Source organism: Amycolatopsis sp. lyj-23, assembly GCF_046549135.1.
Lineage (GTDB): Bacteria > Actinomycetota > Actinomycetes > Mycobacteriales > Pseudonocardiaceae > Amycolatopsis.
Genome location: NZ_JAJPWN010000008.1, coordinates 226,903 through 450,246 on the forward strand (window position 1 = coordinate 226,903; position 223,344 = coordinate 450,246).

Sequence of the window (223,344 nt, forward strand, 5' to 3'; positions counted from 1 at the left end):
CGGTGGACACGTGCACGAACTTGCCGACGCCGGCTTCCAGCGCCGACTGCAGCAGGTTCTGCGTGCCGAGCACGTTCGTCAGCACGAAGTCGGCCGCGCCGAGGATCGAGCGGTCCACATGCGACTCCGCGGCGAAGTGCACGACGAGGCCCACGCCCGTCATGACGTCCGCCACCAGCGCGGTGTCGCAGATGTCGCCGCGGACGAACCGCAGTCTCGGATCGGCGGCGACCGGGGCCAGGTTGGCCTCGTTGCCCGCGTAGGTGAGTTTGTCCAGCACGACCACCTCGGCGTCACGCAGCGCCGGGTAGGCGCCGGTCAGCACCTGCCGGACGTAGTGCGACCCGATGAAGCCGGCACCACCGGTGACCAGGACCCGCATCTTCCCGCCTTTCCGCACGCCCCGGCCGGGGCGTTCCGCCCCCAGCCTACGGAGGCCCCACAACACCCTCAGTAGAGTCTGCTTGGAGGCACACCGGTGCCCTGGGGGAAGCACGGGGTTCACAGGGGAGGAAGCGCGTGACCGAACCGGCTGCGCCGACCATCCCGGCACGTCACGGCGTTGCGGTCTTCGCCCGCCGCGGCGGCAAAGTCGTCGTGTCGCTGCTGTCCGTCGCCATCCTCGCCCTGACCTGGTACGGCTGGAACTACATCGGCGACCCGAACACGGGCCTGACGACTACCAACGTCTTCGCCGACACCGAGGCGCACGCGAAGCCGCTCGACGGCGCGATCGACATCCTCCTGGTCGGCCAGGACAGCCGCACCGACGCGCAGGGCAACCCGCTGCCCCGCGAAGTGCTCGACATGCTGCACGCCGGCGTTTCCGACGGCGAACTGAACACCGACACGATGATCCTCGTGCACATCCCCCAGAACGGGAAGCACGCGATCGCGGTGTCGTTCCCCCGCGACTCGTGGGTGGAGCTGGCCGGCGGGTTCGGCAAGCACAAGCTCAACAGCGCGTTCGTCTACGCGTACACGGACACTTACCGCGCGTTGCAGCGCCAGGGCATGACCGACCTCAAGGAAGCCGACGCGCAGGCCAAGGTCGCCGGGCGGAAGAACCTCATCGCCACGCTCGAGAAGTTCATCGGCAAGCCCGGCATGATCGACCGCTACGCCGAGGTCAACCTGGCCAGCTTCTACGAGATCACCAAGTCGATCGGCGGCGTCGAAGTCTGCCTCAAGGGCCCGGTCAAGGAAGCGAAGTCCGGCGTCGACCTGCCGGGCGGCCGCCAGACGATCGAAGGCGTGCAGGCGCTCGCGTTCGTCCGCCAGCGCTACGGCCTGCCCAACTACGACCTCGACCGGATCGCCCGCCAGCAGGCGTTCCTCTCCGGCCTGGCCCGCAAGGTGATCTCGAGCGACGTGCTGACCAGCCCGGGGAAGATCGCCGACCTGGTCTCGGCGGTGAAGAAGTCCGTCGTGGTGTCGCAGGGCTGGGACCTGACCGAGTTCGCCGAGCAGATGCGCGGCCTGACCGGCGGCAACATCGAGTTCCACACCATCCCGACCCTCGGCAACGCGACCATCGGCGGCGCCGACGTGCTGCGCGTCGACCCGGCCCAGGTGGCGGCGGAGGTGGCGCGGCTGACGTCGGACGGGGACACCCCGGCCGCCCCGACGTCGACGCAGCTGACCGGCGCGAACGCCGTCACGGTCGAGCTGTTCGACGGCACGGGCTCGCCGTCGCTGGCCGGCCAGACCCACACGATGCTGCAGGGCAAGGGTTTCACCCTGGCCGCCGACCAGCGGCTGAGCACCCGCACCACCACCGTCGTCCGGTACAACCCGGCCGACGGAACCGCGCTGGGCCTCATCAAGCAGGCACTGGGCACGACGGTCCAGGCCGAGCCGGACCGGGACGTCGCCGCCGGGCACGTGCGCGTGCTGCTGGGCAAGGACTTCCGGAACTCGGCCGCCGGGCCGGGTGGCGCGCCGACGTCGTCGGCCGCGAAGCCGACCGCGCCCCCGGCCGCCGCCACCACCCCCGCCGCGCCGCCGATCACGGCGGGCGACGTCCCCTGCGTCAACTAGACTGCGTACGCAGGGTGTTCGGGGGGAGGCGGGCCAGCGTGGCCGAGAACCAGGAAGAACCGGAGACGAGCACCGAGCCGGTTACGGAGAGCGACGACGTCACGCCGTCGCCGGTCCCGCGGGAGGCGTCCGGCCGGTCGCGGGTGCGCCGCGTGGGCCGGGTGAGCCGCCGCGTGGCGGTGGGCCTGGTGTCCCTGCTCGCGCTCGGGGGCAGCGGGTACGTCTACGTCACGAAGGACCAGCTGCAGAGCACCGTCCCGACGACCGACGTGCTCACGCCGCGGGCCGGCGAGCCCGCACCCCCGCCGGCGGACGACGGCGCGGAGGACATCCTGCTCGTCGGCAGCGACGCGCGGACGGACGCCCAGGGCAACGCGCTCCCGCCGCGGGTGCTGCGGCAGCTGCGCACCGAGGCCAACAACGGCGCGGTCAACACCGACACGGTGATCCTGCTGCGGGTGCCGAAGAACGGCGGCAAGCCGTCGGCGATTTCGATCCCGCGCGACACGTGGACGACCATCCCGGGCCGCGCCGAGGGAAAGATCAACTCGGCGTACGGCATCGCGAAGGCCCACTTCGCCCAGCAGCTGCGCGAGCAGGGCGAGCACGACCAGGCGAAGATCGAGCGCGACTCCGACACCGAGGGCCGCCGGGTGCTGGTGCAGACCGTGCAGGACCTCACGCAGGTGCGGGTCGACCACTACGCGGAGATCAACCTGCTGGGCTTCTACCTGCTGACCGAGGCGCTCGGCGGGGTCAAGGTGTGCCTCAACCACGCGACCGAGGACAAGGATTCGGGCGCGAACTTCCGCCGCGGCGAGCAGACGGTCTCGGGCGGCGAGGCGCTGTCGTTCGTCCGCCAGCGCAAGAACCTGCCGCGCGGGGACCTCGACCGGATCGTGCGGCAGCAGGCGTTCCTGTCCTCGGCGCTGCACCAGCTGCTCTCGGCGGGCACGCTGACCAGCCCCGGCACGATGAACGACCTGATGGACGCGGTCCACCGCTCGCTGACCCTGGACCCGGGCCTCGACCTGCTGCAGTTCGCGCAGCAGGCGAAGGGGCTCGCGTCCGGGGACCTGGCCTTCGCGACGATCCCCGTCGTGACGGCGAACGGCCGGAGCGCCGACGGGCAGAGCATCGTGCAGGTCGACGTCAAGGCGGTCCGCGAGTTCGTGGCGAGCTTGGCGGGCCGCCCCGCGCCGGCGGCGGCCCGGCCCGCGTCGGGCGGCGGCTCGGGCAGCGGCGCCGCCCCCGCCGCGGCGCCGCTGCTCCGAGACTCCCCCGGCGTGCCCTGCGTCAACTGACCCCGGGCTTCGTCAGGCGAAGTCGGCGCGGTGGTCCTCCGCCCACCGGCGGAACGTCCGCGGCGCGTGGCCGGTCACCTCGCGCACGACGTCCGTCACCACCGACGGCTCCCGCGTCGTCCGTTCCATCGCGCGCAGGACCTCCGGCGGGACCTCCGGCGGCCAGCCCAGCGCGGTCATCCGCGCGGCGGCCTGCTCCGGCGTCAGCTCCTCGACGCGCAGCGGCCGGCCCAGGACCTCGGCCAGCACCGCCGCCTGCTCCCGGAAGCTGATCGGCTCCGGGCCGCTCAGCTGCAGGGCCGCGCCCACGTGCGAGCCGTCCGCGAGGATCTTCGCCGCGACGTCGCCGATGTCCCGCTCGTGGATCGCGCCGATCCGCGAGTCGGGGAACGGCGTCCGGACCACGCCGTCGGCGACGTCCGCGCGCCAGCCCAGTGCGTTGGTGGCGAACGAACCCGGGTTCAGCAGCGTCTCCGCGAACGGCGCCGCGATCAGCGCCTCCTCCACCACCCGGTGCAGGCGCGCGATGCGGCTCTGCGCCGACCGCGGCTCGAGCGTCGCGCCGGACGACAGCAGCACGACGTGCCGCACGCCGGCCGCTTCGGCCGCCTTCACGAACCCCTCGATGCCCTGCGGGCGCACGTAGAGGAAGACCGCGGAGACGCCGTCGAGCGCGGGCTCCAGCGTCGAGGCCTCCTCCAGGTCCGCGCTCACCTTCGCGACACCGTCCGGAACGTCGAGCTTCGCGGCGTCCCTGCTCGCGGCGCGGACGTTCTGACCTGCGGAAACGAGGGCATCGAGGACCGCGCGGCCGACGTGTCCACTGGCCCCGGTGACGAGGATGGTCATGCTGTCCCCCAGCTTTCGAATAGGTTTGCTTGCAAAGCAAACGTACTGAGGGCGGCGATCCGGTGTCAACCGGCGCGGCGCGTGGTCCGCGCTTTAGCCTGGTGCGCATGAGCCTGACCGACGAGCTGCTGCGCCCGCTGCCGGCCGCCCAACCGTTGATCACCCACTACGACGACCAGCTCGGCAGCCGCGTCGAGCTGTCCGTCGCCACCACCGCCAACTGGGCGGCGAAGACGGCCAACTGGCTGACCGAATCGTTCGACGTCGAGCCGGGCGACGCGGTGGCGGTGCAGCTCCCGGCCCACTGGCAGACCGTCGGCGTGCTGCTCGGCGCGTGGTGGTGCGGGGCGCGCGTGGTGACCGAAGGCACCGGCGCGCGCGTGGCGTTCGTCGGCCCGGACGACCCGGAACCGACCGGCGCGGCGGCCACCGCGGTCGTGACGCTCGACCCGATGGGCCGCGGCCTCGCCGAGCCGCCGGGCGGCGGCGCGTTCGACTACCTGAGCGAGGCGCGGCTGGCCGGCGACCAGTTCCACCCGCTCCGCCCGGTTCCCGGCGGCACGCCCGCGCTCTTCGAGTCCACTGTGGATGAGGTACTGGCCGAAGCGCGGGCCCGCGCGGCGAAGCTCGGCCTCACCACGGCCGACCGGGTGCTGTCCACCCGGGACTGGAGCGGGCCGGACGGCATCCTCGACGGCCTGCTCGTGCCCTTGGCCGCGGGCGCCCACCTGGTCCAGGTCAGCCACGCGGACCAGGCGAAGCTCGCCTCCCGCCGCGAAGCCGAACGCACCACGGCCGACCTCCCGGCGTAACCGCGGCGAACGGCCCGTCGGCGGACGTCGAAGTCCGCCGACGGGCCGTTCACGGCGTGGGGGTCAGGCGTTGGCCAGTTCGCCGACCTCGGCGTCGCGGCGGGCGCGCTTGCGGCCCCACAGCAGGTGGTCGAGCGAGAGCCGGCCGCCGTTGAAGCCGAGCGCGAGCCCGGCGAGGGCCAGCACCAGGACCAGTTCGTAGCCACCCTGGCCGGTCAGGCCGTTGTCGATGTGCACGGAAAGCAGCGCGCCGACCGAGATCACGACGTACCCGATGCCGACGAGCGGCAGCAGGAAGCCGGCGATGAACGCGATCGAACCGAGGATCTCGACGGTCATCGCGAACACCGCGGCGGCCGTGGGCAGCGGGATGCCCGACATCTCGAAGAACTTCGCCGTGCCGCCGATGCCGTTGTTCCACTTCTGGAGCCCGTGCGCGAGGAAGACGACCGCGACGCCGATCCTCCCCAGCAACAGGGCCACGTCCTTGAATCGTCCGAACATCCGGTTTCAGCTCCCGAGTAGGTGAAAGTTCAACTGACCCGACCCAAAGTAGGGCACCGGGCACCTTCACCGAAGCTCCGGACGGTGATCGACAGGAAACCGACAGGCACCGTTCAGCGTTTGTGCGCCCGGGCCGCGCCGAAGCAGTACACGCCGAACGCGGCGAGGCCGAGCGCCACGATGATCAGCAGCACGGTGCCGAACGGCTGGGCCGAGAGCGTCTTGAGGGCGGCGTCCAGCCCGCCGGCCTTGTTCGGGTCGGCCGTGAACCCGGCGATGGCCAGCAGGATCGCGACGATGGCCAGGACAACGCCCTTGGCCAGGTAGCCCGTGGTCCCGATCGTGCCGATCCAGCGCTGGGCCTTTCCCGGCAGCTCCGACGTGTTCAGGTCCTCGAGGAACTTCTTCTTCGCACCCTTGAGGCCCGCGGCGATGGCGACGCCGAGGACGCACGCGGCGGCGATCACGACCAGCGCCGGCCCGGCGGGCAGCTGGAGCAGCTTGGCCGTGAACTCCTGCTGCTTCTGGTTGCCGGACCCGCCGCCCCCGCTGCCGGTGGCGATGCGGATGGCGGTGACGCCGAGCAGGATCACGACGACGCCGCGCGCGGCCGCGCCGATCCGCTTGCGCGTCCGCTTGCCGCCGGTGACCCACTCGTAGCCGGTGGCGGCCATCAGGAACTGCCAGAGCCCGAACAGGATCAGGCCGACGGCGACGATCCAGAGCAGGATCTGGCCGAAGGCCGTGGAGCCGATCTGCTGCAGGGCGCCCTTCTGGTCCGCCTGCTCGCTGTCGCCGAAGGCGACCTGCAGGGCGAGGTAGGCGATCACCAGGTGCACGACGCCGTAGCAAGCCATGCCGACGCGCCCGAGCAGCTGCGCGGTGTTGCTCTTCTCGCCTCGTTCGGCGGTGGCCTCTGTCCGGTTCATGCCTGCTCTAATACCCACGTCCGACCTTGATCCGCTGGGCCAACCGGCCTAATCACGGCCTGTGCCCGGAACGGACGCCAGCGTGGCCGGGCTCAGGCGGGGCGGCGCCGCACTTCGTCGAGGCGGGCCCAGCCGCCGTTGACCGCGAGCAGCGTCAGGACCTGTTCCGCCTGCTCGGCGAAGCGGGCGAGGTCGTCGTGCAGCAGGGCGGCGCGTTCGCCGTCGAGCTGGTCGAAGTCGTCGAACCACAGCGAGATGGCCGAGCCGGCGGTGACGGCGAGCCCCTGCGTCAGGCTCAGGAACCCGGGCGAGGGCGCATCGGCGGCCGCCCGGTAGGCGGTCTCGATCTCGTCGCACGCCGCGAGCAGGTCACGCAGCTGCCGGACGGCGCCGGCCGGGGTCCCGTCCCAGGCGGCGCCCGGCCAGGCGCGATCGGACAGCTCGAGCCACAGCCGCCAGCCGGCGACCAGCTCGGCTTCGTCGTGGGGCGTCCAGGACGCCGGAACCGGCCAGTACATCCTTCGAGGGTGACACCGCCGGGGCGTGAATCCGCCCCGGCGGTGGGTTATGTCTCATGTGGCGAAATTCAGCCGATGACGGGCGGCACCGGCACGCAGGGCGGCGTCTTGGCGTGCGCGGGATCGAGCGCGTTGAGCACCAGCCCCTCGGCGACGGGGTCGTAGGTGATGCCGAGGTGGTCGGTGAAGTCGAGCCCGCAGACGTTCTGCAGGAGGATGTTGCGGACGTTGGCCGCCGGGGCGAGGAAGGCGCTGGTGTACGGCGTCACGACGTCGTCGTAGCGGGTCTGGATGACGGTGTACTGGATGCCGGGCACGGTCTCCCCGCCGGCGTTGAGGTCGGTGAGGAAGTCCGAGCCGACGGCCTGTTCGTTGCAGGCCTGGCAGAAGGCGCCGAGCCCGGCCGGAACGCCGGGGATCATCTCCAGCGTGCTCAGCAGGCCGAAGAGATCGGTGCCGTGGTTGGACGGCGACAGCCCGACGAGCCGGCTGATCTTGTCCGCGCCGCCGAGGTACTTGATCCAGTACCGGACGTTCATCCCCCCTTGCGAGTGCCCGACGACGTCGAGCTTCGACGCGCCGGTGGTCCGCAGGATCCGGTCGCCGAACGCGGCAAGCGCTTTCGCGGTGTCGGCGATCGGCCCCACGGTCTGCAGGAAGGCGCCGGGCGCGCCGCCGAAGTTCCCGGCGAAGACGCAGTAGCCGGCGTCGGCGAGCTTCTGGGAGAGGTTGGCCCAGTTCTCGTAGGCGTTGGCGGTGGTCCCGTTGGAGAGCAGGACGGGGTTCGGATGCCGTTCCGAGGGCTTGCAGTCCCAGTCGTTGGCCCCCGGCGGCGCGATGGTGGGTGCGCCGAGCGAGTAGGCCGCGGCCGTGAGGATGTTCGGCTGCACGGGCCCGGTCGGTTCTCTTCCCGCTGCCTCGCTCGTGCCGGCCCCGAGCAGGAGTGCCGCCACCGTGGCGGCGGCCGCCGTGAGCCACCCGCGCGTCGTCATGCCCATCCGCTTCACCTCTCTGTGAACCGATGGTGATCCGCGTCACCGCAGGTTTAACGCGCGGGTAACTTGTTCGGACCTCCCCCTGGTGGGTCATTTTCCTTCGGCGTCATAGCTGGTAAGAGCCGACCGGAAGTAGCCGGCCAGCTTCTCGACGGCGGGGTCGGAGTACTCCTTCTTGTCGTAGAGGTCGACGTGGCTGGCGCCCTCGATCCAGTGGAGTTCCTTGGGGCCGGCGGCCCGCTGGTGGACTTCGACGGCCATCCACGACGTGACGGCCCGGGTCCCGGCGATCTGGAGCAGCGGCCGCGGCGCGATGAGCGGGACGGCGTGGAAGGCGTCGAACGACGCGAGCTTGTCGACGCTCGGCCAGGTGAGGTGCTTCGCGGACCGTTCGTGCGCCCCACGCGGGGTGCAGTAGTACTCGAAGCCCTCGACGCCGTGCTCACCGCCGAGCGCACCGGCCTGCTCGGCCGTCTCGGGGAAGACCGGCATGACACCGGGGTCGTCCCCGCGCGCGGCCGCGGTGCGGGCCTGCGCGGCGAGGTCGAGCAGGCCCTGGAAGACCGCCGGGTCCTGGGTGCCGTCGGCGCCGTACCGGAACTGCCGGGCGACGTCGACACCGCAGACGGTGGCGACGGCCTTGACCCGGTGGTCACCCCCGGCCGCGGCGAGCGAGTAGCCACCGGAGGCGCAGATGCCGAGCAGGCCGATGCGCTCGGCGTCGACGTCTTCACGGGTGGCGAGGAAGGAGACGGCGGCCTTGAAGTCCTCGACGCGCTGGGCGGGGTCTTCCAGCCCGCGGGGCAGGCCCCCGGACTCGCCCTGGTGGGCGGCGTCGAAGGCGAGGGTGACGAAGCCGCGTTCGGCCAGCAGCCGGGCGTAGGTACCGGAAGCCTGCTCCTTGACGCCGGTGCCGGGGTGCCCGACCACGATCGCGGGCAGCGGCCCGGCGGCCGGGGCGTCCGGGGTGTGGAGGTGCGCGGCGAGCGGGATGCCGGCGCTGTCGAAACCGACGGTGGTCTTGGGCATGGGGGGTCTCCTCGATCGGGTACGCCACCACGTTCCGCCGTAGTCCGCCCGGCCGGGAGAGACAGGTTTCTGCCTGGGAAAGAACTTGCCCCCCGTTGCGCACCCACACCGACGGCGGCGACCCGGGAGACTGGAGGCATGACGCCGGACTCCGACCCGAGGGCGCTGGGCGCGTACCTCAAGGCCCGCCGGGCCCAGCTGACCCCGCAGGACTGCGGCTTGCCCGAGCCGGAGGCGGGCCGCAGGGTGGCGGGCCTGCGCCGGGAGGAGGTCGCCCACCTGGCGTCGATCAGCGTGGACTACTACACACGGCTGGAGCAGGGCCGCGTCCGCGCATCGGCACCAGTGCTGAGCACGCTGGCCCGGGCGCTGCGCCTGGACGCAGACCAGCAGCGGTACGTGTACGAGCTGGCCGGCCGGGTGGACGCGCTCCCCCGCCGCCGCCGGACCGGGCAGAGCGTGCGCCCGGCGATGCGCCGCCTGCTCGCCCAGCTGACCGGAACACCGGCACTGGTCCTGGGCAAGCGCCTGGACATCCTGGCCTGGAACTCAGCGGCGGCGGTCCTTTTCACGGACTTCGAAGCGATCCCACCGGAGCACCGCAACTATCTGCGCCTGCTGTTCACGAATTCAGAAGTCCGCGAACTGCACGAGAAGTGGAACCACGACGCCCGCGAAGCGGTAGCGGCATTGAGAATGGAGGCGGCAGCCGACCCGGCCGACCCGGAGCTGGCCCGCCTGGTCGGCGACCTGGCCATCCAAGATTCGGACTTCCGCAGGTGGTGGGCGGAGCACCACGTGAACAGCGCGAGCTACGGAACAAAGCACTACCACCACCGCCGAGCAGGCAGCTTGACCCTGGACTGCGACACGTGGGCCAGCCCGGACGGCTCAGGCCAGCGGTTGATGGTCCTGACAGCCGAGCCGGGAACCCCGTCCCACGACGCGTTGCAGTTCCTCACGGCAAAAACACGGACGGCGGCAGCTCGTCAAGGCACGCTTTCCCGCCTTGACGAGCTGCCGCCGTCCGTAGTCACAATGGCGAACCGGGGTGGCGAAAAGATCAGCCCTTCAGCAGAGCCCGAGCCATGACGACCTTCTGGATCTGGTTGGTGCCTTCGTAGATCTGCGTGATCTTGGCATCCCGCATCATCCGCTCAACCGGGAAGTCCCGCGTGTACCCCGCCCCACCGAAGAGCTGAACGGCATCCGTGGTCACCTCCATGGCGATATCGGACGCATAGGCCTTCGCAGCCGAAGCCATGAACCCGGCCCGCTTGTCCCCGCGTTCGGAAGCCGCCGCGGAGGCGTAGACCAAATGGCGGGCCGCCTCGATCTTCGTTCCCATGTCGGCGAGCATGAACTGGACACCCTGGAACTCGGCGATCGACTTGCCGAACTGCTTGCGGTCCTTCACGTACGCCACCGCAGCGTCCAGCGCACCCTGAGCGATGCCCAGTGCCTGGGCACCGATCGTCGGCCGGGTGTGGTCGAGCGTGCGCAGGGCCGTCTTGAGGCCCGTCCCCGGCTCGCCGATGATCCGGTCCGCCGGGATGGTGCAGTTCTCGAAGTAGATCTCGCGGGTGGGCGAGCCCTTGATCCCGAGCTTCTTCTCCTTCGGCCCCACGGAGAACCCGGGGTCGTCCTTGTGCACGACGAACGCCGAGATCCCGTTGGCCTTCTTCTCGGCCTCGGGGTCGGTCACGGCCATCACGGTGTACCAGGACGATTCACCCGCGTTGGTGATCCACGCCTTCGTCCCGTTGAGCACCCAGTGGTCCCCGTCGAGCCGGGCCCGCGTCCGCATCGACGCGGTGTCCGAGCCGGCTTCGCGCTCCGACAGCGCGTACGACGCCGACGCCTCGCCCGACGCGATCGAGGGCAGCACGAGCTTCTTCAGCTCCTCGGAGGCGGACAGGATGATCGGCTGCGTGCCCAGCTTGTTGACCGCCGGGATCAGTGACGCCGACGCGTCCACCCGCGCGACCTCTTCGATCACGATGCAGGCGCCGACGGCGTCCGCGCCCTGGCCGTCGTACTCCTCGCCGATGTGGACGGCGTTGAACCCGGACTTGACCAGCGCGTTGTACGCCTCGATCGGGTAGCGCTCGTTCTCGTCGACCTCCGCCGCGTACGGCGCGATCTCCTTCTCGGCCAGAGCCCGGACCGCGGCCCGCAGCTCCTCGTGCTCCTCGGCAAGCTGGTACAGGCCGTCAGTCACTTACGGTCACCTTCTCTACGACGTCGGGAGGGATCTGTCGATGTTAGCGCTCGTTCACCTGCGTCGTCCTTGTGGCGTTGACCGCACCGTTCGTATGGTCGGGTGATGCCGATCACCGCGCCGACGACGCCGCCCGGTCTGCCCACCTCCCTCGACTACCCCGAAGTCCCCGTCGGATCGATCCTGGCGGCGGGTGCCGCGCGCTGGGGCGACCGGACGGCCTTCGCCCACGACGGCCACAGCCTCACCTTCGCCGAGACCTACCGCGCCGCGTGCCGGTTCGCCAACGCCCTGCGCGAGCGCGGCGTCGGCCGCGGTGACGTCGTGGCCCTGCACCTGCCGAACTGCCTGGCCTTCCCGGTCGCCTACTACGGCACGCTGCTGGCCGGGGCCACCTTCAGCCCGGCGAACCCCCTGCTCCCGCCGGACGACCTCGCCTTCCAGCTCGCCGACTGCGAGGCCGCGGCCGTCGTGACGTTCGGCCCGGTCGCGGGCGCGCTGGCCGGCGTCGCCGACCGCATCCCGGCGCGGTTCACCGTCGTCGTCCGGCCCACCGGCGACCTGCCCGGCGGTGCCGTCGAGTTCGAGGCGTTCCACGCCGGACAGCCCGAGAGCCGCCCCTCGGCGGAGTCCTCGCTGCACGAGGACCTCGCGCACCTGGCCTACACCGGCGGCACCACCGGCCGCTCCAAGGGCGTGCGGCTCTCGCACCGCAACGTCGTGGTCAACACGCTCCAGCACGCCTGCTGGGGCACCGGCTCGGTGCCGGCGCTCGACGCGCGCGGCGACGTCACGATCGACCAGATCGGCAGCGAGGACGAGTGGCCGACGCGGCTGGGCACCGGCGTCGCCATCAACCTGACGCCGTGGTTCCACGCGATGGGCATCATCGGCGGCCTCAACGCGGCGGTGCTCGCCGGCACGACGATGGTCCTGCACACGCGCTTCGACCCGGCGGCGTACGTCGCCGACGCCGAACGGCTCCGCATCACCGGCATCGGCGGCGCGCCGGCGTTGTTCGCCGCCCTGCTCGCGACGCCGTCGTTCCACACGGCCGACCTGTCGTCGGTCCGCTCGATCGGCTCGGGCGCGGCACCGATGAACCACGCGATGATCAACGCACTGCGCGAGCGCTTCCCGGGCGTGGTGGTCACCGAGGGCTACGGCCTCACCGAGGCGACGATGGGTGCGGTGATCTCGCCGACGTACCGGTCGGGCACGCGCAAGGTCGGCTCGGTGGGCCTGCCGATCTTCGACACGCAGGTCAAGATCGTCCCGGCCGACGGCGGCGAGGACCCGCTGCCGCCGGGCGAGCAGGGCGAGGTCTGCCTGCGCGGCCCGCAGATCATGCTGGGCTACCGCAACCGCCCGGAGGAGACGGCCGCGGCTCTGGTGGACGGCTGGCTGCACACCGGCGACATCGGCATCCTCGACGCGGATGGTTACTTGTCCATCGTGGACCGCAAGAAGGACATGCTGCTGTACAAGGGGTACAACGTCTTCCCGCGCGAGCTGGAGGAGCTGCTCATCACGCTGCCGGGCGTGGCGGCGGCCGCGGTGGTCGGCCGCCCCGACCCCGAGGTCGGCGAGCTGCCGGTCGCCTTCGTGGTGCCCCGCGGCGAACTCGACAAGGACGAGCTGATGGCCGCGGTCAACGAGAAGGTGCTGCCGTACAAGCGGTTGCGGGAGGTCCACGTCGTCGAGCAGATCCCGGTGTCGGCCGCCGGGAAGGTCCTCAAGCGGGAACTCCGGCAGCAGCTGATCGGCAAGCTCGACGGCTGACCGCCGCCGAAGCCCACCCGGCGCCGGCCGGGTGGGCTAGTGCCCGGTCTTCTCGCGCAGGGCCGCGTCCTTGTCCAGGACGAGCTTCTCCAGGTCCGCCTGGAACCGCGCCATCTTCGCGCGCAGGCCTTCGTCGGACGCCGCCAGGATGCGGACCGCCAGCAGGCCCGCGTTGCGGGCGCCGCCCACCGAGACCGTCGCCACCGGGACGCCCGCCGGCATCTGGACGATCGACAGGAGGGAGTCCAGGCCGTCCAGGTACTTCAGCGGGACCGGGACGCCGATCACCGGCAGCACCGTGGCCGACGCCACCATGCCCGGCAGGTGGGCCGCGCCGCCCGCGCCCGCGATGATCACGCGGATGCCGCGCGCCACCGCGGACGTCGCGTAGTCCAGCATGCGCTGCGGGGTGCGGTGCGCCGAGTAGACGCCGACCTCGTACTCGACGCCGAACTCGTCCAGCGCCGCGCCCGCGGCCTCCAGCGTCGGCCAGTCCGAGTCGCTGCCCATGATCACGCCCACCTGCGGCGCCATAGCTGATCTCCTAGTGGATTTCGTAGCCGTCGAGCCAGACGGCGTGGGACAGCCAGTGCGCCGACAGCAGCGCCCGGTTGCGCAGGTCTTCCATGCGCTCGCCGGTGAAGTTGACGTGCCCGAGCTTGCGTCCCGGCCGCTCCTGCTTGCCGTACAGGTGCACCCGCGCCTCCGGGTACCGGGCGAACAGGTGGTGCAGCCGCTCGTCCGGCCCCATCGCGGGCAGCTCGGGCGCGCCCAGCACGTTCGCCATCACGCACGCCGGCGCGACCAGGTCGGTCCGGCCCAGCGGGTAGTCGAGCACCGCCCGCAGGTGCTGCTCGAACTGCGACGTGCGCGCGCCGTCCATGGTCCAGTGGCCAGAGTTGTGCGGGCGCATCGCCAGCTCGTTGACCAGCAGCCCGGTGTCGGTCTCGAACAGCTCGACGGCGAGCAGCCCGGTGACGTCCAGCGTCGCCGCGATCCGCAGCGCCAGGTCCTGGGCCTCGTGCACCCGCGAGTCGTCGAGCCCCGGCGCCGGGGCGAGGACCTCGGTGTTGATCCCGCCGGTCTGCACCGTCTCGACCACCGGGTACGCCGCACCCTGGCCGAAGGGCGAGCGGGCGACGAGCGCGGACAGCTCCCGCCGCATCGCCACCTTCGCCTCCACCAGCAGCGCCGTGCCCGCGGTCAGCAGCTCCGGCACGGTTTCGCGGGCGTGCTGCGCGGTGTCCAGCATCCAGACGCCGCGGCCGTCGTACCCGCCGGTCGACGCCTTGAGCACCACCGGCCAGCCGTGCTCGCCGCCGAACGCCACCACGTCGTCCACAGTGGACACCTCGGCGAACGCCGGGCCCGGCACGCCCAGGCCGGCCATCATCTCGCGCATCACGAGCTTGTTCTGCGCGAACCCCAGCGCCGACGGCGCGGGCCGGATGACGAAGCCCTCCATCGCGAGCGTCAGCAGGTGCTCGCCCGGCACGTGCTCGTGGTCGAAGGTGAGCACGTCGACCGAGGCCGCGAACTTCCGCAAGGCGTCGAGGTCCGTGTGGTGCCCCAGCGTGACGTCGCCGGCGACGAGCCCCGCGGCTTCGTTCTCGCCCACGGCGAGCACGCGCAGGGACTGGCCGAGGGAGATCGCCGCCTGGTGGGTCATCCGGGCCAGCTGGCCGCCGCCCACCATGCCCACGACGGGCAGACCGGTGTGTTTGTCCATAGCGCCGATCAGCCTAAACGGTCACCAAGCCGGTTGACCGCCGGACCAGGCGAAGCTCACGCACCGCGAGCCCCACGATCCCGCCCGCCGCCGCGAGCACGTAGAGGTTGCCCAGGACCGACCAGCCCAGGCCCCAGCCGAACTCCGCGTTCCCGCCGTTGGGCACCAGCATCACGATCTGCGAGGCGAACAGCGCCGTGACCGCCGCCGCGGCCCACCACCGCGCCTTCACCACCAGGAGCGTGATCAAGGGCACGCACCAGACCCAGTGGTGCGACCACGACACGGGCGAGAGCAGCAGCCCGTAGAACGCCGTCACGAGCAGCGCGCCCGCGTCCTCACCGCGCCGGTGCAGCCGCACGACCAGCCACACCGCCGGCCCGGCGAGCAGGAGCGCCACCCCGACCGCCACCGCCAGCGACCAGGGAGCCAGCTCCGAAGCGCGGTTGACCAGCCCGTTGAGCGACTGGTTGAAGATCCAGTGCACCGACCCGACCCGGCTCGGGTCGGTCGCCGAATCCCGCCAGAACCGCGCTGCGTCGACCGGGATGACCGCGAACATCGCCGCTTCGAGCACCACGAACGTGCCCACCGCGCGCAGCCCGTCCTTCCACCGGCCCGTGAAGAACAGATGCGGCACGAAGATCAGCGGGGTCAGCTTGATCGCCGCCGCCACGCCGATCAGCACGCCCGCCCAGCGCGACCGACGCGCGGCGAGCACCAGGACGTCCAGCACCACGAACGCCATCAGTATCAAGTTGATCTGGCCCAGGAACAGCGTCTTCCACACCGGTTCCAGCGCCAGCGCGACGGCCGTTCCCGCCGGCAGCGCCCACCGGCTTCTTCCCAGAAGCGATGCGCGCCCCGGCGGCGACGAAACCACCGTGATGACGACCATAAGGCCGACCACCGACAAAAATGCGATCACGCCCCAGACCAGGCCGGACGGCACGAGCGCGAGCGGCAGGAACAGCGGCGCGGCGGCCGGGGTGTAGGTGAACGGCAGCCGCACCCAGTCCGGCAACGCGGTCAGCACGTCCCGCGTGTACAGCGGGTCGCCGTGCACCAGCGTCAGCGCGCCCGCGCGGTAGACGGCGCTGTCCGCGCCGAGGTGCCAGCCCGCCAGCCAGCCGACCACGCCGAAGGCCAGGACCAGCAGCGCGAGCACACCGGCGAGAACGCGGCCGGCGCGCGCCTCAGACGCCGGCGGGGACGTCGACATCCGCGGCCGCCTTCTTCCGCGCCCGCCGCTGCAGGCCCCAGCGCAGCGCGAGCGCGGCGGCCAGCACGACCGGCATCAGGATGTAGGCGTCGCCCAGGACGTTCTGCCACACCTTCCAGTGCAGCTCGACGTTGCGGCCGTTCGGCAGGATCAGCAGCACGCAGCTGACGAACACGAACGCCACCAGGCCGGTCCCGACCCAGCGCCGCCACGCCGTCTTCGGGGTCGTCTTCGGCAGCCGCGAAACCAGCAGCACGATCAGCGGGATCACCCACACCCAGTGGTGGGTCCACGAGATCGGCGAAATCAGCAGCGTCCAGAACGCGGTCACGAGCAGCGCGGCCAGCGCCTGGCCCTTGCGGTGGAAGCGCAGGAGCAGCCACAGGGCCGGGATCGCGAGCAGGAAGCCGATGCCCATCGCCGCCTTCGACGCCCACGGCGCGAGGTCGGTGGCCCGGTTCATCAGCGCGTTCAGCGACTGGTTGCCCGCCCAGTGCACCGGCCCGATCCGGCCGGTGTCCGGCAGCGTGACGGTCCAGTACTTGGCGGCGTCGTGCGCGTTGATCAGGAACATCAGGCCCTGCAGCAGCACGAACGTCGCCAGGCCGCGCAGCGCGTCCTTGCGGCGGCCGGTGATGAACAGGTGCCCGAGGAACACCAGCGGCGTCAGCTTGATCGCCGCCGCGACGCCGACCAGCACCCCGCCCCAGCGGCTCCCCCGGGCGCCGATGACCAGCATGTCCAGCAGGATCATGGCCATCAGGATCAGGTTGATCTGCCCGAGGAAGATCGTCCGCCACACCGGTTCGAGGCCGAGGAACACCAGGAAGAACACGATGGTCGAGCGGGCGGGCGAGGCCCACCAGCGCGGCCCGTCGGCGGCCGGGCGCGGGAGCGCGCCGATCGCGATCCGGATCGACAGCGCCATCGCGACCAGCGAGACGGCCGTGATCAGGCCCCAGGAGATCTGCGTCGGGAACGCCGCGAGCGGGACGAAGATCAGCGCCGCCGTCGGCGGGTAGGTGAACGGCAGCAGCGCCCACCACGGCTCGTTGGGCAGCGTGTTCGCGTCGTAGAGGGAGTCGCCGTTCAGCAGCGTCAGCGCGCCGGCCCGGTACACCGCGCTGTCGACGCCGAGCACCCAGTCGTGCTGCCAGCCGTAGATGCCGTACCCGATCGCGAACAGCGGGATCACCGACAGGATCAGCATCGACCGCGGGCGGACGGAGAGGCGGGCGAGGGACTTCCGCAGGGCCAGCCGGTGCTGGGGTCTGCCGCCGGTTTCGCCGTCGACGTCGGTGGGTACGGTCCGGGTCACCCCATCAGGAAATCATGACCGGCCCGGTCGCGGTCGGAAGGGTCCTGGCGGAAGCGGACTTTTCCGGTGTTCTACGCGCGCGCCAACTGGGCCAGCAGGTCGCAGGCCAGTTCGTGGGTGGCGGGCAGCCGCACCGCCGAGACGCGCGGCCGTCCGACGTCCGCCAGCTGCGCGTCGACCGACAGCCGCTCGTGCAACGCCCTCCGCAGCGCGACGCCGTGCGACGCGACCCGCTCGTCCTTCGGGACCAGGGCGGCGACGACGGACGGCCCCAGCGAAGCGACGCTCTGCCCGCTGTCGAACACCGTCCGCAGCGCGTCCGCGACCAGGATCATCCCGGTCAGCCGCGGGAACCCGGCGACGGCGGTGAGGTCGAGCGAGACGACCAGCAGCACGTGGTCGTCGGCGGCCGGCCGGTCGCGCGCGGCGGCGGCGCGGTAGACCTCCTCGAGCCGCGTCCGCAGGTAGGCGGCCGTGGGCAGGCCGGTCAGCGGGTCGGCGACCTCGGTGTGCACGAGCTGGTCGGTGGCGACGTCCGCCCAGGCCAGCGCGGTGGTCCGGAGCAGCCGAGCCGGTGTGGCGTCGACGTCCGGTGTGACGAACCCGTCGCCGCCGTGGCCCAGGACCGCGTGCAGCGCGGCGAGGTCGGCGAGGGTTTCGGCGAGGCCCGCACCCGCCGCGGCGCGGGCCCTGGCCAGCCCGGCCAGCGCCGTTTCGGCGGCTTCGACGCGGCCCTTGGCCATCACCGCCGCGCAGACGGCGTCGACCTCGGGCAGCGCCCAGTCGCTCGGGAACCGCCAGCCGGCGGCGAGGCTGGCCGTGCGCCAGCGGGCCCGCAGCGCACGCAGGGAAGCGTCGCGCTCGGCCGGCGTGCGCGGGGCGTCACCGGAGCCGGGTCGCGCAGCCGGAGCATCCACTGGCCACCCGCCCCTTTCGTCCGGATCGTGTCGATCTTGTCGAGTGCTTCACGTTGAGGACGTACCCCGATGGGCACCGTGACGCGTACTGACCGGTTTTTGTCATGGTCCTTTTCCCCGTCCCGGCGCAGGGGTGGGTGATTTTGCTCCGCCGTCGGAGTCATCGGGCGGACCGCGACGTGACGGCCGGGGGTGGGTCAGTCACACTTGTCACGTGTCCCGGATCGGCCTGTAATGGCAGGTCCTGGCTTTAGCCGACCAAGGAGTGCCGTGTCCACCGTTCCCGCCGATCTCAGCGGAAAGAGTGACGCCGAGCTGATCGCGGAGGTCCGCTCCGGGAAGATCGCGTCGTACGGGGCGCTCTACGAACGGCACACCGGTGCGGCCCACAACCTGGCCCGTCAGCTGGCCCGCTCGAGCTCCGAAGCCGACGATCTCGTGTCCGAGGCGTTCGCCAAGGTGCTGGACACGCTCCGTAGCGGCAAGGGCCCGGACACAGCCTTCCGGGCGTACCTGCTGACCGCCCTGCGTCACACCGCGTACGACCGCACGCGCAAGGAGCGCCGGGTCGACCTCAACGAGGACATGACCGAGGTCGGTGGGCACGCCGCCGAGGCGCTGACCGTGCCGTTCTCCGACACCGCCGTCGCCGGGCTCGAGCGGACGATGGCCGCCCAGGCGTTCGCGCGGCTGCCGGAACGCTGGCAGGCGGTGCTGTGGCACACCGAGATCGAGCAGCAGAGCCCGGCCGAGGTCGCACCGCTGCTGGGCCTGACCGCGAACGGCGTCTCCGCGCTCGCCTACCGCGCCCGGGAGGGCCTCCGGCAGGCCTATCTGCAGGTCCACCTGCAGGAGAACGCCGAGGAGCGCTGCCAGGCGTGCGCCGAGCGGCTCGGCGCGTGGACCCGCGACGGCCTGTCCAAGCGGGAACGCGTCCAGGTCGAGAGCCACCTCGACGAGTGCGGCAAGTGCCGGGCGCTGGCCGCGGAGCTGGCGGACGTCAACGGCGGCCTGCGCGCAGTCATCGCCCCGATCGTCCTGGGCGGCGCCGCACTGGGCTACCTCGCGACCATCGGTGCCGCCAAGGCGAGCGCGGCCACGGCGGCCACCGCGGGCGCGGGTGCCGCCGGTGCCGCCGCGGCCGGCGGCAAGAGCGGCGCGGCCACCGCGGCGAGCCCCCGCCAGTTCGCCGGAGTCGCCGCTTCCGCCACGGCGATCGTCGTCGCCGTCGTCGTCGCGCTCACCGCGGGCGGCGAGACGCAGAACGTCCCGGTCGCCGTGCAGGAGCCGCCGCCGGCCCAGCAGGTCCAGCCGCCGGCCCCGAAGCCGCCGCCACCGGCCCCGCCCGCCGCTCCGCCGGTCGAGCCGCCGGCCCCGCCGGTACCCCCGGCACCCCCGGCACCCCAGCCACCGGCCCCGCCGGCGGCGCCCCCGGTCGCGCCCGCGCCGCCGCCGGTCGCGCCGCCCGCCCCGGCCCCGCCGCCGGTGCCGGTCCCGCCCGCTCCGGCGCCGCCGTCGATGTCCGCGACGACCCCGCCGGACGGCGTCGAGCTCAGCCCGGGCACCGCGGCGAACGTGCCGATCACCGTGCGCAACGACGGCGGCAGCCCGTCCGAGCCGGTGGCGGTCGCGCTGAACCTGCCCCGCGGGGTGCGCGCGGTCGACACCGGCGGTGGCGGCGCGCCGATGGCCCGCGCGGAGGCCGCCGGCCCCGTCTCGGTCAACTGCCCCAGCGGTCAGGGCACCGTCACCTGCAAGACCGGCGCGGGCCTGCAGCCCGGGCAGAGCGCGACGCTGAACTTCCGCCTGCAGGCCGACGAAGACGCCGAGGGCGGCACGGTCACCGGGTCGGTCACCGCCGGCGTGCAGATCTCGGTCAAGGTGAGCGTCAAGGTCACCGTGAAGCTGCCGCCGGACGCCGTGGTCCTGGAGGCGCAGGGCGACGGGCTCTCGGCGTTCCCCTGGAACCACAACCCGCTGGTCTACGTCCGCGTCCGCAACACCGGCGAGTCGACGAAGCCGGTCACGGTCACCTTCGACGCCCCGCTCAAGCAGTGGTGGAGCCTGCGCGGCTTCCCCTGCACGACGACCGACGAAAGCGCGACCTGCACGACGAAGAGCGCGGTGGCGCCGGGCCAGCACGTCAACCTGTGGGTGCGGCTCCTGGGCCGTCCCAACGACGGCCGCGTGACGATCAACGCCCGGCTCGGCCGGGCGTCGGCGCGACCGGTGACGGTGGACTTCGGCTGCTGGCGCCACTGGTGCGGCAAGGACCCGACGTCCACGACGACCACCCCGCCGGTGACCACGACGCCGGCCAAGCCGAAACCGACGCCCACGAAGCCGAAGCCGCCGGTGACGACCAAGGAGGAGCCGACGGTCGAGCCGCCGGTGTCGACGACCACGACGAGCGCGCCGCCGCGCTCCCGCGGGAGCTCCGGCACCAAGCCGCCGACGGTCAGCCCCGAGAAGGCTTTCGGCTGGCTGACCGGGTAGCGTCCGCGCGGCGCACGAGGCCGCGCTGTCCTTCCTGTTCAGCGGCATCGCACTGGGCCTGAACGCGCGGCCGCAGTGGTTCTCGCGGTACGTGCTGGACCTGCAGGCGCCGCGGCTTCCGCCGTTCGGCCGCCCGCGCACCGCGTCCGGCGGGGCCGGTCGATATCCGGACATTCACGACAGCAAGGCCGCCTGAACCACAGGTCAACGCGGGTGCTCCTAGACTGCGTGGTGTGACCGTTGTGGAAACCGTGCTCAAGCGCACGCCGGAGCCACTGCGTTCGGTGCTGATCAAGCACCGGGAGCTGCTGAAGTTCGCGATCGTGGGCGGCACGACGTTCCTGGTCGACAACGGCGTCTGGTACGCGTTGAAGCTCACGGTGCTGGAGCCGAAACCGACCACGGCGAAGGCGATCGCGATCATCGTCGCGACCATCGTGTCCTACATCCTCAACCGCGAGTGGTCCTTCCGGACCCGCGGCGGGCGCGAGCGGCACCACGAAGCCGCGCTGTTCTTCGTCATCAGCGGCATCGCCGTCGGCGTCAACCTGATCCCGCTGATCGTCTCGCGGTACGTGCTCCACCTCGAGGTCCCGCACGTGACGTTCCTGGTCCAGGAGATCGCGGACTTCCTGAGCGGCTCGATCATCGGCATGCTGCTGGCCATGTTCTTCCGCTTCTGGGGCTTCAAGAAGTGGGTCTTCCCGGACGAGCTGGGCGAGCGGCGGCGGGACAGCGACCAGGTGACCCACCTCCCCTGAGCAAACTCCTTGCACTTTGACATGTAGTTGTCTACTGTCATCCTCGTCAGTGTTCCTGCGCAGAGGACGCCGTCCGGGTTCGGCCGGGCAAGCGGGACGATTCGAGGTGGTTTCCGAGCGCGAAGAGGTCGCATCCGTCCGCGGATGACGATGGCACCTTTTCCCGGCTCGACGGGACGCGTTTTCCCGCGCGTCCGCATCTCTCGTCCCTTCTGACGAACCAAGGACTCCTTCTTGAGCACCACCGCGCCTCAGCGCGCCCTCAACCCTGCCCTCGCGGGCCTGTTCCTGTCCGTCTTCCTCGCGATGCTCGACGCCCAGATCGTCGCCACCGCGCTCCCCCGGATCGCCGCCGAGTTCGGCGGGACCGGCGCCTACGCCTGGGTCACCACCGCCTACCTGCTCGCCGGGAGCGCCACCGCGCCGCTGTACGGCAAGCTCGGTGACGTCTTCGGCCGCAAACGCGTGCTCCTGGGCGCGCTCGCCCTCTTCCTGCTCGGCTCGCTCGCCTGCGGCCTGGCACCGTCGGCGGCGTTCCTGATCGCCGGGCGCGTGCTGCAGGGCACCGGTTCCGGCGGCCTCTTCGTCTCCGTCGGCGCTTCGCTCGGCGAGATGTTCACGCCTCGCGAAGGCGCGAAGTACTTCGGCTGGTTCTCGATCTGCTTCGCCGTCGCCTCGCTCGCCGGTCCGGTCGTCGGCGGCCTGCTCACCGGGCTCGCCGGCTGGCGGGCGGTCTTCCTGGTCAACCTGCCGCTCGGGCTCGTCGCCCTCGCCTGCCTCCGCGCGCTCGACCTGCCGAAACGACGTCGGGAAGCACCGTTCGACTTCGCCGGTGTGGTCCTGCTCGGCACGGCGATCACCGGCTTCACGCTGCTCACGCCGTGGTCGATCGCCGTCGGCGCGGCCGCGGCCGGGGTGTTCGTGTTCGCCGAACGGCGGGCCGCAGCACCGGTGCTGCCCCTGCGGCTGTTCCGCGACCGGACGTTCACCGTGTCCGTCCTGCTCAGCGTGCTCGCCGGGTTCGCGTTCCTCGGCTCGGTGAACTACATCGCGGTCTTCCTGCAGGCCGACGCCGGTCCGGCGGAAGGCGGGCTGCGGCTGCTGCCGATGACGCTCGCGGTGGCGGCCGCCTCCCTCGTCGCGAGCAAGGTCATCGCCCGCACCGGCGCGTACCGCTGGGCACCGCGGTCGAGCATGGCGCTCGGCCTGCTCGCGGTGCTCGGCCTGCTCACCCTGGACGGCCTGCCGGCCGCGCTCGGCTGCCTGGTCGTCTTCGGCGTCGCCGCCGGGCTGAACCTGCAGGTGCTCGCCATGGCCACGCAGAACACCGCCCCGCCGGCCGACCGCGGCGCGGTCGCCGCCGGCGTCAACCTCGCCCGGGCACTCGGCTCGGCCCTCGGCCCGGTCGCGCTCGGCTTCGCCTACCGAGCCGGCACCCACGGCGTGTTCCTCGCGCTGCTGCCGGTCCTCGCGCTCGCCCTCGTGACGGCGTTCGCGCTCCCCCACGTCCCGCTTTCCCGCCAGGAGAACCCCCGATGATCTTCGTGCTCGGCGCCACCGGCAAGGTCGGCCGCGCCCTCGTCCCCGCCCTGCTCGACGCCGGTGCCGCGGTCCGCGCCCTGACCCGCGACCCGGCGAAGGCCCGGCTCGACCCGCGCGCCGAAGTGGTCCGCGGCGACCTCGACACCGCGGACCTGCCCGCCCTGCTCGACGGCGCGGACCGCGTGTTCGTGCTGACCCAGGGCGACACCGCCGGCCGTGAATCCGCCGTCGCCCGGGCGGCGGCCCGGGCCGGCGTCACCCACCTCGTCAAGCTGTCGACCACGGGCGTCCACTTCGGACAGACCGACCCGATCACCCGCGCGCACGCCGAAGCCGAGCAGGCGGTCCGCGAAGCCGGGCCGGCGTGGACGATCCTGCGCCCCGGTGCCTTCATGGACAACCGGTTCGCCTGGCTCGGCACCATCCGCGAAGAGAACGCCGTGTACGTGCCCGAGGGCGATCCGGCGTCCGCGCTGGTGCACGTCCGCGACATCGCCGCGGTCGCGACGCTCGCGCTGACGACGTCCGGCCACGAAGGCGCGACCTACGAGCTCACCGGCGGCGAAGCCCTCACCACCGAAGAGCAGGTCGCCGTCCTGTCGGAGGCGATCGGGCGTCCCGTCGAGTACGTCGAAGAGCCGGAAAGCGCGGCCCGCGAGCGCATGGTGCGGCAGTTCGGCTGGCCCGCCGAAGCCGTCGACGGCTTCTTCGCGCTCAAGCGCGAGTCCGGTGCGCACGAGCACGTCGTCTTCGACACCGTCGAGCGGCTGCTCGGCCGGCCGCCGCTGACCTTCGCGGCCTGGGCGCGGGACAACGCGTCCGCGTACCATCACCACGAGTGACGATCCGGAGGTGACCGGCGTGAGCGACCTGCGCGTCCTCGTCGTGGACGACCATCCCCTGTTCCGGATCGGCGTGAGCACGCTGCTCGCCGCCGAACCCGGGATCGAGGTCGTCGGCGAGGCCACCGGTGGAGCCGAGGCGGTCACCTCCGCCGCCGCCCTGCGGCCGGACGTCGTGGTGATGGACCTGCACCTGCCCGACCTGTCCGGGATCCAGGCGGCCCGGCGCATCGTGGCCGCGAACCCGGGCACCGGCGTGCTGATGCTGACGATGGCCGACGAAAGCGAGTCGGTCTTCGCGGCGATGCGCGCCGGGGCCCGCGGTTACCTGCTCAAGGACGCCGAGCCGGACGAAATCATCCGCGCGGTCCAGGCGGTCGCCCGGCGGGAAGCCATCTTCGGCCCGGACATCGCCAACCGCGTGCTCGCCTTCTTCAACCAGCCGCCGGCCACCGACCCGGTGTTCCCGGAGCTGACCGGGCGCGAACGCGAAGTGCTCGCGCTGATCGCGGCCGGGCACAGCAACAGCGTCATCGCCAGCACGCTGTGCCTGAGCCCCAAGACCGTGCGCAACCACATCTCCAACGTCTTCGCCAAGCTGCACGTGGCCGACCGCGCCGAGGCCATCGTGCGGGCGCGGGACGCCGGGCTCGGCGGCTCCTGATCGGGCGGCCGCCCGGGCAACATCGGGACGCCGGTCCCATGCGCCCGGGACACGCGGGCGGGCAGGCTGGACGGCCTGCACCGTTCGAGGGGAATGGGGAACGATGTTCGAAACCGACCGGGTCCCGGTGGTGGTCCGCGCCACCGATCCGATCCTGCACAACGGCGTCTGCACGACGCTGTGTTCGCGCGACGACGTCCGGGTGGTCGACGACGGGACGGCGCTGGTGGCGCTGCTGGTCGCCGACCGGCTCGACGAAACGATGACGCAGCTGCTGGCCGAGCTGCACCACCAGGGCTTCACCCGCATCGTGCTGGTCGCGGGCGAAGTCGACGACAACGAGATCCTCGACGCGGTCGAGCACGGCGTCTGCGCGGTCGCCCGCCGCGCCGACGCGGGCCCGGACGTCCTCGTCCGCCTGATCAAGGCCGCCGCGGCCGGGGAGGGCGCGCTGCCGCCGGACCTGCTCGGCCGGTTGCTGAACCGGGTTTCGCGCCTGCAGCGCCAGGTGCTCCAGCCGCGCGGCCTGCGCCTGGGCGGTATGAGCGACCGCGAAACGGAGGTCCTCCGGCTCGTCGCGGCGGGGTGTTCGACGCAGGAGATCGCCGACGAGCTGTGCTATTCGCAGCGCACGGTGAAGAGCATCCTCCACGACGTGACGAACCGGTTCCAGCTGCGGAACCGGTCGCACGCGGTGGCTTACGCCTTGCGGGAAGGCCTGATCTGAGCGACCGGGCGCGTCCCGCCTACCGCGGGACGCGCTCGGCGGGCCACCGCACCTCCGGCACATCGCTCGGCCGCGGCACCTTCAGGAACAGGCTGAACACCGCCGGACGCCGGTTCGACAGCTCCAGGCGGCCACCGTCCGCCTCGACCAGGGCCCGGGCCAGTGCCAGGCCGACGCCCGTCGAGCCGCCGCCGGAAAAGCCGCGCTCGAAGATGTGCGGGGCCAGCTCGTCCGGCACGCCCGGGCCCGTGTCGCTCACCTCGATCACCACCGTGCCTTCGGCGTCGCCACGGCGGGCGATCAGCGTCACCGTGCCCGAGCCGTGGCGCAACGCGTTGTCCAGCAGCACGCCGATGACTTCGCGGAGCCGGCCCGGGGTGGCCCGCGCCATCAGGCCGTCGGCCACGCGCGTGCGCAGGTTGCGGCCCTCCGAGCGGAGCAGCTCGCGCCACTCCCCCGCCATCTCCGGCAGCTGGGTCGGCAGGTCCACCGGTTCCGCGCCGACCTCGCGCGCCGCGCGGGCCGCCGCCAGCAGCTCGTCGAGTGCTTCGGCGAGCCTGTCGGCCTGCTCCTGCGCCGCCTTCGACTCGTCGGCGACCTCTTCGTCCGGGTGCACCGTCAGCGGTTCCAGCCGCAGCTGCAACGCCGTCAAGCGGCTGCGCAGCTGGTGCGAGACGTCCCCGACGAGCTGGCGCTCCCGCTGCACCAGCTGGGCCAGCGCGGTGCCGGACGCGTCCAGCGCTTCGGCGACCATGTCGAGCTCGCCGACGCCGTAGCGGCTCGGGTCCGGGCGGAAGTCGCCGCCGCCGAGGCGGGCGGCGCGTTCGGCCACGTGCCGCAGCGGCTTCGCGAGCCGCCGGGCCGTCGCGATCGCCACCACCGCGCCGGTGGCCACCGACAGCAGCACCAGCAGCACGACGACCAGCGTCACCGTCGTCTGCCGCTCGTGCATCGGGCCGGCCGGGACGGCGATCTCCACCTTGCCGTCGCGGGCGAGGTCGGCCGTCTCCGTCACGGTGTCGGTGCCGGGGCTGCTGCCGTAGCGCTTCTCGGTCTGGCCGCTGGTCCGGACGGTCAGCAGCCCGTTCGCCGGGACGGCCGCGCGCACCTGGTCGAGGTCGATTTCCTGGCCGTTGGCGATCTCGGTGTCCAGGATCGCCGCCGCCGCGCGGGCGTTCTCCGCGAGCGTCTCGCGGTAGCTCGACTCGATCTGCCAGCTGGCCACGATGCCCAGCGGGATGCCCAGCACCACCGCGCTGACCGCGACGGCGAGCAGGATGGCCAGCAGGATGCGGCGGCGCACGGGCTTATTCGGCGTTGAAGCGGAAGCCGACGCCGCGGACGGTCGCGATCCGCCGTTCGCCGTCGTGGGTCTTGCTGGTCCGCCCCGCGGCCTCGTCGGCGGCGATGGCGAGCTTCCGGCGCAGCCACGACATGTGCATGTCCAGCGTCTTCGACGTCTTCGACTCGAGGTCGTTCCAGACCTCGGCGAGGATTTCGTCGCGGCTGACCACCTGCCCGGCGCGGCTCATCAGCACGCGCAGCAGTTCGAACTCCTTGTTCGCCAGCTGGACCTCGTGGTTGTCCACGGTGACCAGCCGGGCGCCGAGGTCCATCCGCACCCCGCCGGCCTCCAGGACCTCCGGCACCCGGCGGCGCAGCAGCGCGCGGATCCGGGCGAGCAGCTCGGCGAGCCGGAACGGCTTGGCGACGTAGTCGTCGGCACCCGCGTCCAGGCCGACGACGAAGTCGACCTCGTCGGTGCGGGCGGTGAGCATCAGGACGGGCAGCTCGGTGCCGCCCGCGCGCAGCCGCCGGCACACCTCCAGGCCGTCCATCCCGGGCAGGCCGAGGTCGAGCACGAGCAGGTCGACGCGCTGGGCGGCGGTGGCGTCGAGCACCGAAGGACCGTCGGTCACGACGTGGATCTCGTATCCCTCGCGTTCGAGGGCGCGGGAGAGCGGTTCGGCGATGGCCGGATCGTCTTCGGCAAGTAGGACCATGCTCACCTGGCCAACTCTACGGCGCACGGGCGTGAAAACATCGTGACCGTGCCTGGCTACGAAGATGATCTGGCTCTCGCCACCCGGCTGGCCGACGCCGCCGACGCGATCACGACGGCGCGGTTCCGCGCCCTGGACCTGGCGGTGGAGCGCAAGCCCGACCGCACCCCGGTGACCGACGCCGACACCGCGGTCGAAGACGCGATCCGCGCGCTGCTGGCGGCCGAACGCCCCGAGGAGGCCGTGCTGGGCGAGGAACGCGGCGGATCGGCCGCGACCGGCCGCGCGTGGGTGCTCGACCCGATCGACGGCACCAAGAACTTCCTTCGAGGTGTACCCGTTTGGGCGACCTTGATCGCACTGGTGGTGGACGGCGACCCGGTCGTCGGCATGATCAGCGCACCACTGCTGGGCCGCCGCTGGTGGGCCGCCACCGGTTCGGGGGCTTTTTCGAGTGATTCCGCGGGCACCCGGCAGCTGTCGGTTTCCAAGGTTTCGTCCCTTTCGGACGCCTATCTGTCCACAACGGACTTGAACTCGTGGACGAAGTACCACTCGCGCGAGAAGTACCTCGGCCTCGTCGACGCGTGCTGGGAGACTCGCGCGTTCGGCGACTTCTGGCACCACGTGCTGGTGGCCGAGGGTGCCATCGACGTCGCCGCGGAGTGCATCGTCAACCCGTGGGACGTCGCCGCGGCGCAGGTGATCGTCACCGAGGCCGGCGGCCGGTTCAGCGACCTCGGCGGCGTCGCGCGGTACGACAACGGCAGCGCGCTGTCGACGAACGGACGGCTGCACGACGAGGCGCTGGCGATCCTCGAGAGGTAACCGGGTAGGCCGCTCGGCGGGCACTTCTTGACCGGCTTGAACCGCCGGTGGTTCACTCCGGGTGCTCGCCGGGTCACCCGGTTGGTTGACAACGTTGTCAACCACGGGCGGCCCGCTCACCCCGGGAGGAAGAGCATGCGCAGAGTCGTCACCGCGGCTTTGATCGTCCCCCTCGTCACGGCGGTCGCACCCGCGGCCGCGGACACCCAGCACCGCGACCTCGCCGCGTACGTCAACCCGTTCGCCGGCGCCAAGGCCGGCGACACACCCGAGACCAACACCTACGCCGGCGACACGTTCCCCGGCGCCGACGTCCCGTTCGGCATGGTGCAGTGGAGCCCCGACACGCCGCTGCAGCCGAAGCCGCCCGCCGGCCAGGGCCGCTACTACGCCCGAGACCGCGACGGCGGCTACGCCTGGGAGGAAAACCGGCTCCGCGGGTTCAGCCTCACCCACTTCAACGGTGCCGGGTGCGGCGGTGCGGCCGGTGACGTCCCGTTCCTGCCGTTCGCCGGGAACATCACCACTTCGCCCGCCGTCGACGCGACGAAGTACTTCCCCACCTTCAGCCACGCGAACGAATCGGCGTCACCCGGCTACTACAAGGTGACGACCGACTCGGGCGTCACCACCGAGCTGACCACGACCCAGCGCTCCGGCCTCGGCCGCTTCACGTTCCCGAAGAACACGCCCGCCACGCTGCTGATCGACGTCGCCCAGTCCGCCATGGGCAGCGATGACGCCTCGGTCACCGTCGACCCGGCGCGGCGGACCGTCGAGGGCTGGGTGTCGAGCGGGCACTTCTGCCGGGGCCCCAACACCTACAAGGTCTACTTCACCGCCACCTTCGACCAGCCGTTCCGCACGTCCGGGACCTGGCAGGACGCCACCGTGACACCGGGCGGCACCGGCGCGCGCGGCGGCAACCTGAGCAAGACGACGTGGGACAAGCAGGTCGTCACCGCCGAGGGCGGCTCCGGCGCCTACCTGACCTTCGACCCGGCGACGCCGGTGCAGGTGCGCGTCGGTCTGTCCTATGTAGACGCCGCGGGAGCCCGGTTGAACCTCGCCGCCGAGCAGCACGGCGCGTCCTTCGACGCCGTCAAGGCCGACGCGCGCCGGACCTGGAACGACCGGCTGCGGCAGATCACCGTCGAAGGCGGCACGGACGCGGCCACGAAGACCTTCTACACCGCGCTCTACCACACGCTCCTGCAGCCGAACGTCTTCTCCGATGTGGACGGCCGCTACCCCGGCTTCGACAAGGCGATCCACCGCGCGAAGCCGGGACACGCGCAGTACGCGAACTTCTCCGGCTGGGACACCTACCGCGACGAGGTCCAGTTGCTGTCCCTGCTCGCCCCGCACGAAGCCGCCGACATGGCGCAGTCGATGCTCAACCAGGCCGACCAAGCGGGCGGCATCTGGGACCGCTGGTCGCAGAACAACGACTTCATGGGCGTGATGGGCGGCGACCCGTACCACTCGATCATCGCCAGCACCTACGCCTTCGGCGCCACGGACTTCGACGCGTCCCACGCGCTGAAGTCCATGGTCAACGGCGCCACCCGCGTCCAGCAGGCGGGTGAACGCGCGCTCGAACGGCCGGGCCTGTCGGACTACCTGGCGCTGGGCTACCACCCCAACAACGTCTCGGACATGCTCGAGGAGACGACGGCGGACTTCGGCATCGCCCAGCTCGCCCAGCGGCTCGGTTCCGCCGATACGTACCACCGGTTCATGGCACGGGCCCAGTACTGGGAGAACGTGTACAACCCCGCGACCGGCTACCTGCAGACCCGGATGCGCGACGGCCAGTTCCTCTCGCCGTTCGACCCCGCGCAGTACCAGGAAATGCGGTACCAGGAAGGCAATGCGGCCCAGTACACGTGGATGGTGCCGTACAACGTCCGCGGGCTCTTCGACGCGATGGGCGGCGACGACGCCGTGAAGAAGCGGCTCGACTTCTTCTTCACGAAGCTGAACAGCGACGCCAGTTCCCCGTACGCGTTCATGTCGAACGAACCGTCGTTCGAGGTGCCGTGGGAGTACGCCTACGCGGGTGCGCCGTCGAAGACGCAGGACATCGTGCGGCGCTCGGCCGAGCTGTTGTTCAAGCCCGGCGAGGACGGCCTGCCCGGCAACGACGACCTCGGCGCGACCTCGGCGTGGTACGTCTTCGCCGCGCTCGGCATGTACCCGGAGGCGCCCGGACGCGCGGAACTGGTGCTGGCCAGCCCGATGTTCCCGAAGATCACGCTCACCCGGGCGACCGGGCAGCGGATCACGATCACCGCGCCCGGCGCGTCGAGCTCGGTGAAGTACGTGCAGTCCCTGCGTGTGAACGGGCAGCCGAGCACGAAACCGTGGCTGCCGGAGTCGTTCGCGGTGAACGGCGGGCGGCTGGACTTCACGCTCGGCGCGTCACCGACGTCGTGGGGCTCCGCGAAGGCCGACGCGCCGCCGTCGTTCCGCGACGGTGAAGTCCCGGTGCGCGGCCGCGTCGGCCCGGGCCGGGTCGTCGTCGCGCCCGGCTCCGCGACCACGGCCACGGTCATCGCGGAAGGCATCACCGGCGCCGGCACGGTGTCGTGGCAGGCGAAGCCGCCGGCCGGGATCACCGTGACGCCGTCGAGCGGCACGCTCACGGTGGGCGCCCACGGGACGGCGTCGCAGCAGGTCCGGGTGAGCGCCGCGGCCGGGACGGCTGACGCCTACACGAGCGTGCCGGTGACCTTCGGCGGGCAGCCGGTGCCCGCTTACCTGCCGGTGACCGTCGGGCAGCCCGGGACGCTGCACGCGGCGAACACGAACGTCGGCGTCACGGACGACAAGCTCGTCCAGTACGGCGACTTCGGCGAGACCGACCTCTACCCGGGCGGGTTCGTGTTCTCCTACTCCGCGCAGGGCTTCGCGGCCCACGGCATCACGCCGGGCGCGACGGTGCCGCTGAACGGGCAGCAGTTCCGCTGGCCGTCGAGCCCGACGGGGTCGCCGGACAACGTGATCGCGGCGGGGCAAACGCTTGCGGTGGACGTGGCCAAGGGCGCGACCAAGCTGTCGTTCCTCGGCGCGGCGACCGGCGCGGACGCCCAGGGCACGGTGACCGTCACCTACACCGACGGCTCGACCCAGCAGGCGTCCCTGGGCCTGTCGGAGTGGCTGCTCAAGGGCGGTGACGAGACACCGCAGTTCGGGAACACGGTCGTCGCATCGGTGCCGTACGTGAACTCGGCGTTCCCGCGGTACATGTTCCGGCTCCAGCGGCCGTACACGTCGTACCTGTTCGCGACGGCGCCGATCGCCCTCGACCCGGCCAAGCAGGTTCGCAGCATCACCCTGCCGACGTCCACGGGCACCGGCCAGGCGCACATCTTCACCTACGCGGGGAGCTGACCGGCCCGCCCGGGTCGTGCGTCCGTCACGACCCGGGCAGCAGGCCGACGGCGCCGCGGGCGACCTGCGCCCAGGCCAGCCGGCCGAAGAGGTAGTGGCACGCCACCTGTTCGCTGGTGAACCGCGCCCAGTCGTAGCGGTTGCCCTGCTCGCGCCAGAACACCTCCCACGCCTCGTCCTCGCCCTGCATCAGGCACCAGGCGTTGTCCACCTCGGCGCCGAGCGAGACGACCTCCGGCGGCACGCCCAGCACGCCGAGCCACCGCTGGATCGACTGGGTGTTCATCAGTCCTCTTCCCCCTTGGCCTCGGCGAGGTAGCCGAGGGTCACGAGTTCGTCGGCCGCCAGCAGGGCACGGTACCGGGTGCCGCCGCCGACCTGGCCGAACCAGTTCGCGGTCTCCGAGCGCCACATCGGCACCTTGCGCACCACGACGTACCGGCGGTACTCGGCGTCCAGTGTCGCGGGTGGCAGGGAGCGTTCGGCGAACGGCGTGCCGTCCTCGTACAGCACGCGCCCGTACGCCGGGCCGAAGCGGTCGAGCACGGTGTCGGCCGGGACCATCACCGGCTCGGGCCAGTCCACGCTGCTCTCGGGGAACTGCTCGCCCGGCGGCCAGGCGTACTCGGGGCCGAGTTCGCTGTGCCCGACGACGAACCGGCGGATCCACACCGCCTGCGTCGCCCGCGCGTACGGGACGTACCCCGCGGTCAGGTGCCGCGGCACCGGCCGCGACGGGGCGGTCGGCGACCGGCGGAACCCGGCGGTGACGTTGGTGAGGGCCTGGTCGTCGAAGATCAGCCGGGCGTCCGGGTGGTCGTTCGGCGGGAAGCCGTCCGGGTCGTCGGGCAGCGGCAGCTGACGCGCCGGCTTGTCCATCGCCACCGGCAGGTGCCCGATCGGGAACATGTGCACCAGGAACAGGGCGACGATGCTTTCCCGTTCCGTGCGGGGCGAGCCCAGCGGGGGCAGCGGCGCGGGTGAACCCGGGTTCGGCGGCGGTCCCGCCACCGGCGGCGGCCCGGCTATCGGCGGCGGAGGCGGCGGCAGCGGGGGCGGCGTCGGCGGGGCGGGCGGGGCCGGGGGCAGCGGGAACGGCGGCAGCAGCGGCGACACCGCGTGCGGCCACGCCGCGGGGTTGCCCGAGCGTGGGGTGGGTGCCTCTTCGAAGGCGCCCGGATCCGCCAGGCCGTACCCGGGCAGCTGCACCGGCCCGGTGTCGAGGTCGGCCTCGACCGGTTCGGAGCCCGCCTCGGAAGGCTCGGTCACACCCATCCTCCGGCTCGGTCGGTGCCCGCGGGCACACGATGTTCGACGCGGCCGCGGCGCTGCCGGTCCCCCTTGATACCGCACCCCTTGCCCGGGGGCGCGACGAGGTCTGTTCTTCCGGCGGCTCCGGGTGGCGGAGCCCCGGATGTCTCAGCTCAGTGCGGCAACCACGCGGGACGGGCTCGGGCGGCCGAGCTGTCCCGCCATCCACGCGCTGGCCGCCACCAGCGCGTCCAGGTCGACGCCGTGGGCGACGCCGAGCCCGTCGAGCATCCACACCAGGTCTTCGGTCGCCAGGTTGCCGGTGGCCGACTCGGCGTAGGGGCAGCCGCCGAGCCCGCCCGCCGACGAGTCCACAGTCGACACTCCACATCGGAGCGCCGCGAGGGTGTTGGCGAGCGCCTGCCCGTAGGTGTCGTGGAAGTGCACGGCCAGCGCACCGACGTCGCCGAAGAGCCCGATCAGGTTTTCGACCTGGCCGGCGGTCGCGACGCCGATGGTGTCGCCCAGCGAAAGCTGCGTGCACCCCATGTCCAGGAGGCGGCGGCCGGCCGCGGCGACCTGCTTCGCCGGCACGACGCCTTCCCACGGGTCGCCGAAGCACATCGACAGGTACCCGCGGACGTCCAGGCCCGCTTCCCGCGCCCGCGTGACGACCGGCTCGAACATGGCGAACTGCTCGTCGAGCGTGGAGTTGAGGTTCTTGCGCGCGAACGTCTCGGTCGCGCTGGCGAAGATCGCGATGTGCTCGACGCCGGCTTCGAGGGCCCGGTTCAGGCCCTTCTCGTTCGGCACCAGCACCGGGTACCGGACGCCTTCGCGGCGGTCGAGGCGGGCCAGCAGCTGTTCGGCGTCGGCCAGCTGCGGCACCCACTTCGGGTGGACGAAGCTGGTCGCTTCCAGCGTGGTGAGCCCGGCGCCGGCGAGCCGGTCGAGGAACTCCAGCTTGACCTCGACCGGGACGATCGCCTTTTCGTTCTGCAGCCCGTCGCGCGGGCCGACCTCCCAGATCGTGATCCGCTCCGGCAGCTCACCCGCCGACGGGACCCGCTCGGGCAGCCCGAGTTCACGCGTGCCCATCAGCGGTGTCTCTCGCCACGCGGCGGGCGGCCGCCCTGGGGCGGCAGCGGCGTAGTCTGCTGGGCGCCCGGCCGGTAGTCGTCGTAGGGGTTGTCGTTGACCTCGCGGTAGATCACCGTGTGCACCTTCTCGACGTGCGGGATGTCCTCGAACCGCAGGGGCTCGTCGGAGGCCGATTCGATGATGAGCGTGCCGCAGCCGAAGACCCGGTCCAGCAGGCCGTGCTCGAACTGGACGCTGTTGATCCGGCCCATCGGGATGTCGATGCCGGTGCGCTTGAGGACGCCCTCGCGGGCGATCAGGCGGTCGGTCGTGACGATGAAGTGGGTGGTCCGCCAGCGCACGAGCGGCGCCAGGAACAGCCACACGACCAGCACGAGCGCGACGACGCCGATGGCGATCAGCCCGACCGAGTTCCACGGCGACGACGCGTCCTTGGCCAGTACCGCGAGCCAGGTGCCCGCGCCCAGGGTGACCAGCAGCGCGAGCGTCGGGAAGATCAGCATCTTGAAGTGCGGGTGACTGTGCACCACGACGTGCTCTTGCTCGCTGAGCAAATCGTCCGGATAAGCCACGGCGGACGCTCCCAAGGTCGGTGCGGCGGTGTCGTCCCACCGTACCGGCGAGAGGGCCGGCCGGTGCGGGCAACGCCCTGATGGATCAGGCCGGGCGGACGTGCACCACGTCACCCGCGAACACGGTGTGCCGCTGCCCGCCCGGGACGTCGACCTGCAGCTGGCCGGCGGCGTCGATGTCGGCCGCGCGGCCGGTCAGCGACGTCCCGTCCGGCAGCTGGACCTCGACGTCCTGGCCGAGGGTGGCGCAGTGGGTCCGGTAGTCGCCGAGCAGCCCGGCCTCGGTGAGGTCGCCGCCGGCCAGCCGCCAGCGCTGTTCCAGGTCGGCGAAGCCGGTGAGCAGCGCGATGGCGACGTCGGTGCGGTCGGTGTTCGTGGCGCCCCGCTCGGCCAGCGACGTCGCGGGCAGGCCGCCGGGGCCCGGCTGGACGTCGCCGAGCGGCAGGACGTTGAGCCCGATGCCGAGCACGACCGACGGGTCGGGGCCGGCGACGGCTTCGGCGAGGATGCCGGCCACCTTGGCGCCGCCGACGAGGACGTCGTTGGGCCACTTGAGCACGGCGTCCACCCCGACGGACGCGGCGGCCGCCCGGACGGCGAGCCCGGCGACGACGGACAGTGAGCCGAGCACCGCGAAGGGGACACCCGGCCGGAGGGCGACGCTCAGGTACAGCCCGGCACCCTTCGGCGAGCTCCACGAACGTGCCCGCCGGCCGACGCCCGCGGTCTGCTCCTCGGCGAGCAGGACGGTCCGGTCCACGGCGCCTTCTTCGAGCGCTTTCCGCAGGTCGGCGTTGGTGGAGCCGGTGCGCTCGACGACGTCGACCCGCGGATAACGATCTTGGAGCGCCGCAGTCAGCCGGCCGGCGTCGATCTCAGGCATGTGCCCACAATATGGGAGTCCCCCTAACGTGCAAGCTACTCGCTCGTTCACTAACAGGTGCGCTCTTCTAAGTTGGAACCTGTGACGACGAAGCAGACTTCCTGGGCCCGCGGCGCGGCGCTGCGCGGCCTGGTCGCGCTGCCGCTCGTCGCCGGGCTCGTCACGGCGGGGTGGCTGCTGGCCGACCGTTCGCCGGAACCCCCGGCCGCCCCGGCCGCGCTGCCGGTGGTGCGTGACGCGGCGCCCGGCCCGTCGGTCCTCGAAGTGAGCGCACCGGTGAAGGCGCAGGAGCCGGGCCAGGGCGCGTCCGGCCAGGGCGGCAAGAGCCCGTTGCGGCAGTGGGCCGACCAGCTGGCCGGGCCCCTCGACATCCCCGCGGACGCGCTGATCGGCTACGCGAACGGCGAACTGGCGCTGCGCAGCGAAGACCCGTCGTGCCACCTCTCGTGGGTGACGCTCGCGGGCGTCGGCTCGGCGGCGTCGAACCACGGCCGCGGCGGCGGCAACCTGCTGGGGCTGACGGCGGCCCAGACCAAGAAGTACGGCACCGACGCACCGGTCGCGGCCGGGCGCGCCCTGTGCGCGGGCGGCACCGACCTGGGCGCGGGCCCGGGCTGGTGGAAGGCGATCGCGGCGTACCACCCGGGCAGCGACACGGAGCTGTTCCGCCAGCGCGTCCTGGGCATGGCCCAGCTGTACGCGACCCTGTCGCTGGACCCGGCGTCGGCGGACTCCCCGCGGGTCCGCGCCACCCGCTTCGCGCTCGGCCAGCTGGGTCTCCCGTACGTCTGGGGCGGCAACGGCCCGGACGCGGGCGCGGCGGGCTTCGACTGCTCGGGCCTGACGAAGGCGTCGTACGACAGCGCGGGCGTGTCACTGCCGCGGACGGCGGACAGCCAGTTCCGCGCGCTGCCGCCGGTCCCGGCCACGCAGGAGCCGCGCCTGGGTGACCTGGTGTTCTACGGCAACCCGGCGACCTTCATCCACCACGTCGGCCTGTACCTGGGCAACGGCCTGATGATCAACGCGCCGACCGAGGGCCAGGCGATCCAGATCCACACGTACCACTCGAAGGGCGACGACTACGCGGGCGCGGGCCGGCCGGCCTGAGGCACCAGCCCGGACTCGTAGGCGAACACCACGAGCTGGGCCCGGTCACGCGCGTGCAGCTTCACCATCGCCCGGTTGACGTGCGTCTTCGCGGTCAGCGGGCTGATCACCATCCGGGCCGCGACCTCGTCGTTGGACAACCCGCGGGCCACCAGCGCGACCGCCTCCCGCTCGCGGTTGGTCAGCTCGGCCAGCCGCGTCCCGGGCACCGGCGGCTGCGACACGTACCGGTCGATCAGCTTGCGGGTGATCGACGGCGCCAGCAGCGCGTCGCCGCGGGCCGCGACGCGCACGGCGTGCAGGAAGTCCTCCGGCCGGATGTCCTTGACGAGGAACCCCGCGGCGCCGGCGCGCAGGGCTTCGAAGACGTACTCGTCGAAGCCGTAGTTGGTCAGGATGACGACGTGCACGGCGGACAGGGCCGGGTCCGCGGCGATGCGGCGGGTCGCCTCGAGGCCGTCGACGCCCGGCATGCGGACGTCGAGGAGCACGACGTCCGGCAGGTGGGCCAAGGCGAGCGTCACGGCTTCGCCGCCGTCGGCCGCCTCGGCGACCACCTCGACGTCGGCCTCGGCGTCGAGGAGCGCGCGGAACCCGCTGCGGATGAGCGGCTGGTCGTCGGCCAGCAGGACGCGGATCATGCCGGGTCGTCCACGGGGAGCTCGGCCCGGACGCTGAACCCGCCTTCGCGGCGCGGCCCGGCGTGGAGCCGGCCGCCGAGGGCCGTGACGCGCTCGCGCATCCCGGTCAGGCCCACGCCCGGCGCACTATCCACAGTGGTCTCGCCGTCGTCGTCCACGCGCACGACGAGCGTGCCCGGCCGGTGGTCGATCCGGACCGACGCACTGGCCGCGGCGGCGTGCCGGACGACGTTGGTCAGCGACTCCTGGACGATCCGGTAGGCCGTCCGGCCGACCGCCGCGGGCACGTCGTCACAGCGTCCTTCGATCGTCAGCCGCGCGTCGAGACCGCCGGAGCGGGCGCGGTCGACCAGGCCGGGGACGTCCTCGAGCCCGTGCGGCGGGTTCTTGTCGTCGTCGCGCAAGGCCTCCAGCGTCGCGCGCAGTTCCCGGGCCGCGTCGCGGCCGGCGTCGCGGATCGCCAGGAGGGCCTCCGGCACGTCTTCGCCCCGCTTGCGGGCCAGGTGGACGGCGACTTCGGCCTGCACCTTGATGACGGAGATCTGGTGAGTGAGCGAGTCGTGCAGCTCCCGCGCGATGTGCAGCCGCTCCTCGTCCGCGCGCCGGCGCGCGGTTTCCTCGCGGGTGCGTTCGGCTTCGTCGGCGCGGCGCTCGGCCTGGCGCAACGCCTCTCCCGCCGCTCCGGCGGCGATCAGCCAGGCGAGCTGGAGGACGTCCCGGGCCTGCGTGAACGCCGCGCCGGCGCCCGGCACGCCGGAAGCCAGGAGCGCGAGCGGGATCCCGGCCAGCATGAGCACCGAAGCGACGATCGCGGCGACCCGGTGTCCCGCCCGAACGGCGGCGTACACGGCGAAGAGGTAAGCGACAACGGGCACTTCGAAGCCGGCGGCCTGGTACGCCAGCGCGCAGACGGCGGTCGCGGCCAGCACGGCGACCGGCGCCCGGCGCCGCGCGGCCAGCACCAGCCCGCCGGCCGCGAGCGCCGCGTACCCCAGCACGTCGAGGCCCGCGCTCCGGTGGGCGCCGGACAGCCCGGCGACCACCAGCGCCGCCGCGACCCCGGCGGCGATCACCCCGTCGACGACCTGCGCGCGGCTCACCCACGCACCCTAACCGGGTCCGCGCGCGGAGAACTCCCGCGAGAAGCGCATTTCCCGGCTACTGCAGCGGCGGTAGCCCGCCGGTTCCTCCTGCACGGGCGGCAGCGCGAAGTGCCTGCCTCGGCACGACGACGCACGAGGGGCCGGGCGGCCATGCTCCCGGCGTCCGCCTCGAAAGGAGCACCCCATGAACGTCCTAGCCGCCGTCGGCACCTACGACCTGACCCCCGGCCGGCTCTGGTCCCTGATCGCCGCGGTCCTCGGCGTGGCGGGGGTGATCGCGGGCGGCTCGGCCCTGGCCCGCGGCCGCGGAACCGTCGTGGCACTGGCCGGCGGCCTGGCCGCGGTGGTCATCGGCGGGTGGGTGGTGGCCGCCGCGAAAGGCGGCCCCGGCACGGGGTACGGGATCGTCGGCGGTTACGTGGACCTGGTGATCGGCGTGGCGGCCCTGGCTCTCGGGGGACTGGCGATGGCTCGCTCGCGCGGTTTTGTCGGTGGTCGCCGCTAGCGTCCCGGGCATGGACGAAGTCGATTTCGCCGAGTTCCCGTCGTCGTCCGCCGCGGCGTCGGGCCGGTTCTTCGAGCGCGCGTTCGGCTGGACGGTGACACCGTACGGCCCGGACTACACCGACGTCCGGGCCGGCGGCCTCACCTTGGGCTTCCAGTCGGACCCGGCCGAGCGGCCCCGCGCACCGCTGGTGACGATCCGCACGGACGACCTGGTGGTGGCCCGCACGGCGGTGGAAGCCGCGGGCGGCGTGGTGACGAAGGAGCCGTTCGCGTTCCCGGGCGGCCGCCGGTTCCACTTCCGCGAGCCCGGCGGGAGCGAACTGGCGGTGTGGTCACCGGAGGCTTGAGCCTTCCCGATCCTCCGGACGATCGGGGTGGCGGACGAGCGACTCGCCGAAGTGCGCCCGTTCTACCGGGACACCACTGCCATCGCGGCTGCCTGCTCGACGTAACCGGCCGCCCCGCCGCCGTAGAAGGTCGCGGGGTCGGCCGGCGCCGTCGGCAGGTCGAGCGCGAACCGCGTCACCAGGTCCGGGTTCGCGACGAAGTGCCGGGCGTAGGACACCGCGTCGGCGATACCGGCCTCGACCACGGCGTTGCCGGACTCGCGGTCAAACCCGTTGTTGACGATCAGCAGGCCGTCGAACAGCTCCCGGTAGCGGGCGAAGGCGGCGAAGTCCGGCCCGGTGTCGGGTCCCCTCAGGTGCAGGTAGTCCGCGGTGAGCCCGGCGACCAGCTCTTCGTACTCGGCGCGAAGGGCTTCGTCCACAGTGAACAGTCCGCCGGTCCACCACGGCGAAAGCCGCACCCCGACGCGACCGTGCGCGGCGGCCGCGTCGACGACCTCCGCGAGCAACCTCCGGCGGGCAGCCGCGGAGCCGCCGTAGGCGTCGGTGCGGCGGTTGAGCCGCGGGTGCAGGAACTGCGCGAGCAGGTACACCCCGTTGGCCGCGATCTCGACGCCGTCGAACCCGGCGCGGCGCGCGTTCTCCGCTGCCGTGCCGTAGTCCGCGACCGTCGCCCGCACCTCGGCCGGGCTCATCTCCCGAGGGGTGCCGGTCCGAAGCCGCCCGGACGCCGTGTGCACCGGCTCGCGCGGGTTCACCGCCGACGGTCCCGCCGGTCGGCCGCCGAGGAAGTCCGGGTGGGACACCGCCCCGGTGTGCCACAGCTGCAGCACGATCCGGCCGCCGAGCGCGTGCACGACGCCGGTCACCCGCCGCCACCCGGCGACCTGCGCTTCGGTGTACACGCCGGGCACGTCCGGAAAGCCGACGGCCCGTTCGCTCACCCAAGTCCCTTCCGCGACGATGAGCCCGGCGCCGGCGCGCTGCGCGTAGTAGGCCGCCTGGAGGTCGCCGGGCACTCCGCCCGGGACGCGCGCCCGGGTCGTCGGGGCCACGACGACCCGGTTCGGCAGGTGCCAGCCGTCCAGGCCGGCGGGGGTCAGCAAGCTCATCCGGTCACCTCCGGTCGCGGGGATGCGTCGAGGAGGCGACGGTGGACACGGGCGAAAGGTGACCGATGGACCTGGCGGCGGAATTCGAGGCCGAGCGCGGCCGGCTGCGCGGGCTGGCCTACCGGATGCTCGGCTCGGCGGCCGAAGCGGACGACGCCGTCCAGGAGGCGTGGCTGCGGCTGAACCGGGTGGACTCGGTGGACAACCTGGCGGCCTGGCTGACGACGGTCGTTTCCCGTGTCTGCCTGGACGTCCTGCGCTCGCGGAAAGCCCGCCGCGAGGAGCCCTTCGACGTGGTCCTGGAGCCGGTCGACGACGGCGATCCGGCGGACGAAGCCGCGCTCGCCGACTCGGTGGGCCGCGCGCTGCTCGTCGTGCTGGCCGCGCTCGGCCCGGCCGAGCGGATCGCGTTCGTGCTGCACGACCTGTTCGCGGTGCCGTTCGACCGGATCGCCCCGGTGCTGGACCGCACGCCGGTGGCGGCGAAGAAGCTGGCGAGCCGCGCGCGGCAGCGGGTCCGCGGGACCGCGCCGCTGCCGCCGGCCGACCTGGCCCGGCACCGCCGGGTGGTCGACGCGTTCCTGGCCGCGGCCCGCGGCGGCGACCTCACCGCGTTGCTCGACGTGCTGGCCCCGGACGTCGTCCGCCGCGCCGACGCGGCCGCGTTGCCGGCGGGTGCGGCGCTCGAGACGCGAGGAGCCCGTGCGGTGGCCGAGGAAATCCGGGTCTTCGGAAAACGGGCCCGGTTCGGCGAAACGGCCCTCGTCGACGGCGCGGTCGGTGTCGTCGTGGCGCTGCGCGGCCGGCTGGTGCTCGCCTTGGCCGTGACGGTCGAAGGCGAGCGGGTGGCGGCGTACGAGGTGATCGCCGACCCCGCCCGCCTCGCCGCGCTGCACGTCAGCCTCCTCAGCGCTTGATCCGGTAGGACAGGTGCGTCACGCCCGTGCCTTCGACGACCTCGGGGTCGGTCAGCTTGGTGGTGGCGTCGAGGTGGTCGAAGAAGCGGACGCCGGAGCCGAGCAGCACGGGGACCAGGTCGACCTGGACGCCGTCGAGCAGGCCGAGGTTGAGGCACTGCTGGGCGATCGTCGTGCTGGCGACGGCCACGTTCTTGTCGCCGGCGATCTTCTTGGCCTGCTCGACGGCGCTTTCGAGGCCGTCGGTGACGAAGGTGAACGGCGCGTCCGGGTGCGGCCAGTCCGACGGCTCTTCGTGGGTGACGACGACGACCGGGACACCCATCGGGTGCGTGCCACCCCAGCCCTGGGTGAGGTTGAACAGGCGGCGGCCGGTGAGCAGCGCGCCGACGTTCGCCATGGCGTGGCGCAGCATCTTCGCGCTGGCTTCGGAGGTCTTGAAGGTGGCCCACTCGACCGCGGTGGGGACCTCGACGTCGCCGTTGCCGAACCACTCGAACAGGTGATCGATGCGGTCCTCCGGGTCGGCCACGAAGCCGTCGAGGGACATGGACATGTTGGCGATGACGTCGGCCATTTCGAACTCCCTTTTTCCTGGTCAGTGGCGCTTTGCCCTGCTGACGAGAAGTCTTCCGCGGCGGCCCGGCCGGAAGATCTGCCACCTGGCCGACATCCGGCGGCGGGTGGCCGATGCTTGACAGCCCCCGGGGGTGGCGAGACCATGAACAGGTGTTCATGAACGTACGTTCATAAGAGGGGAGACGGGGATGACCGGGATCGTCAACACCGCGCAGGCCGAGGCGTGGAACGGCTACGAAGGCGGGCATTGGGCGGCGCACGCCGACCGCTACGACGACGTGAACAGCGGTTTCAACGGCTACCTGCTCGACCGGGTGAGCGCGGAGGACCGCGTGCTGGACATCGGCTGCGGCAACGGCCAGCTGACGCGGCTCGCCGCGGCGCGCGGGCGTTCCGCGCACGGCGTCGACCTGTCCGAGCCGATGCTCGCGACCGCACGGGCGCGGGCGTCCGGAGTGCCGAACGTGACGTTCGAGCAGGGGGACGTCCAGGTCCACCCGTTCACCGGAGGCGCGTTCGACCTGGCGCTCAGCCGGTTCGGGGTGATGTTCTTCGCCGATCCGGTGGCGGCGTTCGCCAACGTCCGGCGGGCCCTGTCCCCGGGCGGCCGGCTCGCTTTCCTGTGCCTGACCGCCCTGGCCGGCACCGATCTCGGCCGGGTGTTCGGCGCGCTGGCGGCCTACCTGCCGCAGCCGACCGGGCCGGACGGCAGCGGGCCGACGTCGTTCGCGGATCCGGACCGCACCCGGGCCGTGCTGACCGAAGCCGGCTTCGAGGCCGTGGAATGCACCCGCGTCGAAGCCGATCAGATCTGGGGCCGGGACGTCCCGGACGCGGCGGGGTTCATGGCGGACTGGGGTCCGGTCCGCCACCAGCTGGGTCAGATCGGCAGCGCGAGGGCAGCCAAGGCGACCGAGGCACTGGCCGTGGCGCTCGAGCCGTTCGCGGCTCCCGACGCGGTCCGGCTGCGCGGCACGGCGTGGCTGGTCACGGGAAGGAGGTCGTAGCGCGGCGCCCGTACGATGGCGGGTGATGTCACCGAGGAAAGCCGCCGCCCAGCGGGACGGGCAGTCACTGCACGACCTGCTGGTCGAGACCGCGCAGAAGATGATCGCCGCACACGGCACGACCGGCATGACCGTGCGCGAGATCGCGCGCATGGCAGGCGTCGCCGACGGCGTGCTCTACAACCACTTCTCCGACAAGGAGGAGCTGGTGGCCCGGGCCTTGCTGGAGCACGTGCGCGCGACGGAGGCCGAGCTGGGCGAGCTGCCGGTGGCGGGCGAAGGCACGCTGACCGGCAACCTCCGCCGCCACGTGGAGTTCGGCCTGGCGCTGCACAAGGCGCTCGTGCCGGCGTTCAGCGGGCTGGTCGCGCAGCCGCGCGTGCTGGAGCGGTTCGCGGAGATCAGCGAGCGGTCGGGCTACTGGCGCGATCGCCTGGTGGCTTACCTCGAGGCGGAGCGGGCACTGGGCCGCCTGCGCGTGGAGTCCGAAGTGGACGCAACAGCGGCCATGCTGGTCGGCTACTGCCACGCCTCGGTGCTGACGACGGTCTTCCCGCACACGGCCCCCCTGGACCCACCCCCGGTGAACGCGGTCGTGACCGCCGCCCTCCACGGCATCGCCCCGCAGGACCCCGAACCGCCACCGGAGACCGCCGCCGACGGGTGACCCGTTCCGCGATCCGGCCGTCGCACACCCGCATCACGTCCGCGACCGCGCTCCCCCGTGGACCGGGCGTTGCGCTGCGCACCCGTCAGAACTGTCCGTCCTTTGTGGAGTTATCGACACCAAGCCCACCATGCGCGAAACAGAAAGGGAAAGACCTGTGGACTATGCCGCGATACTCTCCCGGTATGGACGACGTCGAGGTCCGTGAGCTGCGGTATTTCCGCGCGGTCGCCGAAGAGCTGAACTTCTCCCGCGCCGCCGAACGGCTCGGGATGGCACAGCCGCCACTGTCACGCGCGATCCGGCTGCTGGAGCGGCGGCTCGGGGTGCAGCTGTTCGAACGCACCAGCCGGCACGTCTCGCTGACGCCGGCCGGCGCCGTCCTCTTCGCCGAGTCGGCGAAGGCTCTGGACGCCGTCACGGCGGCGGTCCGGCGCACCCGGCGGGCGGCGCAGCGGACACCGGCGCTCGTCGTCACCGCGAAGCCGGGGGTCGCCACCGATCTGCTGCGGCGGATCGCCGATGCGCACCCGGATCCGGTCGACGTCCGGGTCAGCGGGTTCGGCGAGCAGACGGAGATGCTGCAGGACGGGCGGGCCGACGTGGCCGTCCTCGGCTGCCACGGCCGTCCGCACCAGGGCTTGGACGTCGAGGTGCTGTTCAGCGAGCCGCGGGTGGCCGCGCTGCCTTCGGACCACGAGCTCGCCGGGCGATCGGTGCTGACCTGCGCCGACCTCGCCGGGCGGCCGACGCCGTGCTGGCCGCTGTCCTCCGCAGCCGACCGGGCGTACTGGTCCGGACAGGACGTCACCGGCGGGCCGGTGACCCCGGGGCCGGTCGTGCACGACAGCGCCCAGCTGCTGGAGACGGTCGCGCTCGGGCAGGCGGTCGCGCTGCTGCCGGTGTCGGTCGCCGAATTGCGGTCGCGGGACGACGTCGTCTACCGGCCGGTCGTCGACGCGACGCCGTACTCGCTGGCTCTCGCCTGGCCGGCCGGCGCGCGGGATCCGCGGATCGCGCGGTTCGTGCGGACCGCCACCGAGGTCAGCGAAGCACTACCTCGGCCGGGAGCCGTCCCGGCGGGGTGACCGTGAAGATGACCGGTGGCACCCGGACGTCGTCGGCCTCGAAGGCGGCCCGCAGCCGGGCGGCGTCCGCGCCGGCCATCAGCTCGGCCAGTTCGTCGGCGCGAGCGATGGTGGCCGGGGCGAGCGAAACGGAGTCGTCGAGGGCGCCCCAGAGGTCCCACTGGAGCATCTCGTGCTTGTTGAGCGCGGCCAGGTCGAGCACGAGGTTGTGCCACGCGTACGGGAGGCCGCGCAGGAACGGCACGTCCAGGTCCGGCGAGACGACGAGCCGGTCCGGGTCGAGCTCGCCCGAACGGGCTGCGGTCCACGCGGCGGGGCCGGTCAGAAACCGGTCGCGGGGGACGTCGAGGAGGTCGAACTCGACGTCGTCCACTGGGTCCTGGAAGCCGGGCGACAGCTGGGGCTCGACGAGGCGCCAGCCGTCGGCGGTGCGGACCTCGGCGACGACGTGGTCGAGGTACCAGCCGGGCACCAGGTAGCTCGCGAAGCCGACGCGGGCGCGGGCCGGGATGCCGTGGTGGCGCGCCATCGAGACGAAGAGCAGCGTGAAATCGCGGCAGCAGCCGACGATCCGGTGCAGCGGCGGCCGCGGCTCGCCGGGCGGCGCCGGGTCGAGCTCGCGCAGGCGTGCCCACATGTCCGCGGCGTACCGCAGGGTGATTTCGTCGTTGCGGGCCGCCGGAAAACCGTGCTCGGTGATGGGGCCCGCACCCCAGTAGTGGAACACCAGCTGGGACGCCGCTTCGCGCAGCGCAGCGAGGTCGGCGGGGGCCGCGTCCAGCCAGCCGGCGTGCGGGCCCGGGTCGCTGAAGCGGCTGTGGCTGACGTAGAAGTCGTCCATCCCGCGACGCTATCCGGATTTCAGCCGGCTTGAACAGCCAGTTCGCCGCGGAACGTCGACCGGTACGCGCTCGGCGACACCCCGAGCGCCGCCTGGAAGTGCTGGCGCAGCGAGGCCGCCGTGCCGAAGCCTGCCTCCGTGGCGACCCGGTCGACCGGCAGGTCGGTCTCCTCGAGCAGCTGGCGGGCGCGCTCGACCCGTTGCTGCGTCAGCCATTGCACGGCCGAAATGCCGACCTCCTCGCGGAAGCGGCGGGTGAACGTGCGCGTGCTCATCGCCTCGCGGGCGGCGAGCTCGCGCAGCGTCAGCGGCCGGTGCAGGTTCTCAAGGGCCCACGCCCGCGCCGCCTTGGTCGAAGACGTACGGGGTTCGGGGACCGGCCGCCGGACGAACTGGGCCTGGCCGCCCTCGCGGTGCGGGGACACGACCGTTCCGCGGGCGACTTCGTTGGCCACGGCCGCGCCGTGGTCGCGGCGGATCATGTGCAGCACCAGGTCGATGCCGGCCGCGACACCGGCCGACGTCAACACGTTGCCGTCGTCGGTGTAGAGCACGCACGGGTCCACGTCGACCTCGGGGAACCGGACCTGCAGGTCCTCCGCGGAGCGCCAGTGCGTGGTGGCCGGGCGGCCGTCGAGCAGCCCGGCCGCGGCGAGGACGAACGCGCCGGTGCAGATGGAGGCGATGCGCGCGTCCGGCGGGATGCGGTCGAGCGCGGCCTTGAGCGGCGGGGTCAGCACGCGCGCCATCGGCTCGTACTCGGCCAGCGACGCCGGGACGATCACCGTGTCGGCTTCGGCCAGCACCTCGGGGCCGCGGTCGACCGGGATGGCGATGTCCGCGTCCGTGCGGACCAGGCCGGGCTCGAGCGTGCAGGTCACGACCTCGTACAGCGGCTCGCCCGAAGCCGAGCGGGCCTGGCCGAACAGGCGCTGGACGATCCCCAGCTCCATCACCAGCATGCCGTGGCGGACCAGGACGGCGACGTGGTGACGGTTGGGGTGCACGAATTCGGCCATGGCTCGATTCTTGCACATATTGGCCATCGGGCCACTCGATCGCATCGGGCGGCCGCGTGACCATCGAGGTCATGAACGTGCTGTGGGTTTTCGCGCATCCCGAGCCGCGCTCGCTGAGCGGGGCCCTCCGCGACGACGGACTCCGGACGCTCCGGGAACTCGGCCACGCCGTCCGGGAGTCGGATCTCTACGCGATGAAGTGGAACCCGGTGGTCGACGCGGCCGACTTCGGTGCCGAAGCGGACGACGAGCGGCTGGTCGTCGGAGCGGCGTCGGCCCGGGCGCTCGCGCGCGGGGAGCTGAGCGCGGACATCGTCGCCGAGCAGGAAAAGCTGACGTGGGCGGACGCGGTCGTCGTGCAGTTCCCGCTGTGGTGGTACGGCCTGCCCGCGATCCTCAAGGGCTGGTTCGACCGCGTTTTCGTGAAGGGCTTCGGCTACGGCATCCGCGCCGAGGACGGCCGCCCCCTGCGCTACGGCGAAGGCCGGCTCGCGGGCAAGCGCGCGATGGTGGTGCTCACCGCGGGTGCCCGCGAGCCGGCCATGGGCCCGCGCGGAGTGAACGGGGCACTGGACGAGGTCCTGTTCCCGCTGCAGCACGGAACGCTCTTCTACACGGGAATGTCGGTCCTGCCACCCCTGGCGATCCACGGCGCCGACCGCCTCCCGGACGACCAGTTCGCCGAGGCACAAGCGCGGCTTCGCGAACGCCTCCGAACGCTGGCAACGACGGAACCGATCCCGTTCCGCACCCAGAACGGCGGCGACTACGACGACGACCTGGTCCTGCACCCCGACCGCGCCCCGGGAGTCACCGGGCTGGCCGCCCACCTCACGCAGGCCGGCTGAAGCACGGCCCCGACCACGCGCCACCGCCCGCCCGCGTGGCCGGGGCAGCCCCGCCGAAGGCCTGCCCCGCCCACGCCACAGGCGCACCGCTCCGAGCCGCCACTCACGCGGCCAACGCCAGGCGCCACCAGCCACACCACAACCGCTACCGGCCGCAGCCGCCGCCCATGCGGCCAACGCGAGGCGCCGCCACGCCACGCCACGCGCGCTACCGGCCCCGGCCGCCACTCACGCGGCCAACGCGAGGCGCCACCCCAGCCACACCACAACCGCAACCGAACCCAGCCGCCGCTTACGCGGGCAAGGTGAGGCGCTGACCCAGGCCGCCGTCCACCGGGAGGTCGGCGCCCGTCGTGAACGTCGCCTCGAACGCCAGGAACAGCACCGCCGCCGCTACCTCCTCCGAACTCGCGTGGCGCTTCAGGGGCGTTGTCTCGTCGCCGATGGCCTTGAACTGCGCCAGTACCGCTTCGGGCACGCCCGTCACGCCCATCGTCGGCGTGTCCGTGTAGCCGGGGCTGACCACGTTGACCCGGATCCCGCGTGGCGCCAGCTCGGCCGCGTACGTGCGGGCGAACGAGCGCACCGCCGCCTTCGCCGCCGAATACAGGCCCATGCCCGCGATCCCCGCTTCGGCCGCGACCGACGTTGTGAACACGAACGAACCACCCGGCCGGACCAGCGGTGCCAGCCGCCGGGCCGTGAAGTACGCGCCCTTGGTGTTCACGTCGAACGTGCGGTCGTACAGTTCGGGGGTCGCGTCCTCGTGCGGCGTCAGCGTCGAGAACCCGACGTTGACGAACACCAGGTCCAGTTCGCCGAGCTTGTCCGCGGCCACCGCGCCGAGCTCGTCGACGTCGGCCAGGCGGGCCGCGTCCGACGACAGCAGGTGGGCCTTGCCCGGCAGCTTCCCTTCCAGCGGTGACACGTCCCGGCCGGTCAGCAGCACCTCCGCGCCGCCGTCGAGCAGGGCGCGGACCACCGCCATGCCCATGCCGTGCGTGCCGCCGGTCACGACCGCCTTCTTGCCGACGTACTTCACCGGATCTCCTCGATGACGCTGGCGATCGCGTGCGAGCCGTGGCCCGCCGCGACCGCGCGGTCGAACAACTCTGCCAGCCCCGCGGGCACCGCGGTGCTGATCCCCTGCGCGCGGCTCGTCTCGACCAGCAGGCCGAGCCCGGCCGCGTTGATGTCCAAAGCGGACACTTCGGTGGCGTAGTCCCCGCTGGCGACCTGGGCGCCGATGCCCGGCAGGAACCCGCCGACGGCCGAGTGCCACGCCGACGCCATCTGCGTGAACTGCTCCGGCGTGACACCCTCGGTCCCGACCAGCGCGAGCGCGTGCAGGTAGCCGGCCATGGCCGACCACATCATGCCGAGCAGCGCCAGGTCGTACAGCGCCGGCCGCCCGGCGTCCTCGCCGAGGAACACCGGTGTTCCCAGCACTTCGAGCACGTCTCGCTGCGCCGTGAAGGCCGATTCGCTGCCGCCGTAGAGGATCTGCGCCTCCGGTGTCCCGATGCCCTGCGGTACGGCCATGATGACGCCGTCCACGTAGTCGATCCCCTCGGAGGCCGCCCACTTCGCGACGCCGCGCGCCTGCTCCGGCGTCCCGGACGTGAGGTTGACGAGCACCTTCGGCGCCGCGGCTTCCAGCACCGGCTGCTGAGCGTCGTATGTGGACAGACAGCTGAGGACGACGTCCGCCGAAGCCGCTTCCGCCGGTGTCGCCGCGAGCCGGGCGCCGCGATCGAGCAGCGGTCCCGCCTTGAGCGGCGACCGGTTCCACACCGAGACGTCGTGTCCCGCCCCCACGAGCGCGCCGGCGAGGGCGGCGCCCATCCGCCCCAGGCCGAGCACGCCCACCTGTTTCTTGCTTTCTCCCATGGCTTCCATGCTGCTGGCGCGCTTTACACTGGACAAGTACCGACTAATAAGTCAGGTACCCACCAAAACGTAAGGATCCTGGATGCAGCCTCGAACGTACCGCTGCGGCTTGGACGCGGCCGTCGACGTCATCGGCGGCCGCTGGAAGGCCCTGATCCTCTGGGCACTGCACGCCGAACCGCTGCGGTTCGGCGAGCTCAAGCGGAAGGTGGCGGGGATCAGCGAAAAGATGCTGATCCAGGCCCTGCGCGAGCTGGAGGCGGACGAGATCGTGCACCGCGAGGTGTTCCACGAGATCCCGCCGAAGGTCGAGTACTCGCTGACCGAGCTGGGTCAGCGGCTGAACACGGCGTTGCTGCCGCTGGGCGACTGGGGTGAGGAGAACATGGCCGGCATCGCGAAGCGCCGCGGTGTCACGCCCGCGCCACCGCATACGGCTTCAGCGTGATCGCGTTGCCCGCCTTCAGCGGCAGTTCCTCGATCAGCTTGCGCCACGGCAGGTACGGCAGCAGCCGGTAGTTCAGGTTGCGGAACTTCAGCCACGCGCGCGTCGGCGGGACGAACCACTTCCCGTTGCCTTCGGCCAGTTTCTGGCACGCGGCGACGAAGCCGCGCATCTCGGCGGTGTAGGTGCCGAACGCCGTCGCGTGGTCGCCCCCGGCGGCCGCGAGCTCGCCCGCGAGCACGTACGCGCCGACGATCGCCAGGCTCGTCCCCATGCCCGAGAGCGGCGCGGCGCAGTAGGCGGCGTCGCCGACCAGCGCGACGCGCCCGCGCGAATACGAGTCCAGCTTGATCTGGCTCGCCGAGTCGAAGTAGAAGTCCGGCGCCTTTCGCATGGCCTTCAGCAGCGTCGGCGTCTCCCAGCCGACGTCGCGGAACTTCTCTTCGACGATCCTGCGCTGCTGCTCGACGTCACGGTGGTCGTAGTCCAGCCCCTCGGAGCCGAACCAGAACAGCGCCTTGGCTTCGGTGTTGTCCCGCGCGCTGTAGACGCCGACGGTCCGGTTCGGCTCGTTGTGGAACCGGCCGGCGCGGTCGAGGCCCAGGTGGTTCGGCACCGTGAAGATGGAGACGTAGTAACCGAGGTCGCGGCGGAACGCCCGCTCCTCGCCGAAGACCAGCGACCGCACGTTCGAGTGCAGCCCGTCGGCCCCGACGACCAGGTCGAACCCCCGCGGCTCGCTCCGGGCGAAGGTGACCGTGACGCCGTCGCCGCGCTCGGCGACGCCGGTGATCGAGTCGCCGAAGACGTACTCGACGTCGTCCTTCGTGGCGTCGTACAGGATGCGCGCGAGGTCGCCGCGCAGGATCTCCAGCTCGCCGCTCTGGTAGGTCGGCGGTGTGCCGACCAGCGGCCGGTCCGCACTGTCCACATAGGTCACCGCACCCATCCGGGTCGCCGCCGCTTCGGCCGCGCCCAGCAGGCCCATCCGGTCGAGCACCCGCAGCGACGCCCCGCGGAAGTCGACCGCGTAGCCGCCGTCGCGCAGTTCGGGAGCGCGTTCGACGACCGTCGGCGTGAAGCCGTGGCGACGGAGCCAGAAGGCCAGAGCCGGGCCGGCGACGCTCGCGCCGGAGATGAGGACTCGTCTGTTCTGCATGCCGAGAACGGTAACCCCGATTTGGGCGATCGCGCAAGGCGATCGCCTAAGACGTTCGTGCTAGGCTCGGCAGCATGGGCAACAAGGAGTCACTGCTGGCCGGCGCGAAGCGCTGCCTGTACGAGAAGGGCTACGCCCGCACGACGGTGCGGGACCTGGCCTCGGCGGCGAACGTGAGCATGGCGGCCATCGGGTACCACTTCGGCTCGCGCGAGGCGCTGCTCAACACCGCCCTGATCGAGGCGAACGAGGAGTGGGGCGAAGCACTCGCGAAGACGCTCCAGGTCGAGACGCCGCCGGACACGCCACCGGCCGAGCGGTTCGCGCTGATCTGGCAGCGGGTGATCGAGTCGTTCGGCGAGCACCGCCGCATGTGGGCGGTGAGCTTCGAGGCCTGCTCACAGCCGGACCTCGACGAGAACGTCCGCACCCAGCTGGCGAACGCGCTCGAACAGGCCCGCCACGGCCTGGCGAACCTGTTCCAGGGCCTCGACGACGGAAGCGCCGAAGCCCGGGCCGTCGGCACGGTCCACCAGGCCCTGCTGTCGGGCGTGATGCTCCAGTGGCTGATCGACCCGGGCCACGCCCCCTCGGGCACCGACGTGGTCCACGGCCTGCGCCTGATCGCGCAGGAGGTCCTGGATTAGGCGGTGACCAGGTCCGCGCCGGCGAAGAACGCCGGTGCGGCCGCCACCGCGTCGGCGTCGCGCAGGACGTCACCCGGGCGGCTGCCGTTGCCCAAGAGCACTCCGCCCCAGTTCATGCCCAGGTATTCGGCGCACAGTTCCAGCGTGCCGATCAGCGGCTGCGCCTCGCGGGCCGTCTCGCTCAGGACGCTGATGCCCCACAACGTCTTTCCGCGCATGCGCGGCTTGAACTCCACCGGCAGCCGCATCCAGCCCGACCAATAGTCCAAGTAGAGCTTGACGCTCGCCGAGACCGAATACCAGTACACCGGCGACGCGATCACGATGTCCGTCGCGGCGAAGGTCGCGTCCATCAGCAGTTGCTCGTTCTCGCCCGGCGACGGGTGCTCGCCGGCGCCGTGGCGGCGGTCCTCGAACGGCGGCAGCGGCACCTCCGGCAGCCGGATCCACCGCTGCTCGACGTCCTGCGGCAGCTCCTTCGCCGCCAGCCGGGCCAGCGTTTCCGTGTTGCCCCCGGCCCGCGCGGCGCCCACCAGGAACAGGAAGCTGCGATCGCTCATGTCCACCCTCTCGAAGTACTTGCATGTACATATAAATACTGTCCCTGGACTATCCTGGCGTCAAGAGGAGGCCGGAAGATGACCGTCGACGAACAGGCCTGGGGCCGGGTGCTCGTCCTGCACGCCCGGATCGAGCAGGAACTCGCCAAAGCACTGCAGCGGCGCCACGGGCTCGGCCTGTCCGAGTACCGCGCGCTCGGCAAGCTGGTCGCCGGGCCCCGCGGCGGGCTGCGGATGCAGGAGCTCGCCGAGGCGATCGGGCTCAACCAGAGCTCGGTCAGCCGGATGTGCGCGCGCCTCGAAGACGCCGGGCTGACCGTCCGCGACCTGTGCGAAAACGACCGCCGCGGCGTCTACTCGGTGATCACCGACACCGGCCGCAAGCGCTACGCCGAGACCGAGCCGACGTACGTCGCCGTGCTGCGGACCGCGCTCGACAAGGCCGCGGGCGACCCGGAGCTCGCCGCCGCCGTCTCCGCCGTGCGAGGCGCTTGACCCTGTATATTCCTCGGTGGTTATATACGGGCACAGGCAACCCACGGGAGGACGCGTGTCCGGACGAGCGAAGCTGCAGACCGACGGCGAACGACCGGTGCTCCGGCTGGAACGCCGCCTGGGGCACGCGCCCGAGCGGGTCTGGCGGGCCATCACGGACCCGGCGGAACTCGGGCACTGGTTCCCCGCGAAGGTCGACGTCGAGCTGCGCGACGGCGGCGCCATCCGGTTCACCTTCCCCGGCGAGGACACCACGACGACCGGGCGCGTGCTCACCGCCGACCCGCCGCGCGAGTTCACCTTCGTCTGGAACGACGACACCCTGCGCTGGCTGATCACCCCCGACGGCGACGGCAGCCTGCTGGAGTTCACGCACACCTTCGGCCGCGGCGACCCGGCGATCGCGAAGCTCGCCGGCGGCCGCACCGCCGCGGGCTGGGACGTCTGCCTCGACGCGCTCGCCGCGCGCCTGGCCGGGCAGGACTTCGAGCAGCCGCGGGACTGGCACCCGCGGATGGCGTCCTACCTGGAGGAATTCGGCCTCGACGACGGTGAAGTCCTCGACGACGGCACGATCCGCTTCCGCCGCGACCTCGGCTGGAAACCCCTCGACCAGCTGCAGCCGCTGCTCCCGGACGAACCCGGCTGGCGCCTGGTGCACGACCCGCGCGAAGGCACGCGCGTCGAGTTCACCGAAGCGGCCGGGGACGACGTCCCGGCGCAGCTGGCCCGGCGGCACGAGCAGCTCGACAAGCTGTTCGCCGCCACCCACGGCGTCGACCTGCCGGACTGGCCGTCCGACCGCGTCGAAGCCGTGCGGAAGCACTACTCGGAGCATCCGCCCCAAGGTTGACGCGCGAGCGGGAGGCCCGCATTACGGTCGGGTCATGCGCATTCGCGTCGTCCTGGACGCCCTCGCCGTCCTGGTGTTGACCCTGGGGGCCGGCGGCAACCTCGCCGCCGGCGCGTGGTCGCTGCCGCCGTGGCTGCCCGGCTGGCTCGGCTGGGCGATCCTGCTGACGAGCGTCACCCCGATCGTGCTGCGGCGCTGGTGGCCGCGTCCTGCCTACGTCCTTTCGCTCGTGCTGACCGCGGCGGCGATCCCGATCGGTGGCCCGGTGCTGGCGGTCGCCGTCGTGTCGGCCGGGTGCGCGCTCTACTCGTTCGTGGTGCGCCGCGGCAGCCGCGCCTCGCGGGCCGGGTTCGTGGCCGGGCTGCTCGGGGTCGGCCTGCTCGGCATCGCGGTGCCGAACCCGAGCACGGCCACGACGGTGAACATCGGCACGTCGGCGCTGACCGTCGGGTTCGCACTCGGCATCGCCGTCCACGGTCGCCGCGAGCACGCCGCCATCGAGCGGGAAACCCACGCGCAGCAAGCGGTTTCCGCGGAACGGCTGCGGATCGCGCGGGAGATGCACGACGTCGTCGCGCACAGCATGAGCCTGATCGCGGTGAAGGCGGCGGTCGGCAACCACGTCGCGCTCGACCAGCCCGACCAGGCGCGGGAAGCGTTGCGGGTCATCGAAGACACGAGCCGCGAGACGCTGGCCGAGCTGCGGCGCATGCTCGGCGTCCTGCGCGACGGCACCGGCGTCCCGGCACTGGCACCCGCCCCGTCGCTCGACGACCTGCGGACGCTCGCCGAACGCGCGCAGCAGGCCGGCCCCGCCGTCGACCTGGTCGTCGACGGCCTCACCGAGCTGCCGAGCGGCGTCGGCCAGTCGGTGTACCGGATCGTGCAGGAGGCGCTGACCAATGTGGTCAAACACGCGGACGCGGCAACGTGCCGGGTCCACGTCACCGGCGGCGACGGCGAAGTGACGATCGAAGTGCGCGACGACGGCCGCGGCGGCGAGGCCGTCCCCGGCCACGGCCTGATCGGGATGCGCGAGCGCGTCGCGGTCTACGCGGGCGAATTCTCGGCGGCGCCCACCGGAACCGGCTTCCGCGTGTTCGCGCGGCTGCCCTACGCGGAAACGGTGGTGGCCCGATGACCCGCGTCCTGATCGCCGACGACCAGGCCCTGCTGCGCGGCAGCTTCCGGGTCCTGGTCGACAGCGCACCGGGCCTGGAAGTGGTCGGCGAGGCGTCCGACGGCGCCGAAGCGGTGGCCCTGACCCGGGTCGAACGGCCGGACGTCGTGCTCATGGACGTCCGCATGCCGGAGATGGACGGCATCGAGGCGACGCGCCGCATCTGCGCGGAAACGGCCGTCCGGGTCCTGATGCTGACGACGTTCGACCTGGACGAGTACGTGTATTCGGCGTTGCGCGCGGGAGCGAGCGGCTTCCTCCTGAAGGACACGCGCCCCGCGGACCTGCTGGCCGCGATCGAGGTGGTGGCCTCCGGCGACGCCCTGCTGGCGCCCTCGGTGACCCGGCGCCTGGTGGCGGAGTTCGCGCGGCTGCCCTCGGGCCCGGTGACCCGCCTGGCCGGCGTGACGGTCCGCGAGCAGGAGGTCCTGACGTTGATCGCCCGGGGCCTGTCGAACGACGAGATCGCCCAGCGCCTGCACCTGGGCATCGCCACGGTGAAGACCCACGTCGGCCGCCTGCTGCACAAGCTCGCCGCGAGGGACCGCGCCCAGCTGGTGATCGCGGCCTACGAATCGGGCCTGATCCGGCCTACACCGCCCGTGTGAACGGCGCGAACCGCATCGAGCACTCCCCCGGCAGCGGACGACCACCCAAGACCAGCCGCGGCGCCGCAACCCCCGGCACCAGCCCCCGCTCCCGGAGCCACGCCGCCAACGCGGGGAACCGGAAGTCCGGATCCACCCGAACCTCCCCGGCCACGGTCCGCGCCACCCCGCGGATCAGCGCCTTCGCTTGCTCCTCCGACCCCGCCACCACCGGCCCGATCACCGTCACGTGCCCGATGTCCACGCCGAACGCGAAGCCCCCGTCGACCACGAACGGCGTCCCGAGCCGCTCCAGGAACCGCCGCCGATCCACCCCGTGCGCGGCGCGATCCACCGCAAGCACCTCGGCCAACGTCCCCGGCGAGGCACCCGGCCCACCGTCGTCGGCGAACCGGCCGACGTGCCCCTGGCAACCGCCGTCGGCCACGAACCCCATCGATTCGTACAGCGGACGGCCGAGAGTCGACGCGTGCAGCCACACCGCCCCGTCCCCGGCCTCCGCGACCGCCCGCTCGGTGATCGCGCGGCCCAGCCCCCGCCGCTCGTAGCGGGCCGCGACCAGCACCATCGAGATCGACGCCACCGGGCCGAACGCCACCACGACCGCGGAAGCCGCCAGCCCGTCCGGGGCATCGATCCCGAACACCGTCCCGGCCTCGTGCAGCAGCCGCCATTTCGGTGGCTCCCGCGGCCACGAGCGGGACTCGGCCAGGTCGGCGCAGGCGGGCAGGTCGGCGGCGGTCAGGGTGCGGATCTCCATGGACGTTGCCTACGCCACACGCCAAGTGACCGACAAGTAGTTAAGCTCCCGTGGCATGAGCAGTGCGACGGAGCCGCTCGGGACGCCGCCCGAGGATGAACCGGACATCCACACCACGGCCGGCAAGCTGGCCGACCTGTACCGCCGGTACGACGAGGCGGTGCACGCCGGCTCGGCCCGTGCGGTGGAGAAGCAGCACGCCAAGGGCAAGAAGACCGCGCGCGAACGCATCGAGCTGCTGCTCGACGAGAACTCGTTCGTCGAGCTCGACGAGCTCGCCCGGCACCGCTCGACCAACTTCGGCCAGGAGAAGAACCGGCCCTACGGCGACGGCGTCGTCACCGGCTACGGCACCGTCGACGGCCGCCCGGTCTGCGTGTTCAGCCAGGACGTGACCGTCTTCGGCGGCAGCCTCGGCGAGGTCTACGGCGAGAAGATCGTCAAGGTGATGGACCTGGCGATCAAGACCGGCCGCCCGATCATCGGCATCAACGAGGGCGGCGGCGCGCGCATCCAGGAAGGCGTCGTCTCGCTCGGCCTCTACGGCGAGATCTTCCGCCGCAACGTGCAGGCCTCCGGCGTCATCCCGCAGATCTCGCTGATCATGGGCGCGAACGCGGGCGGGCACGTCTACTCCCCCGCGCTCACCGACTTCATCGTGATGGTCGACGAGACCTCGCAGATGTTCATCACCGGCCCGGACGTCGTCAAGACGGTCACCGGCGAGGACGTCACGTTCGAGGAGCTCGGCGGCGGCCGCACGCACAACACGAAGTCCGGCGTCGCGCACTACCTGGGCTCCGACGACGAGGACGCCATCGCCTACGTCAAGGAACTGCTCTCCTACCTGCCGCAGAACAACCTGTCCGACGCGCCGGTGTTCGACCCCTCGGACGCCCCCGCCGGGTTCTTCGACGACGTCACCGACGCCGACCGCGAGCTCGACACGATCATCCCGGACTCGCCCAACACCCCGTACGACATGCACGAGGTCATCACCCGGGTGGTCGACGACGGCGACTTCCTCGAGGTCCACGAGCTCTTCGCGCCGAACATCATCGTCGGCTTCGGCCGCGTCGACGGCCACAGCGTCGGCGTCGTCGCCAACCAGCCGACGCAGTTCGCCGGCTGCCTCGACATCGACGCGTCGGAGAAGGCCGCGCGGTTCGTCCGCACCTGCGACGCGTTCAACATCCCGGTGCTCACCTTCGTCGACGTGCCGGGCTTCCTCCCGGGCACCGACCAGGAGTGGAACGGCATCATCCGCCGCGGCGCGAAGCTGATCTACGCCTACGCCGAAGCCACGGTCCCGCTGGTCACGATCATCACGCGCAAGGCGTACGGCGGCGCGTACGACGTCATGGGGTCGAAGCACCTCGGCGCCGACATCAACCTGGCCTGGCCGACCGCCCAGGTCGCGGTGATGGGGGCCCAGGGCGCGGCCAACATCGTCCACCGCAAGACCCTCGCCAATGCGGCGAACGAGGGCAAGGACGTCGACGCCCTGCGCGCCGAGCTGATCCAGGAGTACGAGGACACGCTGCTGAACCCGTACGCGGCGGCCGAGCGCGGGTACGTCGACTCGGTGATCGTGCCGGCGCACACCCGCGGGCACGTCGCTCGCGCGCTCTCGCTGCTGCGGAACAAGCGGGAGTCGCTGCCGCCCAAGAAGCACGGGAACATCCCGCTGTGAGCGAGGAAAGCCGTCCCCTGCTGCGGGTGGTCCGCGGGAACCCGAGCGACGCCGAACTGGCGGCGCTGACGGCGGTAGTCGCCGCGGCGTCGGCCGCGAAGGCGCCGGAAAAGCCGAAGCCGCGTACGTCGTGGTGGGGCGATCACGCCGCTTCGCTGCGCAAGCCGCTTCACCCCGGCGAAGGTGCTTGGCGCGCTTCGGGCCTTCCTCAGGGCTGAACGGCGTCGAGGAAGACCGTCGGGACTTCGTTGTCCCGCACGATCGCGCCGAGCAGCGCCGCGAGCCGGTCGCGGTCCGGCGTACTCAGGCCCGCGGCCAGCTCGTCGACCCGGCGGCACGTCGCCGCGTAGAAGTCCTCGGCCAGTTCGCGGCCTTCGCCGGTCAGGACGACGTGGACGGCCCGGCGGTCGTCCGGGTCGGGCTCGCGGCGGACGAGCCCACGCCGGACCGCGCGGTCGACCAGGCCGGTGAGGCTCGACTTCTCGAGGCCGAGCGTCCCGCCCAGGTCGCCCATGCCGTACGGGCGGCCCATCAGCACGCACAGCAGCTGCCCCTGCTGCACGGTGAGCCCGTATTCGCGGGCGGACCCGGCGTAGACGGCGTTCACCAGGAACGACGCCCGCACCAGCCCGGCCACCACGCCGAGGTCCGCCCCGCTCTTCCCCATCCGGTCAGCCTACGGCTTCCCGCACCGCGGGCACGATGTCCTCGGCCCACCGCGCGGCCGCCGTCCGGTCGGGCGTGCTGCCCCCGGGCCCGAAGAGCACGAACCCGGCGGCGCCGTGCTCCAGCACGGCACCGGTCAGCTCCTCGATCCACTGCTCCGGCGAGCCGCCGATCCAGCGTCCGTCGTCGGCACGGGTCTTCGCGAGCGGCGCAGCGGTGATGCGCCCCGGGAAGTTGTAGACGGTGGCGATCTCGGCGGGATCCCGCCCGGCGTCCACGGCGGCCTTGTCGATGACCGGCCGCGAAGTCCGGTACCGCTCGCTGAGCCAGTCGGCCGCGTGCCCGGGCATCCACCCGTCGGCCACCCGCCCGGTGACGGCGAGCGACTTCGGCCCGACGGACCCGGTCCACACCGGCGGCATCTTCGCTGCGGCCGGCGCCAAGTCCGTGACCTGGTGGAACTCGCCGTCGAAGGTGACGGGGTCACCGCCCCCGCCGAGCAGCTTCACCAGCCGGATCCCCTCTTCGAAGGCCCGGACGGCCTGCCCCGGCGTCAGCTTCGGGAAGCCGAGCCGCGCGATGTCGTCCCACAACCCGCCGACCCCCATGCCGAGCACGATCCGGCCCCCGGTCAGCGCGGACAGCGACGTGATGGTCCGCGCGAGCATCGACGCGGGCCGCGTCGGCAGGTTCGTGACGCTGACCAAGCCGGAGATCCGTTCGGTCTTCCCCAGCAGCACACCGATTTCGGCGTACGCGTCCAGCCGGTCGGCGTGGTACGGGTGATCGGAGACGGTGATCAGGTCGAGCCCGCCGCGGTCGGCCTGGACGGCCAGCTCCAGGGTGGCCGGGACGGCGGTGACCGCAGTGGACACGCCGATGCCGAAGTACGCCATGATTCCTCCCAGACAGTTCGTACTACGAACATAGCACAATTAGTTCTTAGTGCGAACTACTAGACTGCGGAAGGCGCCACGGCGAGGCGGCCGGAAAACCAGTCGTGCCGACGGCGATCGGTTGCTACCTTGGGTTCCGCCCGGTGCGACGGGGAAGGTTACTTCGGTATCACTTGGTTCGAATCCAGGAACCGGCCACCACGGTGGCCGGTCAACGCACCTTCTCCACTCAAGACCTCGGGCACCCAACTTCATCCGCACTCCCGGTGCGTCACCGATCTCGGGAGCCACGGCCACACCGGTGCCCGGTGCGCAGGCGAGGGTTACTTCCACTCCTAATGGGCAGGTCGGGGGTTCGAATCCCTCCCGGACCACCTGCGGTCCGGTAGCTCAGTGGCCTAGAGCAGCTATGTACCTTCACCGACTTCGATCTCGGGCATCGCTGTGGCCGTGGCTCCCCCGCAAAAAAAAATCAGGGGGAGAAATGAGCAAGTTCAACACCGCACGCGCGCCCGCCGCGACCTCTCCGGTCCGCGGGGAGGCCACGCCGTCCACCGTCACGCACCAGGGCGGTGCCGGGTACCTGCGCGACACCAAGTCCGAGCTCTTCCTGCTCGCCGTGGCCAACATGGTCGGCGAGCACACCTTCTACGAGTCCGCGGACACCCGTGACACGCGGTACGCCGACCTGGTTCGTCAGTCCACACTGGACGATCCGGAGTGGACCGCGCGGTTCCTGCGCTGGCTGCGCTCCGGTGCGCACCTGCGGACGGCGTCGCTCGTCGGTGCCGCCGAGTTCGCCAAGGCGCGCCGCGACGCCGGCCTCGACGGCCTGAGCCGTCAGGTCGTCGCCGACGTGCTGCAGCGGGCCGACGAGCCCGGTGAGCTGCTCGCCTACTGGATCTCCGTGCACGGCCGCGCCGTCCCGAAGCCGGTCAAGCGCGGCGTCGCCGACGCCGCGGCGAAGCTCTACGACGAGCGGTCCTTCGCCAAGTGGGACTCCGCCGCGCGGGCGTTCCGGTTCGCCGACGTCCTCGAGCTGACCCACCCGGCAGGCGGGGGTGCGCTGTTCAAGCACATCATCGACGAGCGGCACGACCGCGGCAACGCGATCCCGGAGTCCCTCGGCACCCTGCGCGCCCGCGCCGAACTGCTGTCCTGGGACGTCGGCGACCGCCGGAAGCTCTTCGACCGGCCGGACGCCGCCGACGTGCTCCGCGCGGCGGGCATGACGTGGGAGTCCGTCGCCGGGTGGCTGCAGGGTCCGCTGGACGCGCGCGTCTGGGAGGCGCTGATCCCGTCGATGGGGTACATGGCCCGGCTGCGGAACCTCCGCAACTTCGACGAGGCCGGCGTCTCGGACGCGGTCGCGCAGCGCGTCGCCGAGCGGCTCGCCGACCCCGTGCAGGTCGCGAAGTCCCGGCAGCTGCCGATGCGGTTCCTCGCGGCCCACCGCGCGGCGCCGTCGCTGCGGTGGGCGTGGGCGCTCGAGCGGGCGATCGCGCACGCGCTGGCCAACGTGCCGGAGCTGAACGGCCGGACGCTCGTCCTCGTCGACACGTCGGCGTCGATGAACGACCGGTTCAGCAAGGACGGCAGCCTGATGCGCTGGGACGCGGCCGCGGTCTTCGGCCTGGCACTCGCCCGCCGCTGCGCGAAGGCCGACGTCGTGTCGTTCTCGGACGGCTACTGGGCGGGCCGCAAGGGCACCAAGGTGTTCAAGCTGCGTCGCGGTGGCTCTTTGCTGAGCGACGTCGAGCGCTGGAAGTCCGGCGGCTTCTTCATCGGCGGCGGCACCGACACGGCCGGCGCGGTGAAGAAGCACTTCGCGCAGCACGACCGCGTCGTGATCCTCACCGACGAGCAGGCCGCGTACGGCGACGTCGGGCAGGCGCTGCCCGCGCACGTGCCGCTGTACACGTGGAACCTCGCGGGCTACCGGGCCGGCCACGCGCCGTCCGGCGCCGGGCACCGGCACACGTTCGGCGGCCTGACCGACCAGGCGTTCCGGATGATCCCGCTGATCGAGCGGGGCCGGAGCGCCGACTGGCCCTTCTGAGAGACGCCGTGCAGGCCCCTGTGACGACATCATGGGGGCCTGCACGCTGTGTACGGACCGTCACAGGAATGCCCGTGGACCGCGCACTAATCCACCCCGTATAGTCCACGTGGAATAACCAACCTGGAGGAATCCGATCATGGCCTCACCCAAGCTGACCCCACTCGGCCTCGCCGTGCTGGAGCTGCTCCACGAGGGGCCGATGCACCCGTACGAGATGGCCCAGCTCATGCGCGAGCGGTACGTCCACATGCGGGTCAACGTCAAAGCCGGCTCGCTCTACCACACCGTGGAGCGCCTGCTCCGGGACGGGCTCATCGAGGTCGTCGACACGCAACGTGACGGACGGCGGCCCGAGCGCACCGTCTACGGCATGACCCAGACCGGGCTGGACGAGTTCACACAACGCGGGCGCGAACTGCTCGGCGACCTCGCCACGGAGTTCCCCGCCTACCTGTCCGGGCTCGGCGTGATCGACGAACTGGGCCGCGAGACCGCGATGATCGAACTCGAACACCGGATCACCCGGCTGCGCGCCGCGGTGGCCGGGGACGACGCGGTGCTGCAGCGGCTGGCCGAGGACGACACGCCGCCGATCTACTGGCTGGACTGGCGCTACCAGTGCGACCACCGGAAGTTCGAGCTCGAATGGACCGAACGGCTCCACGACGACCTCGAATCCGGGCGGATCTCCTTCAGGGACAAGGGACGACCCAAGCTCACGCTCATCAGCAAGGAAGACGACGATGAACGCAAGACAAGCTAACCCGTGGGCCGCGCTGGGCGCGCTGTGCCTCGGCTTCTTCATGATCCTGCTCGACACGACCATCGTGTCGATCGCGATCCCGACCATGCTGCGCGAACTGGGCGCCGGGCTGAACTCCATCGTCTGGGTGATCAGCGTCTACCTGCTCACCTACGCCGTGCCGATGCTGTTCACCAGCCGGCTCGGTGACCGGTTCGGCCCGAAGCGGGTGTTCCTCGCCGGGCTCGTCGTGTTCACCGGCGCGTCGCTGTGGTGCGGCCTGTCCGGCAACGTCGAAATGCTGATCGCCGCGCGGGCCGTGCAGGGGATCGGTGCCGCGCTGATGACGCCGCAGACGCTGGCGTTCATCACGCACCTGTTCCCGCCGGCCAAGCGCGGTCCGGCGATGGGCATGTGGGGCGGCGTCGCCGGCCTGGCCACGATCGCCGGTCCGCTGCTCGGCGGCGTGCTGGTCGACCACCTCGGCTGGGAGTGGATCTTCTACGTCAACGTGCCGATCGGCGTGGTCGCCGTCGTGCTCACGGTGCTGCTGGTGCCGGACTGGCAGCCGAAGCACTCGCACTCGTTCGACCTGCTGGGCATCGTGCTTTCCAGCGCGGCACTGCTGTGCATCGTGTTCGGCGTCCAGAACGGCCAGCAGTACGACTGGGGCACGGTCTTCGGCGGCGTCACGGTGTTCGAGATCATCGGCGCCGGCGTGGTGCTGATGATCGCCTTCCTGGTGTGGCAGCGGGTCAACAAGCGCGAGCCGCTGCTGCCGCTGCAGGTCTTCTCGAACCGCAACTTCTCGGCCGGGACGTTCACCGCCGCGACCGTCGGCTTCGCGATGACCGGCATGTTCCTGCCGCTGGTCATCTACATCCAGTCGGTGCTCGGGCTGAGTCCCACCATGGGCGGCCTGCTCACCGCGCCGATGTCGCTGCTGTCCGGGGTCATCGCGCCCTTCGTCGGGCGCGCGTCGGACAAGGTGAACGGCAAGTACCTGGTGATGTTCGGCCTGGCGGCGCTCGCGGCCGGGCTCGGGATCATCGCGCTGCAGGCGACGCCGGACAGCAACGCGTGGACGTTCGTCCCGGCGCTGCTGGTGTGCGGCCTGGGCATCGGCTGCATCTTCTCGCCGATGAGCAACCTGACGATGGGCTCGGTCGAGCCGCGGCTGACCGGGAGCGCGTCCGGCATCTTCAACACCGCCCGCCAGGTCGGCGGCGTGCTCGGCAGCGCGGCGATCGGCGTGCTGCTGCAGGCGCGGATCAGCGCGTCCATCGCGGACGAGGCGACGAAGGCGGCTTCGCAGCTGCCGGAGCAGTACCGGGCGCCGTTCGCCGAGGGGGTCGCGCACGCGGCGGCGAGCACCGGCGAGTTCGGCTCGGCGGGCGGCTCGTCGCCGATGCCGGGGCTGCCCGCGGAGGTCGCCGCGCAGGCCGGGAAGCTGGCCGCCGACGCGGTCCACACTGGACTGACCGACGCGGCCCGGGTGACGATGCTGCTGCCGATGGGCGTGCTCCTGCTCGGGGTGCTTTCGGCGGCCGTGATGCAGCGGGTCAAGCCGCGCTGGCAGACGCCGGCGCCCGCGCCCGAAACCGCCGCGGCCTGAGACCGTGCAGGCCCCCGCACCGGTGTCGGGTACCGGGCGGGGGCCTGCACGGACCGCGGGAGCGGTGGCTAGCGGCGGCGGCTGTAGGACAGGCCGTACCCGTACGGGAACAGGCCCTGCTTGCCGTCGCCGACGTTGATCGGTTCCTGCGAAGAGCTCTTCGGCCAGGTGAAGCTCAGCTTGCCGGTCGGGTTGTAGTCGCCGTAGAGCACGTCCGCGACGCCGGCGCCTTCCGAGCCCGGCAGCCAGGCGGCCACCAGCCCCTTCGCCGACGGCAACTGCGCGGCGATGTCCAGCGGCCGGCCGGAGACGGTCACCACGACCAGCGGAACTCCGGACGCCTTCAGCTTGCCGATGAGGGCGACGTCTTCGGCGTCGAGGCCGAGTCCGTTCGGCCGGTCTCCCTGCCCCTCGGCGTACGGCGTTTCGCCCACCACGGCGACCGCGACCTTGTAGCTGGCGTCGATTCCGTTACCCGCACGGTCATAGGTCACCCCCGTGCCCTTCCCGGCACCGGCTTTGATGCCGTCGAGGATCGTCGTGCCCGGGATGACCCGCTCGCCGCTCTGGCCCTGCCAGGTCAGCGTCCAGCCGCCGGACTGGTTGCCCAGGTCGTTCGCGTTCTTCCCGGCCACGAAGATCTTGTTGTTCTGCTTGGCGAGCGGCAGCACGCCGTCGTTCTTCAGCAGCACCTGCGATTCGCGCACGGCCTGCCGCGCCACGGCGTGGTGCGCCGCGCTGCCGAAGTCCTGCTGCAGCGAGCGGTCGGTGTAGGGGTGGTCGAACAGGCCCAGCTCGAACTTCTTCGTCAGGATCCGCCGGTTGGCGTCGTCGATGCGGGACATCGGGACGTGCCCGTTGCCGACCTCGGCCTTCAGCGTGCTGATGAACTTGAGGTAGTCGTTGGGGACCATGACCATGTCGATCCCGGCGTTGACGGCCTGGCTGACCTCGGCCGCGGTGAACCCGGCCTGGCCGTCGATCTGGTCGATGCCGTTCCAGTCGGAGACCACGTACCCGGAGAAGCCCAGCTCGCCCTTGAGCAGGTCGGTGATGAGGAACTTGTTGCCGTGGTCCTTGACGCCGTTCCAGCTGTTGAAGCTGATCATCACCGAGCCGACGCCGTGGGCGACCGCGGCCTGGAACGGCGGCAGGTGGATGCGGCGCAGCTCGTCCAGGCTGATCTGCGTGTTGCCCTGGTCGACACCGCCGGTGGTGCCGCCGTCGCCGATGAAGTGCTTGGCCGTGGCCATGATCGACGTCGTGTTGCCGAGCGAAGATCCCTGAAGGCCCTCGATGACCACGGAATTCGCGACGGCGTTGGCCGGGACCTCGCCGAAGGACTCGTACGTCCGGCCCCAGCGGTCGTCGCGCGCGACGCACAGGCAGGGCGCGAAACCCCACTTGACGCCGGTGGCGGCGGACTCCTCGGCGGTGATCGCGCCGATCTGCTTGACCAGCTGCGGGTCGTTCGCGGCGCCGAGGCCGATGTTGTGCGGGAAGACCGTGGCGCCGTAGGCGTTGTTGTGGCCGTGCACGGTGTCGGAGCCGTAGACGATCGGGATGCCGAGGCCGGTCGACGTCGCCGCCCGCTGGTAGGCGTCGACCATGTCCGCCCAGGCCTGCGGGGTGTTCGGCGTCGGCGTCGAACCGCCGCCGGAGAGGATGGAACCGAGCCGGGCGGCGGCGGACTGCGCGGGCGTCGCGGCACCGCGCTCGCCCTGGGTCATCTGCCCGACCTTGTCGTCGAGCGTCATCCGCGCCAGCAAGTCGGTGACGCGGTCGGCCACGCGGGCGTGCGGGTTCCGGTAGAGCGGCGTCGCGGCGGCGGACGCCATCGGGACGAGGGCCGTGCCGGCGACGAGGAGGCCGGCGAGGGCGGTGGTTCGCAATGATCTCGTGGTGCGGAGGAGCGGCATTGTTCTCTCCGTGACGATCCGTCGATCGATAAGTTGCGAGCCAAAACAAATTAGCTCTCCCACGGAGTGACGCCGGTCACAATTCGGTCACGACCGCCTGGTCAAGTAAGTTTCAGTCGTGCAGTTCGTCCTCGCCTCCCAGTCCCCCGCCCGCCTCGCCGTGCTGCGTTCCGCCGGCCTCGATCCCGTCGTGTTCGTCTCCGGCGTCGACGAGGACGCCGTCGCCGCGTCCCTGACCGATCCGGCGCCGTCGGAGCTGGTCGCCGCCCTCGCCGCCGCCAAGGCCGAAGCGGTGCTCGACCAGGTCGCCGCGGCCCACCCGGACGCCGTCGTGGTCGCCTGCGACTCGATGCTCAACATCGGCGGGCAGATGGTCGGCAAACCGGGCGACCCGGACGTCGCCCGGGCCCGGTGGGCCGCGATGGCCGGATCATCCGGTGAACTCCTCACCGGCCACGCGGTCGTCCGGCTCGACGGCGGGGCCCGCGCGAAGGAGGCCGCCGGCTGGGAATCGACCACCGTCCGGTTCGGCACGCCGAGCCCGGCGGAGATCGACGCCTACATCGCCACCGGCGAGCCGCTCAACGTCGCCGGCGGCTTCACGATCGACGGCCGGGGCGGCTGGTTCGTGGAAGGGCTCGACGGCGACCACACGAGCGTGATCGGGATCAGCCTCCCGCTGACGCGCCGGCTGCTGGCCGAGGTCGGCGTGAGTGTCGTGGATCTCTGGCAGCCTCCCGCATCCTGAGAAAGGCACCACACCAACGGGTGATCCGGAAGAGTCCCCGCTTGCCTACCGTTCTCTTCACGAGGCAAGACAGGAAACTTTCGAGCACCGGAGTCGCCCCGTGTCTTTCGTACGGACATACACCAAGCCGCGGGTGTTCGCGGCCGCGGTTCTCGGCTCGCTCGTCGTCGGCGCCCTGCTGGGTGTCGTCGCGCGGCAGACCGAGGCCGGCTGGCTGACCGATCTCCTCGACCAGATCGGCACCATCTTCACCACGCTGCTGCAGATCGCGGTGATCCCGCTGGTCTTCACGGCGATCGTGGTCGGCATCAACAGCCTCCGCGGCCTGGGCGGCGGGCGCACCGCCGCGCGCCTCGGCGGCAAGACGGTGCTCTGGTTCGCGATCACGTCGTTCATCGCGTCGCTGATCGGCATCGCGGTCGGCCGCATCTTCAACCCCGGCGCCGGCGGCCTCGGCGGCGTCACGGCGACCGCGAAGAACGCCGACAAGGCCGCGAAGAGCGTCGACCACTGGGGTTCGTGGGACGCCTTCGTCAAGGGATTGCTGCCGGAGAACTTCGTGAAAGCGTTCTCCGACGGCGAGACGCTGCAGGTGCTGTTCCTCGCGCTCGTCATCGGTGCCGCCGCCTACAGCCTGGGTGACCGGGCGAAGCCGTTCGTGGACTTCACGACCAGCGTGTTCGAGATCATCCAGCGGTACCTCGGCTGGATCGTCCGGCTGGCCCCGATCGGCATCATCGGCCTGATCGGCGCGGCGGTGTCGAACTACGGCGACGCGCTGTTCCGGCCGCTGTTCTCCACGACGCTCGCGGTGTACGTCGGCTGCCTGCTCGTGCTGTTCGTCGTCTACCCGATCCTGCTGCAGTTCGTGGCCAAGGTCAGCCCGCTCAAGTTCTTCGCGAAGGCGGGCACGGCGATCCAGTTCGCGTTCGCCTCGCAGTCCTCGGCCGCGACCCTGCCGCTGACCCGCCAGTCCGCGGTCAACCTCGGCGTCCAGCCGGCGTACGCGGCCTTCGCGACCCCGCTCGGCAGCGCGACCAAAATGGACGGTTGCGCGGCGGTCTTCCCGGCGATCGCGGCGATCTTCGTCGCCAACCTGGCCGGGGTGTCGCTGAACTTCTGGCAGTACGTGGGCATCGTCGTGGTCGCCGTGGTCGGCGCACTGGCGACCGCCGGGACCACGGGCTGGCTGACGGCGTTCACGCTGACGACGTCGTTCATCGGCCTCGACGCCAAGCAGGTGGCGCTGGGCCTGGCGCTGATCTACTCGGTCAACCCGATCATGGACATGATGCGCACGGCGACGAACGTGGCCGGCCAGATCGTGGTCCCGACGATCGTGGCGCGCAGCGAAGGCCTCCTCGACGACGAGGTCCTCGACTCGCCGACCGACAACCCCCTGCACACCGACGACGGCTCGGCGGCCCGCCACACGGAACCCGAACCCGCCCCCGCCTGACCCGCACGTCCGTGAAGGCCGCCTCGAATGCTCGAGGCGGCCTTCACGCCGTTCAGGCGGGGCAGGTGCGGAGATCGGCGCGGGTCAGGCGGATGTCCGGCCAGCCGCGCAGGTCCGACGGCGACGTCACCCGGCGCGTGCAGCCCACCGACCGGCCCGAGAGGTCGTACACCTCGCCCAGCACCGGGGCCGCCGCGCACTTCGGGGTGTCGGAGGCGGCGTCCGGGCAGTCGTGGCGGACCACGATGACGTCGGGGCTCGCGTCACCCGTGACGTCGTAGAGCGACAGCGTCCCGGCGTCCGCGTAGAACGGCTTGCCACCGTCGCGCCACACTCCCCCGCTGCCGACCAGCAGCTCGCCGTACGCGGCCGTGCCGTCGTCGCCGACGTCGCCGCGGACCAGGCACGCCGGGGCCGGCCCGTCGATGCAGCGCAGCGAGTTCTGGTCCAGCCGCACACCCAGCTGGGCGACCGACAGCTCGAACACCGTGCCCGGCTCGGGCCCGACGCGCAAGCGGGCCGAGCCGCCCGCCGGGTCGGTGAGCAGCACGACCGGGGTGCCCCCGACCGTCACCGCCGCGAGCTGGCGGCACGGGCCTCCGCCGCAGGTCACCGCGGGTGTCACCGGCGCGGCCGCGGGTTCGGCGAGCCCCGGGGCGGCCTCCGGGTGCGGGCGCAGCAGGAACACCGCGCCGATCGCGCCGACGGTGACCACCGCCGCCAGCACCGCGGTGAGCAGCGCCGACCGGGGCGTCCGCGCTGCCGTAGTCCGCATGAGGCAGAGCGTAAGCCGCTTTGCGACGGCGTGTCGGCAGCGCCCCGGCACGATGTGGCGGGTTCAACCCGACAGGGTCAGGCGTAGCGGACCGTGTCCGTCTATGTTGTCCGGGTGACGAACCCGAACCTGCCGCCCGCCCTGTACCTCCCGACCGGCCCGGTCAGCGCCGAAACCGAAGGCGCGTCGATCGAGCTGCGCCGCACACCGGACGGCCGCACCGCGCTGGTCGCGTTCACCGCGCTGGACCGGCTGATCGACTGCTGCGGCGAGCACCAGCCGTGGGTGCTGGTGAGCACCGAGCACCTGCCGAAGGTGCACCGGGCGAACCCGTACGACGTGATCGTGCTCGATTCGCCGCTGCCGGAGGAGCTGCGCCACCACGTCTGAGCGTGGTTCACCTCTCACTCCAGAGACTCCCGACGTCAGATCCGTAGACTTCCCTGATGCCGCGTGGGCGGTCAGCAATGCAGCTGTCGGACGCAGGAGGTGCGGGGTGGCCGAGCAGGTCGGCGAAACCACGGGTGGTCCGGTGACCAAGATCCTGGTCGCCAACCGTGGCGAAATCGCGGTACGCGTCATCAGAGCGGCCAAGGACGCCGGGCTCGCCAGTGTCGCGGTGTACGCCGATCCGGACCGCGATGCGCCCCACGTCCGCCTGGCCGACGAAGCCTTCGCGCTGGGCGGCACCACGGCCGCCGAGAGCTACCTGAACATCGAGAAGATCCTCGACGCCGCCAAGCGCGCGGGCGCCGACTCGGTGCACCCGGGCTACGGCTTCCTCTCCGAGAACGCGGACTTCGCCCAGGCCGTCCTCGACGCCGGGCTGACCTGGATCGGGCCGAGCCCGCAGGCCATCCGCGACCTCGGGGACAAGGTCACCGCCCGCCACATCGCCACGCGCGCGGGCGCGCCGCTCGTGCCGGGCACGAAAGAGCCGGTCAAGGACGCGAGCGAGATCGTCGCGTTCGCCGACGAGCACGGCCTGCCGGTGGCCATCAAGGCCGCGTTCGGCGGCGGTGGCCGCGGCCTCAAGGTCGCCCGCACCCGCGAAGAGATCCCCGAGCTGTTCGAATCGGCCACGCGCGAAGCGGTGGCGGCGTTCGGCCGCGGCGAGTGCTTCGTCGAGCGCTACCTGGACAAGCCGCGGCACGTCGAGGCGCAGGTCCTGGCCGACATGCACGGCAACGCCATCGTCGTCGGCACCCGCGACTGCTCGCTGCAGCGACGGCACCAGAAGCTCGTCGAGGAGGCGCCCGCGCCGTTCCTGAGCGACGAGCAGCGCGCGCGCATCCACTCCTCGGCCAAGGCGATCTGCAAGGAAGCCGGCTACTACGGCGCCGGCACGGTCGAGTACCTCGTCGCGACCGACGGCACGATCTCGTTCCTCGAGGTCAACACGCGGCTGCAGGTCGAGCACCCGGTGTCGGAGGAGACGACCGGGCTCGACCTGGTCCGCGAGATGTTCCGGATCGCGCGCGGCGAGCGGCTGCGGATCACCGAAGACCCCGAGCCGCGCGGGCACTCGATCGAGTTCCGCATCAACGGCGAGGACGCCGGCCGCGGCTTCCTGCCGGCGCCGGGCACGGTGACCAAGTTCGTCGCGCCGAGCGGTCCCGGCGTGCGCGTCGACTCCGGCGTCGAGTCCGGCAGCGTCATCGGCGGGCAGTTCGACTCGATGCTGGCCAAGCTGATCGTCACCGGGTCGGACCGGAACAACGCCCTCGAGCGCAGCCGCCGGGCGCTGGCCGAGATGGTCGTCGAAGGCATGGCGACGGTCCTGCCGTTCGACCGCGTGATCGTCGACGACCCCGCGTTCATCGGCGACGAGAACGGCTTCAGCGTGCACACGCGCTGGATCGAGACGGAGTTCGACAACCGGATCGAGCCGTTCGTGGCGCCGGACGTCGAAGCCGCCGAAGAGCAGCCGCGGCAGAACGTCGTCGTCGAGGTCGGCGGGCGGCGGCTCGAGGTGTCGCTGCCGGGCGGGTTCGCGCTCGAAGGCGGCGGCGGAGGCGGCACCGCGGTCAAGGCGAAGCCGCGCAAGCGCGCGGGCGGCACCAAGGCCGCGGTGAGCGGCGACGCCGTCACGGCGCCGATGCAGGGCACGATCGTCAAGGTCGCGGTCGAAGAGGGCCAGAGCGTCGAAGCCGGCGAGCTGATCGTCGTCCTCGAGGCGATGAAGATGGAAAACCCGGTCACCGCACACAAAGCGGGCACCGTCACCGGCCTTTCGGTCGAGGTCGGCGCGGCCGTGACGCAGGGCACGCAGCTTCTGGAGCTCAAGTAGCGCGGTTCGTGGCAGATGTCGTGGTGGGCCGCCCCCGGGGCGGCCTACCATCGACGGCGTGACCGAAGTCCCGTCTCCGCAGCTGCGGATCAGCGACCAGAACCGTGAGTCCGCGCTGTCCGCGCTCGGTGAGCACATGACGGCGGGCCGGATCGACATCGACGAGTACGGCGAGCGCTCGGCCCGGATCACCGCGGCCAAGACCCGCGGCGAGCTGAGCGAGATCTTCGCCGACCTGCCGGCCCCGCACCCGCGGTACGAGGACGCGCCCCAGGCCGTCGCGGCGCCCGAGCCCGCTGCCGCGGCGCCGGCGCCGAAGCCGTCGGGGGCACCGGAGAACTGGTCGCCGCCGCAGCGGTTCCTCGCCGCGATCGTGCCGCTGGCGTTCATCGCCGCGATCGCGCTGATCGCCACGCACACGCTGGCCTGGCCGATCATCTTCGTCCCGATCGGGCTGACGGTGTTCGGCAAGTCGATGTGGGGCCACGACTGGAACCACGACCAGCACCACCGCGACCGCCGGGACCGGCACGTGCGCGACCGCGAGCGGCGTCGCGAGCTGCGTGACTCCTACCGGCGCGAGCCGGGCCGCTGATCCCGCCGTGGGCGACATGCGGCTGAGCGACGCCGAACGCCAAGACGCCCTGGACGTCCTGGAGGAACACGTCCGCACCGGCCGGCTCGACATCGACGAGTACGGAACCCGGTCGGCGAAGGTGACGGCGGCGAAGCGGGTCAGCGAGCTGGTCCCGCTGTTCGAAGACTTGCCGTCGCCCCGCCCGAGCGCGTTGCTCAACGGCGTTTCCGCACCCGGCGTCCCGGTGGCGCCGTCGTCGGAGGACAGCGCGCTGGTGCGGTTCCTGACGGCGGGCGCGGTGCCGATCGCGATCGTGCTGGCGATCGCGGTGCTGGTGCTGACCCGCGGCAGGCTGCTGATCATTTCGGTGGCGCTGCCGCTGGTCGTGGCGATGATCGCCGGAGCCCGCCGCCGCCGGTCGTGATCGTCCCGCCCGGCCTGGCTAGGCTGGGTGGAGTGGAACCGGTGGAGATCAACGCGGGCACGTACTACCTGCGCCAGCTGCGCGCCGACCGCCACATCGACGACCGCCCGTTGTTGATGGAGGCGTTCGCGGACCCGACGCACCGCAAGTACGTGCTGAACTACCGGCTGCGGACGCTGGACGAGGCCACCGAGTACGTGGCCCTGCGCGCGGCCCAGTGGGCGGGCGACGAGCGCTGTTCCTGGGCGATCGCGGAGCCGACGTCGGGCAGGCTGCTCGGCGAGGTCGGCCTGCGCGAGCTGAACCTGGACGCCTCCTACGCCGAGGCGACGATCTGGGTCCACCCGGCCGAGCGCGGCAAGGGAGTCGCGTCGACGGCGTTGAACGCGGCCCTGCGGTTCGGCTTCGGCGGCCTGGGCCTGCGGGAAGTGAGCTACCGGTACGAGGAGAGCAACACGGCGTCGGCGATCGTGGCGGAGCGCTGCGGGTTCACGCTCGTGGGCCCGGAGGTGGAGCGAGCGGCAACGGGTGAACGCCTGATCCGGTGGCACCGGACGTCCTGACGGGCCCAGAACATCCCCCACCACTCAGCGGTTTCCAGGGGTGGTTGCAACACCTGAGTGCTCAGGAGTTGCATCGTATCCGGACGGGATCGTGATCGTGCCCCTGGTTGTCTGTCGCGGGGTCCTGGTCGGCCTGGCAACCGTTGACCGCTGAGTGGGCGGCCTACTTTGGCCTGGTGGAAGACGGTGTCGGTACGAGGGAAGCGGCCCGGCGGGTCGGGGTCAACTACCGGACCGCGAAACGTTGGCGGGCCGAGGCAGCCCAGGCTGCGGCAACGGCGGTGCCGGCTGCGGCGCCGGCCGAGGTGTCGTCCCCGTTCTTGAGCCTGGCCGAGCGGATCCGGATCGCTGACCGGGTCCGCGAGCCCGGGGGCTCGCTGCGGGCGATCGCGGCCGAGTTGGGCCGCCCGGTCTCGACGATCACCCGGGAGCTGGCCCGCAACCAGCACCCCGACGGCACCTACCAGCCCCACGCCGCCCACGAGAAAGCCGCCGCCCGGCGAGCCCGGCCCAAGGTCAGCAAGCTCACCGCGGACCCGGCGCTGCGGGCGATCGTCCAGGATGGGCTGGACACGCGGTGGAGTCCGCAGCAGATCAGCCGCCGGCTGCGCCGTGACCATCCTGACCGGCTGGAGTGGCATGTGAGCTGCGAAACCATCTACCAAGCGTTGTATGTGCAGGCTCGGGGTGGGTTGCGGCGTGAGGTCGCCGGGTGGCTGCACCGGCCAAAACCGCGGGTGAAGCCGCCCGGCCGGCTCGGTTGCCCACAAGTCGGTCACCCTGTGGACAACCCCACGGGACCCGCTCAGCTCACCGGCTCCACGATGCCCGCCCGGGCCTCCGGGGCCGCCGACCTCAGCGCGTCCGCCGCTTCGTCGCTCGGCTCGGACTGGGACTTGCGTTCCGCCTCCACCCGCGCCCGGTAGACCTCGATCTCGTGTTTCACCGTTTCGGGTGACCAGCCCAGAACTTCACCCACCAGAGTGGCCACCTGCGAAGCGCAGTCCACGCCCCGGTGCGCGTACTCGATCGAGATGCGCGTCCGGCGGGCCAGGACGTCCTCCAGGTGCAGCGCGCCCTCGTGCGAAGCCGCGTACACCACCTCAACCCCCAGGTAGTCCGGGGCGTGCTCGATCGGCTTCAGCAGTTCCGGACGGCCCTCGGCCGCGGCGAGGACCTCGTGGACGAGCGAGCCGTAGCGGTCCAGGAGGTGCCGCACCCGGTACGGGTGCAGCCCGTGCTCCGCCGCCAGGTGGTCGGCCTGGTTGACCAGCGCGTGGTAGCCGTCCGCGCCCAGCAGGGGGACCTTGTCCGTGATCGACGGCTGGGACCGGCCCGGCAGGTCCACCGCCGCCGCGTCGACCGCGTCCGCCGCCATCACCCGGTACGTCGTGTACTTGCCGCCCGCGATCGCCACCAGGCCCGGCGCCACGCGGGCCACCGCGTGCTCGCGGGACAGCTTCGACGTCTCTTCGCTCTCCCCCGCCAGCAGCGGGCGAAGGCCGGCGTACACGCCTTCGATGTCGTCGTGCGTCAGCGGCGTCGCCAGGACCGTGTTGACGTGCTCGAGGATGTAGTCGATGTCGTGCTTCGTCGCCGCCGGGTGGGCCAGGTCGAGTTCCCAGTCCGTGTCCGTCGTGCCGACGATCCAGTGGTTGCGCCACGGGATCACGAACAGCACCGACTTTTCGGTGCGCAGGATCATCCCCGATTCCGACACGATCCGGTCGCGCGGGACGACGATGTGCACGCCCTTGCTCGCGCGCACCCGGAACCGGCCGCGGCCGCCGGACAGCCGCTGCAGCTCGTCGGTCCAGACGCCGGTGCAGTTGATCACCGCGGCCGCCGAGATCTCCGTTTCGCGGCCGTCCTCGACGTCGCGCACGCGCACGCCGGACACCCGGTCGGCCTCGCGCAGGAAGCCGACGACCTGGGTCGACGTCCGCACGACCGCGCCGTAGTGCGCCGCCGTGCGCGCCACCGTCATGGTGTGGCGGGCGTCGTCGGACTGCGCGTCGTAGTAGCGGATGCCGCCGATGAGCGCCGACCGCTTGAGGGCAGGCACCATCCGCAGCGCACCCGCGCGGGTGAGGTGCTTCTGCCCCGGGACGCTGCGGGCGCCGCCCATCGTGTCGTACATCAGCAGGCCCGCCGCGGTGTACGGCCGCTCCCACACGCGGTGCGTCAGCGGGTAGAGGAAGCTGACCGGCTTCACCAGGTGCGGCGCGATCGTCGTCAGCATCAGCTCGCGCTCGCGCAGCGCCTCCCGGACCAGGCCGAACTCGAGCTGCTCGAGGTAGCGCAGGCCGCCGTGGAACAGCTTGCTCGAGCGGCTCGACGTCCCGGAGGCGAGGTCGCGGGCCTCGACGAGCGCGACCCGCAGCCCGCGCGTCGCGGCGTCCAGCGCCGTGCCGGCCCCGACCACGCCGCCGCCGATGACGACGAGGTCGAACGTCTCCTTGCCGAGCCGCTGCCACGTCTCTTCCCGCTTGACCGGGCCCAGTCGAGCCGGGTTCGTCTCCGCTGCGTGCTGAGCCACGTGACATTCCTCCTCGTGCCGGCGAGGCTTCCAGCATCGCACGACCCGGTGATCATCCGCCCGTCCACGGATGACACTTGTGGCGTAACCCTCCGCGATCTTGGCCGGGATCTTGAAAGAATTCCGCTCTCCGGTGCTTGGAAGTAGCTTCTACGCCCCGGTAACGTCGCGCGGACGTGGGTCGGCAACGGAGCCGTGGCACGCCGTGATCGACCCTGCGCAGATTGTCCAGTGTGGAGGTGCAGCGGTGAGTGCTGGGGCAATAATCGTCTGGGAACTATTGGGAACGGCCGCCCTGATCCTGCTCGGCAACGGTGTGGTCGCGAACCACGTCCTCCGGAAGACCAACGGCAACAACGGCGGCATGCTGTTCATCAACTTCGGCTGGGCGTTCGCCGTCTTCACCGGCGCCAGCATCGCCGCGCCCAGCGGGGCGCACCTCAACCCGGCGGTGACGCTGGGCCTCGCCATCGCCGACAAGACCCCGTGGGCCGACGTCCCCCTCTACTTCATCGGCCAGTTCGCCGGCGCGATCATCGGCGCCATGCTCTGCTGGGCCACCTACAAACTGCAGTTCGACGACCACCCCGAGCCCGAGAACACCCTCGGCATCTTCTCCACCGGCCCGCAGATCCCCAACATCGCGTGGAACCTCGTCACCGAGATCATCGGCACCTTCGTGCTGGTCGCGTGGATCCTGCTCAGCCCGACCTACGCCGCCGGGGACGGCGGGACGCCGAACTTCGGCAACTCCGCGCTGGGCTACGCGGGCGTCTCGTTCGTCGTCCTCGTGATCGGCACCTCGCTCGGTGGCCCGACCGGGTACGCCATCAACCCGGCGCGTGACCTCGGCCCCCGGATCGCCTACGCGTTCCTGATGCCGATCCGCAACAAGGGCAACGCCAACTGGGGTTACTCGTGGATCCCGGTCGTCGGCCCGCTCGTCGGCGGCGCCCTCGCCGCCCTGCTGTACCTCGCCGTCCACAACCTGACCTGATCGCCCGTTCGACGGATTTCCGGGAGCACACATGACTTCGTACGTAGCCGCGATCGACCAGGGCACCACGTCCACCCGGTGCATGATCTTCAACCACGAAGGCCGCGTCGTCTCGGTCGACCAGCGCGAGCACGAGCAGATCTTCCCCCGCGCGGGCTGGGTCGAGCACAACGCCGAGGAGATCTGGGAGAACACGCGCCGGGTCGCCGCGGGGGCACTGGCCAAGGCCGACCTCACGGCGAAGGACATCGTCGCCGTCGGCATCACCAACCAGCGCGAGACCGCGCTCGTCTGGGACAAGACGACCGGCAAGCCGGTGTACAACGCGATCGTCTGGCAGGACACCCGCACCGACCGGATCGTCACCGAGCTCGGCAACCTCGGCGGCGGCCAGGAGCGCTACCGCGACAAGGTCGGCCTCCCGCTCGCGACCTACTTCTCCGGGCCCAAGGTCAAGTGGATCCTGGACAACGTCGAGGGCGCGCGCGAGAAGGCCGAGGCCGGTGACCTGATCTTCGGCAACATGGACACCTGGGTGCTGTGGAACATGACCGGCGGGGCCGACGGCGGCGTGCACGTCACCGACCCGACCAACGCCTCCCGCACCATGCTGATGGACCTCGACACCCTGCAGTGGGACGCCGAGATCGCCGGCGAAATGGGCATCCCCCTTTCGATGCTGCCGGAGATCCGCTCCTCGTCCGAGGAGTACGGGAAGGTCCGCGAGAAGGGCGCGCTGGCCGGCGTCCCGATCGCGGGCATCCTGGGCGACCAGCAGGCCGCGACGTTCGGCCAGGCCTGCCTCTCGCCCGGCGAGGCCAAGAACACCTACGGCACCGGCAACTTCATGCTGCTCAACACCGGCACCGAGAAGGTGATGTCGCAGAACGGGCTGCTGACCACGGTCTGCTACAAGATCGGCTCGAACGACACGGTCTACGCGCTGGAAGGCTCCATCGCCGTCACCGGTTCGCTGGTGCAGTGGCTGCGCGACAACCTCGGCATGATCACGACCGCGGCCGAGATCGAGGAACACGCGCGCAGCGTCGAGGACAACGGCGGCGCGTACTTCGTCCCGGCGTTTTCGGGTCTGTTCGCTCCTTACTGGCGATCCGACGCTCGCGGCGCGATCGTCGGGCTCACCCGGTTCGTCAACAAGGGCCACCTCGCCCGCGCGGTGCTGGAGGCCACCGCCTTCCAGTCGCGCGAGGTCATCGACGCGATGAACGCCGACTCCGGGGTTCCGCTCAAGTCGCTCAAGGTCGACGGCGGCATGGTCGTCAACGAGCTGCTCATGCAGTTCCAGGCCGACATCCTCGGCGTGCCGGTGATCCGCCCGGTGGTCAACGAGACCACCGCGCTGGGTGCCGCCTACGCCGCCGGCCTCGCCGTCGGGTTCTGGAAGTCCGAGGACGACATCCGCACCAACTGGGCCCAGGACAAGCAGTGGGACCCGGCGATGGACGACGCCCGCCGCGAGCGCGAGTACCGCAACTGGAAGAAGGCCGTCACGAAGACCTTCGACTGGGTCTCCGAAGAGGACTGACCGGCCGGGGCCGGGGGTGCCGCCCGGTGGCGCTCCCGGCCCGCCCGCTTCACACTTCCCAGCCCTCCGGCTCGCCCGACTGCTCGTTCGGCGCGATGAGCACGAACGGCACGCCCTGGTCGTCGGTGACGCGCAGCTGCCGTCCGTACGGCGAGTCGAACGGTTTCCCTTCCACCGCGCCGCCGAGCTCGGCGACCCTGGCGGCGCTCGCCTCGACGTCCGCCACCCAGAAGTAGGCCGACCAGTGCGACGGCACCTCCGGTGGCGCCGCGCCGAGGCCGCCGATCGGACGCCCGTCGAGCAGCAGGACCGCGTACGTGAAGCTGTCGCTGGAGATGTCCTGGAAGCCGTAGCCGAAGACCTCCTCGTAGAACGGTTTCGCCGCCGCGAAGTCCCGGCTCATGCACTCGTTCCAGGCCACGGTGCCCGGCGCCGCGGTGACCTGCGTGCCGATGTGGTGGCCGGCCTCCCACAGGCCGAACACCGCGCCCGCCGGATCCTCCGCGACGGCCATCCGGCCCTCCTTCAGCACCTCCATCACCGGCACGACGATCTGCCCGCCCGCCTCGGTGATCGCCGCGGCCGTGCGGTCCACATCGGACACCGCGAGGTACGTCGTCCAGAACGCCGGGATGTCCTGGCCCGGTGGCGTCTGCCCGATGCCCGCGACCGGGCGTCCCCGCAGCTCCGCCATGCCGTAGAAGCCGGTGTCCTCACCGCCCCGCTGCACGTCCCAGCCGAACAGGCTGCCGTAGAAGGCGATCGCCTTCGCCTGGTCGGGCACCATCAGATCCACCCAGCCGGGCGTACCTTCGGGCCATCTTTCGTCCCGGAACACCATGCCGACTCTCCCAACCCTCGTCTGCGCCGCCTCTGGTGACGACCGGCACAGTGTGGCACCGGGCACCGACAAAAACCGAAAATCAGGCCTGGACCAGCCGGGCGTACACGACGATGTTGTCGACGTAGTTGTGCGCGCTCCGGTCGAAGACGCCGCCGCAGGTGATCAGCCGCAGCTCCGGGCCGGCCGTGTCGTCGTAGACGCCTTCACCCTCGAAGTCCTTCTTCGGCACCTGGTGCACCTTCGTCACTTCGAACACCGCCGTGGTGCCGTCCTTGCGGGCGATCGAAACCCGGTCGCCGGCGGCCAGCTCCTTGAGGCGGAAGAAGATCCCCTTCTGGTGGTTGCCGTCGACGTGCCCGAGCACGACGGCCGGTCCGGTCTCGCCCGGCGTCGGCGCGTAGGTGTACCAGCCGGCCTGCAGGGGCGTGGTCACCGGCGGCACCTCGACGGTGTTGTCCGGGTTGAGCCCCAGCGGGATCAGCGACGAGTGCGCGCCGAGCTTCGGGATGTCGATCGAAACGGGCTCGGACCTGGGCAGCGCCGCAGCGGCGTCTGCGCTGCGCGCCTGGGGCGCCGCGGGGACCGCGGCAACGGGCGGGGCGGGCGCCGGCTGGGCGGTGTCCGAGTCGCCGTCGGCGAGGGTCAGGACCAGCACCACCAGGGCAGCCAGCAGGGCGACGACGAGAACGATCACGAAGCCGCGCCGGCCGCCCGTGGTCCTCGTGCTCATGCTCTCCCCCGTCCCTCGCCGGTCACACGTCCGAGTGATTCGGACGGTCGAGCCGGGCCGCGGTCAGCGCCGCCGGGACCGCCGGACCAGCACGAGACCGCCGCCGCCGACCGCCAGCACGCCCATGGCACCCGCCGCGGCGAGCGGGCCGTGGCCGGCCGGGCCACCACCGGTCTGCGGCGCACCCGACGGTACCTTCGCCACCTGACGGCGTTCACCCAGGACGGTGAACTTCGCGGTCAGTTCCGCGCCGCCACAGGAGAACGCGACCTGGTAGACGCCGGGCTTCGCGGCCTGCACGGTCGCCGACGCGGCCGCGGCGGGCGCCTTGGCCGGGTCGTTCTGCGGACCGACGCGCCGCAGCGCCCCGATCTCGAGGACCGGGGACGCCAGGTCGCGCGTGCTCGCCGCTTCGCAGCCGAGCCGGATCTGCACCTTCGCGCCCGGGCGGGCCGCGGTCGGCATGACGCGCAGGTAGGCCTTCGGGTTCCCGGCGTGCCCGGCCGGCGTCGCGGCGAAAGCGGCCGGAGCGGACAGCAGCAATCCACCCGAAACGGCGGCGACGGCCAGGAACTTTTGCATTTCCATCCCTTTTCCCTCCCCCGGGGAGTTCTGCTGGGAAAGACGCTCTACCTGCGGCGAGGTTGTCCCGGGCACGAAAAAACCACCCCGGAGTGTGACTCGCGGGGTGGTCGTGGCGGTTTCAGGAAATTCAGCCGGCCATGCTGCCGTCGCCGGCCTTCGCGGCGCCGGAGGGCACCTTCGCGACCTGGGCGGCGGGCACGGTGAACTGCGTGGTGTAGGTCTGGCCGCCGCACGTCACGGTCAGCGGGTACGTCCCCGCCGCGGTGCCGGGCTTCAGCTCGGCGTCGGCGCTGATGTTGGCCTCGGCGCCCATGAAGGGGCCGGGGGTGTAGTTGGCGAAGGTGAGCACGGGCGAGGAGAACGCCGGCGAAGGGCCTTCGCACTTCGCGAGCGCGACGTTCGGCGCGTCGCGGACGTACTTGTCCACCAGCGTCTGGTTGATCGCGGTGTTCACGTTGAGCTGGACCTTGCCCGCGGCGGCGGCCGGCGCCGGGCTCGGGCTGGTGCTCTGCGCCATCGCCGGTCCCGTCAGCGCCGTCGCCCCGAACACCGCTGCCGCAACGAAAAACACCGTCTTGCGCACCTTCACACCCTTCGCGTCCTTCAGCCGTACAACCGACAAGACGCGACGGGGCGCGACGGGTTGCGTACGGGATCAGTCGAGATCGTCGTGGCGCATGAGCTGGCGCCCGGCCTCGGTGATCGAGCCCGACAGCGACGGGTAGACCGAAAATGTCAGTGCCAGGTGGTCCACTGTGAGCTGGTTCTGGACGGCGAGCGCGATGGGAAGGATGAGCTCGCTCGCCTGCGGCGCCACGACGACTCCACCGACGACCACGCCGGTGGCGGGGCGGCAGAACAGCTTCACGAAGCCTCGGCGGAGGCCCTCCATCTTCGCGCGCGCGTTGGTGGCCAGGGGCAGCATGATGGTGCGCGCGGGCACCTCGCCGGAGTCGATCGCCTGCTGGCTGATGCCGACGGTGGCGATCTCCGGGTGGGTGAACACGTTGGCGGCGACGGTCTTGAGCTTGATCGGCGCGACGCCTTCGCCCAGCGCGTGCCACATCGCGATGCGGCCCTGCATGCTCGCCACCGAGGCCAGCATCAGCACGCCGGTGCAGTCGCCGGCGGCGTAGATCCCGGGAACGGAGGTGCGCGAAACGCGGTCGACGGTGATGAACCCTCCGGGGCCGAGCTCGATGCCGACCTTGTCGAGGCCGATGTCCTTCGTGTTGGGGACCGAGCCGACGGTCATCAGCGCGTGGCTGGCTTCGATCACGCGGCCGTCGGCGAGGTGGATCTTGACGCCCTTTTCGGTGCGCTCGACGCGGTCGGCGCGGGCTTGCTTCGCGACGGTGGTGCCGCGCTGGGAGAAGACCTCTTCGAGCACCGCGGCGGCGTCGGCGTCCTCGTGCGGCAGGACGCGGTCGCGGCTGGAGACGACGGTGACCTTGACGCCCATCTCGGTGTAGGCGGAGGCGAACTCGGCGCCGGTGACGCCCGAGCCGATCACGGCGAGGTGCTCCGGGAGCTCCTGGAGCTCGTAGAGCTGGCGCCAGTCGAGGATGCGCTCGCCGTCGGGCACCGCGCCGGGCAGCACGCGCGGGGTGGCGCCGGTGGCGATGAGGACGACGTCGGCCGGCAGCTTCTCGGTGCCGTCCTTCGTCGTGACGGCCACCTTGTGGGTCGCCAGGCCGGGCTCTTCGTCGCAGAAGCGGGCCTCGCCGGCGATGACGCGGACGCCTTCGCGCTGGACGCGGGCGCGGATGTCGGCGGACTGGGCGAGCGCGAGGCCCTTCACCCGGCCGTGGACGGTCGGGAGGTCGATGCTGGTGTCGGCCAGGTCGGTGTTGATGCCGAGCTCGCCGAGGTCGTGCATCTTCGCCAGCGCGCCGGAGCTCGCGATGAACGTCTTCGAGGGAACGCAGTCGTAGAGGACGCAGGCGCCACCCAGGCCGTCCCGCTCGACGATCGTGACGTCGGCTCCGTGCTGGGCCGCGACCAGCGCCGCCTCGTAGCCGGCCGGGCCCCCGCCCATGATCACGATCCTGGTCACCTGGGTCCTCCTCAAGGCAGTGCGTGCGGTGCTCTCACCGTACGCGGCGAAGGTGTCCGGACACTGAAGTGGGCGAACACGGCGAGTGCGTCCACTCGGGTGAGGGAGGTGTCGCTACGCTGTCGGCGTGCCGTTGTATGCCGCGTACGGATCCAACATGGAGCCCGCCCAGATGCTGGAGCGCGCGCCGCACTCTCCGATGGCCGGCACCGGCTGGTTGGAGGGCTGGCGCCTGACCTTCGGCGGCGAGGACCTGGGGTGGGAAGGTGCCCTGGCCACGATCGTCGAGGACCCCGGCTCACGGGTGTTCGTCGTCCTCTACGACGTGACCCCGCTGGACGAGGACGGCCTGGACCGCTGGGAAGGCGGCGAGCTGGGCATCCACTCGAAGATCCGCCTTCGCGTCCAGACGATGGACGGCTCGGTCCTGGCCTGGCTGTACGTCCTGGACGCCTACGAAGGCGGCCTCCCGTCCGCCCGCTACCTCGGCGTCCTGGCGGACGCCGCCGAGACAGCCGGCGCCCCCGCCGACTACGTCGACGACCTCCGAACCCGCCCCTGCTCCGGCATAACCGGCTGACTTCCGGCTCCAATCACGCGAGTTCCGTCTCCAATCACGCGGATGACGGCCCTGATCACGCGAGTCACGCCGCTCGTCGCTTGAAGTGGGTCCGGAGTTCGGCCAGCACCCGGCTCGGGTCCCGGAGGTCCGCCGCCGTCGCCCGGATGGTGACCCATCCTCGGCCGGCCAACCGCTGGTCTCGCTCGGCATCACGGTCACTCCGCTCCTCGTGAGCCGCGAAGCCGTCGTACTCCAGCGCGATGCGCAGCTCCGGCCAAGCCATGTCGAGCACGTACAGGTGGCGACCGTCGATGGTGGTGATCTCGTACTGCGCCTCCGGCACCGGCAACCCGGCTTCGACCACGATCAGCCGCAGGACGCTTTCGGGCGGCGATTCGGCCCTCCCGGTAGCGAGCGCCAGGAGCATGTGCGCCCTGTGGATACCTCGCTTGCTTCTACGGTCCAGGAGGCGGTCACGGACGTTCTCGCGGAGCTTCAGGCAGTGGTCAGAGGACAGACCCCGCATGGCCTCGTCGAGGGCGGCGAACGCTGTTCGCTTGTCCCCGTCACAGAGGAAATCGGCGAGGGCGAGATCGAGGGAAAACACCGCCAACCCGTCGACTTCGACGACATCGAACTCGGTGAATTCGGCCCGGTGGACGATCAATCCCGACCTTGACTCGACGCGCCGGTCGTAGGGCACGGTCAAGTGCACCGTCGGCTCATGAGCAGCCGAAATCCCATGCAGCGCAAGGGAAGTAGCTCCCGACAAAGCCGCCGGTGGACCGACCACGATCAGCGCGGCCTGAGCGAGCGTCGGGAGATTCAGCGCGTCTGCCGCGTGGATGACCGCTCCGCGCCAAGGCTGTGCGAGCACACCCGTCCTGAGCCCTTCGAGCACTGCTCGCCGTCCCAAAACTGCATCAGCTTCGCGACGCGAGACGGCTCCGTGTTGTCCTCCCCAAGTGATCACACCTTCGAGGATGAGGCCCTCCGGCGGTGAGCGGAAGGGCCTCATCCTCGGACTGTGGATAACTCGCTCAGCCTGTGGATAGCTTGGGTACGAAACTCGGGACTCGCGTGATTGGGGACGGGACTCGCGTGATTGGAGCCGGAACTCGTTAGGCGAGGGTGGTTAGGGCTGTGTGGACCAGGGTTCGGACTCCGCAGAGGAGGGCGCGCTCGTCGAGGAGGAACGTCGGGCGGTGGATGTCCGACTGGGGGGCCGGGGGGCCGGGCCAGACGCCGAGGCGGGCGAAGGCTCCCTGGACGTGCTCCAGGTACCAGCCGAAGTCCTCGCCGCCGGATGACTGCTCCGTCTGGGCCACCGCGCCCTCGCCCAGCGCTGCCTCGACGCCGGCGCGCATCAGGGCCGTCGACTCCGGGTCGGAGACCACCGGCGGGACGCCTCGGCGGTAGTCCAGCTGGAAACCCACGCCGGTCGGGGCCAGCAGGGACTCCACCGACGCCGCCACCAGGGGCTCCAGGGCCGTCCAGACCTCGTGGTCGGCCGTGCGCAGCGTGCCGCGCAGGACGCCGTCCTGGGGCACCGCGTTGGCCGCCTGGCCCGCGTGGACCGCGCCCCACACCAGGACGGTGCCGGACCGAGGGTCGACGCGGCGGGAGAGCACCGCCGGCAGGGACGTGATCACCGTGCCCAGTGCGTGCACCAGGTCGGCCGTCAGGTGCGGCCGGGACGTGTGGCCGCCCGGCGACGTCAGGCGCAGCTCGATCAGGTCCGCGGCCGACGTCAACGCGCCCACGCGCATCCCGACCAGGCCCACCTCGAGCCGCGGGTCGACGTGCAGGCCGTAGATGCGCTCGACGCCGTCCAGCGCGCCCGCCGCGATCATGTCCAGCGCGCCGCCGGGCATGACCTCCTCGGCCGGCTGGAAGATCAGCCGGACGCGGCCGGGCAGCTCGGGGGCGCCGGCCAGCGCCCGGGCCGCGCCGAGCAGGATCGCCGTGTGGGCGTCGTGGCCGCACATGTGCGCCGCGCCCTCGGTCGTCGACGCGTAGGGCAGGCCGGTCGCCTCCGTCAGCGGCAGCGCGTCCATGTCCGCCCGCAGCGCCACGCACCGCTCACCACTGCCGATGTCGCAGACGACGCCGGTGCCGCCCGGCAGCACCCACGGCTTCAGCCCGACCGAACGCAGCAGCGTGACGACCAGTTCCGTGGTCGCGAACTCGTGCCGTGACAGCTCGGGGTGCGCGTGGATGTGCCGCCGCCAGGCCAGCACGTCGGTGGCGTTGGCGCGCAGCCAGTCGTCCAGCCAGAACGGGCCGCGGCCCGCACCAAGGTCCTCCACGGGAGCCATGCTTACGCCGGCCTCGGAAATGAGCGCCTCGGACCCCTCCATGGGGTTGATGATGCGCCCATGGGGGTCGCCTGGAACGTCCGGTCGTGAGTCCAACACCGTCACGCCGCACCTCCTCCCGCAACACGGGTAACCCGCGCAGCGGCTGGGGTCACGCTTCGTGCCGATCGATCTGTCGTACGCATTTGCAGACGATCGTGCACCATGCAGGCGGCAAGCCGCGCCTCGAAAACGGCCATCCGAGACGGCCGGTACCGGATCTGCGTTGAACGGCGAACTCAGTTCGGCAAAGCCGAAGGCCTCAGGACCCCTTGGCCCGCTTCGAACGGATCTTGCGCCCCCAGATCACGATGGCGAGCAGGACGACCGCGAGCAGGCCCGCGATCAGCTTGTTCCTGGTCTTCTCGCTGTTCGCCTTGTCCGTCTGGGCCGGGTCGAGGACCGGCCCCGGCGGCTGGGTCTCCGCCGGGCGCAGCCCGAGCGGTGCCTGCGCCACGCTCACCGTGACGACAGCCGGCCGAGCGGGCGCGGCGAGCGCCAGTGCCGGTGACGCGGTGAACAGCACCGCACCGAGCAGCCCGACCAGGACCAGACCCCGCAGTTTCGCCATGTCATCCCTTCGCCACGACCAGGCATTCTGCCCGCGGACGGCTCGCGCGTCAGCCACTGAACGCGTCGAGGATCCGCTGAGCACCGAGGGTAGCCGTCAGTTCACCGTCCCGCACCGCCCGTTCGACGTCGGGAACGACCGTTCGCACGTCCGGATGCGCCGCCAGCCGACCCAGCAGCTGTTCGCGGACCATCGCCCAGGTCCAGTCGACCTGCTGCTGCCGCCGCCGGGCGTCGAGTTCGCCGGACGCCGTGAGCGTGTCGCGGTGCTGCTCGATCGCGCCCCAGACCTCGTCGAGCCGCAGGTTGTGCAGGCCGCTGCAGGTCAGCACCGGGGGCGTCCACGACGCCTCGGGCCCGTAGATCATCCGCAGCGCGCCCGCCAGCTCACGGGCCGCCCGCTTGGCGTCCCGTTCGTGGTCGCCGTCGGCCTTGTTGACGGCGATGACGTCGGCGAGCTCCAGCACGCCCTTCTTGATGCCCTGGAGCTGGTCGCCGGTGCGGGCCAGCGTCAGGAACAGGAAGCAGTCGACCATGTTCGCCACGGTCACTTCGGACTGTCCGACCCCGACCGTCTCGACCAGCACGATGTCGTAGCCGGCCGCTTCCATCAGGACGATCGTCTCGCGGGTCGCCCGCGCGACCCCGCCCAAGGTCCCCGACGTCGGCGACGGCCGGATGAACGCCCGCTCGTCGACCGCCAGCCGCGCCATCCGGGTCTTGTCGCCGAGGATCGACCCGCCGGTCCGCGTCGACGACGGGTCGACGGCCAGCACGGCCACCCGGTGCCCGGCCGCGGTCAGGTCGGTGCCCAGCTGGTCGATGAATGTCGACTTGCCGACCCCGGGCACACCGGTGATGCCGACGCGCTGTGCCCCGCCGGCCGCGGGCAGCAGCTCGACGAGCAGCTCCTGCGCCAGCGCCCGGTGGTCGTCCCGTTGCGACTCGACCAGCGTGATCGCCTTCGACAGCGTTCCGCGGTCACCCGCCAGGACGCCCTTGGCGTAGGCGGTGACGTCGATCTTCCGCGGCAACGGTCAGGACTCCTGCGCCGACAGCTGGCCGAGCAGGTCGATGGCCGCGTCCGCGAGCACCGTGCCCGGCCCGAAGATCGCGGCCGCGCCGGCCTCGCGCAGCGCCGGGTAGTCCTGCGGCGGGATGACCCCGCCGACGACGACCATGATGTCCTCGCGGCCCAGCTCGGCCAGCTCGTGCCGCAGCGCGGGCACGAGCGAGAGGTGCCCGGCGGCCAGCGACGAGACGCCGACGACGTGCACGTCCGCCTCGATCGCCTGCCGCGCGACCTCGGCCGGGGTGGAGAACAGCGGGCCGACGTCGACGTCGAAGCCGAGGTCGGCGAAGCCGGTGGCGATCACCTTCTGGCCGCGGTCGTGGCCGTCCTGGCCCATCTTCGCGACGAGGATCCGGGGACGGCGGCCCTCCTCCGCGGCGAACTCGTCGACCAGCTGACGGGCCTTCTCGACGTTCTGCGTCTTCCCCACCTCCTCGCGGTAGACACCCGAAATCGTCCGGATCTGGCCGGAGTGCCGGCCCCAGATCTTCTCGAGCGCGTCGGAGATCTCGCCGACGGTCGCCTTCGCGCGAGCCGCGTCGATGGCCAGTTCCAGCAGGTTGCCGCCCTGCTGGGCGCCCTCGGTGAGCCGCCGCAGCGCGTCTTCCGTCGTGGCGGAGTCGCGTTCGGACCGCAGCCGCCGCAGCTTCTCCAGCTGCTGCGCGCGGACACCGGCGTTGTCCACTTTCAACACGTCGATGTCGATGTCGTCGGTGACCTGGTATTTGTTCACGCCGATCACCGGCTGCCGCCCGGAGTCGATCCGCGCCTGCGTGCGCGCGGCGGCCTCCTCGATGCGCAGCTTCGGGATGCCCGCGTCGATCGCCTTGGCCATGCCGCCGGCCTGCTCGACCTCGCTGATGTGCCCCCACGCCTTGCGCGCGAGGTCGTAGGTCAGCTTCTCGACGAAAGCAGACCCACCCCACGGGTCGATCACGCGCGTGGTGCCGGACTCCTGCTGCAGCAGCAGCTGCGTGTTGCGGGCGATCCGCGCGGAGAAGTCCGTCGGGAGCGCCAAAGCCTCGTCCAACGCGTTCGTGTGCAGCGACTGCGTGTGGCCCTGGGTCGCGGCCATCGCCTCGACACAGGTCCGGACGACGTTGTTGTAGACGTCCTGCGCGGTCAGCGACCAGCCGGACGTCTGAGAGTGCGTACGCAGCGAAAGCGACTTCGACGACTGCGGGTTGAAGCCCTTCACGAGCTTCGCCCACAGCAGGCGCGCCGCGCGCAGCTTCGCGACCTCCATGAAGAAGTTCATGCCGATGGCCCAGAAGAACGACAGCCGCGGCGCGAACTTGTCGACGCTGAGCCCCGCGTCGACCCCCGATCGGATGTACTCGACGCCGTCGGCCAGCGTGTACGCCAGCTCCAGGTCGGCCGTCGCGCCGGCTTCCTGCATGTGGTAGCCGGAGATGGAGATCGAGTTGTACTTCGGCATGTGCTGCGAAGTGAAGGCGAAGATGTCGGAGATGATCCGCATCGACGGCTGCGGCGGGTAGATGTAGGTGTTGCGGACCATGAACTCCTTGAGGATGTCGTTCTGGATGGTCCCCGCGAGCTGCTCCGGCTTCACCCCCTGTTCCTCGGCCGCGACGACGTAGAGCGCCAGCACCGGCAGCACCGCGCCGTTCATCGTCATGGACACCGACATCTTGTCCAGCGGGATGCCGTCGAAGAGCTGGCGCATGTCGTAGATGGAGTCGATGGCGACGCCCGCCATGCCGACGTCACCCGACACGCGCGGGTGGTCGGAGTCGTAGCCGCGGTGGGTGGCCAGGTCGAAGGCGACCGAGAGGCCCTTCTGGCCGGCGGCGAGGTTGCGCCGGTAAAAGGCGTTGGATTCCTCGGCGGTGGAGAACCCGGCGTACTGGCGGATGGTCCACGGCTGGTTGACGTACATCGTCGGGTACGGCCCGCGCAGGAAGGGAGCGATGCCGGGGTACGTGCCGAGGAAGTCCACATCGGACAGGTCGGCGGCGGTGTAGACCGGTTTGACGCCGATGCCCTCGGGCGTCTCCCAGGCCAGGGCGTCCGGGCCCTTTCCGGTGGCGTCCTCCACCGCGCGCGCCCACGCGTCGCGGTCGCCCGGCGCCGGCGTGCCGAGGTCGAGACCGGCGAAGTTCGGGATGCTCATCGCGTGACTCCCAGCTTGGCGTGCAGGCCGTTGAGGACTTCCAGGGCGTCGCAGCCGGCGAAGACGTTGCCGTCCACGCCGTCGTAGGTTCCCTTGCCCGCGAGCAGGACGTACTCGGCGCCCAGGGACGCGGCGACGTCGGCCGCTTGGGCCGCGTAGGCGTCGTCGGTGCCGCAGAGGCAGGCGATCTTCGCGCCGGACGCCCGGAACGCGCCGGGCAGGTCGTCGGTCGCGCCCGGGTTGACGGCTTCGATCCCGCCCGCCTGGAACAGGTTGGCGGCGAACCCGGCGCGCGCGGTGTGCGCGGCGACCGGGCCGAGGGTCGCGAGGAAGATCTTCGGCCGGGAGCCGTGCGAAGCGAGGTAGGCGTCCGAAGCATCGCGAAGCGCCTCGAAGCCTTCGGCGTACCGGTGCCGGGGCAGCCCACCTTCCACAGTGGACGAAACCGGCTCCCGCACCACCGGCTTCTCGGCCAGGTTCGGGAACTCGCTGACGCCGGTGAGCGGGTCACGCCGGGTGGCGATCCGCTTCGAACGCTTCTCCCACGTCGACGCGAGCCGCTCGGCGAGCGCGCCGGAGGCCAGCGAAGCCACCAGGCCGCCCTCGCCCTCGATGGCGGTGAACTCGGCCCAGGCCGCGTGCGCGAGGTCGTCGGTGAGCTTTTCGACGTACCAGGAGCCGCCCGCCGGGTCGGCCACGCCGGCCAGCTTGGACTCCTCCAGCAGCACGGCGTGGGTGTTGCGGGCGATCCGCGCGGAGAAGGCGTCGGGACGGCCGATGGCGGCGTCGAACGGCAGCACGGTGACCGCGTCCGCGCCGCCGACACCCGCGCCGAAGCAGGCGACGGTCGTGCGCAGCATGTTCACCCAGGGATCGCGCTGGGTCAGCATCGACGGCGACGTCACGGCGTGCTGGCGCATCGGCGAGGTGAAGCCGCAGACCTCGGCGACGCGGGCCCACAGGCGGCGCGCCGCGCGCAGCTTCGCGATGGTGGAGAACTGGTCGGCGGTCGCGGCCAGCCGGAACTCCAGCTGCCCGGCCGCGGCCTCGGCGTCGAGCCCGGCGTCGGTCAACGCACGCAGGTAGGTGACGCCGGCCGCGACGAGCGCGCCCAGCTCCTGCGCGTCCGACCCGCCCGCTTCGTGGAACGGCAGGCCGTCCGCGACGATCGTGCGCACCTTCGGGTACTTGCCGGCGACACGCGCGGCGAGCGCGGCCGCCGGTTCCAGCGCGACGGCGGAGCCGGACCGGGCCGCCAGCCCGATCGGGTCGGCGCCCAGCACGGCGGTGGCTTCGCTCGCCGGGATCTCGCGCTCGGCGAACAGCGCCAGCAACTCCGAAGCGGCCTCTTCGTACGACGGACCCGCGTCGAGCACGACCGGCGCCAGGTCGAGGTAGACCTCGTTCAGCGCGTCGGCCAGGGCCGGGGGCGGCACCGAGAGCCAGATCGACGTCACACCGCCCTCGAGGTCGGCCAGGATCGCCTTGTTGACCTCTCGCGCGTCCGAACCGGTGAACCGGGCCCGGACGTCCCAGCCGGTGCCGACCCGGCCGTCCGGCCGCGACCCGCGCACGTACGGCGGCAGGCCGGGGAAGCCGATGTCGCCGGGGACGTCCTCGGCGGTGTACAGCGGCTGGATCTCGATGCCGTCGTAGGTCCGCGTGACGAGCTTGCTCTCCGGGGCGCCCGCGAAGTCCTCCGGCAGCTTCCCGCTCTTGCGCAGCACGCCCGCGACCAGCTCCTGCCACTGCTCGCGGGTCGCCTGGGGGAACTCGGCCGCGAGGTCGAGTTCGGAGATCGGCACTGATTCCGGACCGGCCACTTCAGTCATAACCTGTGATGGTAGAGGCACTCGCCGCGCTCGACCTGTGAGTCTGGTCGCGCCGGGGCAGGGTTGGGGGCCTGAACGCGCACGCTGCGTCGAGACGGCCGGTCGCGTACGACACAATTGGCGCGTGCCCCCCTCCAGCGAAGAGACACGAGTGGTCGCCGGTCGCTACCGGCTGCGTTCGGTGCTCGGCTCCGGGTCGATGGGCACCGTCTGGTCGGCCTACGACGAGTTCCTGCACCGGCAGGTGGCCGTCAAGGAGATGAAGGTGCCGCCGGGCATCCCGGCGACGCAGGCGGACGAGCTGCGGGAGCGCACGCTGCGCGAGGCGCGCGCGATCGCCGTGCTCTCCCACCCCAACGTCATCATCCTGCACGACGTCGCCCGCGAGGACGACCAGCCGTTCGTGGTCATGGAGCTGCTGCCCTCGCGCAGCCTGGCGCACATCCTGCGCGACCACGGGCCGCTGACCGTCGGGCAGGCCGCCGCGGTCGGCATCGCGGTGGCGTCCGCGCTGGAGGCCGCGCACTCCGCCGGGATCACCCACCGGGACGTCAAGCCGGGCAACGTCCTGGTGGCCAGCGACGGCCGGATCAAGCTGACCGACTTCGGCATCGCCCGCAACGTCTCCGAGGCGACCATGACCCGCACCGGGATCATGCTCGGCTCGCCCGCCTACATCGCGCCGGAGGTCGCCTCCGGCGGCGCCGTCACGCCGGCCGCGGACCTGTGGGGCCTCGGCGCGACGCTGTTCGCCGCGGTCGAGGGCGCCCCGCCGTACGACGCCGACGGCGACCCGCTGGAGACGGTCGGCAAGGTCGTCAACGGGAAGGTGCCGCAGCCGACGGCGGGCCCGCTGGCCGACGTCATCGGCGCGCTGATGAAGAAGGAGCCCGGACGGCGGATCACCCTGCGCGAGGTCCGGCACCGGCTGTACCCGCTGCAGACGAAGACGCCGCTCGACCTGTTCGGGCCCCAGCTGTTCCACACCCCGGACGGCAAGAAGACGTCCGCGCAGCCGGACGCGACCGACACGCAGGTGATCAAGACCGTCCTGCCGGAGAAGGCCAAGGCGGAGAAGAAGGCCGAGGCGTCGAGCAGCGAGCTCGCCGCCGACCCGGGCCCGCTGCCGTTCCTGCGCCCGCCCACCGCGCCGCCGGCCGCGGACCCGCCGACGGTGTTCGTCCCGCCGCCGCGGGTGGGCCGCCGCAGCTCCACGGCCACCGCCGTGCTCGTCGCGGTGGCGATCCTGCTCTTCCTCCTCGCCGCGGGCGGCGGGTTCGCGCTGGCCAGGGCGGTCGGCGGCCAGTCACTGCTGCCGCCGGCCGCGGCTCCGCGGAGCACGTCGAACGGCGTGACCGAGGTGCCGCCGCCGTCGCTGGTGCAGCAGTCCGGCGACGCCAGCTACGTGACCGGCAACGGCGGGCAGTTCGGCCTCCAGGTGCCGGAGGGCTGGCAGAAGTTCGTCGCCCCGCACACGACCACGAAGTTCGGGGCGAGCACGGCGGTCCAGTACGTCTCCCCCGACGGCCGCCGGTCGCTGCGGGTGGAACGGCTGGCGAAGTACTTCGCCCAGTACCCCGACGACGGCGAGTACATCACCTGGCTGAGGGGGTCCTACCCGGGCAACGCGTTCGTGCTCGACGGCCCGGTCCCGCTGCCGGGCGGCAAGGGGTCGACGCTGACGTACCGCCTGGCCGAGGGCGGCACGCTGCCGGAAAGCGACGGCAGCGGCGGCACGCGGGTGACGTTCGTGAACCTGACCCAGGCGGGGACCAGCCTGTGGATCCTGTCCGTCACGGTGCCGGCCGAGCAGGAGAACTCGGGCCGCCGGGACGTCTTCGACCGCGTCGCGCCCACCCTGAGCGTCTCGGACTGAGACCTGGTCCCAGAACTCAAGGGTGTGTCACTGCGTAACCTGCCGGTCCTGGTCCTCGAGCCTGGGCAGGGGATGAACGAGCACTCTCGTCGAGCAGTGATCAGCCATCGGTGGGGCCGCCTCTTCAGAGGCGTTCGATGCGGTCGGCCTGCGGGCCCCGGTCGCTCTGACGCACCATGTACCGGACCCGGTCACCCTTCTGCAGCGGCTCCGACCCCACGATCACGGACGCGTGGGCGAAGAGATCGTCGCCGCCCGCGTCCGGGGTGATGAAGCCGAAGCCGCGGTCGGCGTCGTAGCGCGCGACGACGCCCTCGCCGCCTCGTACGGGCACGTTCCGCGCCGCCGGCCCTGCGGCCGCGGCAGGTGCCGGCCGCTGCGGCGCCGTCTGGGGCTCGGCGCCCCGGACCAGGTGCACGTCGCGGGCCTGCGGGCCCTTGTCTCCACTGGCCACCTCGTAGGCGACGCGGTCGCCCTCCGCGAGCCACGTCAGCCCTTCGGCCAGGGCCCGGGCGTGGACGAAGACGTCCCCGGCGCCGGAGTCGGGGTTGATGAAGCCGAAGCCCTTGTCCTCGTCGTACCAGGCCACCGTGCCGTCGGCACCGTCCGCGACACCGGCCGCAGCGGGTGAGCCGGCCCCTGCTCCCAGCGGGATCACGTGCCCGGCCTGCGGGCCGCGCTCGCCTTCGACGATCAGGAAGGCCACCCGCTGCCCCTCGGTGACCACGCCGCCGGTCACGATGGCGGAGCTGTGCACGAAGATGTCGGCGCCGCCGCCGTCCGGCGACGCGAAGCCGTACCCCTTGCCCGGCTCGTACCAGTTGATGGTGCCGAGCAGGCCCACGGCGCTGCCGGTGGCCGCATCGGCGGTGACGCGAACGCGCAGCGCCTGGGGCCCGCGGTCGTTCTCGCCGACCTCGAACACGACGGCCTGACCCTCGCGGAGCACTTTCCCGCCGCCGTCCCCGACGATCTCGGAGGCGTGCACGAACACGTCCGGCGAGCCGTCCTCGGGCGCGAGGAAGCCGAAACCCCGTTCGGCGTCGAACCAACGGACGGTTCCTTGCGGCATCAACGGCTCCAGGTCGAGAGGGCGGGCACTGGCCCCCAGTCTCCCTGACAGACCTCCGGTCCGTCGGGCCGGGCCCACCGGCGGGCGGTGCGGAGCCAGGGGCGGGCCGTTGGTTCACCCTGGCGACACGCCGAGCTTCGAGACCAGGTCTAACCGCCGAGGACCTCGCGGGACACCTGTTCCTGGGCGAGGTGGCGCAGGCCGGCGAAGATCCGGTCGCCGAGCACCGTGGCGACCAGCCCGGTCTCGATGATCTTGTCGTAGGACGTCAGGCCGCTGACCACTTCGACGTCGACCTCCGCGACGCGCATCGCCAGGCCGGCGTACTCCTCGAGCCGGCCGACCAGCTTCTCCTGGCCCAGCTCCTTGGCCGTGGCGAGCGCCGCGACGAGGTTGGCCATCATGCGGTGCTCCGGCGGGTGCGCCTTCCAGCCGTGGCGGCGCAGGAGGTCCGCCAGCCGGGCGGCCGCCCACTCGGCGGCCTCGTCGGACACCGCGGGCGCGGGCCCGGCCAGCTCCTGCTGGACGACGCCCATGGTGCGGTGCGGCGTCTCGTCGCCGTCGATCGCGTTCAGCACGACGCCGACCGAGGCCAGCGACAGCCCGCCGACCTCGGTGAGCGCCCTGATCAGCCGCAGCCGCTGGACGTGCGCCGCGGAGTACCGCGCCTGGTTCGGGCTGGTGCGCTCGCCGGGCGGGAGCAGGCCTTCGCGCAGGTAGTACTTGACGGTCGCGACCGGCACGCCGGACTCGGCGCTCAGCTCGGCCATCCGCATGCGTTCCGCTCCGATCCCGGGGTCCGCCTCGGGGACAACCCTGAAGACTTCTCAGCATGGATAGTTTAACTTCCCAAAACGGAGAGCTTGACTATCCATTCTGGGAGGAACCATGACCATCTTGCGCCTTCCGGGGCTTCGCCCCGGGCCGGGGGCTCCGCCACCCGGAACCCCCGAAAAGAAGCGCCGTGCCGATCTCCGGACCAGAACGCACACGTGGCACCGGCCGTCCGCGCTCGCGGCCGCCGGGCTGGTGGTGGTGGCGGTGCTGTGCGTGGCCGCCATGGTCCTCGACCAGCGGATCCTGGCCGGCGCGCCGATCTGGGCCAAGCCGTTCAAGTTCGCGGTCTCCGGCTCGCTGTTCTTCGCCACCTGGAGCTGGCTCGTCTCGCTGCTGCCGCGGTTCCGGCGCACCGCGAGCCTGCTGACCGACTTCCTCATAGCGATCTTCGCCGCGGAGTACGTGCTGCTCGTCTTCCAAGCGGCCCGCGGCCGCGCGAGCCACTTCAACAACGCCACGCCGCAGGACGCCCTGATCTACGACGTCATGGGCAAGATGATCATGGCGCTCTGGGTCGCCACCCTCGCGCTGACCGTCCTGGTGATGTTCACGAAGGTGGCGGACCGGGCGAGCTTCTGGGCCGTGCGGGCCGGTGCCATCCTCTCCCTCGTGGGCATCTCGCTGGGCGTCCTGATGACGTCGCCGACCGCGCAGCAGCACGCGCAGTGGAAAGCCGGTGGACCGCGGGACGTGGTCGGCGCGCACACCGTCGGGCTCGCCGACGGCGGCCCCGGCCTGCCGATCCTCGGCTGGAGCACCGCCGGCGGCGACCTGCGGATCCCGCACTTCGTCGGGATGCACGCCCTGCAGGCCCTGCCCCTGCTCGCCATCGCGCTCGCCGCGCTGGCCGCACGGTTCCCGCGGCTGCGTGACGACGTCGTCCGCGCCCGGCTCGTCCTGCTCGGCGCGGCCGGGTACGCGGGCCTGATCGCGCTGGTCACCTGGCAGGCGCTGCGGGCGCAGTCGATCGTGCACCCGGACGCGACGACGCTCGGGGCGTTCGCGCTGCTGGTCGCCGCGGTCGGGCTCGGCGCGCTGGCCGTCCTGCGCGCGCCCGAGCGGGCGGCCGTCCGATGACGCTGTTCAGCTTGGCCTTTCCGCTCGCGGCGCCGTTCTGGGCGTTGCTGGTCCTGGCGCCGAACTGGCGGTGGACCGAGCGGATCATGAAGTCGCCGTGGGTCCCGCTGCTGCCGCTGGTCTGCTACTTCGCGCTCGTGCTGCCGCACTTCGGCGAGTGGGGGCGGGCGATGCTGCGGCCCGACCTCGGCGTCCTGCAGACGCTGCTGGGCACGCCGTGGGGTGCCGGGCTGGTCTGGGCGCACCTGATCGCGTTCGACCTGTTCATCGCGCGGTGGATGTACTTCGAAGGCCGGGCGCGGGGCATCTCGCCGTGGCTGGTCAGCCCGATCCTGCTGCTGACGATCTTCCTCTCGCCGTTCGGGCTGGTGGTGTTCCTGGTGGTGCGAGCCGTCCGGTTACGCTCCCTCGTATGAGTGAACAAGAAGCCGCGAGCGCCATCGCCAAGCGCACCGGCGTCGACGCGCACGACATCGCGGTGGTCCTCGGGTCGGGCTGGCGCCCGGCGGCGGACGTCATCGGGGAGTGCGAGACGGAGATCCCGTTCGCCGAGCTGCCCGGCTTCACCACGCCCGGCGCGGTGGGCCACGGCGGCACCATCCGTTCGCTGAAGGTCGGCGACAAGAACGTCCTGGTCATGCTCGGGCGCACGCACTTCTACGAGGGCAAGGGCATCGACCCGGTGGTGCACAACGTGCGCACCGCGGCCGCGGCCGGCGTCCGGTCGGTGCTGCTGACGAACGCGGCGGGCGGCCTGCGCGAGGGCTTCGAAGTGGGTCAGCCGGTGCTGATCTCGGACCACCTGAACCTGACCGCGCGCTCGCCGATCGTCGGCGCGAACTTCGTCGACCTGACGGACCTGTACTCGAAGCGGCTGCGGGACATCGCCCGCGAGATCGACCCGTCGCTCGAAGAAGGCGTCTACGCGGGCCTGGTCGGGCCGCACTTCGAAACGCCGGCGGAAATCCGGATGCTGCGCACGCTGGGCGCGGACCTGGTCGGCATGTCGACCGTGCTGGAGGCGATCGCCGCCCGCGCGACCGGCGTCGAGGTCTTCGGCCTGTCCCTGGTGACGAACCTCGCCGCGGGCATGACCGGCGAGCCGCTGAACCACGAGGAAGTCCTGGAAGCGGGCCGCGCGGCCGCGACCAAGATGGGCTCCCTGCTGCGGGAACTGGTCACCCGCGCCTGACGAGTTCCGGCTTGGATCACGCACGTGCGTGATCCAAGCCGGAACTCGTGTGATCGGGGCCGGAACTCAGATCAGGGTGGGCAGTTGGGCGGCCACCTCGGCCGGGGAGGGCATGGCCGCGACTTCGTCGGCCAAGCTGCGGGCCGCGTCGCGGACCGCGGTGTCCGTCAGGAGGTGACGGGCCTTGGTGGCGACCGCTTCGGCCGTGACCTCGGCGCCGAGCAGGCGGTCGCCGACGCCGGCGGCGAGGACCGCGTCCGCGTTGGTGAACTGGTCCGCGCCCTGCGGCATCAGCAGCTGCGGGAGCGCCGCGCCGAACGCGCCGAGCGTGGTGCCGCTGCCCCCGTGGTGGACGATCAGGTCGACGTGCGGGAGCAGCGCCGCCTGCGGGACCCACGCCTCGAGCCGGACGTTCGCCGGGACGTCACCCAGCGCGTCGTCGGGCAGCGACGGGCCGGTGGCGACCAGGACGTCGACGTCCAAACCGGACAGACCGGCGATCGCCTCGGTGAGCACGCCCGCGTGGCCCATCGCCGTGCCCAGCGTCAGGTAGACCAGCGGACGCCGCCGCTCGTCGAGCACGCCCGCCGGCAGCTCGCCCGGCTCGCTCCAGCCGACCGGGCGCAGCGGCACGCGGTGGGTGCGGGCCAGGAAACCGCTGTCCTGCACCGACTCCGGGCAGATGTCGACGAACGGGCCGCCGAACGCCAGGTCCTCGCCGATCTCGACGCCCAGCGAGGCACCGTGCTCGCGGATCGCGTCCCGGATCTGCGTGGTCATCGGGTCGCCGGTCGACACGCGGCCGAAACCGTGCGCCACGACCGGGACACCCGCCTTGAGCGCGGCGAACGCGCCCCCGGAGTTGGCCACCTCGCTCACGACCAGATCGGGCCGGACGTGCTCGAACACCGGCAGCAGGTCGGCGAAGACCCGCTTCGGGATCAGCTCGCCGAACACCTTCGCGACGACCGGGAACAGCTCCTCGCGCGGGATTTCACCCGGCGGGCGCCGCGGGCCGGGCGGACCGGACTCGGCGAACGCCTGCCCGAACGCGTCCTTGATGGCGGGCCCGGCGGCCGCCGTCTCGAGCCCGGCTTTGGTCAGCTGCGGCAGAAAATCTTCCGAGGTGGCGAAGACGACGTCGTGGCCCGCGTCGCGCGCGGCGACCGCCAGCGGGACGAGCGGGAACGTGTGACCGAAGGACCCCAGTGAGGTGAACAGTAAGCGCACCTACCCGACCATAGCCCGTAGGCTGACGCGGTGACATCGGATTCCACCCTGCGTGACGCCGCTTCCCGCTGGATCGCCGCCGATCCGGACCCCGCCACCCGCGCCGAACTCGAGGCCCTGCTGGACCGGGCGGGGGACGACCCCGTGGCGGCCGAGGACCTCGCCGACCGGCTGGCCGGCCCCCTCGAATTCGGCACCGCCGGCCTGCGCGGCCCGGTGCGCGCCGGGCCGAACGGGATGAACGTCGCCGTCGTCACCCGCACGACGGCCGGGGTCGCGCAGTGGCTGAAGGGCCACGGGCACGCCGGTGCGCTGGTCGTCGTCGGCCGCGACGCGCGGCACGGCTCCGAAGCCTTCGCGACCGCCGCCACCGAGGTGCTGACCGCGGCCGGCTTCGACGTCAAGGTGTTCCCCCGCCCGCTGCCGACGCCGGTGCTCGCGTTCGCCGTCGGGCGGCTCGGCGCGGTGGCCGGGATCCAGGTCACCGCGTCCCACAACCCCCCGGCGGACAACGGGTACAAGCTCTACGACGCGACCGGCGGCCAGATCGTCCCGCCGTCCGACGGCGAGATCGAGCGCGCCATCGAGGCCGCGCCGCCCGCCGCCGACGTGCCGCGCGCGCCCGGCGCCGAGGTCGTCGACCTGCTGCCCCGCTACCTCGACGAAGTCGCGACGCTGCCGCTGGGCCACGAGCGCGCGGTGCGGGTGGCCGCGACGGCGTTGCACGGCGTCGGCGCCGACACGCTCCGCGCGGCGTTCGAGCGGGCCGGGTTCACCGACCTGCACCTGGTCGGCGCCCAGACGGCGCCGGACCCGGACTTCCCGACCGTGTCGTTCCCGAACCCGGAGGAGCCGGGCGCGACGGACCTCCTGCTGGCCCTGGCGTCCGATGTGGACGCCGACCTGGCGATCGCCCTCGACCCGGACGCCGACCGGTGCGCGCTCGGCGTGCGCGAGCGGGACGGGCGGTGGCGGATGCTGCGCGGCGACGAGACCGGCGTGCTGCTCGGCTCGTACGTCCTGTCCACAGTGGACCGCACCACGCTGCCGGACCCGCTGGTGGCCACCACGATCGTGTCGTCGTCGATGCTCGGCGAAATCGCCAAGGCCGAAGGGGCGCGGTACGCCGAGACGCTCACCGGCTTCAAGTGGCTGGTCCGCGCCGGCGTAGGACTGGTCTTCGCGTACGAAGAAGCGCTCGGCCTGTGCGTGAACCCGGGTTTCGTGCGCGACAAGGACGGCATCGCCGCCGCGACGCTCGCCGCCGGGCTCGCCGCGCAGCTGAAGGCGCAGGGCCGCACGCCGCTGGACGTGCTCGACGAGCTGGCGCAGCGCCACGGCGTCCACCTGACCGACCAGGTTTCGCTGCGGGTCACCGACCTCGCCGTCCGCGGTCAGCTGATGGCGAAGGTGCGCCAGATGCCGCCGTCGCGGCTCGGCGGGGTCGAGGTGGCGCTCGAAGACCTGTTGCCGGACGCCGACGTCGTGCGGCTGACCGGCGAAGGGGTGCGGGTGGTCGTGCGGCCGTCCGGGACCGAGCCGAAGCTGAAGGCGTACCTGCAGGTCGTGGCGCCGGTGACGGACGCGCTGGCGGACGCTCGCGGCGCGGCGCAGGAGCGGCTGGCGGCGTTGCGCGCGGACGTCGAGGAGCTGCTCGCCTGATGCCGCGGCTGCTGATCGTGCACCACACGCCGTCGCCGTCGACGCAGGCGTTGTTCGAGGCGGTGCTGGCGGGCGCGACGCACCCGGACGTCGAAGGGGTGGAGGTGGTCCGCCGCGCGGCGCTGGCGGCCACCGCCTCCGACGTGCTGGCCGCCGACGGCTACCTGCTGGGTACGCCGGCGAACCTGGGCAGCATGAGCGGCGCGGTGAAGCACTTCTTCGACACGATCTACTACCCGTGCCTGGACGAGACGCGTGGTCGCCCGTTCGGGTACTGGATTCACGGCAACAGCGACACTTCGGGCACGCAGCGGCAGCTGCTGGCCATCACGACGGGCCTGGCGTGGGCCGAAGCGGCGAAACCGGTCATCAGCACGGGTGAACCGGACAAGAAGACCCTTGAGGCGTGCACCGAACTGGGCGGCACGCTGGCCGCGACGCTGATGGGCTGAAACGTAAAGGGGCCTGTCACCGGAAGCCCTGGGGGTCGACCTCCGGCAACAGGCCGTGGCCAAGGGTTCGCCCCGAGAGGCGATCAACCTTGGCCTGTGAAGCGTACTACAGACGGTGCGATCATGACGAGTCGAAGGCACGACAACCTCTCGCCTGGGCTGTTCCGTACACCCCCAGGGCACGGAGAGCCAGGCGAGAGGCGAGCCAACTGTAAACCACTGCATACGACAGCTGTCAACAAGTGCGTACAGTGGTCTGCGGTTAGAATTTCCGCGGCGGGACTCCCAGGGGGTGGAGATGACACGGGAACGCACTTTCGCGGAGCGCCTGAGCGCCCTGATCGAGGCCGCTCGGGTGGACGGCCGCGCACCGCACAGCTACCGGGAGATCTCCGCGGCCGTCGAGCGCGCGGGCGGCCCGGCGATGTCGCCCGCCTACCTGCAGCAGCTCGCCACGGGCAAGCGGGTCAACCCGAAGATCCACTACGTCGAGGCGCTGGCGAAGCTGTTCGGCGTGCCGGTGACGTACTTCTTCGACGAAGAAGCCGCCGCGGCGCCCGCGGGCGAGGCCCAGCTGATGGCCATGCGGGCGCAGGAGCTTTCGCCGCAGGGCCGTCGCCAGGTGATGGACCTGCTGGAGCTCGTCGAACGCTACGAGCGGGCCGAGCGCGAGGGCCGGGACCCGGAGGCCGGCGGGGGCTGGAGCCCGGGGAACACCGGGCGATGAAGGAGCGCGAGCTGCGCCGCCGCTGCCGGAAGCTGCTCAAGGAGCTGGACATCGGGCCGCCGCTGGACGTCGAGGTGCTGTGCGCGCGGCTGGGCGAGCGGCGCGGGCGGCCGATCCGGCTGCTGGCGTACCCGCTGGAGGTGCCCGGGCCGTTCGGCTGCTGGATCGCGACTTCGTCCGCGGACTACATCTTCTACCAGGCCGAAACGACGAAATCCCACCAGGACCACATCATCCTGCACGAGCTCGGGCACATGCTGGCCGACCACCACCCGCACGGCGACGCCGAGCCGGCGGACTTCCTGCGCGGCCCGGCGGCGGGCCTCGACCCGGATGCCGTGCACCGCGCCCTGCGCCGCTCGTCCTACGATGACGCGCACGAGTGGGAAGCCGAGACGGTCGCGACGATCATCCTCGAATGGGCGTCGGTCCTGAACTACACGATCCCCCGGCGCGCCGCGGACCGGGACCTCCGCCGGATCCAGGGTGCGCTCGGCGATCACCAAGGGTGGTTGTGAGCACGCTGTTCAGCCCCGTGAACCTGCTGGCACTGGTGCTGTTCGCCGCCGCTTTGGCGTGGCGGGTCTACCAGGTGACGCGCGCGCCGACCGTGCCGAACTGGGCCGTCACCGCCTGCGTGGCCGGGTTCGCGGCGGCGTTCCTGCTGCAGCAGCCGGAGCTCTCCGACGACGTCGACGCGCTGCTGGGTGCGGGTGCGGCGCGGGTGGCGAACAACGCCCTGCTGGCCTGCGGGATCTGCGCGCTGGTGATCTTCTTCCTCGGCTCGGCGCTGGGCCCGCGCCGGTACCGGCGGGTGGCGGTGGAGCTGGTGCCGCTGGCCGCGGCGATCACGCTGATGATCGTCGCGATGAGCCTGACCCCGCCGCCGCTGCGGGGCCTGCCGCTGGGGCCGTCGACGATCCACGACAGCCGGATCGCGGTGTTCTACCTCGGCGCCGGGCTGTACCTGATCTACGGCCTGGCCGCCTGCACCGCCTGGATCGTGCGGTACCAGCGGGTGGCCGACCGCGACCTGCGGATCGGCCTGCGGCTGAGCGCGATCGGCATGGCGAGCGCGGCGGCCGGCAGCGTCTTCCGCGCGCTGTACATCGTGGTGGCGTGGGTCTTCGGGCCCGTGGTGAAGGTCCTGCTGCTGCTGGGCGTGCCGTTCGTGGTCGTCGGCGGGATGCTGTTCCTGGCCGGTGTCACCTATCCCGGCTTGCGGGCCCGGGTGTCGGCGCTGCGGCGGCGGCGACAGCACCGGCGCGAACACCGGGCGCTCGCTCCTTTGTGGACGGTCTTGGTCGAGGCGTTCCCCAGCATCGTGCTGCGGACCCCGCCGCGAGGGCGCGGTGGCGTCCACCGCGGGCACTACCGCCGGGTGATCGAGATCCGGGACGGGCTCGTGCAGCTCTCGCCGTACCTCGACGCGGACTTCGGCGACGTCGTCGCCACCGATCCCGGTGCCGCGGCGGCGGCGTTGAAGGCGGCGCTGCGGCGGCACGCCGAGGGCGAGGCCAGTGACGGCCGCGCCAAACAGGTCCTCCCGGCCGGGGCGGACGACCTCGAATCCGACGTCCGGCCGCTGCTCGCGCTGTCGGCCGCGCTGGCGAACGGGAAGTGACGTGGACACGCTGATCACCGCCGGCCGGGTGCTGCCCCGGCCCGCCACTCCGGTCGACGACGGCGCCGTGCTCGTGCGCGACGGCGTGGTCGTGGCGGCGGGCCCGCGCGCGGACGTCGTCGCGCAGGCCGCGCCGGACGCGTCCCGGCACGACTTCCCGACCGGAACCGCGCTGGCGGGGCTGTGCAACGTCCACGTGCACCTGGCGTTCGACGCCTCCCGTGAAATGCTGGCCCGCTTCTCCGACGGCGAAGACCCGCTGGAGGGCGCGCGGTCCCGGCTGACGGCGATGTTGCGCAGCGGCGTCACGACCGTGCGGGACCTCGGCGACCGCGGCCACCTCGGTGCCGCCGTCCGGCGGTCGTTCGAGGGTGCGGCGGCGCCGCGGCTGCTCGTGTCCGGGCCGCCGATCACCGTGCCGGGCGGGCACTGCCACTTCTTCGGCGGCGAAACGGCGTCAGACGACGAAATCCGCGCTTTGATCGACGCCAACGCGGCCGCGGGCGCGGACGTGATCAAGGTGATGGCCAGCGGCGGCCAGATCACCGAGGGCGGCGCCGACATGTGGGAGTCGCAGTTCGACGCGCGGCAGCTGGCGCTGATCGTCGCCCACGCGGCGTCGCACGGGCTGCCGGTGGCGGCGCACGCCCACGGCGCCGACGCGATCGAGGCCGCCGTCGAGGCCGGGGTGTCGACGGTCGAGCACTGCAGCTTCCTGACCGGGCCCCGCTCCTTCGACCGCCGGGAGCACGTGGCCGAGCGGATGGCGGCCGCCGGGATTTCGGCGTGCTCGACGAGCAGCCGCAACTGGCGGGTGATCGTCGAGAAGCTCGGCGACGACGCCGCCCAGGCGATGTACGGGCGGCTGCCGTGGCTCGAGGAACACGGCGTCCGGCTGCTCGCCGGAACCGACGCGGGCCTGCCGGGCTCGGTGTTCGACGACCCGGTGGGCGCGCTGGAGCTGTACGAATGGCTCGGCTTTTCCCGGCGCCGGATCCTGGAGATCGCCACCGAGGACAGCGCGGCCGGACTGGGCCTGGGTGCCGTCACCGGGCGGCTCGAAGCCGGGCTGGCGGCGGACGTCCTGGTCGTCGAAGGCGACCCGCTGGCGTCGCTGGCCGCGTTGCGCAACCCGCTGCTGGTGCTCGCCCAGGGCCGTCCCGCCTAGCTCCCCGATCGGGGAATGCCTGCTTTGGTGACAACGTTTTAAAACAGTGTTACTGTAGCGCTACCCCGCCCCGAAGGAGCTCCCGATGCACGGACCGACCCAGCTGTTCACGGTGATCGCCCTGGTCTCGCTGCCGACCGTGATGTACGGCGGCTACGCGCTGCTGGGTGTCCTGCGGGACCGCAAGCTCACCGAGCACCAGCGCGCGATGTTCCGCGCCGGCCACGCCCACGCCGGTGTCCTGCTGGTGCTGGCCCTGGTCGCGCTGCAGCTCCTCAGCCGGACGACGCTGTCCGACCCGGCGCTGTGGGTCGCGTGCTTCCTGCTGCTGTTCGGGATCCTCGCCCAGTCGGGTGGATTCTTCCTCCACCTGCTGCCCGATCGGGGCCGGCTCGGCGGCCGCGTGACGTCCGCCGGTGCGTTGCTGCTGGCCGCGGCCACCTTGCTCACCGCGTACGGGGTCGCTTTCGCCTGAGCGCCGGTCGTTAAGCTGGTGACGTGCCTGAATACCTGCCGACCGCGCCCTACAAGGGGACCCGGGACTTCCTGCCCGCCGAAATGTCCGTGCGCACGCAGGTGTTCGGTCATCTCTACGACGTCCTCGAGCGCCGCGGCTTCCTCCGCTACGACGGCCCGATCCTCGAATCGGCCGAGATCTACGAGCGCAAGTCCGGCCAGGAGATCGCCGACAAGCAGCTGTACACGCTGACCGACAAGGGCGGGCGGCGGCTGGCGCTGCGGCCGGAGATGACGCCGTCGGTCGCGCGGATGATCGCCGGGAGCGCGAAGTCGCTGTCGTTCCCGGTCCGCTGGTACAGCCACCCGAACTGCCACCGGTACGAGGCGCCGCAGCGCGGCCGCGTCCGCGAGCACTGGCAGATCAACGCGGACATCTTCGGCTCGGACAGCGCCAACTGCGAGATCGAGATCTTCGAGCTGGTGCACGACATGATGGCCGCGCTGGGCGCGTCGCCGGACATGTTCGTGCTGCGCGTCAACGACCGGAACCTGCTGACGTCGGCGCTCACCGACGTCGCGGGCGTGTCGGCGGACCACCTGGCCCAGGTGTTCGCGCTGGTCGACCGGTGGGAGAAGTACCCGCGCGAGAAGCTGGCCGAGAACGCCGGCGAGATCGGGCTTTCGGACAAGCAGTTCGCGAAGCTGGCCGAGACGCTGGACGCGGGTGAGGCGCTGCTCGACGAGCTGCCGGCCGAGGTGCGGGAGCGGTCGAACCTGGTCCGCGTCCTGAACAGCAGCGCGGGTTCGCTGGTGAAGTACGAGCCGATGATCGTGCGCGGGCTCGCCTACTACACGTCGACGGTGTTCGAGGTCTTCGACACCTCGCCGGAGAACCGCCGCGCCCTCTTCGGCGGCGGCCGCTACAGCGACCTCGCGTCGATGTTCACGCCGCAGCAGATCCCGGGCATCGGGTTCGGCATGGGCGACGTCACGCTGATCGACTTCCTCGACACGCACGGCCTGACCCCGGCCCCGCGCAGCGAGGTCGACGTCATGGTGATCCCGGTGACCGAGGACCTCTTCGACGCGGCCCGGTCGGTGGCCGGCTCGCTGCGGTCCGCCGGGCTGCGGACGTCGACGCCGATCGACCACCGGAAGCTGGGCAAGGAGCTGACCCGCGCGGACAAGGCGGGCGCGGTGGCGGTGGTGATCGTCGGCCAGGAGGACTGGGCCGCCGGGAACGTCACGGTCCGCAGCCTGGCGACGCGGGAGCAGAACCCGGTCGCGATCGCCGACGCCCCCGCGGCAGTGCGAGCCCTCCTGGGCTGAACCGGTTCGGCTTGTGCTGGATCTCGGCAGCCTGTTCGCGTGATCAAGACCGGATCTCGCGTGACTGAGGCCGTAACTCGCGTGATTGAGGACGTAACTCGCGTGATCAGGGCCGTAACTCGCGAGTTCCGGCTTTAAGCACGCGAGTTCCGGCTCCAAGCACGCGAGATACGAGTTCGATCACGCGAGATCCGGGTCTGGTCACGAGGGGTCGGCGCGGAGGAGGCGGAGGGTGAACGTTGCGCCGGCTCCGGGGCGGGCGGCGGCGGCGATCGTGCCGCCGTGGCCCGTCACCACTTCGCGGACCAGGGCGAGACCGAGGCCGAAGCGGCGGCCGTCGCCGTCGGAGCCACGGGCGAAGCGCTCGAAGATGCGGTCCGCTTCGGTGGCCGGGAAACCCACGCCCGTGTCGCGGACCCTCAGCTCCACGTGCCGCTCGTCGGGGACGCCGAGCCACACCTCGATCGAGCCGCCGGGCGGGGTGTGGCCGAGTGCGTTGTCCAGCAACGCCGACAGCACGCGGCGCAACGCCGTCGGCACGCCTTGGACGACGTACGGCCGCCGCTCGCGCGTCACCGCCAGGCGGACCTGGCCCTCCGAAGCGCGCACCGCCTCCGCCGCCACCGCCTCCTCGGCCAGCACACCCAGCTCGACCAGCTCCAGCGACGGACGTTCGCCGCACGCCTGCGCCGACAGCAGCAGGTCCTCGACGACTTCGCCGAGTTCCCGCGTTCCGCGGACCAGCTGGTCGAGCTCCGCCGCGTCACGGCCGGACGACCGCCGGGCCAGCAGCTGCGCGCGCGTGTGCAGCCGGGTCAGCGGGGCCCGCAGCTCGTGGGACGCGTCCGCGACGAACGTCCGCTGCCGCCGCAGGGCGTCCTCCAGCGGCCGGATCGCCCGGCGGGCCAGCACCCGCCCGCAGCCCAGGGCCGCCAGCAGCGCGAGCACCTCCGCGACGCCGAGGCCGGACACCAGGGAGGCGCGGTCCTGGATCTGGTACCGCTCCTCGAAGAACGCCTGCGAGACGACGCCGCCGTGGTTCTCCACCCGGATGGTGTGCGTCATCCCGCCGATCGACCGCCGATCGGTGTAGACGTCGCCCGGCGACGGCACGAAGGCGTTCAGCTCCGGGATCGGCATCCCCGGCGGCACCGGTCCCGCGGGCGCGTGCGCGCCCGGGGTGAACAGCCAGACGCAGCCGGGCGGGGTCGCGGCGGGCCCGAGCTGGATCGTCCTGGCCAGCGTCCGGTCCGCGTCCGCGTGCTGCCGCGACAGCAGGATCCCGTACGCGATCGCGCCCGCGACGGCCACGAGCAGCGACACCACCACGGCGATCTGCGCGGTGATCGCCCACCGCGCCCGCCGCAGGGCCCGTTCTTCGGGGTCGGGGCTCATACCGCACCGATCTGGTACCCCAGGCCGTGCACGGTGCGCACGACGTCCCGGCCGAGCTTGCGCCGCAGGTAGTACACGTACGTGTCCACAATGGACTCGCCGGTCGAGTCGGCGAACACGTGCGTGCGCAGCGCCGCCCGCGGGTGGATCGCCTTCGGCCGCTGCGCCAGCGTCCGCAGCAGCTCGAACTCCCGCCCGGACAGCGTGATCCGCTCCCCGCGCGGCAGCACGACCTCGTGCCGGCGCAGGTCGAGGGCCGCCGTGCCGAGCGGCAGGCACTCGGCCCCTTCGAAGTCGCGGCGGGCCAGCGCGCGCAGCCGCGCGAGCAGTTCCTCGGCTTCGAACGGCTTGACGAGGTAGTCGTCCGCGCCGGCGTCGAGGCCGGCCACCCGGTCGGCCACCTCCCCCAGCGCCGAGAGCACCAGGACCCGCGTGGTGACCGCGCGGGCCCGCAGCCGCCGCAGCAGCTCCAGCCCGTCGAGCACCGGGACCCGGCGGTCGATGACCATCACGTCGTAGCTCCCGGTGAGCCCGAGGTGCAGCCCGCGCTGCCCGTCGTGCGCCACCTCGGTCTCGTAGCCCTCGTCCGCGAGCAGCTCCGCCAGCATGCCCGCCAGTTCGCGGTCGTCCTCGACCAGCAGCACCTTCGGTTTCGCCACCCCGTCGCGCACCGATCCATCTTGACAGTTATTTCCGAACTTGAAGAATCAACTTTTCCCGGTCACCGGAACGGGCTCGGCCGTCAGGAGTACCTCGCTGCTCCCCCGGCGCGCGTCCCGCCGGTCGAGCCACGCGAGGACGGGCGCGGTCATGATCGTGGTGACCAGCGCGACCAGCACCAGGACCGTGAACAACGCCGGCGAGACGATCCCCGCGGCGAGCCCGACGTTGAGCGCGATCAGCTGCATCAGCCCGCGCGCGTTGACGAGCACGCCGACCCGCGAGGCGATCTCCGGCGGCTCCCCCGCCAGCCGCGCCGCACCCCAGGACGCGCCCAGCTTGCCGATGATCGCCACCGCCACCGTCACCAGCGCGAAGGCGAGCAGCTTCGGGTCGGCGAGCAGCGCGAACCGGGTGTTCAGGCCGGAATAGGTGAAGAACAGCGGGACGAACACGATCCGCCCGATCGGCATGATCTTCGCGAGCACGGCGTCGGAGGCGAGCCCGCGCGGGAACGCCACGCCCACGGTGAAGGCGCCGAACACCGCGTACAGACCGATGGTGTCGGTGAACCAGGCCGCCGCGAACAACGTCATCGCGGTGATGAGCACGCGCTGGTCGACGGTCACCCGGTCGCTGCCCATCATCCGGGCCAGCAGCCGCCGCCCGACGATGAACACCAGCAGCGCGAACAGCAGGCCGCCGCCGAGCGCGAGCGCCACCGGCCCGGCCGACCCCGCGTGCATGCCGAGCACCACGGCCAGCAGCAGCCACGCGAGGACGTCGTCGAGCGCGCCGCAGGCCAGCGCCAGCGAGCCGAACTTCGTCGACGCGATCCCGCGCTCGGTGATGATCCGGACCATCATCGGGAACGCGGTGATCGCCACCGCGACGCCGACGAACGCCGCCGAGGTGACCAGCGGGACGCCGTCCTTGCCGATGTCGACCCACGTCGTCCCGAGGACCGCGACGCCGACGCCGAGCGCCAGCGGCACCAGCGTGCCCGCCGAGGAGATGGCCGCGACCGACTTCCGCGACTGCACGACGCTGCGCAGGTTGAACTCGTAGCCGGCCCCGAACATGTAGATGACCAGGCCGATCTGGCCGCCGACGTAGAGCAGCGAGCGGATGCCGTCCGGGAACAGCGCCGCCTGCACGTCCGGCAGCAGCAGCCCGAACAGCGACGGGCCGAGCAGCACGCCGGCGACCATCTCGCCGACCACCGGCGGCTGGCCGAGCTTGACCGCGGCCAGGCAGACCAGCCGGACCACCACGAGGATCACCACGACGGCGAGGAAGAAGACCGGCGCCGCTTCGGACGGGCTCATCGATTGCCTCCGGCGAAGTAGGTCGAGCAAAGGGCCTGGCGACGGGCGTCGAGGACCATGTACGTGCCGAACACGAGCTGGGCGAGGCTGCGCCAGACGTCTTCCCAGCGGTCGCGGACCGCGAGCCACCCCAGCGGAACGCGTCCGGGCCGGACTCCGCGCGGGGTGAGCAGCGCCGGGCCGCGGTTGGGGATCGAACGCGTGTGCGCGGCGGTTGAAGCGAGGCTGAAGCGGCGCAGCACCTCCTGCGCCACGACCCGCATGGTCGGCGGCGCCAGCCCGCGGGCCGGGCAGGCGCGGTTCTGCGTGACGCCGAACGGGATGAACTCGTCCTTGGCAGACTGCGCGGCGAAGTCCGGGTAGCTGAAGCACAGCACCGTCCCGGCCGGGATGGTGAGGTGGTCCAGCTCGATGTCGGCGGTGGTGATCCGGTGCGCGATGCCGAACAGCGGGTACGCGCGCAACCCGTCGTCGATCACGCCGTCGATGTCCTCCGGGTGCTCGGCGAGGCGCCGCTGGAGGCCCTCGTCACGGGCGATGATCATCAGCAGGTGCGCCATCGCCTCCGACATCTGCACGACGGCGGTGTTGAAGAACGTCCCCTGCAGGTAGAAGACCTGTTCCTCGGGGGTCAGGGACGGCGGCAGCGGGTGCGGGACATCGGCCAGCCGCCGCCGCAGGTACCGCGTCAGCCGTGCCCGGCGGCGCATGTTCCGCGGCCGCACGCACTTGAGCGCCGAGACGACGTCGTCGGCGTGCCCGACGACGAGGTCCCGCGCCTCGGGCGGGCACGGTTCCTCGAACACCAGCTCGTGGTACAGCTCGGCCCAGATCGGCATCATCAGGTCGCGCAGCCGGACGAACCCCGGCTCGACGTCGTCGAGGACGTGCGCGGCCACCCGCCGCGCCAGTTCCTCGGAGTCCTTTTTGGACCGGACCAGGATGTGGCGGGTGCACTTGGCGACCTCGTCGTAGCGCGGTCCGGCTTCGAGGTGCTCCTGGTGCACCTGCGGGCCGGGCGCGAGCCAGTACCAGAACAGGTCGGACAGCGCGGCGCCGCGGCTGCGGCCGTTCGCCGCGGGATCGGCGTAGACGCGCTTGAAGTCCCCGGCGCCGACCTGCGGCCCCGGGACCGTGACCGCGTCCTGGCCGTTGACCAGCGCGAAGATCTTCATCCGCAGAGCTACCACGCGGCGGGGCAGCCAGGCGGGCGCGGAGACCACCGCCGCGGCCGCCAGCACCTTGCCGATCACCGCCGCACCTGGTCCGGGGTGAGGTCCGCCGGGTGCCGGCCGCCGCACAGCGCCAGCGCCTGGTCGAAGTCGGCCCGCAGCAGGTCCAGGACCTCCGAGACGCCTTCGCGGCCGTCCGCGGCCAGCCCCCAGACCACCGGGCGGCCGACGCCGACCGCGTCCGCGCCGAGGGCGAGCGCCTTGACGACGTCGGTGCCGCGGCGGATCCCGCCGTCGAGCAGCACCGGCAGCGTCCCGCCGACGGCCGCGGCGATCTCCGGGAGTACGTCGACGGTCGCGGGCACGGTGTCGAGCTGGCGGCCGCCGTGGTTGGACACGACGATCCCGGCGACGCCGTGGTGCACGGCCAGCCGTGCGTCCTCGGCGTGCAGGACGCCCTTGATCAGCACCGGCAGCTTGGTCCTGCCGCGCAGCCACGCGATGTGGTCCCAGTTCAGGCCGGCGGACATGACGATCTCGCGGACGTGGCTGGCGTTGCCGCCGCTGCGGTTCTCGCCGAGGTTGCGCAGGTTCTCCACGGCCAGCCCGGGTGGCAGGTCGTGGAAGGCGTTGCGGTCGTCGCGCTCGCGGCGGCCGAGCACGGGCGAGTCGACGGTCACCACGAACGCCTTCACCCCGGCGTTCTCGGCGCGGCGCACGATCGCCTCGGTGAATTCCAGGTCCGGCTGTAGGTAGAGCTGGAACCACAGGCCCGGGTCCGGCGCGGCCTCGCGGGCGGCCGCGGCGATCTCCTCGATCGCCGTGGTCGCGGCCATGCTGACGATCATGATCGTGCCCGCCCGCGCCGCCGCCCGCGCGGTGGCGAGCTCGCCGTCGGGGTGGGCGAGCCGGTGGAACGCCGTGGGCGCGACGAGGATCGGCATCGACGACGGCGTCCCGAGCAGCTCGATCGACAGGTCGCGCTTGTCGCTGCCGCGCAGCACGCGGGGCACCAGCCGCAGCCGCTGGAACGCCGTCTCGTTCTCCCGCAGGGTGATCTCGTCCTGCGCACCGCCCGCGAAGTAGTCGTAGTGCGCCGGATCGAGGCGCTCTCGGGCCGCCGCTTCGAACTCCGCGATCGTCCGCATCACAGCTCCCGCGTGAAGAAGGCAGTCAGCGGCTCGACGTGCACCTCTTTGTCCCACTCGTTCTCGAGGTTCTCGGTGACGTGGTGGGTGGCGACCAGCTCGCCGCGGCGGTAGTGCCGGACGATCGGGTGCAGGTAGTGACCTTCGCCGTGGTCGTTCGCCTTGTCCTGGGCCGCGCGGGCGACGAAGTCGAACGGGTCGATCTTGTCGTGGTCCGGGCCGTAGTCGAGGGTGACGACGTAGGCGTCGGCCGGCGGGTCCGCCAGCACCCGGTCGACCGGCACCTCCTCGAGGTAGCGGGCGGTGTCGCCGTCCACCACCACGACGTCGCCGAGGAAGCCGAACTGCTGGTACAGCCCGGAAGTCCGGTTGATCCGGGTGATGACGGCGTCGGTCAGCGCGTCCGGTTTGGCGGGCAGCTCGGTGTGCGGCCACGGGACGCCGTGGTGGCGCTCGTTCAGCACCTTCGCCAGCGCGCGGACGCCGTAGCGGAAGCCGTGGATGAAGGCGCTGGTGGCCTTTTTGAAGTCGCGGACCTGCGTGATCGTGCCGGCGAAGTGGAGGCCGGGCACGTTGACCGACTCCCAGTCCGGCGTCTGCGCCGGGAACCGGTCGTCGATCGTGAGCTCCGGACGGCAGTCTTCGTCGAAGAGAGACGCGTCGAACCGGAAGCCGGTGCAGCCGATCACGCGGTCGTAGCGGATTTCCTTGATGACCTCGTCGGCGCGGGCGAAGGCGAACTTGACGTGGTAGCCGTCGGCGTCCTTGCGGACCTCGCGCACGTCGCCGTCGAGGATCGCGTGCTGCAGCTTGAGCTGGTACATGTCGAGGATGCCCGCGTTGTACGCGCGCAGGTGGCCGACGAAGTGGGTCCGCCAGGCCAGTTTCACCGGCCGCGGCCCGCCGACGTGCACGACCGCGGCCGTCTCGATGAGGTTGTCGGCGGTCTCGAAGGCGGAGTTGCCCTTGCCCAGCACGAGAACGCGCTGGTCGGTGAAGCTCTTCGGGTCGACGTCGACGTCCACGTACTGGTCGATGAGCTCGACGCCGGGGAACTGCGGGATGTACGGCTTGGTGACGCCGGTGGCCATGACCAGCCGGGCGGCCCGGTACTCGGCGTCACCGGCGGTGAGGACGAAAGTTTCGCTCTCGCGGCGGATGCGCGTCACGCGGGTGTCGTACCGGATGTTCAGCCGGTGCTTCGCCGCGTAGTCGGCGACATAGCGCAGGAAGTCCGGGGCGTCCGGGAAGAGCTTGTCGCTGTAATCGGTGAAGAGGACCGGGTCGTCGTCGCCGTCGGCGAGGATCGAGTTCCAGTCCATCCGCATGCGCAGCTCCGGGTCGGCGTACCCGGTGTGCTTCTTGTTGATGGAGATGAGGGTCCGGTGCCGCGGGAAGGTCTCGAAGAAGTGCCCGGGCGCGGAACCGGCTTCCAGCACGAGGTACCGGTGCCCGGCGTGGCCGAGGTGCTGTGCCAGCTGCAAGCCGGCCGGCCCCGCCCCGACGACCAGATAATCGAGCACTTCCTCCGCCACGACGACCTCCTGGAGCTCGGCACCGACCGCATGATCGGCGCCGAGCCTGCTCCGGAGATCTCAGAAAAGCCTCAGAAGAAAGTTACTTCCCGGCCGCGCGCGCGAGCCGTTCCGGGTAGCGCTCTCCGGCGACCGCGGCCGCCGGGGCCGCCGCTTCGACGGCCGCCAGGTCCTCGGCCGTCAGCTCCAGCGAGGCCGCCGCCACGTTCTCCTCGAGGTACTTGCGGCGCTTGGTCCCCGGGATCGGCACCACGTCCTCGCCCTGGGCCTGCACCCACGCCAGCGCGAGCTGCCCGGCGGTGACCCCCTTGGCCTCGGCCAGCTTCCGCAGCGCCTCGACGATCGCCGTGTTGCGCTCGAAGTTGCCGTCGGCGAAGCGCGGCAGGCCGCGGCGCATGTCGTCCTCCGGCAGGTCCTGCACCGACTTCACCGCGCCGGTCAGGAAACCGCGGCCCAGCGGGGAAAACGGGACGATCCCGATGCCCAGCTCCCGGCACGTCTCCAGGATGTCCCCTTCGATCCCGCGGGTCCACAGCGACCACTCGCTCTGCAGGGCCGTCACCGGGTGCACCGCGTGCGCGGCCCGGATCGTCGCCGCGCTCGCCTCGGAAATCCCGGCGTACCGGATCTTCCCGGCTTCCACGAGCGAAGCCAGCGCGCCCCAGGTCTCCTCGATCGGCGTGTCCGGGTCGACGCGGTGCTGGTAGTAGAGGTCGATGTGGTCGACGCCGAGGCGGCGCAGCGACTCGTCGCAGCTCTGCTCGACGTACGCGGCGTCCCCGCGGGCGCCCATCGCGCCGTCGTTCCACACGATGCCGAACTTCGTCGCGAGCACGACCTCGTCGCGGCGGCCGGCGATCGCGCGGCCGACCAGCTCCTCGTTGACGCCGTTCCCGTAGACGTTCGCGGTGTCGGATGAGGGGTGTTTGACACCTCTCCGGACGGGTCGCCTTAGCACGTCGGCCCGGCTTGCACAACATCGCGACTGGACACCCATTGATATCCTGTTTACCAGGGGAAATAGGGAGTCACAGCGTGACGCTGCGAGTCTTGGGAGCCATCCGCCTTAGCCGGAACACCGACGAGTCGACCTCGCCGAAGCGCCAGACAGAGCGTATCGACTGGTGGACCGCTGGGCACGACTGCGAGCTAGTCCACATCGCGGAAGACCTGGACGTGTCCGGCAAGGTGTCGCCCTTCGACCGGGACGGCCTTGGGGAGTGGCTGAAGGACGAGAACGCCCACAAGTGGGACGTCTTGGTGGCTTGGAAGCTCGACCGGATCTCACGTTCGGCCGAAGACACGCTCAAGCTGTTGAAGTGGTGCGAGGAGCACGGCAAGCGCATCGTCTGCGTAGACGACGGCTTGGACACCGAAACGAAGATGGGCCGGGTCTGGATTCAGCTCGCCGCGATCTTCGCCGAGGTGGAGCGTTCGTTCATCGAGGAGCGGACGCAGGCGAGCCGGGACGAGCTTCGTCAGCAGGGCCGTTGGGCCGGGGGGACGCCGCCGTACGGCTACACGAAGGAGAAGCGCGAAGACGGCGGCTGGTACCTGGTGGAGGACCCGGAGCGTGCCGCCATCGTCCGCAAGATGGCCCGGATGATCATCGACACGGCCGGGCAGGAGAACGAGGAGAGCTACCGGTCGGTGGCCAAGTGGCTCAACGATGAAGAGGTGCCGACGCCCCGCGCGAGCAATAAGCGCGGATGGTCAAACACCCGCGTCAAACTGATCTTGGAGAACCCCACGATCCGGTGGGGCAAGGCCGTGCACAAGGGCCAGATCATCGAGCACGTGAAGTACGCCGAACCACTGTTGAGCACAGCGGACGCTTTCCGGCTGGATACGGCCATGTCCGCGCGGGCGAAGGCCCCTCGGGGACGTGCTCCCAAGGCCATGCTGACCGGCGTTGTCTGGTGCGCCTGCGGCGAAAAGATGTACCGCTCGTCCAAGCAGACGAAGGTACTGGAGTACCGGTGCTCCGGGCGGTTCAACCACCGCACAGGCTGCACGATGAAGAACGTCAAGGCGGCCGAGGTGGAAACGTTCGTTGAGACCGAGTTCCTGAACCTGGTGGGCACCCTGCCGCTTATGGAGCGCATCGAGCACCCGGCGTCCGATAACACGGTCGAACTGGAGACGGTCAAGGTGCGAATTGCCAAGTTGGCAGCCATGTTCACATCCGGGGCGCTTGACGAAGAGGACGAGAACTTTACAGCCTCGCTCCACGCGCTCAAGAAGCGTAGGAAGGAATTGGCCGCACGGCCGAACATCCCGGCATGGGTCGAGCACCGGCCGACGAACGTTCACTATCTGGACATCTGGCAGGAGGGCGACGACGCGGCCCGCCGAAGCGCGTTGCTCGGGCACTCGGCGAAAGTCATCGTCCAGGCAGGCGAGCCGGGCGAGCGGCTGACCTTCCGGATGGACCCCGTGGACGCGGAGGCGCTGACCGCCGCCTAGCGTGGGCCGGAGTGTCGAAGTGTCGAAATGGGGTCTGTTCTAGGTCTTCTATAGGCTTCTTTTCCTAAGAAGGTTCTACAACAGGGCTCATATCGACACTTCGACACCGCCCGGTGTGGTGTGCACCACACGAGCCCGGTTTGCCCTGGTCGCATGTCACCCCACCGCCACTGAACTAAGTAGAGACCACAACAGGCCCCGGGGGTGCTCATGCTGCGACGTGCGTGCATGACATGCCCCGGGGTGGCTGTCCCTGGTGCCGCCCACTGCGAACGCTGCGGGGGTGGGCACCGCCGTGCCGCTGGTGACCGCGTCCGGCAGGCAGTACGACGAGCGATCAACCGCACAGGTAGGGCACGGTGCCACGCCTGCGGCCATACGTTCCCCTCTCGGGCCGTGCAGGTTGACCACATCCGACCACTGCGTGACGGCGGACGCGACGAGCCCGGCAACGTGCAGGTGCTCTGCACCGCGTGCCACAGGGACAAGACCGAAGACGAGAACACGCGCCGGATCTTCAGGCCACAGAGCTAGGACAGGCAGGCCCAACCCACTTTCATCCTGCGATCCTTCACGCTCTTTTCCTGAAAATTTCCGATGCGCGCCCGACGGGGAAGGCGGGGCGAAAGTTCAGCGCCACGGCGCGACAAGAACACCCCGGCCCCTTTTTGGACACGCCCTGAGTGCATTTCCGTTTTTTCGACCAGCGCCAGGCCGGCCGCGAACACGCATTTTGCCTGTTCGCGGCCCGGTTCATGCTGCCTGAAACAGGGCGAAAAGCCCTCTTAAACGTGCCTAAACCCTGCGAAAAGCGGAATTAAGGCAGCCATTCCAGGCCCGCCACGGGTCGAGCGCGCTTATCGGGCTTTCGAGCCCTTTTCGCTGGCTCCCCGTGGCGGGCTTCCCCGCGTCGACCGAACGGAGGTGATCGGCCGTGGCCGAGTACTACCGGGACGGCGCGCTCACGCTGCACCAGGGCGACGCCGCCGACGTGCTCCGCACGCTGGACGCCGGTTCGGTGAACGCGGTCGTGACGAGCCCGCCGTACTTCGGACTGCGCGACTACGGCGCGGCCGGGCAGCTCGGGCAGGAAGCCACGGTGACGGACTACGTCGATCGGATGGTGTCCGTGTTCGCCGAGGTGCGCCGGGTGCTCGCCGACGACGGGCTAGCGTGGCTGAACCTGGGCGACGGGTACACGTCGAAGTCCGGCCCGCGTCGGCCGGGCACGGTCGGTGTCCCCCCCCAAGAACCTCATCGGCGTGCCGTGGCGGGTGGCGTTCGCGCTTCAGGCTGACGGCTGGTGGCTGCGCAACGCGGTCATCTGGTCCAAGACCAACCCGATGCCCTACAGCGGCACCGACCGGCTTGCCAACACCTACGAAACGGTGTTCGTGCTCGCGAAGTCCGAGCGGTACCGCTTCGACCTGGACGCCGTGCGCGAGCCGTACACCGGTGACCGCTCCCCCTCGCGGCGGGCGCGCAAGCCGGGGCCGAAGAAAGCCAACTCCGTGACGTCGGTGTGGCCGCCGCCGGGCTACGAAGACCGGGGGCACAATCCCGGCGACGTCTGGCGCTTGCCGACGCAGCCGTTCAAGGGCGCGCACTTCGCGCCGATGCCGCTGCGCTTGGCGGCTCGCTGCGTGGCCGCGTCGTGTGGTGTGCACTCCACGTGCCCCGGTGCCGGCCGCGGGGACTGCGGTTGTGGTGCACACGCCACGGTGCTTGACCCGTTCTGCGGGTCCGGTACCTCGCTCGTGGCCGCCCTGTCCGCCGGGCACCGCGCCATCGGCGTCGACCTGAACCCCGAATACCTGTCCGTCGCGCTCGACCGATGCCGCGACCGGACCTGACCGCCGCCCCGTGGCGGGTTGAGCCCGGCCGCGCCCCCTCTCCGTGGCCTGGTGCTCCCCGCCCCGGGGCGGTTCCCACCCTCTTACCGGACTGACCCCGGGACGGACTTTCACGCCCGGTCCACGCAGCGGTCACCCGGCCGCCCCTGGATCGGAGGATTGTTGCGACCCGGCACCCTGTCGGCGACAGACCGCGCACTCGCCGGGGCGCTGGTCGTCATCCTGACGCTATCGAGCGTCCAGCCCGTCTCACCCCGGCCCCGTCCGGCCCTGGTGTGGCCGCAGCCCGCCGAACCGGCCCGCCCCGGCCCTGTGGCCCCGGTACCGCCGAGCGTGCCGCCTGCGGGCGCAGGCCCCGACCCCGGCCCGCCGTTCAAGGACCCCGCTCCCGCGTGTGGCCCGGCTCGGACGGACGCGCTTGACCGGTGGATAGCGCAGGCGTCGGCCGCGCTGGAGTACGCGGGGGAACCGCCGATCACCGACCGGGACGCGCTGCGGCTCATCATCGCGGCGGAGTCCTCCGGGGACCCCTGCGTGGTGAACACGTGGGACGCCAACGCCCGGCGCGGCACGCCGTCCATCGGGCTCGTGCAGACCATCCGGCCGACGTTCGACCGGTGGGCGCTGACCGGGTATGGCGACATACGCCACCCGGTAGACAACATCGTCGCCGGGGTCCGCTACGCCCGTGGCCGCTATGGCTCGGAGAGCAACGTCCCCGGAGTCGTCGGCAGGCGCACGGGCAGCCACTACAGCGGCTACTAGATCTCGGCGGCCCGGTGGTCGTTCGCGCCGATGACGTCCAAGCCGTCGGCCGTCGCGCTCACAAGGTAGCCACGCCCGGAATCGGTGGAGGCCAGGGTGATGAGTCCCCGGTTCAGCAAGGACGCGAACGCGGCGTCCCGCTCGCCGTCCATCTCTTCGTCGGAGACCCACCAGGTACCCGCCGAGCGGACCACGGACCCATCCCGTGCGGCCCGTAGTGCGGCAAGTTCAACGATGGTAACGGTTTCTCGTGCGGGCGGCTCGTACTCGGGCAGCGGTCTGATTCTCATGGTCGCCAGGATGGCAGCCCCGCGAACCGGCGGGGTGGAGTCTGTCCGGGTTCACCCGATCGTGCTTGCGGCGGGCTGGACGTTGGCGAGGGCGCGGAGCATCGCGCGCGCTGCGTTCAGCTCCGCTCGCCCATCGGCATCCCACGTGTTGTCCAGGGACAGGGTTTCGAAGTACTCGGCGTCCCACGTGAGCACGTCGAGTTCTTCCACTGTCAGGTCCGCGACGTGGCGTGAACCGTCCTTCCGCGCGGGAGTCTCGAAGATCCGGCGGTACGCGCTGAGCCGGTCCGGGTCGTAGTCCTTCGGGTCGTGCGTCGGGTCGTCGGTGCCGCCCTTGTGGTCGAGCGCGATTGCCGCGTCCGAACCTTCGATCCAGGTATGGAAGCGGGACGGAACGCGCAGGCGTGAAGTCATTGGCATGACACCATTCTACCACCGCGCACGCGGGCACAGTCGCGGATTCCCTTGTCAAATAAGGGAAGCACTGTCAAATATCGGTGCACCTGGAGTGCACACCACAGAGGGGTTTCGAGGCCGGCGGGGGCTGGCCTGGAGTGCACACCACAACCATGAGGGGAGGACCGGAGCATGTCCCACGCGAAGCCGCCGGAGGATCGCTCCGGCAACCCGCGTACTGCGGCCGGGAATTCCCCCGCGCCCGTGGTGCATTCCGGGCGCGCGCCGCGTGTTCCGGCGAAGCTGAGCGACATCGGGCGTGAAGTGTGGCGCGCGGTGTGGGCGGCCGGGGACGGCGCGTACCACCCGGCGACCGACCGGTTCGTCATCGAACGGTACTGCGAGCTGCACGACCGCCGCGCCGCATTGCTGCGCGAAGTGGACATCGACGGCCTGACGACGGAAGGCAGCACGGGACAGACCGTGGTGCATCCGGCGCTGCGCTACGTCGAGTCCACCGAAAAGGAAATGCGCGCCATAGAAACAACTCTCGGGCTCAACCTCGAAGCCCGCCTTCGTCTGGGCATCGCGGCCAACGCCGCGCGCCGGACGACCTTGGACGACATCTTGGGTGGCCCCGACGACGACTAGGAGGCGAAACCGTTGTCCCCCAAAACAGAGGGACGACGCGTACGCCGGTTCGTCCAGCACCTCACCTTGGGCGGCTCGTATCTCGGGCAGCCCTTCCGCTTGCTCGCCTGGCAGCGCGACGTCATTGACGAAATCTATGCGCTCACCCCGGACGGCCGACGCCGCTACCGCACCGCCGTTCTCGGCGTGGCACGCAAGAACGGCAAGACACAGCTTGCCGCAGCGCTCGCGCTGTACCACCTGTGCGCCGACAACCGCGATGCCGCACCGGAAGTCATCTGCGCGGCTAACACCCGCGACCAGGCCCGGCTCCTGTTCGCCGAGGCGTCGCGCATGGTCCGCATGTCTCCGCTGCTGTCCGATATCTGCACGGTCCAGCGGGACCAGATCATCTGTCACGCCACGGGCGGCCGGTTCAAGGCCGTGTCGGCGGACGCCGGGCTTCAGCAAGGCTTGAACCCGTCCATGATCGTGATGGACGAGTACGCGCAGGCCAAGAATTCCGACCTGTTCGACGCGCTCACCCTTGGCTCTGCGCAACGAAACGAGCCGCTGTTCCTGGTGATCTCGACGGCCGGGCCGTTGCCGGACGGGCCGTTCGCGGACATGGTCGAGCACGGCCGCCGCGTGACCTCCGGCGAAGAGGACGACCCGTCTTTCTGGTCCCGCTGGTACGGCGTCCAGCCCGGGGAAACGGTGGACCACCGCGACCCCGAAGTGTGGCAGCGCTGCAATCCGTCGTGGGAAATCATGAACCACGAGGACTTTGCCGCGAGCTGCAAGCGGACACCGGAAGCGAACTTCCGCATGTACCGGCTGAATCAGTTCGTCCGGGGCGGCTCGACGTGGCTTCCACACGGCGCATGGGATGCGCTCGCCCGACCGGACAAGCGCCTGTCCCCCGGGGACGAGATCGTGGCTTTCGTTGACGCAGCGTGGAAAGGCGACTCAACCGGCATTGTCGGGGTGCGCCTGGACGACCTGCACGCCGAAGTCCTCGGGCACTGGGAGGCCCCGCCGGGTGACCCGCACTGGCGAACCCCGCTCGCCGAGGTGAAACAGCGAATCCGCGATATCTGCGGGATCTACCGCGTCGCCGAGGTTCCGGGCGACCCGTACCGGTGGGAAGTCGCGATGCAAGAGCTAGCCGAAGAAGGCTTGCCCGTCGTGGAATTCCCGACCAACTCCCTTGCCCGCATGGTGCCCGCGACGCAAAGCGCCTACGAAGTGATCGTAGAAGGCCGGATGTCGCACTCCGGCGACCCGTCGCTAGCCCGGCACCTGGAAAACGCGGTCGTCCGGGAGGACAGCCGCGGACCGCGCCTTCAGAAGGAAACCGCTGGTAGCAAAAGAAAAATCGACTTGGCGGTGTGCCTCATCGGCGCGCTGCACCGTGCGCAGTTGTTCCGCGAGGACCGGCGCACGCATGACGGATTCCTGGTGGACGCGAAGCCCTGGGACGACTTCGACGATGACGACCTGTGGTGAAAGGGGGCCGCTGTGCTCAACGCTGATATGCGGCGGCGGATCACCGACGCCACCAAGAACGCCGGATCGTGGGTTGCCCAATTCTGGGGCACGAACCTGCCGGAGATCCTCGCCGTCGGCGGAGCGTCGGCCGTGACGGTCGGAGCAGGGATGACCTGCGGCCCCGCCGGATGGATCACCGGCGGTGTGCTGTCCATCGTCGGCGCGGTGTGCGCGGAGAAGTCAAAGGGGGTGTGAGCTAGTGGGCTTCCTGTCCTTTGTGGAGAAACGCTCCGCACCCGTTCCGGTCGAGAAGGCCACGACCACGGCCGAGCTGTGGGGCACCGACACCCCGGCCGACGAGCCGTTGACGCGGGAGACCGCGCTCAAGGTTTCCGCCGTGTTCGCCTGCGTGCGCCTGCTCACCGACGCCATCGCGACACTGCCCGTGGACGCCTACCGCCGGGTGTCCGGCCGCCGTCGCGCGTTCCCTGCCCTCCCGGACTGGCTGGTCAAGCCGAACCCGGACATCGGCCGGATTGCGTTCTTCGGCCAGATCATGACGAGCCTTCTCCTCGAAGGCAACGCCTACATCCTGGTGTCCCGCGTGGGCGGCCGGGTGGTGGCGCTCGACGTCATCCCCGCGTCCATGGTCGAGCCGCGCTACGTCGCGACCCGCTCCGGCCGAAAACGGTTGGTGTATCAGCTCTCCGTTGCCGGGGAAGAGGAACCGTCCGACGTCGTCGGAGCCCTGGACCCGAAGGATGTCATTCACCTGCAAGGGCTTCCGCTCGCCGGAGAGCTGCGCGGGGTCTCCCCAATGAAGGCCGCTTCGCTTACGATCGGGTCGGCGCTTTCAGCGCTGGAGTACGGGGCCGCGTTCTTCGCAGACGGCGCGCTTCCCGGCGCGGTCGTCAACGTGCCCGGCCCGATGACCCCCGAGGGCCTGAAGGCTGCCCGGCAGACGTGGCGCAACATCCACGGCGGCAGGGGAAACCGGCACGGGCTTGCGATCCTCACCGAGGGCGCGACGTTCCAGAAAGTCACGATCAGCCCGGACGAAGCGCAGTTTTTGCAGACAAGGCAGTTCCAGGTACCGGACGTGGCCCGGCTGTTCGGTGTGCCGCCGCATCTCATCGCGGACGCCACTAACTCGACGTCGTGGGGCTCCGGGCTTTCGGAGCAGAACACGAGCTTCGCCCAGTACTCCACGCGCCCGTGGGTCGAGCGGATCGAAGAGGCGCTAACCGCGTTGCTGGTCGCCGACACGGGCGATAAGCGCGCGTTCGTACGCCTGAACATCGACGCTATCCAGCGCGGTTCGCTCAAGGACCGGATGGACACCTACCGGGTCGGTCTGGCATCGGGTGTCTACACCCGCAACGAAGTCCGCGCGTGGGAAGACCTTCCGCCGGACTCCGACTACGGCGACTTCTTTCAGCTTCCGCTCAACCTCGCGTTGCTCACCCCGGACGGCCCAATGTCGTTGTCCGGCGGGAAAACCGAGAACGAACCGGCCGACGAGCCGGACGCCCCGCCCGATGCCGGCCTCGGGGACGAGCCCGCGCCCGACGACGCGGAAGACAACGGCGGCGAACCCGCCGAGAACACGAAGGAGACCCCGACCAGTTGACCACTGAGCGGCGCGATTACGCGCGCCCGGTCGAACTGCGTTCCGAGGGCGAGAACATCACCATTCGCGGCTACGCCTACGTTTTCGGCGCGCTGTCCCATGACCTTGGCGGGTTCCGGGAGCGCATCGAACGCGGCGCGGGCCGCGATTCCCTGGCACATAACGACTTGCTGGCCACGTTCAACCACAACGCGAACGCCCCGCTTGCCCGCACGGGCGCAGGGTTACGCGTCGGTGAGGACGACACCGGCGGCTGGTACGAAATCGACCTGCCGGACACCAGCACCGCCCGCGACGTCGCCGAGCTGATCCGGCGCGGTGTCGTAGCGGGCAGCTCGTTCACGTTCTCCCTTCCGGACGCACGTTCCGATCAGGAATGGACCGACACCCCGGACGGCGAAGTCATCCGCACCCTTCGCCGCATCGACGTCGTGGAGCTTGGCCCGGTCCTGAACCCGGCCTACCCCGACACCTCCGCCGCCCTGCGCGCGCTCGACGAAGCCCGCAGCGCCCAGGCAGCCCACGCCCGGCCGACCACGGCCGCGCCCATCGCAAAGGGGAGCACCACCACTTTGACCACCACCGAGCTTCAGGAGACCGCCGAGGAGCGCGCCCGCGCAGAGCACGCCCTGAACGCGGCCGACGCCGACGGCGCGACCGACACCAGCGCCCGCATTCTCGAAGTCCTGGACCGGCTCGACACCCGTTTCGCCGAGCTGTTCACCAGCGCCACCACCGCCGAGGCCCGCGCCGAGGCCGCGCAGCGCACCGAGGAGGCCCGCAGCCTCGCGGTGAACCTTCTCGCGCAGGGTGCGCCGCAGCCGCAGGCGACCGACACCCGCGACAAGGACAACGCGACCCTCCGGGGTCTGAACGTCGGCGACGGCGCGGAGTTCCGGGCCGTTATGGGCGTGGGCGTGGACGCGGCGAACAAGCAGGTCGGCAAGGCCGTCCCGGCGGACACGCTGTACACGCAGCTCATCGAGATCATCGCCGAGCGGTCGAACGTGATCGTCGGCGGTGCCCGGCCGCTGACCACCAGCACCGGCGAGAAGCTGACCTTCCCGCGCGTGACCCCGGTCCGGCCGACCGCGAAGCCGAAGGAAGCCGAGGCCCTGCCGGAGAACTACCCGTCCACCGACACCGTCAGCAACTCGCCGGAGAAGTACGGCTACGTGTCGCACCTGTCGGCCGAGCTGGTCCAGGACGACGCCGTGGACCTGGTCGGCTTCCTCGCCGCCGACGCCGGGCCGAACCTCGCCGACCAGATGGGCCGCGACTTCCTCGCCTCCCTGCTCGCCGGAATCGTGATCAAGGAGACCCCGGCGAAGCTCACCAAGGAAGCCGACGCGGCCGACTTCGTGATCGACCTGTTCTACGACCTGCCGACCGCTGCGGCCAACCGCGCGAGCTGGCTCATGGGCCGCAAGGCCATCAGCCGCCTGCGCAAGCTCAAGGACAACCAGGGTCAGTACCTGCTCAAGAGCGTGTCCGACGGCTCCGCGCTGACCCTCATGGGCCGCCCGGTCCTGCGGGACGCCGGGTTCGACGACGACGCCACCAAGGTCGTGCTGTCGGACCTGTCCGGCTTCATCACCCGGTTCGCCGGGCCGCTGCGGGTCGCCCGCTCGACCGAAGCCAAGTTCGTCGAAGACCTGGTCTCGTTCAAGTTCGTGCAGCGCGCGGCGGGGACCCTGGTCGACGCGACCGGTACCGCCCTGCTGACCCTGCCCGCCCCGGGTACGGGTGCCTGATCCGTCCCACCTGCGCCGACGCCCCGGCCGGCCTGGAGTGCACACCACAACGTGCGCACTCGAGCCGGCCGCGGGCGCGCGTGGCGTGCACACCACAACGAAGGGGGTGCCCGCGTGGTCGCTCTCGACCAGTACGCGACCCTGCCGGAGCTGCGGCGGCTGGACGGGCTCGCCGACGCCGAGCTGATTACCGATACCGACCTCTCAGAGGCCCTGTCCTACGCCGTGGAGACCGTCGAGGGGTACACGGGCCAGGAGTGGCCTGAACGCCCGCCTACGGCGATTCGGTGGGCCGTGCGGACCATCGCGCGGCAGTGGGCCGTGGACCTGCATTCCCGGATGCCAGACCGGGCGCTGTCGATCAACTCCGAGTTCGGACAGGTCTCCCTTGCCCAGGCCGGGGGCGACTGGCGGCCGACGAGCCTGCCGGAGGTGAACGCGGTCCTCAACCGCTACCGCTCCCGGCCCCCGTGGGGCTGAGGCCCGTGTACGTCATCCTCGCCGCCAAGCTCGCCCTGCACGACGCGCTCACGCGCCGGTTCGCCGGGACTGGGGTCCAGGTCGCCTACGCCGAACCCGCCGACGCACGTAGCCGCTCCGTGTGGTTCACCGACACCGTCGAACCGGAGATCGAACCGGCCGCGCTCGCCGCAGGCCGCCGCAAGCCGTCCAACATCACCGCCGAACTGACCGTGCGCGCGTGGGCCACCGTGCCCGGCGACCCGGTCCGGGCGGAGACCGCCGTCTACGAGCTGCGCGCCGCCATCGAAGCGGCCGTGCTCGACGACTTCGACCCGCGCAGCGTGTCCGGGCTCATGGACGCCCGCCCCATCCGCGTCGCCGTGACCAATGGCGACGGCGGCAACGGCTCAACCGCCGTGGCGGACGTGACGCTGTCCCTGCGGGCGCGCATGTACACCTAGGAGGACGCCCGAGTGGCGCTAGACGCATCAATCGCCCTGGGCGCAGAGACCGCCTACGGCACCGCCGCATCCACAGTGGACGGCTACGAAGGCAAGGGCGACTCGTGGAAGACCACCCGCGAGTTCATGGAATCCGTCGGCTTCCGCACCGGTCTTCAGACCGCCCGCGCCGACCGCCGCCGCATCGTCGACATGGGCGGCGAAGGCGAGATCGAGTGCGACGTACTCGACGCCGGGGCCGCAACCCTGTTCGCTTCCGCCTTCGACCGCCACGACACCAAGGCCGCAGGCAAGACCACCGTGCACACGTTCACCTCCGCGAGCACCGGAAGCGGCGCGAGCTTCACCGCCGAAATGGTGCGCCCGAAGTCGTCCGGCGGACTCGTCGCGTTCCGACACCTCGGGTGCGTGGCGACCACGGTCGAGTTCACACAGGAAGTCGGCTCGCCGCTGTCGGTGAAGACCGGCTTCGACTTCCAGACCGTCACGCACGGCGCGGCCCCGCTAAAACCGGTCTACCCGGCCGCAGCGTTCCCGTACGACTGGACAACCGGCGTGGTTGAGCTCAAGGCCCCCGGCGCGTTCGGGTACACCGCGCTCGACGTCACCAAGTGGTCGGTCTCGGCTGAGTCTGGTCTGAAGACCGATCGCCGGTTCGTCCGCGCGAACCCGCTCAAGAAGGTGCCTGTCCGGGCGGCCGTGCCGACCTACGAAGGCTCGTTCGAAGCCGAGCTCGACGACGCGACCCTTGCCCTGTACGAAGCGTTCATCGCGGGCGCGGTCCTCTCGGCGCGGATCACGTACACGGGCGCGACGAAGGCGGCCGACGGAAAGCTGTCCGGGTTCGTGATCGAGGCTCCGGCGATTCAGTTCACCGGCGATTCTCCGGAAGCGTCCATCGACGAAATCACCACCGTGGAGCTTCCGTTCCGGATTCTCGACCCGGGCACCGCCGACGCGCTGAAGCTCGTCTACACCGAACCGACCCCGGCGGCCCCGGCCCCTCCGGCGGGCAGCTGAGCCCGGCCCGGCCCCTGGTGTGCACACCACAACCGGGCACCCCGGCGCCGGCCTCGGGCCGGTTGGCGTGCACACCACACAAGGGGGTGACCTCTCATCGGCCGTGACTTCGAAGTCCGGGTAGACGGGCTCAAAGAGCTACGGGCAGCCATCCGCCGCGCCAAGGACGACGACCTGCGTAAGGAGCTGGCCCAGGCGCATAAGGACACCGCCGACGTGGTGGCCCAGCCCGCGAGCCGCGCGGCCCCGCACCGCTCCGGCCGACTCGCCCGCACCGTGAAGCCCTCGGCGAGCGTCAAGGGGGCCATCGTCCGCGCCGGACGGGGCAGCTCCGTGCCGTATGCCGGGCCGATCCACTTCGGGTGGCGCAAGCGGCACATCCGCCCGCAACCGTTCCTCTTCCGCACCGCCGGACAGAAGCAAGACGAGTACATCGCCGTGTTCCGCGACCGGATCACCCGGCTTATCCGGCGTGCCCTCGGTTCCTAAAAGGAGAATTGTTGTCCGAGTTCATTTCCATTGACATCGACGAGCTGACGATTGCCGAAATCGAGACCGTCGAAGACATCATCGACGCGTCCATCGAATCGGTAGCCAAGCCCGGCACGCGAAAGGGCAAGTTCCTGCGCGCGCTCGCGTTCGTGGTCAAACGCCGCGAGGACCCGGCGTTCACGATCGAACAGGCCGGAGAGCTGAAGATCCGCGTGGAGAGCCCGGCGAAGCCGGACCCTACCGAACCCGCCGCGCAGTAACGAAGGCGCGGCTCGTGGCCCACTTCGGGGTCACGTGGGCGGACCTACAGGCGTTGCGGCTCGACGAGTTCAACGCGCTGGTGTCCGCAATGGACAAGGACCTGAAGGCCCGCAACCGCCGGGGAGGCGGAGGCGACGAGCCGGGTACCCGCCGTACCCCGGTCATGACGTGAGGGGGTGTCCATGGCAAAGCCGATCAAGGTCACGATCCTCGGAGACGTCTCCGACCTGACCCGCAAGCTCGACGACGGCGACAAAGCCGTCTCCGGCTTCGGGGTCTCCCTGGGCAACGTCGCGTCCAAGGTCGCCGGAATGGCCGCGAAGTTCGCCGTAGTGTCCGGCGCGGTCGCCGGGATCGGTGACGCCATCGCGGACGCAATCTCGCAGGAGTCGTTGACGGACAAGCTGAACGCGCAGCTTGGCGCGACCGGCGCGCAGGCGAAAACCTACGGTGCCGCAGCGGGTGCGTTGTACGCCAGGGGATACGGCGAGTCCATGGCCGACATCACCGCCGCCATTCGCGGTGTCGTCCAGAACATCGACGGGCTCCGCGATGCATCACAGGCCGACCTTGAACGCATCGCGGCCAAAGCATCCAACGTCGCTACCGTCTTCGACGAAGACCTAGGCGGTGTAACACGTGCCGTCGGACAGATGCTCCGGACCGGACTGGCCGCCAACGCAGACGAAGCCTTCGACATCATCACCGCAGGCTTTCAACGAGGCGTTGACAAGTCCGGCGACTTCCTGGACACCCTGAACGAATACTCGACGTTCTTCCGCGAACTGGGTATCGACGGCAAGACCGCAACGGGCCTGCTCTCCCAAGGACTACAGGCCGGAGCGCGCGACGCCGACCAGGTCGCCGACGGACTCAAGGAACTAGTCCTCCGCACCAAAGACGGCAGTACCGCAACCGCAAACGGGTTCAAGGCAATTGGCTTGAGCGCTACGGACATGGCGGAGAAGTTCGCCGCAGGCGGCCCCGTCGCCGCCGGAGCGCTCGACCTCACGTTAGACCGTCTCCGCGCGATCCCCGACCCGGTTGCGCGGTCCGCCGCCGCAGTCAACCTGTTTGGCAGCAAAGCCGAAGACATGCAAGCAGCGCTGTACGCGCTCGACCCGTCCACCGCCGCCGCAGGACTCGGCGACGTCGCCGGAGCTGCTGACAAAGCGGGCAACGCGTTGCACGACAACGCACAAGCCAAGCTAGAGGCTTTCGGCCGCGCCTTGTCATCGGGCCTGGTGACTGTGCTTGGTACGTACGTGATCCCGCTCGTGGAGAAGGTCGCGGGCGTGCTGACGACCCTGTTCGGACCGGCGGTGTCGGCGGCGGCCGGCATTCTGGCCACGGTTGTCGTTCCGGCGCTTCAGTCGCTTGTGGACTGGATCGGTCGGAACAGTGATTGGCTGACCATCGTCGCGGGTGTGATCGGCGCGGTTTTCTTACCAGCGCTCATCGCGATGGGTGTTCAGGCCACGATCAGCGGCGCGCAGACCGTTGCCGCGTTCGTGGCGGGCAAGGTCGAGGCGATCGCTTCCCTTGCCACGCAATCGATCGCACTAGCGCAGCTCGCCACACTGTGGTTGTCGCTGGGCGCGCAGAGCTTGATTCAGGGCGCGAAGATCGCTGCTGCGTGGGCGTTGTCGAAGATCGAGGCTATCGCGTCACTCGCGATTCAGGCCGCCGCCTTCGCGGCCCTCGGTACCGCGTGGGTGCTCATGGGGCTTCAGGCGTTCGGCGGCGGTGCACAGGTCGCGGGTGCGTGGATTCTGTCCAAAGTGGAAGCGCTCGCCTCGCTCGCCGCGCAGATTCCCGCGTTCACGGCGTTGGTGGCCGGTTGGGTCGCCCTCGGCGTGGAGAGCCTGATCCGGGGCGCGCAGATGGCCGCCGCCTGGGTTCTGGCCATGGGTCCGATCGGCTGGATTATCGCCGCCGTCGTTGCCCTGGTCGCGCTGATCATCGCGAACTGGGACACCGTCAAGCAATGGACGATCGATGCTTGGAATGCGGTCGTCGGCGCGGTAACATCTGCCGGACAAAGTCTCGTGAATGGTGTGCGCAACGCTTTCAACTTCGTGATCGGCCTGGTGCGCGACGCGAAGAACACCGTGGTCGATACCTGGCGCGACGTCGTCGGGTTCTTCGAAGGAATTGGACGCGGCATCCGCGACGGAATCGCAAATGCGATTGACTTTGTCGTAGGCAAGGTGCGTGGCGCGATCAACTGGATTCGCGACCGTTTCAACGAAGTACAGGGTTTCCTTTCCAGCTTGAACCCGTTCCGGGCTATGGGTGGTCCGATTGCCGCGACCGGAGTTTACACGGTTGGCGAGCGCGGACCAGAACAAGTCCTTTTGCCGAAAGGTGCTCAAGTAATTCCCAGTCACTCCGCGGCCGGCCTCGGGGGCGGAAATGGCGCGACCGTGAATGTCTACGCGCAAACCAACGCCAATCCCTACGCCATCGGCCGGGAAGTCGCGTGGGCCATGCGCACAGGCGGGAGGTAGCCGAATGCAAATCGTTCCGGAGCTTTTCTCCGCAGCGCAGGCCGCCGCCGCCGACGTCGCCGACGAGTGGACGGCGGAGTATCGAGGGCTCGTCATCGGTGCCCCCGACTCTCCGCTGTCCCTCGCGGCCGTAGACGGGCTCTTGGACGTTCCGGGTATGCGCACCTCCGACCGGGCCACTCTGAGCCGCCACGGCGAAGTGAGCGGGTCGGACTACCTCGGCTCGCGCACGGTCACGCTGACCATCGAGGTGTACGGACGCGAGCGCGCCGAGCTGGCCGCCGCGTTGGACGCCGTGACCGCAGCGTTCGCCCCGGCCCAACCGGACGCCCCGTTGGTGTTCCGCTTCCCGGGTATCGCCGGGGGCGGAATCCGTTTTGTGGCCGCGCGCGTCCGAAAGCGCACGATTCCGGTCAACGTCGAATACGCGCACGGATTGGCTATGGTCACCGTGGAGCTGTATTGCAGTAGCCCGCTCATCGTGGACCCGGTCATCCGCAGTGTGTCCACCACGCTTCCCGTGCCGGACGCATCCGGCGGCGGAATCCGCGCGCCGTTCCGGTTCCCGATCAAATTCGGGGTCCCGTCGGAACGCGGAATAATCCGGGTCGTCAACGACGGGACGTTCACGACGTACCCGCGTTTCATCGTGCGCGGCCCCGTGGAGACGCCGCAAATCGTGAACCTCGCGACGGCCGAACGGCTCACATTCAACTATCTGCTGCTTGCGGGCGAATGGCTCGACGTCGACACCTACACGCACGAAGTGCTGTTGAACAGCACGGCTCCCCGCTTCACCACGGCGGGTACCGGTAATACGTGGCTCACCTGCCCGCCGGGCATGACCGAATTCGCTTTCCAAGGCTCCCGTCTCGACCCCGGACCAGCGGGCGACGGGGCGTCGTTGACGTGCGAATGGTCAAGCGCCTGGGTGTAACCGAATCGGAGTTCCGCACCATATGGCATTGATAAAGCAGATGGATTCACCTCCGGTTTTCAGTGACAACACGGAGTACTCTGCCGGGCTCGTCCGGCGCATTCTCAGTCGCCTGATCGGCAGTCAGGTCGGCATGTTCGGCGTGACCGACTTCGCCGTCTCGCTCGACGGCTCCACGGTCACCGTCTCACCCGGCCGCGTCGCGATCCCCTCGCCCGCAACGGAAACCGGCGTGTACTTCGTCGAGGCGACGGCGTCCACCGTGCTCACGCTCGACCCGGCCGACGCCACCCGCGACCGGATAGACCGCCTGGTCGCCTATGTCGTCTCGCCCGCCACGGCATCGGAGACAGGCCGTTGGTTCCTGGAAATCCGCAAGGGCGACCCGGCCGCGACCCCGCAAGCGCCGGTCATCCCGGCCGCCTACGTCGTTCAGGACTTCGTGATTCCCGCACAGTCCAAGGGAATCCAGCCGTCCGCGACGGAGCGCCGCTATTCCAGCGGACAGCAATACATCTCCGGACCGTCGCTCTACGGCTCGGAACGCCCACCGTTCAACCGGCCGGGGCAGGTCTGGACCGACAGTGTCAACCGGGAAGCCTGGATCTACAACGGCGCAACGTGGCAGCGCATCGGCCCCGGCGTGCAGATCGTGGGCAGCACGGCCGAGGTCACCGCGCCGTACGTGAATCAGATCGTTTTGCGGGCAACGGACCGGGTGCTGTTGCGCTGGAGCGGCACGGATTGGTTGCTGGTCGCCGACATGAGCGGCACCACGCCCGGCGGAGACTGGAGCATCACCGCGAACCAGTCGACGAGCGCAAGCCCGAAGGTGATCACGTTTCCGAACGTCATCACGTCACCGCAGGGGATTTCGCTCGATTCCAATGGCGTGTTCACGATCTCCCGGCCCGGCTGGTGGGACTTTACGCTGAACCTGCGGTATACGTTCGCGTCCACCGACAAGTACGCAATGATCGGCGCAAGCTCCTCGAATCTGTGGGCCAAGGACAGCACTTCAGGTTCCACTCTGAATGTCAACGCCAAGGCATCGAAAAAGCTTCCGGCGGGCGCGACATTCAGTTGTTACTCATATTCGCAGGACGCGGCCGGCATCACCCGGGAATCCACCAACGATCAGATTAGCGGGTTTACCGCCGTCTGGCGCGGCCCTTGACCAAGAGTGCAAATTACCGGGTCCTGTTCCAGGACGTTTTATCGGGCACTATTCACGGCGAGCTTCCGGCCGAGAAATTCAGCTACTCCAATACGCTGAACGCTCCCGGGTCAGCGAACATCACCATTCCACTTAACCCGCTCATCAAGCGGGTGAACCGGCAGACCATCGTTACCGGCGGTGCGACGGCTATCTACATCGAACGCAACGGCCGGATCAATTGGTCCGGGCTTGCGTGGGATGGGCAAGCCGATTTCGCCGCCGGAACGATGGAACTGCAATGCGAAGGATGGTTGAGCTACTACCGGCTTCGGCACTACCACGCGACCACCGCGTTTACTCAGGTCGACCAGGCCGATATTGCACGGGCATTGCTTCAGCACGCCGGGCAGTACGGCGACGGCTCCCGTTTGGGAATGGTCGAGTACGGCACTGAGAAAACCGGCGTCAAGCGGGATCGAACATACAAGAGTTCCGAACATAAGGGAATCGGCGAAGCGGTCGAACAGCTCGCCACCGTTATCGACGGGTTTGATTTCTCGTTCGATAGTGCGTGGCGCGGCGAAGATCTGATCACCACGTTCCGGGTGCACTATCCGGCCGTCGGCCGTGCGCGAGCTCTGACCTTGGAGCAGGGCCGGAACTGCGACATCGGCGGCGCCAGTATCGGCGGAAAGTCCGTGGTGACGCACGCTTTCGCGCTCGGTTCCGGCGACGGCGCAGACCAGGTGTGGGCGTCGGCCGGGCAGCCGTCGAAGATCTTCCCGCGCCTGGAAGCCGTCGAGTCGTTTTCCGACATCAAGGAATACGCCACGCTGAAGGCGAAGGCGGAAGAACGGCTTCGTATCGGCGCGGCCCCGATCGTTCTTCCGTCCATCGCCCTATATCCGGAAAGCTCGCCGGGCCTGGATGATTTTGACCTAGGCGACGCATTGACCGTGCGCGGCGGATACGGCCTTGTCCCGATCGATGGCATGTGGCGAATCACGGAGCTGGCCGTATCGGTCGACGAGTCTGGATCGGAACAGATCACGCTCACCGCAGCATCCCGCGACGTATTCGGGAGTGATGACAAGAATGCCTAATCCCACCTTGCCGCCGTCCCTGCAAGCCGAATTCCGGGGCCTGTCCGAACGCATTAGCGCACTAGAGCGCGGCGAACGGAGAGTCACCTACATGGATCGGCTCGCCACCGTGGACGGAATCGTGGCCCGCGAAATGCGGGTCAAGAACGGCGAACGAGCGATCTACACCGTGGGCTTGGTCAATCCGAAATATCCGGTGATGGTCGCGCGGTTCATGGTCCAGGTCTTCGGCCAAGCGTCGATGAAATTCCGGTTCACCGCGACGCTTGGGAACCTGACGACGAACACGCGGACGTTCACCATGAACGGTCTGACTAATCCGAACGGCTATAACGTCCAGGTTTTCGAAGTCGCGTGGCTTCACGGAATGCCGCTGGACGAATGGGAAGACACCGAGGTTGTCTCCGTTCTCCGCAAGTGCGTCGTCCGGTACAACGTCCAGGCCACCAAGGACCACGTGAATTACACGCGACCGGCCGACGTGTGGGACGACGCGACCGCGCACGGTTTCACCAATGAGCAAGCAAACGTTCTGCTGACTTGGATCACGCCGACCGAAAACACCACTCCCGTGTTGGCGTTCGAACCGGAGTACGTGTTCCTTTCTCCGCTCTCGACGTACCCGACGGCCACGGCGGAAGGGACGTTGCTGCAAGGCACGCCCGCCACCAGCGCCGCACTGCGGGCACGACGCGCCGCCGTCCAGGACGAGCCCGCGCCGACCGACGAGCCGCCCCCGACCGATCCGGCGCAGCCCGGCCGCGTGGTCCTGCCGGAGCCGGTTCCGCCGCTCCCGCCGCCCGTGTTCGACACCCCGGACCTTCCGGAGCCGTCTCCGGCGGAGCCCTCGCCGTTTCCGGACCAGCTCGGCGCGTGGCCGCTGGAGCCGCGCGGCTTCGGCTACTGACTGGCACGCCCGGCGCGGCGTGTGCACCACAACCGCACTCGAGCCGGCCGCGGGCACGCCCCTTGTGGTGTGCACACCACCCCGGCCCCGGCCGGCCTCGGGGCCCGACTTTTCCCTCTTTCCCTTCATCGCAGAGGAGTTCATATGGCTGTGTCTCAGAACGGCTGGCCCGTCGACCCGGCCCGCCGGTCCCGCACGGTGCCCGGAACGAACGTCCGCGTGGTCGTCGCCGACGGCCCGGCCGGAGACGTGCTCGTCTGGGTGCTCGCCCAGTTCGACCGCCGCGTGGAAGACCTGGACGCGGGCGCGGACGACTGGGGCTATGCGAACCGCCCGATCCGAGGCAGCACCACCACGAGCAACCACGCGAGCGCTACGGCCGTGGACGCCAACGCCACCCGGCACCCCCTCGGCGCGGTCGGCACGTTCACCGGCGCGCAGGTCGCCGAGATCCACCGCATTCTGTCCCAAGTGGACGGCGTGGTCCGCTGGGGCGGGGACTACACCGGCCGTCGCGACGAAATGCACTTCGAGATTTACGCGCCGTACGCGCGAGTGGCTGCGGTTGCGGCCCGGCTGAACGGCGGCACCCCCGCCCCTCCTGCCCCCGGCTCCGGCGGACACGCCACCGTCAAGCGCGGTTCCACCGGGGCCGACGTCGCCCTTGTTCAGCGATACCTTGGTCTCAAGGCGGACGGCATTTTCGGAGCTGACACCGAAGGGGCCGTCAAGCGCTACCAGTCCGCCCAGCACCTCACCGCAGACGGGATCGTCGGCCCCGCCACCTGGGCGCGGATCACTGCCGGTCTTGGCGGTCCTGGTGCTGGCACTGGCGGGGGCGGTTCTACGCCTGCGCCGACGGGGACCACGCTCAAGCGCGGTGCACAGGGTCCGGCGGTCACCGCGCTTCAGCGGCGGCTCAACGCCTGGTACCCGGCGTACTCGCATCTCACGGCGGACGGCGTCTACGGGGCCGGTACGGAAAGCGTGGTGCGTGAGTTCCAGCGCCGGGCCGGGCTCGTCGCCGACGGCATCGCGGGTCCGCGCACGCTCGCGGCTCTGAAGCTCTGAGACGCCCCGAGGCGGGCCGGGAAAGTCACCGGTCCGCCCATGTCCCCTCATGCCCTCCTACCGCCACTGAACACGACGCAAGGGGCAGCCACAGGGAGGGGACACGATGACACGAAGGTCTGTCGGCATCGTCGGCCGGATGCGGTCGGGCAAGGACACCGCCGCCGGGGTGCTGGTGCGGGAACACGGGTACACGCGGTTGGCCTTCGCCGACCCGCTCAAGGCCATGGCCTACGCCACGAGCCCGATCCTGCACGAAGGAGACCGGCTCGCCGACGCGGTCGACCGGCTCGGCTGGGAGCGGGCGAAGGACTACAACCCCGAGGCCCGCCGGTTCCTTCAGCGGCTCGGCGTGAGCGCGCGAGACACCCTCGGGCCGGACGTGTGGATCACGGCCTTGACCGACCACGTCCGCCGGGTTCACGGCCCCGTGGTCGTCCCGGACGTGCGGTTCCAGAACGAGGCGGCGGAGCTGCGCTCGCGAGGGTTCGTGATCCTGCGCATCCGGCGGCCGGGCCTGTCCGATCTCGACCCGCACGTGTCCGAAACCGAGTCCGACGCCATCCGCGCGGACGTGACCGTGACCAACGATTCCACCCCGGACGCGCTCGCCGACCGCGTCCACCAGCTCGTGAAGGAGTACACGCTGTGATCGCCTACATCCGCCGGTTCCCGGCCCTGGTCCTCACCCTCGCCGCCACCCTGGTCGGTCTGCTCGCGCACCTGGTGCCCGGTCTGCCGGACGGCCCGCTGCTGGACGTGGCCGCCGCCGTCGTCTCGCTCATCGCGGGCGTGGAAATCCACCGCCGGGTGACCACCGTCCCGGCCGATCAGCGCAGCCTGAGCGCCCACGAATACGAGTTCGAGGACGTCGAGCCCGCGCCCGAGCTGGAGCCGGAGACCGTCCCGGCCGACTGACCCGGCCCGTGCTTGTGGTGTGCACACCGACGACCCCGAGGCCGGCGGCGGCCCTGTGGTTGGCGTGCACACCACAAGCCGCCCCAGGCCGGCCGTGGGCCTGTCCGTGTGGTGCACACACCAAGTCCGGGTCCAGCTGGTCGGTGTGGTGTGCACCACAAACAGCTGCGTTACCATGGTAACGCAGCATAGGTTGGTCTCAACGGCAACGACGGAGGGACGGCGGACATGACGAACACCGGATCGCAGATCATCAAGGCCATCGAAGCGGCCTGGCGCACGATCCAGCGCAAGAACGCCGACGTGGCGGAGGTGGTTGTGGTGACCGGCTCCGGCTTCCACGGCAAGAACCCGAAGTGGGCGCACTTCTGGCCGGGCCGCTGGACGCAGGACGAAGAGGGCAAGGAAGGCGCGGACATCAACTTCGTGGACCAGATCACGAAGGGAATGCCGGAACTGTTCGTCTCGGGCGAACTGCTGGGCCTGCCCGGTCGCCGGATCATGCAGACCCTCTTGCACGAAGCCGCGCACAGCCTCAACCACACGCGGGGCGAGCACGGGACCAACATCAACGGCCGTCACAACAAGACGTTCGTGAAGGCCGCGAACGAACTGGGCCTCATCTGGCCCGAGGGCAAGGAACCGCACGGCTCCATCGGTTTCTCTCAGGTCGAGATCACCGACGAGACCGCCAAAAAGTACGAAAAGACGATTGAAAAGCTCGAAGCCGCCCGGCTCGCGTTCCTCGCCGACGGCCGCCGCGCCGAGAAGGGCCAGTCCTTCGGCGGCAACGGCAAGACCGGACGCACCACGGGACAGGGCGGCGGAGACGGCGGCTCCGGCCGGGGACGCGGAGCACGCGGCGGGTCGCGCGGCGGAAAGCGGATCTACGCCGTGTGCGGCTGCGAGACACCCGACGCCTTCCCGATCACCCCGGGTCGCCTGGAGCGCGGAGCGATCATCTGCGGTGACTGCGACGAGCCGTTCCGGCCCCGCGAAGACGCCGACGCCGCCTGACTGAGCTGCGTTACCATGGTCACGGGGCGAGTCCGGGGAACCGGGCTCGCCCCTGTGAGAAGGTGGGGAGCATGGGAGAACAACCGGACCTCACGACCCGGCAGGCCGCGCTTGTCGCCGACGGGGCCGAGCTGGCGCGGGCCGCAGCGCTGCGAAACTCGCTCGACGCCAAGAAAGACCTTGGCCGCCTGCTGGTCAACCTGCGCGAGACCTTCCAGGACGACCAGGGCCGCCCGGACTACACCGCGAAGACGCAGGCGTACCGCACGGCCGTCGCTGCGTTGTACGAAGCGGCCGGACTGTCGCGCGAGGACTCCCGCCGGGTGCAAGGAGCGGTCCGCCATCAAGTCGGCATCGAACTGCGCCGACGCCTGGACGCCGACACGCTCACCGCCTACGACCTGAACCCGCACGACCGCAACGCCCCGCGCCGCAAGCCCGCGCCCCGCCCGGACGCCGATCAGGTGGATACCCCGGCGAGCCTGCCGGATCGGGTGGCCGAATTGCACGCCCTTGCCTTCGCGCTCGTCGAGTCGCCGGAAGCGTCCACCTTGGACGCCGAGACGGCTGAGCTGGTCCGGGCCGCACTCGCCGACACCGCCGCACTCTGCACCCGCCTGCGCGCTCGACTGAGTCCAGGAGCCCCGTAGACGCCGTCTGACGACTGAGCCCCTTTCCCTTGTGGGACAGGGGCTTTTTCGTGTCTGAAAACTTTCTCGTCGAACCGTGTCCCCTCGCGCGCCGCTACCGCCACTGAACGAGACGAGAGAGCGCGACAGAGGGGAAACCGAGTGAGCGCAGTAAAAACCATCAAGCGCGGAGGCTCACGCTTCTACGTGCACCCGGAGACCCGCGAGAAGGTCCCCGGCGTCACCTCCGTACTTTCCATGCTTCCCAAGCCTTTCCTGACCTACTGGGCCGCGAAGGTCACCGCCGAGTCGGCCGTCTCGAACATCGGCCCCGTGGTCGGACTGGCCATGAACGACCCCGGCGGCGCGGTCGACTACCTCAAGCGGGCGCACCGCCGAACGACCAACGAAGCCGCCGACGTCGGCACGGAAGTCCACGCCCTGTACGAAAAGCTCGCCCGGGGCGACAAGGTCGGCAGGCAGCACCCGGACTTGGAACCTTACGTCCGCTGGATCAACGAGTTTCACGACCGCTACCAGCCGCGTTACCGGTTCATCGAAGACGCGGTGTGGTCGGACACCTACAAGTACGCCGGTTCCTTCGACGCCGTCTGTGACATCGACGGCGAAACCGTGATGCTCGATGCGAAGTCGACGCGCTCCGGGGTTCACGAAGAGGTGGCGCTACAGCTTTCCGCGTACAGCTTCGCCGACCACATCGTGACACAGGACGGGGAACAGGTCCCCATTCCGGAGATCCACGCGGGCGCGGTCCTGCACCTTCGGCCGGAGGGCTGGAAGCTCGTTCCGGCCCGGGTCGACGTCGGTGTGTTCGGCCACTTCCTGAACCTGCGCAAGGTGTTCGACTGGGTCACCACCGAGTCGTCAACCGTCATCGGCAAGCCGCTGTTCGAGTCCGTGGCCTCCACCGGTTCCGAACGTCGCGCAACCACCAAGTAGAGGGGAAACCGTTTCATGGCAACGCACAAGGTCACGTACGAAACCACCACCAAGCCGGACCCGAAGGCCCTGCCGACCGGCGCGCGGGTCGAGGAGATCTCGCCGTTCCCGGCCGAGGTCACCGCGCACCGCCGGACGCTGCGGGTCAACCGCTTGGCGGGCAACGACATGCACGCCGCCACGGTGAAGATCACCGCCGAGACCGGCGAGTCCAAGGGCCTGCCGCTGACGGAGGACCAGGCCCGCGAGATCGGCACGACGCTGCTCAAGGCCGCCGACAAGGCCGCCACCGAACGGACCGCGCGCGAGCGGGCCGAGAAGGCGCGCAAGCTCGCCGAGGAGCAGAAGGCCGCTGCCCGGCGCGTGGCCCCGCTGCTGGACGGGCTGTTCTACGGCACCCCGCGCCCGTACCGGGAGTACCCGTTCCGGTTCTGAGTTTCCGCAACCCCTGTGGGCTGACGATGTCCACACGCGACAGTTAGGAGCGCATTTGTCGCTGCGCATTTTCGAGACCGATCCGGATTCCAAGCCGAAGCCGCGCAACACCTTCGCCGACGACATCGTCGGCCGGTTCCGCTCGGGCATCCTGATCGGCCGCCGCCCGCAGGCCCTGTCCGAGTGGCGCGTGACGACCGATGACCCGGACGTCGCCGACCGCATGGCCGAGCTGTACGGCGGCACCCCGGAGGAGTGGGACACCGACAAGTCCGACAACCTTCAGGTGATGACCGACGCCGCGAGCGTGCCCGTTGTGATCGAGAACGCGGCTGCGCTGCGTACCCGGATGGCCCTGTACGGGCAGGCCGGGCCGATCCACATCTGTGACGGCGCGTACTTCATCGAGGGTCACCCCGAGGATGAGGAGATCGGCGAGGCGTGCGGCTGCCCGCGCGAGCTGGCCAAGCGCAAGGAACAGGCCAAGAGCGGCCGGGGTCCGAAGCCGGATATCAGCCTGCGGTTCCGGCTGAAGGATGACCTGGACGTCGGCATGTTCCTGTTCTCGTCCGGCTCGTGGTCGCTCGTGAACGACCTGCCGGAGCTGGAGCGCGCGTTGTCGGCGGCGGACGGTCCCGTGCGGGCCGACCTGAAGTTGACCTTCGTCGAGTACGACACGAAGGCCGGTCGCCACGTCGAGTACCACCGTCCGGAGATCACCATCACGGGTGCCGCGTAGGCACCCACGCTTCACCCGCCCCCGGGGCCTGTCCACACGGACGGGCTCCGGGGGCCTTTTCTCGTTTCCGCCCCGGCCGGGCTCGTGGTGTACACGTCAACCACGGGTCCGCGGCCGGCCTCGGGGCCGCTGGTGTGCACACCACAACCGGCCGCACTCGAGCCGGCCTCGGGGGCCTTGTGGTGCACACGCCAACCGAGGGGCCGAGGCCGGCGCCGTGCGGCTCGTGGTGCACACGCCAACATCTGATCGGAGGGGACCACGTTGCACGTTGACGCGCTGCTACAGCACTTGGGCGGCGGAGCCGTGCTGGAAGACCGGGGCGGGGTCCTGGTGACCTGCCCGGCCCACGCGGACGGGCGGCCGTCGCTGTTCGTCTCGCTCAAGCCCGACGGGCGGGCGCTGGTGCACTGCCGCGCCGGGTGCTCGACCGACGCCGTGCTGAAGGCGGCCGGGCTCACCACGGCCGACCTGTTCCGGGTGACCGGTGAGCCGACGCTGTCCGACACACCGCCGGTTGAGCTCGACCCGGGCGCGGTCGCCGCGCTCATGCAGTACGTCACCGCCGCAGCGGGCCGCTTCCCCGGCTCTGAGAGCGCCGCCTACGCCCTGGAGCGGTTCGGCGTGACTGAAGACATGGGGCGGGAACTTCAGCTCGGCTACGACGACGGCACGGTGAGCATCCGGGGCCGGGACTACCGGACACAGGCGTACACGGCTCACCCGCGCCTGGTCGTCCCGATGGTCGATTGGCACGGCACTCCGCGCGGGCTTCAGGGCCGCGATGTCGGCGGAGCCTGCCCGGCCCGCTGGGTGAACCTCGCGAGTCCGGCCGAGGCGATGCGCTGGAGCGCTACCGGCGTGTTCCGCACGTCCGGGAGCTTCGACACGGTGGTAGTCACCGAGGGGCCGGGAGACGCGCTCACGGCCGTGGCCGCCGGGTACACCGCCGTGGCCGTGCGCGGGTCGGGGGTGGCTCGCTCGGAGCGCACCGCGCGGGAGCTGGTCGACGGCGCGGCCGACGGGGCGCTGTTCGTGCTCGCCGGGGACAACGACACCTCCGGCCGCGAGTTCAACGCGGCCCTTGGCGCGCGCCTGGCCGAGCTGGGCCGCCCCGCGCGGGTGCTCACGATCCCGGCCGGGCGGAAAGACCTCGCCGACTGGCGCGCCGCCGAGACAGCCGCCTTCGCCGCCGCGCTGCACCAGGCCGTGTCCGATGCTCCCGCGTGGACTGCGCCGGAGAAGACACCGCCGAAGCCCACCAAGGCGCGCCGGGAACGGGTCCCGATGGAAGGTACGGACATCGCGAACGCCCGCCGGGCGCTGGACATCGTCGGAGCAGACACCGCTTACGTGGACGGCGTCGGGTTCCTCACCTGGACCGGGAAAGTGTGGTCGGTGATGAGCACGACCCGCGAACGCGCCATCGGGCACCGGGTCGCCGACGCGATGACGGCCGAGCTAGCCGAGATCCGCGAGGCACACGGCGGGGACTCGTTGGCGTACAAGGAAGCGCTGAAGACCACCCGCCGGATGCACATGGATTCCGGCATCCGCGCCGCGCTGGAACACCTACGCACGATCACCGGACACGAAGTGGAGGACTTCGACGCACACCCGCACCTGTTGACCTTCGCCAACGGCACGGTGGATCTTCGGACGGGGCAGCTCCGGGCGCACGCTCGGGACGACCGGCTGACCAAGCTCATCCGCGCCGACTTCGACCCGGCCGCCCAGTGTCCACGATGGACGCAGTTCCTCGGGGAGATCTTCCCGGACGACGCCGAGTTGCCCGGCTACATGCGGCGGCTGATCGGGTACGGCATCACCGGCGAGACCCGGGAGCACGCGTTCGCCCTGCTCTACGGGCACGGTTCCAACGGCAAGTCCGTGTTCGTCAACACCCTTGCCGATGTGCTGCGCGGGATCACCGGGCACGTGTCACAGGCGGCCGTCGCCTACCAGCGCAGCTACGACCCGGGCGCGGCAAACCCCGCACTCGCTGCCCTGCGCGGAGTCCGGCTCGCCGTGCTGTCCGAGTTGTCGGAAGGGCTGCGGCTGAACGAAGCCCTGTTGAAACAGCTCACCGCAGGCGACCCGGTCACCGCGCGCGAGCTGTACAAGGGGATCTTCACGTTCCAGCCCACCGCGCTCATGCTCATGGCCACCAACTACCGGCCCGACGTGCGCGGGCAGGATGACGGGTTTTGGCGCAGGACAAGGCTTATCCCGTTCACCCGATCGTTCAGTGACGCGGACAAGGACCCGACGTTGGCCCGGACGCTGCTCGACGAAGCGCCCGGGATTCTTGCGTGGGCAGTGAAAGGGGCGGCCGAGTGGTACGCCGGGGGCCTGCGTGAGCCCGCGTCCGTGCGGGCCGCCGTGGCGGAGTACCGGCAACAGTCCGATTTGCTGGACGGGTTCCTGCCCGGGGTCCTGGTGCACGACCCGCAGGGCAGCATCTTGCAGAAAGCCGCGTGGGATGCGTTCCAGAACTGGCGTGACGAAGAACAGGTCATGCAGGTTCTTCGCTGGGGTCCACGGGAATTCACGCGCAACTTGGAGTCCCGGAAGGTGAAAAGCGTCCGGGCGAACGCGGGTAAGAAGCTGCTCGGGGTGCGCCTGGCGCGACCGGATGAGATCCACGCGGGCTGACCGCAACCACCACGCAGGCTGACCGGGCGGAGGGATTTCCCTTGCGGCCCGGTTTGTTCTGCGCGCTCACGGCAAGGGGGACCATGCGCGTACAGCATTACCGGGTTGCCGGAGAGCCGGTCATCATTCGCAACGTCGAGACCGCCGAGGACGTCCGCGCGTTCCTGGATTGGTGCCGCCGCAACCACAATCGGCCGATTGCGTTCGACACCGAGACCACCGGGTTGGACATCTACGCGTCCGGTTTTCGGGTGCGGCTGGTGCAGTTCGGCACGGAGCGGGAAGCGTGGGTGCTTCCGGTCGACCCGGCGGCCGGCCTGGGGTGCACACCACACGTGGCCGTGCGGGAAGCGCTCGACACGTTGCCGTACCTGTTGGCGCACAACGCGAAGTTCGATGCGCTCGCCGTGGCTGCGCACCTCGGGGTGGACCTGGTCGGCTTGTGGCGGCGGATCACCGATACGCGGATCTTGGCGCACTTGCTCGACCCGCGCGGCCCGCAGGACCCCGGCGGTATCGGGCAGGGACTCAAGCCGTTGTCTGCCCGGCACGTCGACCCGGACGCGCCGGACACGCAAGCCGGGCTGTATGCCGAGTTCCGGAAGATCGGGCACACCAAGGAAACCGGGTGGGCCGCAATCGCCCTGGACCATCCGCTGTACACGCTGTACGCCGGGCTTGACGTCATCCTGACGTCCCGGCTGTTCGCCGCGTTGGGTCCGCTGATCGAGTTCGCGGGGTACACGCGGCTTTCGGAGTTCGAGCACGCGGTAGCGCTGGTGTGCGCGCGCATGGAGGCGCGCGGGTTCCTGCTGGACGTCGAGTACACCGAGACCCTTGCCGCTCGGCTGCTGGCCGAGTCCGACGAGTGGAGCGCGGTTGCCCGTCGGTTCGGGGTGTCGTCGGTCAACGCGCCTGCGCAGATTGCCGCCGCGCTTGAAGGGATGGGCGAAACCCTCACGGAGACAACGGAATCCGGCGCGCTCAAGGTCGACAAGGAGGTGCTGTTGCCGCTCGCGGACCTGGACCGCAAGTGGCAGCGGATCGGCGCGCGTGAGGCGAATCCCCTTGCGGACGCGGTACTTCGCGCGAAACGGGCGTCGAAGTGGGCGACGTCCTATGCGGACGCCATGTTGTCCCGGCGCGACGGGCAGGACCGAATTCACCCGGACATCGCAAGCCTTCAGGCCCGCACCGCCCGGATGTCGATTTCCCGTCCGCCGCTTCAGCAACTCCCGTCCGGGGACTGGGTCATCCGGCGCGCGATGCAAGCCGAACCCGGGTGCGTCGTCGGCACGGTCGACTACCAGGCCGTGGAACTGCGTGTGCTGGCCGCGCTGTCCGGCGACGCGCAGATGACCGCTGCAATCCACGCGGGCAAGGACTTGCACGGCTTCACCGCCGAGCTGATCTACGGCCCCGGCTTCACCGAGTACCACCGGAAGGTGTGCAAGGGGATCGGGTTCGGGAAGGTCTACGGCGGCGGCCCGGACACGCTGAGCAGACAGACCGGGGCACCGCTGGACCAGGTCAAGGCCGCCATCCGCGCCTACGACCGCGCGTATGCGGGAGTGCGCCGGTACTCGAAGCGCCTGCAAAACCGCGCCGAGTGGGGCGCAAAGGAAGTCGTCACCCCGGCCGGGCGACGGCTCCCGCTGGACCGACGAAGGCTTTACGCAGCAACGAACTACATGGTTCAGAGCACCGCGCGAGACGTGCTCGCCGAGGCGCTGTTGCGGCTGGACGAACGCGGGCTGACGGAATACCTGCGCCTACCGGTTCACGACGAAGTGGTGTTCGCGGCTCCGGCCGCTGACGCGCAGGAAATCGGCCGGGAGATTCAGACGGCCATGGCGGTCGACGACTTTTTCGGCGTGCCGCTGACCACCGACCTGGAGATCGGCGGACGCACGTGGGGGTCCCTGTACGGGGCCGCCGGATGAGGAATGAGGGGGAAATGATGGCGCGGTGCCGCTGCGGCGCTACCGACGGCGTGCGGGTCTACCCGATGTGGCCGCGCAAGCTGTTCTTGTGCCGATCGTGCGCGACGGCGTATTTCAAGGCCCGGCGTCGGGAGGAGACCGCCGGGATGCTCGCCCGCTACGGCGACGTGGACCAGGCCGCGCTACGGGCCGAGGCCCACCACGTCGCGCTGCGGGCCGAGGCGGAGGCCGCGTTGGCGTGTGCACCACAACCGGGGGCACCGCGGCCGGCATGGTGTGCACACCACACGGGCGTACTCGAGCCGGCCTCGGATGGCCTGGCGTGTGCACCACAGGCGGCGGCCGACGTGCGGGCCTGCCTGGACGCGCTCGCCGCGCAGGCCGTGCGGTACTTCCGTGAGTTCGGGGACCAGGCGTACCGGGTGTTCCCGTCCTACCGGGATCGGCAACGCGCCCGGGGCCACGCTGTACGGGCCGCTGAACGTGCCGTGTACGCCCTGCCGTATGACGTGCCGTGGCTGCGGCGGCTCTACCGCGACCGGTGCGCCTACTGCGGCGGGAAGGCCGCGCACATCGATCACGTCTGGCCCCTGGTGCTGGGCGGTGACGATGCGCCGTGGAACCTCGCGCCCGCCTGCGCGGACTGCAACCTGTCCAAGGGCGGCCGGGCCGTCGGCGGGTGGCTGCCCGGCAGGCTCGCCGAGCTGCCCGAGGACCAGCGGGCCGCCGTGCGGGAGGTGTGGCGCTCGTGGACGCCCGCCTGACCGACCGGAAGGTGTGCGCCCGCTGCGGCACCACACGCCCTCTGGGCGAGTTCTACCGGCGGACTTCGAGCCGGGACGGCCGCCGGGGTGTCTGCGCCGAGTGCACCCGCCGGGCCGCCGCCATCCGACACCAGGCGACCCGCGACACCGCCCGCAACCGCCGGTACGTCGCTCGGTACGGCATCACCGCCGACGACGTGGACGAGCTGCGGGCCGCGCAGCGCTACCGGTGCGCCCTGTGCGGACGCCACGAAGACCGCTTGCCGCTCGGGCTCATGGTCGACCACGACCACCAGTCCGGCACAGTGCGCGCCCTGCTGTGCCACTCGTGCAACGCAGGGCTTGGCCACCTCCGCGAGTCGCCGGACCTCCTGCGCGCGGCCATCGCGTATCTCGCGCGCGGAGACGAATTGCTAGCCATTGCCGACAACGAAAAGAGCTGACGCGTTGAGCCTGAAGACAGACAGTTTCGTGACGATCGCCGCGCGCCTGCGGCAGGCCGCCGAGAAGTTCGCCGCCGTCGCCGAGCTGGTGGACGTGGCGGCCGTCGCCCCGCCCCGGGGCCTGGTCTCCCACTCCGCCGACGGCGTGAACCGTCCCGTCGAAGACCTGGTGCTCGCCCGCGAAGACAGCGGCCTGTACACCGCGACCGACCGCACCCGCCGCCACGCCGCGCAAGCGGTCTTGCACGCCGAGGAAGCCCAGCGCTGCGCCACCCGCGCCGTGCGGGCGTTCGACCGGACGTAGCGCCCGGTTGCACGCTGTATTGACGTGCACACCACAAAGACCACTCCAACAGAGCAACTGAGCAAACGCTGAGAATGTGACACTCGCCACAATGCCAGCGGCATGGTATCTCGCGAACTCGAACACATGTTCGGACGAAAACCGGCGCCCGAGCTGCGGATACATGATCAAGTCAAGCCGGTTCATCCGAAGGTAAAGGCGCTGAGCTGCGCGTTACAGGTTTTGGCGAACTTTTTTCACGAAAGCGGGGTGCCCCTTCGGGCGGATAGCTTGGCAGGTCGGGGGATCGGGTCGGGGGACGCGATGAGGGTCAAGGGGAGGACGAAGAGTTGAGTACGGGTACCACCCGGGAGAGAGCGCTAGTCGACACGCTGCGTGAGCGGATGGATGCGGGCAAACCGGTCCAGGCGCAGGGGGCAGCTCTACCGGGGCACATCGCACGTCTTGCGAACAACGCACTTGCCGGGGAGGCCAACGCCGACCCCCGGACGACGCCGGACCTCGCGCACGCAGCCGCCGCCGGAGATCGCGGGGCCGAGCTGCCGCTCTACGTCCGGGTAGCGACCGACCTGGAGCGGACGGCCGGACGAGTCGCCGGGGACGCGGCACTGAGCCGGGAAGATCTCCACCAGGAGGGCGCGCTCCGGCTGATCGAGGACATCCGCACGGGCATGGTCACCGAACGGTTCGGCGGGGCCGTCGGCCCGTACATCGGCCGGGCGCTTCGGCGGTACCTGGTCGACCTGGTCGACTCGCAGCGACCGGGACGGCCGCCCATCCCCGGCAGGGAACGCCGCCGGTTGCGCGAGGCCCTGAACGCCACGATGAACGCCGACGACACGTACAACACCCTCGCGGCCGTGCAGTACGCCCGCAACCACTTCGCGTGGACGCTGGGGCACTTCTGGGCCGTGCACGGCTCCGCGTTCGGCGCACCGGTGCAGTGGGGCGACTCGGCGACCTCCGCCGGACTGACGTTCGCGGAGACCACGGCCGACCCCGCAGCGACCGACGCATTCGACCGGGTGGACGACCGCATCACCGCGCACAGCATCATCGAGCACGCGGAATTGACCATGCGCGAACACGACGTCATTTCCGCAATCTTCGGTTTGCACGGGCTCGCCGCCACCACGGAGGAGACCGCCGAACTACTGGGCATGTCCACCCGCCACGTGAAGCGCCTGCGCGCATCCGCGCTGGTCAAGCTCGGACGGGCCGCGGCCGGCCTCGGGCTCGCCGACGACGAGGACCAACCAGAAGACCAACCGGCCGCCACCGTGCCCGACATCGTCCGGCAACGCACCCGCGCCACCATTCCGTGCCCCGCATAGGGCGCACCGCTCATCACCTTCTTGGGGAATAAAAATGCACATTTATCGATGCGTCAGCGACGAAGACGACTACATCGGCTTCGCCGTGTCCGGCTCGTCCGCCGTGCTCACCGTCCACGAGTCCGACTCCGACGACGGGCAGCCCGACACGGCCGAGCTGGAGTTCACCGCCCCGCAGGCACACGAGATCGCCGCGAAGCTGCGGGAGCTGTCCGCGCAGACCGGGCAGGCGGGCACCGTCGCCGGACTGTTCCTCGGGCGCACCACCGACGAACCCGGAATCCTGTTCTCCGCCTGCCTGGACGGCGGCACCTGCCGGGACGTCATCCTGTCCCACACCGACGCGGCCGACCTCGCCGACCGGCTGACCCTCACCGCCACCACGGCCGACACCGACCCGGCCGCCGACGTCCCGGCCCCGCCGTTCGCCGATCTCCTCCGGCGCGCGACCGCATTGCGCATCACGGCCACCGTGTTCGAGGTGCCCGAAGTCGACCTTTTCGACGCGGCGGAATGGGTCGCGGGCGACGTGCCCGAACCCGTCGCATGAGTTCGTCACTTCGCCGGGTCTCCCCGTGCGAACACGGCGTCACTCATCACATCAAGGAATTGCGTTCGGGTACGTCGTTCAGCGTCCGCGAGTGCCGGACGAAGGCAGGCTTCCCGCGCACTCACGTCGTCACGGACGAGCGGTACCCGGAGGCAGCCATCAAGCCGTGACCTTGGCGTGTGCACCACGAGCACCGGAATGCCGGCCGCGGACCCGGTCTTATGGTGTGCACGCCACGCGCACCCGAGGCCGGCGCCAGAACCGCTGTGTTGTGCTCACCACAAATGGCAAAGAAGTAAACACGGATCTCTCGAAAATGAAACACGGAAGGCCACGAAGGCGATAAGCTGAGAGGACATCGCAGGAATCAAGAGCAAAGGATCTATCACGTGGCACAACGTGTAGCCGTGGAAGTGCTGTGCGACATCGACGGCTCCGAGGGAGCAGCGCCAGTTGACTTCGGCCTGGACGGCGTCGAATACACCATCGACCTGTCCGAGGAGAACGCCGCCGCGCTGCGGGACGAGCTTGCCCGCTACGTCGCCGCCGCCCGGCGGGTCGGTGGCCGGAAGAACCGAGGCACCGGAGCGGCCAAGCCGCCGCAGCGCAACGGCGAAGCCAGCGAAGCCCGCGCGTGGGCGCAGGAGAACGGCATTGCAGTTGCGGCCATCGGCCGCGTGTCCGCCGAAGTGCTGGAGCAGTACCGCGCTTCGAAGGCGGAGTCAGAACCGAAGCTGTCCAGGCCCGCCGCCCGCAAGCGCACTCCGCGCAAGACGGCTGCGGCGCGGAAGTAACGCCGAAGGTCGGTCCCGAAGTGTCGTCCATGGCTGGTAGCCTGGGCGCGCTTCGGGCCGGGACGGACTTACACGCCGCTTCTAACCCGAACAGGGAAGCCCTCCACCTTCACGGGTGGGGGGCTTTTCTGTATCCGCATTTGTGTGGTGTGCACTACAAAGTAACTAATGCCCGGTTGGCGACGATATGCCGGGCGTGAACCTCACTCGACTTACCGCCGCGACTGCCGCCGCTGTCTTCGCCGCTCTGAGCCTCACCGCCTGCGGGAGCAGCGACACCCAGGCCCCGGCGTCCGCGCCCGTCCAGACGGCCACCACGGCGGCGGAACCGGCCGCCGACACCAGTACCGCTCTCGTCGACAACTTCACCGCCGCCACGAAGGGCCAGACCTGGGCCGGGAAAGTGTCAGCGGTCAAGCTGGACGGCAAGGCTGTGATCGTCTGGTCCACATTCACCAAGACCGACAAGGCCGCCACGGTCGCCGCCTGCGAAGCCGCCACGAAGGCCGCCCGGGACACGAAGACGGACTTTCAAAGCGTCGCCGTGCGCAGCGCAGATGACAGCACCCTTGCGCACCAGAACGAGAAGTACGGCCCCAAGCAGTGTGAGAACTGATTTCTTGAACCACAGAGGCCCCCTCCCCGCGCCGGGAGGGGGCCTCCTTCATAGTGGCTCCGCGTACCACGGGCGAGACTTTGACTCTTGCCGCGTCCTGTAATCAGAGACGGCCTGTAAAACAAATTTATTACGAGAGAGCCCCAAAGCGTCGGCAACTCTCACAACATCTGTGACGTATCGCAACTGACGCTTACCTAGTTCCAATTGAGAAAGCGTCGTTTGACTGAGCGTCGCCAGTTCACCAAGCTTAATCTGACTAAGTTTTTGGGCTCGACGCTCGTCGTGTACCAGCTTTCCTAGCGACTCCTTATTCGTCATGTCCGTCAAGTCCCAGCGTAAAAATCAGTGAGTTACCGAACATTCCACAATAGAAGTAGCGACGTTGCTTCAATGTGCCTGCATACGGTCGAAGCTCTTGAATAACATCCTCGCGCACGTAGTCAATTACTATTTCATAGATCCGCGTTGGCTCAACTTGCGTAAGTCGACACAGGTCGGAAAACGTAAGTCCTCCACGCTTATGAATCGCGGCAATGATTTCGCTTTTCTCGGAAGTTAGCTCGCTCACGAGCCGTTCGGCCTTTGCCTCGTGCGCTTGCCAACCGTCGAGCGTGAAACCTTCTAGAATACTTTCTAGGTGCGTCATAAGTTTTACCTAGCCAATGCGGATAGGCCCGCACGGGTGCAGTACAGATACTTGCTTGGAATCTCTGCACCCTGGCGCAATTCCATCTTTCCGTCAATCATGCCGCGTCCGCGGAGCGTAGCAACCACGGTATAAAAATCCTTCGTCTCAAGCCTCAAGGCGCGCCCAAGCTCGGCATAGGTAAGGCCCTTTTTGAGGCTCGCCAAGGCGTTTAGAATTGCTCGCTCCCGCGCAGTAAGTCTCTTACTAGTCAACTTATAATTTCCTGTTATTCAAGTTCGCCGTTGTCGCGTCGCTGAAGGCTTCGTTCGGCCTCTCCGGCAATGAATGATCCAATAGATTCAAGCTCGCTCAAAACCGTAAGCGCCTCGTCAGGTGCGCCCATTCGCATCAGAAATATTGCAGCACAGTATCTTACGGCGCTTTCCTCAGACTCCAGCAAAGGGCGCAAGATGTCTTTTACGACTCCCTCGCGGTACCATTCGGTTACTAGCGCATTGAAGCCCAGGAGGGGCACCCTGTCGGCCTCGCTGAAGTTCGGGTCGTGTGACCGACTTCGAAGTCTTGCCAGTTCGCAAAACCTCTCACGCGCCGCATTCCAGCCCTCTTCGGTCACGTACTTTCCAATCTCCCAAACCCCGAAAGCCCCGACACGATTCGCAGTGCCGGGGCCTTCGGAGCTACTTCTTATCGAGCGGGCACGGGATTTCAGCTTCGCGATTCGGCGAACATGCAATCACGTTCCAGCACGCGAACTTGCCATCGGGAAGCCAGCAATCCCAGACGGCATCTACACCGCGCGCGATTGAACCCGACGAGTACTCGTACCGAAACGCTAGGAACTGCTCATCGACGTTACCCGCGTTAGCGTCGCGAAAAGACTTGTCGAGCCAACGCGCGGCTTCTTTCGAGCTGTTCCAGGTGCCAGCGATTAACGCAGGCGATTTGAGAAGCCACCAGGCGAGGAGATACGGCGGCGTCGGGGAGTTGTAAAACACCGTACCTCCCTCGGGGCTTCGCTGCGCGCCGTTGTTAGCGCCGTTTTTGCCGCCGGTCTTGTGTCCCGCGAAGGCGTAGCCGTGCCAGTGCATGAGTCAGGCCGCGACCCCACCGAACCGGTTGTTCAGCCAGTCCTTGAGGTTCAGGAGTTCCCTTTCGGTGAAACGGACCTGCTGACCCTCCCGCTTCGTGTCGCCGACCGCGTAGGCCCCGTCCACACCGGGGATGGGCGTCACGAGCGCGCAGGATTCGGCCGTACCCGCGTCGCCGACGTTCCCGCCGCAGAGCGTCAGCGGGTCACCCTTGAGCGGAATCGAGTAGAGATCGAGCATCGTTCGGTCCTTTCTCTAAATTGACATTTCCAACCCTGCTGTTTGGCTCAACAGGGCCAACTTGCCGCCTTGCACCCAAGAAAGAGGCGGCAAGCAGGTTGATGGGCCAGAGATCAGATTGAAACTGACTCCGGGATTTCGGTGTGCTCTCTCAAGGCGTGCCGCCCGGAGGTCTGCTCGGGAATGGCGACGTACGGCCGCGCCCTTTTTGGATCTCGCTGCTCTACCGACCTCATGGGTAGGTCGCCGGAGGTAGGCGGCCAAGCTGCGACGTCCGTGCAGGTATCCATTATTTCTTTTGCGCTAGGAAAGGCGCGTTTAGTCGGCTGTTCCTCGTATGGTGGGTCAAAGTGATCGAGGAAATTTGCCTCGACGGGCGCACGGTGTACCGAGCGGGTTTTCTGCGGCTCTTGTGGTGTGCACCCCACGCCGGCCGCGGTGCTCTCTTGTGGTGCGCACGTCAGAGTCGGTCGCGTGGCAGGCTCCGAGACGACCGGTATCACCTGGGTCACCGCCGAAGCGATCTCTCGTTCTTTTTCGTCATTGAGAGCTGTTTTCAGTGCCTCGACCGACGTCGCTTCGTCGTAGTTCGTGTGCCGCCCCTTCGGCATCAACCACTCAAACAGCACCTGAGCGACTGCAATGAGTAAGCCGACCAAGGCGCGGTACGGGCTCTTGCGCGTGACCCTCGCGTACGTCGTGGCGGCGGCGAGACAGATAGCCGCGAGGATGATCACGCCCACGACGTAGAGGGCGGCGAAGTCCTCCGATCCGATCTCCCTATGCATGGCGGCTCACCTGCGACAGGGAGCCGGGCGCGCACTGCGGGGAGACCGGGGCCGCGTCGCTGTTCAGCATGGGTCCACCTCTCCGATAGGCCAACTGGGCGAGGAGGAGGCGTAGCGAGGCCATCACCCCTCTGGGTGACACCTCCCGCCCTGGCTGATCGTCCTGGGCGGGAGGTGCCTGGTAATGACCATGAACGAGGTCCGAGCGTGCGACCGGCGGTTAGTCCAGGCTGGACTAACCGCCGTAGACTGCTCGCCATGAGGCGAGTTGTGCCGCACGATTTCTGGTACCGGCCGGACGTGGCCGGGCACCTGAGCCGGTTCGACCTGCCCGCCGTCTTACAGGCGGTGACGGAGCTGCCCGGGTGGAACCAGTCTCAGCTTGCGAGCACTCTGGGATATGGCCAGTCGGGTCTAGGCAAGATCATCCGCCGGGACAACGCGCTCCGCCTCGACACGGCCCTTCAGATCGTTCACGAGCTGGGTATCCCGCCTCACTTGGTCGGTGTGGGGGGTGAACAGGAGGAGGTCGACCCGGTGGACCGTCGAGACTTTGGCCGCTTGGCTGCGGCAACGCTGGCTTCTGCCGCGATAGGTGGTCCGACGAGCGTGCAGGCGAACACGACTCCCATCCCCGGTACTCACGCAGCGGAGACCGCCGCCAAGATTCGTGCACTTACCGAGAAGTACGCAGCACTGGAACGTAAACGCGGCGGAAACTCGATTCGTCAACAGCTCGTGCGTGAAGTAAGCGTCCTCGAACCACAGGTTCGCGCCGTAGGTTACCCGGCCGCCGTTGCCGCATTCGGCGAACTGTGCGGGCTGACTGGATACGCCCACTACGACGCACAAGAGCACACTCTTGCCAGTCACTACTACTCGCTCGCACTGCAAGCCGCGCACCAAAGCGAAGCGCATCCACTTGCCGGTCAAGTCCGCGCGCTTATGAGTATGCGAGCAACTTGGAAAGACGAAGGTGACGAAGGCGCTTCCCATTGCGTTACCGCTTTGGAGACGTTGCCGAATTTGCCAGCGGTCGAGCGTGCGATGCTCATGGGGCGACAGGCCCGCGCGGAAGCACTAAAAGGCGCCAAGCAAGAGGTTTACCGACTTATTGGGACCAGTCGCGAGCTAATGGCCGATGCGGGTCCGCGCCGACCGCTCATTGCCTACTGGTCCGATACTGAGATCTACGGCAACGCAGGGATTGCCTACAAGAAGGTCGAAGATTATCCCAAGGCTGAAATCGAGCTTCGCCGCGCGATCGAAGCTGCGGGCGTAGAGGACTCCCGCGACCGTACCCTGTATCTCGGGATGTTTTCGCGCATGATGGTCACCTTGCGCCGATACGAAGAGGCCGCCGCTTCCATTGACGAGATCCTGAAGTCTTCTGTGTTGTCCAGCCGGACAACACACCAACTCCACCTGTTCATCAAGCGTGCGAAGGACGTACACGCCCGTCCGGTCGACGAAGTGAGGTATCGGATTCGCGAGCGCCTAAGCGCGGGCAAAGTCTAGTCCGGCAGGTGCTGGCCGTAGAAGGCATCGAGGAACTGACGAATGATCTCGTCGTCCTTGCCCGCTGCGAGCCACCGAGGAAGGACAACGCTCGCGGGTGCCTGGTCGTACCAGGTGTAAACCGGGCTCCCGTCGAGCAAGTCACTTCGCTGGTTCACGACGGCATCAAGGTCGCCGACACTGTGGGGCGACGTCGAGTGGACGCCTACGTGAAGGGCGAGCCATGAGGCATCCGCGCCGTCGGCGAAGGCCATGTCATCGTCTTCGACTTCGTCGCCCGCGCCTGGGTACGTCCAGTGCGATGCTTTGAGTTCGGCGACGCCGGTTCCGCTCGCGCCACGCATCAACCAGGAGTGCAGCACGTTGCCCGGCCCGGCAGGCTGCTCGATATGTTCGAACCGGCGGTCGCTCGTCATGGGCCAACCGTAGCGGCCTCGTAGACTGGCCTAGCAGGGCCGCTGACAGCCTGACACGCTTGCAACGGATTCGCCGACGCTCCGGACGGCGTCGGCCCACAGAGGGCCTGTAGCGGCCAAGTCCGCTAGCGTCGGTATCCGCAGGTCGGCTAAGGTGTCAAACGTTAGCCATTCGCGGTGTCGAGCAGCGTCACGCCGAGCTCGAGCGCGCGGTGGATCGTCGCGATCGACTCGTCGTCGTTGTCGCGGACGCCGTAGGCCTGGCTCATGCCCATGCAGCCGAGCCCCTGGGCGCCGACTTCCAGGCCGCCCAGCTTCCTGTTCTTCACGCGGAAATCTCCTCCATGCCGGGTTCCACACCGAGCACGTTGCGCTCGACCTGGGCGTAGTTTTCGATCTTGTAGTCGAGGATGTCGAGACAGCCCTGCAGCTCGGCGATCCGCTCGGCGACCGACCGGCGCTGTTCCACCAGCAGGGCCTTGCGGCGGCCCGCGCTCGCGACGCCGTGGCGGCGCAGCGACGCGTACTCGCGCATGCTCTTGATGGGCATCCCGGTGGTGCGCAGCTTGGTCAGGAACCCCAGCCAGTTGAGGTCGTCGTCCGAGTAGGCCCGGCGCCCCGCGGCGTCCCGCGCGGGCGGGTCGAGCAGTTTGATGCGCTCGTAGTACCGGAGGGTGTCGATGGACAGTCCGCTACGTCGAGCGGCTTCCGCTATCGAGTAGCTCATGAGCCGACAGTACGACCTGGAGTGCACTCCAGGTCAACTCCCGCTGCCTGGCTTGCATAACACCGTTCCGATACGCTGGGTGCATGGCGCGACCACGCACGCATGACGAAGCGCTCCGGCTCAAGCTGCTCGACCGGGCCGGCGAGCTCATCGCGGCCGACGGGCCGAAGGCGCTTTCCCTGCGCAAGCTGGCCGCCGACGCCGGGACGTCGACCACCGCCGTGTACTCGCTCTTCGGTAGCAAACCCGATCTGGTGAACGCCCTCTACACCGAGGGTTTCCGCCGCTTCGGCGCCCGGATGGCCGGGACGCCGCTGACCGGCGACGCCGTCGAGGACCTCGTCGCGCTCGGCCGCGCCTACCGCACGAGCGCGCTGGCCGACCCGCACCTCTACGGCATCATGTTCACCAAGTCGGTGCCCGGGTTCGAGCCCAACGAAGACGCCGAGAAGCTCGCCCGCAAGACGCTGGACCCGCTGGAGCAGGTGATCCGCCGGGCCGTCGCGGACGGCGTCTTCCTCGACGTCCCGCCGGAGACCGTCGCGGTCGGCTGCTGGGCCATCGTGCACGGCCTGGTGTCGCTGGAGCTGACCGGCAACCTGCCGGAGGAGTTCGACGTCACGACGTCGTACGAAGCGGCGTTGCGCGCGAACGCCTCCGGCTGGCTGCGGCCTCAAGGCAGCGGCACCGTCCCGTCGTAGACGACCGCGCCCTTCGCGTCCCGCGCTGTCACGTGGACCTTCGTCTCCAGCGAGATCTTGATGTCCTCGGGGGCCCACACGACGACCATCCCGGCCACGACGTGGGCCTCGACGCTCTTGCCGCTCCCGAAGTCGATGACCGCCGTCGCCGCGAGCCCGGGCAGGGCCACCGCCACCGGACGGCGATCCGTGGCCGGCGGGGCACCCGGCCGGCGCCCCAGGGTGTCCGCCATCAACGGGTACGCCGGCGGTGCCTGCGGCGAGGGGCCGCTCGGGAAGGCGCGGGCCCTCGTCTTCCCCGGCCGCTGGTAGTCCGGCTCGGTGGTGCAGACCACGTACCGGTCGCCGTAGCGGCCGAGGACCACGCGGTATTCGTCGGTCTCGAGCAGCGGGCCCGGCGCGTACGCCGCGGGATCGGGGATCGCCTCCAGCTCCGCCGCCGCCAGGCAGTCGCCGAGCGCCCGGCCCTCGGCGGACGTCCGGTCGGCGGTCACCGGGCGGTCGGTGACCGCGAGCAGGGGCGGGGGCGCCGCGGGCAGCGTCACCCCCGGCTGCATCGGCTTGCCGAGCGTCAGCGTCGTCCGCGCGGGGCCGGCCCGGGTCACGCCGACGAACTGGCGGGTCATCGGGGAGACGAACAGCTGCGACATGCTGCTGTCCCCGTCCTCGGTTTTCGCGTCGAGGTAGCTCCCGTCCTCGTCCGGGGCGAGGACCCCGCCGACCATCCCGGTCGCGCTGTGCAGCAGCAGCCCCGAGCGGGTGCCCGGGGCGCGGGCCGGCGTGGCGTCCGGGTCCGACAGCGTCACGGTCGTGTCGGTGGTTTCGCAGAACATCGGCTTTCCGGCGGCGGTCGCGACGACCACCGCATCCGCTTGCAGGACCTGCGTGAACACGGGCACCCAGTCCTGGCGCGGTGACACGCGGTCCTGTTTGCCCGCCGCCTGCACCGCGGCCCAGCAGCGGTCCAGCGACAAGGTCGCCACCCGCGCGTCGAGGGTGAGCGGGTTGACGGTGCGGGGCCCGGGCGTGGCAACGGGCTGGTGCCGGATCGCCTGCGTCGCGACGACCGCGCCCGCGGCCAGCACCACGACGGCCGCCGCGGCGGCGTACCAAGCACGGGACGGACGCCGTTTCCCGAGGCCACGGCGGACTTCGGCCCGCAGCCGCGCGCGGACGTCGTCCGGCAGCTCACGCCGGGGTGGCAACCGGAGTTCGGCGGTCATTTCTCCTCCAGCAGCGAGCGCAGCCGGGCGCGGGCCCGGGACAGGTGGGCGCGGACGGTGACCTCGGCGACGGACAGCAGCGCGGCCGCGTCGGCGGCGCTCAGCTCGGCGAGCAGGCACAGCTCGACGACCTCACGCTGCGCCTTCGGCAGGGTCCGGACGACCGCGACGATCTCGCGGAGCCGCCGTTCGCCGTCGAGCCGCTCGGCGACCGCGTCGGCGTGATCGGACACCACCGGCGGGTCGGGCACCTTCCGCAGCAGCCGCAGCCGTCTTCGCGCCCCGCGGTGCTCGTCGCGGGCCGCGTTGCCGGCGACGGTGTAGAGCCACGGCAGGGCGCTGTCGCGCACCAGCGTCACCTCGGCGCGGCGGCGCCAGGCGGTGAGGAAGGTGTTCGAGGTCAGGTCCTCGGCCGCGGTCCACGACCCGGTCAGCCGGTAGGCGTGGTTCCAGACGGCTTCCGCATGGCGTTCGAAGAGCTCGCTGAAGGCTGCTTCGTCGCCTTCGGACGCCCGGTTCCACAGATCCCGGTCATCCACCGGCGCCCCCGTCGCTTGGCTGGTCACACCCCTTCATGGCCGGCACCGCCGGTGGTGTTGCTACGCGGGGAAGTGCGCGTCCGTCAGATCGAGGTCTTCGTGTTCGCCGCCATCGAAGTCGGCGCTCTCGCCGAAGACCGTGTGGGAGAACTGGAACTTCCCGCCCGAGCGGATCCGGGTGAAGCGGACACTGCGCGCGAAGTGCGCCCCGGAGAAGAACGCCCCCTCGTCGAACGTCGACCGGTCGAAGTTCGCGATGTCGGTGAACTCCGCGCCGTAGAACCCCGTCCGCCGCGTGAAGTGCGAACCGCGGATGTGGACCGCGCCGACGAACCGGGCGCGGCTGAAGTCGGCGGCGGCCAGGGTGCAGCCGCTCAGCCGGAAGTCGACGAGGACGGCCCGCTGCAGGTCGACCGACATGCCCGGCCAGTAGCCCGGGTCGTCGTGGCTCAGGTGCGTCTTGAGCAGTTCCTGCGCGGCCAGCCGGACCAGCAGCTCGGGATCGGTGTCCTCGCCGAGCTCGGCGCCGGTCCGGCCGCGCAGGCCGGTTTTCGGGCCCTTGAACGGCATCCGCAGGTACGCGCACAGCACGTTGACGATCATCTGGCGCTGCTTCGGGTTGTCCTGCCCGAGCCGCTCCAGCGCGTACAGCCCGCCGAGCCGCACCGGCGCCTTGTCGCTGCCGAGCTGTTCGACGGCCTTCGTGTACAGCTCGGTGACCCGCCGCTCTTCGAGGTCCCGCTCGGTCACCGCGGCGACGCGGGTCGTCTCGGCCAGCTGCAGTTCCAGCGTGCGCTGGCGCCGCGTCGCCAGCCACAGCGCGAACACGCCGCCCGCACCCGCGCCGACGCCGAACGCCGTCTTGACCGCGTCGATCCGGACCGGCGCGTCCGGGTGCCCGGACCAGGCCAGGAACAGCCAGAGCAGGGCGCCGGTGACGACCGCGACCACGACGGCGGCGCCGGCGATCCACCGCCACTTCAGGACCGGCACCGGCTCAGACGGCGCCGTACTGGCGGTCACCCGCGTCGCCGAGGCCGGGGACGATGAAGCCCGAGTCGTTGAGGCGCTCGTCGATGCTCGCCGTGACCACGCGGACCGGCAGGCCGGTCTTCTCCAGGTGGGCCAGGCCCTCCGGCGCGGCCAGCGCGCAGATCGCGGTGACGTCGTCGGCACCGCGGTCGGTGAGCAGGCGGATCGTGTACTCCATCGAGCCGCCGGTGGCGAGCATCGGGTCGAGCACCAGCACCGGCCGGTCGGCGAGCGACTCCGGCAGCGACTCGAGGTACGGCGTCGGCTTGAGCGTCTCCTCGTCGCGCGCGAGGCCGACGAAACCCATCTGCGCGTCCGGGATCAGCTTGTGCGCCTGGTCGGCCATGCCCAGCCCGGCCCGCAGCACGGGGACGAGCAGCGGCGGCTTGGCGAGGGAGTAGCCGTCGGTGCGGGCGACCGGGGTGTGGATCCGCTGGACCTTCACCGGCACGTCGCGCGTGGCTTCGTAGACGAGCATGACGGTCAGCTCGTGCAGCGCGGCCCGGAACGCGGCGCTGTCGGTGCGCGCGTCGCGCATCGTGGAGAGCCGGGCCTTCGCGAGGGGGTGGTCGACGACGTGCACATCCATGCGGGTCAATCTAGCTGTTTCGCGAAGCTCTTCACCCAGCCGCGCTGCCAGGGTGTTTCGACGGCCCGCTCGTGGTAGTGCGCGCGCGTCCAGGCGACGGCTTCTTCGGCGGGGACACCGGAGAGGATGGCCAGGCAGGCCATGACCGTCCCGGTCCGCCCGGCACCGCCGTAGCAGGCGACTTCCACCGTCTGGGTCTTCGCCCGTTCGTGGAGGGCCTTGATCTTCTGGCGGGCGTCGGCGGGTCTGGTGGGCAGCAGGAAATCGGGCCAGGTGACCCACTCGTGCGGCCAGGTGATCCCGCCGCCGTGCTTGCGCCGCAGGCGGCTCGTCCCCAGGTAGAGCCCGAAATCGGGCGCGGGACCGTCGGGGCGTGGGCGCCGCAGCCCGCGTCCGTGCACGCGGGTGCCGTCCGGAAACTCGACCATGGGCCCAGTGTCCTCGCAGAAGATGGACACACAGAGTGGTTTTCGCCGATAAGCTGCGCCGGGTGAGCGAACTGACGCCCGACCAGATGCGGGCTTCCGACGCGGACCGTGAACGCGTCGCCCAGGTGCTGCACACCGCCCTCGCGGAGGGCCGGATCACGGTCAACGAGCTGGAAGAGCGGCTCACGACGGTCTACGCGGCCAAAACCCTCGGCGAGCTGAAGCCCGTGACGGCGGACCTGCCGGCAGCTTCGGCGGCGGTCGAGCCGGCGCCGACCCGGGCGCTGGGCTACCCGGACCAGCGCATCGGCGGCCACCCGGGCTCCCCGGTGTCGATCGGCGTGCTGTCGGGAGCGGTCCGCAAGGGCAGCTGGGTCCTGCCCCCGCAGCACAACAGCCTGGCGTTCTGGGGCGGCGCGGAGATCGACCTGCGCCAGGCCCGCTTCGCGGACAAGCACAGCACGATCACCGCGGTCGCGATCATGGGCGGCATCCAGATCACGGTCCCGGACGACATCAACGTGGACGTCACGGGCATCGGGTTGATGGGCGGCTTCGTCCTGGAGGACAAGTCGGGTGCGCCGCCCGCGCCGCCGACCGCGCCCACGGTGAAGATCAACGGCCTGGCGTTCTGGGGCGGCGTGGTCGTGTACCGGAAGCCGGCGAAACGCACCGAGCCACCGCAGATCGAAGGGGCCTGACCTCGGCATTGTGACGCGTCGCGCACTCAGCGTCACAACCAACGGGGGCTCGCACTGTCGGACCCGCCGCCTAGACTCAGGCGCATGACAGCCACGACCAGCACGTCAGCGGCGCCGGCCACCCCGGCGCCGCTGGTGGACGCGACTCGCGACGACGCGAGCCTGCGCCGCTTCCTGCTCGGGCTGCCCGGAGTCGACCAGGTCGGCGTCGAGCAGCGCGCGGCGGGCCTCGGCACGCGCAGCATCAAGAAGGACGCCAAGCGGTGGGCCATCGACACCGCCATCTCCATGGTCGACCTGACCACCCTGGAGGGCGCCGACACCCGGGGCAAGGTCCGCGCGCTCGCCGCGAAGGCCGTCCGGCCCGACCCCGAGCGGCAGGACACCCCGCGCGTCGCCGCCGTCTGCGTGTACCCGGACATGGTCGCCACGGCCGTCGAAGCGCTCGAGGGCAGCGGTGTGCACGTCGCCAGCGTCGCCACCGGCTTCCCCGCCGGGCGCACTTCGCGGGACGTCAAGCTGGCCGACACCAAGATCGCCGTCGATGCCGGTGCGCACGAAGTCGACATGGTGATCGACCGCGGCGCCTTCCTCGAAGGCCGGTACATGGCCGTCTTCGAGGAGATCCAGGCCATCAAGGCCGCCTGCGGCGACGCTCACCTGAAGGTCATCCTCGAGACCGGCGAGCTGGCGACCTACGACAACGTCCGGCGCGCGTCGTGGCTGGCGCTGCTGGCCGGCGGCGACTTCATCAAGACCTCCACCGGCAAGGTCTCCCCCGCCGCGACCCTGCCCGTCACCCACATCATGCTGCAGGCCGTCCACGACTGGTACCGGCAGACCGGGCAGCTGCGCGGGGTCAAGCCCGCGGGCGGCATCCGGACGACGAAGGACGCGATCAAGTACCTGGTGGCGGTGCACGAGGTCGCCGGCGAGCAGTGGCTGACCCCGGACCTGTTCCGCTTCGGCGCGTCCAGCCTGCTCAACGACCTGCTGCTGCAGCGCCGCACCCAGGTGGACGGCCACTACAGCGGCCCCGACTACGTGACGGTGGACTGATGCCTGTTTTCGAGTACGCCCCCGCGCCCGAATCCCGGGCCATCGCGAACCTGAAGGATTCCTACAAGCCGTTCGTCAACGGCGAATTCGTCGACGGCTCGGGTGAGCCGCTCAAGACGATCAACCCGGCCACCGAGGAGGTCCTCGCCGAGGTCGGCACCGCGTCGAAGTCCGATGTGGACACCGCGGTGAAGGCCGCGCGCAAGGCGTACAACAGCGTCTGGTCGAAGATGCCGGGCACCGAACGCGCGAAGTACCTCTTCCGGATCGCGCGGCTGATCCAGGAGCGTTCGCGCGAGCTCGCCGTGCTGGAGAGCCTGGACAACGGCAAGCCGATCAAGGAGTCGCGCGACTCCGACGTCCCGACGGCGGCCGCGCACTTCTTCTACCACGCCGGCTGGGCGGACAAGCTGGAGTACGCCGGCTACGGGCCCAACCCGCGGCCGCTGGGTGTCGCGGGCCAGATCATCCCGTGGAACTTCCCGCTGCTGATGCTGGCCTGGAAGATCGCCCCGGCGCTGGCCACCGGCAACACCGTGGTCCTCAAGCCGGCCGAGACGACGCCGCTGACCGCGCTGGTGTTCGCGGAGATCTGCCAGCAGGCGGAGCTGCCGCCGGGTGTGGTGAACATCCTCCCGGGCGCGGGCGACATCGGCGCGTCGATCGTGGCGCACGCCGACGTCGACAAGATCGCCTTCACCGGCTCGACCGAGGTCGGCAAGGCGATCCAGCGCCAGGTCGCGGGCACGCCGAAGAAGCTGACCCTGGAACTGGGCGGCAAGGCGGCGAACATCGTGTTCGAGGACGCGCCGCTCGACCAGGCGATCGAGGGCATCGTCAACGGCATCTTCTTCAACCAGGGCCACGTCTGCTGCGCGGGCTCGCGGCTGCTGGTGCAGGAGTCGATCGCCGAAGAGGTGCTGGAGAAGCTGCACCACCGCGTGTCCACGTTGCGCATCGGCGACCCGCTGGACAAGAACACCGACATCGGCGCGATCAACTCGGCCGAGCAGCTGGCGAAGATCCGCGGGCTGGTCGAATCGGGTGACGCCGAAGGCGCGGAGCGCTGGACCAGTCCGTGCCCGCTCCCGGACCGCGGGTTCTTCTTCGCCCCGACGGTGTTCGCGAACGTCCACCAGTCGATGCGGATCGCCCGCGAGGAGATCTTCGGCCCGGTGCTGTCGGTGCTGACGTTCCGCACGCCGGACGAGGCCGTGGCGAAGGCGAACAACACGCCGTACGGCCTTTCGGCGGGCATCTGGACCGAAAAGGGCTCCCGGATCCTGTGGATGGCGAACCAGCTGCGCGCCGGCGTGGTCTGGGCCAACACCTTCAACCGCTTCGACCCCGCCGCCCCGTTCGGCGGCTACCAGGAATCCGGCTTCGGGCGCGAAGGCGGCCGCACCGGGCTGGAGGCGTACCTGAATGTCTGACCGGATTTCCGTCGCGAAGACGTACAAGCTGTACATCGGCGGCAAGTTCCCCCGTTCGGAGTCCGGCCGGGTGTACCCGGTGACGGACGGCAAGGGCAAGTTCCTGGCGAACGCGGCCCACGCGTCCCGCAAGGACGTCCGCGACGCGGTGGTGGCCGCGCGCAAGGCGTTCGGAGGCTGGTCTTCCGCCACCGCCTACAACCGCGGTCAGGTCCTCTACCGCGTGGCCGAGGTCCTCGAAGGCCGCCGCGACCAGTTCATCGCAGAGGTCTCGGCGTCGGAGGGCCTGGCGGCGAAGAAGGCCGAGTCCATTGTGGACGCGGCCGTCGACCGCTGGGTCTGGTACGCGGGCTGGACGGACAAGATCGCGACGGTCCTCGGCGCGGCCAACCCGGTGGCGGGCCCGTACTTCTCGTTCACGGTCCCGGAGCCGACGGGCGTGGTGGGCGTCCTGGCCCCGCAGAGCTCGTCGTTGCTGGGCCTGGTCGAGGTCCTGGCCCCGGTCCTGGCCACCGGCTCGACGGCGGTGGTGGTCTCGAGCGCCGAACGCCCGCTGCCGGCGATCACGCTGTCGGAGGTCCTGGCCACGTCGGACGTCCCGGGCGGAGTCGCGAACATCCTGACGGGCCGGGCTGCGGAACTGGGCCCGTGGCTGGCGTCCCACGGCGATGTCAACGCCCTGGACCCGACGGGAGCGGCCCCGGCGGACCGGGTGGAGCTGGCCCGCGAAGCGGCGAACACGGTGAAGCGGGTGTTGACCGTCCCGGAGGCGGAGCCGGACTGGACGCAGGCCCCGGACCTGGCCCGGCTGAGGCGGTACCTGGAGGCGAAGACGGTCTGGCACCCCCTGGGCGTCTGACCCGTCCGAACGGCGAACGCGAGACACCCACCCGGCCCGATGGTAGCGTTCCGGTCACACAGCGAAACGGGGAGTGACGCTGCATGAGCGATGACGAACGCTGGGCCTTCGAGCAGGAGTACCGGAGCTGGGACGACGAGCCGTCACCGGTCCCGGTCGGCGAACCCGCATCGGAAGATCCGGGTCTGACCGGGACCGATCCGGACGGTGTGGTCGAGGTGCTCGTCACGGCTGCAGCGGAGATCGTCGCGGTCCGGCTATCCCGAGAGTGGCGCCGGTCCCTCGATCCGCGAGTGCTCGACCAGGCCGTGCTCACCGCCGCCAACACGGCCGTGATGCGCGCTCTGGCGAGAAGCGTGGAAGACACCGAGATCGAGGTCTCGCCCGGGCCGGGCGTCCCGCCCGACGCGGACGTCGGCCCGCTGACCTCGGCCGACGTTCAGCGGTTGCTGGACAGTGTTTCGGCCGAGCTCGCCAGGTTCTCTCAACGGCTCTCGACCGTCGTCGATCAACCGGCACAGGCGGAAAGCTCGGGCGGCCACGTACATGGGGCAGCGGAACGGGGTCACTTCACGAGGCTGACCATCGATTCCTTGTGGGCCGGGCAGGCGCGGCACACGGAAATCGCCGGTGAGCTGACCGAAGTGCTCCAAAAGCTGCACTCGGCGAGCACACCGGGCGAACTGGCGGCCGGCCCCGGAGGTCCCGCGATCACGGAACTCATGGACCTGGCGCGTGATCCGCAGCTGCTCATGCGCCGCCTGGGCATGCCGGTCGGCTGACCACCGAATACCGACTGACAGGAGCGCAACGATGGATCTCAAGACCGCGGTCGCTGCCCTGCGCTCGGACGCGGGCGTGTGGGACCACGCGGGGCAAGCCGTCGACGGGCCCAAGCAGGCCATCGGCGACCTCGGCTTAGCACCGAGCGACGTGATGATGTTCGGAGTCGACAAAGGCATCGACAAGACCTACGCCAACGCCCAGCACGCGTTGATGGACATGCTCGGCCAGGCATCGGAGAACTTCCACGCCCTCGCCGGCGCATTGCGGCACGCCGCGGATCTGTACGACGAGACCGAGGCCGCTCACCAGCAGGGCATCCAGCGCGCGTCCGGTCATTGAGCCAGCGAAGGACCAGAAACTTGACGAGCACGGCGATCCAGCAGAGCACGGGGACGTTCCACGAGCTGGAACAGAAGATCCGGGAGTTCATCGACAAGGTCAACGACGCGCTGAGCTGGGTTCCCGCTTTCCTGTCCGACCTGATCCAGCCGATCAAGCAGGGCATGGCCGTCCTGCAGCAGAAGGCCAAGGAGTTCTGGGACCGGGTGAACCAGCTGATCGACCAGCCCGGCAGCCCCGACCGGCTCCACCAGGTAGCAGCCGACTGGGTGGACAAGGTCGGCAACGTGGTCGGCGATATCGCCGGTGACGTCACGCTGGACAAACTTCAGGCCAACCTGGATTGGCAGGGACGCGGCGCCGAGGCGTACAAAGCCACTGTTCCGGCTCAGGTCGGCGGCCTCAACTCCGTCAAGGACCTGGCCAACCAGCTGCGGGGCTCGCTGGACAACCTCGCGAACGGCATCGAGACCTTCTGGGTGGCCATGGGAGTCGCCGGCGGCGTCTTCCTGGTCGGGGCGACCGGGGCGATCGCCGCGGCGTGCACCGTCGTGGGCATCCCGGCCGCGATCGCGGCGATCGCCACCGCGGCCGGAGTCGCCATCGGCCTGGTGACCACGGCCATCATCTCGGTGATGTCGCTCGTGAACACCATCTCGACCGAACAAAACACCCTCACTCAGAAGGTGCACGACCTCGGCGATCAGTGGTCGAAGTCGAACGTCGGTGCCATGCAGGACAAGTCCGATTGGCACGTGATGCAGTGACCAACTCCCACCTGCCACGACAGCCGTCGGCCGGCCGGGGTTCCGCCGCCCGGCCGACGGGCGCGATCGCCGTGGCCGTTGCGCTGCTCAGCTGGGTCGCGCTCGTCTGGCTGGGCGTCGGAGCGCCGCGGCACACCCATCCGCTGGTCTACTTCGGCCTGATCTTCCTCGGCGCCGGAAGCTTCGCGGTGCTCCTCGCTGGAACGGGCGCGCTGACCGTGCACGCCCGGGCCATCGCCGGGCGGCTGACTCCGTCGTTCGTCACCGGCGTCCGGAACCTGGTTCTCGCCATGTGGTGGTGCGCGATCGTCGTCGACGTCATCGGTTGCGTGATCGTCTTCGGCACCGCAGGGCGTGGGGGGACCGCGGGGCTCGGGGCAGCCCTGGCGCTCGCGGTGCCGCTCATCGCCGTGCTGACGGTGGCGGTGGGCGCGCTGACGTCATTCGCCGTGCGCCGAAGCTACCGGTTCTAGCTCATCGTCACCGAGAAGTCCGACAGCGTGAACCGCGCCTTCCCGCCCCCGGTCGAGCAGAACTCGATCCCGTAGCCGATCTGGTTCACCGTCGGGTTCGCCGGGACCAGGCCCTTGCCGATCGCCCACGCGATCATCGCCTTCAGGTCCACGCTCCCCGAATACTGCGTGGCGCGGGACACGAACGCCACGTACCCCTCGTCGTCCGCCCAGACGTCGTACGTCAGACCTCCCGCCGTGTACGTCGTCAGCTTGTCGCCCGAGGGGACCTGCTTGCTGTTCTCCGTCCAAACCATCACCTCGGTGACGCCCTTGCCGTTGCCGACGCCGTTCAGCCACAGGTCGTACGCCACGTCGTAGACGCCCGTGCCCGGGCCGCGGCCGGCGAACGTCGACTTGATCACCGAATAGTCGTTGAACGGCTTCCCGTTCTGGTTGTTGATGTCCTTGTGCACGTTCGGATAGGTTTTCACCGACGTCGAATCGGGTTGAGTGGAATCGACGTACCAGTTGTCGTACGCGCACGCGCGCAGCGTTTCCGGGCCCGCTTCCCCGGCGTTCCACATGTTGTTGTGGACGTAGTAACCGCCGTCAGACCAGCCGCCGTCGGGGTCGCTCGTGGTGAACTCCGGGCTGCGGCAGCCCCGCACCGGCGTGGCCGACGGCGGCACCGGAGCCGACGAAGGCGCAGGTCGGGCGCTTGAAGACGACGACGGCGGCGCCGACGAAGCCACAGAAGGCGGAACGGCAGAAGACGCGGCGACCGGCAGCGGCGAGGGCGCTGCCGCCACGCCGTCGACGGGCGCGCCGCCGCACCCGGCGAGCACCGGGAAGGAAATCGCCAACAACACGGCCAGCATTCTTCGTCGCATTTTCCCGCCCGCAGCTGCAATTTCCGGCAGAACGAGGCGGAACCCTAACACGGAAATCCGCGGAATCAGTCCGGGTCGAGGTCGTGGGACGTGATCGGCCGGCCGGGCAGCGGTGTGCCCGGCCGGGCGCTGAGGCCGTCGATCATGATGCCGACGCACCGGCGGGCCGCCATCTCGGCCACCTCCGGCGACTTCGCCCGCATCTGGCGCAGCAGCGTCGCGAACAGGATCGCGATGTCACCCGCCCCGACGTCGTCGCGGAGCTTGCCCTCGGCCTTGGCGCCGTCGACGAAGCGGTCGAGGACCGCCAGGATCTCGTCGCGCAGCCGGCGGACCTGCGGGTCGTTCTTGAGGATCACCAGCGCCCGGTGCGACACCATCGCCAGCTGCACGCTCAGCTGCAGCTCCACCGACTGCCGCAGCAGCCGCTCCAGCGCGCGCCACGACGACGTCTCCTCCGCGGCGATCACGCGCGCGTCGATCAGCACCCGCTCGAAGTTGTCCATGGCGACCGCGCGGACCAGCGCGTCGCGGTCCGGGAACCGGCGGTAGAGCGTGCCGACGCCGACGCCGGCCGCGCGGGCGATCTCCTCCATCGGTACCTCGGGACCGGACACGGCGAAGATGTGCTTCGCGGCGGCCAGGATCTGGTCGCGGTTGCGCCGCGCATCCGCCCGCAGGCTGGTCTCGGGGTCTGCCGTCATGCCGTTCGCCTTCCGCTGAATCGCGCGGGGTGATTCTCGCATGGTCAACCGGCCACCCACTCCCCCCGCGATCGGGTAGTCGGCATCTAGTGGACGACTTCCTTCCGCTTCGGTACCTTGGAGCAGAGAACCGGAATGTAATCCTCCGCATACTTTCCGTCCGATTTAGGGGGTCCGAAATGACCGAAGTGGCCGAACCTGCGACGCGGGACGACACCTTCCCGCTGCTCCGCTCGTGCCCGTTCGCCCCGCCGCCGGCGTACGAAGAGCTGCGCGAGGCCGGGCCGGTCCACCGCGTCACGCTGCAGTCCGGCCAGGAGGCGTGGGCGGTGACGCGGCTGGAGGACGTCCGGACCGTGCTGAACGACCCGCGGTTCAGCTCCGACCGGTTCAACCCCGGCTTCCCGATCCTGACGAGGCAGGGCCGCCCGCAGCGCCGCCGCTTCACCGCGTCGCTGATCAACATGGACCCCCCGGAGCACGGCGCCGCCCGCCGCGAGGTCGTCGGCGAGTTCACCGTCAAGCGGATGAAGGCGCTGCAGCCGCGGATCCAGCAGATCGTCGACGAGCACATCGACGCGATCCTGGCCGGCCCGAAGCCCGCCGACCTGGTCTCGGCGCTGAGCCTGCCCGTGCCGTCCCTGGTCATCTGCGAGCAGCTCGGCGTGCCGTACGCCGACCACGACTTCTTCCAGTCGCGCAGCTCCACCCTGCTGAACCGGGAAGTGACGCAGGAAGCGCGGATGCAGGCCGTCGAGGAGATGCAGAACTACCTCGACGAGCTGGTCTCGGCGAAGGAGGCCGACCCCACCGACGACCTGCTCGGCCGCCAGATCCTCAAGCAGCGCGAAGAGCACGGTGACGTCGCGCACGACGAGCTCGTCTCGCTGGCCTTCCTGCTGCTCCTCGCCGGGCACGAGACGACGGCGAACATGATCTCGCTGGGCACCGTGGCGCTGCTGGAGAACCCGGACCAGCTCGCGATCATCAAGAACGACCCGGGCAAGACGCTCGACGCCGTCGAGGAGCTGCTGCGGTACTTCACCATCGCCGAATTCGCGACCTCGCGCGTCGCCACGGAGGACGTCGAGATCGGCGGCCAGGTCATCCGCGCGGGCGAAGGCGTGCTCGGCCTCAGCTACTCCGGCAACCGCGATGCGACGGCGTTCGAGAACCCCGACGCCCTCGACCTCGAGCGTGGCGCGCGCCACCACGTCGCCTTCGGCTTCGGGCCGCACCAGTGCCTCGGCCAGAACCTGGCCCGGATGGAACTGCAGATCGTCTTCGACACGCTCTTCCGCCGCATCCCGGACCTCAAGCTGGCCGCACCGGCGGACCAGCTGCCGTACAAGCACGACTCCTCGATCTTCGGCCTCTACTGCCTGCCCGTGACCTGGTGAAGGGGGACGCCATGACGACCGTCGAAGAGCGCGAATTCCCGATGACCCGCACGTGCCCGTTCGCGCCGCCGCCGGCGTACGAGGAGATCCGCGAAGGCGAGCCCGTCTCGCGGGTCCGGCTGCCCGACGGCGGCCACGCCTGGGCGGTCACCCGGCACGAGGACGTCCGGACCGTGCTGAACGACCGGCGCTTCAGCGCCGACCGGCAGCACCCGGACTTCCCGCAGCTGGTCAAGGGCGGGTTCCGGCGCCAAGGCGACGAGCGCACGATGATCACCATGGACGCGCCGGAGCACGGCCCGGCCCGCAAGGCCGTGCTCGGCGAGTTCACCGTGCGCCGGATGGAGGCGCTGCGGCCGCGCATCCAGGAGATCGTCGACAGCCGGATCGACGCGCTGCTGGCCGGCCCGAAGCCCGGTGACCTGGTCGAGGCGCTGGCGCTGCCGGTGCCGTCGCTGGTCATCTGCGAGATGCTCGGCGTCCCGTACGCCGACCACGACTTCTTCCAGGTCCACACGGCGCAGATGCTCAAGCGCGCGACTCCCCCGGAGGAGCGGCGGGCGGCGTTCGAGACCATCCGCGGGTACATGGCGGACCTCATCGCCGAGAAGGAGGCGAACCCGCCGGACGACCTGCTCGGCCGGCAGATCGTCAAGCTCCGCGAAGAGGGCACCTACCGGCGGGAGTCGCTCGCCGCGACGGGCTTCCTGCTGCTGGTGGCGGGCCACGAGACGACGGCGAACATGATCTCGCTGTCCACCGTCGCCTTCCTGCGCAACCCGGAGCAGCTCGCGGTGATCAAGGCGGACCCGGGCAAGACGCTCGACGCCGTCGAGGAGATGCTGCGGTACTGGACGATCGTCGACGCGGCCACGGCACGCCTGTGCGTCGAGGACATCGAGGTCGGCGGGCAGCTGATCCGCGCCGGCGAGGGGGTCCTGGCGCTGGGGTACGCGGCGAACCGCGATCCGCGCGCGTTCGACGACCCGGACACGCTCGACATCGAGCGCGGCGCGCGCCACCACGTCGCCTTCGGGTTCGGCCCGCACCAGTGCCTCGGCCAGAACCTGGCCCGGATGGAACTGCAGATCGTCTTCGACACGCTCTTCCGCCGGATCCCGCAGCTGGCGCTGGCCGCGCCGGTCGACGACCTGCCGTTCAAGGACGACGCGAACATCTACGGCCTGTACCGGCTGCCGGTGACCTGGTAGAGACGAACTGCCAAACCACCACAGGAGAAGAGGACCATGAAGATCATCGCGGACACCGGCAAGTGCGTCGGCGCCGGTCAGTGCGTACTCACCGAGCCCTCGCTGTTCGACCAGAGCGAGGAGGACGGCACGGTCATCGTGCTCGACGACCAGCCCGAGGGTGAGCTGGTCGAAAAGGCGCGTGAAGCGGTGCACGTCTGCCCGAGCCAGGCCCTCTCGCTCCAGGACTGACCGCGCGAAGGCCACCTCGAGCCCGCTCGAGGTGGCCTTCGGCGTTGCTGGACCGCGCACCGCTCACCGAAGCGATGCTGATCACCGACCCGGCGGCCGCGGTCCTGGCCGCCAAACCCCGTGATGTCCCGCTGATCACGCATGATGCCCCTCCAGTCACGCGAGTTCCGCGCCCAATCACACGAGTCCCGCTTCCGATCACGCGACTTCCGCCTCTGATCACGCGAGATCCGGTTACTCCCCCGGGCGTACTTCCGCCCCCCGCGGCGTACTCCGGCGGGCGCAAACCCGGTCCCGGCGGGTCCGGGACGAAACCCGGGTCGCGCCCGATGTGCCCGCGCCGCCGCCCGGCGAGCCTGGGTCCCGTGAAGACTTCTCCCCGCTGGCGGCAGTCCGTGGTGTGGCTGCACGTCGTTTCCTCGGTCGCCTGGATGAGCCAGGCCCTCGCGCTCGTCGTGCTCATGTCGGCGGGCGCGCCCGCGATGGCCGACCGCCTCGATTCCGTCCTGCTCGCCCCCATGGCCAACGTCTCCGCGTTCACCGGCCTCCTGCTCGCCGGCGCGACCGCGTGGGGCTACCTCCGGCACTGGTGGGTGCTCACGAAGTTCGCCCTGACGCTGATCCAGCTCTACGCCGGGATCTTCCTGCTGTCGCCCGCGTTGCGCGAGTCGGCGGACACCGGTGCCGTCGCTTGGCCGCAGGTCGCCGGCGCGGCGCTGATGGCGAGCGCCCTCGCGTTCCAAGCCTGGCTGTCGGTCGCGAAACCGGGTCGCAAGACGCCGTGGTCACCCGCCGCGAAGCCACCGACCGCACCCACCTGGGTGTTCGTGGCCGGGATCGCCGCACCGGCGTTCGACGTCACCGCCGGCCTGCTGCTCGGCTACCCGCTCCCCGCGCTGGAGCTGGTCACACTGGGCGTGCTCGCGCTTGAGCGGCGACGACGTCATCGCCGTGCTCGGCGGCCCAGCGCCCGAAGCCCTCGATCGGCGCCAGCAGCGTCGAGCCCAGGTGCGTAAGCGCGTACGCGCCCTCGCGACGCTCGACGAGACCGTCGGATTCCAGGCGCCGCACGGTTTCCGTGAGCACCTTCGCGCTGATGCCGCCGATGGTCCGCCGCAGGTCGACGTGCCGCCGCGGCCCGTCGCGCAACGCCCACAGCACCACCGGGTTCCACGTGTTGGCGACCAGGTCGAACGCGAGCCGCGTCCGGCAGTCGGCGAGGAAGTCCATGGTTACCGTTCGGTTCCTTCCCGGGTCCTTAACGTCGTGCTGGTACCAGCCAAGCACGAGGAGGACGCATGCGGATCGGGATCTTCGGCACGGGCGGGATGGCGGACGCGCTCGGCACGCAGTGGGCCCGGGCGGGCCACGAGCTGATGGTGAGCGGCCGTTCGGACCCCGCCGCCTTGGCCGGGCGGCTCGGCGCCGCGACCGGATCGTGGCGGGAGACGGCCGCGTTCGGGGACGTGCTGCTCCTGGCCGTCCCCGCGGCAGCCATCGGCGAAGTGCTCGCCGGGGCGGGCCCGCTCGCCGGGAAGGTGCTGGTGGACTGCAGCAACGACCCCGGCCTGACGGGGACCCCGGTGGCGTCGCGGATCGCCACGGACGCCCACGTCGTCAAGGCGTTCAACCTGGCCCACGTCGACGTCTGGCGGCTGACCCCACCGGTGTTCGGCGGCCGTCCCCTGTCGGTGCCGCTGTGCGGCGACGACCCGGCGGCGCTGGCCGCGGTGAGCACGCTGGTCCGGGACATCGGCGCCCGGCCGGTGCCCGCGGGCGGCCTGGACCAGGCGGCCCTGCTGGAGGCCACGGCGGCGTTCGCCATCAGGCTGTGGTTCGCGGGCGAAGACGCCCAGGCGATCCTCACGCCACTGGCTTGACGCCGGGCGGTCAGTGCGCGCCGACCTCGGTCACGTGCACGACCGCCATCCCGGCTTCGTCCGACGCGGCCAGGTCGACCTCGGCGCTGATGCCCCAGTCGTGGTCGCCCGCCGGGTCGTCGAAGATCTGGCGCACCTTCCAGACGTCCGGCTGCTGGTCGATCATGAGCAGCTGCGGGCCGCGCGCGTCCGGGCCGGTGCCCAGCGTCTCGTACTCCTCGAAGTAGTCCTCGATCGCTTCCTGCCACGCGTCCGCGTCCCAGCCCGAGTCCGCGTCCAGCTCGCCGAGCGGGAACCACGCCCGCCGCGCGAAGAGCTCGACCCGGCGGAACAGCTCGTTGCGGACCAGGACGCGGAAGGCGCGCTCGTTGCGGGTGACGCCCGGCGGCGGCTCCGGCGGCCGGTGCGACACCGGGCCCTCTTCGGTCGGGTGGCGCAGCGCCTCCCACTCGTCGAGCAGGCTGGAGTCGACCTGCCGGACGAGCTCGCCGAGCCACTCGATGAGGTCCTGCAGCGGCTCGGTCTTGGCCTCGTCCGGGACCGTGTGGCGCAGAGCGTCGTAGACGTCCGCGAGGTAGCGCAGCACCAGCCCCTCGGACCGGGCCAGCTGGTAGAAGCCGATGTACTCCACGAAGTTCATCGCCCGCTCGTACATGTCCCGCACGACCGACTTCGGCGACAGCTCGTAGTCGGCGACCCACGGGTGGCCCTGCCGGTAGCTGTGGAAGGCCCCCTGCAGCAGCTCCTCGAGCGGCTTCGGGTAGCTGATGTTCTCGAGCAGTTCCATCCGCTCGTCGTACTCGATGCCCTCGGCCTTCATCGCCTGCACGGCCTCGCCGCGCGCCTTGAACTGCTGCTGCGAGAGCACCGGCCGCGGGTTGTCCACTGTGGATTCCACAACGGACACGACGTCGAGCGCGTAGCTCGGCGACTCGAGGTCGAACAGCTCGATCGCGGCCAGTGCGAACGGCGAAAGCGGCTGGTTGAGCGCGAAGTCGAACTGCAGGTCGACGGTGAGCCGGATGATCCGGCCCTGGTCGTCCGGTTCGGACAGTCGTTCGACGACGCTGGCGGCGAGCAGCGCGCGGTAGATCGCGATGGCGCGCAGGATGAGCTTGCGCTGCGAGGCACGGTCTTCGTGGTTGTCCTCGAGCAGGTGCCGCATCGAGTCGAAGGCGTTGCCCGGCCGCGAGATCACGTTCAGCAGCATCGAGTGCGTGACCTTGAAGCTGGACGTCAGCGGCTCGGGGTCGGCCGCGATGAGGCGCTCGAACGTGCTCTCGGTCCAGTTAACGAACCCCTCCGGGGCCTTCTTCCGGACGATCTTCTTTTTCTTCTTCGGGTCGTCGCCCGCCTTCTCGAGGGCCTTGGCGTTTTCGACGACGTGGTCGGGCGCCTGCACGACGACGTAGCCGTCGGTGTCGTACCCCGCGCGCCCGGCCCGGCCGGCGATCTGGTGGAACTCGCGCGCCTTGAGGTGCCGCTGGCGGACGCCGTCGTACTTCGTCAGCGCGGAGAACACGACGGTCCGGATCGGGACGTTGATGCCGACGCCGAGGGTGTCGGTCCCGCAGATCACCTTGAGCAGTCCGGACTGGGCCAGGGTCTCGACCAGCCGGCGGTACTTCGGCAGCATTCCGGCGTGGTGGACGCCGATGCCGTGGCGGACCAGCCGGGAGAGCGTCTTGCCGAAGCCGGCGGAGAACCGGAAGTCGCCGATCAGCTCGGCGATGGCGTCCTTCTCGGCCTTCGACGTGACGTTGATGCTCATCAGCGTCTGCGCCCGCTCGATGGCCGCGGCCTGGGAGAAGTGGACGACGTAGACGGGCGCTTGACCGCCGTTCAACAGCTCGGACATCGTCTCGTGCAGCGGCGTCAGCGCGTACCGGAAGGTGAGCGGGACCGGGCGCTGCGCCGACGTGACGACCGCGGTCGGCTTGCCGGTGCGGCGGGTGAGGTCCTTCTCGAAGAAGGACACGTCGCCCAGGGTCGCCGACATCAGGACGAACTGGGCCTTGGGCAGTTCCAGCAGCGGCACCTGCCAGGCCCAGCCGCGGTCGGGCTCGGAGTAGAAGTGGAACTCGTCGGCCACGACCTGCCCGACCGGGGCGTCGGCACCGAAGCGCAACGCGATGTTCGCCAGGATTTCGGCGGTGCAGCAGATGATGGGGGCGTCCGCGTTGACGCTGGAGTCGCCGGTCATCATCCCGACGTTGTCGGCGCCGAAGATGTCGATGAGCTGGAAGAACTTCTCCGAGACGAGGGCCTTGATGGGCGCGGTGTAGTAGCTGCGGCGGCCCTGGGCGAGCGCGGTGAAGTGCGCGCCGACGGCGACGAGGCTCTTCCCGGAGCCGGTCGGCGTCGAGAGGATGACGTTCGAGCCGGAGACGACCTCCATCACCGCCTCCTCCTGCGCCGGGTACAGCTCGATACCCCGTTCGGCCGTCCAGGTGGTGAAGGCTTCGAAGAGCGCGTCGGGGTCGGGATCCGCAGGCAGGAGGTCTGTGAGAGTCATCAGGCGTCCATCGTGCCATCCGCTCGTCGCAAAGTCGGCAGGGGCGATCGCATCGCGAGTGCGAAACCCGTAGGCTTCGCGGTACCGCGCGTGGACTGGGTGATACTTCCCATCACGCGCGCACACGGGCGGTACTCCGGAGGGCTTAGGAATGGCACAGGACATCATCCCGATCGAACTCGGCCTGCCGCAGGGCGACGTCGTCACCCTGTGGGCGCCGCGCTGGCGGGAAGACGGCGAGGAGTGGGAAGCGTTCCTCGGCGACGAGGACGACCTGTACGCCTTCGCCGACGCCGCCCACCTGGCCGCTTTCGTGCGCACGTCCGAGCGGCACGACCTGCTCGACCACCCGGCGTGGGACGCGGTGCCGTCGCTGAACGTGCCCGAGCTGATCCCGGACGAGGACCACACGTACGACCTCGTCGGCGTGCCGGAGCTGGTCGCCGAGGAGCCGGACGTCTGGCACATCGCGGAGCTGGCGGAGATCGTCGGCATCGTGCGCTCGCTCGCCGACGTCTGCGACCTCGAGGAGGTCCACGAGATCCTCGACTCGACCGAGGGTTTCTCGCTGCTCGACCAGGGGACGCTGCCGTTCACCGGGAGCGTCGGCGTGCAGGTGTGGAACGACCTGTCCGAGACGGTGTCGCAGAAGTGGGACACCGTGCTCGACGCGATCGACGGCCTGGTCACCCAGCCGGAGGTCGACGAGAAGGTGCTGGAGCAGACGGCCGAGGAGCTGGCCGCGTTCCACGAGGAGTCCGCCGAGGCCGAGGCCGGCGCCGAGGGCGAAGAGGACCTCGAGGCGCTGTCTTCGGAAGACGACGACGACCCGATCGAGGAAGAAGAAGGCCCGGTCGGGTTCTGGGCCGAGGTCGGCATCGACCCGATCAAGATCATCACGTCCGGCGCGGAGTACTACACGCTGCGCTGCTACCTCGACGACGCCCCGGTGTTCCTGGGCAGCGAGGGCGAGATCGACGTGTTCACGTCGACGGGCGCGCTGGCCCGCGCCCTGGCGGACGGCAAGGAGCTGGCCGACACGGACCTCGCGGACGTGTCCACGTGGGACGAGGTCCTGGCCAAGGCCACGGCGGGCGAGCTCGAGATCGAGGTCGACCCGGAGAACACCTACGTGCTGACGGGCCTGGACGCGGACATCGCGGAAGGGCCGGAGGCGATCGACCCGACGCAGCTGGAGCTGGCGGTCGAGCTGATCACGGACGCCGCGGAGTGGGCGGGCGACGACTCGGCCGAGACGGCACTGGCGGGCAACGAAAGCCTGGGCTGGCTGGTGTCGTTCGTCCTGCGCCCGGACCCGTCCCGCCTGGAGCCGTCGGCCCCGTTCGACGCCGAGCAGAGCGCGTGGCGGAAGCTCGTCGAAACTTTCGAGAACCGCCTGACGGTGGCTTGATCGTTCTTCCGAAGGCCGCCTCCCGTGGTTGGGGAGGCGGCCTTCGCCATGTCTGAGGTCCGTCGATCCTCCAGCCGACCGTCTGGGTACGCAGCCCGACCGTCTGGGTACGCAGCCCGACCGTCTGGGTACGCAGCCCGACCGTCTGGGTGCGCAGGCCGACCGTCCAGGCACGCCGACCGGCCCTCCAGGTACGCAGCCGACCCTCCACGTACGCAAGTCGACCATCCCGGTTACGCAGGCCGACCGATCCACACCCCAGGTGGAATGTGGACAACCCGGCCGAGCGTGCCTCTCGTCGGCGGGTTTCTGTCACCGGCGGCCGATACGCTGGAGACGGGGGGCGCCCCCGCGGGCTGCGGGTTCGATTCGCGCGTGCAGCAGGCGGCTGACCCGCGTACCTCGACGGTCAGCCCGCGTGCCTCGACGGTCGCTTGCGTACCTCGACAGTCGGCTCGCGTACTCAGACGGTCGGCTCGCGCACCCAGACAGTCGGCTCGCGTACCTGGAGGGTCGGCTCGCGTACCGGAACGGTCGACCGGCGTACCCCGCGGGTCGGTCCGTGCTCAGCCGGGCATCTCGCGTGACTGGGCGGGCATCTCGCGTGATCCGGCGGGCATCTTGCGTGATTGGGCGGGCATCACGGCTGTGGGTGCTCTGCGCCGGTCGGGACCACCGCCACCGCCAGCGCCGGGAACACCGCCGCGACGCAGAACGCGAGTGCGTACCTGCTGTCGCCGATCACCAGGCCCAGCAGGGGCGGGGTCAGCGAGGCCGCGATGTTCTGGCCCGTGTTCTGGGTGCCCATCGCGCGTCCGGACCACGCCAAGCCCGCCAGCTCCGCCGACGCCGTGAAGCCCAGGCCGTTGTCCGCCACCGTGATCACCCCCGCCAACGCCAGCGCCAGCAGCACCAGCCACGGCCAAGACGCGTCGCCGAGCGCCACCAGGAGCATGACGAGACAGCTGGCCACCGCCAGCACCCGCATCGGGCGCAGGCGGCTGCCCGCCCGGTCCGACCACCAGCCCGACCCGAGCCGCCCCAGTGCGCCCAGCACCTGGACCACCGCCAGGTACCAGCCCGCCGACAACGCGCTCCAGTGCTGCACCGACACCAGGTACACCGGCGCGAACGCCGTCACCGCGAACTGCGGCACCACCAGCAGCGCGCTCGCCCCGTGCACCCGCCACAGCGCCGCGTGCCGGTACGGCGACGGCGGCTTCTCGCCGGAGACCGGGCGGGGCGGCCGGGGCGGGTCCGTCACCAGCCACGCCACCAGCAGCGCGACACCGATCGCCAGCCCGGCCGGCAGCAGGATCGCCGCCCGGAAGCCGAAGTGCGCGGCCAGCGGCGGCAGGCCCAGCGCGGCTACGCCCACGCCCAGCGGCTGGGCCGTCTGGCGGATCCCCATCGCCACGCCCCGCTCGGACTTCGCGAACCAGCCCATCACGACGCGACCGCTCGCCGCGTTCACCGAAGCCGTACAGGCGCCGGCCGCCAAGAACACCCCAAAGAGGAGCCCGACCGGGTGATTTCCTATCCCGGCGTACACCAGGAGTAACCCCGACGCACCCAGGCCGAGGGCCATGACGAGCCGCTCTCCGTAACGGTCCGCAGCCGCGCCCCACACGATCAGGGTGAACAACAGCCCGATGCTGGGCGCCGCGACGACCGTGCCGGCTTCGGCCAGCGTCAGCCCCTCGGCGGCCCGCATGGCCGGGACCAGGAACGGGATGCCGTAGAGGAACGAGCAGCTCGCCGTCTGCGCCGCGAGCCCGAGCGCGAGGATGAGCCATCGCCGTCGACTGACCTGCTGCCCGCTCGCGACCTGCACCATCTTCGCCACCGTCTCAAAATATGAGAAATATTTCCTACATGGTGAACAATAGTTGGCATGGCTAAGGACCGCAAGCAGGTTGCGGTCCGAAGCGGGGGAGGTCAGGCGAGCGCGGCGTACCCGGGCTTGATGACGTCGTCGATCAGCGCGAGCCGGGCGTCGAAATCGATGAACGCGGATTTCATCGCGTTGATGGTGAACCAGCGGAAGTCGTCGAGACCATAGCCGAACGTCTCGTGCAGCGCGGCGAATTCGCTGGTCATCGTGCATCCGCTCATCAGCCGGTTGTCCGTGTTCACGGTCACCCGGAAGCGCAGCTTGGCGAGCAGCCCGATGGGGTGCTCGGCGATCGAGCGGACCGTGCCTGTTTGGACGTTCGACGTCGGGCAGATCTCCAGGGGGATGCGGCGGTCGCGGACATAGGCCGCCAACCGTCCAAGGTGGACCGTGCCGTCCGCGTCGGTCTTGATGTCCTCGGCGATGCGCACGCCGTGCCCGAGCCGCTCGGCGCCGCAGTGCTGAATCGCTTCCCAAATGGACGGCAAACCGAATGCTTCACCCGCGTGAATGGTGAAGTGCGCATTGTTCTGACGCAGGTATTCGAACGCGTCGAGATTGCGGGTCGGCGGGAATCCGTCCTCGGGACCGGCGATGTCGAACCCCGCGACGCCGGCGTCGCGGTAGCGGACGGCCAGGTTCGCGATCTCGAGCGCCCGGGCGTGCTGGCGCATCGCGCAGAGCAACGTCGCGACGCGGATGGTGCCGCCGTTCGCGGCCACCCGCCGGGTGCCCTCCGTGAACCCCGCCTGCACAGCCTCGACCACCGCATCGAGTGACAGACCGCGTTCGACGAACAACTCCGGTGCGTAGCGCACCTCGGCGTAGACGACGCCGTCGGCGGCCAGGTCCTCCACCGCCTCCGCGGCCACCCTGACCAGCGCATCCTCGGTCTGCATCACCCCGCAGGTGTGCGCGAACGTCTCCAGGTAGGAAACGAGGGAGCCGGAGTCGGCCGCACGGCGGAACCAGTTGCCCAGGTCGGCCGGGTCCGTGGTGGGCAGACCGGCATAGCCGGTCTCTTCGGCGAGCTCGGCGACGGTCGCCGGGCGCAGGCCGCCGTCGAGGTGGTCGTGCAGCAGCACCTTGGGCGCGCGGCGGAGTGTCTCGGTGGGCAGAACAGGGCTTTCGTCAGGCATCCCCCAACGGTAACCTCGTTGTCATTCCCCTACATGGCCGTAACTCTCCGGCTCGGGCTAACCCTCAGCGTCGAGGATCACGTCCCGAATCGGCCATCCGGGGGCGGCCTCCGCAATAGCCTCTTCACGGGGGCCATACAGACAGCAATTTTTGCAATCGATAAGCTTCGTGGCACGTCCCTCCATTTCCCCGCCGACGAAGGACACACAGCAGTGACCACTGACAACCACATTGCCGCCCCGTCCTTCGACCGGATGCGCAACATGCTGGTGCGCGCGGCCGAAGTGCGTGAGAGCGAGCAGCAGCAGATCTTCGACGCGCTCGACGACATCTACGCCCGCCTCGCGCCGGTGGACTCGCTGGGCGCGGTCCGCAAGCGGCTGTCCGAAATGCCCGACCGCACCGAGACCAGCGTCCTCGCCGAGCGCCTGGACGAGACGATGTCGCGCCTCGAGGCCCAGGACGCGGCGATCGCCGCCCTGACCCGCGCCGTCGAGAGCATCGTCGACAAGCTCGCCAAGCCCTTCGCGCAGCTCGACGGCCGCCTCGACGGCGTCGCCGCGCGCTTCGAGGGCGTCGCGGGCCGGATGGACGGGCTCGAGGACAAGCTCCAGAACATCCACCGCCGGCTCGACGAGCTGGGCGGCCACCTCGACAAGCAGGACGCGAAGCTCGACTCGCTGCCGCAGTCGGTGCACGGCCCGGTCCGCGAGCGGATCGAGCAGGCCGAGTCGACGCTGCGCGACCGGGTCGACCACGCCGACCACGAGCTGCGCGGCAAGGTCGACGAGCTCAGCCGCGTCACGCAGGAGCGGGTCGGCGAGCTGGGCCGCACGACGCACGAGCGGATCGACGCCAACACCGAGGCGCTCAAGGTCGCGCTGACCGAGACCGGCGAGATGATCGACGCGTCCGACCGGCTGGAGAACCTGGGCAACCGGCTCGAGACGGTCACCACCCGCCTGGACGACCTGGCCGGCCGCCTCGACAAGGTCGAGGACGGCTTCCTGTCCGGCATCGGCGACCTCGACGGCGCGCTCAAGGCGGGGCTGTCGAAGGTCGAGGGCACGCTGTCGAAGCAGCCGGACACCGACTCGGTCGACTCGCTGGTCCGCCGGAGCAACGACGAGAGCGTCCGCCGCATCGGCGGCCAGCTCGACGAGGCGATGGCGACCTTCGCGGAGCTGATGCTCGGCGGCGGCCCGGCCGTCCAGCAGATCGCCCCGCCCCCGCCGGCCCCGCGCCAGCCGCGCCGCAGCTCGCGCAACGGCCGCGCGCCGAAGCCGGCCGACGGGAAGGCCAAGGCCGAAGGCGCCGAAGAAGCCACGGAGTAAGCACGCCACACGAGAAGCCCCCGCCGGGATCCGGCGGGGGCTTCTTCGTGCTCGGAGGGGAGGGCGGGCCTCCGCCCCCCGTCTTCCAGCTCACCGAGCACCACCGACAGTTTCGGGTGGCTCCGGCGGCTCCATCGACGCCGGGTCACTCGATGGGGTGATCATCTTCGCGACGCTCGTCACACCCCGGCTAGCCGCGGATGGTCTCCACGACGATCGGGCCCGGTTCAGGTGCCGAGTCAGCGATCACGAAGCCGCCTTCGAAGGCCGCGAGGGCCGCCGGGACCGCGTCCGGTGTGTCCGTGTGCAGCTCCAGGAGCGGGTCACCGGCCGAGACCCGGTCGCCGGGCTTGGCCAGGCACAGGATGCCCGCCGCCGCCTGGACCGGGTCCTCCTTGCGGGCCCGGCCCGCGCCCAGCCGCCACGCCGCGACCCCCACCGCGTACGCGTCCAGCGAAGCCAGCACGCCGGAAGAAGGCGCCTCGACGACGTGGACGTGCGAAGGCGTGGGCAACGCGGCCGCCGGGTCGCCGCCCTGGGCCGAGATCATCCGGCACCAGACCTCGTACGCCTCCCCCGAAGCCAGCACCGCGGCCGGGTCCACGTCGAGACCGGCCAGAGCCAGCATCTCCCGCGCCAGCGCCACCGTCAGCGACACCACGTCCGCAGGACCGCCGCCCTTCAGGACGTCGACCGACTCCGCGACCTCCACCGCGTTGCCGGCCGCTCGCCCCAGCGGGACGTTCATGTCGGTCAGCAACGCCGTCGTCGGGACGCCGTGGTCGGCGCCGATCGAGGTCAGCGCCGAAGCCAGTTCACGCGCCTGGGAGAGCGACTTCATGAACGCGCCCGACCCGAACTTCACGTCCAGGACCAGTCCGGACGCGCCCTCCGCGATCTTCTTGCTCATGATCGAGCTGGCGATCAGCGGGATCGACTCCACCGTCGAGGTGACGTCCCGCAACGCGTACAGCTTCTTGTCCGCCGGGGCCAGCCCGGACGTCGCCGCGCAGACCACCGCGCCGACGTCTTCCAACTGCCGAGCGATCTCCGCGGTGGACAGCGACGCCCGCCAGCCCGGGATCGACTCCAGCTTGTCGAGGGTCCCGCCCGTGTGCCCGAGCCCGCGCCCGGACAGCTGCGGCACCGCCGCGCCGCACGCGGCCACCAAGGGCGCCAGCGGCAGCGTGATCTTGTCGCCGACCCCGCCCGTCGAGTGCTTGTCCACCGTGGGCCGGGAGACGTCCAAAGACAGCCGCTCGCCCGACGCGATCATCGCGTGCGTCCACCGCGAGATCTCGGCCGAGGTCATCCCCCGCAGGAAGATCGCCATGGCCAGCGCCGACATCTGCTCTTCGGCGACGTCACCGCGGGTGTAGGCGTCGACGACCCAGTCGATCTGCTCGTCGGAGAGCGTCCCGCCGTCCCGCTTCACCCGGATGACGTCGACCGCCGCGAACGCCGTCACGGCAAGTCGTCCGGCCCGAAGGCGTCCGGCAGGACGTCGGACATCGGCAGGATCCCGCTCGGCGTGTCCACCAGGCACGAAGACCCGCCCAGCTCGAACAGGATCTGGCGGCACCGTCCGCACGGCATCAGCAGGTCACCGGCACCGGAACGGCAGGCGACGGCGACCAGGCGGCCCCCACCGGACAGCCGCAGCTGCCCGGCCATCGTGCACTCGGCGCACAGCCCGAGCCCGTAGGAAGCGTTTTCGACGTTGCACCCGGTCACGACCCGGCCGTCGTCGACGATCCCGGCCACGCCCACGTGCAACCCCGAATAGGGCGCGTACGCATGGGAAGCGGCCTCGATCGCCTGGGAACGCAGCGCGTCCCAATCCACAGTAGACACTCAGTCCTCACCCCGTCGGTACGGCTGCCCGTCGGCCTTCGGCGGCCGCAGCCGCTGCGAAGCCACCGCGAGCACGATCAGCGTCACGAAGTGCGCGGTGTACGGGATCAGGTCCGACGGCAGCGTGTCGTTGGCCCAGTAGATCGCGTACAGCACGCCCGCGCCGACGACGCCGAGCCCGGCCGCGATCCACTGCCGCCGGAACAGCTGCACGACGACGATCACGGCGACCAGGATCACCGCGCCGTACAGCAGCGCGAGCACCGCTTCGCCGCCGCCGGCCAGCTGCAGGCCGTCCGCGTAGCCGAACAGCGCCGCGCCGCCGAGCAGGCCGCCCGGCCGCCAGTTGCCGAAGATCATCGCCGCGAGACCGATGTACCCGCGGCCGTTCGTCTGGTTCTCCAGGTAGTCCGCACCGCCGCGCAGCAGCACCAGCGAAGCGCCACCCATGCCGGCGAACGCGCCCGAGATGATCACGGCGACGTACTTGTGCAGGTAGACGTTCACGCCGAGCGACTCGGCCGCCACCGGGTTCTCACCGCAGGAGCGCAGCCGCAGGCCGAACCGGGTCTTCCAGAGGATCCAGAAGCTCACCGGCACCAGGACGATCGCGAGCATCGTCAGCGGCGCCACCTCGGTGACCAGCCCGCGCAGGATGCCCGCGACGTCGGAGATGCCGACGCGCTGCTGCTTCTCCAGGTCGCCCAGCCAGTCCGAGAGGAACGTGGCCGAGTAGGTGTCGAACTTCGGCACCACCGGCGACTGCCGCGGGTTGCCGGAGATCGGCGCGAAGATCAGGTTCGCCAGGTACTTCGTGACACCCAGGCCGAGCAGGTTGATCGCGACACCGGAGACGATGTGGTTGACGTTGAACGTCACCGTCGCCACCGCGTGCAGCAGCCCGCCGAGCGCGCCGAACACGATCGCGGAGATCAGCCCGGTCCACACGCCGCCGTTGTACGAACCCCAGGCGGCGCCCCAGGTCCCGAGGATCATCATGCCCTCGAGCCCGATGTTGACCACGCCCGCGCGTTCGGCCCAGAGGCCACCCAACGCGCAGAGCAGGATCGGCAGCGCCAGGCGCAACGCCGTCGACGCGGTGTTCGACGACGTCAGCGCGGCGACGCCGGTGGAGTAGGACGCCGTCGAGACGACGGCGATGGCGACCACGGCCCAGATGACCCCGCGCAGCCAGCCGGGGATCCGGCCCCGGCGGCGTTGCTGCACCGGCATGGTCGAGCCGGATTCGGGAGCGACGTCGGTGATCACACCGCACCCCCTTCGGCGACCGAGGAACCCTTGCGGCCGGCGAGCGCGCGCCCGACCCGGCGTTGTTCGGCCGCGAGGTCGGCCCGGCGCACGATCTCGTACGCCACGACGACCGACAGCACGATGATGCCCTGCATGATCGTCGCGATCTCCTTGGACACGTTGATCTGCTCCAGCGACACCGCGGAGGTGTCGAGGAACGCCCACAGCAGCGCGCCGAGCGCGATGCCGCCGGGGTGGTTGCGGCCGAGCAGCGCGACCGCGATGCCGGTGAAGCCGTACATCTGGGTCGCGGTGATGCCGTAGCTGTAGTCGCGGCCGAGCAGCTCCGGCATGGCGACCAGGCCGGCGACCGCACCGGAGAGCAGCATCGCGATCAGCGTCATCTTCTTGGCGTTGACGCCGCCCGCAGCGGCCGCGGTGGTGGACTCGCCGGACGCCTTGAGCTCGAAGCCGAACCGCGTGCGGTTGAGCATGAACCAGTAGGCGCCGCCGATGACGGCCGCGATGACGACGAACCCGAACAGGGTGCCCGAGCCGAGCGGGATGCCCGGGATCCGGCCGGACGGCTCGATCACACGGGTGCCGATGTTGTTGCCGGTCTGGACGCCGAACTGGTCGGCGTTGATGAGGAAGGCGATGATGCCGGCGACGATCGCGTTGAGCATGATCGTCGAGATGACCTCGCTGACCCCGCGCGTCACCTTCAGTACCGCCGGGATGGCCGCGTAGGTCATCCCCGCGACGACCGCGACCAGCAGGATGGCGATGACGTGGATGACCGGCGGCAGCTTCATCGCGCCGCCGGCGATGGCCGCGACGACGGCGGCGAACCGGTACTGGCCCTCGACACCGATGTTGAACAGGTTCATCTGGAAGCCGATGGCGACCGCGAGCCCGGACAGGTAGTAGACGCATCCCAGGTTCACCGTGTCGACCGCGGTCGAGCCCTTGAACATCTGGCCGATCATCGTGCCGTACGCCTGCAGCGGGTCCGCGCCCGAGATGATCAGCGCGATCGCCGACAGCAGCACGGCGAACACGATCGCCAGCAGCGGCGGCAGCAGTTTCGTGCGCCAGGAAGTCACTCTTCTTCACCCTCCCCGGCGCCGGTCATCGCCGAGCCCAGTTCCTGCGGCGTCACGGTGGCGGGGTCGGCCTCGCTCACGAGGCGCCCGCGCAGCATGACCCGGATCGTGTCGGACAGGCCGATCAGCTCGTCGAGGTCGGCGGAGATCAGCAGCACGGCGAGGCCGGCGGCGCGGGCCTGGCGGATCTGCTCCCAGATCAGCGCCTGCGCACCGACGTCGACGCCGCGGGTCGGGTGCGAGGCCAGCAGCAGCACCGGGTCGCCGGACAGCTCGCGCCCGACGATCAGCTTCTGCTGGTTGCCGCCCGAGAGCGCCGCGGCCGGGACGTCGATGCCCGGCGTGCGGACGTCGTAGTCGCGGACGATCCGCTCGGTGTCGGCGCGGGCGCCCGCGATGTCGAGCAGCTGGCCCTTCGAGACCGGCTCGCGGGTCTGGTAACCGAGGATCCGGTTGACCCACAACGGTTGCGTGAGCAGCAGGCTGTGCCGGGTGCGGTCCTCGGCGATGTAGCCGATACCGGCCTCGCGGCGGGCGAGCGTGCCGGCTCTGGTGATGTCCCGGGCGCGCTCCTCGGCGTCGACCAGCTCGATCGTGCCGCCGGTCGGCTTGCGCATGCCCATGATCGTCTCGACGAGCTCGGTCTGGCCGTTGCCCTCGACCCCGGCGATGCCGAGCACCTCGCCCGCGCGCACGGTGAACGTGACGTCGTCGAGCGCGTTGCGGCCGGAGCCTTCGGCGCCCAGCGTCAGCCCGGTCAGGCGGAGCACGGCGCGGTCGGTGACGGTGGACTCGCGGGTCTCCGGGCTGGGCAGCTCGGAGCCGACCATCATCTCCGCGAGCTCGCGGGAGGTGATGGTCTTCGGGTCGGCGGTGCCGACGGTGGTGCCGCGGCGGATCACCGTCACGGTGTCGGCGATCGCGCGGACCTCGTCGAGCTTGTGCGAGATGAAGAGGAACGTGTAGCCGCCCGCCTTCATCTCCCGCACGGTGTCGAAGAGCGCGTCGACCTCCTGCGGGACCAGCACGGCGGTCGGCTCGTCCAGGATGATGATCTTCGCCCCGCGGTAGAGCACCTTGACGATCTCGACGCGCTGGCGGTCGGCGACGCCGAGCTCCTCCAGCAGCGTCTCCGGCCCGGCGTGCAGGCCGGTCCGCTCGGCGAGCTCGGCAAGCCGCGCGCGGGCGGCGCGGCCGATGCCGTGCAGGGCCTCGGCGCCGAGGAAGACGTTCTCGCCGACGGTCAGGTTGTCGGCGAGCATGAAGTGCTGGTGCACCATGCCGATGCCGGCGCGGATGGCGTCCTGCGGGTTGCGCAGCTTCACCTCCTCGCCGTTGATCGCGATGGTGCCCTCGTCCGGCGGCTGCATGCCGTACAGGATCTTCATCAGGGTGGACTTGCCGGCGCCGTTCTCACCGCAGATCGCGTGCACCTCGCCGGCGGCGACGGTGAGGTTGACGTCGGAGTTGGCCACCACGCCGGGGAAGCGCTTGGTGATCCCGGTCAGCTGGACGGCGGGGACGCCCCGGTCGGGGACGGCCTCGGCCGGGGCCTCGGCTGTGCTCATGGGCGGGAGGATTCCCTATCTCGTGGAAACGCGTGAGGGGCCCGGAGGAGTGAATCCTCCGAGCCCCGGACACGTTGTGAGCTACTTCTGCGGCTTGTCCGAAACGGTGATCGCGCCCGAGATGATCTGGGCCTTGTAGCCGTCCAGGACGTCCTTGATGTCGTCGACCTTGCCGCCGGAGGTGGCGTAGCCGACGCCGTCGACCTTGAGGTCGAACCGCTTCGGCAGGCCGCTCAGGTCGCCCTTGGCGACGGCCTGCACGTAGTCGAACACCGCGACGTCGACGCGCTTGAGCATGGACGTGATGATGACGTCCTTGTCGGCCTCGACGGTCTTCTGGTTGTACTGGTCGGAGTCGACGCCGATGGCCAGCGCCTTGCCCGCCTTCGCGGCGTCGAAGACGCCCTTACCCGAGGCACCGGCGGCGTGGTAGATCACGTCCGCGCCCTTGGAGATCTCGGCCGCGGCCTTCGCGTTGCCCTTCGGCGGGTCCTGGAACCCGGAGAAGTCACCGGCCGGGGTCAGGTACTCGTCCTCGATCTTGATCTTGGACGAAACGGTCTTCGCGCCCTGCAGGAAGCCGGCCTCGAACTTCTGGATCAGCGGGGTGTTGACACCGCCGACGAAGCCGACGTGGCAGCTCTTGCTCTTGTACGCGGCGGCGACGCCGGCCAGGAACGAGCCCTGCTCCTCGGCGAAGACCAGCGGCGTCACGTTCGGCAGCTGGATCGAGTCGTCGTCGACGATGGCGAACTTCGTGTTCGGGTACTTCGCCGCGACGACCTTGACCGACGGCGCGTACGCGAAGCCGACCGCGATGATCGGGTTCAGGCCCGAGGAGGCCATCTGGTCGAGGCGCTGCTGCTTGGCCGACTCGGCCTCGCTGGCGGAGGCGGTGCTTTCGCTGACCGTCTTCACGCCGAGGTCGGACTTCGCCTTGTCGGTGCCCGCGGCGGCGGCGTCGTTGAAGGACGCGTCACCCCGGCCGCCGACGTCGAAGGCCAGGCCGATCTTCAGCTGGCTGCCGTCGACCTTCGCCCCGGCCGCGGTCGAGCTGCTGGCGGCAGCAGGCGCCGCGGGCGGCTTCTGCGCGGTGACGCAGTCGGAACCGCCCGTCGAGGCCGCGGTGTTGTTCGAGCTGTTACCACCGCCGGAATCCTTGGCGCACCCGGCCAGGGTGAGCACCCCGGCCATGGCCGCGGCGGCCAGCGCGGTTCCACGCATGCGACGCAACGTGTGTCTCCCTCCCCGCTGATCCAGCGGATGGTCAAGGGCACGACCCGGCCCTACTGCCGGGTCGACCGCCAGACCGTACCCGCCGGACCGGAAGGCGCCATAGGAAAGGCACGCTACGTAACACAAACGTTTACTCACGAGTCGCGCGCGCGACGAACTGGACACCGAACGTGATCAAATGACTCACGCGGCGTCGCTTTCGGTCGAGTCCCGGGCTCCGGGACGGCCGAAATACCGTTCGAGGTGACTCAGTGTGGCAGGCCGACCGAGGAGTGGACCACTCCGATCACTCCTTGAGACGAACGTCCGTTCCCCGCCATCGGAATCGTTCCAGTGCCGGTTCCGGCCCTCACCACCCGATCGAGGGTCAGCCGGGCGGGCGAGCGGCCCGCGATCCGCCCGCCCTCGTCCACAGTGGACGCCGCGGGCTGTGACGGCGCCCACAACCGGTGTGTACCCAGGTGTCTGGTCCGTCACAGAGAGGAACCCGGAGGTGAGCCGTCCGTCGGGGGCGGGTCTAGCATCCTTTTCATCCACGCTCGATGACCCTTGATCTCGGCATTGCCGCCGTAGCCGTCCCAGGTGGACGACGACGATCAGTGCGGACCTCACGGTCAGGCGGGCACATAGTCAGACGTTGGAGGCCGTTCACCGATGTCCACCACGGCGAGCACCGCCCCAGAGGCGGCGGCGAGCGATCGGGCGGGTGCCTCACGCCGGCAGGGGACCTTCTACCGGGGCGACCCCGGTATGTGGTCCTGGGTGCTGCACCGCATCACCGGCGTGCTCACATTCTTCTTCCTGTTCGTCCACGTGCTCGACACCGCGCTGGTGCGCGTGTCGCCGAACACCTACGACCAGGTCATCGAGACGTACAAGACGCCGATCGTCAACCTCCTGGAGGTCGGCCTGGTCGGCGCGGTCCTGTTCCACGCGCTCAACGGCATCCGCGTCATGCTGGTCGACTTCTGGTCGAAGGGTCCGAAGCTGCAGAAGGCGATGCTGTGGGTCATCGGCGTCGTCTGGGTCGTGGTGATGGTCCCCGGTGCCTTCTTCATGCTGAAGCGCACCGTCGAAACGCTCTTCGGGGGTAACTGACATGGCCGAGTCGCTCACCCTCGACAAGCCGCGTTCGCCGAAGCGCCCCGCGGCGCGCCGGAGCAACTTCGAGCTCTACAGCTGGCTGTTCATGCGGATCTCCGGCATGGCGCTGATCATCCTGGTGCTCGGGCACCTGCTGATCATGAACGTCCTCGACGGCGGCGTGCACCGGATCAACTGGGGCTTCGTCGCCGGCCGCTGGGCCTCGCCGTTCTGGCAGTTCTGGGACCTGCTGATGCTGTGGCTGGCCGAGATCCACGGCGGCAACGGCCTGCGCGTCATCATCGACGACTACGCCCGCAAGGACAGCACGCGGTTCTGGCTGAAGATCCTGCTCTACGTCTCGATGGTGCTGATCCTGGCCGTCGGCACGATGGTGATCTTCACGTTCGACCCGAACATGCCCGCGAACTGACAGCCACGGAGACTTTTTCATGCAGTTCCACAAGTACGACGTGGTGATCGTCGGCGCCGGCGGCGCCGGGATGCGCGCGGCCATCGAGTCCGGCCAGCGCGCCCGCACCGCGGTCCTCACCAAGCTCTACCCGACCCGGTCCCACACCGGCGCGGCCCAGGGCGGCATGTGCGCCGCGCTGGCGAACGTCGAAGAGGACAACTGGGAGTGGCACACCTTCGACACGGTCAAGGGCGGCGACTACCTCGTCGACCAGGACGCCGCGGAGATCATGGCCAAGGAGGCCATCGACGCGGTGCTCGACCTGGAGAAGATGGGCCTGCCGTTCAACCGGACCCCCGAGGGCAAGATCGACCAGCGCCGGTTCGGCGGTCACACGCGTGACCACGGCAAGGCCGCGGTCCGCCGCGCCTGCTACGCCGCCGACCGCACCGGCCACATGATCCTGCAGACGCTCTACCAGAACTGCGTCAAGTACGGCACGGAGTTCTTCAACGAGTTCTACGTGCTCGACCTGATCCTGTCCGAGGACGAGAGCGGGAACCCGGTCGCGTCCGGTGTCGTGGCCTACGAGCTGGCCACCGGCGAGCTGCACGTCTTCCAGGCGAAGTCGATCGTGTTCGCCACCGGCGGCGCGGGCAAGATCTTCAAGACGACGTCGAACGCGCACACCCTCACCGGTGACGGCCTCGGCATCATCTTCCGCAAGGGCCTGCCGCTGGAGGACATGGAGTTCTTCCAGTTCCACCCGACCGGCCTCGCGGGTCTGGGGATCCTCATTTCGGAAGCCGTCCGCGGCGAGGGCGGGATCCTGCGCAACGCCTCCGGCGAGCGGTTCATGGAGCGCTACGCGCCCACCATCAAGGACCTCGCGCCTCGTGACATCGTGGCGCGCTCGATGGTGCAGGAAGTGCTGCAGGGCCGGGGCTGCGGCCCGAACAAGGACTACGTCGTCCTCGACGTCACGCACCTGCCGGTCGAGGTCCTCGAGACCAAGCTGCCGGACATCACCGAGTTCTCCCGCACCTACCTGGGCGTCGACCCGGTGAAGGAGCCGGTGCCGGTGTTCCCGACCTGCCACTACGTGATGGGCGGGATCCCGACGAACGTGCACGGCGAAGCGTTGCGGGACAACGAGAACGTCATCCCGGGCCTGTACGCGGCGGGCGAGGTGGCGTGCGTGTCCGTGCACGGCTCGAACCGCCTGGGCACGAACTCGCTGCTCGACATCAACGTGTTCGGCCGCCGCGCCGGCATCGCCGCGGCGGAGTACGCGCTGGCGCACGAGCACGTCGAGCTGCCGGAGAACCCGACCAAGCTGGTGGAAGAGCAGCTGTCGGGCCTGCTGTCGGAGCACGGCGACGAGCGCGTCGCCGACATCCGCAAGGAAATGCAGCAGACGATGGACTCGCACGCGTCGGTGTACCGGACCGAGGACACGCTGAAGCAGGCGCTGACCGACGTCCAGGCGCTGAAGGAGCGCTACCAGCGCATCACGGTGTCGGACAAGGGCAAGCGGTACAACACGGATCTCCTGGAAGCCGTCGAGCTCGGCTTCCTGCTGGAGCTGGCCGAGGTCCTGGTCGTGGGCGCGCTGGCCCGCAAGGAGTCCCGCGGCGGCCACGCCCGCGAGGACTACCCGACCCGCGACGACACGAACTTCATGCGCCACACCATGGCCTACAAGGAGGGCACGGGGCTGTCCTCGGACATCCGGCTCGACTACAAGCCCGTGACCTTCACCCGCTACGAACCGATGGAGCGGAAGTACTGATGACTACGGCTACTGCCGACTCGGCCACCGCCGCCTCGGACGAGCACACCCCGATCACGGTCACGCTGAAGATCCTCCGCTTCAACCCGGAGGTCGATTCGGAGCCCCACTGGGAGTCCTACGACGTCCCGGCCCAGCGCACGGACCGGCTGCTGAACCTGCTGTTCTACGTCAAGGACTACATCGACGGCACGTTCTCGTTCCGCCGGTCGTGCGCACACGGCGTGTGCGGGTCCGACGCGATGCAGATCAACGGCATCAACCGCCTGGCCTGCAAGGTCCTGATGAAGGACCTGCTGGAGAAGGACGGCAAGAAGACCACGATCACGATCGCCCCGATCAAGGGCCTGACGACGTTGAAGGACCTCTACGTCGACATGGACCCGTTCTTCGAGGCGTACCGAGCGATCAAGCCGTACCTGATCACGTACGGCAACGAGCCGACGCGCGAGCGCATCCAGTCCCAGGCGGACCGCGACCGCTTCGACGACACGACGAAGTGCATCCTTTGCGCGTGCTGCACTTCGTCGTGCCCGGTGTATTGGAACGACGGCTCGTACTTCGGCCCGGCGGCGATCGTGAACGCCCACCGGTTCATCTTCGACTCCCGCGACGAGGGAGCGGAGGAGCGGTTGGACATCCTGAACGACGGCGAGGGCGTGTGGCGCTGCCGCACGACGTTCAACTGCACGGACGCGTGCCCCCGCGGAATCCAGGTGACGAAGGCGATTCAGGAAGTGAAGCGCGCGCTGTTGTTCAAGCGCGTCTGAGTTCCCACGAGAAATGCCCTCCGGCGGAGATTCGCGCCGGAGGGCATTTCTTTTGTCCCGAAACAGGCGGCCGGCAGCGCAAGAGGACCACGACGTCACCAGACCTCCCCCGCCCCTCATCCCCGCCTTCTGTTGGCCGCCGGTCGGGTTCGTCAAGGCACGCTTTCCCGCCTTGACGAACCCGACCGGCGGCCGAAAATCCGAACGGAGGGGCGGGGGAGGTCGGACCCGCTGCTTGGCGCGGCAGGGCTGAGTGCGGCAGATCCCTACCGCGGCAGAGGTCTACCGCGGCAGCCCCCTGCCGCGGCAGCCCCTGCCGCGGCAGAGAACTCGGCCCCGGCAGAATTAAAAGATTGTCCTCGCCGGACGAGCAGGCTCTGGGATGACCATTAGTTTTGCGGCAATCTCTCGTTTGGGAGGTGGGCCGCTGGGTGGTCATCCCGTCGCCTGAACGAGGCCTATCACTTTGAGCCGGGCCCGCAAGCTTGCGTTGTCGTCTTGCGTTTCGCTCTGTGTTGCGGGCCCGGCTCAAAGTGATTTCACGGCCTCAGGCGACGGGATGACCACCCTGCTCCTTTGTCGTGTTCTTTAGCGGACCGCGTCCAGGGCGTCCACCAGGCCGTGGCCGTAGTACGAATTGTTCTTCGCGGGGCCCGTGCACTCCGTCTCCGTTGCCGTGCACTTCACCGTGTCCGCCTCGCCCTCCAGGATGCGGGTCAGCAGCCACGGCGGTGCGCCGCGGAACCTCGAGGCCAGCAGCGCCGCTACGCCCGCCGCGTGCGGCGATGCCATCGACGTTCCGCACTTCGAGCCGTACTGGCCGCCGAACACCGTCGATGACAGCGGGCACGCCGGGCCCGCGCCTTCCGGGGGTGTCTGCGAGAAGTCGCCGCCCGGGGCCGTTACGTCGATTTCGCCGTAGTTGCTGAACGAGGACTTCGTGCCCTCGTAGCCCACCGATGACACGTTCAGCACTCCGTCGATCGACTTCGGGAGGATGCCGCACGTCGAGTCCACCTTGTGGGGGCGGTTCGGGTCCGTTGTCTGCTTCGTCGTGTCGAAGCCCGAGTTGCCCGCCGCCGCCACGTTCAGGACGCCGTGGTGCGTCGAGTACTCGATCGCTCGGCGGACCGCCTCGTACGCCGCCGCGTCGCCGGCCTCGTGGGAGCAGAAGAACATGCCCGGGTCGATGTAGTAGCTGTTGTTCGTCACCGGGAAGCCGTGTTCGGCCGCCCAGACGAAGCCGCACACCGCCGACTCCGGGAAGATGTAACCGGCGTCGTTGACCACCTTCACCGAGGCCAGGCGCACGCCCGGGGCGATGCCCGTGAAGCCCGCCGCCGGGTCCTTGCCCGCGATCGTGCCCGCCACGTGCGTGCCGTGGTCCGAGGTCGTCGGAGCCCAGGATGCCGGGGTCAGGTCCGGTGCGCCCGTCACGCAGCCCGCCGACGACCGGGGGTCGACCGCGTTGCGCAGCGCGGGGTGCGTTGCGTCGATGCCCGAGTCCAGGACGCCGACCGTCACCGAGCGGCTGCCCTGGTAGATCTTGTTGGCCTCGGGGGCATGGATCGCCTTCATGTCCCACTGCTGGGCCGACAGGTCACCCGCGGCCGCCGTCGACCGCGTGTCCTCCAGCGTCCGGACCGCGCCCAGGGAGCGAGCCGCGACGGCGGATCCGGCCGAAGCCACGTCCTTGCCGCCCGAGTAGGCCCGGTAGACGCCGATCTTCTGCTGGAAGTCCGCGTTGCGCGAACTGGCGATCGCGACGCCGATCGGGGCGTAGTAGGCGACCTTCGTGCCGCACTTGGCCGCCAGTTCCTTGTCGACGACCGACGCGCGCGTGCCCGGCTGGTACGTCACGACGTAGGTGTACGGCGTGCTCGTCGTGTCGCAGGCGACCGGCGCGGCCTCCGCGGCCGGGGCCGCCGCGAACAGGCCGCCTCCGACGGCCAGCACCAGCGGGGCCGCCATTCGACGTAAACGGGACATTCCACCTCCAGGGTCAGTGGCGCCAACCTAAACCGGCCCCGAAAGGCGCGCCACCGACCAAAGTCAGGAGGAGACCCGCGAAGCGGCCCGCAGCCCGCGCCAGCCCAGCACGCCGATGATCGTCCCGAGCACGAAGGACACGACCGTCAGCACGGCGTGCACCAGGAAGTAGGCGGTGGGCGAGCCGTCGGGGGCCCAGGCCCGGTCGCTGTCCCACAAGTTCTTGGCGAAGGTGATCCAGATGATCCACGACCACACACCGAAGACCAGCAGGAACAGCGAGGTGCCGCGTGACATGCGCATGCCCCTGAGTATGCGGTGCGGCCCGCGGCGCTAGATTGCTTGGGTGCACTCCGTTGTCTCCCGGTCGCTCAAGGTCTTCACGACCACGCTCGCCGCCGCTCTCCTGGCCCTGAGCACCCCGGCGCTCGCGGCCGCGGCGCCGCAGCAGGCCCAGTGCGCGAACCACCAGGCTCCCCCGCCGCCGGTCGACACCTCGGAGAAGCCGGCGCCCGGCAAGCAGGTGCCGCCGCCGCTGGCCGTGCCCGCGGTCCCCGTCGGCGGCGACCGGATGGCCGAGTGCGGCCTGATCACCCCGAACGGCGCGCTCAACCCGCCGGACGGCAACACCGCGGCGTCGTGGCTGGTCCAGGACCTCGACACCGGCGCCGTCATCGCGGCGAAGGACCCGCACGCGCGGCACCGGCCGGCGTCGCTGATCAAGACGCTGCTCGCGCTGGTCGTCGTCACGCAGCTGAAGCCGGAGCAGGTGATCGTCGCGTCGAAGGAGGACGCCGAGCAGGAGTGCACCTGCGTCGGCCTCGTCGCCGGCGGCCAGTACACCGTCGACCAGCTGCTGCACGGCCTGCTGATGCACTCCGGCAACGACGTCGCGCACACGTTCGCCACGGCGCTCGGCGGGGCCGACGCCGCGGTGGCGAAGATGAACGCGCTGGCCGCGAAGATCGGCGCGCTCGACACGCGCGCCGCGACGCCGTCGGGCCTGGACGGCCCGGGCATGTCGACCTCGGCCTACGACCTCAGCCTGATCTTCCACTACGCGATGAAGCAGCCGGAGTTCGCGCAGGTCGTCGCCACGAAGAACTTCGAGATCCCGCCGGCCGGCGGGAAGCCCGCCATCCCGATCTGGAACGACAACAAGCTGCTCGGCGTCTACCCCGGCTTCCTCGGCGGCAAGACCGGCTTCACCGACGACGCCCGCCACACCTACGTCGGCGCGGCGCAGCGCAAGGGCAAGCGGCTCGCGGTCGTCATGCTGCGCGCCGAGCAGAAGCCGACCAAGGTCGTCGACCAGGCGGCGAAGCTGCTCGACTACGGCTTCGCGCTGGAGGACGACCACGCCGCGCCGGTCGGCCAGATCACCTACCGGGCACCGGCCGCGACGCCGGAGAACGGCGACCGGCCCGCGGCGGCCGACAGCGGCACCGGCACCGGCAACAGCGGCACGTCCGCGGCCGCTTCGGCGGCCAAGGAGGACCCGTTCGGCGTCACCGGCTGGATCATCACGCTCGTGGTGTTCCTGATCATCGTCGGCGGGTTCTTCGTCGGGCACCAGCGCAAGAAGGCCACGAGCTAGCGGAAACCGGGCCCCGGCTCCGGTATCACCCGATCGGTGGCAATCTCTCCGCCGCAGTGCCGGCACGCCACGACGGCGTCGGCGACCTCGCCGCAGTCCTTGTGGCGCAACAGGATCGGCGGTCCTTCGGGACCGGCGAGGTACCGGTCGCCCCACTGCATGAGCGTGACGACGGCGCCGAACAGCTCCCGCCCGGCGGGGGTCAGCACGTACTCCGGCACCGGGTCGACGCGGTCGAGCACGCCGGCGTCGACGAGGGTCTTCAGCCGCGCGGACAGCGTCGGGCGCGGGATGGCCAGGTTGCGCGCGAACTCGCCGTAGCGGCGGACGCCGAAGAAGCTTTCGCGCAGGATGAGCAGGCTCCACCGCTCGCCGACCAGGTCGAGCGCGCGGCCGACCGAGTCCGCCGCGAACCGGTGGCCGAGGCCGGTCACAGCTGGTCCGTCCGGGCCGGGACACCGAGCAGCAGCTTGCCGGGCAGTTCGTAGCTGGCCGGGTTGACCTGGAAGTGGGCGGTCGCGGTGTGCGCGTCGCGGAACCGGCGCTGCAACGGCGAAGTCTCGTAGATCGCCGCGCCGCCGCCGAGGTCGTACAGGCTTTCGGCGACCTTCGCGGCGGTGCGCGTCACGTGCGTGGCGGCCAGGCGCAGACCCAGCTTGAGCGCGTCCGGCACCGGTTCGGTGCCCTGTGCGGCCTGCCAGGCGTCGTCGATGCTGCCGTAGAACAGCAGCCGCGCCGCGCGCAGCGCCGCTTCGGCCTCCGCGATGGCCGCCTGGGTCGCCGAGCGTTCGGCCAGCGACCGGCTGGAGCCGAGCGGCTTGCGCGTGGAAGCGAGTTCGACGAGGTCGTCGATCGCGCCGCGGGCGTTGCCGAGCGCGGCGGCCGCGACCGAGAGCGCGAAGAAACCGAAGAGCGGAAAGCGGTGCAGCGCCCCGGCTTCCGGCGGCGGCCCGCCCATGACCGAGAAGACGCGGTGCCCGGGGACGAACAGTTCGTCGGCGACGCAGTCGTGGCTGCCGGTGCCGCGCAGCCCGGTGGTGCGCCAGGTGTCGAGCACCTCGATTTCGGCCTTCGGCAGCGCGGCGACGTACAGGGCGCCTTCGTGCACGAACCCGGCGAAGAGCCAATCGGCGTGGGGAATGCCGCTGCAGAAGGCCCACCGGCCGGTGACGACGTACCCGCCGTCGACCTCCCGCCCGGTGCCACGCGGCGCCCAGACGCCGGCGGCGACCGTGCGCGGGTCGCCGAAGACCTCCTCGGCGCACTTCCGCGGGGCGTAGGCCGAGAGCAGGCTGCTCGTCACGGCGATCGAGACGCACCAGCCGGCCGAGGCGTCCCCGCGCGCGAGGATCTCGGCGGTCTCGAGGCTGACCGCGGGCGGCGCTTCGGGGCCGCCGAGGTGACCCGGAACGCCGGTGCGCAACAGCTGGGCGTCGGTCAGCTTCGCGACCAGTTCGGGCGGCAGGGCCCGCTCGCGTTCGGTGACCGGAGCGAGGGTCCTGGCGAGGTCGGCACACTCGCGGGCGGCGTCCAGCAGCACGAAACCCCTCCGGTTCAGATTTCTTACCGGTTCAGTTTCTTTACCGCTTCCGCCGGTGTCAAGGCCTCCGGCGGCCCAGCCAGGCGAGCAGCGCGCCGGCGCTGAAGGCCCCCGCGACGGCGCCGAGGCCCGGTCCGCGCTGCACGGTGACGTGCTGCTCGAGCCGTACCGGCGGCGGCGGAGCGATGACCGTGCGCTGGTTTTCCTCCGCGGTCGCCGTCCACGCGGTGATGAGCAGGAGGAACCGGGAGACGAGGTTCGCGAAGACGAGAAGCCCGATGACCGGCCCGAACAGCGCGGCCGACGGCGACTTCGTGACACTGGCCAGGTAGATCGACCCGACCTGCTGCAGGATGACGAACCCGACGGCGGCGACGACGGCGCCCTTGACGGCACTGCGCAGCGCCACCTGCTCCCGCGGCAGGCGGGCGATCACCCAGACGAAGACGAGGGTGTTCGCGGCGAGGCCGAGGATGATGGTGGCCCCGCGCAGCAGCACGATGGCCCAGGTGGCGTGTTCGAGCCCGACGAGCTGCAGCAGGAACTGCCCGACCCCGCTGCCGACGGCGGTCAGCGCGAAGGAGACGACGAGCGCGACCCCGAGCCCGATCAGCGCGAGGAGGTCCTTGAGCGTCTGCTTGACGATCGGCTGCGGTTGTTTCTCCTGGCCCCACTGCGCGGTGAGGGCGTCCCGCAGGTTCGACATCCAGCCGATGCCGGAGTAGAGGGCGATGAGGAGGCCGAAGATCCCGATCCCGCCACCGGAGTCGAGCGCGCCCTTGACGATGCCGTTGACGAGGTCCTTGAGGCCCTCAGGCACGGAGTTGTTGATGCCGTCGGTGATCTTGTGGATGATCGTCTGGTCGTGGTTGACGACGAGCCCGACAACGGCGAAGGCGACCATGAACAGCGGAAAGACGGAGAGAACGCTGAAGTAGGTGATGGCGGCGGCGTAGTGGTTGCCGTACCTCTCGGTGAAGGCGTCGTTGGCCCGGATGAGGTGATCGAGCCACGGGTACTTCCGCCGCAAGCGCGGAAGCAGCTTTTCCTTCTCTTCGTTCGCCACTGGCAAACGCTAACCAGGGGGTGTGCACCCCGCAACGCGAGCGGCTCAGGTGAGGGAGGTACCTCCGGGGCCGGGGTTGTCCCCAGGGTCGGCCGGTTGTGGAGAAGCGGGTCGTTCGGGGCCGGGAAAACGGGATTTGTCCGGGGGTGCCGATAGACTGGACTTGGGCACGCCCCCCTGGGAGTGGCGGGGGCTGCTTTCGGGGCCGATGGGGGTGCTTTCGGGGCTGTCCCGCACACATCCTTGAGAAGCCCGGCGCCGGCTCAGAACGCTCGGAAGCCGAGGCCAAACCCCACACCACGTCGTGCCCCGCGCCGAGGTGCGTGCGCGTCGCCGCCAGCGCTATTTCGCGGGCCAGCGCACCGGCTTGGCCCGGGTTCCCGCGCCAGCCGCCGAGCATGGCGCGGATGCGGTCCACGTCCAGCGCCAGCGTCGGTGGGTGGTCGTCGGCGTAGCGCCGGGCGAGCGTCGACTTGCCGCTGCCCGGCGGGCCGTTCAGGAGGATCAGCTTCACCGCACCGGCGGCAGGAACCCGATCCGCTGGTACGTCTTGGCCAGCGTCTTCGACGCCACCTCGCGCGCGCGTTCGGCGCCCGCGGCGAGGACCTTGTCCAGCTCGGCGGCATCGTCCAAATAGGACTTCGCGCGCTCCTGGATCGGGGTCACCCACTCGACGAAGACCTCGCCGAGGTCCTTCTTCAGGTCGCCGTAGCCCTTGCCCTCGTACGCCGCTTCGAGGTCGGGGATCGTGCGGTCGGTCAGGGCCGAGTAGATGGTCAGCAGGTTCGAGACGCCCGCCTTGTTCTCGGTGTCGAACCTGACCTCGCGGCCGGTGTCGGTGACCGCCGAGCGGATCTTCTTCGCCGAGCGCTTCGGGTCCTCGAGCAGCTCGATGATCCCGTTGACGTTCGACGCCGACTTGCTCATCTTGGCCGTCGGTTCCTGCAGGTCGTAGATCTTCGCCGTGTCCTTGATGATGTACGGCTCGGGCACCACGAACGTCTTGCCCAGCCGGTTGTTGAAGCGCTGCGCGAGGTCGCGCGTCAGCTCCAGGTGCTGGCGCTGGTCCTCGCCGACCGGGACGGCGTCGGCCTGGTAGAGCAGGATGTCCGCCGCCTGCAGGACCGGGTAGGTGAACAGGCCGACGCTGGAGCGGTCGGAGCCCTGCTTCGCCGACTTGTCCTTGAACTGGGTCATCCGGCCGGCCTCGCCGAAGCCGGTCTGGCACTCGAGGACCCAGCTCAGCTGCGCGTGCTCCGGGACGTGGCTCTGCACGAACAGGGCGCTGCGCTGCGGGTCGATGCCGATCGCGAGCAGCTGCGCGGCCGAGACGCGGGTGCGCTGGCGCAGCACCTTCGGGTCTTGCTCGACCGTGATCGCGTGCAGGTCGACCACGCTGTAGAACGTCTCGTGCGTGTCCTGCAGCTTCACCCACTGGCGCAGCGCGCCGAGGTAGTTGCCGAGGTGGAACGAGTCGGCGGTGGGCTGGATCCCGGACAGGACCCGCGGGCGGCGCTCTGCTGCGACGGTCTGCTCTTCGGACACGTCAGGATTGTTCCAGGCCGGGACGACCGGCGGGCGCCGAGGGCCCTCAGGCGTGCGGGCGCTGGGTGAGGAACGGGCGGGTTGGCGTCGCCTCCGGCTCGCCGAGGACGGCTTCGGCCATCGCCGTGACCGGGTCGGGGACCTCGGGCACCGCGGGAGCGGCCTCGGCCAGCCGGGTCTTGCGGCGCTGGCGCAGCACACCGAGCGTCATGCCGACGATGCCGAGCGCGACCGCGACCAGCCCGACCGGGCCGAGCAGGCCGAAGCTCTCCGTGTTGGTGTCGGCCTGGGCAGTCGTCGTGACGGCGGCGAACGCGCTGCCGCCGGCGGCCAGCAGGCCGGCCGGAACGAGCGCGAGCACCACGGCCGCACGGAAACCGTGCAGGGTGGACCGCAACAGGGTTCGACCTGGGTTGCGCACCGGAGTGCCTCCCGCGACTAACGCTCACCCATCCGAGTGAGACGTTGCGTGCTACTGGTCAGAAAACTACCGAGCGTGTCAAGACCTGCCGGTACTGATCAACTCGGAAACGAGGGTAGCGTTCATTAGTTAAGACGCACCGGGCGCCCCTAGGGTTCACTCCGGCCACCCACATGGGTGGAGCGACTACTCTAGGTAGTAGAGCGCGTCCGGAGTGTGTCACCTGTTCTTCGCAGAATCCGCTGAAACTGCGACGCTCGCCGCGGTGCCGCCTGCTCGGCAGGCCTCTCACCCGATAGTGGTCAACCGAGCGCGCCGGGGAAGTCGATGTCGTAGGTGGCCGTGACGGGAGCGTGGTCGGACCACCGCTGGTCGTAGGCGGCCGCTCGTTCGACGACGACGCCGACGACCTTTTCGGCGAGGCCGGGCGTGGCCAGCTGGCAGTCGATGCGCCAGCCGGAGTCGTTGTCGAAGGCCTGGCCGCGGTAGGACCACCAGGTGTAGGGCCCGGGACCGTCCGGGTCGAGGCGGCGCTGGACGTCGGTGTAGCCGGCCTCGGTGTAGACGCGGCCGAGCCAGGCACGTTCTTCGGGCAGGAAGCCGGAGTTCTTGCGGTTGCCGCGCCAGTTCTTGAGGTCGACGGTGTCGTAGGCGATGTTCCAGTCCCCGACGACGACGGCTTCCCGCCCACCGGCGGCGGCCTTGGCCCGCAGCTCGCCGAGGTAGGGCAGGAACGCGGCCATGAAGCGCTCCTTTTCGTCCTGCCGTTCGGTGCCGACGTCCCCGCTGGGCAGGTAGAGACTGGCGACGACGACGTTCGGCAGGTGCACCTCGAGGTACCGCCCGCTGTCCTCGAATTCGGGCTCACCGAAGCCGATCCGCACCTCTTCGGGCTCGACGCGGCTGTAGACGGCAACGCCGTTGCGCCCCTTGACGGCCGACGGCGCGTGCACGAAGAACCACCCATCGGGCTCGACGACGGAGGCGGGCAGCTGACTGGCTTCGGCCCGCACCTCCTGGCACGCGACGACATCGGCCCGGGTGGCGCCGAGCCACTCGACGAAGCCCTTCTTGGCGGCGGCCCGCAGGCCGTTGACGTTCACGGTGGAGACGGTCAGCACCCGCCGAACGCTACCGCCCCAGCGCCGGCGGCCAGGGTGTCGGGTTCGACCACCGCGACAGGCCGCCGGACAACTCAGCAGCCACCCATCGCCGGGTCGCCGCAGATCTCCCCCTCGCGCTCCGACCCCCGTCCGAGCGCGGTCCCCAGGCTCGATCCCCGCCGACCCGGCGCCATGCACCACGCGCCATCCGACAAACCCACGCCGCCCGAGCCGCCCACATCAACCCGCGAGACTCCCCCTGGAGACCCCGCGGACCACTCGCAGCCCACACCGCGATTCAGTTGTCGCCCGCCCCCGGACGTCTCCTCCTTCCCAGCGACCCACCGGCCGCCACCTGCGGTTTTTGCCGACGATCACTTCTACCACCCACCACCGACAAAAACGGCCCGGCAAGAACGCACGCGCGCCAAGATCGCCGACCCGCGCCGGCTGATCGACTTCTACGTGGTGGAAGAAACGGACCCCTCCGCAGGGGCCGGATGCCTAAAACCTCAGCAAGCGGAACCGGCGACGGGCTGGGTGAACGCCGCGGCCACCCACTTGTCGTCGGCCACCTTGCGGAACCCGTTCTGCACGCCCGGCACGGCGTCGAACTGGGCGTCACGCAGGTACTTCCCGACGATCTTCGCGTTGCCGTCGGCCGACTCGCGGGCGTTCAGGACATCCGCGGTCACCGTCACCTTGCAGCCGGTCGCCGAGGCTCCCGACGCCTGCTTGCCCGTGTTCATGGCGTACACGATGACGACCAGGACGAGCGCGCCCAAGATGAGCAGAGTCTTCTTCGACATGCCTTCCTCCAACCCGCGGGCCCGTCCCCACGCCAAGGGTAGGCAATCCTTTACCCGGACGGACAGCGCCGGACGCAGCAACCACCCGGAGGCGCCAGTGGCTCACGCGGAAGGTGACAACGCGTGAGCAAACGGACGCCCTCTCCCCGGCGAACCGGGAAGGGGGCGTCCACAAAGCGAACTCAGCCCTGGGCGATCTTCTTCGCCAGGTTGTCGTCCAGCGTCGCGAGGAACTCCTCGGTCGTCTGCCACGGCTGGTCCTTGCCGATGAGCAGCGCGAGGTCCTTCGTCATCTGGCCGCTCTCGACGGTCTCCACGACGACCTGCTCCAGCGTGTTCGCGAAGCCGATCAGCTCCTGGTTGCCGTCCAGCTTGCCGCGGTGCTCGAGGCCGCGGGTCCAGGCGTAGATCGACGCGATCGGGTTCGTCGACGTCGGCTTGCCCTGCTGGTGCTGGCGGTAGTGCCGGGTGACCGTGCCGTGCGCGGCCTCGGCCTCGACGGTCCGGCCGTCCGGCGTGCGCAGCACCGACGTCATCAGGCCCAGCGAGCCGAAGCCCTGCGCGACCGTGTCGGACTGGACGTCACCGTCGTAGTTCTTGCACGCCCAGACGTAGCCGCCTTCCCACTTCATCGCCGCGGCGACCATGTCGTCGATCAGGCGGTGCTCGTAGGAGATGCCCTTGGCGTCGAAGTCGGCCTTGAACTCGTTCTGGTAGATCTCCTCGAACACGTCCTTGAACTGGCCGTCGTAGGCCTTGAGGATCGTGTTCTTGGTGGAGAGGTACACCGGCAGGCCGCGGTCGAGGCCGTACTGCAGCGACGCGCGCGCGAAGTCCTCGATCGACTTCTTGAAGTTGTACATCCCCATGGCGACGCCGCCGCCCTCGGGGAACTGCGCGACCTGGAACTCCATCGGCTCGGAGCCGTCGTCCGGGGTGTAGCTGACGGTCAGCTTGCCCGGGCCCGGGACCTTGAAGTTCGTCGCGCGGTACTGGTCGCCGTGGGCGTGGCGGCCGATGATGATCGGCTTCGTCCACGTCGGCACCAGCCGCGGGATGTTCCGGATGACGATCGGCTCGCGGAAGATCACGCCGCCGAGGATGTTGCGGATCGTCCCGTTCGGGGACAGCCACATCTTCTTGAGGCCGAACTCTTCGACGCGCGCCTCGTCGGGGGTGATCGTGGCGCACTTGACGCCGACGCCGTGCTTCTTGATCGCGTTCGCGGAGTCGACCGTGACCTGGTCGTCGGTGCGGTCCCGCTCCTCGATACCCAGGTCGTAGTAGTCCAGGTTCACGTCCAGGTACGGGTGGATCAGCTTGTCCTTGATGAACTGCCAGATGATGCGGGTCATCTCATCGCCGTCGAGTTCGACGACGGTGCCCTGGACCTTGATCTTGGCCATGAGCAGCGGTGCTCCTTCCGCGGATCTTCGCGTTGCTTCAAACGTCTCGCCGGTAGCGGTACAAGCGTACTGCTTGACCGAGCTGGATGGTTCCAGTAGTGGCCGGTATCAAGTCTCCACCCGCTGTTCGTGGCGCCGGTCACCGGGCGGGTGCCCGATCCGACCGTTCGCCGAGCGACCGTCGCGTCCGGGGGTGAACCAGGGCACGATGCCACCCGTGCACCCAACGAGCGGGAGGTGACGGCCATGTCGACCCATCGGTACGCCGACTACGAAGACGACTACGAGAACGACTACCAGGAGTCCGGCGACCCCGCCGACGGGCTCGGCGAACGGCCGCGCCGGGGTGCCGCGCACGTGGTCAGCGCGCTCGGCGGGCTCGTGCTCACCCCGGTCGCCCTGGGCCTGCTGAGCTGGGGCGGGCTGCGGCAGCAGCAGCTGGTCCAGGCCACGCTGAGCACCAACCGCGACGCACTCGGCATCGCGCTGCTGGCCGGCGGGGCGATCCTCCTGCTGGTGGTCGCGGCGCTCGGCGCGCTCTCGGCGGCGGGGCCGATCCTCGGCGGGCTGATCTACGGCGTGCTGCCCGGCGTCGCTGCGATGGCCGTGCCCGAGTGGGGGTTCCGGCTGGTCAACCTGATGCCGAAGAGCGACATCGCCTACGGCGTCATGGACTTCCTCTTCATCGGCGGCCTGCTCGGCGTCGGGTTCCTGCTGGTGGGCAGCGGGCTGGCCGCGGCGCTGGTCCGGCGGCGCCGCGAAGCGTGATCCACGCCGGTGGCATCATCGGCGGATGGGACTGTTCACCGTCGCGGAAGCGCGGGACGAACTGGCGCGCCTGCGGCCGGTCCTCGACGAACTGGTGCGCGTCCGCGCCGACGCGGCCGAGCTCGCCGCGTCGCTGCGGCCGGGCGGGCGGGCCACCGAGCTGGGCGGCCTGCCCGAGTGGAAGGCGGCCCAGGCCCGCCTCGACGACCTGATGACGACGGTCCAGCGCACCGGCGCCGAGCTCAAGGGGTTCGCGCCGCTGCTGGTCGACTTCCCGGCCGAGCTCGACGGCACCGACGTCCTCCTGTGCTGGCTCGAAGGCGACCGCGAGCTGGGCTGGTACCACCGCGCCGACCTGGGGTTCGCCGGCCGCCGGCCGCTGAAAACCGCTGGTGGCCCCGGCTAGGTTGGGGTTCGTGAGCGACGATTCCCGAGCCGCCTTCTTCGACGGCACAGCCGAACGCTACGACGAAGACCCGTTCCACGCTTCCGTGGCCGACGCCCTGGTCGAGCCGCTCCCACCCGGGCCGGAACTCGTGCTGGACGTCGCCACCGGGACGGGTTTCGCGGCGTACGCGGCGCTGAAGCTGAACCCGGCGCGCGTGCTGGCCGTCGATGTCTCGCCGGCGATGGTCGCGCGGGCCGAGGCGAAGGCGCCCACGCAGGACCCGGACGGCCGCATCGAGTGGCGCGTCGCGACGGCGGTGCCGATGCCCGTCGAGGACCACTCGGCGGACGTCGTGCTGTGCGCGTCTTCACTGCACTTCCTGGGGGCGGCGGCGTTCACCGACTGGCTGCGGGTCCTCCGCCCGGGCGGCAGGCTGGCGTTCTCGGTGGTGTCCGGGACGCGGTTCAAGCCGTCCGGCGGGTTCGCGGAGTTCGTGCCGCGGGACCTCACGTTCCCGACCGCCGAAGCCGAAGCGGCGGCGTTGGCGCACGGTTTCGCCGACGTGTCGGCCCGGACGTTCAGCGTCGACACCGGCGACCGGATCCGGAGCGTCTTCCTGGTGCACGCGACGGCCCCGTGAACCTGGAGGGGTTCGCCGACGGCCACCTGACGTCGATCACCACGGACGGCAGCCGGGTTTCGCTGCGGCTCGAGGCGTACGTCGAGTACCGGCTCGTGCCGGGCGAGGTCTCCGTCGTCGAGGTCTTCGAGCTGAGCGCCGATCCGGCCGAGCTCGAAGCGGCCGAGCCGCCGGAGCCGGGCCATGCGCTGGAAGAGCCGTGGAGCTGGGAACACGACGGCCGGTGGACGGTCGAGTTCTTCGCCCCGCTGCGGATCCGGGTGACGGCCGCCGCCTTCGCGCTGGAGTCGCTGGGGGTCGAGCCGCGACCGGTGCCGCCCTCGCCGTACGCGAACCGCTGCACCTTCGAGTCCGCCGTGGCGCTCGAACTCTCGCCCCGCGGCTCGGCCCGGACGTCGTGTGGCGCACCTACGGCGGCGAAGCGGGCACGCCGGCCGATCCCGAGGGCTGGTTCCTCCAGCGGCGGGACCGGCTGACGAGCACGCTGACCGGGGTCTTCTGCCGCACGGCGGCGCACCCGGTGACGTTCGAACGCCACGACGCCGACGACGAGCTGTGGCGTGCCGTACAGCTGCTCGGACGGCACGCCCGCCGGATCCGGTCCGGGAACTGCAGCTTCACCCCCGAAGACTGGGTCACCTGGGTGACGACCGGCCGGCTGCCGCCGGTGGCGCGGCTCAGGCCGTGAAGTGGACCTCGCCGCGGGCGCTGCCCTCGAGCGGCCAAGCGCCGTCTTCCGAGGTGTAGCCCACCGTCCCGGGCCGCGCTTCGCGGCACTGCCGATCATGCTGGCAGCGTCACCCGGCCGAGCGATAGCGGAGATTCGCCTCAGCCGTGCAGCGACGCACCCTTGAGGATCTTGTCGACGCCGTTCTTCGGCCCGTGTACCGCCAGCCCGGCCAGCACGAGCTTCTCCCCCGGCACCGCCCGCACCGCCGCCCGGTTGTCCGCGTCGTTGCCCGTGTGGAACAGCTCGTCGGTGAAGATCGAGAACCGCAGGCCGCGGCCCAGGGCCCGCGCGTGCGCCGCCGTCAGGACGTCCGCGCTGCCCGAGAACACCAGCACCGGCTGGCCGAACATCGGCAGGTACTCCGTGCCGTCGGCGTCGGCGTACGGCTCGCCCATCAGCTCGGGGGTCACGTGGGCGATCCCGCTCACCAGGAACGCGGTCACGTTCAGCCGCTGCCAGGACGCCAGGTCGTCGCGGAGCAGGACGGCAATCTTCGTGTCGAAGGAACTCATGCCGACCACACTCGCCCGCCGGCCACCCGCGCGTCTTGTACGTTCTTGACATGGCGGACGTCGAAGCCTGGCGGCCGGCGGTCCCGGGGATCGCCGAGGTCTTCCACGCGCGCTTCACCACCCACGCCTACCCGCTCCACACGCACGACACGTGGACACTGCTGATCGTCGACGACGGCGTCATCCGCTACGACCTCGACCGCCACCACCACGGCGCGCTCGGCCCGGCGGTGACGCTGCTGCCCCCGAACGTCGCCCACGACGGCCGCGCGGCGACCAGCCACGGCTTCCGCAAGCGCGTGCTCTACCTCGACACGTCCGTGCTGGGCGAAGACCTGATCGGCGCGGCGGTCGACCGGCCGAGCCTCGCCGACGGCGTCCTGCGCACCCGCATCCACCAGCTCCACGCGGCCCTCGCCGAGCCGGGCGACGCGTTCGAGGCCGAGAGCAGGCTCGTGCTGGTCGCCGACCGCCTGCGCACCCACCTGGGCCGCCCGGTGACGCACCCGCCGAAGCGCGGCCTGGCCGACGACCTCCGCGATCTGCTGGACGCGCACCTGCCGGCGGCGCTGACGCTCGCCGAAGCGGCCGAGACGCTCGGCGCGCACCCGGCGTACCTGGTCCGGTGCTTCGGGGCGCGGTTCGGCCTGCCGCCGCACCGCTACCTGACCGGCCGCCGGGTGGACCGCGCCCGCCGCCTCCTGCTCGGCGGCGCCCCCGCGGCGGACGTCGCCGCCGCGGCCGGGTTCACCGACCAGGCGCACCTGACCCGGCACTTCAAGCGGTACCTGGGCACGACGCCGTCGCGCTACGCGAAAACCCGGTGACAGCGTCACTACGGGCGTACGTGGTGATCATCCTGGTGCTGATCGCGGCGTTCGTGGCGTGGCTGCGCGGAAGCGCAGCGGCCCGGCGGCTTTCGACGCTCGGCTGGGTCATGTGGGTGCTGCTGTTCGGCGTCGGCTTCATCGCCATCGGGGGCGAGTGGTTCCAGATGTGGCAGTCGGCGAAGTGGAACGGGCTGCAGCCGGCGCTGCAGAACTTCCTGATCGCGACCGTGGCGCTGGTCGTCGCCCACCTGCCGGCAAAGGAGGCTGCCAAGCCCGCCACACAGGAAGATAAATGATCAAGAAAGCGTGACTCTCTCCCGCACCCAACGACATTGATCCGAAACGTCGGACATTCTTGTCGTCTTTCTGTCAGCTTTCGAGCCCGCGAAGGAACAGCGCAACCCTAGGGTTTGCAGCGAGTCGCCGGTATCCTGTCCCGAAGCTACGAACCGTGGAGCACCGAGGGGACGGAGCCGCTTGTTCCGAAGTTTTGTCGCCTGGCTCGACAACTACATGTCGGGCGAAGAGCCGTCAAGCTTGCTGAAGTCCCTGTTCGGACTCCTGTCGTTCTCAGTGCTCCTCGGCGCCATCACGGGGAACGTCGCGATCCGCGCGGGCGCGCTGGCGGCCGTCCTGCTTTTCGTGCTGTACGCATTCCTGGCGCTGGTAGCCGACCGACGCAGGCTCCTGCGCCACAACGAAAAGAACAGAAGACTCGTCTCCAAGTACTGCAACATCATGAAGTCCCGGCTGGCCTCGGAGTGGGCCGTGACCAAGTGGGACCAGCTCGTCAAGATCGACAGCAATGGCGACACCGTGCAGATAATGACCATCCACGCGGTTTCCGAGTGCGACCTCCTGGAGTTTTACCGCTTGAGCGTCGGCGCCGACTGGGAGCAGCCCGAAAAGTACCGGAAGCGGGTGAAGCTCAAGGTTCGCAGCGTCGACATAGCCGGCGCCGACGGGCCCAAGTGCGATGTGACGACCAGCTGGACCAGTGACAACAAACTGGAAGCACTCGTCCACCTGCCGGTACCGGTGGCGAACGGCGAAGAGTTCCGCGTGGTGATGGAATGGGAGTGGCCCGCCAAGTGCCGCCCGCTGATGCGAGAAGGCACGAGCGAAGAGTTCTGCATGAACTTGACCAGGGTCACCCAGAAGCTGAGGTACCGCGTTCAGCTCCCGGGGAAGCTGGACGTCTACCTCGCCCCCGTCGGGTTCCGGAACGGCGAACCCGGCTACTCGTTGAAGTCGGCTCGCACGAAAGCGGGCCACACCGAAATCACCTTGAACGCAACATCAGTACCGTCACTGCGCAAGGTCGGCATGAGACTCGAACTCAAGTGAGGGCGCCCGGCAAGCGGTTGAAGTCCAGCGGGCGCTCCTCGACGAACCACTGGGCGGTCAGCCACCGATGGTTTCGTCGCCGCCGATCTTCACCATCCTGTACGTTCCTCCTGGAAGTCACCAACTACTCGGGCCACAGCGGACGCTGCCCGCAAATTGGATCATGGCCCGATAAGCCACTTGCGGCAGGCTCGCCCACTCGATCGAGTAATCCTTGCAGATTACCATCGGTGAAAGAACCCCGGGTGTTACCACCACATGTAGGGCAAGAATAAGTAAGTGACCCCAATAGTCAGGTGGTCACTACTTTGCGTCAGCGAGATTCGAGGCGGCCGCTACTCCGCCTTCGCCGCCGCCTTTGCCGCCTTCTTGAACGCCCGGACCTCCTGCAGCGTCTTCGGGCTCACCACGTCCGCGATCGAGCGGCGGGAGCCGCGGTCGCCGTACGCGCCCGCGGCTTCGCGCCAGCCCTTCGGGTGGACGCCGTACTGCTTGCCCAGCAGGGCCAGGAAGATCTTCGCCTTCTGCTCGCCGTAGCCCGGCAACGCCTTCAGGCGCTTGAGCACCTCCGGGCCGTCCGGCTTGGGGCGGCCCGACGTCCAGATCGCCGTCGCGTCGCCGTCGTAGTGCTCGACGATGTGCTGGCAGAGCGCGTGCACGCGGCGGGCCATCGAACCGCCGTAGCGGTGGATCGCCGGCGGGGTCACGCACAGCTGGACGAACTCCTCGAGGTCCGCTTCGGCGATCTTGCGGACGTCGAAGCCGTCCATCCGGTCGGCGATCTTCCGCGGCCCGATGAAGGCGACCTCCATCGGGATCTGCTGGTCGAGCAGCATGCCGACGAGCAGCGCCACCGGGTCCTCGCTGAGCAGCCGGTCGGCCGCTTCCTCGCCGGTCAGGTGCAGTTCACGCGTCATGCGCGCCATCCTCGCAGGTCGTGCCGCCGCGTGGGACCTCCGGGAGTGCGCAGCGGTCAGCCGACCACGGCCGGTTCCCGCGGCTCGCGGACCCGGCCCCACGCCGAGGCCACCAGCAGCAGGGCGACGAGCGTCAGCCCGGCTGCGACCTCCGGCAGCAGCAACGGCCCGCCCGAAGCGAGCACCGCGCCGCCGACGACGCCGGACAGGCCGACGCCGAGGTAGATCGCCGACGCGTTGAGCGAGAGCACCAGTCCCGCGTGGCCCGGTGACAGCTCGATCAGGCGGTGCTGCACCGGCGGGTTGAACGACCACGTCGCCAGTCCCCAGACGAACAGCGAGATGCCGGCCGCGATCGGCGTCGCGGTCGTCAGCGGCAGCAACGCCATCACGGCGGTGATGGCCACGGTCACCACCAGCAGCGGCGCGCGGGAGCCCCAGCGGTCGGTCACGCGGCCGCCCGCGAAGTTGCCGATCGCGCCGCCGACGCCGTAGCAGAAGAGCAGCACCGTCACCGTTGTCCCGTGCACGCCCGCCGTTGCGGCCAGCAGCGGTGACACGAACGTGTAGACCATGAACGCGGCGAGGCAGGCGAGCACCGTCGTAGCCAGCATGACGAGCACCCGCGGGTCGCGGCCCGCGGCGAACCGCTCGGCCAGGCCCACGCGCGGCGGCGCGGCGACCCTCGGCAGCGCGAACCGCACGGCCAGCGCGCTGACCAGAGAGAACGCCCCGACCAGCGCGAACGCCGTCCGGTAGCCGAGGTGCTGGGAGATGAGACTCCCCAGCGGGACGCCGAAGATGAGCGCGACCGTCAGGCCGCCGAACACCAGCGCGACGGCCCGGCCGCGGCGCTCCGGCACGGTCAGCTCGGCCGCCACGGCGCTCGCCGCCGGGGTGAACACCGCCGCGCCGACCGCGGTCACCACCCGCGCCACCAGCAGGGAGCCGTAGCCGGGCGCCAGTGCGGCGAACAGGTTGCCGGCGCCGGTGACGGCGAGCGCGGCGACCAGCAGCGTCCGGCGTTCCCAGGTGCCGGTAGCCGCCGCGAACAGGGGCGAGCCGATCGCGTACGCGATGGCGAAAGCGGTCACGAGCTGCGCCGCGGCGGTGGCCGACACGTGCAGCTCGCCGGTCAGCGCGGGCAGCAGCCCGGCGACGATGTAGCCGCTGGTCCCGACGCCGAAGGCGCCGAAGGCGAGGACGGAGATCCTCGAAGGAGCAGGTGCGGACATGGGTTGAGCCCCCCAGTGAAGCCGGGATTGGTTCGACGAACGTCGTAGTTCGACGGTTACCGTACTACGTGGCCGCCAGAATTTCGACCGACGTCGTACAAGCCGTACAATGGCCGCATGGCCAAGACCGACACGCTGCCCCCGATCGCCCACCCGGCCCGGGAGGAGATCACCGTCGAGGGTGTGCTGCGCGCCCTCGCCGACCCGGTGCGGCTGGCCATCGTCCGGCAGCTCGCGGGCACCGATCAGGAAATCGCCTGCGGCGGGCTCACCGTCCCGGTGACCAAGTCCACACTGACCCACCACCTGAGCATCCTGCGGCAGGCCGGCGTCGTGGCCGGCCGCCAGGAAGGCACCACGCGGTTCAACTCGTTGCGGCGCAACGATCTCGACGCCCTCTTCCCGGGCCTGCTCAACGGCGTGCTGGCCGCTCGGCGCTGATCGCCGCGGCCCGGGTGTGGATCGTCACCCGATATCGGGATGACAACCGGCCCCCTCGCTTGTTGGACTGTGCGTAGGCAGCTCACGGCGCTGGGGCCGATCGGCTGTCTTTCTTTTTGCCCGTCTACTGAACCGATCCAGATAACCAGGCTCAGTAATCGTTTACCCACCCAGGAAGGAGTGCCGTGCCCGTCGCGCTGCTCGCGCTCGCCATCGGAGCTTTCGGCATCGGAACCACCGAGTTCGTCATGATGGGCGTGCTGCCCCAAGCGGCCGCCGACTTCGGCGTCGACATCCCGACCGCCGGCTACCTCATCTCCGCCTACGCCCTCGGCGTCGTCGTCGGCGCCCCGCTGCTCACCGCGGTCGCCGTCCGGCTGCCGCGCAAGACCATGCTGCTGGCCATGATGGGCCTGTTCACGCTCGGCAACGGCCTGTTCGCGCTGTCACCCAACCAGGAGTTCGGCGTCGCGTTCCGGTTCCTCGCCGGCCTGCCGCACGGCGCGTTCTTCGGCGCCGGGGCCGTCGTCGCCTCCAGCCTCGTCGGCCAGGGCGAGCGCGCCAAGGCCGTGTCGCTGATGTTCCTCGGCCTGACCCTGGCGAACGTCATCGGCGTGCCGCTGGGCACGCTGCTCGGCCAGCAGGTCGGCTGGCGCGCCACCTTCGGTGTCGTCGCCGTGATCGGGCTGGTCGCCGCCGCGGCCATCGCGAAGCTCGTCCCGCACCAGGGCAAGCCCGCCGAGGCGTCGCTGCGCAACGAACTCGGCGCGTTCAAGCGGCCGCAGGTGCACCTCGCGCTGGCCATCGTGACCTTCGGGCTGGGCGGCGTGTTCGCCTGCCTGTCCTACATCACGCCGATGCTGACCGACGTCGCCGGCTACTCGCCGTCGAACGTCACCCTGCTGCTGTCGCTGGCCGGGGTCGGCATGACGATCGGCAACCTGCTCGGCGGCCGGCTGGCCGACCGCGCGCTGATGCCGGGCCTGTACGCCGCGCTGTTGTCGCTGGCCTGCGTGCTCGGGATCTTCACCATCACCGCGCAGGGCAAGGTCGGTGCGGCGATCACGATCTTCTTCGTCGGCGTCGCCGGGTTCATGATCGGCCCGATGATGCAGGCGCGGATCATGGAGAAGGCGGGCGGCACCCCGTCCCTGGTGTCGGCCGCCGTCCAGTCCGCGTTCAACATCGCCAACTCGATCGGGGCCTACCTCGGCGGGCTGGTGATCGCGGGCGGGCTCGGCCTGGTCGCCCCGAACTGGGTCGGCGCCCTGCTCGCGGTCTTCGGCCTCACGCTGGCGATCGTCTCGGGCACCCTCGACCGCCGGGAAGCGAAAGCCGAGCGCCGAGAACTCGCTCTCGCGTCCTGACCACCGTCCCGGAAGCGCCACTTTCACCCGAAAGTGGCGCTTTCGGCGTTCAGGAGCCGAGCGGGCCGCCGATGATCGTCAGGGCGACGTACAGGACCGCGGCCGCCAGCGCCGTGAACGTCACGACGTCGACGAGCCTGCCGCGGATCGCGAGCAGGCCCGCCCTGGCCGGCGGCAGCACGGCCCGCAGCGCCGCGGCGAGCAGGAGCGCGGCGCCGATCAGCGCCGCGCCCTCGCGCCAGTGGTACTGGAAGATCCGCAGCGCGGCGACGGCCACCACCAGCAGCACCACCGCGAACGGCAGCTGGGCGAACCGGTCCGGCCCGCTCCGGCGGTCGTGGACGTCCCGCCGGTCCTCGGTCATCGTCATCGGCCCTGTACCGAGCGCTCCGCCGCTTCGACGACGTTGCTGACCAGCATCGCCCGGGTCATCGGGCCGACGCCGCCCGGGTTCGGCGAGATCCAGCCCGCGACCTCGGCGACGCCCGGGTGGACGTCGCCGGTGAGCTTGCCGTCCACGTGGGACACACCCACGTCGAGCACCGCGGCGCCCGGGGCGACCATGTCCGGCGTGATGATCCCGGGCACGCCGGCCGCGGCGACCACGACGTCGGCGCGGCGGACCTCGGCGGCGAGGTCGCGGGTGCCGGTGTGGCAGAGGGTGACCGTGGCGTTCTCGCTCCGGCGGGTCAGCAGCAGGCCCAGCGTGCGGCCCACGGTGATGCCGCGGCCGACAACGGTGACGCGGGCGCCGTTCAGCTCGACGCCGTGGCGCTTGAGCAGCTCGATGATCCCGTACGGCGTGCACGGCAGCGCGCCCTGCTGGCCGAGCACCAGCCGCCCGAGGCTGACCGGGGCGAGGCCGTCGGCGTCCTTCTCCGGGTCGATCCGCTCCAGGACGCGGTTGGCGTCGAGGTGCTTCGGCAGCGGCAGCTGCACGATGTAGCCGTGGCAGGCCGGGTCGGCGTTCAGCTCGTCGATGACGGCTTCCAGCTTCTCCTGGGTGATGTCGGCCGGCAGGTCGCGGCGGATCGAGTTGATCCCGATCTTGCCGCTGTCGGCGTGCTTCATCCGCACGTACGAGTGCGACCCCGGGTCGTCGCCGACCAGGACGGTGCCCAGACCCGGCGTCACCCCCTTCGCGGCGAGGGCCGCGACGCGGGGCTCGAGCTCCGCGAAAATGGCGTTCTTGGTGGCCTTGCCGTCGAGAATCTTCGCCGTCACGGCCCCCATTCTGGCAAAGCGACCCCCGCGCGTCGCTTCCAGGCGCGGGTGGTCGCAGCCCGTAGAGTGATCGCTACCCCACTCGGTCCATTCGCGACGATGGCCGCGATCAAGCTGTGATCTACCGCACGTCGCATCACCCGAGGTCAGACGCGGTGCCACCGGGTGACCCGGCGGCAAAAACCACATGCGGGGTGCACTCGCGCGCGCGAGCAGTCAAAATGTGCGGGTGGCACAACCGACGACGCAGCTGAACGCGACCGAGCAGGACACCCTAGTCAAGCAGATCGGACTTGCCCTGCTCCGTGCCGCCCCGCGCGACTGGCGCAAGGTCACCGCGGAGTACCGAGCCGTCGGCAGGTACCACGAGCTGACCGGCGAGATCGTCACCGAGGACGGCACGGTGCACGAGTGGCTCGCGACCCACGACATCGCGACCCTGTTCGGCAGGCTCCGCGGCGGCATGTACCGCGACGGCCGCGGAACGTGGTTCAACGCGCGCTACCAGCTCGACCACCCGTCCAGCTACAACCTCGAGTACAACCGCGACGAGCCGGTGTGGAACCTCGCGCCGCCGCCGCAGGCCTACTCCGACGAGCTGCGGATGTTCCCGCGCACCGAGGACAACGTCCCCGAATGGCTGATCCGGCGGATGTCCGGGCTCGGCCCGGAGCAGCCGGGGCCGCACTTCCGCATCGCCCGGATCTTCGACACCGTGGGCCCGGCGGGCCGTCCGGTGATCAACCGGCCTGACCTCGAGGTCGACGAGCAGGACCGGCTGCTGGAGTACCTGGAGCACGCCCCGCTGGTGGTGCCCGAGCGCGGCTACGACATCGACCGCTTGGCCGCGACGCCGGAAGCGACCGTCCCGGTCGCCTTCCACAGCGACGGCCAGTGGATCTGGCCCGCCGCCGTCAACTTCTACCTGCACAAGTACGGCGTCTCGCCCGAACCGGACCTGGTCGAGCACGTCCGCGCGGTCGGCTTCACGCTGCCGCCGGTGGACGAACCGACGCTGCAGGCCGCCGCCGCGTACCTCACCCGCGGCAGCCAGCCGCCGCCGCAGCAGCAGCGCCCGGCCGGGCCGCCGCCCCAGGGTCTGGCGCCGCAGGGCCCGCCGCCGGGCCTCCCGCCGCAGGGTCCGCCGCCGCAGGGGCCGGTCCAGCAGCAGGCGCCCGCGGGGCCGCCGCCCGTCGCGCCGCCGCCCGCGGCGCCGCAGCAGCACCAGGAACCGCCGGCACCGGTGGAGGCGCCGCTCGGGGTGCAGGCCCCGGCCGAAGCGGAAGCGCCGGCCGAAGAGCACGAATACGCCGAGGACGGCCAGTACGCCGAAGCGGGCTACGACGAGCAGGAGTTCGACGACCGCTTCGCCGAGGAAGACCATCACTACGGCGAAGAGGAGTACGCGCAGCAGCCCGAGCACGCGGCGGGGACGAACGGCTCGTCGCCGGAGCCGGGCCGGGTGCCCGACCTCGAGGAAACCGCGGAGTACGTCCCGGACCAGCCGATCGGGCAGGAGCAGCAGCCGCCGCGCGACGGCGAGCCGTTCCCGCGTCGCGAAGACGAGCACGCCGCGTTCCAGCCCCCGCGGGAGGACGAGCACGCCTTCCAGGGCGCCGAAGACGAACCGGCGGGTCACCAGGCGGAGGAGCCGTTCGGCGCCGGCCCGGCCGATGAGGCCGGACGCGCCTTCGACACCGGCCAGGCGGACGAACCGGCGCACGCCTTCCAGGCCGGGCAGCCGCCGCGGCACGAGGAGGACGCGTCGCACGCGGCCTTCCAGCCGGACGAGCACGCATTCCAGACCGGCGGCCAACCGGACGAGCACGACTTCCAGCCGGACGAGCACGCCTTCCAGCCCGGACAGCCACCCCGGCACGACGACGAGCACGCCTTCCAGGCCGGGCAACCGCCGCGGCACGAAAACGAGCACGACTTCCAGCCCGGACAACCGCCGCGGCACGACGAGGAGCCGTCGCACGCGGCCTTCCAGCCGCCGCGCCACGAGGACGAGCACGACTTCCAGCCGGCCCGCGCCGAAGACGAGCCGCCGTTCCAGCCGCCGCGGCGGGAGCAGCAGCCGGCGTTCGACCCGGGTCCGCCGACGATGATCACCCAGCCCGAGGTGCCGGGCGTGCTGCCGGTGCCCGAGCCGGCCCCGCAGGCCGCGGCCCAGGCCGAGCCGTCCGCGCCCCCGCGGCAGGGCCGCCGGGCGCTGCGCCGGGAGACCCCGGACCACCCGGTGCTCGCCGGTCTGCAGGCCAAGCTGGACGAGCTCGACGTGCCCGAAAGCGGCTACAAGCTGGGCGGTCCGGCCGAGCACGGGTGGAGCGTCGAAGAGGTCGAGGACGGCTGGCGCGTCGGCTGGTACGACGGCAAGCTCAGCAACCCGGCGGTGTTCGGCGACGCCGAAGACGCGGCCGCGTTCATGCTCGGCAAGGTGCTGCTCAACCCGGAGGGCCGCCTGCCCGCCGAGGAGCCGCCCGCGCCGGAGCCGGAACCCGAGCCCGAGCCGGAACCGGCGCCGCAGCGGGTCGTCGCGACGGTGTCGCCCGAGATCGCGACCGGCTCGTACCCGGTCCGCAAGCCCGAGCCCGTGCCGCCGCAGGAGCAGACGGCGTTCACCAGCGCCGAGGAGCTCTTCGGCGACCTCGACGACGACGAGCCGCCGGCCCCGCCGCGCCAGCCCGCCCCGGTGCCCGCCGGGCCGCCGCCGGCCGCCCAGCAGGCGGGTCCGCCGCCCGCGGCTCCCGCGCCGCTGCGGCGTGAACCGCCGTCGGCACCGACCGTCCTGGCCCCGGTGCCGCAGGGTGCGCCGCCGGTGCCGCCGCCCGGTCCGGCTGCTCCGCCCGCGCCCCTGCGCCGGGAGGAACCGGTACGCCCGGCCGTCAACGGCGGTGGGGGCGGCGGTGGCCAGCAGCAGTGGCCGATCGGCCCGCTGGCCGGCGAGCCGCCGCTGACGCTGTTCCGCGGCAAGGAGCTGCGCGAGCTGCCCGCGGGCAGCGAACTGGACCGCTTCGGCGGCCCCAACGGCAACCTGACGTACGCGGCGGGCACGCCGTTCGCCGAACGGTCGCTGGTGCCCGAGTGGGTGAACCGGCCGTACCACGTCTACCGGGTGCAGCGGCCGCTGGAGACGCTGGCCGGCGTCGCGATCCCGTGGTTCAACCAGCCGGGTGGCGGGTCGGCGTACCTGCTGCCGGCGTCGATCGAGGAGCTGCTGGCCGAGGGCGACCTCATCGAACTCGACCCGGGCGAACCCCCGATCGACTGAGTTCCGCTGACGAAGGCCCCGGCGCTGCCGGGGCCTTCGTCGTCTCAGCGGATGACCAGCCCGTGGGCGACGGCGAAGGCGATGGCGGTCTCGACGTCGACCTCGGCGCCCCGCAGGTCGGCCTGGACCAGGGCGTTCGCGTCGAGGCGCGCGCCGCGCAGGTCGGCGCCGTCGAGTTTCGCGCCCTGCAGCCGGGCCCCGGTCAGGTCGCTGCCGCGCAGGTCGGCGCCGGTGAGGTCGGCTTCGGTCAGGTTGGCTTCCCGCAGCCGCAGCCCGGACAGCCCGAGCCGGCGCAACCGCGCCTTCGCCAGCGACGCAAGGGAAAGATCGCATTCGGTGAGCGCGATGCCGCCGAACCCGCTGTCGGCGAACGACGAGCCGAGCAGCGAACACGACGTCCAGCGGCTTTCGGCGAGCACCGTCCGGTCGAAGGTGCACGAGCGGAAGGCCGAGGCGTCGTGCCGCGAGCGGGAGAGGTCGGCCTTGCCGAACGTGCAGTCGTCGAAGGTGCAGCCGCGGGTCCGCAGCCCGCTCAGGTCCGCCCCGGTGAAGTCGCAGCCGGTGAACCGCCGCTTTTCCCACCACTGCCCGGACAACACCGCTTCGCGGTAGTCCTCCCCCGTCTCCAGCACGGGGCCCAGGGTGCCACACCCGCTGCTGGCGCTTCACACCCTGGACGTAGTTCATCGCCTCGACGCACCCGCGGCGCGCCATCTCGAAGAAGCCGGTTCCTGACCGCTGCATACTGGGTTGCATGGGAGTTCCGCTGCGGCCGGTGGCGGCCCGGTCGGTGTACCGCGAGGTGGCGCCGCCGCCCGCGCTCGCGGACGTCGTCGCGTGCGGCTGGCACGGGCGAACGGGCTGGGCGCGGCCGCTGCGCGTGCTGCCCGACGGCTGCGCGGACCTGGTCTGGGACGGCGCGGCGCTCACCGTGGTCGTCACCGTCGGCGCTCCCCTGCGGTTGTGGGTTCCCGCTTCGGCCGCCCGCGTCGGCGTGCGGCTGCGCTGCGGGGCCGCGGCCGCCGTGCTCGGGACGGCCATCGCGGACTTGCCCGCCGTGCTCGGGCTCGACGAGCTCTGGGGCGCGGACGCCCGTCGCGCCGAGGAAGTCCTGGCGGCGACCGCTGACCCCGCCGCCCAGCGCGGGATCCTCGAAGCGCTCGTCGCACGGCGGGACGCGGTGCCGGACCGGCGGGTGCTGGCCGCGGTGCACGCCCTCGGCGCGGCCACCCGGACGTCCGAGGTCGCCGTGGGGATCAGTGAACGCGCGTTGCGGCGCCACTTCGTCCACGCCGTCGGTGCCGGGCCGAAGCAGCTGCACCGCGTCCGCCGGTTCCAGCGGTTCCTGCGTCTCCTCGAGCCGCTCGCGGCCGGGCGGGCGACGCTGGCCGGGGTCGCCGCCGGCCTCGGGTACGCCGACCAGTCCCACCTCGGCCGCGAATGCCGCCGCCTCTCCGGTTCTTCGCCCGCCGCGCTGGTGCGGGTGGCCGAAAAGTTCCAGACACCGGCGCCGCCCGCGCGCCACGATCGGACGCATGTTCCGAGTCACCATCGCCGTGCGCTGTGACGACATCGACGCCAACGGCCACGTCCGCGGCCCGGCCTACCTCGCCTACGCCGACCACGCGCGCTGGGCGTGCCTCCAGGCCGCGGGCATCGACCCGGCCGGGCTGACCGCGCGCCGGATCGGCCCGGTCAACCTCGAGACGACCGTCCGGTTCCACCGCGAACTGCCCCCGTACGGCGAAGTCGACGTCAGCTGCGATTTCCGGTGGGGCACCGGCAAAACCTCCCGCGTGACGCAGGAGTTCCACGCGCCGGACGGCACGCTCGCCGCCTCGGTGTCGTCGGTGTCCGGCCTGCTCGACCTCGACCGGCGGCGGCTGCTGCCCGATCCTGGTGCGTACTGGCGGGAGCTGGCCGCGCGCCCCGAACTGCTCGGCCTCGGCCCGAAAACCGCGTGAATCCGGCGAAGCCGATCTCTACCGTGACGGGATGCCCGACGAGCACTACACCGACGCCGGCCTCGCGGCGCTCTACGACACGATGAACCCGCGCGAAAGCACCGGCGACTTCGCGTTCTACCTGCCGATGATCATGGCCGCCGAAGCGGTGCTCGACGTCGGGTGCGGCACGGGTTCGCTGCTGCACTGGGCGCGCGAGTCCGGCCACGCAGGGCGGCTCGTCGGGCTCGACCCGGCCGAGGGCATGCTCCTCCAGGCTCGCCGCCGCGACGACGTCGAGTGGGTGCACGGCGATTTGTCGACTGCCTCCTGGGAGAGCGAGTTCGACTTCGCGGTGATGACCGGGCACGCGTTCCAGGTGCTGCTGACCGACGAGGAAGTGCGCACGGCGTTCGCGGCCGTCCGCCGCGCGCTGCGTCCCGGCGGCCGCTTCGGTTTCGAGACGCGCAACCCGGCCGCCCGCGGTTGGGAGCGCTGGACGCCGGCGCAGGTCTGGGAAGCCGGTGACGTGCGGTCGTGGAACGACGCCGGGCCGTTCGAGAACGGGTACGTCAGCTTCACGACGACGTACGAAAGCCCGAGCTGGGACGCACCGCGGTACAGCGAGAGCACGTTGCGCTTCCTCGACGGGCCGGCGCTTTCGCGGTTCGTCGAGGAGGCCGGGCTGGTCGTCGACGAGCAGTACGGCTACTGGGACCGCACCCCGGTGACCGGCACCAGCCCCGAGATCATCACGATCGCCCGGCGTCCCCTCACCTGAAGTCGCGCGACTTCGCCTTGATGCGCATCGGCAGCGGCTCGACGCGGTGGGCGAGGACGCTGACCACGCCGTCGGCCTTCTCCACCACCCCGCGGATCAGCAGCGCCGGGCTGCTGCGCGCGACCCGGTGGTAGCGCTGCCAGAGGCCGAGCGTGCAGATCACGTTGACCATCCCCGTTTCGTCCTCGATGTTGAGGAAGGTGACGCCGCCCGCGGTCGCCGGGCGCTGCCGGTGCGTGACGGCCCCGCCGATCAGCACGCGCACGCCGTCGTCGAGGTCGGCCAGGCCGCTCGCCGGGACGACGCCGAGCTCGTCGAGGCGGTCGCGGATGAACTCGGTCGGGTAGCTGTCCGGCGACACGCCGGTGGCCCAGACGTCCGCCGCCGCGACGTCGAGCCCGTCCATCCCGGGCAGCACCGGCGCCGGCGCGCCGAGCAGGCCGGGCAGCCGCTCCGGGCGTTCCCCGGCGACCGCGCCCGCGGTCCACAGCGCTTGCCGGCGATCCCCGCCGAAACCGGCGAACGCCCCGGCGGTGGCGAGGGCCTCGATCTGCGGCGTGGTCAGCCGCACGCGGCGGGCGACGTCGGCCATGTCGCGGTACTCGCCGTGCTCGGCCCGCTCGGCCACGATCCGCTTCGCGAGGTCTTCGCCGATCTTCCGCACGGTGCTCAGCCCGGTGCGGACGTCGTGGAACTTCCCGGTGCCCGGCTCGAGGGTGGCGTGCGGCAGGCTGCGGTTGATGTCCGGGCCGTGCACGGTGACGCCGTGCCGGCGCGCGTCGGCGACCAGCGACTGCGGCGAATAGAACCCCATCGGCTGGGCGCGCAGCAGGCCCGCCAGGAACGCGTCCGGGTGGTAGAACTTGAAGTGGGCACTGGAAAAGACGAGGTGTGCGAAGCTCAGCGCGTGGCTTTCGGGGAAGCCGAAGTTCGCGAACGCCTTGAGCTTGCCGAAGATCTTCTGCGCGAGGTCGTCGTCGACACCGTTCGCGGCGGCGCCCTCCAGGAACCGCTGCCGCAGCCGGTCCATCTTGCGGTCCGACCGCTTGGACCCCATCGCGTGCCGCAGCTGGTCGGCCTCCGCCGCGGTGAAGTTCGCGACGTCCAGCGCGATCTGCATCATCTGCTCCTGGAACAGCGGCACGCCCTTGGTCTTGTGCAGCGCCTTTTCCAGCAGCGGGTGGTCGTAGGCCCACTTCTCGCGGCCCTGCTTGCGGCGGATGTACGGGTGCACCGAGCCGCCCTGGATCGGGCCCGGCCGGATCAGCGCGACCTCGACGGCGAGGTCGTAGAACTCGCGGGGTTGCAGCCGCGGCAGCGTCGCCAGCTGGGCGCGGCTCTCCACCTGGAAGACGCCGATCGCGTCGGCGCGGCACAGCATGTCATAGATCTTTTCGTCGGCGAGGTCGAGCTCGGCGAGGTCGACCGTTTCGCCCTTGTACTCCGCGACGAGGTCGATCATGTAGTGCAGCGCGGACAGCATGCCGAGGCCGAGCAGGTCGAACTTGACGAGTCCGGCGGCGGCGCAGTCCTCCTTCTCCCACTGGATCACGCTGCGGTCGGCCATCCGCGCCCATTCGACGGGCACGACCTGGCTCACCGGCTCGGCGCACATGACCATCCCGCCGGAGTGGATGCCCAGGTGGCGCGGGAAGTCCTCGAGCGCGAAGGCGAGCTGGAGGACTTCGTCCGGGATGTCGTGGTCGTGGTCCTTTTCGGTGTTCTGCAGCGAACCCCAGCGGTCGATCTGCTTGCTCCAGGCGTCCTGCTGGCCCGGGGAGTAGCCCAGCGCGCGGGCGGCGTCGCGGACGGCGGACCGGGCGCGGTAGGTGATCACGTTCGCGACCTGGGCGGTTCTCAGGCGGCCGTGTTTTTCGAAGACGTACTGGATGGCCTCCTCGCGGCGATCGGACTCGATGTCGAGGTCGATGTCGGGGTAGCCGTCCCGGTCCGGGGCGAGGAAGCGTTCGAAGAGCAGTTCGTAGGCGACGGAGTCGACCTTGGTGATGCCGAGCGCGTAGCAGACGGCCGAGTTCGCCGCCGAGCCCCGGCCCTGGCAGAGGATGTGGTGGTCGCGGCAGAAGCGGACGATGTCCCAGACGATCAGGAAGTAGCCGGGGAAACCGAGCTCTTCGATGATGGCGAGTTCGTGCTCGATCTGCTGTTTCGCTTTGTCCTCGTGCGGCTTGCCTTCGAAGCGCTCCTTCGCGCCTTCTTCGGTCAGCTTGCGCAGGTAGGTGGTTTCGGTGTGGCCCTCGGGGACGTCGAAGGGCGGCAGCTCGGGGGCGATCAGCTTCAGCGGGAACGCGCATTCCATGCCGAGCAGGGCACTGCGCCGGACGGCGCCGGGGTACCGCCGGAACAGGACGTCCATTTCGGCGCCGCTGCGCAGGAAAGCCGTCCCGGCGGCGGGCAGCCACCCCTCGAGCTCGTCGATCCCCCGCCGCGCCCGGATCGCGGCGAGGGCATCGGCGAGCGGCGCGCGTTCTGGCCGCGCGTAGTGGGCGGCGGTGGTGGCGACGGTCGGGAGCTTCAGTTCGTTCGCGAGCTGCGTCAGGAGGTCGTTGTGGGTGCTGTCCAGGGGCTGGCGGTGATCGGTGAGCTCGACGTAGACGTTGTCCTTGCCGAAGCGGTCGGTAAGTTCTTTGAGTTTTTCGGCGGCGGCGGCCGGACCGTGCGTGACGAGGGCCGAGCGCACGGCGCCCTTGCGGCAGCCGGTCAGGACGACGCACTGCCCGGCGACCTCCTCGGCGACCGCGCCGAGGTCGTAGATCGGCCGTCCCTTTTCCGCCTGGTGGTGGATCTGCCCGGCGGTGATGGCGCGGCAGAGGGTCCGGTAGCCCTGGTCGCCGCGGGCGAGCAGCAGGAGGTGTTCGCCTTCCGGGTCGGGCACGCCGTTCTGCGGGCCGTGGAGGCCGAAGCTGAGTTCGGTGCCGAAGACGGTGTCGACCCCGAGTTCCCGCGCGGCCTCGGCGAAGCGCACGACCCCGTACATACCGTCGTGATCGGTGAGCGCAATGGCGTCCAGCTGCAGCCGCGCGGCCTCTTCGACGAGCTCTTCGGGGTGGCTGGCCCCGTCGAGGAAGCTGAAGTTGGAGTGGCAGTGCAGCTCGGCGTAGGGAACGCGGACGGTCTCGGCGCCGTCGTCGTTCCGCCGGGCGGGGAGGTCTTCGGGCCGGCGGTAGCCATCGCGGTGACGGCTCCAAGCGGGGCTGTCACCGTGGTCACCGGGAGGCGGGCCGCCGCCGAGGGTCCGGGCGAGGTCCTTCCAGCGGACGGGTGGGTTGTTCCAGCCCATTCAGCAGCTCCCGGGAAGATCAGGGCGGCGCTGCTGTTCGTTTTCGGCGGCGCGACGGCGGTGCCAGTTGGCGGGGTGGTTCCAGCGGGACCGGGCTTCGGCTTCGGTCATGGGGGCGGGGTTGGGGTCTGGGTCCGGCTCCGGGCTCTGGCCGCGGCGGTCGGCAGTCGAGTCAACGTCGCCAGGTGACTGAGCCCGGCGGTTGGCGTTCGACGGGTGGTTCCAGCGCGAGCGGGCCTCGGCGTCGCTCATGCGGCTCGCGTCCGGGGGCTCCGCGGAGCGGGGCCAGCGCAAGCGGACCTCGACCCCGCTCATGCGGCAGCCGTTCTCCCGCGACGGGCGCGGTACCGGGAGCACGATCACCGGGCACACCCAGTCGTCGTCGGCGGGTGTCTCCGGGAGCCGGCCGCGGACCGTCCACCTGTCGGGCGTGTCCGGCTGCTCCTCCGAGGCCGGCTCGGGGATCTCGCGCAGCCACTCGCGCTCATCCGACGTCCCGTCCGGCGTGCCCCCGGGCTCGGCTCGCAGCCAGTTCCGCAGCTTTCGTGCGTAGTCGTCGTCCATGCTCAGTCGTACACTCCCTCGACCGTCCACAGTGGATTCTCCGTGCCCGCGCAGTGCACCAGCACCGCTTCGGGCGGTCCGTCGCCTTCACCAGCCAGCACCAGCTGCAGCCGCGCGCGTCGCGGGCTCGGCCGTCGTCGATCGCCCGCCAGCGGCCACGGCCCCGCCCAGGCCACGATCTCCCGCCCCGCCGCGCCCGCGATGCTGAGCCGCCGCGGCGGTGACGTCAGCTGGTCGCGGGCGGTGATCCCGACGGGCCGGCCGTCGTCGTCGAAGATCTGCGCCGGCACCGGACGGGTGAGGACGGTCGCCGGCGACGGGGACGGCAGCCGCCCCGGCCAGGTCGCGTCCGGCGGCGTCGTCCGTTCGCGCGGGTCGCCCCACGGCACCAGCCGGACGCGGCCCGCGGGGTCACGGCCGCCGTCGAGCACCGGGGTGACCACGCCTTCGGGCCCGAGCAGGCCCTGGACCCGCACGAACGCGCGGGCCGCCCGCTCGTCGTCTTCGTCGGAACCGCCGTTGCGCCAGAGGTCGAGCTGCAGCGACCGCCCTTCGACGACCTCCTCGGGTTCCAGCCGCAGCCGCACGACGCCGGACGTCGGACGCTGTCCCGGTGCGGCGCGCAACCAGCCTTCGAACTGCCAGCGCACGCGGTCGGCCACGCCGGCGGGCGTCAGCGGTTCGGCGCACCGCCACGCCCGCCCGAGGTGTTCGCCTTCCTCGGTGACGGCGTAGATGCCGAGCCGCGTGCAGGCGAGGCCGTGCCCGGCGAGGGCCGCGCAGAACCGCGTCGCGAGCCCCTTGGCGAGGAACGCGGCGACGTCGACCCGCTCGACGACGGGGTCGAATTCCTCGGCGAGGGAAAGTTCGGGCGGCGGCTGCCGGCGCAGAGGAGGCCGTTCGGAACGGCCGCGCGCCAACCGGTGCGCGAGTACCCCGGCCGCACCGAAGCGGTTGGCGACGTCCCGTTCCGGCAAGGCGGCGAACGCCCCGAGCGTCTTCAACCCGAGCCGCCGCAACAGGTCGACGAGCTCCGCGCGATCGGCACCGGGCTGGTCGAGCTCGGTGACCGGAAGCGGAGCGAGGAAGTCAGCCACCCGCCCGGGCGCAACGAACTCCCCGCACCGCGCGGCGAGCGTCGCGGCGAAGAGCCCCTCGGCCACCCCGACCTGACACTCGACCCCGGCCGCGGCGGCGACCTCGTCGAGAAGCCGTTCGACGAGCGCGTGTTCCCCGCCGAAGTAGGGGGCGGCCCCGTCGACGGGAACGGCCACCAGCCCGGGCCGCACGACTTCAACCCCGACGACGAGCCCTTCAACCGCCCGCGCGACGGCTTCGAAGAGCCGGGCATCCCGCCCATCATCAGCGGCGACGACGGCGAGCTCCGGACAGTTCGATTGGGCATCCCGCCGCCGCATCCCCCGCCGGACGCCGCTGCGCCGGGCAACGGCGTTGCAGGCAGCGACCCGGTTGGCGCTGAAGACGCCAACGGGCTGGTCAGGGGCAACGCCGTTGAGCGCGGCGGCGGCGACGGCGGGCCAGTCCGGACACCACAGGACGAGCATGCGGGCGGGGGTGTCGGGTGTGCCGCGTTGGGCTGGGACGGTCATGTGGCCTCCTCAGCATCGCGCGCAGCTGGGCGCGGGTGAAGGAGCGGTCGACTCGCGTGATTGGGAGGTCGGCTTGGGTGCGCGGCAGGTCGGACCGAGGTGCCCAGCAGTCGGCTCGCGCCTCCGAAGAGTCGGCCTACGCACCTGGAAGGTCGGCCCACGTACCCGGACAGTCGGCTCGCGCACCCGAGAGGTCGACCCACGCACCTGGAAGGTCGGTGCGCGTACCCAGACGGTCGGCCTGCGCACCTGAAGGGTCGGCTCGCGTACCCGGAGGGTCGGCTCGCGTACCCGGAGGGTCGGCTCGCGTACCCGGAGGGTCGGCTCGCGTACCCGGAGGGTCGGCTCGCGTACCCGGAGGGTCGGCTCGCGTACCCGGAGGGTCGGCTCGCGTACCCGGA

At 70.6% G+C, this 223,344-nt stretch carries 231 protein-coding genes and 5 pseudogenes (1 of these 236 only partly in view); 129 read left to right on the forward strand and 107 right to left on the reverse strand.

The features are described 5' to 3' along the window. Positions 1-382 carry the start of a dTDP-glucose 4,6-dehydratase gene (rfbB, locus tag ACLJPY_RS21470; protein WP_410590889.1) on the reverse strand. 608 nt of this gene lie to the left of the window's left edge, so 382 of the gene's 990 nt are visible here — the first part of the coding sequence; the start codon lies at positions 380-382; its stop codon lies off the left edge, out of view. Between the two features lie 137 nt (positions 383-519). Between rfbB and ACLJPY_RS21475 the strand changes: the two genes are divergently transcribed. Continuing rightward, the gene (locus ACLJPY_RS21475) at positions 520-2,040 is read left to right on the forward strand and encodes an LCP family protein (RefSeq protein WP_410590890.1); all 1,521 of its coding nucleotides are present in this window, start codon (positions 520-522) and stop codon (positions 2,038-2,040) included. Positions 2,041-2,078: 38 nt separating this feature from the next. Continuing rightward, on the forward strand, positions 2,079-3,344 hold the full coding sequence (locus ACLJPY_RS21480) for an LCP family protein (RefSeq protein WP_410590891.1): 1,266 nt from the start codon (positions 2,079-2,081) through the stop codon (positions 3,342-3,344). 12 nt (positions 3,345-3,356) lie between these two features. Here the strand turns inward: ACLJPY_RS21480 and ACLJPY_RS21485 are convergent, their stop codons facing one another. Next, entirely contained in the window at positions 3,357-4,193 is an 837-nt protein-coding gene (locus tag ACLJPY_RS21485; protein ID WP_410590893.1) for an NAD(P)H-binding protein, read from the reverse strand. A gap of 107 nt (positions 4,194-4,300) precedes the next feature. On the opposite strand from ACLJPY_RS21485, the gene ACLJPY_RS21490 reads away from it, so the two are divergent. After that, on the forward strand, positions 4,301-5,005 hold the full coding sequence (locus ACLJPY_RS21490) for a TIGR03089 family protein (protein ID WP_410590895.1): 705 nt from the start codon (positions 4,301-4,303) through the stop codon (positions 5,003-5,005). A 63-nt stretch (positions 5,006-5,068) separates the two neighbouring features. On the opposite strand, the gene ACLJPY_RS21495 is transcribed toward ACLJPY_RS21490, so the two are convergent. From ACLJPY_RS21495 to ACLJPY_RS21515, 5 genes are all read right to left on the reverse strand, one after another. Next, positions 5,069-5,509, reverse strand: a complete 441-nt coding sequence (locus ACLJPY_RS21495; protein ID WP_410590896.1) for a DoxX family protein — start codon at positions 5,507-5,509, stop codon at positions 5,069-5,071. 113 nt (positions 5,510-5,622) lie between these two features. Beyond that, positions 5,623-6,438 carry a DUF1206 domain-containing protein gene (locus ACLJPY_RS21500; RefSeq protein WP_410590897.1) on the reverse strand — a complete coding sequence of 272 codons (816 nt, stop codon included), beginning with the start codon at positions 6,436-6,438 and terminating at the stop codon, positions 5,623-5,625. Positions 6,439-6,530: 92 nt separating this feature from the next. Continuing rightward, positions 6,531-6,956, reverse strand: coding sequence for a hypothetical protein (locus ACLJPY_RS21505; protein ID WP_410590899.1), 426 nt, complete (start codon positions 6,954-6,956; stop codon positions 6,531-6,533). Positions 6,957-7,024: 68 nt separating this feature from the next. Next, positions 7,025-7,954 (reverse strand): esterase/lipase family protein, encoded by a 930-nt coding sequence (locus tag ACLJPY_RS21510; RefSeq protein WP_410590901.1) that lies wholly within the window; start codon positions 7,952-7,954, stop codon positions 7,025-7,027. 87 nt (positions 7,955-8,041) lie between these two features. Continuing rightward, positions 8,042-8,980 (reverse strand): alpha/beta hydrolase, encoded by a 939-nt coding sequence (locus ACLJPY_RS21515; RefSeq protein ID WP_410590902.1) that lies wholly within the window; start codon positions 8,978-8,980, stop codon positions 8,042-8,044. Positions 8,981-9,118: 138 nt separating this feature from the next. Between ACLJPY_RS21515 and ACLJPY_RS21520 the strand changes: the two genes are divergently transcribed. Then, positions 9,119-10,072 (forward strand): helix-turn-helix domain-containing protein, encoded by a 954-nt coding sequence (locus ACLJPY_RS21520; protein ID WP_410590904.1) that lies wholly within the window; start codon positions 9,119-9,121, stop codon positions 10,070-10,072. On the opposite strand, the gene ACLJPY_RS21525 is transcribed toward ACLJPY_RS21520, so the two are convergent. Next, positions 10,044-11,201, reverse strand: a complete 1,158-nt coding sequence (locus tag ACLJPY_RS21525; RefSeq protein WP_410590906.1) for an acyl-CoA dehydrogenase family protein — start codon at positions 11,199-11,201, stop codon at positions 10,044-10,046. The two genes, ACLJPY_RS21520 and ACLJPY_RS21525, sit on opposite strands and share 29 nt — an antisense overlap. A gap of 105 nt (positions 11,202-11,306) precedes the next feature. On the opposite strand from ACLJPY_RS21525, the gene ACLJPY_RS21530 reads away from it, so the two are divergent. Beyond that, positions 11,307-12,983, forward strand: a complete 1,677-nt coding sequence (locus ACLJPY_RS21530; RefSeq protein ID WP_410590907.1) for a class I adenylate-forming enzyme family protein — start codon at positions 11,307-11,309, stop codon at positions 12,981-12,983. A gap of 36 nt (positions 12,984-13,019) precedes the next feature. Here ACLJPY_RS21530 and purE read toward each other — a convergent pair whose 3' ends face one another. From purE to ACLJPY_RS21555, 5 genes are all read right to left on the reverse strand, one after another. Further along, entirely contained in the window at positions 13,020-13,517 is a 498-nt protein-coding gene (gene purE / locus ACLJPY_RS21535; protein ID WP_043786548.1) for a 5-(carboxyamino)imidazole ribonucleotide mutase, read from the reverse strand. Positions 13,518-13,527: 10 nt separating this feature from the next. Then, positions 13,528-14,712 carry a 5-(carboxyamino)imidazole ribonucleotide synthase gene (locus ACLJPY_RS21540; RefSeq protein WP_410590909.1) on the reverse strand — a complete coding sequence of 395 codons (1,185 nt, stop codon included), beginning with the start codon at positions 14,710-14,712 and terminating at the stop codon, positions 13,528-13,530. Positions 14,713-14,725: 13 nt separating this feature from the next. Next, complete coding sequence (locus tag ACLJPY_RS21545) at positions 14,726-15,934, reverse strand: glycosyltransferase 87 family protein (protein ID WP_410590911.1); 1,209 nt, start codon at positions 15,932-15,934, stop codon at positions 14,726-14,728. Next, on the reverse strand, positions 15,909-17,252 hold the full coding sequence (locus tag ACLJPY_RS21550) for a glycosyltransferase 87 family protein (protein WP_410590913.1): 1,344 nt from the start codon (positions 17,250-17,252) through the stop codon (positions 15,909-15,911). The genes ACLJPY_RS21545 and ACLJPY_RS21550 overlap by 26 nt, the downstream gene beginning before the upstream one ends. Positions 17,253-17,323: 71 nt before the next feature. After that, the gene (locus ACLJPY_RS21555) at positions 17,324-18,169 is read right to left on the reverse strand and encodes a GGDEF domain-containing protein (protein ID WP_410590915.1); all 846 of its coding nucleotides are present in this window, start codon (positions 18,167-18,169) and stop codon (positions 17,324-17,326) included. 270 nt (positions 18,170-18,439) lie between these two features. On the opposite strand from ACLJPY_RS21555, the gene ACLJPY_RS21560 reads away from it, so the two are divergent. The 6 genes from ACLJPY_RS21560 to ACLJPY_RS21585 all read left to right on the forward strand — a co-directional run bounded on the left by ACLJPY_RS21560 (position 18,440) and on the right by ACLJPY_RS21585 (position 25,201). After that, positions 18,440-20,665 (forward strand): sigma-70 family RNA polymerase sigma factor, encoded by a 2,226-nt coding sequence (locus ACLJPY_RS21560; protein WP_410590916.1) that lies wholly within the window; start codon positions 18,440-18,442, stop codon positions 20,663-20,665. 233 nt (positions 20,666-20,898) lie between these two features. Then, a complete protein-coding gene (locus ACLJPY_RS21565) occupies positions 20,899-21,426 on the forward strand; it encodes a GtrA family protein (RefSeq protein ID WP_410590918.1) in 528 nt (175 codons plus the stop codon). A 234-nt stretch (positions 21,427-21,660) separates the two neighbouring features. Next, positions 21,661-22,965 (forward strand): MFS transporter, encoded by a 1,305-nt coding sequence (locus ACLJPY_RS21570; RefSeq protein WP_410590920.1) that lies wholly within the window; start codon positions 21,661-21,663, stop codon positions 22,963-22,965. Further along, the gene (locus ACLJPY_RS21575; protein WP_410590922.1) at positions 22,962-23,810 is read left to right on the forward strand and encodes an NAD(P)H-binding protein; all 849 of its coding nucleotides are present in this window, start codon (positions 22,962-22,964) and stop codon (positions 23,808-23,810) included. The genes ACLJPY_RS21570 and ACLJPY_RS21575 overlap by 4 nt, the downstream gene beginning before the upstream one ends. Positions 23,811-23,829: 19 nt before the next feature. Then, positions 23,830-24,474, forward strand: coding sequence for a response regulator (locus tag ACLJPY_RS21580; protein WP_410590923.1), 645 nt, complete (start codon positions 23,830-23,832; stop codon positions 24,472-24,474). A gap of 103 nt (positions 24,475-24,577) precedes the next feature. Continuing rightward, a complete protein-coding gene (locus ACLJPY_RS21585) occupies positions 24,578-25,201 on the forward strand; it encodes a LuxR C-terminal-related transcriptional regulator (protein ID WP_410590925.1) in 624 nt (207 codons plus the stop codon). Between the two features lie 19 nt (positions 25,202-25,220). On the opposite strand, the gene ACLJPY_RS21590 is transcribed toward ACLJPY_RS21585, so the two are convergent. Continuing rightward, on the reverse strand, positions 25,221-26,504 hold the full coding sequence (locus tag ACLJPY_RS21590; protein WP_410590927.1) for an ATP-binding protein: 1,284 nt from the start codon (positions 26,502-26,504) through the stop codon (positions 25,221-25,223). A gap of 4 nt (positions 26,505-26,508) precedes the next feature. Then, the gene (locus ACLJPY_RS21595; protein WP_003105231.1) at positions 26,509-27,204 is read right to left on the reverse strand and encodes a response regulator transcription factor; all 696 of its coding nucleotides are present in this window, start codon (positions 27,202-27,204) and stop codon (positions 26,509-26,511) included. A 42-nt stretch (positions 27,205-27,246) separates the two neighbouring features. Here ACLJPY_RS21595 and hisN point away from each other — a divergent pair, with 42 nt between their 5' ends. Beyond that, a complete protein-coding gene (hisN, locus tag ACLJPY_RS21600; RefSeq protein ID WP_410590930.1) occupies positions 27,247-28,032 on the forward strand; it encodes a histidinol-phosphatase in 786 nt (261 codons plus the stop codon). A gap of 135 nt (positions 28,033-28,167) precedes the next feature. Continuing rightward, complete coding sequence (locus ACLJPY_RS21605; protein WP_410590932.1) at positions 28,168-31,428, forward strand: GH92 family glycosyl hydrolase; 3,261 nt, start codon at positions 28,168-28,170, stop codon at positions 31,426-31,428. 25 nt (positions 31,429-31,453) lie between these two features. On the opposite strand, the gene ACLJPY_RS21610 is transcribed toward ACLJPY_RS21605, so the two are convergent. From ACLJPY_RS21610 to ACLJPY_RS21630, 5 genes are all read right to left on the reverse strand, one after another. After that, positions 31,454-31,714: a hypothetical protein gene (locus tag ACLJPY_RS21610; RefSeq protein WP_003105220.1), complete on the reverse strand. Its 261-nt coding sequence runs from the start codon at positions 31,712-31,714 to the stop codon at positions 31,454-31,456. Next, positions 31,714-32,697, reverse strand: coding sequence for a TNT domain-containing protein (locus ACLJPY_RS21615; protein ID WP_410590934.1), 984 nt, complete (start codon positions 32,695-32,697; stop codon positions 31,714-31,716). The genes ACLJPY_RS21610 and ACLJPY_RS21615 overlap by 1 nt, the downstream gene beginning before the upstream one ends. Before the next feature lie 150 nt (positions 32,698-32,847). Beyond that, positions 32,848-33,777, reverse strand: a complete 930-nt coding sequence (locus ACLJPY_RS21620; protein WP_410590935.1) for a hydroxymethylglutaryl-CoA lyase — start codon at positions 33,775-33,777, stop codon at positions 32,848-32,850. After that, positions 33,777-34,352 (reverse strand): PH domain-containing protein, encoded by a 576-nt coding sequence (locus ACLJPY_RS21625; RefSeq protein WP_410590937.1) that lies wholly within the window; start codon positions 34,350-34,352, stop codon positions 33,777-33,779. The genes ACLJPY_RS21620 and ACLJPY_RS21625 overlap by 1 nt, the downstream gene beginning before the upstream one ends. Positions 34,353-34,437: 85 nt before the next feature. Further along, the gene (locus tag ACLJPY_RS21630) at positions 34,438-35,235 is read right to left on the reverse strand and encodes a biotin--[acetyl-CoA-carboxylase] ligase (RefSeq protein ID WP_410590939.1); all 798 of its coding nucleotides are present in this window, start codon (positions 35,233-35,235) and stop codon (positions 34,438-34,440) included. A gap of 81 nt (positions 35,236-35,316) precedes the next feature. On the opposite strand from ACLJPY_RS21630, the gene ACLJPY_RS21635 reads away from it, so the two are divergent. Continuing rightward, positions 35,317-36,345, forward strand: a complete 1,029-nt coding sequence (locus tag ACLJPY_RS21635) for a C40 family peptidase (protein WP_410590941.1) — start codon at positions 35,317-35,319, stop codon at positions 36,343-36,345. Here the strand turns inward: ACLJPY_RS21635 and ACLJPY_RS21640 are convergent. Together ACLJPY_RS21640 and ACLJPY_RS21645 are read right to left on the reverse strand one after the other, a co-directional pair. Continuing rightward, entirely contained in the window at positions 36,318-36,986 is a 669-nt protein-coding gene (locus ACLJPY_RS21640) for a response regulator (protein ID WP_410590943.1), read from the reverse strand. The two genes, ACLJPY_RS21635 and ACLJPY_RS21640, sit on opposite strands and share 28 nt — an antisense overlap. Next, entirely contained in the window at positions 36,983-38,086 is a 1,104-nt protein-coding gene (locus tag ACLJPY_RS21645) for a sensor histidine kinase (protein WP_410590945.1), read from the reverse strand. The genes ACLJPY_RS21640 and ACLJPY_RS21645 overlap by 4 nt, the downstream gene beginning before the upstream one ends. A gap of 187 nt (positions 38,087-38,273) precedes the next feature. Here ACLJPY_RS21645 and ACLJPY_RS21650 point away from each other — a divergent pair, with 187 nt between their 5' ends. Then, positions 38,274-38,594, forward strand: a complete 321-nt coding sequence (locus ACLJPY_RS21650; protein WP_410590947.1) for a DUF6223 family protein — start codon at positions 38,274-38,276, stop codon at positions 38,592-38,594. A gap of 10 nt (positions 38,595-38,604) precedes the next feature. Continuing rightward, entirely contained in the window at positions 38,605-38,943 is a 339-nt protein-coding gene (locus tag ACLJPY_RS21655) for a VOC family protein (RefSeq protein WP_410590949.1), read from the forward strand. A gap of 62 nt (positions 38,944-39,005) precedes the next feature. Here ACLJPY_RS21655 and ACLJPY_RS21660 read toward each other — a convergent pair whose 3' ends face one another. Continuing rightward, positions 39,006-40,055, reverse strand: coding sequence for an alkene reductase (locus ACLJPY_RS21660; protein ID WP_410590951.1), 1,050 nt, complete (start codon positions 40,053-40,055; stop codon positions 39,006-39,008). A 65-nt stretch (positions 40,056-40,120) separates the two neighbouring features. Here ACLJPY_RS21660 and ACLJPY_RS21665 point away from each other — a divergent pair, with 65 nt between their 5' ends. Continuing rightward, complete coding sequence (locus ACLJPY_RS21665) at positions 40,121-40,972, forward strand: sigma-70 family RNA polymerase sigma factor (protein WP_410590953.1); 852 nt, start codon at positions 40,121-40,123, stop codon at positions 40,970-40,972. Here the strand turns inward: ACLJPY_RS21665 and ACLJPY_RS21670 are convergent. After that, positions 40,962-41,549: a dihydrofolate reductase family protein gene (locus ACLJPY_RS21670; protein ID WP_410590955.1), complete on the reverse strand. Its 588-nt coding sequence runs from the start codon at positions 41,547-41,549 to the stop codon at positions 40,962-40,964. The two genes, ACLJPY_RS21665 and ACLJPY_RS21670, sit on opposite strands and share 11 nt — an antisense overlap. Before the next feature lie 190 nt (positions 41,550-41,739). Between ACLJPY_RS21670 and ACLJPY_RS21675 the strand changes: the two genes are divergently transcribed. From ACLJPY_RS21675 to ACLJPY_RS21685, 3 genes are all read left to right on the forward strand, one after another. Then, positions 41,740-42,558 (forward strand): class I SAM-dependent methyltransferase, encoded by an 819-nt coding sequence (locus ACLJPY_RS21675; RefSeq protein WP_410590957.1) that lies wholly within the window; start codon positions 41,740-41,742, stop codon positions 42,556-42,558. 25 nt (positions 42,559-42,583) lie between these two features. After that, a complete protein-coding gene (locus ACLJPY_RS21680; protein ID WP_410590959.1) occupies positions 42,584-43,225 on the forward strand; it encodes a TetR/AcrR family transcriptional regulator in 642 nt (213 codons plus the stop codon). A gap of 185 nt (positions 43,226-43,410) precedes the next feature. After that, entirely contained in the window at positions 43,411-44,313 is a 903-nt protein-coding gene (locus tag ACLJPY_RS21685) for a LysR family transcriptional regulator (protein ID WP_410590961.1), read from the forward strand. On the opposite strand, the gene ACLJPY_RS21690 is transcribed toward ACLJPY_RS21685, so the two are convergent. Together ACLJPY_RS21690 and ACLJPY_RS21695 are read right to left on the reverse strand one after the other, a co-directional pair. Beyond that, entirely contained in the window at positions 44,270-45,154 is an 885-nt protein-coding gene (locus ACLJPY_RS21690) for a transglutaminase domain-containing protein (RefSeq protein ID WP_410590962.1), read from the reverse strand. The genes ACLJPY_RS21685 and ACLJPY_RS21690 overlap by 44 nt on opposite strands. 20 nt (positions 45,155-45,174) lie before the next feature. Next, positions 45,175-46,173 (reverse strand): GlxA family transcriptional regulator, encoded by a 999-nt coding sequence (locus tag ACLJPY_RS21695; protein WP_410590964.1) that lies wholly within the window; start codon positions 46,171-46,173, stop codon positions 45,175-45,177. Positions 46,174-46,244: 71 nt separating this feature from the next. On the opposite strand from ACLJPY_RS21695, the gene ACLJPY_RS21700 reads away from it, so the two are divergent. Continuing rightward, complete coding sequence (locus ACLJPY_RS21700) at positions 46,245-47,021, forward strand: NAD(P)H-dependent oxidoreductase (protein WP_410590966.1); 777 nt, start codon at positions 46,245-46,247, stop codon at positions 47,019-47,021. A gap of 292 nt (positions 47,022-47,313) precedes the next feature. Here the strand turns inward: ACLJPY_RS21700 and ACLJPY_RS21705 are convergent, their stop codons facing one another. Beyond that, on the reverse strand, positions 47,314-48,063 hold the full coding sequence (locus tag ACLJPY_RS21705) for an SDR family NAD(P)-dependent oxidoreductase (protein WP_410590968.1): 750 nt from the start codon (positions 48,061-48,063) through the stop codon (positions 47,314-47,316). Next, entirely contained in the window at positions 48,060-48,911 is an 852-nt protein-coding gene (locus ACLJPY_RS21710) for an NAD(P)-dependent oxidoreductase (protein WP_410590970.1), read from the reverse strand. Before ACLJPY_RS21710 ends, ACLJPY_RS21705 begins: the two co-directional genes overlap by 4 nt. Before the next feature lie 82 nt (positions 48,912-48,993). On the opposite strand from ACLJPY_RS21710, the gene ACLJPY_RS21715 reads away from it, so the two are divergent. Beyond that, positions 48,994-49,359: a winged helix-turn-helix transcriptional regulator gene (locus ACLJPY_RS21715; RefSeq protein ID WP_354917938.1), complete on the forward strand. Its 366-nt coding sequence runs from the start codon at positions 48,994-48,996 to the stop codon at positions 49,357-49,359. Here ACLJPY_RS21715 and ACLJPY_RS21720 read toward each other — a convergent pair. Then, entirely contained in the window at positions 49,325-50,515 is a 1,191-nt protein-coding gene (locus tag ACLJPY_RS21720; protein WP_410590972.1) for an FAD-dependent monooxygenase, read from the reverse strand. The two genes, ACLJPY_RS21715 and ACLJPY_RS21720, sit on opposite strands and share 35 nt — an antisense overlap. Before the next feature lie 74 nt (positions 50,516-50,589). On the opposite strand from ACLJPY_RS21720, the gene ACLJPY_RS21725 reads away from it, so the two are divergent. Further along, complete coding sequence (locus ACLJPY_RS21725) at positions 50,590-51,162, forward strand: TetR/AcrR family transcriptional regulator (RefSeq protein WP_410590974.1); 573 nt, start codon at positions 50,590-50,592, stop codon at positions 51,160-51,162. Here the strand turns inward: ACLJPY_RS21725 and ACLJPY_RS21730 are convergent. Further along, positions 51,159-51,722 (reverse strand): flavodoxin family protein, encoded by a 564-nt coding sequence (locus ACLJPY_RS21730; protein ID WP_410590976.1) that lies wholly within the window; start codon positions 51,720-51,722, stop codon positions 51,159-51,161. The genes ACLJPY_RS21725 and ACLJPY_RS21730 overlap by 4 nt on opposite strands. Positions 51,723-51,800: 78 nt before the next feature. Here ACLJPY_RS21730 and ACLJPY_RS21735 point away from each other — a divergent pair, with 78 nt between their 5' ends. Genes ACLJPY_RS21735 through ACLJPY_RS21750 form a run of 4 tightly spaced genes read left to right on the forward strand, consistent with a single transcriptional unit; the run spans position 51,801 to position 54,858 of the window. Next, the gene (locus ACLJPY_RS21735) at positions 51,801-52,217 is read left to right on the forward strand and encodes a MarR family winged helix-turn-helix transcriptional regulator (protein WP_410590978.1); all 417 of its coding nucleotides are present in this window, start codon (positions 51,801-51,803) and stop codon (positions 52,215-52,217) included. Positions 52,218-52,272: 55 nt separating this feature from the next. Next, positions 52,273-53,070, forward strand: coding sequence for an SRPBCC family protein (locus ACLJPY_RS21740; protein WP_410590980.1), 798 nt, complete (start codon positions 52,273-52,275; stop codon positions 53,068-53,070). A 34-nt stretch (positions 53,071-53,104) separates the two neighbouring features. Next, positions 53,105-54,211 (forward strand): sensor histidine kinase, encoded by a 1,107-nt coding sequence (locus tag ACLJPY_RS21745; RefSeq protein ID WP_410590981.1) that lies wholly within the window; start codon positions 53,105-53,107, stop codon positions 54,209-54,211. Further along, entirely contained in the window at positions 54,208-54,858 is a 651-nt protein-coding gene (locus ACLJPY_RS21750; protein ID WP_410590983.1) for a response regulator, read from the forward strand. Before ACLJPY_RS21745 ends, ACLJPY_RS21750 begins: the two co-directional genes overlap by 4 nt. On the opposite strand, the gene ACLJPY_RS21755 is transcribed toward ACLJPY_RS21750, so the two are convergent. Then, positions 54,842-55,618 (reverse strand): GNAT family N-acetyltransferase, encoded by a 777-nt coding sequence (locus tag ACLJPY_RS21755; RefSeq protein WP_410590985.1) that lies wholly within the window; start codon positions 55,616-55,618, stop codon positions 54,842-54,844. The two genes, ACLJPY_RS21750 and ACLJPY_RS21755, sit on opposite strands and share 17 nt — an antisense overlap. Before the next feature lie 55 nt (positions 55,619-55,673). On the opposite strand from ACLJPY_RS21755, the gene ACLJPY_RS21760 reads away from it, so the two are divergent. Together ACLJPY_RS21760 and ACLJPY_RS21765 are read left to right on the forward strand one after the other, a co-directional pair. Then, a complete protein-coding gene (locus ACLJPY_RS21760) occupies positions 55,674-57,311 on the forward strand; it encodes an acyl-CoA carboxylase subunit beta (protein ID WP_410590987.1) in 1,638 nt (545 codons plus the stop codon). Next, positions 57,308-57,529, forward strand: a complete 222-nt coding sequence (locus tag ACLJPY_RS21765) for an acyl-CoA carboxylase subunit epsilon (protein WP_410569144.1) — start codon at positions 57,308-57,310, stop codon at positions 57,527-57,529. Before ACLJPY_RS21760 ends, ACLJPY_RS21765 begins: the two co-directional genes overlap by 4 nt. On the opposite strand, the gene ACLJPY_RS21770 is transcribed toward ACLJPY_RS21765, so the two are convergent. Both ACLJPY_RS21770 and ACLJPY_RS21775 read right to left on the reverse strand, forming a co-directional pair. Beyond that, positions 57,520-57,978, reverse strand: a complete 459-nt coding sequence (locus ACLJPY_RS21770; protein ID WP_410590989.1) for a MarR family winged helix-turn-helix transcriptional regulator — start codon at positions 57,976-57,978, stop codon at positions 57,520-57,522. The genes ACLJPY_RS21765 and ACLJPY_RS21770 overlap by 10 nt on opposite strands. Before the next feature lie 4 nt (positions 57,979-57,982). Beyond that, the gene (locus ACLJPY_RS21775; RefSeq protein ID WP_410590991.1) at positions 57,983-58,873 is read right to left on the reverse strand and encodes an LLM class flavin-dependent oxidoreductase; all 891 of its coding nucleotides are present in this window, start codon (positions 58,871-58,873) and stop codon (positions 57,983-57,985) included. Positions 58,874-59,357: 484 nt separating this feature from the next. Here ACLJPY_RS21775 and ACLJPY_RS21780 point away from each other — a divergent pair, with 484 nt between their 5' ends. The 3 genes from ACLJPY_RS21780 to ACLJPY_RS21790 all read left to right on the forward strand — a co-directional run bounded on the left by ACLJPY_RS21780 (position 59,358) and on the right by ACLJPY_RS21790 (position 63,292). Next, positions 59,358-60,932 (forward strand): TROVE domain-containing protein, encoded by a 1,575-nt coding sequence (locus ACLJPY_RS21780; RefSeq protein WP_410590993.1) that lies wholly within the window; start codon positions 59,358-59,360, stop codon positions 60,930-60,932. Positions 60,933-61,071: 139 nt separating this feature from the next. After that, entirely contained in the window at positions 61,072-61,698 is a 627-nt protein-coding gene (locus ACLJPY_RS21785) for a helix-turn-helix transcriptional regulator (RefSeq protein ID WP_410590994.1), read from the forward strand. Then, positions 61,679-63,292: a DHA2 family efflux MFS transporter permease subunit gene (locus ACLJPY_RS21790; RefSeq protein ID WP_410590996.1), complete on the forward strand. Its 1,614-nt coding sequence runs from the start codon at positions 61,679-61,681 to the stop codon at positions 63,290-63,292. Before ACLJPY_RS21785 ends, ACLJPY_RS21790 begins: the two co-directional genes overlap by 20 nt. A 68-nt stretch (positions 63,293-63,360) precedes the next feature. Here the strand turns inward: ACLJPY_RS21790 and ACLJPY_RS21795 are convergent, their stop codons facing one another. Then, positions 63,361-65,211 (reverse strand): glycoside hydrolase family 3 protein, encoded by a 1,851-nt coding sequence (locus tag ACLJPY_RS21795; protein WP_410590998.1) that lies wholly within the window; start codon positions 65,209-65,211, stop codon positions 63,361-63,363. A gap of 118 nt (positions 65,212-65,329) precedes the next feature. Between ACLJPY_RS21795 and ACLJPY_RS21800 the strand changes: the two genes are divergently transcribed. After that, the gene (locus ACLJPY_RS21800) at positions 65,330-65,959 is read left to right on the forward strand and encodes a Maf family protein (RefSeq protein WP_410591000.1); all 630 of its coding nucleotides are present in this window, start codon (positions 65,330-65,332) and stop codon (positions 65,957-65,959) included. A 100-nt stretch (positions 65,960-66,059) separates the two neighbouring features. Then, entirely contained in the window at positions 66,060-67,418 is a 1,359-nt protein-coding gene (locus tag ACLJPY_RS21805) for a dicarboxylate/amino acid:cation symporter (RefSeq protein ID WP_410591001.1), read from the forward strand. Between the two features lie 52 nt (positions 67,419-67,470). On the opposite strand, the gene ACLJPY_RS21810 is transcribed toward ACLJPY_RS21805, so the two are convergent. Continuing rightward, a complete protein-coding gene (locus ACLJPY_RS21810) occupies positions 67,471-68,193 on the reverse strand; it encodes a hypothetical protein (RefSeq protein ID WP_410591003.1) in 723 nt (240 codons plus the stop codon). A gap of 114 nt (positions 68,194-68,307) precedes the next feature. Here ACLJPY_RS21810 and ACLJPY_RS21815 point away from each other — a divergent pair, with 114 nt between their 5' ends. From ACLJPY_RS21815 to ACLJPY_RS21840, 6 genes and pseudogenes are all read left to right on the forward strand, one after another. Further along, positions 68,308-68,583 carry an SAV_915 family protein gene (locus ACLJPY_RS21815; RefSeq protein ID WP_410569154.1) on the forward strand — a complete coding sequence of 92 codons (276 nt, stop codon included), beginning with the start codon at positions 68,308-68,310 and terminating at the stop codon, positions 68,581-68,583. 106 nt (positions 68,584-68,689) lie between these two features. After that, a complete protein-coding gene (locus tag ACLJPY_RS21820; protein ID WP_410591005.1) occupies positions 68,690-70,483 on the forward strand; it encodes an acetyl/propionyl/methylcrotonyl-CoA carboxylase subunit alpha in 1,794 nt (597 codons plus the stop codon). Between the two features lie 58 nt (positions 70,484-70,541). Continuing rightward, the gene (locus tag ACLJPY_RS21825; protein WP_410591006.1) at positions 70,542-71,078 is read left to right on the forward strand and encodes a DUF1707 domain-containing protein; all 537 of its coding nucleotides are present in this window, start codon (positions 70,542-70,544) and stop codon (positions 71,076-71,078) included. A 7-nt stretch (positions 71,079-71,085) separates the two neighbouring features. Beyond that, positions 71,086-71,484: a DUF1707 domain-containing protein gene (locus ACLJPY_RS21830; RefSeq protein ID WP_410591008.1), complete on the forward strand. Its 399-nt coding sequence runs from the start codon at positions 71,086-71,088 to the stop codon at positions 71,482-71,484. 32 nt (positions 71,485-71,516) lie between these two features. Further along, the gene (locus tag ACLJPY_RS21835) at positions 71,517-72,047 is read left to right on the forward strand and encodes a GNAT family N-acetyltransferase (protein ID WP_410591010.1); all 531 of its coding nucleotides are present in this window, start codon (positions 71,517-71,519) and stop codon (positions 72,045-72,047) included. 305 nt (positions 72,048-72,352) lie between these two features. After that, positions 72,353-72,481: pseudogene (locus ACLJPY_RS21840) on the forward strand (helix-turn-helix domain-containing protein); the annotation flags it as partial. A gap of 371 nt (positions 72,482-72,852) precedes the next feature. Here ACLJPY_RS21840 and ACLJPY_RS21845 read toward each other — a convergent pair. After that, positions 72,853-74,586: a glycerol-3-phosphate dehydrogenase/oxidase gene (locus ACLJPY_RS21845; RefSeq protein ID WP_410591012.1), complete on the reverse strand. Its 1,734-nt coding sequence runs from the start codon at positions 74,584-74,586 to the stop codon at positions 72,853-72,855. Between the two features lie 247 nt (positions 74,587-74,833). Between ACLJPY_RS21845 and ACLJPY_RS21850 the strand changes: the two genes are divergently transcribed. Both ACLJPY_RS21850 and glpK read left to right on the forward strand, forming a co-directional pair. Beyond that, entirely contained in the window at positions 74,834-75,583 is a 750-nt protein-coding gene (locus ACLJPY_RS21850) for an MIP/aquaporin family protein (protein ID WP_410591013.1), read from the forward strand. A 31-nt stretch (positions 75,584-75,614) separates the two neighbouring features. Continuing rightward, positions 75,615-77,129 carry a glycerol kinase GlpK gene (gene glpK, locus ACLJPY_RS21855; protein ID WP_410591015.1) on the forward strand — a complete coding sequence of 505 codons (1,515 nt, stop codon included), beginning with the start codon at positions 75,615-75,617 and terminating at the stop codon, positions 77,127-77,129. 49 nt (positions 77,130-77,178) lie between these two features. On the opposite strand, the gene ACLJPY_RS21860 is transcribed toward glpK, so the two are convergent. The 5 genes from ACLJPY_RS21860 to ACLJPY_RS21880 all read right to left on the reverse strand — a co-directional run bounded on the left by ACLJPY_RS21860 (position 77,179) and on the right by ACLJPY_RS21880 (position 81,344). Continuing rightward, entirely contained in the window at positions 77,179-77,970 is a 792-nt protein-coding gene (locus ACLJPY_RS21860; protein WP_410591017.1) for a VOC family protein, read from the reverse strand. 82 nt (positions 77,971-78,052) lie between these two features. Beyond that, positions 78,053-78,703, reverse strand: coding sequence for a class F sortase (locus ACLJPY_RS21865; RefSeq protein WP_410591019.1), 651 nt, complete (start codon positions 78,701-78,703; stop codon positions 78,053-78,055). Between the two features lie 63 nt (positions 78,704-78,766). Beyond that, positions 78,767-79,291 (reverse strand): hypothetical protein, encoded by a 525-nt coding sequence (locus tag ACLJPY_RS21870; RefSeq protein WP_410591021.1) that lies wholly within the window; start codon positions 79,289-79,291, stop codon positions 78,767-78,769. A gap of 124 nt (positions 79,292-79,415) precedes the next feature. Further along, positions 79,416-79,871, reverse strand: a complete 456-nt coding sequence (locus tag ACLJPY_RS21875) for a hypothetical protein (RefSeq protein ID WP_410591022.1) — start codon at positions 79,869-79,871, stop codon at positions 79,416-79,418. 72 nt (positions 79,872-79,943) lie between these two features. Continuing rightward, the gene (locus tag ACLJPY_RS21880) at positions 79,944-81,344 is read right to left on the reverse strand and encodes an NAD(P)H-quinone dehydrogenase (RefSeq protein WP_410591024.1); all 1,401 of its coding nucleotides are present in this window, start codon (positions 81,342-81,344) and stop codon (positions 79,944-79,946) included. A 127-nt stretch (positions 81,345-81,471) separates the two neighbouring features. Between ACLJPY_RS21880 and ACLJPY_RS21885 the strand changes: the two genes are divergently transcribed. Continuing rightward, a complete protein-coding gene (locus tag ACLJPY_RS21885; RefSeq protein WP_003083647.1) occupies positions 81,472-81,924 on the forward strand; it encodes a gamma-glutamylcyclotransferase in 453 nt (150 codons plus the stop codon). A 64-nt stretch (positions 81,925-81,988) separates the two neighbouring features. Here the strand turns inward: ACLJPY_RS21885 and ACLJPY_RS21890 are convergent, their stop codons facing one another. From ACLJPY_RS21890 to ACLJPY_RS21915, 6 genes are all read right to left on the reverse strand, one after another. Further along, positions 81,989-82,822, reverse strand: coding sequence for a DUF559 domain-containing protein (locus ACLJPY_RS21890; protein WP_410591254.1), 834 nt, complete (start codon positions 82,820-82,822; stop codon positions 81,989-81,991). A 205-nt stretch (positions 82,823-83,027) separates the two neighbouring features. Beyond that, positions 83,028-84,329, reverse strand: coding sequence for an amidohydrolase (locus ACLJPY_RS21895; RefSeq protein ID WP_410591027.1), 1,302 nt, complete (start codon positions 84,327-84,329; stop codon positions 83,028-83,030). Between the two features lie 196 nt (positions 84,330-84,525). Next, positions 84,526-84,834 carry a hypothetical protein gene (locus tag ACLJPY_RS21900; RefSeq protein WP_410591028.1) on the reverse strand — a complete coding sequence of 103 codons (309 nt, stop codon included), beginning with the start codon at positions 84,832-84,834 and terminating at the stop codon, positions 84,526-84,528. Positions 84,835-84,883: 49 nt separating this feature from the next. Further along, entirely contained in the window at positions 84,884-85,867 is a 984-nt protein-coding gene (gene meaB / locus ACLJPY_RS21905; protein ID WP_410591030.1) for a methylmalonyl Co-A mutase-associated GTPase MeaB, read from the reverse strand. Between the two features lie 3 nt (positions 85,868-85,870). Then, entirely contained in the window at positions 85,871-88,039 is a 2,169-nt protein-coding gene (gene scpA, locus ACLJPY_RS21910) for a methylmalonyl-CoA mutase (RefSeq protein WP_410591031.1), read from the reverse strand. Continuing rightward, positions 88,036-89,871 (reverse strand): methylmalonyl-CoA mutase family protein, encoded by a 1,836-nt coding sequence (locus tag ACLJPY_RS21915; protein WP_410591032.1) that lies wholly within the window; start codon positions 89,869-89,871, stop codon positions 88,036-88,038. The genes scpA and ACLJPY_RS21915 overlap by 4 nt, the downstream gene beginning before the upstream one ends. Before the next feature lie 151 nt (positions 89,872-90,022). Here ACLJPY_RS21915 and ACLJPY_RS21920 point away from each other — a divergent pair, with 151 nt between their 5' ends. Beyond that, entirely contained in the window at positions 90,023-91,747 is a 1,725-nt protein-coding gene (locus ACLJPY_RS21920; RefSeq protein ID WP_410591256.1) for a serine/threonine-protein kinase, read from the forward strand. A gap of 124 nt (positions 91,748-91,871) precedes the next feature. Here the strand turns inward: ACLJPY_RS21920 and ACLJPY_RS21925 are convergent, their stop codons facing one another. From ACLJPY_RS21925 to ACLJPY_RS21935, 3 genes and pseudogenes are all read right to left on the reverse strand, one after another. Then, positions 91,872-92,591: a cold-shock protein gene (locus ACLJPY_RS21925; protein WP_410591258.1), complete on the reverse strand. Its 720-nt coding sequence runs from the start codon at positions 92,589-92,591 to the stop codon at positions 91,872-91,874. Between the two features lie 30 nt (positions 92,592-92,621). Next, positions 92,622-92,819 (reverse strand): annotated as a pseudogene (locus tag ACLJPY_RS21930) (cold-shock protein); the annotation flags it as partial. 149 nt (positions 92,820-92,968) lie between these two features. Then, positions 92,969-93,595, reverse strand: coding sequence for a MerR family transcriptional regulator (locus ACLJPY_RS21935; protein WP_410591034.1), 627 nt, complete (start codon positions 93,593-93,595; stop codon positions 92,969-92,971). Between the two features lie 112 nt (positions 93,596-93,707). Here ACLJPY_RS21935 and ACLJPY_RS21940 point away from each other — a divergent pair, with 112 nt between their 5' ends. From ACLJPY_RS21940 to ACLJPY_RS21950, 3 genes are read left to right on the forward strand one after another with little or no spacing between them, the layout of a single operon-like run. Beyond that, entirely contained in the window at positions 93,708-94,733 is a 1,026-nt protein-coding gene (locus ACLJPY_RS21940; protein ID WP_410591036.1) for a hypothetical protein, read from the forward strand. Beyond that, positions 94,730-95,149, forward strand: a complete 420-nt coding sequence (locus ACLJPY_RS21945) for an ABA4-like family protein (RefSeq protein ID WP_410591037.1) — start codon at positions 94,730-94,732, stop codon at positions 95,147-95,149. Before ACLJPY_RS21940 ends, ACLJPY_RS21945 begins: the two co-directional genes overlap by 4 nt. Beyond that, positions 95,146-95,925 (forward strand): purine-nucleoside phosphorylase, encoded by a 780-nt coding sequence (locus ACLJPY_RS21950; protein ID WP_410591039.1) that lies wholly within the window; start codon positions 95,146-95,148, stop codon positions 95,923-95,925. Before ACLJPY_RS21945 ends, ACLJPY_RS21950 begins: the two co-directional genes overlap by 4 nt. Before the next feature lie 66 nt (positions 95,926-95,991). Here the strand turns inward: ACLJPY_RS21950 and ACLJPY_RS21955 are convergent, their stop codons facing one another. Further along, the gene (locus tag ACLJPY_RS21955) at positions 95,992-97,155 is read right to left on the reverse strand and encodes a glycosyltransferase (protein WP_410591041.1); all 1,164 of its coding nucleotides are present in this window, start codon (positions 97,153-97,155) and stop codon (positions 95,992-95,994) included. Between the two features lie 30 nt (positions 97,156-97,185). On the opposite strand from ACLJPY_RS21955, the gene ACLJPY_RS21960 reads away from it, so the two are divergent. The 8 genes from ACLJPY_RS21960 (at position 97,186) to hisS (ending at position 104,576) form a co-directional block, all read left to right on the forward strand. Continuing rightward, entirely contained in the window at positions 97,186-98,817 is a 1,632-nt protein-coding gene (locus ACLJPY_RS21960; RefSeq protein ID WP_410591042.1) for a phospho-sugar mutase, read from the forward strand. Next, a complete protein-coding gene (locus ACLJPY_RS21965) occupies positions 98,817-99,269 on the forward strand; it encodes a flavodoxin family protein (protein ID WP_410591044.1) in 453 nt (150 codons plus the stop codon). The genes ACLJPY_RS21960 and ACLJPY_RS21965 overlap by 1 nt, the downstream gene beginning before the upstream one ends. 298 nt (positions 99,270-99,567) lie before the next feature. Continuing rightward, positions 99,568-99,996: an XRE family transcriptional regulator gene (locus ACLJPY_RS21970; RefSeq protein WP_410591045.1), complete on the forward strand. Its 429-nt coding sequence runs from the start codon at positions 99,568-99,570 to the stop codon at positions 99,994-99,996. Then, a complete protein-coding gene (locus ACLJPY_RS21975) occupies positions 99,993-100,514 on the forward strand; it encodes a hypothetical protein (protein WP_410591047.1) in 522 nt (173 codons plus the stop codon). The genes ACLJPY_RS21970 and ACLJPY_RS21975 overlap by 4 nt, the downstream gene beginning before the upstream one ends. Then, a complete protein-coding gene (locus ACLJPY_RS21980; RefSeq protein ID WP_410591049.1) occupies positions 100,511-101,620 on the forward strand; it encodes an MAB_1171c family putative transporter in 1,110 nt (369 codons plus the stop codon). Before ACLJPY_RS21975 ends, ACLJPY_RS21980 begins: the two co-directional genes overlap by 4 nt. 1 nt (position 101,621) lies before the next feature. After that, complete coding sequence (locus tag ACLJPY_RS21985) at positions 101,622-102,788, forward strand: amidohydrolase family protein (RefSeq protein ID WP_410591051.1); 1,167 nt, start codon at positions 101,622-101,624, stop codon at positions 102,786-102,788. Between the two features lie 85 nt (positions 102,789-102,873). Continuing rightward, complete coding sequence (locus tag ACLJPY_RS21990) at positions 102,874-103,263, forward strand: hypothetical protein (protein ID WP_410591053.1); 390 nt, start codon at positions 102,874-102,876, stop codon at positions 103,261-103,263. Between the two features lie 23 nt (positions 103,264-103,286). Next, complete coding sequence (hisS, locus tag ACLJPY_RS21995) at positions 103,287-104,576, forward strand: histidine--tRNA ligase (RefSeq protein WP_410591054.1); 1,290 nt, start codon at positions 103,287-103,289, stop codon at positions 104,574-104,576. 201 nt (positions 104,577-104,777) lie between these two features. Here hisS and ACLJPY_RS22000 read toward each other — a convergent pair whose 3' ends face one another. The 7 genes and pseudogenes from ACLJPY_RS22000 to ACLJPY_RS22030 all read right to left on the reverse strand — a co-directional run. Then, positions 104,778-105,971 (reverse strand): sensor histidine kinase, encoded by a 1,194-nt coding sequence (locus ACLJPY_RS22000; protein WP_410591056.1) that lies wholly within the window; start codon positions 105,969-105,971, stop codon positions 104,778-104,780. Further along, positions 105,968-106,615, reverse strand: a complete 648-nt coding sequence (locus tag ACLJPY_RS22005) for a response regulator transcription factor (protein WP_410591259.1) — start codon at positions 106,613-106,615, stop codon at positions 105,968-105,970. Before ACLJPY_RS22005 ends, ACLJPY_RS22000 begins: the two co-directional genes overlap by 4 nt. A gap of 63 nt (positions 106,616-106,678) precedes the next feature. Continuing rightward, a complete protein-coding gene (locus tag ACLJPY_RS22010) occupies positions 106,679-107,959 on the reverse strand; it encodes a cation:proton antiporter (RefSeq protein ID WP_410591057.1) in 1,281 nt (426 codons plus the stop codon). Beyond that, the gene (locus tag ACLJPY_RS22015) at positions 107,956-109,212 is read right to left on the reverse strand and encodes a cytochrome P450 (RefSeq protein ID WP_410591058.1); all 1,257 of its coding nucleotides are present in this window, start codon (positions 109,210-109,212) and stop codon (positions 107,956-107,958) included. Before ACLJPY_RS22015 ends, ACLJPY_RS22010 begins: the two co-directional genes overlap by 4 nt. After that, on the reverse strand, positions 109,209-110,279 hold the full coding sequence (locus ACLJPY_RS22020; RefSeq protein ID WP_410591059.1) for an alpha-hydroxy acid oxidase: 1,071 nt from the start codon (positions 110,277-110,279) through the stop codon (positions 109,209-109,211). The genes ACLJPY_RS22015 and ACLJPY_RS22020 overlap by 4 nt, the downstream gene beginning before the upstream one ends. Then, positions 110,279-111,814 carry an NAD(P)-binding domain-containing protein gene (locus ACLJPY_RS22025; protein ID WP_410591060.1) on the reverse strand — a complete coding sequence of 512 codons (1,536 nt, stop codon included), beginning with the start codon at positions 111,812-111,814 and terminating at the stop codon, positions 110,279-110,281. The genes ACLJPY_RS22020 and ACLJPY_RS22025 overlap by 1 nt, the downstream gene beginning before the upstream one ends. 82 nt (positions 111,815-111,896) lie before the next feature. Continuing rightward, a pseudogene (locus ACLJPY_RS22030) lies at positions 111,897-112,766 on the reverse strand (aldo/keto reductase); the annotation flags it as partial. Between the two features lie 83 nt (positions 112,767-112,849). Here ACLJPY_RS22030 and ACLJPY_RS22035 point away from each other — a divergent pair. The 5 genes from ACLJPY_RS22035 (at position 112,850) to ACLJPY_RS22055 (ending at position 116,898) form a co-directional block, all read left to right on the forward strand. Further along, the gene (locus tag ACLJPY_RS22035) at positions 112,850-114,280 is read left to right on the forward strand and encodes a recombinase family protein (protein ID WP_410591062.1); all 1,431 of its coding nucleotides are present in this window, start codon (positions 112,850-112,852) and stop codon (positions 114,278-114,280) included. 228 nt (positions 114,281-114,508) lie between these two features. After that, on the forward strand, positions 114,509-114,814 hold the full coding sequence (locus tag ACLJPY_RS22040; RefSeq protein ID WP_410591261.1) for an HNH endonuclease: 306 nt from the start codon (positions 114,509-114,511) through the stop codon (positions 114,812-114,814). A 400-nt stretch (positions 114,815-115,214) separates the two neighbouring features. Further along, entirely contained in the window at positions 115,215-115,577 is a 363-nt protein-coding gene (locus tag ACLJPY_RS22045) for a DNA methyltransferase (RefSeq protein ID WP_410591063.1), read from the forward strand. Then, positions 115,516-116,133, forward strand: coding sequence for a DNA-methyltransferase (locus ACLJPY_RS22050; protein ID WP_410591064.1), 618 nt, complete (start codon positions 115,516-115,518; stop codon positions 116,131-116,133). Before ACLJPY_RS22045 ends, ACLJPY_RS22050 begins: the two co-directional genes overlap by 62 nt. 162 nt (positions 116,134-116,295) lie before the next feature. Then, positions 116,296-116,898 carry a transglycosylase SLT domain-containing protein gene (locus ACLJPY_RS22055; protein ID WP_410591066.1) on the forward strand — a complete coding sequence of 201 codons (603 nt, stop codon included), beginning with the start codon at positions 116,296-116,298 and terminating at the stop codon, positions 116,896-116,898. On the opposite strand, the gene ACLJPY_RS22060 is transcribed toward ACLJPY_RS22055, so the two are convergent. Together ACLJPY_RS22060 and ACLJPY_RS22065 are read right to left on the reverse strand one after the other, a co-directional pair. Further along, the gene (locus ACLJPY_RS22060) at positions 116,895-117,188 is read right to left on the reverse strand and encodes a hypothetical protein (protein WP_410591067.1); all 294 of its coding nucleotides are present in this window, start codon (positions 117,186-117,188) and stop codon (positions 116,895-116,897) included. The two genes, ACLJPY_RS22055 and ACLJPY_RS22060, sit on opposite strands and share 4 nt — an antisense overlap. 51 nt (positions 117,189-117,239) lie before the next feature. Then, complete coding sequence (locus tag ACLJPY_RS22065; RefSeq protein ID WP_410591068.1) at positions 117,240-117,608, reverse strand: hypothetical protein; 369 nt, start codon at positions 117,606-117,608, stop codon at positions 117,240-117,242. Positions 117,609-117,776: 168 nt separating this feature from the next. Here ACLJPY_RS22065 and ACLJPY_RS22070 point away from each other — a divergent pair, with 168 nt between their 5' ends. The 33 genes from ACLJPY_RS22070 to ACLJPY_RS22230 all read left to right on the forward strand — a co-directional run bounded on the left by ACLJPY_RS22070 (position 117,777) and on the right by ACLJPY_RS22230 (position 147,573). Continuing rightward, entirely contained in the window at positions 117,777-118,235 is a 459-nt protein-coding gene (locus ACLJPY_RS22070) for a phage terminase small subunit P27 family (protein ID WP_410591069.1), read from the forward strand. Between the two features lie 99 nt (positions 118,236-118,334). Next, on the forward strand, positions 118,335-119,723 hold the full coding sequence (locus ACLJPY_RS22075) for a terminase large subunit domain-containing protein (protein WP_410591071.1): 1,389 nt from the start codon (positions 118,335-118,337) through the stop codon (positions 119,721-119,723). A gap of 12 nt (positions 119,724-119,735) precedes the next feature. Further along, the gene (locus ACLJPY_RS22080) at positions 119,736-119,960 is read left to right on the forward strand and encodes a hypothetical protein (protein WP_410591073.1); all 225 of its coding nucleotides are present in this window, start codon (positions 119,736-119,738) and stop codon (positions 119,958-119,960) included. 4 nt (positions 119,961-119,964) lie between these two features. Beyond that, positions 119,965-121,335: a phage portal protein gene (locus tag ACLJPY_RS22085; protein WP_410591075.1), complete on the forward strand. Its 1,371-nt coding sequence runs from the start codon at positions 119,965-119,967 to the stop codon at positions 121,333-121,335. Further along, a complete protein-coding gene (locus ACLJPY_RS22090; RefSeq protein WP_410591076.1) occupies positions 121,332-123,089 on the forward strand; it encodes a phage major capsid protein in 1,758 nt (585 codons plus the stop codon). The genes ACLJPY_RS22085 and ACLJPY_RS22090 overlap by 4 nt, the downstream gene beginning before the upstream one ends. Positions 123,090-123,203: 114 nt before the next feature. Then, positions 123,204-123,569 carry a hypothetical protein gene (locus tag ACLJPY_RS22095; RefSeq protein ID WP_410591078.1) on the forward strand — a complete coding sequence of 122 codons (366 nt, stop codon included), beginning with the start codon at positions 123,204-123,206 and terminating at the stop codon, positions 123,567-123,569. Positions 123,570-123,574: 5 nt separating this feature from the next. Next, positions 123,575-124,012, forward strand: coding sequence for a hypothetical protein (locus ACLJPY_RS22100; protein ID WP_410591080.1), 438 nt, complete (start codon positions 123,575-123,577; stop codon positions 124,010-124,012). 12 nt (positions 124,013-124,024) lie between these two features. Further along, the gene (locus tag ACLJPY_RS22105) at positions 124,025-125,032 is read left to right on the forward strand and encodes a phage tail tube protein (protein WP_410591082.1); all 1,008 of its coding nucleotides are present in this window, start codon (positions 124,025-124,027) and stop codon (positions 125,030-125,032) included. 216 nt (positions 125,033-125,248) lie between these two features. Next, complete coding sequence (locus tag ACLJPY_RS22110; protein WP_410591083.1) at positions 125,249-125,521, forward strand: hypothetical protein; 273 nt, start codon at positions 125,249-125,251, stop codon at positions 125,519-125,521. Between the two features lie 11 nt (positions 125,522-125,532). Further along, positions 125,533-125,784: a hypothetical protein gene (locus ACLJPY_RS22115; RefSeq protein ID WP_410591085.1), complete on the forward strand. Its 252-nt coding sequence runs from the start codon at positions 125,533-125,535 to the stop codon at positions 125,782-125,784. A 14-nt stretch (positions 125,785-125,798) separates the two neighbouring features. After that, entirely contained in the window at positions 125,799-125,957 is a 159-nt protein-coding gene (locus ACLJPY_RS22120; RefSeq protein ID WP_410591087.1) for a hypothetical protein, read from the forward strand. A gap of 10 nt (positions 125,958-125,967) precedes the next feature. Beyond that, positions 125,968-128,295, forward strand: coding sequence for a phage tail tape measure protein (locus ACLJPY_RS22125; RefSeq protein WP_410591089.1), 2,328 nt, complete (start codon positions 125,968-125,970; stop codon positions 128,293-128,295). Positions 128,296-128,299: 4 nt separating this feature from the next. Next, positions 128,300-129,232: a hypothetical protein gene (locus ACLJPY_RS22130; protein ID WP_410591090.1), complete on the forward strand. Its 933-nt coding sequence runs from the start codon at positions 128,300-128,302 to the stop codon at positions 129,230-129,232. Between the two features lie 28 nt (positions 129,233-129,260). Further along, a complete protein-coding gene (locus ACLJPY_RS22135) occupies positions 129,261-130,409 on the forward strand; it encodes a hypothetical protein (protein WP_410591092.1) in 1,149 nt (382 codons plus the stop codon). Then, positions 130,406-131,494 (forward strand): hypothetical protein, encoded by a 1,089-nt coding sequence (locus tag ACLJPY_RS22140; RefSeq protein ID WP_410591094.1) that lies wholly within the window; start codon positions 130,406-130,408, stop codon positions 131,492-131,494. Before ACLJPY_RS22135 ends, ACLJPY_RS22140 begins: the two co-directional genes overlap by 4 nt. Positions 131,495-131,585: 91 nt before the next feature. Continuing rightward, positions 131,586-132,401, forward strand: a complete 816-nt coding sequence (locus tag ACLJPY_RS22145; RefSeq protein ID WP_410591095.1) for a hypothetical protein — start codon at positions 131,586-131,588, stop codon at positions 132,399-132,401. Between the two features lie 219 nt (positions 132,402-132,620). Further along, on the forward strand, positions 132,621-133,472 hold the full coding sequence (locus ACLJPY_RS22150; RefSeq protein WP_410591097.1) for a peptidoglycan-binding protein: 852 nt from the start codon (positions 132,621-132,623) through the stop codon (positions 133,470-133,472). Between the two features lie 106 nt (positions 133,473-133,578). After that, on the forward strand, positions 133,579-134,124 hold the full coding sequence (locus ACLJPY_RS22155) for a hypothetical protein (protein ID WP_410591099.1): 546 nt from the start codon (positions 133,579-133,581) through the stop codon (positions 134,122-134,124). Beyond that, positions 134,121-134,390, forward strand: a complete 270-nt coding sequence (locus tag ACLJPY_RS22160; protein ID WP_410591100.1) for a hypothetical protein — start codon at positions 134,121-134,123, stop codon at positions 134,388-134,390. Before ACLJPY_RS22155 ends, ACLJPY_RS22160 begins: the two co-directional genes overlap by 4 nt. A gap of 228 nt (positions 134,391-134,618) precedes the next feature. Continuing rightward, positions 134,619-135,407 carry a hypothetical protein gene (locus ACLJPY_RS22165; protein ID WP_410591101.1) on the forward strand — a complete coding sequence of 263 codons (789 nt, stop codon included), beginning with the start codon at positions 134,619-134,621 and terminating at the stop codon, positions 135,405-135,407. Between the two features lie 71 nt (positions 135,408-135,478). Continuing rightward, positions 135,479-136,057, forward strand: coding sequence for a hypothetical protein (locus ACLJPY_RS22170; protein WP_410591103.1), 579 nt, complete (start codon positions 135,479-135,481; stop codon positions 136,055-136,057). 237 nt (positions 136,058-136,294) lie between these two features. Continuing rightward, positions 136,295-136,996 carry a hypothetical protein gene (locus ACLJPY_RS22175; protein ID WP_410591104.1) on the forward strand — a complete coding sequence of 234 codons (702 nt, stop codon included), beginning with the start codon at positions 136,295-136,297 and terminating at the stop codon, positions 136,994-136,996. A 15-nt stretch (positions 136,997-137,011) separates the two neighbouring features. Beyond that, positions 137,012-137,431: a hypothetical protein gene (locus ACLJPY_RS22180; RefSeq protein WP_410591106.1), complete on the forward strand. Its 420-nt coding sequence runs from the start codon at positions 137,012-137,014 to the stop codon at positions 137,429-137,431. 55 nt (positions 137,432-137,486) lie between these two features. Beyond that, positions 137,487-138,170 carry a hypothetical protein gene (locus tag ACLJPY_RS22185; protein WP_410591108.1) on the forward strand — a complete coding sequence of 228 codons (684 nt, stop codon included), beginning with the start codon at positions 137,487-137,489 and terminating at the stop codon, positions 138,168-138,170. A gap of 306 nt (positions 138,171-138,476) precedes the next feature. Then, positions 138,477-140,825, forward strand: a complete 2,349-nt coding sequence (locus ACLJPY_RS22190; protein ID WP_410591110.1) for a phage/plasmid primase, P4 family — start codon at positions 138,477-138,479, stop codon at positions 140,823-140,825. An 83-nt stretch (positions 140,826-140,908) separates the two neighbouring features. After that, the gene (locus ACLJPY_RS22195) at positions 140,909-142,768 is read left to right on the forward strand and encodes a DNA polymerase (RefSeq protein ID WP_410591112.1); all 1,860 of its coding nucleotides are present in this window, start codon (positions 140,909-140,911) and stop codon (positions 142,766-142,768) included. A gap of 14 nt (positions 142,769-142,782) precedes the next feature. Then, the gene (locus tag ACLJPY_RS22200) at positions 142,783-143,532 is read left to right on the forward strand and encodes an HNH endonuclease (protein WP_410591113.1); all 750 of its coding nucleotides are present in this window, start codon (positions 142,783-142,785) and stop codon (positions 143,530-143,532) included. Continuing rightward, on the forward strand, positions 143,517-143,975 hold the full coding sequence (locus ACLJPY_RS22205; protein WP_410591114.1) for an endonuclease VII domain-containing protein: 459 nt from the start codon (positions 143,517-143,519) through the stop codon (positions 143,973-143,975). Before ACLJPY_RS22200 ends, ACLJPY_RS22205 begins: the two co-directional genes overlap by 16 nt. Before the next feature lie 4 nt (positions 143,976-143,979). Next, the gene (locus ACLJPY_RS22210; protein WP_410591115.1) at positions 143,980-144,279 is read left to right on the forward strand and encodes a hypothetical protein; all 300 of its coding nucleotides are present in this window, start codon (positions 143,980-143,982) and stop codon (positions 144,277-144,279) included. A gap of 383 nt (positions 144,280-144,662) precedes the next feature. After that, positions 144,663-145,613 (forward strand): sigma factor-like helix-turn-helix DNA-binding protein, encoded by a 951-nt coding sequence (locus tag ACLJPY_RS22215; protein WP_410591116.1) that lies wholly within the window; start codon positions 144,663-144,665, stop codon positions 145,611-145,613. A 34-nt stretch (positions 145,614-145,647) separates the two neighbouring features. Continuing rightward, positions 145,648-146,163, forward strand: a complete 516-nt coding sequence (locus tag ACLJPY_RS22220) for a hypothetical protein (protein ID WP_410591118.1) — start codon at positions 145,648-145,650, stop codon at positions 146,161-146,163. A 389-nt stretch (positions 146,164-146,552) separates the two neighbouring features. After that, positions 146,553-146,957: a histone-like nucleoid-structuring protein Lsr2 gene (locus ACLJPY_RS22225; RefSeq protein WP_410591119.1), complete on the forward strand. Its 405-nt coding sequence runs from the start codon at positions 146,553-146,555 to the stop codon at positions 146,955-146,957. A 187-nt stretch (positions 146,958-147,144) separates the two neighbouring features. Further along, a complete protein-coding gene (locus tag ACLJPY_RS22230; RefSeq protein WP_410591121.1) occupies positions 147,145-147,573 on the forward strand; it encodes a hypothetical protein in 429 nt (142 codons plus the stop codon). A gap of 48 nt (positions 147,574-147,621) precedes the next feature. Here ACLJPY_RS22230 and ACLJPY_RS22235 read toward each other — a convergent pair whose 3' ends face one another. From ACLJPY_RS22235 to ACLJPY_RS22260, 6 genes are all read right to left on the reverse strand, one after another. After that, positions 147,622-147,894, reverse strand: coding sequence for a helix-turn-helix domain-containing protein (locus ACLJPY_RS22235; RefSeq protein ID WP_410591122.1), 273 nt, complete (start codon positions 147,892-147,894; stop codon positions 147,622-147,624). After that, the gene (locus tag ACLJPY_RS22240; RefSeq protein WP_410591270.1) at positions 147,884-148,222 is read right to left on the reverse strand and encodes a hypothetical protein; all 339 of its coding nucleotides are present in this window, start codon (positions 148,220-148,222) and stop codon (positions 147,884-147,886) included. The genes ACLJPY_RS22235 and ACLJPY_RS22240 overlap by 11 nt, the downstream gene beginning before the upstream one ends. A 268-nt stretch (positions 148,223-148,490) precedes the next feature. Beyond that, positions 148,491-148,838, reverse strand: a complete 348-nt coding sequence (locus ACLJPY_RS22245) for a hypothetical protein (protein WP_410591123.1) — start codon at positions 148,836-148,838, stop codon at positions 148,491-148,493. 64 nt (positions 148,839-148,902) lie between these two features. After that, on the reverse strand, positions 148,903-149,220 hold the full coding sequence (locus ACLJPY_RS22250; RefSeq protein ID WP_410591124.1) for a hypothetical protein: 318 nt from the start codon (positions 149,218-149,220) through the stop codon (positions 148,903-148,905). A 96-nt stretch (positions 149,221-149,316) separates the two neighbouring features. Further along, positions 149,317-149,553, reverse strand: coding sequence for a hypothetical protein (locus tag ACLJPY_RS22255; RefSeq protein WP_410591125.1), 237 nt, complete (start codon positions 149,551-149,553; stop codon positions 149,317-149,319). A 113-nt stretch (positions 149,554-149,666) separates the two neighbouring features. Next, complete coding sequence (locus ACLJPY_RS22260; protein ID WP_410591127.1) at positions 149,667-150,341, reverse strand: hypothetical protein; 675 nt, start codon at positions 150,339-150,341, stop codon at positions 149,667-149,669. A gap of 258 nt (positions 150,342-150,599) precedes the next feature. Between ACLJPY_RS22260 and ACLJPY_RS22265 the strand changes: the two genes are divergently transcribed. Further along, entirely contained in the window at positions 150,600-151,859 is a 1,260-nt protein-coding gene (locus ACLJPY_RS22265) for a helix-turn-helix domain-containing protein (RefSeq protein ID WP_410591128.1), read from the forward strand. Here the strand turns inward: ACLJPY_RS22265 and ACLJPY_RS22270 are convergent. The 3 genes and pseudogenes from ACLJPY_RS22270 to ACLJPY_RS22280 form a co-directional block, all read right to left on the reverse strand. Then, entirely contained in the window at positions 151,856-152,275 is a 420-nt protein-coding gene (locus ACLJPY_RS22270) for a hypothetical protein (protein WP_410591129.1), read from the reverse strand. The genes ACLJPY_RS22265 and ACLJPY_RS22270 overlap by 4 nt on opposite strands. Before the next feature lie 170 nt (positions 152,276-152,445). Beyond that, a pseudogene (locus ACLJPY_RS22275) lies at positions 152,446-152,604 on the reverse strand (aldo/keto reductase); the annotation flags it as partial. Continuing rightward, entirely contained in the window at positions 152,601-153,002 is a 402-nt protein-coding gene (locus tag ACLJPY_RS22280) for a MerR family transcriptional regulator (protein WP_310971071.1), read from the reverse strand. The gene ACLJPY_RS22280 and the pseudogene ACLJPY_RS22275, both read right to left, overlap by 4 nt. An 83-nt stretch (positions 153,003-153,085) precedes the next feature. On the opposite strand from ACLJPY_RS22280, the gene ACLJPY_RS22285 reads away from it, so the two are divergent. Next, positions 153,086-153,703 (forward strand): TetR/AcrR family transcriptional regulator, encoded by a 618-nt coding sequence (locus ACLJPY_RS22285; protein ID WP_410591130.1) that lies wholly within the window; start codon positions 153,086-153,088, stop codon positions 153,701-153,703. Here ACLJPY_RS22285 and ACLJPY_RS22290 read toward each other — a convergent pair. From ACLJPY_RS22290 to ACLJPY_RS22310, 5 genes are read right to left on the reverse strand one after another with little or no spacing between them, the layout of a single operon-like run. After that, positions 153,676-154,926 carry a hypothetical protein gene (locus ACLJPY_RS22290; RefSeq protein WP_410591131.1) on the reverse strand — a complete coding sequence of 417 codons (1,251 nt, stop codon included), beginning with the start codon at positions 154,924-154,926 and terminating at the stop codon, positions 153,676-153,678. The genes ACLJPY_RS22285 and ACLJPY_RS22290 overlap by 28 nt on opposite strands. Then, the gene (locus ACLJPY_RS22295; RefSeq protein ID WP_410591133.1) at positions 154,923-155,492 is read right to left on the reverse strand and encodes an RNA polymerase sigma factor; all 570 of its coding nucleotides are present in this window, start codon (positions 155,490-155,492) and stop codon (positions 154,923-154,925) included. Before ACLJPY_RS22295 ends, ACLJPY_RS22290 begins: the two co-directional genes overlap by 4 nt. Before the next feature lie 33 nt (positions 155,493-155,525). Further along, positions 155,526-156,458, reverse strand: a complete 933-nt coding sequence (locus tag ACLJPY_RS22300) for a pentapeptide repeat-containing protein (RefSeq protein WP_410591134.1) — start codon at positions 156,456-156,458, stop codon at positions 155,526-155,528. A 4-nt stretch (positions 156,459-156,462) separates the two neighbouring features. Next, complete coding sequence (upp, locus tag ACLJPY_RS22305) at positions 156,463-157,086, reverse strand: uracil phosphoribosyltransferase (RefSeq protein WP_410569195.1); 624 nt, start codon at positions 157,084-157,086, stop codon at positions 156,463-156,465. A 5-nt stretch (positions 157,087-157,091) separates the two neighbouring features. Next, positions 157,092-157,514 (reverse strand): protein-tyrosine phosphatase family protein, encoded by a 423-nt coding sequence (locus ACLJPY_RS22310; RefSeq protein ID WP_410591136.1) that lies wholly within the window; start codon positions 157,512-157,514, stop codon positions 157,092-157,094. 86 nt (positions 157,515-157,600) lie between these two features. On the opposite strand from ACLJPY_RS22310, the gene ACLJPY_RS22315 reads away from it, so the two are divergent. From ACLJPY_RS22315 to ACLJPY_RS22350, 8 genes are all read left to right on the forward strand, one after another. Next, positions 157,601-158,215 (forward strand): DUF1707 domain-containing protein, encoded by a 615-nt coding sequence (locus ACLJPY_RS22315; RefSeq protein WP_410591263.1) that lies wholly within the window; start codon positions 157,601-157,603, stop codon positions 158,213-158,215. 84 nt (positions 158,216-158,299) lie between these two features. Continuing rightward, on the forward strand, positions 158,300-159,274 hold the full coding sequence (gene deoC / locus ACLJPY_RS22320; protein ID WP_410591137.1) for a deoxyribose-phosphate aldolase: 975 nt from the start codon (positions 158,300-158,302) through the stop codon (positions 159,272-159,274). Continuing rightward, positions 159,274-160,707, forward strand: a complete 1,434-nt coding sequence (locus tag ACLJPY_RS22325; RefSeq protein WP_410591139.1) for an aldehyde dehydrogenase family protein — start codon at positions 159,274-159,276, stop codon at positions 160,705-160,707. The genes deoC and ACLJPY_RS22325 overlap by 1 nt, the downstream gene beginning before the upstream one ends. Then, complete coding sequence (locus tag ACLJPY_RS22330; RefSeq protein ID WP_410591140.1) at positions 160,700-161,566, forward strand: aldehyde dehydrogenase family protein; 867 nt, start codon at positions 160,700-160,702, stop codon at positions 161,564-161,566. The genes ACLJPY_RS22325 and ACLJPY_RS22330 overlap by 8 nt, the downstream gene beginning before the upstream one ends. Positions 161,567-161,649: 83 nt before the next feature. After that, positions 161,650-162,348 (forward strand): YbaB/EbfC family nucleoid-associated protein, encoded by a 699-nt coding sequence (locus ACLJPY_RS22335; RefSeq protein ID WP_410591142.1) that lies wholly within the window; start codon positions 161,650-161,652, stop codon positions 162,346-162,348. Positions 162,349-162,379: 31 nt separating this feature from the next. After that, positions 162,380-162,691 carry a hypothetical protein gene (locus ACLJPY_RS22340; RefSeq protein ID WP_410591144.1) on the forward strand — a complete coding sequence of 104 codons (312 nt, stop codon included), beginning with the start codon at positions 162,380-162,382 and terminating at the stop codon, positions 162,689-162,691. A 20-nt stretch (positions 162,692-162,711) separates the two neighbouring features. Then, entirely contained in the window at positions 162,712-163,458 is a 747-nt protein-coding gene (locus tag ACLJPY_RS22345; protein ID WP_410591146.1) for a hypothetical protein, read from the forward strand. Next, positions 163,455-163,931 carry a hypothetical protein gene (locus ACLJPY_RS22350; protein WP_410591148.1) on the forward strand — a complete coding sequence of 159 codons (477 nt, stop codon included), beginning with the start codon at positions 163,455-163,457 and terminating at the stop codon, positions 163,929-163,931. Before ACLJPY_RS22345 ends, ACLJPY_RS22350 begins: the two co-directional genes overlap by 4 nt. Here ACLJPY_RS22350 and ACLJPY_RS22355 read toward each other — a convergent pair. Continuing rightward, on the reverse strand, positions 163,928-164,791 hold the full coding sequence (locus tag ACLJPY_RS22355; protein WP_410591150.1) for a GH12 family glycosyl hydrolase domain-containing protein: 864 nt from the start codon (positions 164,789-164,791) through the stop codon (positions 163,928-163,930). The two genes, ACLJPY_RS22350 and ACLJPY_RS22355, sit on opposite strands and share 4 nt — an antisense overlap. A 77-nt stretch (positions 164,792-164,868) precedes the next feature. After that, complete coding sequence (locus ACLJPY_RS22360) at positions 164,869-165,507, reverse strand: TetR/AcrR family transcriptional regulator (protein ID WP_410591152.1); 639 nt, start codon at positions 165,505-165,507, stop codon at positions 164,869-164,871. Positions 165,508-165,686: 179 nt separating this feature from the next. Here ACLJPY_RS22360 and ACLJPY_RS22365 point away from each other — a divergent pair, with 179 nt between their 5' ends. The 4 genes from ACLJPY_RS22365 to ACLJPY_RS22380 all read left to right on the forward strand — a co-directional run bounded on the left by ACLJPY_RS22365 (position 165,687) and on the right by ACLJPY_RS22380 (position 169,365). After that, on the forward strand, positions 165,687-166,907 hold the full coding sequence (locus ACLJPY_RS22365; RefSeq protein ID WP_410591154.1) for a cytochrome P450: 1,221 nt from the start codon (positions 165,687-165,689) through the stop codon (positions 166,905-166,907). 11 nt (positions 166,908-166,918) lie between these two features. Beyond that, positions 166,919-168,118, forward strand: a complete 1,200-nt coding sequence (locus tag ACLJPY_RS22370; RefSeq protein WP_410591155.1) for a cytochrome P450 — start codon at positions 166,919-166,921, stop codon at positions 168,116-168,118. Positions 168,119-168,154: 36 nt separating this feature from the next. Further along, positions 168,155-168,349 (forward strand): ferredoxin, encoded by a 195-nt coding sequence (locus ACLJPY_RS22375; RefSeq protein ID WP_410591157.1) that lies wholly within the window; start codon positions 168,155-168,157, stop codon positions 168,347-168,349. A gap of 365 nt (positions 168,350-168,714) precedes the next feature. Continuing rightward, positions 168,715-169,365 (forward strand): hypothetical protein, encoded by a 651-nt coding sequence (locus tag ACLJPY_RS22380; protein ID WP_410591159.1) that lies wholly within the window; start codon positions 168,715-168,717, stop codon positions 169,363-169,365. Here ACLJPY_RS22380 and ACLJPY_RS22385 read toward each other — a convergent pair. Beyond that, entirely contained in the window at positions 169,256-169,579 is a 324-nt protein-coding gene (locus ACLJPY_RS22385) for a winged helix-turn-helix transcriptional regulator (protein ID WP_410591161.1), read from the reverse strand. The genes ACLJPY_RS22380 and ACLJPY_RS22385 overlap by 110 nt on opposite strands. A gap of 68 nt (positions 169,580-169,647) precedes the next feature. Here ACLJPY_RS22385 and ACLJPY_RS22390 point away from each other — a divergent pair, with 68 nt between their 5' ends. After that, positions 169,648-170,229, forward strand: a complete 582-nt coding sequence (locus tag ACLJPY_RS22390) for an NADPH-dependent F420 reductase (protein WP_410591163.1) — start codon at positions 169,648-169,650, stop codon at positions 170,227-170,229. Positions 170,230-170,239: 10 nt separating this feature from the next. Here ACLJPY_RS22390 and ACLJPY_RS22395 read toward each other — a convergent pair whose 3' ends face one another. Continuing rightward, positions 170,240-172,744 carry a DEAD/DEAH box helicase gene (locus ACLJPY_RS22395; RefSeq protein ID WP_410591165.1) on the reverse strand — a complete coding sequence of 835 codons (2,505 nt, stop codon included), beginning with the start codon at positions 172,742-172,744 and terminating at the stop codon, positions 170,240-170,242. Between the two features lie 151 nt (positions 172,745-172,895). Between ACLJPY_RS22395 and ACLJPY_RS22400 the strand changes: the two genes are divergently transcribed. Then, positions 172,896-174,155, forward strand: coding sequence for a primosomal protein (locus tag ACLJPY_RS22400; protein WP_410591167.1), 1,260 nt, complete (start codon positions 172,896-172,898; stop codon positions 174,153-174,155). Positions 174,156-174,795: 640 nt separating this feature from the next. On the opposite strand, the gene ACLJPY_RS22405 is transcribed toward ACLJPY_RS22400, so the two are convergent. Continuing rightward, positions 174,796-175,992 carry an MFS transporter gene (locus ACLJPY_RS22405; protein WP_410591265.1) on the reverse strand — a complete coding sequence of 399 codons (1,197 nt, stop codon included), beginning with the start codon at positions 175,990-175,992 and terminating at the stop codon, positions 174,796-174,798. Positions 175,993-176,093: 101 nt separating this feature from the next. Continuing rightward, positions 176,094-177,188 (reverse strand): adenosine deaminase, encoded by a 1,095-nt coding sequence (locus ACLJPY_RS22410; protein ID WP_410591168.1) that lies wholly within the window; start codon positions 177,186-177,188, stop codon positions 176,094-176,096. Between the two features lie 213 nt (positions 177,189-177,401). Here ACLJPY_RS22410 and ACLJPY_RS22415 point away from each other — a divergent pair, with 213 nt between their 5' ends. Next, positions 177,402-178,523, forward strand: a complete 1,122-nt coding sequence (locus ACLJPY_RS22415; RefSeq protein WP_410591170.1) for a PA containing protein — start codon at positions 177,402-177,404, stop codon at positions 178,521-178,523. A gap of 190 nt (positions 178,524-178,713) precedes the next feature. On the opposite strand, the gene ACLJPY_RS22420 is transcribed toward ACLJPY_RS22415, so the two are convergent. The 6 genes from ACLJPY_RS22420 to ACLJPY_RS22445 form a co-directional block, all read right to left on the reverse strand. After that, positions 178,714-179,991 (reverse strand): thymidine phosphorylase, encoded by a 1,278-nt coding sequence (locus ACLJPY_RS22420; RefSeq protein ID WP_410591172.1) that lies wholly within the window; start codon positions 179,989-179,991, stop codon positions 178,714-178,716. After that, entirely contained in the window at positions 179,988-180,377 is a 390-nt protein-coding gene (locus ACLJPY_RS22425) for a cytidine deaminase (protein ID WP_033261417.1), read from the reverse strand. The genes ACLJPY_RS22420 and ACLJPY_RS22425 overlap by 4 nt, the downstream gene beginning before the upstream one ends. Beyond that, positions 180,378-181,610 (reverse strand): ABC transporter permease, encoded by a 1,233-nt coding sequence (locus ACLJPY_RS22430; protein ID WP_410591267.1) that lies wholly within the window; start codon positions 181,608-181,610, stop codon positions 180,378-180,380. 32 nt (positions 181,611-181,642) lie between these two features. Beyond that, a complete protein-coding gene (locus tag ACLJPY_RS22435; protein ID WP_410591174.1) occupies positions 181,643-182,734 on the reverse strand; it encodes an ABC transporter permease in 1,092 nt (363 codons plus the stop codon). Beyond that, the gene (locus tag ACLJPY_RS22440; RefSeq protein ID WP_410591176.1) at positions 182,731-184,302 is read right to left on the reverse strand and encodes an ABC transporter ATP-binding protein; all 1,572 of its coding nucleotides are present in this window, start codon (positions 184,300-184,302) and stop codon (positions 182,731-182,733) included. Before ACLJPY_RS22440 ends, ACLJPY_RS22435 begins: the two co-directional genes overlap by 4 nt. 81 nt (positions 184,303-184,383) lie before the next feature. Continuing rightward, positions 184,384-185,526 carry a BMP family lipoprotein gene (locus ACLJPY_RS22445; protein WP_410591178.1) on the reverse strand — a complete coding sequence of 381 codons (1,143 nt, stop codon included), beginning with the start codon at positions 185,524-185,526 and terminating at the stop codon, positions 184,384-184,386. Positions 185,527-186,192: 666 nt separating this feature from the next. On the opposite strand from ACLJPY_RS22445, the gene sdhC reads away from it, so the two are divergent. From sdhC to ACLJPY_RS22465, 4 genes are read left to right on the forward strand one after another with little or no spacing between them, the layout of a single operon-like run. Continuing rightward, positions 186,193-186,636 carry a succinate dehydrogenase, cytochrome b556 subunit gene (sdhC, locus tag ACLJPY_RS22450; RefSeq protein ID WP_354828157.1) on the forward strand — a complete coding sequence of 148 codons (444 nt, stop codon included), beginning with the start codon at positions 186,193-186,195 and terminating at the stop codon, positions 186,634-186,636. 1 nt (position 186,637) lies between these two features. Next, complete coding sequence (locus ACLJPY_RS22455; protein WP_410591181.1) at positions 186,638-187,054, forward strand: succinate dehydrogenase hydrophobic membrane anchor subunit; 417 nt, start codon at positions 186,638-186,640, stop codon at positions 187,052-187,054. Positions 187,055-187,073: 19 nt separating this feature from the next. Then, a complete protein-coding gene (sdhA, locus tag ACLJPY_RS22460) occupies positions 187,074-188,828 on the forward strand; it encodes a succinate dehydrogenase flavoprotein subunit (RefSeq protein WP_410591183.1) in 1,755 nt (584 codons plus the stop codon). Next, positions 188,828-189,598 (forward strand): succinate dehydrogenase iron-sulfur subunit, encoded by a 771-nt coding sequence (locus ACLJPY_RS22465; protein WP_364460496.1) that lies wholly within the window; start codon positions 188,828-188,830, stop codon positions 189,596-189,598. Before sdhA ends, ACLJPY_RS22465 begins: the two co-directional genes overlap by 1 nt. A 588-nt stretch (positions 189,599-190,186) precedes the next feature. Here ACLJPY_RS22465 and ACLJPY_RS22470 read toward each other — a convergent pair. Both ACLJPY_RS22470 and ACLJPY_RS22475 read right to left on the reverse strand, forming a co-directional pair. Continuing rightward, the gene (locus tag ACLJPY_RS22470) at positions 190,187-191,587 is read right to left on the reverse strand and encodes a S8 family peptidase (protein WP_410591185.1); all 1,401 of its coding nucleotides are present in this window, start codon (positions 191,585-191,587) and stop codon (positions 190,187-190,189) included. A gap of 63 nt (positions 191,588-191,650) precedes the next feature. Then, the gene (locus ACLJPY_RS22475; RefSeq protein ID WP_410591187.1) at positions 191,651-191,890 is read right to left on the reverse strand and encodes an SCO4848 family membrane protein; all 240 of its coding nucleotides are present in this window, start codon (positions 191,888-191,890) and stop codon (positions 191,651-191,653) included. 43 nt (positions 191,891-191,933) lie between these two features. On the opposite strand from ACLJPY_RS22475, the gene ACLJPY_RS22480 reads away from it, so the two are divergent. Then, the gene (locus tag ACLJPY_RS22480; RefSeq protein ID WP_410591189.1) at positions 191,934-193,184 is read left to right on the forward strand and encodes a D-alanyl-D-alanine carboxypeptidase family protein; all 1,251 of its coding nucleotides are present in this window, start codon (positions 191,934-191,936) and stop codon (positions 193,182-193,184) included. Here the strand turns inward: ACLJPY_RS22480 and ACLJPY_RS22485 are convergent. The 9 genes and pseudogenes from ACLJPY_RS22485 to ACLJPY_RS22525 all read right to left on the reverse strand — a co-directional run bounded on the left by ACLJPY_RS22485 (position 193,181) and on the right by ACLJPY_RS22525 (position 201,074). Then, positions 193,181-193,618, reverse strand: coding sequence for a winged helix-turn-helix transcriptional regulator (locus ACLJPY_RS22485; protein ID WP_410591191.1), 438 nt, complete (start codon positions 193,616-193,618; stop codon positions 193,181-193,183). The genes ACLJPY_RS22480 and ACLJPY_RS22485 overlap by 4 nt on opposite strands. Further along, positions 193,615-194,724, reverse strand: coding sequence for an acyl-CoA dehydrogenase family protein (locus ACLJPY_RS22490; protein ID WP_410591193.1), 1,110 nt, complete (start codon positions 194,722-194,724; stop codon positions 193,615-193,617). Before ACLJPY_RS22490 ends, ACLJPY_RS22485 begins: the two co-directional genes overlap by 4 nt. A 58-nt stretch (positions 194,725-194,782) precedes the next feature. Beyond that, complete coding sequence (gene yhjD, locus ACLJPY_RS22495; protein ID WP_410591194.1) at positions 194,783-195,790, reverse strand: inner membrane protein YhjD; 1,008 nt, start codon at positions 195,788-195,790, stop codon at positions 194,783-194,785. A gap of 295 nt (positions 195,791-196,085) precedes the next feature. Beyond that, positions 196,086-196,304, reverse strand: a pseudogene (locus tag ACLJPY_RS22500) (AAA family ATPase); the annotation flags it as partial. Further along, complete coding sequence (gene trpS, locus ACLJPY_RS22505; protein WP_410591195.1) at positions 196,301-197,335, reverse strand: tryptophan--tRNA ligase; 1,035 nt, start codon at positions 197,333-197,335, stop codon at positions 196,301-196,303. The gene trpS and the pseudogene ACLJPY_RS22500, both read right to left, overlap by 4 nt. 46 nt (positions 197,336-197,381) lie before the next feature. Then, positions 197,382-197,756, reverse strand: coding sequence for a hypothetical protein (locus ACLJPY_RS22510; RefSeq protein WP_410591197.1), 375 nt, complete (start codon positions 197,754-197,756; stop codon positions 197,382-197,384). 302 nt (positions 197,757-198,058) lie between these two features. After that, positions 198,059-198,877, reverse strand: coding sequence for an exodeoxyribonuclease III (locus tag ACLJPY_RS22515; protein WP_410591199.1), 819 nt, complete (start codon positions 198,875-198,877; stop codon positions 198,059-198,061). Between the two features lie 494 nt (positions 198,878-199,371). Further along, on the reverse strand, positions 199,372-199,668 hold the full coding sequence (locus ACLJPY_RS22520) for an SH3 domain-containing protein (protein ID WP_410569233.1): 297 nt from the start codon (positions 199,666-199,668) through the stop codon (positions 199,372-199,374). A gap of 182 nt (positions 199,669-199,850) precedes the next feature. Next, positions 199,851-201,074 carry an NADP-dependent isocitrate dehydrogenase gene (locus ACLJPY_RS22525; RefSeq protein WP_410591200.1) on the reverse strand — a complete coding sequence of 408 codons (1,224 nt, stop codon included), beginning with the start codon at positions 201,072-201,074 and terminating at the stop codon, positions 199,851-199,853. A gap of 246 nt (positions 201,075-201,320) precedes the next feature. Here ACLJPY_RS22525 and ACLJPY_RS22530 point away from each other — a divergent pair, with 246 nt between their 5' ends. Genes ACLJPY_RS22530 through ACLJPY_RS22550 form a run of 5 tightly spaced genes read left to right on the forward strand, consistent with a single transcriptional unit; the run spans position 201,321 to position 203,558 of the window. Further along, positions 201,321-201,842: a hypothetical protein gene (locus ACLJPY_RS22530; protein ID WP_410569235.1), complete on the forward strand. Its 522-nt coding sequence runs from the start codon at positions 201,321-201,323 to the stop codon at positions 201,840-201,842. Positions 201,843-201,867: 25 nt separating this feature from the next. Beyond that, on the forward strand, positions 201,868-202,248 hold the full coding sequence (locus ACLJPY_RS22535; RefSeq protein ID WP_410591201.1) for a DUF2203 domain-containing protein: 381 nt from the start codon (positions 201,868-201,870) through the stop codon (positions 202,246-202,248). 10 nt (positions 202,249-202,258) lie between these two features. Further along, positions 202,259-202,870 (forward strand): class I SAM-dependent methyltransferase, encoded by a 612-nt coding sequence (locus ACLJPY_RS22540; RefSeq protein ID WP_410591203.1) that lies wholly within the window; start codon positions 202,259-202,261, stop codon positions 202,868-202,870. Next, the gene (locus ACLJPY_RS22545) at positions 202,867-203,346 is read left to right on the forward strand and encodes a hypothetical protein (RefSeq protein WP_410591205.1); all 480 of its coding nucleotides are present in this window, start codon (positions 202,867-202,869) and stop codon (positions 203,344-203,346) included. Before ACLJPY_RS22540 ends, ACLJPY_RS22545 begins: the two co-directional genes overlap by 4 nt. A 44-nt stretch (positions 203,347-203,390) precedes the next feature. Further along, entirely contained in the window at positions 203,391-203,558 is a 168-nt protein-coding gene (locus ACLJPY_RS22550) for a hypothetical protein (protein ID WP_410591206.1), read from the forward strand. A 140-nt stretch (positions 203,559-203,698) separates the two neighbouring features. Here ACLJPY_RS22550 and ACLJPY_RS22555 read toward each other — a convergent pair whose 3' ends face one another. Continuing rightward, entirely contained in the window at positions 203,699-204,112 is a 414-nt protein-coding gene (locus ACLJPY_RS22555) for a DUF2000 family protein (RefSeq protein ID WP_410591207.1), read from the reverse strand. A gap of 50 nt (positions 204,113-204,162) precedes the next feature. On the opposite strand from ACLJPY_RS22555, the gene ACLJPY_RS22560 reads away from it, so the two are divergent. The 3 genes from ACLJPY_RS22560 to ACLJPY_RS22570 all read left to right on the forward strand — a co-directional run bounded on the left by ACLJPY_RS22560 (position 204,163) and on the right by ACLJPY_RS22570 (position 206,289). Next, entirely contained in the window at positions 204,163-204,939 is a 777-nt protein-coding gene (locus tag ACLJPY_RS22560; protein WP_410591209.1) for an AraC family transcriptional regulator, read from the forward strand. A gap of 23 nt (positions 204,940-204,962) precedes the next feature. Continuing rightward, a complete protein-coding gene (locus tag ACLJPY_RS22565; RefSeq protein ID WP_410591210.1) occupies positions 204,963-205,238 on the forward strand; it encodes a DUF2165 family protein in 276 nt (91 codons plus the stop codon). A 241-nt stretch (positions 205,239-205,479) separates the two neighbouring features. Beyond that, the gene (locus ACLJPY_RS22570; RefSeq protein ID WP_410591212.1) at positions 205,480-206,289 is read left to right on the forward strand and encodes a hypothetical protein; all 810 of its coding nucleotides are present in this window, start codon (positions 205,480-205,482) and stop codon (positions 206,287-206,289) included. Positions 206,290-206,624: 335 nt separating this feature from the next. Here the strand turns inward: ACLJPY_RS22570 and ACLJPY_RS22575 are convergent, their stop codons facing one another. Both ACLJPY_RS22575 and ACLJPY_RS22580 read right to left on the reverse strand, forming a co-directional pair. After that, positions 206,625-207,206, reverse strand: a complete 582-nt coding sequence (locus ACLJPY_RS22575) for an HhH-GPD-type base excision DNA repair protein (protein WP_410591214.1) — start codon at positions 207,204-207,206, stop codon at positions 206,625-206,627. Positions 207,207-207,262: 56 nt separating this feature from the next. Then, positions 207,263-208,441, reverse strand: coding sequence for an MFS transporter (locus tag ACLJPY_RS22580; protein WP_410591216.1), 1,179 nt, complete (start codon positions 208,439-208,441; stop codon positions 207,263-207,265). A 117-nt stretch (positions 208,442-208,558) separates the two neighbouring features. Between ACLJPY_RS22580 and ACLJPY_RS22585 the strand changes: the two genes are divergently transcribed. Continuing rightward, complete coding sequence (locus tag ACLJPY_RS22585; protein ID WP_410591218.1) at positions 208,559-208,882, forward strand: ArsR/SmtB family transcription factor; 324 nt, start codon at positions 208,559-208,561, stop codon at positions 208,880-208,882. Between the two features lie 185 nt (positions 208,883-209,067). Next, positions 209,068-210,249, forward strand: coding sequence for an MFS transporter (locus ACLJPY_RS22590; protein ID WP_410591220.1), 1,182 nt, complete (start codon positions 209,068-209,070; stop codon positions 210,247-210,249). Between the two features lie 49 nt (positions 210,250-210,298). Here ACLJPY_RS22590 and ACLJPY_RS22595 read toward each other — a convergent pair whose 3' ends face one another. Both ACLJPY_RS22595 and ACLJPY_RS22600 read right to left on the reverse strand, forming a co-directional pair. After that, complete coding sequence (locus ACLJPY_RS22595; protein WP_410591222.1) at positions 210,299-210,619, reverse strand: DUF3017 domain-containing protein; 321 nt, start codon at positions 210,617-210,619, stop codon at positions 210,299-210,301. After that, entirely contained in the window at positions 210,616-211,473 is an 858-nt protein-coding gene (locus ACLJPY_RS22600; protein WP_410569248.1) for a bifunctional methylenetetrahydrofolate dehydrogenase/methenyltetrahydrofolate cyclohydrolase, read from the reverse strand. The genes ACLJPY_RS22595 and ACLJPY_RS22600 overlap by 4 nt, the downstream gene beginning before the upstream one ends. A 223-nt stretch (positions 211,474-211,696) precedes the next feature. Between ACLJPY_RS22600 and ACLJPY_RS22605 the strand changes: the two genes are divergently transcribed. Continuing rightward, a complete protein-coding gene (locus ACLJPY_RS22605; protein ID WP_410591223.1) occupies positions 211,697-214,747 on the forward strand; it encodes a glycohydrolase toxin TNT-related protein in 3,051 nt (1,016 codons plus the stop codon). Positions 214,748-214,791: 44 nt separating this feature from the next. Here ACLJPY_RS22605 and ACLJPY_RS22610 read toward each other — a convergent pair whose 3' ends face one another. Then, entirely contained in the window at positions 214,792-215,379 is a 588-nt protein-coding gene (locus ACLJPY_RS22610; RefSeq protein ID WP_410591224.1) for a pentapeptide repeat-containing protein, read from the reverse strand. Between the two features lie 122 nt (positions 215,380-215,501). On the opposite strand from ACLJPY_RS22610, the gene ACLJPY_RS22615 reads away from it, so the two are divergent. The 3 genes from ACLJPY_RS22615 to ACLJPY_RS22625 are packed head-to-tail and all read left to right on the forward strand — an operon-like array spanning position 215,502 to position 217,471. Beyond that, entirely contained in the window at positions 215,502-216,314 is an 813-nt protein-coding gene (locus ACLJPY_RS22615; RefSeq protein ID WP_410591225.1) for a helix-turn-helix domain-containing protein, read from the forward strand. Further along, complete coding sequence (locus ACLJPY_RS22620) at positions 216,283-216,711, forward strand: acyl-CoA thioesterase (RefSeq protein WP_410591226.1); 429 nt, start codon at positions 216,283-216,285, stop codon at positions 216,709-216,711. The genes ACLJPY_RS22615 and ACLJPY_RS22620 overlap by 32 nt, the downstream gene beginning before the upstream one ends. Before the next feature lie 31 nt (positions 216,712-216,742). Continuing rightward, on the forward strand, positions 216,743-217,471 hold the full coding sequence (locus ACLJPY_RS22625) for a class I SAM-dependent methyltransferase (protein WP_410591228.1): 729 nt from the start codon (positions 216,743-216,745) through the stop codon (positions 217,469-217,471). Here the strand turns inward: ACLJPY_RS22625 and ACLJPY_RS22630 are convergent. The 4 genes from ACLJPY_RS22630 to ACLJPY_RS22645 form a co-directional block, all read right to left on the reverse strand. Beyond that, positions 217,464-220,769, reverse strand: a complete 3,306-nt coding sequence (locus tag ACLJPY_RS22630) for an error-prone DNA polymerase (RefSeq protein ID WP_410591230.1) — start codon at positions 220,767-220,769, stop codon at positions 217,464-217,466. The genes ACLJPY_RS22625 and ACLJPY_RS22630 overlap by 8 nt on opposite strands. Next, positions 220,770-221,333: a hypothetical protein gene (locus tag ACLJPY_RS22635; RefSeq protein ID WP_410591232.1), complete on the reverse strand. Its 564-nt coding sequence runs from the start codon at positions 221,331-221,333 to the stop codon at positions 220,770-220,772. A gap of 2 nt (positions 221,334-221,335) precedes the next feature. After that, positions 221,336-222,898 carry a DNA polymerase Y family protein gene (locus ACLJPY_RS22640; RefSeq protein WP_410591268.1) on the reverse strand — a complete coding sequence of 521 codons (1,563 nt, stop codon included), beginning with the start codon at positions 222,896-222,898 and terminating at the stop codon, positions 221,336-221,338. Between the two features lie 54 nt (positions 222,899-222,952). Then, positions 222,953-223,344 (reverse strand): hypothetical protein (locus ACLJPY_RS22645; RefSeq protein WP_410591233.1); only part of this gene is annotated, 392 nt, incomplete at its 5' end.

Bases quoted from the DNA above. Each gene is read 5' to 3' on its own strand.
- ACLJPY_RS21485 (WP_410590893.1), bottom strand. From the start codon at position 4,193: ATGACCATCCTCGTCACCGGGGCCAGTGGACACGTCGGCCGCGCGGTC.
- ACLJPY_RS21490 (WP_410590895.1), top strand. From the start codon at position 4,301: ATGAGCCTGACCGACGAGCTGCTGCGCCCGCTGCCGGCCGCCCAACCG.
- ACLJPY_RS21495 (WP_410590896.1), bottom strand. From the start codon at position 5,509: ATGTTCGGACGATTCAAGGACGTGGCCCTGTTGCTGGGGAGGATCGGC.
- ACLJPY_RS21500 (WP_410590897.1), bottom strand. From the start codon at position 6,438: ATGAACCGGACAGAGGCCACCGCCGAACGAGGCGAGAAGAGCAACACC.
- ACLJPY_RS21505 (WP_410590899.1), bottom strand. From the start codon at position 6,956: ATGTACTGGCCGGTTCCGGCGTCCTGGACGCCCCACGACGAAGCCGAG.
- ACLJPY_RS21510 (WP_410590901.1), bottom strand. From the start codon at position 7,954: ATGGGCATGACGACGCGCGGGTGGCTCACGGCGGCCGCCGCCACGGTG.
- ACLJPY_RS21515 (WP_410590902.1), bottom strand. From the start codon at position 8,980: ATGCCCAAGACCACCGTCGGTTTCGACAGCGCCGGCATCCCGCTCGCC.
- ACLJPY_RS21520 (WP_410590904.1), top strand. From the start codon at position 9,119: ATGACGCCGGACTCCGACCCGAGGGCGCTGGGCGCGTACCTCAAGGCC.
- ACLJPY_RS21530 (WP_410590907.1), top strand. From the start codon at position 11,307: ATGCCGATCACCGCGCCGACGACGCCGCCCGGTCTGCCCACCTCCCTC.
- purE (WP_043786548.1), bottom strand. From the start codon at position 13,517: ATGGCGCCGCAGGTGGGCGTGATCATGGGCAGCGACTCGGACTGGCCG.
- ACLJPY_RS21540 (WP_410590909.1), bottom strand. From the start codon at position 14,712: ATGGACAAACACACCGGTCTGCCCGTCGTGGGCATGGTGGGCGGCGGC.
- ACLJPY_RS21545 (WP_410590911.1), bottom strand. From the start codon at position 15,934: ATGTCGACGTCCCCGCCGGCGTCTGAGGCGCGCGCCGGCCGCGTTCTC.
- ACLJPY_RS21575 (WP_410590922.1), top strand. From the start codon at position 22,962: ATGATCTTCGTGCTCGGCGCCACCGGCAAGGTCGGCCGCGCCCTCGTC.
- ACLJPY_RS21585 (WP_410590925.1), top strand. From the start codon at position 24,578: ATGTTCGAAACCGACCGGGTCCCGGTGGTGGTCCGCGCCACCGATCCG.
- ACLJPY_RS21595 (WP_003105231.1), bottom strand. From the start codon at position 27,204: ATGGTCCTACTTGCCGAAGACGATCCGGCCATCGCCGAACCGCTCTCC.
- ACLJPY_RS21605 (WP_410590932.1), top strand. From the start codon at position 28,168: ATGCGCAGAGTCGTCACCGCGGCTTTGATCGTCCCCCTCGTCACGGCG.
- ACLJPY_RS21610 (WP_003105220.1), bottom strand. From the start codon at position 31,714: ATGAACACCCAGTCGATCCAGCGGTGGCTCGGCGTGCTGGGCGTGCCG.
- ACLJPY_RS21620 (WP_410590935.1), bottom strand. From the start codon at position 33,777: ATGGGCACGCGTGAACTCGGGCTGCCCGAGCGGGTCCCGTCGGCGGGT.
- ACLJPY_RS21630 (WP_410590939.1), bottom strand. From the start codon at position 35,235: ATGCCTGAGATCGACGCCGGCCGGCTGACTGCGGCGCTCCAAGATCGT.
- ACLJPY_RS21640 (WP_410590943.1), bottom strand. From the start codon at position 36,986: ATGATCCGCGTCCTGCTGGCCGACGACCAGCCGCTCATCCGCAGCGGG.
- ACLJPY_RS21650 (WP_410590947.1), top strand. From the start codon at position 38,274: ATGAACGTCCTAGCCGCCGTCGGCACCTACGACCTGACCCCCGGCCGG.
- ACLJPY_RS21655 (WP_410590949.1), top strand. From the start codon at position 38,605: ATGGACGAAGTCGATTTCGCCGAGTTCCCGTCGTCGTCCGCCGCGGCG.
- ACLJPY_RS21660 (WP_410590951.1), bottom strand. From the start codon at position 40,055: ATGAGCTTGCTGACCCCCGCCGGCCTGGACGGCTGGCACCTGCCGAAC.
- ACLJPY_RS21665 (WP_410590953.1), top strand. From the start codon at position 40,121: ATGGACCTGGCGGCGGAATTCGAGGCCGAGCGCGGCCGGCTGCGCGGG.
- ACLJPY_RS21670 (WP_410590955.1), bottom strand. From the start codon at position 41,549: ATGGCCGACGTCATCGCCAACATGTCCATGTCCCTCGACGGCTTCGTG.
- ACLJPY_RS21675 (WP_410590957.1), top strand. From the start codon at position 41,740: ATGACCGGGATCGTCAACACCGCGCAGGCCGAGGCGTGGAACGGCTAC.
- ACLJPY_RS21680 (WP_410590959.1), top strand. From the start codon at position 42,584: ATGTCACCGAGGAAAGCCGCCGCCCAGCGGGACGGGCAGTCACTGCAC.
- ACLJPY_RS21685 (WP_410590961.1), top strand. From the start codon at position 43,411: ATGGACGACGTCGAGGTCCGTGAGCTGCGGTATTTCCGCGCGGTCGCC.
- ACLJPY_RS21690 (WP_410590962.1), bottom strand. From the start codon at position 45,154: ATGGACGACTTCTACGTCAGCCACAGCCGCTTCAGCGACCCGGGCCCG.
- ACLJPY_RS21695 (WP_410590964.1), bottom strand. From the start codon at position 46,173: ATGGCCGAATTCGTGCACCCCAACCGTCACCACGTCGCCGTCCTGGTC.
- ACLJPY_RS21700 (WP_410590966.1), top strand. From the start codon at position 46,245: ATGAACGTGCTGTGGGTTTTCGCGCATCCCGAGCCGCGCTCGCTGAGC.
- ACLJPY_RS21710 (WP_410590970.1), bottom strand. From the start codon at position 48,911: ATGGGAGAAAGCAAGAAACAGGTGGGCGTGCTCGGCCTGGGGCGGATG.
- ACLJPY_RS21715 (WP_354917938.1), top strand. From the start codon at position 48,994: ATGCAGCCTCGAACGTACCGCTGCGGCTTGGACGCGGCCGTCGACGTC.
- ACLJPY_RS21720 (WP_410590972.1), bottom strand. From the start codon at position 50,515: ATGCAGAACAGACGAGTCCTCATCTCCGGCGCGAGCGTCGCCGGCCCG.
- ACLJPY_RS21725 (WP_410590974.1), top strand. From the start codon at position 50,590: ATGGGCAACAAGGAGTCACTGCTGGCCGGCGCGAAGCGCTGCCTGTAC.
- ACLJPY_RS21730 (WP_410590976.1), bottom strand. From the start codon at position 51,722: ATGAGCGATCGCAGCTTCCTGTTCCTGGTGGGCGCCGCGCGGGCCGGG.
- ACLJPY_RS21735 (WP_410590978.1), top strand. From the start codon at position 51,801: ATGACCGTCGACGAACAGGCCTGGGGCCGGGTGCTCGTCCTGCACGCC.
- ACLJPY_RS21745 (WP_410590981.1), top strand. From the start codon at position 53,105: ATGCGCATTCGCGTCGTCCTGGACGCCCTCGCCGTCCTGGTGTTGACC.
- ACLJPY_RS21750 (WP_410590983.1), top strand. From the start codon at position 54,208: ATGACCCGCGTCCTGATCGCCGACGACCAGGCCCTGCTGCGCGGCAGC.
- ACLJPY_RS21755 (WP_410590985.1), bottom strand. From the start codon at position 55,618: ATGGAGATCCGCACCCTGACCGCCGCCGACCTGCCCGCCTGCGCCGAC.
- ACLJPY_RS21760 (WP_410590987.1), top strand. From the start codon at position 55,674: ATGAGCAGTGCGACGGAGCCGCTCGGGACGCCGCCCGAGGATGAACCG.
- ACLJPY_RS21770 (WP_410590989.1), bottom strand. From the start codon at position 57,978: ATGGGGAAGAGCGGGGCGGACCTCGGCGTGGTGGCCGGGCTGGTGCGG.
- ACLJPY_RS21775 (WP_410590991.1), bottom strand. From the start codon at position 58,873: ATGGCGTACTTCGGCATCGGCGTGTCCACTGCGGTCACCGCCGTCCCG.
- ACLJPY_RS21780 (WP_410590993.1), top strand. From the start codon at position 59,358: ATGAGCAAGTTCAACACCGCACGCGCGCCCGCCGCGACCTCTCCGGTC.
- ACLJPY_RS21785 (WP_410590994.1), top strand. From the start codon at position 61,072: ATGGCCTCACCCAAGCTGACCCCACTCGGCCTCGCCGTGCTGGAGCTG.
- ACLJPY_RS21790 (WP_410590996.1), top strand. From the start codon at position 61,679: ATGAACGCAAGACAAGCTAACCCGTGGGCCGCGCTGGGCGCGCTGTGC.
- ACLJPY_RS21795 (WP_410590998.1), bottom strand. From the start codon at position 65,211: ATGCCGCTCCTCCGCACCACGAGATCATTGCGAACCACCGCCCTCGCC.
- ACLJPY_RS21810 (WP_410591003.1), bottom strand. From the start codon at position 68,193: ATGCGGACTACGGCAGCGCGGACGCCCCGGTCGGCGCTGCTCACCGCG.
- glpK (WP_410591015.1), top strand. From the start codon at position 75,615: ATGACTTCGTACGTAGCCGCGATCGACCAGGGCACCACGTCCACCCGG.
- ACLJPY_RS21860 (WP_410591017.1), bottom strand. From the start codon at position 77,970: ATGGTGTTCCGGGACGAAAGATGGCCCGAAGGTACGCCCGGCTGGGTG.
- ACLJPY_RS21865 (WP_410591019.1), bottom strand. From the start codon at position 78,703: ATGAGCACGAGGACCACGGGCGGCCGGCGCGGCTTCGTGATCGTTCTC.
- ACLJPY_RS21870 (WP_410591021.1), bottom strand. From the start codon at position 79,291: ATGGAAATGCAAAAGTTCCTGGCCGTCGCCGCCGTTTCGGGTGGATTG.
- ACLJPY_RS21900 (WP_410591028.1), bottom strand. From the start codon at position 84,834: ATGGCGAAACTGCGGGGTCTGGTCCTGGTCGGGCTGCTCGGTGCGGTG.
- scpA (WP_410591031.1), bottom strand. From the start codon at position 88,039: ATGAGCATCCCGAACTTCGCCGGTCTCGACCTCGGCACGCCGGCGCCG.
- ACLJPY_RS21915 (WP_410591032.1), bottom strand. From the start codon at position 89,871: ATGACTGAAGTGGCCGGTCCGGAATCAGTGCCGATCTCCGAACTCGAC.
- ACLJPY_RS21935 (WP_410591034.1), bottom strand. From the start codon at position 93,595: ATGCGGATGGCCGAGCTGAGCGCCGAGTCCGGCGTGCCGGTCGCGACC.
- ACLJPY_RS21940 (WP_410591036.1), top strand. From the start codon at position 93,708: ATGACCATCTTGCGCCTTCCGGGGCTTCGCCCCGGGCCGGGGGCTCCG.
- ACLJPY_RS21945 (WP_410591037.1), top strand. From the start codon at position 94,730: ATGACGCTGTTCAGCTTGGCCTTTCCGCTCGCGGCGCCGTTCTGGGCG.
- ACLJPY_RS21950 (WP_410591039.1), top strand. From the start codon at position 95,146: ATGAGTGAACAAGAAGCCGCGAGCGCCATCGCCAAGCGCACCGGCGTC.
- ACLJPY_RS21965 (WP_410591044.1), top strand. From the start codon at position 98,817: ATGCCGCGGCTGCTGATCGTGCACCACACGCCGTCGCCGTCGACGCAG.
- ACLJPY_RS21970 (WP_410591045.1), top strand. From the start codon at position 99,568: ATGACACGGGAACGCACTTTCGCGGAGCGCCTGAGCGCCCTGATCGAG.
- ACLJPY_RS21975 (WP_410591047.1), top strand. From the start codon at position 99,993: ATGAAGGAGCGCGAGCTGCGCCGCCGCTGCCGGAAGCTGCTCAAGGAG.
- ACLJPY_RS21990 (WP_410591053.1), top strand. From the start codon at position 102,874: ATGCACGGACCGACCCAGCTGTTCACGGTGATCGCCCTGGTCTCGCTG.
- ACLJPY_RS22000 (WP_410591056.1), bottom strand. From the start codon at position 105,971: ATGAGCCCCGACCCCGAAGAACGGGCCCTGCGGCGGGCGCGGTGGGCG.
- ACLJPY_RS22010 (WP_410591057.1), bottom strand. From the start codon at position 107,959: ATGAGCCCGTCCGAAGCGGCGCCGGTCTTCTTCCTCGCCGTCGTGGTG.
- ACLJPY_RS22020 (WP_410591059.1), bottom strand. From the start codon at position 110,279: ATGCGGACGATCGCGGAGTTCGAAGCGGCGGCCCGAGAGCGCCTCGAT.
- ACLJPY_RS22040 (WP_410591261.1), top strand. From the start codon at position 114,509: ATGACATGCCCCGGGGTGGCTGTCCCTGGTGCCGCCCACTGCGAACGC.
- ACLJPY_RS22060 (WP_410591067.1), bottom strand. From the start codon at position 117,188: ATGAGAATCAGACCGCTGCCCGAGTACGAGCCGCCCGCACGAGAAACC.
- ACLJPY_RS22065 (WP_410591068.1), bottom strand. From the start codon at position 117,608: ATGCCAATGACTTCACGCCTGCGCGTTCCGTCCCGCTTCCATACCTGG.
- ACLJPY_RS22070 (WP_410591069.1), top strand. From the start codon at position 117,777: ATGTCCCACGCGAAGCCGCCGGAGGATCGCTCCGGCAACCCGCGTACT.
- ACLJPY_RS22125 (WP_410591089.1), top strand. From the start codon at position 125,968: ATGGCAAAGCCGATCAAGGTCACGATCCTCGGAGACGTCTCCGACCTG.
- ACLJPY_RS22130 (WP_410591090.1), top strand. From the start codon at position 128,300: ATGCAAATCGTTCCGGAGCTTTTCTCCGCAGCGCAGGCCGCCGCCGCC.
- ACLJPY_RS22145 (WP_410591095.1), top strand. From the start codon at position 131,586: ATGGATCGGCTCGCCACCGTGGACGGAATCGTGGCCCGCGAAATGCGG.
- ACLJPY_RS22155 (WP_410591099.1), top strand. From the start codon at position 133,579: ATGACACGAAGGTCTGTCGGCATCGTCGGCCGGATGCGGTCGGGCAAG.
- ACLJPY_RS22165 (WP_410591101.1), top strand. From the start codon at position 134,619: ATGACGAACACCGGATCGCAGATCATCAAGGCCATCGAAGCGGCCTGG.
- ACLJPY_RS22170 (WP_410591103.1), top strand. From the start codon at position 135,479: ATGGGAGAACAACCGGACCTCACGACCCGGCAGGCCGCGCTTGTCGCC.
- ACLJPY_RS22175 (WP_410591104.1), top strand. From the start codon at position 136,295: ATGCTTCCCAAGCCTTTCCTGACCTACTGGGCCGCGAAGGTCACCGCC.
- ACLJPY_RS22180 (WP_410591106.1), top strand. From the start codon at position 137,012: ATGGCAACGCACAAGGTCACGTACGAAACCACCACCAAGCCGGACCCG.
- ACLJPY_RS22195 (WP_410591112.1), top strand. From the start codon at position 140,909: ATGCGCGTACAGCATTACCGGGTTGCCGGAGAGCCGGTCATCATTCGC.
- ACLJPY_RS22200 (WP_410591113.1), top strand. From the start codon at position 142,783: ATGATGGCGCGGTGCCGCTGCGGCGCTACCGACGGCGTGCGGGTCTAC.
- ACLJPY_RS22215 (WP_410591116.1), top strand. From the start codon at position 144,663: ATGGATGCGGGCAAACCGGTCCAGGCGCAGGGGGCAGCTCTACCGGGG.
- ACLJPY_RS22220 (WP_410591118.1), top strand. From the start codon at position 145,648: ATGCACATTTATCGATGCGTCAGCGACGAAGACGACTACATCGGCTTC.
- ACLJPY_RS22230 (WP_410591121.1), top strand. From the start codon at position 147,145: ATGCCGGGCGTGAACCTCACTCGACTTACCGCCGCGACTGCCGCCGCT.
- ACLJPY_RS22235 (WP_410591122.1), bottom strand. From the start codon at position 147,894: ATGACGAATAAGGAGTCGCTAGGAAAGCTGGTACACGACGAGCGTCGA.
- ACLJPY_RS22240 (WP_410591270.1), bottom strand. From the start codon at position 148,222: ATGACGCACCTAGAAAGTATTCTAGAAGGTTTCACGCTCGACGGTTGG.
- ACLJPY_RS22255 (WP_410591125.1), bottom strand. From the start codon at position 149,553: ATGCTCGATCTCTACTCGATTCCGCTCAAGGGTGACCCGCTGACGCTC.
- ACLJPY_RS22260 (WP_410591127.1), bottom strand. From the start codon at position 150,341: ATGCATAGGGAGATCGGATCGGAGGACTTCGCCGCCCTCTACGTCGTG.
- ACLJPY_RS22265 (WP_410591128.1), top strand. From the start codon at position 150,600: ATGAGGCGAGTTGTGCCGCACGATTTCTGGTACCGGCCGGACGTGGCC.
- ACLJPY_RS22270 (WP_410591129.1), bottom strand. From the start codon at position 152,275: ATGACGAGCGACCGCCGGTTCGAACATATCGAGCAGCCTGCCGGGCCG.
- ACLJPY_RS22280 (WP_310971071.1), bottom strand. From the start codon at position 153,002: ATGAGCTACTCGATAGCGGAAGCCGCTCGACGTAGCGGACTGTCCATC.
- ACLJPY_RS22285 (WP_410591130.1), top strand. From the start codon at position 153,086: ATGGCGCGACCACGCACGCATGACGAAGCGCTCCGGCTCAAGCTGCTC.
- ACLJPY_RS22290 (WP_410591131.1), bottom strand. From the start codon at position 154,926: ATGACCGCCGAACTCCGGTTGCCACCCCGGCGTGAGCTGCCGGACGAC.
- upp (WP_410569195.1), bottom strand. From the start codon at position 157,086: ATGGATGTGCACGTCGTCGACCACCCCCTCGCGAAGGCCCGGCTCTCC.
- ACLJPY_RS22310 (WP_410591136.1), bottom strand. From the start codon at position 157,514: ATGGTCGAGTTTCCGGACGGCACCCGCGTGCACGGACGCGGGCTGCGG.
- ACLJPY_RS22315 (WP_410591263.1), top strand. From the start codon at position 157,601: ATGCGGGCTTCCGACGCGGACCGTGAACGCGTCGCCCAGGTGCTGCAC.
- deoC (WP_410591137.1), top strand. From the start codon at position 158,300: ATGACAGCCACGACCAGCACGTCAGCGGCGCCGGCCACCCCGGCGCCG.
- ACLJPY_RS22325 (WP_410591139.1), top strand. From the start codon at position 159,274: ATGCCTGTTTTCGAGTACGCCCCCGCGCCCGAATCCCGGGCCATCGCG.
- ACLJPY_RS22330 (WP_410591140.1), top strand. From the start codon at position 160,700: ATGTCTGACCGGATTTCCGTCGCGAAGACGTACAAGCTGTACATCGGC.
- ACLJPY_RS22335 (WP_410591142.1), top strand. From the start codon at position 161,650: ATGAGCGATGACGAACGCTGGGCCTTCGAGCAGGAGTACCGGAGCTGG.
- ACLJPY_RS22340 (WP_410591144.1), top strand. From the start codon at position 162,380: ATGGATCTCAAGACCGCGGTCGCTGCCCTGCGCTCGGACGCGGGCGTG.
- ACLJPY_RS22355 (WP_410591150.1), bottom strand. From the start codon at position 164,791: ATGCTGGCCGTGTTGTTGGCGATTTCCTTCCCGGTGCTCGCCGGGTGC.
- ACLJPY_RS22360 (WP_410591152.1), bottom strand. From the start codon at position 165,507: ATGACGGCAGACCCCGAGACCAGCCTGCGGGCGGATGCGCGGCGCAAC.
- ACLJPY_RS22365 (WP_410591154.1), top strand. From the start codon at position 165,687: ATGACCGAAGTGGCCGAACCTGCGACGCGGGACGACACCTTCCCGCTG.
- ACLJPY_RS22370 (WP_410591155.1), top strand. From the start codon at position 166,919: ATGACGACCGTCGAAGAGCGCGAATTCCCGATGACCCGCACGTGCCCG.
- ACLJPY_RS22375 (WP_410591157.1), top strand. From the start codon at position 168,155: ATGAAGATCATCGCGGACACCGGCAAGTGCGTCGGCGCCGGTCAGTGC.
- ACLJPY_RS22385 (WP_410591161.1), bottom strand. From the start codon at position 169,579: ATGGACTTCCTCGCCGACTGCCGGACGCGGCTCGCGTTCGACCTGGTC.
- ACLJPY_RS22390 (WP_410591163.1), top strand. From the start codon at position 169,648: ATGCGGATCGGGATCTTCGGCACGGGCGGGATGGCGGACGCGCTCGGC.
- ACLJPY_RS22395 (WP_410591165.1), bottom strand. From the start codon at position 172,744: ATGACTCTCACAGACCTCCTGCCTGCGGATCCCGACCCCGACGCGCTC.
- ACLJPY_RS22400 (WP_410591167.1), top strand. From the start codon at position 172,896: ATGGCACAGGACATCATCCCGATCGAACTCGGCCTGCCGCAGGGCGAC.
- ACLJPY_RS22405 (WP_410591265.1), bottom strand. From the start codon at position 175,992: ATGGTGCAGGTCGCGAGCGGGCAGCAGGTCAGTCGACGGCGATGGCTC.
- ACLJPY_RS22410 (WP_410591168.1), bottom strand. From the start codon at position 177,188: ATGCCTGACGAAAGCCCTGTTCTGCCCACCGAGACACTCCGCCGCGCG.
- ACLJPY_RS22430 (WP_410591267.1), bottom strand. From the start codon at position 181,610: ATGCCGGTGCAGCAACGCCGCCGGGGCCGGATCCCCGGCTGGCTGCGC.
- ACLJPY_RS22440 (WP_410591176.1), bottom strand. From the start codon at position 184,302: ATGAGCACAGCCGAGGCCCCGGCCGAGGCCGTCCCCGACCGGGGCGTC.
- ACLJPY_RS22445 (WP_410591178.1), bottom strand. From the start codon at position 185,526: ATGCGTGGAACCGCGCTGGCCGCCGCGGCCATGGCCGGGGTGCTCACC.
- sdhC (WP_354828157.1), top strand. From the start codon at position 186,193: ATGTCCACCACGGCGAGCACCGCCCCAGAGGCGGCGGCGAGCGATCGG.
- ACLJPY_RS22455 (WP_410591181.1), top strand. From the start codon at position 186,638: ATGGCCGAGTCGCTCACCCTCGACAAGCCGCGTTCGCCGAAGCGCCCC.
- sdhA (WP_410591183.1), top strand. From the start codon at position 187,074: ATGCAGTTCCACAAGTACGACGTGGTGATCGTCGGCGCCGGCGGCGCC.
- ACLJPY_RS22465 (WP_364460496.1), top strand. From the start codon at position 188,828: ATGACTACGGCTACTGCCGACTCGGCCACCGCCGCCTCGGACGAGCAC.
- ACLJPY_RS22470 (WP_410591185.1), bottom strand. From the start codon at position 191,587: ATGTCCCGTTTACGTCGAATGGCGGCCCCGCTGGTGCTGGCCGTCGGA.
- ACLJPY_RS22475 (WP_410591187.1), bottom strand. From the start codon at position 191,890: ATGCGCATGTCACGCGGCACCTCGCTGTTCCTGCTGGTCTTCGGTGTG.
- ACLJPY_RS22520 (WP_410569233.1), bottom strand. From the start codon at position 199,668: ATGTCGAAGAAGACTCTGCTCATCTTGGGCGCGCTCGTCCTGGTCGTC.
- ACLJPY_RS22525 (WP_410591200.1), bottom strand. From the start codon at position 201,074: ATGGCCAAGATCAAGGTCCAGGGCACCGTCGTCGAACTCGACGGCGAT.
- ACLJPY_RS22530 (WP_410569235.1), top strand. From the start codon at position 201,321: ATGTCGACCCATCGGTACGCCGACTACGAAGACGACTACGAGAACGAC.
- ACLJPY_RS22535 (WP_410591201.1), top strand. From the start codon at position 201,868: ATGGGACTGTTCACCGTCGCGGAAGCGCGGGACGAACTGGCGCGCCTG.
- ACLJPY_RS22555 (WP_410591207.1), bottom strand. From the start codon at position 204,112: ATGAGTTCCTTCGACACGAAGATTGCCGTCCTGCTCCGCGACGACCTG.
- ACLJPY_RS22560 (WP_410591209.1), top strand. From the start codon at position 204,163: ATGGCGGACGTCGAAGCCTGGCGGCCGGCGGTCCCGGGGATCGCCGAG.
- ACLJPY_RS22575 (WP_410591214.1), bottom strand. From the start codon at position 207,206: ATGACGCGTGAACTGCACCTGACCGGCGAGGAAGCGGCCGACCGGCTG.
- ACLJPY_RS22580 (WP_410591216.1), bottom strand. From the start codon at position 208,441: ATGTCCGCACCTGCTCCTTCGAGGATCTCCGTCCTCGCCTTCGGCGCC.
- ACLJPY_RS22585 (WP_410591218.1), top strand. From the start codon at position 208,559: ATGGCCAAGACCGACACGCTGCCCCCGATCGCCCACCCGGCCCGGGAG.
- ACLJPY_RS22595 (WP_410591222.1), bottom strand. From the start codon at position 210,619: ATGACGATGACCGAGGACCGGCGGGACGTCCACGACCGCCGGAGCGGG.
- ACLJPY_RS22615 (WP_410591225.1), top strand. From the start codon at position 215,502: ATGGGAGTTCCGCTGCGGCCGGTGGCGGCCCGGTCGGTGTACCGCGAG.
- ACLJPY_RS22620 (WP_410591226.1), top strand. From the start codon at position 216,283: ATGTTCCGAGTCACCATCGCCGTGCGCTGTGACGACATCGACGCCAAC.
- ACLJPY_RS22625 (WP_410591228.1), top strand. From the start codon at position 216,743: ATGCCCGACGAGCACTACACCGACGCCGGCCTCGCGGCGCTCTACGAC.
- ACLJPY_RS22630 (WP_410591230.1), bottom strand. From the start codon at position 220,769: ATGGGCTGGAACAACCCACCCGTCCGCTGGAAGGACCTCGCCCGGACC.
- ACLJPY_RS22635 (WP_410591232.1), bottom strand. From the start codon at position 221,333: ATGGACGACGACTACGCACGAAAGCTGCGGAACTGGCTGCGAGCCGAG.
- ACLJPY_RS22640 (WP_410591268.1), bottom strand. From the start codon at position 222,898: ATGCTCGTCCTGTGGTGTCCGGACTGGCCCGCCGTCGCCGCCGCCGCG.